The sequence below is a fragment of the Methanomassiliicoccales archaeon genome (assembly GCA_014361295.1).
Lineage (GTDB): Archaea > Thermoplasmatota > Thermoplasmata > Methanomassiliicoccales > JACIVX01 > JACIVX01.
In genome coordinates this window covers 519,042-749,727 of the sequence record JACIVX010000001.1, presented here as the reverse complement: position 1 = coordinate 749,727, position 230,686 = coordinate 519,042, and the positions used below count along the sequence as shown (strand labels likewise).

At 45.5% G+C, this 230,686-nt stretch carries 204 protein-coding genes, 7 tRNA genes, 2 rRNA genes and 1 CRISPR repeat array (2 of these 214 only partly in view); of the genes, 120 read left to right on the top strand and 93 right to left on the bottom strand.

Annotation, left to right across the window (positions count from 1 at the left end):
• On the top strand, window positions 1-72 hold the 3' end of the coding sequence (locus H5T41_03690) for a homoserine dehydrogenase (protein MBC7107879.1). 948 nt of this gene lie to the left of the window's left edge; only the last 72 of its 1,020 coding nucleotides appear in the window; its start codon lies beyond the left edge, outside the window; the stop codon is at window positions 70-72.
• Between the two features lie 743 nt (window positions 73-815).
• Here the strand turns inward: H5T41_03690 and H5T41_03685 are convergent.
• Both H5T41_03685 and H5T41_03680 read right to left on the bottom strand, forming a co-directional pair.
• Window positions 816-3,356 carry a PAS domain S-box protein gene (locus H5T41_03685; GenBank protein MBC7107878.1) on the bottom strand — a complete coding sequence of 847 codons (2,541 nt, stop codon included), beginning with the start codon at window positions 3,354-3,356 and terminating at the stop codon, window positions 816-818.
• Window positions 3,357-3,672: 316 nt separating this feature from the next.
• A complete protein-coding gene (locus tag H5T41_03680) occupies window positions 3,673-3,969 on the bottom strand; it encodes a recombinase family protein (protein ID MBC7107877.1) in 297 nt (98 codons plus the stop codon).
• Between the two features lie 344 nt (window positions 3,970-4,313).
• On the opposite strand from H5T41_03680, the gene H5T41_03675 reads away from it, so the two are divergent.
• The 5 genes from H5T41_03675 (at window position 4,314) to H5T41_03655 (ending at window position 7,389) form a co-directional block, all read left to right on the top strand.
• A complete protein-coding gene (locus tag H5T41_03675; GenBank protein ID MBC7107876.1) occupies window positions 4,314-5,252 on the top strand; it encodes a hypothetical protein in 939 nt (312 codons plus the stop codon).
• Window positions 5,253-5,292: 40 nt separating this feature from the next.
• Window positions 5,293-5,766: a hypothetical protein gene (locus H5T41_03670; GenBank protein ID MBC7107875.1), complete on the top strand. Its 474-nt coding sequence runs from the start codon at window positions 5,293-5,295 to the stop codon at window positions 5,764-5,766.
• On the top strand, window positions 5,766-6,878 hold the full coding sequence (locus H5T41_03665) for a hypothetical protein (protein MBC7107874.1): 1,113 nt from the start codon (window positions 5,766-5,768) through the stop codon (window positions 6,876-6,878). The genes H5T41_03670 and H5T41_03665 overlap by 1 nt, the downstream gene beginning before the upstream one ends.
• A gap of 100 nt (window positions 6,879-6,978) precedes the next feature.
• Entirely contained in the window at window positions 6,979-7,152 is a 174-nt protein-coding gene (locus H5T41_03660) for a hypothetical protein (GenBank protein MBC7107873.1), read from the top strand.
• 36 nt (window positions 7,153-7,188) lie between these two features.
• Window positions 7,189-7,389, top strand: coding sequence for a hypothetical protein (locus tag H5T41_03655; GenBank protein ID MBC7107872.1), 201 nt, complete (start codon window positions 7,189-7,191; stop codon window positions 7,387-7,389).
• A 1,261-nt stretch (window positions 7,390-8,650) separates the two neighbouring features.
• On the opposite strand, the gene H5T41_03650 is transcribed toward H5T41_03655, so the two are convergent.
• Together H5T41_03650 and H5T41_03645 are read right to left on the bottom strand one after the other, a co-directional pair.
• Window positions 8,651-9,094 (bottom strand): ferritin-like domain-containing protein, encoded by a 444-nt coding sequence (locus H5T41_03650; protein MBC7107871.1) that lies wholly within the window; start codon window positions 9,092-9,094, stop codon window positions 8,651-8,653.
• Window positions 9,095-9,534: 440 nt separating this feature from the next.
• Window positions 9,535-10,173: a metallophosphoesterase family protein gene (locus H5T41_03645; protein MBC7107870.1), complete on the bottom strand. Its 639-nt coding sequence runs from the start codon at window positions 10,171-10,173 to the stop codon at window positions 9,535-9,537.
• Between the two features lie 187 nt (window positions 10,174-10,360).
• Between H5T41_03645 and pyrG the strand changes: the two genes are divergently transcribed.
• From pyrG to H5T41_03630, 3 genes are all read left to right on the top strand, one after another.
• The gene (gene pyrG, locus H5T41_03640) at window positions 10,361-11,965 is read left to right on the top strand and encodes a CTP synthase (glutamine hydrolyzing) (protein ID MBC7107869.1); all 1,605 of its coding nucleotides are present in this window, start codon (window positions 10,361-10,363) and stop codon (window positions 11,963-11,965) included.
• Window positions 11,966-12,071: 106 nt separating this feature from the next.
• On the top strand, window positions 12,072-12,701 hold the full coding sequence (locus H5T41_03635; protein MBC7107868.1) for a translation initiation factor IF-2 subunit beta: 630 nt from the start codon (window positions 12,072-12,074) through the stop codon (window positions 12,699-12,701).
• A 310-nt stretch (window positions 12,702-13,011) separates the two neighbouring features.
• Window positions 13,012-13,923 (top strand): hypothetical protein, encoded by a 912-nt coding sequence (locus tag H5T41_03630; protein ID MBC7107867.1) that lies wholly within the window; start codon window positions 13,012-13,014, stop codon window positions 13,921-13,923.
• A 284-nt stretch (window positions 13,924-14,207) separates the two neighbouring features.
• Here the strand turns inward: H5T41_03630 and H5T41_03625 are convergent.
• A 16S ribosomal RNA gene (locus H5T41_03625) occupies window positions 14,208-15,681 on the bottom strand.
• Between the two features lie 70 nt (window positions 15,682-15,751).
• Between H5T41_03625 and H5T41_03620 the strand changes: the two genes are divergently transcribed.
• Together H5T41_03620 and H5T41_03615 are read left to right on the top strand one after the other, a co-directional pair.
• On the top strand, window positions 15,752-15,928 hold the full coding sequence (locus H5T41_03620; protein ID MBC7107866.1) for a hypothetical protein: 177 nt from the start codon (window positions 15,752-15,754) through the stop codon (window positions 15,926-15,928).
• A gap of 277 nt (window positions 15,929-16,205) precedes the next feature.
• Window positions 16,206-16,311 (top strand) — tRNA-Ser (locus tag H5T41_03615).
• Between the two features lie 29 nt (window positions 16,312-16,340).
• Here the strand turns inward: H5T41_03615 and H5T41_03610 are convergent.
• Complete coding sequence (locus H5T41_03610; protein MBC7107865.1) at window positions 16,341-17,621, bottom strand: (Fe-S)-binding protein; 1,281 nt, start codon at window positions 17,619-17,621, stop codon at window positions 16,341-16,343.
• A gap of 269 nt (window positions 17,622-17,890) precedes the next feature.
• Here H5T41_03610 and H5T41_03605 point away from each other — a divergent pair, with 269 nt between their 5' ends.
• Both H5T41_03605 and H5T41_03600 read left to right on the top strand, forming a co-directional pair.
• Entirely contained in the window at window positions 17,891-19,147 is a 1,257-nt protein-coding gene (locus H5T41_03605) for a tRNA (N(6)-L-threonylcarbamoyladenosine(37)-C(2))-methylthiotransferase (protein MBC7107864.1), read from the top strand.
• A 156-nt stretch (window positions 19,148-19,303) separates the two neighbouring features.
• Window positions 19,304-19,376 (top strand) — tRNA-Gln (locus H5T41_03600).
• Between the two features lie 32 nt (window positions 19,377-19,408).
• Here H5T41_03600 and H5T41_03595 read toward each other — a convergent pair.
• Both H5T41_03595 and H5T41_03590 read right to left on the bottom strand, forming a co-directional pair.
• Window positions 19,409-19,849 carry a VOC family protein gene (locus tag H5T41_03595; GenBank protein MBC7107863.1) on the bottom strand — a complete coding sequence of 147 codons (441 nt, stop codon included), beginning with the start codon at window positions 19,847-19,849 and terminating at the stop codon, window positions 19,409-19,411.
• A gap of 85 nt (window positions 19,850-19,934) precedes the next feature.
• On the bottom strand, window positions 19,935-20,453 hold the full coding sequence (locus tag H5T41_03590) for a nitroreductase family protein (protein MBC7107862.1): 519 nt from the start codon (window positions 20,451-20,453) through the stop codon (window positions 19,935-19,937).
• Window positions 20,454-20,568: 115 nt separating this feature from the next.
• Between H5T41_03590 and H5T41_03585 the strand changes: the two genes are divergently transcribed.
• The gene (locus tag H5T41_03585) at window positions 20,569-20,835 is read left to right on the top strand and encodes a hypothetical protein (protein ID MBC7107861.1); all 267 of its coding nucleotides are present in this window, start codon (window positions 20,569-20,571) and stop codon (window positions 20,833-20,835) included.
• On the opposite strand, the gene tgtA is transcribed toward H5T41_03585, so the two are convergent.
• Window positions 20,800-22,752 (bottom strand): tRNA guanosine(15) transglycosylase TgtA, encoded by a 1,953-nt coding sequence (gene tgtA, locus H5T41_03580; GenBank protein ID MBC7107860.1) that lies wholly within the window; start codon window positions 22,750-22,752, stop codon window positions 20,800-20,802. The two genes, H5T41_03585 and tgtA, sit on opposite strands and share 36 nt — an antisense overlap.
• Window positions 22,753-22,816: 64 nt before the next feature.
• On the opposite strand from tgtA, the gene H5T41_03575 reads away from it, so the two are divergent.
• Both H5T41_03575 and H5T41_03570 read left to right on the top strand, forming a co-directional pair.
• Entirely contained in the window at window positions 22,817-23,176 is a 360-nt protein-coding gene (locus H5T41_03575; GenBank protein MBC7107859.1) for a peptidyl-tRNA hydrolase, read from the top strand.
• On the top strand, window positions 23,177-23,749 hold the full coding sequence (locus H5T41_03570; protein ID MBC7107858.1) for a DUF99 family protein: 573 nt from the start codon (window positions 23,177-23,179) through the stop codon (window positions 23,747-23,749). It begins immediately after the preceding gene.
• Here H5T41_03570 and H5T41_03565 read toward each other — a convergent pair.
• Window positions 23,746-24,435 carry a hypothetical protein gene (locus H5T41_03565; GenBank protein ID MBC7107857.1) on the bottom strand — a complete coding sequence of 230 codons (690 nt, stop codon included), beginning with the start codon at window positions 24,433-24,435 and terminating at the stop codon, window positions 23,746-23,748. The two genes, H5T41_03570 and H5T41_03565, sit on opposite strands and share 4 nt — an antisense overlap.
• A gap of 385 nt (window positions 24,436-24,820) precedes the next feature.
• On the opposite strand from H5T41_03565, the gene H5T41_03560 reads away from it, so the two are divergent.
• From H5T41_03560 to H5T41_03515, 10 genes are all read left to right on the top strand, one after another.
• Window positions 24,821-25,249 (top strand): 30S ribosomal protein S12, encoded by a 429-nt coding sequence (locus H5T41_03560; protein MBC7107856.1) that lies wholly within the window; start codon window positions 24,821-24,823, stop codon window positions 25,247-25,249.
• Window positions 25,250-25,304: 55 nt separating this feature from the next.
• Window positions 25,305-25,877, top strand: coding sequence for a 30S ribosomal protein S7 (locus H5T41_03555; GenBank protein ID MBC7107855.1), 573 nt, complete (start codon window positions 25,305-25,307; stop codon window positions 25,875-25,877).
• A gap of 38 nt (window positions 25,878-25,915) precedes the next feature.
• Complete coding sequence (locus H5T41_03550; GenBank protein MBC7107854.1) at window positions 25,916-28,114, top strand: elongation factor EF-2; 2,199 nt, start codon at window positions 25,916-25,918, stop codon at window positions 28,112-28,114.
• Window positions 28,115-28,206: 92 nt separating this feature from the next.
• Entirely contained in the window at window positions 28,207-29,484 is a 1,278-nt protein-coding gene (tuf, locus tag H5T41_03545; GenBank protein ID MBC7107853.1) for a translation elongation factor EF-1 subunit alpha, read from the top strand.
• Between the two features lie 34 nt (window positions 29,485-29,518).
• Window positions 29,519-29,830 (top strand): 30S ribosomal protein S10, encoded by a 312-nt coding sequence (locus H5T41_03540; GenBank protein MBC7107852.1) that lies wholly within the window; start codon window positions 29,519-29,521, stop codon window positions 29,828-29,830.
• 429 nt (window positions 29,831-30,259) lie between these two features.
• On the top strand, window positions 30,260-31,906 hold the full coding sequence (gene ilvD, locus H5T41_03535; GenBank protein ID MBC7107851.1) for a dihydroxy-acid dehydratase: 1,647 nt from the start codon (window positions 30,260-30,262) through the stop codon (window positions 31,904-31,906).
• A 127-nt stretch (window positions 31,907-32,033) separates the two neighbouring features.
• Window positions 32,034-32,107 (top strand) — tRNA-Ala (locus H5T41_03530).
• A 109-nt stretch (window positions 32,108-32,216) separates the two neighbouring features.
• Window positions 32,217-33,077, top strand: coding sequence for a 4Fe-4S binding protein (locus tag H5T41_03525; GenBank protein MBC7107850.1), 861 nt, complete (start codon window positions 32,217-32,219; stop codon window positions 33,075-33,077).
• Window positions 33,078-33,522: 445 nt separating this feature from the next.
• A complete protein-coding gene (locus H5T41_03520) occupies window positions 33,523-34,050 on the top strand; it encodes an MEDS domain-containing protein (protein ID MBC7107849.1) in 528 nt (175 codons plus the stop codon).
• Between the two features lie 233 nt (window positions 34,051-34,283).
• Window positions 34,284-34,835 (top strand): C_GCAxxG_C_C family protein, encoded by a 552-nt coding sequence (locus tag H5T41_03515; protein ID MBC7107848.1) that lies wholly within the window; start codon window positions 34,284-34,286, stop codon window positions 34,833-34,835.
• 35 nt (window positions 34,836-34,870) lie between these two features.
• Here H5T41_03515 and H5T41_03510 read toward each other — a convergent pair whose 3' ends face one another.
• Both H5T41_03510 and H5T41_03505 read right to left on the bottom strand, forming a co-directional pair.
• Window positions 34,871-35,308 carry an Lrp/AsnC family transcriptional regulator gene (locus tag H5T41_03510; GenBank protein ID MBC7107847.1) on the bottom strand — a complete coding sequence of 146 codons (438 nt, stop codon included), beginning with the start codon at window positions 35,306-35,308 and terminating at the stop codon, window positions 34,871-34,873.
• Window positions 35,309-35,374: 66 nt separating this feature from the next.
• A complete protein-coding gene (locus tag H5T41_03505) occupies window positions 35,375-36,094 on the bottom strand; it encodes an NUDIX domain-containing protein (GenBank protein MBC7107846.1) in 720 nt (239 codons plus the stop codon).
• 68 nt (window positions 36,095-36,162) lie between these two features.
• On the opposite strand from H5T41_03505, the gene H5T41_03500 reads away from it, so the two are divergent.
• A complete protein-coding gene (locus H5T41_03500; GenBank protein MBC7107845.1) occupies window positions 36,163-37,161 on the top strand; it encodes a 50S ribosome-binding GTPase in 999 nt (332 codons plus the stop codon).
• Between the two features lie 39 nt (window positions 37,162-37,200).
• Entirely contained in the window at window positions 37,201-40,506 is a 3,306-nt protein-coding gene (locus tag H5T41_03495) for a DNA polymerase II large subunit (protein MBC7107844.1), read from the top strand.
• A 5-nt stretch (window positions 40,507-40,511) separates the two neighbouring features.
• Here the strand turns inward: H5T41_03495 and H5T41_03490 are convergent, their stop codons facing one another.
• The 9 genes from H5T41_03490 to H5T41_03450 form a co-directional block, all read right to left on the bottom strand.
• Complete coding sequence (locus H5T41_03490) at window positions 40,512-41,351, bottom strand: DNA-directed RNA polymerase subunit D (GenBank protein MBC7107843.1); 840 nt, start codon at window positions 41,349-41,351, stop codon at window positions 40,512-40,514.
• A 12-nt stretch (window positions 41,352-41,363) separates the two neighbouring features.
• The gene (locus H5T41_03485) at window positions 41,364-41,747 is read right to left on the bottom strand and encodes a 30S ribosomal protein S11 (GenBank protein ID MBC7107842.1); all 384 of its coding nucleotides are present in this window, start codon (window positions 41,745-41,747) and stop codon (window positions 41,364-41,366) included.
• Complete coding sequence (locus H5T41_03480) at window positions 41,747-42,442, bottom strand: 30S ribosomal protein S4 (protein MBC7107841.1); 696 nt, start codon at window positions 42,440-42,442, stop codon at window positions 41,747-41,749. The genes H5T41_03485 and H5T41_03480 overlap by 1 nt, the downstream gene beginning before the upstream one ends.
• A gap of 8 nt (window positions 42,443-42,450) precedes the next feature.
• Window positions 42,451-42,942 carry a 30S ribosomal protein S13 gene (locus H5T41_03475; protein ID MBC7107840.1) on the bottom strand — a complete coding sequence of 164 codons (492 nt, stop codon included), beginning with the start codon at window positions 42,940-42,942 and terminating at the stop codon, window positions 42,451-42,453.
• Window positions 42,943-43,149: 207 nt separating this feature from the next.
• On the bottom strand, window positions 43,150-43,731 hold the full coding sequence (locus H5T41_03470; protein ID MBC7107839.1) for a VIT1/CCC1 transporter family protein: 582 nt from the start codon (window positions 43,729-43,731) through the stop codon (window positions 43,150-43,152).
• 4 nt (window positions 43,732-43,735) lie between these two features.
• The gene (locus H5T41_03465) at window positions 43,736-46,426 is read right to left on the bottom strand and encodes an alanine--tRNA ligase (GenBank protein ID MBC7107838.1); all 2,691 of its coding nucleotides are present in this window, start codon (window positions 46,424-46,426) and stop codon (window positions 43,736-43,738) included.
• 107 nt (window positions 46,427-46,533) lie between these two features.
• Window positions 46,534-48,132, bottom strand: a complete 1,599-nt coding sequence (locus H5T41_03460; protein MBC7107837.1) for an acetolactate synthase large subunit — start codon at window positions 48,130-48,132, stop codon at window positions 46,534-46,536.
• A gap of 9 nt (window positions 48,133-48,141) precedes the next feature.
• Window positions 48,142-49,419, bottom strand: coding sequence for a nitrogenase cofactor biosynthesis protein NifB (gene nifB / locus H5T41_03455; GenBank protein MBC7107836.1), 1,278 nt, complete (start codon window positions 49,417-49,419; stop codon window positions 48,142-48,144).
• A 146-nt stretch (window positions 49,420-49,565) separates the two neighbouring features.
• Window positions 49,566-50,162 carry a hypothetical protein gene (locus H5T41_03450; protein MBC7107835.1) on the bottom strand — a complete coding sequence of 199 codons (597 nt, stop codon included), beginning with the start codon at window positions 50,160-50,162 and terminating at the stop codon, window positions 49,566-49,568.
• Between the two features lie 150 nt (window positions 50,163-50,312).
• Between H5T41_03450 and H5T41_03445 the strand changes: the two genes are divergently transcribed.
• Window positions 50,313-50,711, top strand: coding sequence for a DUF61 family protein (locus H5T41_03445; protein MBC7107834.1), 399 nt, complete (start codon window positions 50,313-50,315; stop codon window positions 50,709-50,711).
• A 67-nt stretch (window positions 50,712-50,778) separates the two neighbouring features.
• Window positions 50,779-51,882, top strand: coding sequence for a DUF763 domain-containing protein (locus tag H5T41_03440; protein ID MBC7107833.1), 1,104 nt, complete (start codon window positions 50,779-50,781; stop codon window positions 51,880-51,882).
• A 278-nt stretch (window positions 51,883-52,160) separates the two neighbouring features.
• On the opposite strand, the gene H5T41_03435 is transcribed toward H5T41_03440, so the two are convergent.
• The 4 genes from H5T41_03435 to H5T41_03420 form a co-directional block, all read right to left on the bottom strand.
• A 23S ribosomal RNA gene (locus tag H5T41_03435) occupies window positions 52,161-54,965 on the bottom strand.
• Between the two features lie 453 nt (window positions 54,966-55,418).
• Entirely contained in the window at window positions 55,419-56,150 is a 732-nt protein-coding gene (locus H5T41_03430) for an HAD-IIIA family hydrolase (protein ID MBC7107832.1), read from the bottom strand.
• On the bottom strand, window positions 56,131-57,033 hold the full coding sequence (gene sucD, locus H5T41_03425; protein ID MBC7107831.1) for a succinate--CoA ligase subunit alpha: 903 nt from the start codon (window positions 57,031-57,033) through the stop codon (window positions 56,131-56,133). The genes H5T41_03430 and sucD overlap by 20 nt, the downstream gene beginning before the upstream one ends.
• 3 nt (window positions 57,034-57,036) lie before the next feature.
• Window positions 57,037-58,140, bottom strand: a complete 1,104-nt coding sequence (locus H5T41_03420; protein ID MBC7107830.1) for an acetate--CoA ligase family protein — start codon at window positions 58,138-58,140, stop codon at window positions 57,037-57,039.
• Window positions 58,141-58,273: 133 nt separating this feature from the next.
• On the opposite strand from H5T41_03420, the gene H5T41_03415 reads away from it, so the two are divergent.
• Genes H5T41_03415 through H5T41_03405 form a run of 3 tightly spaced genes read left to right on the top strand, consistent with a single transcriptional unit; the run spans window position 58,274 to window position 60,497 of the window.
• Window positions 58,274-58,957 (top strand): MBL fold metallo-hydrolase, encoded by a 684-nt coding sequence (locus H5T41_03415; protein ID MBC7107829.1) that lies wholly within the window; start codon window positions 58,274-58,276, stop codon window positions 58,955-58,957.
• Window positions 58,958-59,599 carry a threonylcarbamoyl-AMP synthase gene (locus H5T41_03410; GenBank protein ID MBC7107828.1) on the top strand — a complete coding sequence of 214 codons (642 nt, stop codon included), beginning with the start codon at window positions 58,958-58,960 and terminating at the stop codon, window positions 59,597-59,599. It begins immediately after the preceding gene.
• A complete protein-coding gene (locus H5T41_03405; protein ID MBC7107827.1) occupies window positions 59,592-60,497 on the top strand; it encodes a type II methionyl aminopeptidase in 906 nt (301 codons plus the stop codon). Before H5T41_03410 ends, H5T41_03405 begins: the two co-directional genes overlap by 8 nt.
• A 6-nt stretch (window positions 60,498-60,503) precedes the next feature.
• On the opposite strand, the gene H5T41_03400 is transcribed toward H5T41_03405, so the two are convergent.
• On the bottom strand, window positions 60,504-61,751 hold the full coding sequence (locus H5T41_03400; GenBank protein ID MBC7107826.1) for a pyridoxal phosphate-dependent aminotransferase: 1,248 nt from the start codon (window positions 61,749-61,751) through the stop codon (window positions 60,504-60,506).
• 420 nt (window positions 61,752-62,171) lie between these two features.
• On the opposite strand from H5T41_03400, the gene H5T41_03395 reads away from it, so the two are divergent.
• The 6 genes from H5T41_03395 (at window position 62,172) to mvk (ending at window position 69,348) form a co-directional block, all read left to right on the top strand.
• Window positions 62,172-62,282: transfer RNA gene (locus tag H5T41_03395), tRNA-Leu, on the top strand.
• Window positions 62,283-63,312: 1,030 nt separating this feature from the next.
• Window positions 63,313-65,034, top strand: a complete 1,722-nt coding sequence (locus H5T41_03390; protein MBC7107825.1) for an FAD-binding protein — start codon at window positions 63,313-63,315, stop codon at window positions 65,032-65,034.
• A complete protein-coding gene (locus H5T41_03385; protein ID MBC7107824.1) occupies window positions 65,027-66,580 on the top strand; it encodes a succinate dehydrogenase/fumarate reductase iron-sulfur subunit in 1,554 nt (517 codons plus the stop codon). Before H5T41_03390 ends, H5T41_03385 begins: the two co-directional genes overlap by 8 nt.
• 4 nt (window positions 66,581-66,584) lie before the next feature.
• Window positions 66,585-67,121 (top strand): hypothetical protein, encoded by a 537-nt coding sequence (locus tag H5T41_03380; GenBank protein ID MBC7107823.1) that lies wholly within the window; start codon window positions 66,585-66,587, stop codon window positions 67,119-67,121.
• 63 nt (window positions 67,122-67,184) lie between these two features.
• The gene (locus H5T41_03375; GenBank protein ID MBC7107822.1) at window positions 67,185-68,357 is read left to right on the top strand and encodes an MFS transporter; all 1,173 of its coding nucleotides are present in this window, start codon (window positions 67,185-67,187) and stop codon (window positions 68,355-68,357) included.
• Window positions 68,358-68,415: 58 nt separating this feature from the next.
• Window positions 68,416-69,348: a mevalonate kinase gene (mvk, locus tag H5T41_03370; GenBank protein MBC7107821.1), complete on the top strand. Its 933-nt coding sequence runs from the start codon at window positions 68,416-68,418 to the stop codon at window positions 69,346-69,348.
• A 70-nt stretch (window positions 69,349-69,418) separates the two neighbouring features.
• On the opposite strand, the gene H5T41_03365 is transcribed toward mvk, so the two are convergent.
• Genes H5T41_03365 through H5T41_03355 form a run of 3 tightly spaced genes read right to left on the bottom strand, consistent with a single transcriptional unit; the run spans window position 69,419 to window position 72,351 of the window.
• A complete protein-coding gene (locus H5T41_03365) occupies window positions 69,419-70,609 on the bottom strand; it encodes an NAD(P)/FAD-dependent oxidoreductase (GenBank protein ID MBC7107820.1) in 1,191 nt (396 codons plus the stop codon).
• Complete coding sequence (locus H5T41_03360; GenBank protein ID MBC7107819.1) at window positions 70,610-70,783, bottom strand: 4Fe-4S binding protein; 174 nt, start codon at window positions 70,781-70,783, stop codon at window positions 70,610-70,612.
• A 17-nt stretch (window positions 70,784-70,800) separates the two neighbouring features.
• A complete protein-coding gene (locus H5T41_03355) occupies window positions 70,801-72,351 on the bottom strand; it encodes a radical SAM protein (protein MBC7107818.1) in 1,551 nt (516 codons plus the stop codon).
• A 77-nt stretch (window positions 72,352-72,428) separates the two neighbouring features.
• On the opposite strand from H5T41_03355, the gene H5T41_03350 reads away from it, so the two are divergent.
• From H5T41_03350 to H5T41_03335, 4 genes are all read left to right on the top strand, one after another.
• Entirely contained in the window at window positions 72,429-73,184 is a 756-nt protein-coding gene (locus tag H5T41_03350) for a TrmB family transcriptional regulator (protein MBC7107817.1), read from the top strand.
• A 154-nt stretch (window positions 73,185-73,338) separates the two neighbouring features.
• Complete coding sequence (locus H5T41_03345) at window positions 73,339-77,625, top strand: lamin tail domain-containing protein (GenBank protein MBC7107816.1); 4,287 nt, start codon at window positions 73,339-73,341, stop codon at window positions 77,623-77,625.
• 110 nt (window positions 77,626-77,735) lie between these two features.
• Window positions 77,736-79,058 carry a mechanosensitive ion channel family protein gene (locus H5T41_03340; protein MBC7107815.1) on the top strand — a complete coding sequence of 441 codons (1,323 nt, stop codon included), beginning with the start codon at window positions 77,736-77,738 and terminating at the stop codon, window positions 79,056-79,058.
• 392 nt (window positions 79,059-79,450) lie between these two features.
• On the top strand, window positions 79,451-80,734 hold the full coding sequence (locus H5T41_03335; GenBank protein MBC7107814.1) for a hypothetical protein: 1,284 nt from the start codon (window positions 79,451-79,453) through the stop codon (window positions 80,732-80,734).
• Window positions 80,735-80,807: 73 nt separating this feature from the next.
• On the opposite strand, the gene serS is transcribed toward H5T41_03335, so the two are convergent.
• The 3 genes from serS to H5T41_03320 are packed head-to-tail and all read right to left on the bottom strand — an operon-like array spanning window position 80,808 to window position 82,681.
• Entirely contained in the window at window positions 80,808-82,070 is a 1,263-nt protein-coding gene (gene serS / locus H5T41_03330; GenBank protein MBC7107813.1) for a serine--tRNA ligase, read from the bottom strand.
• A 21-nt stretch (window positions 82,071-82,091) separates the two neighbouring features.
• The gene (locus H5T41_03325; GenBank protein ID MBC7107812.1) at window positions 82,092-82,370 is read right to left on the bottom strand and encodes a YhbY family RNA-binding protein; all 279 of its coding nucleotides are present in this window, start codon (window positions 82,368-82,370) and stop codon (window positions 82,092-82,094) included.
• Window positions 82,343-82,681: a ribonuclease P protein component 4 gene (locus H5T41_03320; protein MBC7107811.1), complete on the bottom strand. Its 339-nt coding sequence runs from the start codon at window positions 82,679-82,681 to the stop codon at window positions 82,343-82,345. Before H5T41_03320 ends, H5T41_03325 begins: the two co-directional genes overlap by 28 nt.
• 224 nt (window positions 82,682-82,905) lie before the next feature.
• Here H5T41_03320 and H5T41_03315 point away from each other — a divergent pair, with 224 nt between their 5' ends.
• From H5T41_03315 to H5T41_03270, 10 genes are all read left to right on the top strand, one after another.
• Window positions 82,906-83,424: a 50S ribosomal protein L16 gene (locus tag H5T41_03315; GenBank protein MBC7107810.1), complete on the top strand. Its 519-nt coding sequence runs from the start codon at window positions 82,906-82,908 to the stop codon at window positions 83,422-83,424.
• A 31-nt stretch (window positions 83,425-83,455) separates the two neighbouring features.
• Window positions 83,456-84,442 carry a diphthamide biosynthesis enzyme Dph2 gene (dph2, locus tag H5T41_03310; GenBank protein ID MBC7107809.1) on the top strand — a complete coding sequence of 329 codons (987 nt, stop codon included), beginning with the start codon at window positions 83,456-83,458 and terminating at the stop codon, window positions 84,440-84,442.
• A gap of 142 nt (window positions 84,443-84,584) precedes the next feature.
• Window positions 84,585-85,325: a methanogenesis marker protein Mmp4/MtxX gene (gene mtxX, locus H5T41_03305; protein MBC7107808.1), complete on the top strand. Its 741-nt coding sequence runs from the start codon at window positions 84,585-84,587 to the stop codon at window positions 85,323-85,325.
• Window positions 85,326-85,359: 34 nt separating this feature from the next.
• Window positions 85,360-85,833, top strand: coding sequence for a 6-carboxytetrahydropterin synthase (locus H5T41_03300; GenBank protein MBC7107807.1), 474 nt, complete (start codon window positions 85,360-85,362; stop codon window positions 85,831-85,833).
• A 19-nt stretch (window positions 85,834-85,852) separates the two neighbouring features.
• Window positions 85,853-86,539 carry a 7-cyano-7-deazaguanine synthase QueC gene (gene queC, locus H5T41_03295; GenBank protein ID MBC7107806.1) on the top strand — a complete coding sequence of 229 codons (687 nt, stop codon included), beginning with the start codon at window positions 85,853-85,855 and terminating at the stop codon, window positions 86,537-86,539.
• Entirely contained in the window at window positions 86,536-87,168 is a 633-nt protein-coding gene (locus H5T41_03290) for a radical SAM protein (GenBank protein MBC7107805.1), read from the top strand. The genes queC and H5T41_03290 overlap by 4 nt, the downstream gene beginning before the upstream one ends.
• Window positions 87,169-87,477: 309 nt before the next feature.
• A complete protein-coding gene (locus H5T41_03285) occupies window positions 87,478-89,139 on the top strand; it encodes a 2-isopropylmalate synthase (protein ID MBC7107804.1) in 1,662 nt (553 codons plus the stop codon).
• Complete coding sequence (locus tag H5T41_03280; GenBank protein ID MBC7107803.1) at window positions 89,039-90,370, top strand: 3-isopropylmalate dehydratase large subunit; 1,332 nt, start codon at window positions 89,039-89,041, stop codon at window positions 90,368-90,370. Before H5T41_03285 ends, H5T41_03280 begins: the two co-directional genes overlap by 101 nt.
• A gap of 9 nt (window positions 90,371-90,379) precedes the next feature.
• Window positions 90,380-90,880 carry a 3-isopropylmalate dehydratase gene (locus tag H5T41_03275; GenBank protein MBC7107802.1) on the top strand — a complete coding sequence of 167 codons (501 nt, stop codon included), beginning with the start codon at window positions 90,380-90,382 and terminating at the stop codon, window positions 90,878-90,880.
• Window positions 90,862-91,974, top strand: coding sequence for an isocitrate/isopropylmalate dehydrogenase family protein (locus tag H5T41_03270; protein ID MBC7107801.1), 1,113 nt, complete (start codon window positions 90,862-90,864; stop codon window positions 91,972-91,974). Before H5T41_03275 ends, H5T41_03270 begins: the two co-directional genes overlap by 19 nt.
• A 75-nt stretch (window positions 91,975-92,049) precedes the next feature.
• Here the strand turns inward: H5T41_03270 and H5T41_03265 are convergent, their stop codons facing one another.
• Window positions 92,050-93,885, bottom strand: a complete 1,836-nt coding sequence (locus H5T41_03265) for a threonine--tRNA ligase (protein MBC7107800.1) — start codon at window positions 93,883-93,885, stop codon at window positions 92,050-92,052.
• 90 nt (window positions 93,886-93,975) lie between these two features.
• Here H5T41_03265 and H5T41_03260 point away from each other — a divergent pair, with 90 nt between their 5' ends.
• Window positions 93,976-94,923 (top strand): FKBP-type peptidyl-prolyl cis-trans isomerase, encoded by a 948-nt coding sequence (locus H5T41_03260; protein ID MBC7107799.1) that lies wholly within the window; start codon window positions 93,976-93,978, stop codon window positions 94,921-94,923.
• Between the two features lie 85 nt (window positions 94,924-95,008).
• Here H5T41_03260 and H5T41_03255 read toward each other — a convergent pair whose 3' ends face one another.
• The 4 genes from H5T41_03255 to thiD are packed head-to-tail and all read right to left on the bottom strand — an operon-like array spanning window position 95,009 to window position 99,227.
• Window positions 95,009-96,103: a glycosyltransferase family 4 protein gene (locus H5T41_03255; protein ID MBC7107798.1), complete on the bottom strand. Its 1,095-nt coding sequence runs from the start codon at window positions 96,101-96,103 to the stop codon at window positions 95,009-95,011.
• The gene (locus tag H5T41_03250) at window positions 96,100-96,681 is read right to left on the bottom strand and encodes a hypothetical protein (GenBank protein ID MBC7107797.1); all 582 of its coding nucleotides are present in this window, start codon (window positions 96,679-96,681) and stop codon (window positions 96,100-96,102) included. Before H5T41_03250 ends, H5T41_03255 begins: the two co-directional genes overlap by 4 nt.
• A gap of 27 nt (window positions 96,682-96,708) precedes the next feature.
• Entirely contained in the window at window positions 96,709-97,860 is a 1,152-nt protein-coding gene (locus tag H5T41_03245) for a glycosyltransferase (GenBank protein ID MBC7107796.1), read from the bottom strand.
• 8 nt (window positions 97,861-97,868) lie between these two features.
• Window positions 97,869-99,227 carry a bifunctional hydroxymethylpyrimidine kinase/phosphomethylpyrimidine kinase gene (gene thiD, locus H5T41_03240; protein MBC7107795.1) on the bottom strand — a complete coding sequence of 453 codons (1,359 nt, stop codon included), beginning with the start codon at window positions 99,225-99,227 and terminating at the stop codon, window positions 97,869-97,871.
• Between the two features lie 114 nt (window positions 99,228-99,341).
• Between thiD and H5T41_03235 the strand changes: the two genes are divergently transcribed.
• The gene (locus H5T41_03235; protein ID MBC7107794.1) at window positions 99,342-99,710 is read left to right on the top strand and encodes a hypothetical protein; all 369 of its coding nucleotides are present in this window, start codon (window positions 99,342-99,344) and stop codon (window positions 99,708-99,710) included.
• A gap of 29 nt (window positions 99,711-99,739) precedes the next feature.
• A complete protein-coding gene (locus H5T41_03230) occupies window positions 99,740-101,773 on the top strand; it encodes an LUD domain-containing protein (protein MBC7107793.1) in 2,034 nt (677 codons plus the stop codon).
• Here H5T41_03230 and argH read toward each other — a convergent pair.
• Window positions 101,768-103,213 carry an argininosuccinate lyase gene (argH, locus tag H5T41_03225; GenBank protein ID MBC7107792.1) on the bottom strand — a complete coding sequence of 482 codons (1,446 nt, stop codon included), beginning with the start codon at window positions 103,211-103,213 and terminating at the stop codon, window positions 101,768-101,770. The two genes, H5T41_03230 and argH, sit on opposite strands and share 6 nt — an antisense overlap.
• Window positions 103,164-104,435, bottom strand: a complete 1,272-nt coding sequence (locus H5T41_03220; GenBank protein MBC7107791.1) for an argininosuccinate synthase — start codon at window positions 104,433-104,435, stop codon at window positions 103,164-103,166. The genes argH and H5T41_03220 overlap by 50 nt, the downstream gene beginning before the upstream one ends.
• A 211-nt stretch (window positions 104,436-104,646) precedes the next feature.
• Between H5T41_03220 and H5T41_03215 the strand changes: the two genes are divergently transcribed.
• The 7 genes from H5T41_03215 to H5T41_03185 all read left to right on the top strand — a co-directional run bounded on the left by H5T41_03215 (window position 104,647) and on the right by H5T41_03185 (window position 111,623).
• Window positions 104,647-105,666, top strand: coding sequence for an N-acetyl-gamma-glutamyl-phosphate reductase (locus H5T41_03215; protein ID MBC7107790.1), 1,020 nt, complete (start codon window positions 104,647-104,649; stop codon window positions 105,664-105,666).
• A gap of 3 nt (window positions 105,667-105,669) precedes the next feature.
• Entirely contained in the window at window positions 105,670-106,896 is a 1,227-nt protein-coding gene (argJ, locus tag H5T41_03210; protein MBC7107789.1) for a bifunctional ornithine acetyltransferase/N-acetylglutamate synthase, read from the top strand.
• 9 nt (window positions 106,897-106,905) lie between these two features.
• The gene (argB, locus tag H5T41_03205; GenBank protein MBC7107788.1) at window positions 106,906-107,781 is read left to right on the top strand and encodes an acetylglutamate kinase; all 876 of its coding nucleotides are present in this window, start codon (window positions 106,906-106,908) and stop codon (window positions 107,779-107,781) included.
• Between the two features lie 36 nt (window positions 107,782-107,817).
• A complete protein-coding gene (locus H5T41_03200) occupies window positions 107,818-108,996 on the top strand; it encodes an aspartate aminotransferase family protein (protein MBC7107787.1) in 1,179 nt (392 codons plus the stop codon).
• A gap of 67 nt (window positions 108,997-109,063) precedes the next feature.
• On the top strand, window positions 109,064-109,768 hold the full coding sequence (locus H5T41_03195; protein ID MBC7107786.1) for an ACT domain-containing protein: 705 nt from the start codon (window positions 109,064-109,066) through the stop codon (window positions 109,766-109,768).
• A 98-nt stretch (window positions 109,769-109,866) separates the two neighbouring features.
• Window positions 109,867-111,204 carry an acetyl ornithine aminotransferase family protein gene (locus H5T41_03190; GenBank protein ID MBC7107785.1) on the top strand — a complete coding sequence of 446 codons (1,338 nt, stop codon included), beginning with the start codon at window positions 109,867-109,869 and terminating at the stop codon, window positions 111,202-111,204.
• A gap of 2 nt (window positions 111,205-111,206) precedes the next feature.
• Complete coding sequence (locus H5T41_03185) at window positions 111,207-111,623, top strand: hypothetical protein (GenBank protein ID MBC7107784.1); 417 nt, start codon at window positions 111,207-111,209, stop codon at window positions 111,621-111,623.
• Between the two features lie 4 nt (window positions 111,624-111,627).
• Here H5T41_03185 and H5T41_03180 read toward each other — a convergent pair.
• Together H5T41_03180 and H5T41_03175 are read right to left on the bottom strand one after the other, a co-directional pair.
• Window positions 111,628-111,703: transfer RNA gene (locus H5T41_03180), tRNA-Thr, on the bottom strand.
• Window positions 111,704-111,830: 127 nt separating this feature from the next.
• A complete protein-coding gene (locus H5T41_03175) occupies window positions 111,831-113,048 on the bottom strand; it encodes a DUF362 domain-containing protein (protein MBC7107783.1) in 1,218 nt (405 codons plus the stop codon).
• Between the two features lie 162 nt (window positions 113,049-113,210).
• Here H5T41_03175 and H5T41_03170 point away from each other — a divergent pair, with 162 nt between their 5' ends.
• The 6 genes from H5T41_03170 to H5T41_03145 all read left to right on the top strand — a co-directional run bounded on the left by H5T41_03170 (window position 113,211) and on the right by H5T41_03145 (window position 118,530).
• Window positions 113,211-114,332, top strand: a complete 1,122-nt coding sequence (locus H5T41_03170; protein MBC7107782.1) for a M42 family metallopeptidase — start codon at window positions 113,211-113,213, stop codon at window positions 114,330-114,332.
• Window positions 114,333-114,422: 90 nt separating this feature from the next.
• Entirely contained in the window at window positions 114,423-115,214 is a 792-nt protein-coding gene (locus H5T41_03165; GenBank protein ID MBC7107781.1) for an FKBP-type peptidyl-prolyl cis-trans isomerase, read from the top strand.
• Between the two features lie 73 nt (window positions 115,215-115,287).
• A tRNA-Arg gene (locus tag H5T41_03160) sits at window positions 115,288-115,362 on the top strand.
• Window positions 115,363-115,513: 151 nt separating this feature from the next.
• Window positions 115,514-116,146, top strand: coding sequence for a histidine phosphatase family protein (locus H5T41_03155; GenBank protein MBC7107780.1), 633 nt, complete (start codon window positions 115,514-115,516; stop codon window positions 116,144-116,146).
• 524 nt (window positions 116,147-116,670) lie between these two features.
• Window positions 116,671-117,036 carry a hypothetical protein gene (locus H5T41_03150; GenBank protein ID MBC7107779.1) on the top strand — a complete coding sequence of 122 codons (366 nt, stop codon included), beginning with the start codon at window positions 116,671-116,673 and terminating at the stop codon, window positions 117,034-117,036.
• A 93-nt stretch (window positions 117,037-117,129) separates the two neighbouring features.
• Entirely contained in the window at window positions 117,130-118,530 is a 1,401-nt protein-coding gene (locus H5T41_03145) for a dihydrolipoyl dehydrogenase (GenBank protein MBC7107778.1), read from the top strand.
• Between the two features lie 223 nt (window positions 118,531-118,753).
• Here the strand turns inward: H5T41_03145 and H5T41_03140 are convergent, their stop codons facing one another.
• The 3 genes from H5T41_03140 to H5T41_03130 all read right to left on the bottom strand — a co-directional run bounded on the left by H5T41_03140 (window position 118,754) and on the right by H5T41_03130 (window position 121,194).
• Window positions 118,754-119,650: a PHP domain-containing protein gene (locus H5T41_03140; GenBank protein MBC7107777.1), complete on the bottom strand. Its 897-nt coding sequence runs from the start codon at window positions 119,648-119,650 to the stop codon at window positions 118,754-118,756.
• A gap of 214 nt (window positions 119,651-119,864) precedes the next feature.
• Window positions 119,865-119,978, bottom strand: coding sequence for a desulfoferrodoxin FeS4 iron-binding domain-containing protein (locus tag H5T41_03135; protein MBC7107776.1), 114 nt, complete (start codon window positions 119,976-119,978; stop codon window positions 119,865-119,867).
• Window positions 119,979-120,009: 31 nt separating this feature from the next.
• Window positions 120,010-121,194, bottom strand: coding sequence for an FprA family A-type flavoprotein (locus tag H5T41_03130; GenBank protein MBC7107775.1), 1,185 nt, complete (start codon window positions 121,192-121,194; stop codon window positions 120,010-120,012).
• A 150-nt stretch (window positions 121,195-121,344) separates the two neighbouring features.
• Here H5T41_03130 and H5T41_03125 point away from each other — a divergent pair, with 150 nt between their 5' ends.
• Window positions 121,345-121,980, top strand: a complete 636-nt coding sequence (locus tag H5T41_03125) for a DedA family protein (protein MBC7107774.1) — start codon at window positions 121,345-121,347, stop codon at window positions 121,978-121,980.
• Here H5T41_03125 and H5T41_03120 read toward each other — a convergent pair.
• Entirely contained in the window at window positions 121,968-123,737 is a 1,770-nt protein-coding gene (locus H5T41_03120) for a ribosome biogenesis/translation initiation ATPase RLI (GenBank protein MBC7107773.1), read from the bottom strand. The two genes, H5T41_03125 and H5T41_03120, sit on opposite strands and share 13 nt — an antisense overlap.
• Window positions 123,738-124,087: 350 nt before the next feature.
• Window positions 124,088-124,231 (bottom strand): hypothetical protein, encoded by a 144-nt coding sequence (locus tag H5T41_03115; protein ID MBC7107772.1) that lies wholly within the window; start codon window positions 124,229-124,231, stop codon window positions 124,088-124,090.
• A 496-nt stretch (window positions 124,232-124,727) separates the two neighbouring features.
• On the opposite strand from H5T41_03115, the gene H5T41_03110 reads away from it, so the two are divergent.
• The 3 genes from H5T41_03110 (at window position 124,728) to H5T41_03100 (ending at window position 128,782) form a co-directional block, all read left to right on the top strand.
• Entirely contained in the window at window positions 124,728-125,222 is a 495-nt protein-coding gene (locus H5T41_03110; protein ID MBC7107771.1) for an MGMT family protein, read from the top strand.
• 684 nt (window positions 125,223-125,906) lie between these two features.
• Complete coding sequence (gene metG, locus H5T41_03105) at window positions 125,907-128,123, top strand: methionine--tRNA ligase (protein MBC7107770.1); 2,217 nt, start codon at window positions 125,907-125,909, stop codon at window positions 128,121-128,123.
• Window positions 128,120-128,782 (top strand): PHP domain-containing protein, encoded by a 663-nt coding sequence (locus tag H5T41_03100; protein MBC7107769.1) that lies wholly within the window; start codon window positions 128,120-128,122, stop codon window positions 128,780-128,782. Before metG ends, H5T41_03100 begins: the two co-directional genes overlap by 4 nt.
• Here the strand turns inward: H5T41_03100 and H5T41_03095 are convergent, their stop codons facing one another.
• On the bottom strand, window positions 128,783-129,142 hold the full coding sequence (locus tag H5T41_03095) for a roadblock/LC7 domain-containing protein (GenBank protein MBC7107768.1): 360 nt from the start codon (window positions 129,140-129,142) through the stop codon (window positions 128,783-128,785).
• Window positions 129,143-129,444: 302 nt separating this feature from the next.
• Here H5T41_03095 and H5T41_03090 point away from each other — a divergent pair, with 302 nt between their 5' ends.
• Together H5T41_03090 and ftsZ are read left to right on the top strand one after the other, a co-directional pair.
• Window positions 129,445-130,539, top strand: a complete 1,095-nt coding sequence (locus H5T41_03090) for a class I tRNA ligase family protein (protein MBC7107767.1) — start codon at window positions 129,445-129,447, stop codon at window positions 130,537-130,539.
• Between the two features lie 169 nt (window positions 130,540-130,708).
• On the top strand, window positions 130,709-131,890 hold the full coding sequence (gene ftsZ / locus H5T41_03085; GenBank protein ID MBC7107766.1) for a cell division protein FtsZ: 1,182 nt from the start codon (window positions 130,709-130,711) through the stop codon (window positions 131,888-131,890).
• Window positions 131,891-131,949: 59 nt separating this feature from the next.
• On the opposite strand, the gene H5T41_03080 is transcribed toward ftsZ, so the two are convergent.
• The gene (locus tag H5T41_03080; protein ID MBC7107765.1) at window positions 131,950-133,893 is read right to left on the bottom strand and encodes a phosphoadenosine phosphosulfate reductase family protein; all 1,944 of its coding nucleotides are present in this window, start codon (window positions 133,891-133,893) and stop codon (window positions 131,950-131,952) included.
• A 104-nt stretch (window positions 133,894-133,997) separates the two neighbouring features.
• On the opposite strand from H5T41_03080, the gene H5T41_03075 reads away from it, so the two are divergent.
• Together H5T41_03075 and H5T41_03070 are read left to right on the top strand one after the other, a co-directional pair.
• Window positions 133,998-135,188, top strand: coding sequence for an aminotransferase class I/II-fold pyridoxal phosphate-dependent enzyme (locus H5T41_03075; GenBank protein MBC7107764.1), 1,191 nt, complete (start codon window positions 133,998-134,000; stop codon window positions 135,186-135,188).
• Between the two features lie 66 nt (window positions 135,189-135,254).
• Window positions 135,255-135,488 (top strand): hypothetical protein, encoded by a 234-nt coding sequence (locus tag H5T41_03070; GenBank protein ID MBC7107763.1) that lies wholly within the window; start codon window positions 135,255-135,257, stop codon window positions 135,486-135,488.
• A gap of 7 nt (window positions 135,489-135,495) precedes the next feature.
• Here the strand turns inward: H5T41_03070 and H5T41_03065 are convergent, their stop codons facing one another.
• The 8 genes from H5T41_03065 to ribB form a co-directional block, all read right to left on the bottom strand.
• Window positions 135,496-137,052, bottom strand: coding sequence for an alpha-hydroxy-acid oxidizing protein (locus H5T41_03065; GenBank protein ID MBC7107762.1), 1,557 nt, complete (start codon window positions 137,050-137,052; stop codon window positions 135,496-135,498).
• Window positions 137,049-137,741 carry a hypothetical protein gene (locus tag H5T41_03060; GenBank protein ID MBC7107761.1) on the bottom strand — a complete coding sequence of 231 codons (693 nt, stop codon included), beginning with the start codon at window positions 137,739-137,741 and terminating at the stop codon, window positions 137,049-137,051. Before H5T41_03060 ends, H5T41_03065 begins: the two co-directional genes overlap by 4 nt.
• A 2-nt stretch (window positions 137,742-137,743) precedes the next feature.
• A complete protein-coding gene (locus H5T41_03055) occupies window positions 137,744-138,877 on the bottom strand; it encodes a Coenzyme F420 hydrogenase/dehydrogenase, beta subunit C-terminal domain (protein ID MBC7107760.1) in 1,134 nt (377 codons plus the stop codon).
• The gene (locus tag H5T41_03050; GenBank protein ID MBC7107759.1) at window positions 138,877-142,368 is read right to left on the bottom strand and encodes an FAD-dependent oxidoreductase; all 3,492 of its coding nucleotides are present in this window, start codon (window positions 142,366-142,368) and stop codon (window positions 138,877-138,879) included. Before H5T41_03050 ends, H5T41_03055 begins: the two co-directional genes overlap by 1 nt.
• Before the next feature lie 229 nt (window positions 142,369-142,597).
• On the bottom strand, window positions 142,598-143,008 hold the full coding sequence (locus tag H5T41_03045) for a 6,7-dimethyl-8-ribityllumazine synthase (protein MBC7107758.1): 411 nt from the start codon (window positions 143,006-143,008) through the stop codon (window positions 142,598-142,600).
• A gap of 6 nt (window positions 143,009-143,014) precedes the next feature.
• On the bottom strand, window positions 143,015-143,482 hold the full coding sequence (locus tag H5T41_03040; GenBank protein MBC7107757.1) for a riboflavin synthase: 468 nt from the start codon (window positions 143,480-143,482) through the stop codon (window positions 143,015-143,017).
• Complete coding sequence (locus H5T41_03035; protein MBC7107756.1) at window positions 143,460-143,933, bottom strand: FAD synthase; 474 nt, start codon at window positions 143,931-143,933, stop codon at window positions 143,460-143,462. Before H5T41_03035 ends, H5T41_03040 begins: the two co-directional genes overlap by 23 nt.
• Window positions 143,930-144,637, bottom strand: coding sequence for a 3,4-dihydroxy-2-butanone-4-phosphate synthase (gene ribB, locus H5T41_03030; GenBank protein MBC7107755.1), 708 nt, complete (start codon window positions 144,635-144,637; stop codon window positions 143,930-143,932). Before ribB ends, H5T41_03035 begins: the two co-directional genes overlap by 4 nt.
• Before the next feature lie 255 nt (window positions 144,638-144,892).
• On the opposite strand from ribB, the gene H5T41_03025 reads away from it, so the two are divergent.
• Together H5T41_03025 and H5T41_03020 are read left to right on the top strand one after the other, a co-directional pair.
• Window positions 144,893-145,951 carry a bifunctional phosphoglucose/phosphomannose isomerase gene (locus tag H5T41_03025; protein MBC7107754.1) on the top strand — a complete coding sequence of 353 codons (1,059 nt, stop codon included), beginning with the start codon at window positions 144,893-144,895 and terminating at the stop codon, window positions 145,949-145,951.
• Between the two features lie 104 nt (window positions 145,952-146,055).
• The gene (locus H5T41_03020; protein ID MBC7107753.1) at window positions 146,056-147,333 is read left to right on the top strand and encodes a serine hydroxymethyltransferase; all 1,278 of its coding nucleotides are present in this window, start codon (window positions 146,056-146,058) and stop codon (window positions 147,331-147,333) included.
• Here H5T41_03020 and H5T41_03015 read toward each other — a convergent pair.
• A complete protein-coding gene (locus H5T41_03015; GenBank protein ID MBC7107752.1) occupies window positions 147,330-148,250 on the bottom strand; it encodes a TIGR00269 family protein in 921 nt (306 codons plus the stop codon). The genes H5T41_03020 and H5T41_03015 overlap by 4 nt on opposite strands.
• Before the next feature lie 468 nt (window positions 148,251-148,718).
• Between H5T41_03015 and H5T41_03010 the strand changes: the two genes are divergently transcribed.
• The 7 genes from H5T41_03010 to H5T41_02980 all read left to right on the top strand — a co-directional run bounded on the left by H5T41_03010 (window position 148,719) and on the right by H5T41_02980 (window position 154,884).
• The gene (locus tag H5T41_03010) at window positions 148,719-149,684 is read left to right on the top strand and encodes a replication factor C small subunit (GenBank protein MBC7107751.1); all 966 of its coding nucleotides are present in this window, start codon (window positions 148,719-148,721) and stop codon (window positions 149,682-149,684) included.
• A 298-nt stretch (window positions 149,685-149,982) separates the two neighbouring features.
• Window positions 149,983-150,135 carry a 50S ribosomal protein L40e gene (locus tag H5T41_03005; GenBank protein MBC7107750.1) on the top strand — a complete coding sequence of 51 codons (153 nt, stop codon included), beginning with the start codon at window positions 149,983-149,985 and terminating at the stop codon, window positions 150,133-150,135.
• 296 nt (window positions 150,136-150,431) lie between these two features.
• A complete protein-coding gene (locus tag H5T41_03000; GenBank protein MBC7107749.1) occupies window positions 150,432-151,277 on the top strand; it encodes a DUF835 domain-containing protein in 846 nt (281 codons plus the stop codon).
• Window positions 151,278-151,338: 61 nt separating this feature from the next.
• Window positions 151,339-152,631 carry a phosphopyruvate hydratase gene (gene eno, locus H5T41_02995; GenBank protein MBC7107748.1) on the top strand — a complete coding sequence of 431 codons (1,293 nt, stop codon included), beginning with the start codon at window positions 151,339-151,341 and terminating at the stop codon, window positions 152,629-152,631.
• A gap of 37 nt (window positions 152,632-152,668) precedes the next feature.
• Entirely contained in the window at window positions 152,669-153,214 is a 546-nt protein-coding gene (locus H5T41_02990; GenBank protein MBC7107747.1) for a cysteine hydrolase, read from the top strand.
• A complete protein-coding gene (locus H5T41_02985; GenBank protein ID MBC7107746.1) occupies window positions 153,211-154,401 on the top strand; it encodes a nicotinate phosphoribosyltransferase in 1,191 nt (396 codons plus the stop codon). The genes H5T41_02990 and H5T41_02985 overlap by 4 nt, the downstream gene beginning before the upstream one ends.
• Before the next feature lie 33 nt (window positions 154,402-154,434).
• Complete coding sequence (locus H5T41_02980) at window positions 154,435-154,884, top strand: OsmC family protein (GenBank protein ID MBC7107745.1); 450 nt, start codon at window positions 154,435-154,437, stop codon at window positions 154,882-154,884.
• Here the strand turns inward: H5T41_02980 and H5T41_02975 are convergent.
• Window positions 154,847-155,239, bottom strand: coding sequence for a nucleotidyltransferase domain-containing protein (locus H5T41_02975; GenBank protein ID MBC7107744.1), 393 nt, complete (start codon window positions 155,237-155,239; stop codon window positions 154,847-154,849). The genes H5T41_02980 and H5T41_02975 overlap by 38 nt on opposite strands.
• A 187-nt stretch (window positions 155,240-155,426) precedes the next feature.
• Here H5T41_02975 and H5T41_02970 point away from each other — a divergent pair, with 187 nt between their 5' ends.
• From H5T41_02970 to H5T41_02920, 11 genes are all read left to right on the top strand, one after another.
• A complete protein-coding gene (locus H5T41_02970) occupies window positions 155,427-155,870 on the top strand; it encodes an Lrp/AsnC family transcriptional regulator (GenBank protein MBC7107743.1) in 444 nt (147 codons plus the stop codon).
• Window positions 155,871-156,136: 266 nt separating this feature from the next.
• Complete coding sequence (locus H5T41_02965) at window positions 156,137-156,514, top strand: hypothetical protein (GenBank protein ID MBC7107742.1); 378 nt, start codon at window positions 156,137-156,139, stop codon at window positions 156,512-156,514.
• 125 nt (window positions 156,515-156,639) lie between these two features.
• The gene (locus H5T41_02960; protein MBC7107741.1) at window positions 156,640-157,572 is read left to right on the top strand and encodes a CoA transferase subunit A; all 933 of its coding nucleotides are present in this window, start codon (window positions 156,640-156,642) and stop codon (window positions 157,570-157,572) included.
• Window positions 157,565-158,407 (top strand): acyl CoA--acetate/3-ketoacid CoA transferase subunit beta, encoded by an 843-nt coding sequence (locus H5T41_02955; protein MBC7107740.1) that lies wholly within the window; start codon window positions 157,565-157,567, stop codon window positions 158,405-158,407. The genes H5T41_02960 and H5T41_02955 overlap by 8 nt, the downstream gene beginning before the upstream one ends.
• 24 nt (window positions 158,408-158,431) lie before the next feature.
• The gene (locus H5T41_02950) at window positions 158,432-159,844 is read left to right on the top strand and encodes a CoA-binding protein (protein ID MBC7107739.1); all 1,413 of its coding nucleotides are present in this window, start codon (window positions 158,432-158,434) and stop codon (window positions 159,842-159,844) included.
• A 4-nt stretch (window positions 159,845-159,848) separates the two neighbouring features.
• Window positions 159,849-160,556 (top strand): acetate--CoA ligase family protein, encoded by a 708-nt coding sequence (locus H5T41_02945; protein MBC7107738.1) that lies wholly within the window; start codon window positions 159,849-159,851, stop codon window positions 160,554-160,556.
• 132 nt (window positions 160,557-160,688) lie between these two features.
• Window positions 160,689-161,741, top strand: coding sequence for a hypothetical protein (locus H5T41_02940; protein ID MBC7107737.1), 1,053 nt, complete (start codon window positions 160,689-160,691; stop codon window positions 161,739-161,741).
• A gap of 127 nt (window positions 161,742-161,868) precedes the next feature.
• The gene (locus H5T41_02935; GenBank protein ID MBC7107736.1) at window positions 161,869-162,531 is read left to right on the top strand and encodes a cobalamin B12-binding domain-containing protein; all 663 of its coding nucleotides are present in this window, start codon (window positions 161,869-161,871) and stop codon (window positions 162,529-162,531) included.
• Window positions 162,532-162,596: 65 nt separating this feature from the next.
• Window positions 162,597-163,604 carry a uroporphyrinogen decarboxylase family protein gene (locus tag H5T41_02930; GenBank protein ID MBC7107735.1) on the top strand — a complete coding sequence of 336 codons (1,008 nt, stop codon included), beginning with the start codon at window positions 162,597-162,599 and terminating at the stop codon, window positions 163,602-163,604.
• On the top strand, window positions 163,605-165,293 hold the full coding sequence (locus tag H5T41_02925; GenBank protein ID MBC7107734.1) for an amidohydrolase: 1,689 nt from the start codon (window positions 163,605-163,607) through the stop codon (window positions 165,291-165,293). It begins immediately after the preceding gene.
• 139 nt (window positions 165,294-165,432) lie between these two features.
• Window positions 165,433-166,776, top strand: coding sequence for an acetyl ornithine aminotransferase family protein (locus H5T41_02920; protein MBC7107733.1), 1,344 nt, complete (start codon window positions 165,433-165,435; stop codon window positions 166,774-166,776).
• A 106-nt stretch (window positions 166,777-166,882) separates the two neighbouring features.
• Here the strand turns inward: H5T41_02920 and H5T41_02915 are convergent, their stop codons facing one another.
• From H5T41_02915 to H5T41_02905, 3 genes are read right to left on the bottom strand one after another with little or no spacing between them, the layout of a single operon-like run.
• A complete protein-coding gene (locus tag H5T41_02915) occupies window positions 166,883-168,643 on the bottom strand; it encodes an aldehyde ferredoxin oxidoreductase family protein (GenBank protein ID MBC7107732.1) in 1,761 nt (586 codons plus the stop codon).
• Window positions 168,644-168,689: 46 nt separating this feature from the next.
• Entirely contained in the window at window positions 168,690-170,609 is a 1,920-nt protein-coding gene (locus H5T41_02910) for a DUF4445 domain-containing protein (GenBank protein MBC7107731.1), read from the bottom strand.
• A 10-nt stretch (window positions 170,610-170,619) separates the two neighbouring features.
• Window positions 170,620-171,081, bottom strand: a complete 462-nt coding sequence (locus H5T41_02905) for a winged helix-turn-helix transcriptional regulator (GenBank protein ID MBC7107730.1) — start codon at window positions 171,079-171,081, stop codon at window positions 170,620-170,622.
• 367 nt (window positions 171,082-171,448) lie between these two features.
• Between H5T41_02905 and H5T41_02900 the strand changes: the two genes are divergently transcribed.
• The 4 genes from H5T41_02900 to H5T41_02885 all read left to right on the top strand — a co-directional run bounded on the left by H5T41_02900 (window position 171,449) and on the right by H5T41_02885 (window position 174,461).
• The gene (locus H5T41_02900; protein MBC7107729.1) at window positions 171,449-172,051 is read left to right on the top strand and encodes a hypothetical protein; all 603 of its coding nucleotides are present in this window, start codon (window positions 171,449-171,451) and stop codon (window positions 172,049-172,051) included.
• Window positions 172,045-172,512: a hypothetical protein gene (locus H5T41_02895; protein MBC7107728.1), complete on the top strand. Its 468-nt coding sequence runs from the start codon at window positions 172,045-172,047 to the stop codon at window positions 172,510-172,512. The genes H5T41_02900 and H5T41_02895 overlap by 7 nt, the downstream gene beginning before the upstream one ends.
• Window positions 172,513-172,742: 230 nt before the next feature.
• Window positions 172,743-174,182, top strand: a complete 1,440-nt coding sequence (locus H5T41_02890; GenBank protein MBC7107727.1) for a radical SAM protein — start codon at window positions 172,743-172,745, stop codon at window positions 174,180-174,182.
• Window positions 174,183-174,191: 9 nt separating this feature from the next.
• Window positions 174,192-174,461 (top strand): TIGR04076 family protein, encoded by a 270-nt coding sequence (locus H5T41_02885; protein ID MBC7107726.1) that lies wholly within the window; start codon window positions 174,192-174,194, stop codon window positions 174,459-174,461.
• Here the strand turns inward: H5T41_02885 and H5T41_02880 are convergent.
• The 3 genes from H5T41_02880 to H5T41_02870 all read right to left on the bottom strand — a co-directional run bounded on the left by H5T41_02880 (window position 174,436) and on the right by H5T41_02870 (window position 178,783).
• Complete coding sequence (locus H5T41_02880) at window positions 174,436-176,778, bottom strand: DNA topoisomerase I (GenBank protein ID MBC7107725.1); 2,343 nt, start codon at window positions 176,776-176,778, stop codon at window positions 174,436-174,438. The genes H5T41_02885 and H5T41_02880 overlap by 26 nt on opposite strands.
• A gap of 119 nt (window positions 176,779-176,897) precedes the next feature.
• Window positions 176,898-177,329, bottom strand: coding sequence for a nickel-responsive transcriptional regulator NikR (gene nikR / locus H5T41_02875; GenBank protein MBC7107724.1), 432 nt, complete (start codon window positions 177,327-177,329; stop codon window positions 176,898-176,900).
• A 41-nt stretch (window positions 177,330-177,370) separates the two neighbouring features.
• Window positions 177,371-178,783, bottom strand: coding sequence for a CoA-binding protein (locus tag H5T41_02870; protein ID MBC7107723.1), 1,413 nt, complete (start codon window positions 178,781-178,783; stop codon window positions 177,371-177,373).
• A gap of 174 nt (window positions 178,784-178,957) precedes the next feature.
• Here H5T41_02870 and H5T41_02865 point away from each other — a divergent pair, with 174 nt between their 5' ends.
• The 3 genes from H5T41_02865 to H5T41_02855 are packed head-to-tail and all read left to right on the top strand — an operon-like array spanning window position 178,958 to window position 181,701.
• Window positions 178,958-179,755, top strand: coding sequence for an asparagine synthetase B (locus tag H5T41_02865; GenBank protein ID MBC7107722.1), 798 nt, complete (start codon window positions 178,958-178,960; stop codon window positions 179,753-179,755).
• Window positions 179,756-179,768: 13 nt separating this feature from the next.
• Window positions 179,769-181,082 carry a bifunctional folylpolyglutamate synthase/dihydrofolate synthase gene (locus H5T41_02860; protein MBC7107721.1) on the top strand — a complete coding sequence of 438 codons (1,314 nt, stop codon included), beginning with the start codon at window positions 179,769-179,771 and terminating at the stop codon, window positions 181,080-181,082.
• The gene (locus H5T41_02855; GenBank protein MBC7107720.1) at window positions 181,045-181,701 is read left to right on the top strand and encodes an endonuclease III; all 657 of its coding nucleotides are present in this window, start codon (window positions 181,045-181,047) and stop codon (window positions 181,699-181,701) included. The genes H5T41_02860 and H5T41_02855 overlap by 38 nt, the downstream gene beginning before the upstream one ends.
• A 23-nt stretch (window positions 181,702-181,724) precedes the next feature.
• Here the strand turns inward: H5T41_02855 and H5T41_02850 are convergent, their stop codons facing one another.
• Window positions 181,725-182,015, bottom strand: coding sequence for a hypothetical protein (locus H5T41_02850; GenBank protein MBC7107719.1), 291 nt, complete (start codon window positions 182,013-182,015; stop codon window positions 181,725-181,727).
• A 125-nt stretch (window positions 182,016-182,140) separates the two neighbouring features.
• On the opposite strand from H5T41_02850, the gene hypA reads away from it, so the two are divergent.
• Window positions 182,141-182,515, top strand: a complete 375-nt coding sequence (gene hypA, locus H5T41_02845) for a hydrogenase maturation nickel metallochaperone HypA (GenBank protein ID MBC7107718.1) — start codon at window positions 182,141-182,143, stop codon at window positions 182,513-182,515.
• Window positions 182,515-183,585 carry a hydrogenase formation protein HypD gene (gene hypD, locus H5T41_02840; protein ID MBC7107717.1) on the top strand — a complete coding sequence of 357 codons (1,071 nt, stop codon included), beginning with the start codon at window positions 182,515-182,517 and terminating at the stop codon, window positions 183,583-183,585. Before hypA ends, hypD begins: the two co-directional genes overlap by 1 nt.
• A 65-nt stretch (window positions 183,586-183,650) precedes the next feature.
• Here the strand turns inward: hypD and H5T41_02835 are convergent, their stop codons facing one another.
• Window positions 183,651-184,229 (bottom strand): DUF998 domain-containing protein, encoded by a 579-nt coding sequence (locus H5T41_02835; GenBank protein ID MBC7107716.1) that lies wholly within the window; start codon window positions 184,227-184,229, stop codon window positions 183,651-183,653.
• Window positions 184,230-184,492: 263 nt separating this feature from the next.
• Between H5T41_02835 and H5T41_02830 the strand changes: the two genes are divergently transcribed.
• Both H5T41_02830 and H5T41_02825 read left to right on the top strand, forming a co-directional pair.
• The gene (locus H5T41_02830; protein MBC7107715.1) at window positions 184,493-185,608 is read left to right on the top strand and encodes a magnesium transporter CorA; all 1,116 of its coding nucleotides are present in this window, start codon (window positions 184,493-184,495) and stop codon (window positions 185,606-185,608) included.
• Between the two features lie 404 nt (window positions 185,609-186,012).
• The gene (locus H5T41_02825; protein ID MBC7107714.1) at window positions 186,013-186,495 is read left to right on the top strand and encodes a hypothetical protein; all 483 of its coding nucleotides are present in this window, start codon (window positions 186,013-186,015) and stop codon (window positions 186,493-186,495) included.
• A 53-nt stretch (window positions 186,496-186,548) separates the two neighbouring features.
• Here the strand turns inward: H5T41_02825 and H5T41_02820 are convergent, their stop codons facing one another.
• The 3 genes from H5T41_02820 to H5T41_02810 all read right to left on the bottom strand — a co-directional run bounded on the left by H5T41_02820 (window position 186,549) and on the right by H5T41_02810 (window position 190,821).
• Window positions 186,549-188,408, bottom strand: coding sequence for a GNAT family N-acetyltransferase (locus H5T41_02820; GenBank protein ID MBC7107713.1), 1,860 nt, complete (start codon window positions 188,406-188,408; stop codon window positions 186,549-186,551).
• A gap of 166 nt (window positions 188,409-188,574) precedes the next feature.
• A complete protein-coding gene (gene acs, locus H5T41_02815) occupies window positions 188,575-190,491 on the bottom strand; it encodes an acetate--CoA ligase (GenBank protein ID MBC7107712.1) in 1,917 nt (638 codons plus the stop codon).
• A 177-nt stretch (window positions 190,492-190,668) separates the two neighbouring features.
• Window positions 190,669-190,821, bottom strand: a complete 153-nt coding sequence (locus tag H5T41_02810; GenBank protein ID MBC7107711.1) for a hypothetical protein — start codon at window positions 190,819-190,821, stop codon at window positions 190,669-190,671.
• A 428-nt stretch (window positions 190,822-191,249) separates the two neighbouring features.
• Here H5T41_02810 and H5T41_02805 point away from each other — a divergent pair, with 428 nt between their 5' ends.
• A complete protein-coding gene (locus H5T41_02805) occupies window positions 191,250-191,909 on the top strand; it encodes a hypothetical protein (GenBank protein MBC7107710.1) in 660 nt (219 codons plus the stop codon).
• A 286-nt stretch (window positions 191,910-192,195) separates the two neighbouring features.
• Here H5T41_02805 and H5T41_02800 read toward each other — a convergent pair whose 3' ends face one another.
• A complete protein-coding gene (locus H5T41_02800) occupies window positions 192,196-192,816 on the bottom strand; it encodes a class I SAM-dependent methyltransferase (GenBank protein MBC7107709.1) in 621 nt (206 codons plus the stop codon).
• A gap of 166 nt (window positions 192,817-192,982) precedes the next feature.
• Between H5T41_02800 and H5T41_02795 the strand changes: the two genes are divergently transcribed.
• From H5T41_02795 to H5T41_02775, 5 genes are read left to right on the top strand one after another with little or no spacing between them, the layout of a single operon-like run.
• Window positions 192,983-194,566: an ABC transporter substrate-binding protein gene (locus tag H5T41_02795; protein ID MBC7107708.1), complete on the top strand. Its 1,584-nt coding sequence runs from the start codon at window positions 192,983-192,985 to the stop codon at window positions 194,564-194,566.
• A gap of 59 nt (window positions 194,567-194,625) precedes the next feature.
• Window positions 194,626-195,564 carry an ABC transporter permease gene (locus H5T41_02790; GenBank protein ID MBC7107707.1) on the top strand — a complete coding sequence of 313 codons (939 nt, stop codon included), beginning with the start codon at window positions 194,626-194,628 and terminating at the stop codon, window positions 195,562-195,564.
• Complete coding sequence (locus H5T41_02785; protein ID MBC7107706.1) at window positions 195,551-196,414, top strand: ABC transporter permease; 864 nt, start codon at window positions 195,551-195,553, stop codon at window positions 196,412-196,414. Before H5T41_02790 ends, H5T41_02785 begins: the two co-directional genes overlap by 14 nt.
• The gene (locus H5T41_02780; protein ID MBC7107705.1) at window positions 196,411-197,343 is read left to right on the top strand and encodes an ABC transporter ATP-binding protein; all 933 of its coding nucleotides are present in this window, start codon (window positions 196,411-196,413) and stop codon (window positions 197,341-197,343) included. Before H5T41_02785 ends, H5T41_02780 begins: the two co-directional genes overlap by 4 nt.
• The gene (locus H5T41_02775; protein MBC7107704.1) at window positions 197,340-198,041 is read left to right on the top strand and encodes an ABC transporter ATP-binding protein; all 702 of its coding nucleotides are present in this window, start codon (window positions 197,340-197,342) and stop codon (window positions 198,039-198,041) included. Before H5T41_02780 ends, H5T41_02775 begins: the two co-directional genes overlap by 4 nt.
• A 3-nt stretch (window positions 198,042-198,044) precedes the next feature.
• Here H5T41_02775 and H5T41_02770 read toward each other — a convergent pair whose 3' ends face one another.
• The 7 genes from H5T41_02770 to cas3 form a co-directional block, all read right to left on the bottom strand.
• On the bottom strand, window positions 198,045-198,887 hold the full coding sequence (locus H5T41_02770; GenBank protein ID MBC7107703.1) for a class I SAM-dependent methyltransferase: 843 nt from the start codon (window positions 198,885-198,887) through the stop codon (window positions 198,045-198,047).
• Window positions 198,888-199,122: 235 nt separating this feature from the next.
• Entirely contained in the window at window positions 199,123-199,941 is an 819-nt protein-coding gene (cas6, locus tag H5T41_02765; GenBank protein MBC7107702.1) for a CRISPR system precrRNA processing endoribonuclease RAMP protein Cas6, read from the bottom strand.
• Window positions 199,942-200,052: 111 nt separating this feature from the next.
• Entirely contained in the window at window positions 200,053-200,853 is an 801-nt protein-coding gene (locus H5T41_02760; protein ID MBC7107701.1) for a hypothetical protein, read from the bottom strand.
• A gap of 17 nt (window positions 200,854-200,870) precedes the next feature.
• Window positions 200,871-201,905, bottom strand: coding sequence for a DevR family CRISPR-associated autoregulator (locus tag H5T41_02755; GenBank protein ID MBC7107700.1), 1,035 nt, complete (start codon window positions 201,903-201,905; stop codon window positions 200,871-200,873).
• Window positions 201,898-202,251: a hypothetical protein gene (locus H5T41_02750; GenBank protein ID MBC7107699.1), complete on the bottom strand. Its 354-nt coding sequence runs from the start codon at window positions 202,249-202,251 to the stop codon at window positions 201,898-201,900. Before H5T41_02750 ends, H5T41_02755 begins: the two co-directional genes overlap by 8 nt.
• Window positions 202,244-203,341: a hypothetical protein gene (locus tag H5T41_02745; GenBank protein MBC7107698.1), complete on the bottom strand. Its 1,098-nt coding sequence runs from the start codon at window positions 203,339-203,341 to the stop codon at window positions 202,244-202,246. Before H5T41_02745 ends, H5T41_02750 begins: the two co-directional genes overlap by 8 nt.
• Entirely contained in the window at window positions 203,292-205,556 is a 2,265-nt protein-coding gene (cas3, locus tag H5T41_02740) for a CRISPR-associated helicase Cas3' (protein ID MBC7107697.1), read from the bottom strand. The genes H5T41_02745 and cas3 overlap by 50 nt, the downstream gene beginning before the upstream one ends.
• Window positions 205,557-206,049: 493 nt before the next feature.
• Here cas3 and cas2 point away from each other — a divergent pair, with 493 nt between their 5' ends.
• The 4 genes from cas2 to cas4 are packed head-to-tail and all read left to right on the top strand — an operon-like array spanning window position 206,050 to window position 208,881.
• Window positions 206,050-206,334, top strand: coding sequence for a CRISPR-associated endonuclease Cas2 (gene cas2, locus H5T41_02735; protein MBC7107696.1), 285 nt, complete (start codon window positions 206,050-206,052; stop codon window positions 206,332-206,334).
• Window positions 206,335-206,371: 37 nt separating this feature from the next.
• Entirely contained in the window at window positions 206,372-207,262 is an 891-nt protein-coding gene (gene cas4a / locus H5T41_02730; protein MBC7107695.1) for a type I-A CRISPR-associated protein Cas4/Csa1, read from the top strand.
• Window positions 207,263-208,300 (top strand): CRISPR-associated endonuclease Cas1, encoded by a 1,038-nt coding sequence (cas1, locus tag H5T41_02725; protein MBC7107694.1) that lies wholly within the window; start codon window positions 207,263-207,265, stop codon window positions 208,298-208,300.
• Window positions 208,294-208,881, top strand: a complete 588-nt coding sequence (cas4, locus tag H5T41_02720; protein ID MBC7107693.1) for a CRISPR-associated protein Cas4 — start codon at window positions 208,294-208,296, stop codon at window positions 208,879-208,881. Before cas1 ends, cas4 begins: the two co-directional genes overlap by 7 nt.
• A 165-nt stretch (window positions 208,882-209,046) precedes the next feature.
• A CRISPR array of direct repeats spans window positions 209,047-212,163; the repeat unit is 37 nt; unit sequence GTTTCAATTGAGAGCCTCAGAAAACGAGGATTGAAAG.
• A gap of 596 nt (window positions 212,164-212,759) precedes the next feature.
• On the opposite strand, the gene H5T41_02715 is transcribed toward cas4, so the two are convergent.
• The 6 genes from H5T41_02715 to H5T41_02690 all read right to left on the bottom strand — a co-directional run bounded on the left by H5T41_02715 (window position 212,760) and on the right by H5T41_02690 (window position 218,327).
• A complete protein-coding gene (locus tag H5T41_02715) occupies window positions 212,760-212,897 on the bottom strand; it encodes a hypothetical protein (GenBank protein ID MBC7107692.1) in 138 nt (45 codons plus the stop codon).
• 798 nt (window positions 212,898-213,695) lie between these two features.
• Entirely contained in the window at window positions 213,696-214,496 is an 801-nt protein-coding gene (locus H5T41_02710) for an ABC transporter permease (protein MBC7107691.1), read from the bottom strand.
• Window positions 214,497-214,512: 16 nt separating this feature from the next.
• Window positions 214,513-215,310: an ATP-binding cassette domain-containing protein gene (locus H5T41_02705; protein ID MBC7107690.1), complete on the bottom strand. Its 798-nt coding sequence runs from the start codon at window positions 215,308-215,310 to the stop codon at window positions 214,513-214,515.
• 440 nt (window positions 215,311-215,750) lie between these two features.
• A complete protein-coding gene (locus H5T41_02700) occupies window positions 215,751-216,371 on the bottom strand; it encodes a hypothetical protein (protein ID MBC7107689.1) in 621 nt (206 codons plus the stop codon).
• Window positions 216,372-216,735: 364 nt separating this feature from the next.
• Complete coding sequence (locus H5T41_02695) at window positions 216,736-217,755, bottom strand: radical SAM protein (protein MBC7107688.1); 1,020 nt, start codon at window positions 217,753-217,755, stop codon at window positions 216,736-216,738.
• 499 nt (window positions 217,756-218,254) lie between these two features.
• Window positions 218,255-218,327, bottom strand: a tRNA-Gly gene (locus H5T41_02690).
• A 137-nt stretch (window positions 218,328-218,464) separates the two neighbouring features.
• Here H5T41_02690 and H5T41_02685 point away from each other — a divergent pair.
• Window positions 218,465-219,898, top strand: coding sequence for a DEAD/DEAH box helicase (locus H5T41_02685; GenBank protein MBC7107687.1), 1,434 nt, complete (start codon window positions 218,465-218,467; stop codon window positions 219,896-219,898).
• 8 nt (window positions 219,899-219,906) lie between these two features.
• On the opposite strand, the gene H5T41_02680 is transcribed toward H5T41_02685, so the two are convergent.
• The 5 genes from H5T41_02680 to H5T41_02660 form a co-directional block, all read right to left on the bottom strand.
• Window positions 219,907-222,528: a valine--tRNA ligase gene (locus H5T41_02680; GenBank protein ID MBC7107686.1), complete on the bottom strand. Its 2,622-nt coding sequence runs from the start codon at window positions 222,526-222,528 to the stop codon at window positions 219,907-219,909.
• A gap of 50 nt (window positions 222,529-222,578) precedes the next feature.
• Entirely contained in the window at window positions 222,579-223,772 is a 1,194-nt protein-coding gene (locus tag H5T41_02675) for a CBS domain-containing protein (protein MBC7107685.1), read from the bottom strand.
• Between the two features lie 109 nt (window positions 223,773-223,881).
• Entirely contained in the window at window positions 223,882-225,573 is a 1,692-nt protein-coding gene (gene glyS / locus H5T41_02670; protein MBC7107684.1) for a glycine--tRNA ligase, read from the bottom strand.
• Window positions 225,573-226,424: a CBS domain-containing protein gene (locus H5T41_02665; protein ID MBC7107683.1), complete on the bottom strand. Its 852-nt coding sequence runs from the start codon at window positions 226,422-226,424 to the stop codon at window positions 225,573-225,575. The genes glyS and H5T41_02665 overlap by 1 nt, the downstream gene beginning before the upstream one ends.
• Window positions 226,421-226,867 (bottom strand): universal stress protein, encoded by a 447-nt coding sequence (locus H5T41_02660; protein ID MBC7107682.1) that lies wholly within the window; start codon window positions 226,865-226,867, stop codon window positions 226,421-226,423. Before H5T41_02660 ends, H5T41_02665 begins: the two co-directional genes overlap by 4 nt.
• A gap of 486 nt (window positions 226,868-227,353) precedes the next feature.
• Between H5T41_02660 and H5T41_02655 the strand changes: the two genes are divergently transcribed.
• Window positions 227,354-227,743 carry a carboxymuconolactone decarboxylase family protein gene (locus tag H5T41_02655; protein MBC7107681.1) on the top strand — a complete coding sequence of 130 codons (390 nt, stop codon included), beginning with the start codon at window positions 227,354-227,356 and terminating at the stop codon, window positions 227,741-227,743.
• A 266-nt stretch (window positions 227,744-228,009) separates the two neighbouring features.
• On the opposite strand, the gene H5T41_02650 is transcribed toward H5T41_02655, so the two are convergent.
• The 5 genes from H5T41_02650 to H5T41_02630 all read right to left on the bottom strand — a co-directional run.
• Window positions 228,010-229,104: an amidohydrolase family protein gene (locus H5T41_02650; protein ID MBC7107680.1), complete on the bottom strand. Its 1,095-nt coding sequence runs from the start codon at window positions 229,102-229,104 to the stop codon at window positions 228,010-228,012.
• Between the two features lie 35 nt (window positions 229,105-229,139).
• On the bottom strand, window positions 229,140-229,904 hold the full coding sequence (locus H5T41_02645) for a hypothetical protein (GenBank protein MBC7107679.1): 765 nt from the start codon (window positions 229,902-229,904) through the stop codon (window positions 229,140-229,142).
• The gene (locus tag H5T41_02640; GenBank protein MBC7107678.1) at window positions 229,834-230,046 is read right to left on the bottom strand and encodes a hypothetical protein; all 213 of its coding nucleotides are present in this window, start codon (window positions 230,044-230,046) and stop codon (window positions 229,834-229,836) included. The genes H5T41_02645 and H5T41_02640 overlap by 71 nt, the downstream gene beginning before the upstream one ends.
• A gap of 31 nt (window positions 230,047-230,077) precedes the next feature.
• Window positions 230,078-230,365 carry a hypothetical protein gene (locus H5T41_02635; GenBank protein ID MBC7107677.1) on the bottom strand — a complete coding sequence of 96 codons (288 nt, stop codon included), beginning with the start codon at window positions 230,363-230,365 and terminating at the stop codon, window positions 230,078-230,080.
• Window positions 230,366-230,439: 74 nt separating this feature from the next.
• Window positions 230,440-230,686, bottom strand: partial view of a hypothetical protein gene (locus tag H5T41_02630; GenBank protein ID MBC7107676.1) — the 3' portion only. Its footprint extends 209 nt past the window's final position; 247 of the gene's 456 nt are visible here — the last part of the coding sequence; its start codon lies beyond the right edge, outside the window — the gene reads right to left on this strand; the stop codon is at window positions 230,440-230,442.

Here is a 230,686-nt window from a genome sequence, read left to right as displayed (position 1 = left end):
ACGGCGAGCGCGATTCTCAGTGATCTAGTCGCGTTGCTAAAACACAAGTTGACTCACGGAAAGTCCGGTTGATCATTTTTGTCCATAATCGATATATGCGATCTCGGCTCTTTTCCCGCGTTTGCTTGTAAAGATCATGCGTATTCTCCCTGACTTTTCGAACGTACTTGACTCTTCTTACTTCCATTTACTGATTCAAATTCAAGGGTTTCGTATTTTTTATTTGTATTGTAGATCCAGGGGACAAATCGAAAAGAAATGAGATCATTTTGAGTCTTCTTCCTCGTTGTCCTTTTTAAAAAATTCCATTCAATAAGGGGACTGAGATGGAGTGAAATTTGGATTTATCATACTAATTGCGAAAGCCTGCCTCGGTGACCAAAATAATCGAAGAAATGCCTCGTGCTGGTGGAATTTAGTGATAGCATGATACTGATTGCCGTTTTCCCTCTCTGTAATTACCCTACGCATCACTTCGCGTCATGCCGTTCTTACAAACTCATCCAAATCGTTCTCTCCTTTTAATCGAATTTCTTATTCGCGTGCCCTTTTTCGTTCCACATTTCCGTGACAGACGATTTTGATCTCATAGAACCAGAAATGAACGCAAGTGCCGTTAAAGTGATTATGACCGAAGATTCCGAAGTTCACGATCCTGCTGGTGTCTTTCGGTATCGGCGGTAGGCTGTGTACCCTCTACAATAATACCGACGAAAATACTGATCACGAAGAGATACAAGCTAAATTACACATATCATATCGATACGAAATATTCAATTTTGACTGGCATTATCTAAGGGAATCCAAGACAACCTTCATTTGCTCAAAAATCTGTAATTGCCTTCTGGGACGAAGATCTCGAACCGAGCGCCTTTTCCCTCCTCCCCCGTCTCCTCGATCGTCATGTCTGTGAGGGATAAGATCTCGCGAGCAAAATGTAGCCCGTGGGCTCCTCTCCCGCTCAATTCGAAAATGGCGGATTTGAGGTTCTTGGGTATGCCGATCCCGTCGTCTTCGTACACGATCGCCATACCCTTATCTATCATTCGAGCGTACACCCGGATCAGGCTGACCTTCTTCCCGTGCACGATCGAATTGTGCAACAGGTTGTAGAATACCCTCCCGACTAGGGGGTCGGCAAGTATTTCGAGTCCTTCCAAATCCACTTCGAGGGATATACCCTCGAGACCGATGTCTTCGGCTGCCTTTTTGAGAATCTTCTCTACATAGATCCATTCTGGCTCTTTCGTTCCCATTTTCTCGTATTCGCTCTGTGATTTCAGAATTCGCTCTATGCGCTCGCTTGCGTGCCGCATCTTATTAAGGATTCCTGCGCCCTTTTCATCGGTTATGTGGTTTTTGAGCATCTCCGCATATCCTCCCAATAATGTGAGCTGGTTGAGGATGTCATGCCTGATCACACTGCCGAGAATGTAGAGCTTCCTGTTCGCGAGCCGGAGGGCGTTTTCAACAAGTTTGAGATCGGTTATATCGTTTGCGCTACAAACAAGGTAATTCGTCCTCCCGTCGGGGCCGAGCTTTGGTATTTTTTTGACCCAGAGGAGTCTTTTTCTTCCGTTAAAGTTCGTCAACTGTTCAAACGTCTCGACGGGCCTTCCGCTCTCGAAAGCCGCTCTATTCGACCTAATGCACTCCTCCGCCTCGCGCGGAGGACGCACTTCGTATAGTTTCTTTCCCCACAAATCCTCTTTTTTGAGCCCGAGGAAATCTGCGAATGCCCTGTTGACTTTCCCGTATGTCTCGGGATCAGCTGCGTACCAAACCATCGTGTCGATGCTGTCGAGAAGCAGCTCCTGCTCTTCCTTTTCTTCTCGCAGCAGCGATTGGGCCTTTCTTAATTCAGAAATATCATTGTAAGATGCGACGCTCAATTTGGTGCCGGGAACCATGCCAACCGTCGAGAGGATGTCGTGCGCCTTTCCATTTCTGTCGACGAACTTGAATTCGAATTTTCGGGGTGCCGCTTTTGGATCAATCCCCCGCAAGCGGTGGTACTCCATCATCCTCGGTCTGTCTTTTTCCGACGCGAACTGAGTCCACTTGATCTTGCCCTCGATCTCCTCCTTGGAAAATCCCGAAAGTCTCTCGAATTCCTCATTTGCAAGAACGATTGTCATGTCCTCCTCGACTAGGATCGTCGCGGTCCCTGTGTTTTCGAAGATCGCACGGTACAGCTCCGCTGACCGATGAATTTCTTCTTCTAGTTTCTTGCGTCCGGTTACGTCCCTGAAACTCCATATACGCCCAGCTATTTCGTCGCCTATCATCAAGGGCCGCGAGTAGCGCTCGAAGACCCTGCCGTCTTTGAATTCCAGAATATCGAAGGTCTCGGCAGCGGGATTCCTGTACAGCAAGGACTTCACTTTCGTGGCAAATCCTTCTGGATCTTTAAGCTGGTCTTTGATGAGTTCCAGCCGCTCATCGGCGATCATTGAAGCATATGAGTCAGGAATTTTCCAGAGTTCCAAGAATCTCCGGTTGAACTTGATCGTACGCCCCTGCCTGTCTACGACAAGAAACCCGTCGTTCGTCGACTCGAACACGGCTTCCAAGAGTGAAAATACCCTCGCGTGCATCTCTTCAGATTTCTTGCGGTCTGTGATGTCCCGAACGATGAAGAATTCCGCCGGTCTTTCTTCGTAATCAATCCTTGCGGCGCTGACCACGACTGGCACCTTTTTTCCGCTCTTATGGAGGATGACCGTTTCGAACTCCGAAGGGATTTTTTCACTGGAACCAAACCGACTATAGAAATCGATTAGCTTGGGGAGTTCTTCTGGGGGAATCAATTTCCGCGGGTCGGTCGCAAAGACCTCCTCGATGGTATAACCGACCATATTGGCCATTTGGGCATTGAGGTACTTGATCTTCGCGTCCTGAACGACGACGATGCCGTCCTTTGCAAGTTCGACAAGGTTGCGGAACTTTTTCTCGCTCTCTCTGAGAGCGCGCACCGCCCGCCCCTTTTCCCTTGAAAAATTGATTAGATTACGCAATTCGGCGAGCTGTGACCTTAGATCACCGCCTTTCTTAAGGTAAAAATCTGCACCACTGTTGAGCGCTTCTATGACGACTTCTTCCCTTCCCCGTCCTGTGAAAACGATGAAGGGCGTATCGTCACCCTTTTGTCTCAGCGTTTTAAGTAAATCGATGCCGGTCATTCCTGGCATCACGTAGTCGGAGACGACGACGTCGAACTCCTTTTCCTGAATTATTCGAAGAGCGTCCTCCGCGGACAAAACGGTTTCGACGGTGCAATCGCCGGTCCCCTCCAAAAAAGTCTTGACTATTTCGAGCATGCCTGGCTCGTCATCCACATAGAGGATCCTCGTCATTCGCCTCCTCTGGAATATGCAAGACTATTTGATCACCACGAATCGCGAAATAAATATGTTTTGAAATGATTATCTGTTTTGATAATGAAAAACTGGCCATGTTGGCATATTTCCGCGGTTATGCGTTTCCTAATCAGACAAGGCCTTCTAGAGGATAAGAAATGGGTCTACCACTATTAACCTGTCGAACCGCGCTAATGCTCCGTTGAACCGGAAAGTTTGCGAGAGTTTAGGACGATCTAAACAAGCTTGGCTTGATTGCCAGAAAAAGAACTCTTTTTCGTCCTATCGGTTTTCTCCCCTTTATTTTAATACTCTAGGCCCCTCTCCTTTTGTTACACTTGTTCTTGCCCTCGCCCGCATCGATGCGGCAGGACTCGCAATCTTCATTGAGGATCCTTGAGACGGTCGTATGCGAGACCTTCAATTCCTTCGCGATTTGCCTATAACTCAATCCTTTTAAACGAAGTTCGAGGATTTTTTTCACATCGACCGATGTCTTTGGCCTTCCCAATCTTTTCCCCTCCTTCTTTGCCTTCTTCAGCCCGTCCATTACCCTTTCCCTGATGAGCTCGCGCTCGAATTCCGCCAGAGCCACCAGTATGTGGGTCATCAAGCGGCTGACGGCGCTGTTTGTCTCGACCAGCTGATTGATGCCGTCGTTCTAGGAGTTAATTTTATCCAGTTCGCCAGCGCGACTACGCGATATATATTAATTGGGCTGAGGTCATTCGGTAAATAGCTTTGAGAAAAATAAAATCATGGTCCAAAAGACAATTTGAAAGCTATCGCCACTGATAACGAGCCAATTGCTCACTACCCTCTTCTCTTATTCTATTTAGCTAATAAGAGTCTTTTCTATGCCATGAGGGGACTTGCAAGAGATTCACCTGGAAGATTAATATTCTATATGTGAATTCTCTATGTGAAACTGTCATATTGATTCATGGTGAGGAAATGATCTATGAGATCGAGATGATATCTCCCGAAGAAAAAGATAGACTTTACGAGCAATATCAAGATAGATTCTTGTACACGAGGAAAGCAGAAGTTTACGGTTGCTGCATGAAGCTTCTTACAGATCTGGAATATGTGAAAGACAGGTGGGAAGACAATTTCTACACGATGAGTGAAAACATTCGATCACACGGTCGTATCATCGTTCTGGAAGAAAAAAGCGGAAAGCCTCTTGTGAAATATGATCCGATGACAAAAACAGCATTTCTTTTCAACATCCAGTATTACGGATGGATTAAGAGCATCACGCTTGCCGTGGCAGGCGATTTGTTAGAAGATCAGCACAGAATTTATCACGTGCATGGTGCCGCGATTGATATCAAAGGGCGGGGTGTTTCAATCATAGCACCATCAAAAACGGGAAAGACAACTCACTCGTGGGGACTTCTGAGGTTACCAGAGGCCCGCCTCGTAACCGATGATTGGTATTTTGTTAGACTATCAACAAAGAGGCCACTTGCTTTTGGCTCTGAGAAGAACTGCTACGCTGAGGCGGATATCGGGCAAGTTTGGACGGAGTATCAACCCCTCATTGAAAGATCGAAATTTGATGACAGGGGGCGGGCTATCGTCAATGTCCGTTGGGTCGTCGGGGATGGCGGAGTCGTTCCGATGACCTCGATTTACTCTATTGTGTTGCTGAAAAGGGACAAGAACGATCCCACAATTATCAAAGAACTCACCCCGGAGGAGGCACTTGATTATCTGCTTTCCAACGATTTGTGTAATCCTCACCAGCTCGTGCGCGATAAAAGAAAAATGAGCATTCGGACGAATTTCTTCAAAAAACTGCTCGAACAATCGGAAGTCTACATGGTCAATACGATACAGACCCCTCAAGAATCCCAGGAAGTCATCCGAAAAGCAGTTCTTCGGTGAAGGTCATTCATGAATAATAATTTGAAGCTATGGTGCTGCTATGAATGTGTTGATTATGATGACTGGTCGAAGCGTCTGGGGCGGATTTAATTCCGTCTGGGCCATGATCCGAAAGTATGGATTTATTCCAGAAACCGTTTATATCCTGACGACGCAAGAAGAAAGTGAAGAAGCTAGCATCTTGGAAAAAATGCTGGCAGTTTTGATAAGGGGATATGGCCTAATTCCTACGATGTCGATCGAGGTCATCAAAGGCGACGAGATAAGAGAAGTTTCTGAAAAGGTAAGGAAAATCGCTACAGAGCATAAAGAAAGAGGAGATAAGATCGCGCTAGACGTGACTCCAGGTAGAAAGATTGTCGTGCTTGGATCGGTCTTCGCTGGATGGAGTAAAGAGATATTTGATCACATTTTTTATTTATATATGGATTCCCTTTTCAACGCGAAAAGACCCTATCTTCTCATTCCCATATCAACGCAACATCTTCACGAAATCATCTCGGAGGTCAAGTGATGGATGCGGTTGCGAGCAAAGATTTTCTGATGGCTGTTATGAACAACGCGCTTTTACAAGAAATTGATAGATTTGTAGTTCATTCGGATTTTCTGGGTTTAGACTTATTGAAACTTGATCTTCGCAAGAAAAAGATAGAGGGCGTGGTAAACAAGAAAGACTTCGATGAGGCAACCTCGAAAATGCGTGGCAAATTGTCAAATGAAGCCCTTAGGGAGGAAATACCAGATTATTCAGATCTGAAAGAGGTTTTTCAGGGATCACTGCACGCGCCATTGAATCTTGAGGATTTGCTGTTTGAGCTCGAAGAGATTGAGAGAAGGATGAGTGACCCTCTGAAGTATCCTCGACTTAAATGCATAGGGCTCGATACGAACATCGCGTACAAAAGGTTACTTAGCAGACTTCGGTTTCACCGCAATTTTCGACGTTTGGATGACAGAAGTAAATCAAAAAATGTCCAAATTCTGGTGCCGATGTTGGTGCATTCAGAGATTTCCACAAGGATCGGCAGAAAATACTCTCAAAAAGAAATTGAGGAAATTGGTAGGGCTATCGACAATCAAAAACTCATGCGGTCATTCTTCAATTGCTGTTATAAGTCCGGTCGCAAAGCGCTCAATGCGCAAACGGAATTGAAGATTCTTAGGGAGCTCTATACATGCTTTGACATTGTAGGCGGTGAATTCTTCGAGGACAGGGAAAAAAGGGATGTTGAGATCGTAAAAGCTCTAGCGAACCATTGTGATGATCAAAAGCTAGATGTTATTTTCTTAACCGCCGATGATAAGTGCAGGGCACATGCTCTTGCACACAAGATCAGCTCATTGTGGATGAACTATCCTCATGATATCCAAAAAAACTGCGAGTTTAACGAGTGGCTCATGGTAGAATTTCTTTATGATCTGGCGGTCGTGTTTGGCATGATCTCACTTCATAATTTGGGCGTGAAAATCATGGGGGATTGGAGTGGGAAGACGACAAATGATTATTATGCGCAAAAAGTGAGGATCATTGTTGAAAAAGGGGCATCTCTTGAAAAAGATCTGGAGCGAGACTTCAAAATTCTTGCTGAACTCATGAGTATATCGGAGGTCAGCAGCATCAATTAGGAATCTCACATGATTACAGCGAAGCAATTGTTCAGGAGTTCAATGATTTTTTTAAGATTCGAATCAAAAAGAGGCAATTTATCATATCAGTTGATATTCAATGCTGCAGCAGGAGCCAGGTAGCATGTATGAAGACGAGAAAGGGAATCTTGAAGAAAAAAGAAAAAGCGAGGGAAGATTTGTTCCCCGCGCTGCGGCGGCAGCGGCAAGAATTAATGAGAAACTCCAGGGAAATTTGGAAAGAATTCTTGCAGATCTGCATCAAAATGTTTGAACTGAAGGCGTTATTTCACAGAAATATAAGCAGCTGATGGCGCTTGCTATTGCGCTTGCAGAAAGAAATGAAGTGCAGATAGCAAATGTACTGGGGGAAAGTGAGAAAAGTTGGTGCAACCAAGGAAGAAATTTACGAAACGTTCAAATTGGCTTTATGGCGTCGAGGCGTACCGATATTCACGCAGACGGAAAGGATACTCAGAAATTTAATGGGAAAGCGTTTTTCAAAAAGTGATGTGATTGACGAATAGCCTATTAGGTCGAGTTCTGGATTGACCTCAAAAGGACCTTACATGAATTTTTATGCGCAGGCATGTTAAAAATCATTGTCCAGCTTGAATTAGTCCATATGATTTTTCTTATTGAAGGATGCGCATCACGCGAGTCATAAATTGCATGGCAGTCTTAGTCTGCTCATCAGTTTTCAGACAATAATCTGGAGTTTTGACATTCCTTTCTTTCCTCACAGTGCAGATTTGGCGTATTCCCAACGCAGATGATAGAAAAGCATGGTGAGGAGTCCCCGAAGAAAAAGATAAAACGGTGGGGAAGTTGGAGAAGGTCCACGGGGACTCCCCAAGATAGAAATATCATAAGAATTAGAAAAAACTTTTGAGAGAAGAACAACAGACTATGGATAACAAGTTTGAATGATCGAATTTTCGGCGCACAAAAACAGTCAAAATCCACTCTAGCTTGCAATAAAAAAACAGGAATTCTCTCGCCGATTTGACTCATTTAATAGCCATGATAATAAAGAACTTTAACAAATCAATTCGTTCTGTTATGAAAATGCTTTTAACTAAAATAGAGTACATTCTTCATTTCAATCTCTCGTTATCTTGGTTTATCCAAATGTTTTTTGAATTCAAAGCTGCAGACGTAATTTGGACATTTTAAGATATGAAATTAGCGACGCCCGATACTCCCATAAATTGAAGAGGAATGTCACTTGGAATTAATACGTTTCGGGATAGTTAATAAAAAAATTTAAAAATAGGAATGCTCTTCCGCGGGAACCTACAGCAAGGTATCATTCATGAAACATTTGAAAAGATATATGCGACGGTTTGTACGAGAGGCGGTAGGATGAACCAAAACGAAAAGCCAATAAATCCTTATGAGATCAAATTCCTTGAAATCATAAAAACAGCCTTAGTTCTTGTTTTTCTGTTCAGCGTCGAATTAGGTCTCGTCATAATCCTGACTTAATTTAATTTCCTGTGAAAAATTGAGTTTTTTCAAAAGGCCAAACAACAAGATCCTCACAATCATGATCTAAACAATAATCAGTGGGGAAGTCAACAGGTTTATAAAAAAACGAAGGGATTCGATAGCAGAATTGATTCTTCTCCGGAGACAAAATCTTCAAATAGCCTTCAATCTCCAAGATGAGATTTCCCGTGGGTTTCCGATCGTTTCAGTCTTCAGATCACTCATGTATGTACAAGATCAATAAAACAAAAATATAAAATGATAAAAAAATAGGACTCAGACTAATAGCTGCTACCTTGTGTTCCAAGCAATAGCTCCAATTCCGTAATGTGTTGCTGCTCTTCCATCAAAATGTGACGGATATCATGTTCAAGCAGATAATCGTAGTATTTAATCTTCTCTTTCTTGAGTTTCTCGAGAATCGCCCTGTATGTATCAACAGCCATTTTTTCATCTTTGAGGTTCTGTTCTAGTATTCCCTTGATGTCCTTTGCAGGATGTGTTTCCGCAGTACCCATGCTTGGGACGCCACCGAGTAATCCTATCAGGGTTCTGAATTTTTCTTGATGGGCTTTCTCATCGTTGGCTATCTCCTTGAGTCGTTCAATTATCGGCTCCGCATTAATCCCGTCAACCACTTCCGCATGACTGAGATACTGCACATAGGCACCGTGCTCCAATTCAAGAGCCTGGTTCAGTAGTTTCAAAATTTCCTCCTTAGACATTCTAAACACCCTTGTACATTATGGAACGATCGAATATATAATTCGATCGCGTTCTCCAACCTCGATTCAACAAATTCTTTTTTTGCGATTTTTCGAGGTTATTTGTGTTTATTTGAGCTCATGATATAAATAACTAGTCTTTAACGCTTGAAAAGCGTGCTTGAAAAATTTGGATTGTTAACTTGTCGTTTCAAAGATTTCATACGATCAACACTTTTCCATTAACTGGCATCGGGATTGTCCATCAGTTTAGGACTCGTGGCACAATACATTGGATCCTCAAGCTGTTTTAAACGGAAAACCACTAAACTTCTTCAATTATCGGCAGACTGAGTATCGAATTAATCATATATGTCCTGTCCAGCGGCTTGATTTTCTAGTTCTCAAATTATTTTTACAGGTGACATTTTGAAGTCGAAACTTATTGATTCAGAGTCTTTTCAAAGAGACAATGCAATTAGTTCCGCTTTAGGCTCATCATCAAGGATCAGCAATGCTGCCCGGGAATCCTTTGCCGCACCTGGATTGACATATAATGTACTGTTAATTCTTTCAATTCCCCAAGCTTCGTGGACGTGACCTGAGAGAACAACCTTCGGCTCAAATTCTTCGACGATTTTCTTAATCGCGGTGCTTCCAACGTGTCTACCGGATGGAACCATATCGTTAATTCCATATGGCGGCGTGTGAGTCACCAAAATCATACCTTTTTCTGAAATCTTCCTCAATTCCTCTTCGATCTCCTCTTCTTGTAATTCAAAAGGTGTGTGGAAAATTGTCGGATTAGATCCCCCGAATCCTACTAAGATTTCGTTTCCCAGTCTGACTTTCTTTGCATGCAAAAGAATGGCCGATCGGTCAATCCATTGGATTACCTCATGCGGATCACAATTGCCTGGAATCGCGTAGGTTGGCGATCTCAGTGAACTCAGAAAATGTCCTGCCCAATCGGCTGGCCCGAATTGCGTGATGTCTCCGAGAACGATGATTCCATCTGCCTTTCTCTCTTCTGTAAGCCTATTTACCCAGCTAATGACGCGTTCACGACCATGAATATCAGATATGACGAGGAACTTCATGTATGCTCACCTGCCGACTCAACACAATTCACGAGGAAATAATGATCTTGAATTTAGTCTCTCTTATTAATCGATTCTTCAATACAGCTCATATAGTATTTTCCCGGAGGGAATCTTGGCCCGAAAAATCCAGGACAGGGCAAAAATTATTATTATTGTAACGGTATCGACCAATCCCGTCGAGAAAATGAAGTACATCTTTGTCACCGGTGGTGTCCTGTCTGGTCTAGGAAAAGGAATTACCGCCTCTTCCATCGGCCGCCTTTTGAAATCACGAGGACTGAATGTCACGGCAATAAAGATCGATCCCTATCTGAACATTGATGCAGGAACAATGAATCCGTTCGAACACGGCGAGGTATTTGTTCTTGAAGATGGAGGGGAGGTCGATCTCGATCTCGGCAATTATGAGAGATTTCTTGATATTGATCTGACAAGCGATCATAATATCACGACTGGCAAAGTTTACAGAGCAGTGATCGATAAGGAGAGAATGGGGGAATATCTCGGAAAAACTGTTCAGATTATTCCGCATATCACGAATGAAATCAAGACACAGATCAGAAGTGTGGCCGAGTCGACTGATGCAGATATTTGCGTTGTGGAATTAGGTGGTACGGTCGGTGACATTGAATCAATGCCTTTTTTGGAAGCGGTCAGGCAAATGAACACAGAACTGGGACGTGGGGAAAACTGTCTCTTCGTGCATACCACACTTGTCCCCGTCCTGGGCACGGTCGGAGAGCAAAAGACCAAGCCAACACAACATTCAGTAAAAGAATTGCGGTCTATTGGTATTCAACCGGATGTCATTGTTGCGAGGTCAACACAGCCACTCGAATACTCAATTAAGAGAAAGATCTCCCTTTTTTGCGACGTTCCACTTGAAGCCGTCATTTCGGCACCCGATGCGAGGTCAATTTACGAGGTTCCGCTAATCCTAGAAGAACAGGGACTTACTGATTTCCTTCTCAAAAGATTAAAACTCGAGCCGAGATCAGAGGATCTGTCCGATTGGAAGGAATTCCTTCAGAAGGTGTTGAATCCTTCGAAGACGATTACAATTGCATGTGTTGGGAAGTACACGCATCTTGCTGATTCTTACATGAGTCATATTGAGGCTTTCCATCATGCAGGGGCCGAAACTGATACAAGGGTCAACCTCGTCTTTATAGACTCTGAAAAAATTGAGGAATCTGGTATTCCAGTAGAATTGACCCAGGCAGATGGTATTCTCATTCCCGGTGGATTTGGAAGTAGAGGGATAATCGGCAAAATGATTGCCGCAAGATATGCGCGCGAGAATAACATTCCTTTCTTAGGCGTTTGCCTCGGTTTCCAGATTGCAACAATTGAGATCGCAAGGAATGTGCTCGGCATTGAAAAGGCACACAGCACAGAATTCGACCCAGAGACATGTGATCCCGTTGTCGATTTGCTACCAGAACAACGGGATATTAAGAGGAAAGGAGCGACAATGCGGTTGGGTGCTCAGCCAGTTGTCCTGCAGGAAGGATCAAAAGCTTTTGAACTGTACGGAAAGACGCTCATTATGGAAAGGCATCGGCACAGGTACGAGGTCAATCCAAAATACATTGACAGATTGGAGAGCTGTGGATGGAAATTTACAGGCAAATCGATCGACGGAAAAAGAATGGAAGTGGCTGAATTTCAGGGTCATCATTTCTTCATCGCATCACAATTCCACCCGGAATTCAAATCAAGGCCTAGAAAACCTTCACCACTTCATCTAGGGTTGGTCAAAGCCGCGCTGAAAAGAAAGTATGCCTGAAGAATTACATTGAAATAAGATCGTTTAATGGCTCGGACAGGTGATTCCAGCGAGCGTTTCTTCCGGCAAAGTTTATATCATTGAAGCCGTTTGGAGGCTCGATAGTATGTCTGATGATGAGTATTTGGCTCTTCTCGAAAGAGCAAAGCAAAAATTGCCAGAGAAGATCGAAAAACATGAGCGATTTTCAGTTCCGGAACCGGATGTATTTCAGGAAGGAAAGACAACGATGATCAGAAATTTCGCTGATATCGCCGATGCGCTTCGTAGAGAACCGACTCATCTTTTGCAGTATCTTCTCAGGGAGCTTGGTGCCCCTGGTTACATTGAGGGAACGAGAGCGGTATTCAAAGCTAAGTTAGCAGAGAACCAGATCTCCGATAGAATCCGCGATTATACAGAAACCTTCGTGCTGTGTTCGGAATGTGGAAGGCCGGATACTCATATCGTAAAAGAAGGGCGCATTCTCCTTCTTGAGTGCGAAGCCTGCGGCGCTCACAGACCGGTCAATGTTAAGAAGGTTACGAAAGTCGATGAAAAGTTGACTTTGAAGGAAGGAGAGATTTACGAGGTGCTGATTGAGGACGTAGGCAGGAAGGGCGACGGGATTGCCAGACTTAATGAATATATCATCTATGTTCCTGGGACAGTTAAAGGAACAAGAACAAAAGTGAAAATTAACAAGGTCGCTGGAAATGTGGCATTCGCCTCAGTTTTCATGGAATCGAATCGATGATCGTTAGAGCACTGGGATGCTAGCTGATTGGTGATTCAATCATTCTCTTTTCATCCTGATTTATCGATTCAATTTGTCGATTCATCCTAGTTCTTGTTAATTAGTCATATTCGTACATACCAGGAATAGAGCTGTGACAGGGATAGTTTAAGAAGATTATGAACCCCTGTTCAACAAGCGCCAAAGCTATGATGATCCAGAAAATTCTTGATGAGTTATCAAACTTTGTTTGCTGAGAGCACTTGTGGATTATTGATTTCCATGTTTTTACCGAAAAATATAGCATAATCATCAGGCAATTAACGAACAGATGAAAGAAAAATCAGCGCCTATCGCAATGGCTATTATCTTTTTATCAATGCAAATTATCGCACTCTTGATCGTACCTCTATTCCCTGCTGAATACAGAGCTTTCAGAGATCCCAATAATCTGAGTAATCCGATTATATATGTAATAATTCTCTTCGCAATGACTGTATTTTTACTGATTTTAATCAAATTTCGCAAGAGGAAGCTGATGAAAGGAATTTTCATGGGTGCCATATTCATTACAATTGCCGCCGTATTCCTTCCAGTATTCTATCAAATCTTTGATGACCTCGATATTTCATTCTTATTTTCAATTATTATAGCCGGAGTGATAATTGGATTGCTTATTGTACGACCAGAATGGTATATCCTCAATGCAGCCGCATTTCTCATGGGTTGTGGTATGACTGCGATGCTGGGAATGTCACTTGGCATACTTCCGTCAATTTTCCTTCTTGTTTTTCTGGCAATTTATGATGCCTTTGCCGTTTACGGAACAAAACACATGATCACTCTGGCAGAAACCGTCATCGCGTTGGACATGCCCGCAGTTTTTATCATGCCGAAACGAGGTGACTTTTCTTTATCATCGTTGAAAAAGAGTTCAACTACATCTGAAGGATCTGAACGCGAAGCTCTTTTCATGGGTGTTGGGGATGCCGTTATTCCAGGCATCCTAATTGTTTCATCCTTCGTTTTTTTACCAGCACAGGTAGGAACAATCACGAACGCTAATCTTCTTGTCTCGATCGGTTCTATGATTGGTGCATTCTGTGGCTTTCTATCACTTGTTTTCCTCACTGAGAAAGGAAAACCGCAGGCGGGGCTGCCTTTTCTTAACAGTGGTACAATTATTGGTTTCATCATTTCCTATATTCTCATCTTCAGGAATTTTGGATTCGGCATGGTGTAGTTAGCGAAATTGAGCCAGCGAAATCTTATCTAAAATCCATGTCGACAGATATTGAAGGAACTCCATAAGGCAGTCTTCATTTATCGCGTCTATTTCGAGATTTTAATAAGACCTCAAATCGACCTATCGCTGCTGTCAATACCCCAATTTTACCAAAAAAAAACGAAGCCAAGTTTCTATATGACGATCTTTCGCCACATCAATAAAAGAATCATGTCGACGTTCGATGTATTTATGGTGCTTGGGATCCTGCTAGGAATTGGTGGGGGGCTTTGCTGCCCCCCTTGCGTAGGAGGTGATCCATCTGCAGGTTCCCCTACAGATACCTTGTTACGACTTAGCCCTCCTTGCTGAATCTCAGTTCGAACCTCCCAAAATGAGAGATCCTTACTGAGACCCAACTCGGGTGGCTTGACGGGCGGTGTGTGCAAGGAGCAGGGGCATATTCACCGCGGGATGTTGACCCGCGATTACTACGGAATCCAGCTTCGTGAGGGCGAGTTACAGCCCTCAGTCCGAACTACGAACGGGTTTCGGGATTGCCTTCACCTCTCGGTGTTGGAACCCATTGTCCCGTCCTTTGTAGCGCGCGTGTAGCCCAGGGGATTCGGGGCATACGGACCTACCGTTGACCTCTCCTTCCTCTGGTTTAGCACCAGCGGTCCCATTAGTGTGCACGCCTTCCGGAGAAGGCGTTAGCAACTAATGGCGAGGGTCTCGTTCGTTATCTCACTTAAGAGAACGCCTTACGGTACGAACTGACGACGGCCATGCACCACCTCTCGGAAAATCTGGCAAGGTCATCAGCCTGGCCTTCATGTAACCGTCGCCCCTGGTGAGTTGTCCGGCGTTGAATCCAATTGAACCGCACGCTCCTCCCGTTGCGGTGCTCCCCCGCCAATTCCTTTAAGTTTCATCCTTGCGGACGTACTCCCCAAGCAGCAGGCTTAACAACTTCTCTCCGGCACTGGGCGCCCTCAAAGGACCCCCAACACCAAGCCCGCAGCGTTTACACCCTGGACTACCGGGGTATCTAATCCCGTTTGCGCCCCAGGGCTTCGTCCCTCACCGTCGGATCCGTTCTAGTCAGACGCCTTCGCCACCGGTGGTCCTTCCAGGATTACAGGATTTTACCCCTACCCCGGAAGTACCTCTGACCTCTCCCGGTCCCAAGTCTCGCAGTCTCCCCGGAATTCGGACAGTTAAGCTGGCCGATTTACCCAGGGATTTACGAGACCGGCTACGGACGTTTTAGGCTCAATAATATCGACCACCACTCGGGCCGCGGGTATTACCGCGGCGGCTGGCACCCGTCTTACCCGGCCCTTACTTCTCCTGCTTTTTAGACAGGAGAACAGCCAACACAATGTGTTGGCACTTGGAATTCCCTCATCGGGATTGCTCCCATTGTGAAGTTTTCGCGACTGCTGCACCCCGTAGGGCCTGGACTCATGTCTCAGAGTCCATCTCTGGGCTCCCTCTCTCAAGGCCCATACCCGTCATAGGTTAGTGGGTCCGTTACACCCACTACAGCCTGATAGGCCGTAGACCAATCCTTGGGCGCCGGAGCTTTCAGCCCAGAAGCATTCCAGCATTCTGGACCTATGGGGTATTAGTCTCAGTTTCCCGAGGTTATCCCCCTCCCAAGGGTATGTTATCCACGTGTTACTGAGCGGTCCGCCGAGTCCCGAAGACTCTCGACTCGCATGTCTTAATCGAATTCCAATAGCGGTGGCCGCCGGCAGGATCAACCGGAATCGATCCATTCGGCAATTACTAACTGCCGCTAAGGATTAAAGGAAATTGGCAGGATCTCCAAGTTTCACCAATGGCAATCTCATTGATTGCCGTACATCGAACGTCGGAACCGAGAGTTCACGTGCAAACGACGGGGATCTCGGTCCCCCATGAGTGTTCACAGCCCTGGATTCGACAGCCTCACAGATGGTCTTTCGACCTCCTCAGCGTCGATTCGCTTGCTGTGGATAAGCGTAGCCCCCTCTAATATCGAGGCCGTATATATGCATTTCGGGACGCCACCTGACTCGTTGCGTCCAATTCTTTTAATCACCAGAGGAAGTATTTGAGTGTTTCTATCCTAAAACAATCTCATTTTTCTTAAAAAAAAAGAAATATTAAATGTGCAACTTTGAACAGTATTGTGCTTCATCTTCTGCAATTACAAGAAACTTGAGTTTCATTCCCCATTTCCATTGGCTAGAGGTCGCCTCAATCATCGCGGCAAAAGAATTATTAGAGTCAAACTTCTTTTGAGGCCTAAAGCGGGGATGGCCCAGCTCGGCAAGGCGATGGATTGCTATCTCGAGGTCGAAAGGGCAAACATCCATTGTCCGAAAGGACTCGGGGGTTCAAATCCCCCTCCCCGCGCTTTTTCTCTCTTGAGAGGTCCTGTGGCATTAATCATAAAAAGTGAAAATAAAAGGTAGTACTCTCCTTATTTCTGTCTCTGTTAAACCATTTTCTTCAAAATTCTCTCTGGATTTTTCTATTATCTCGTCAATATTTTTACATTTCCAATAACTTTCCCATTTATTTTGATATTCTTTCCCTCCCATGGACTCGTTGATCAGGGTTGGAAGATCTTTCAGGAAAAATGAAAATTCGCTCATGTATGGATAAATGGCCATCCTACAGAGCTGACAGATGTTCACCAAATAATCGACTCTGGCTTCCATAGCCTCTTTTGTAAGTGTTTCTCTGAAGATATCTGCCATCTTCTGGGCCATCTGCGGGAAGGTCAGTCTTGGTGTTCCTCCACAACAGATGTTTCTCCCCTTTGTTACTTCTAAATGAGGAATCTTTCTCACGAGTTTCATTTCCCATTCGTTCACCCTGGTGCGCTGACTCATGCAAGACTCGTGTAGGATCACTTTCTTATCCAGAGGTCGGCTTATGCGTATGTTATTTATTCTTTCATACAGGAACTGAGCATAATATTGTATCTCAAAATCCAGATCAAGAAATCGCGGATAGAGTTCAGTGAACATACGGTAACAACCGGCACAGGTAAGTATGACTCTCTTAGGAGAGAATGCCTTCACACTAGCGACAAGTTCCCTGGCCTTCTTTTCGGCTTCTTGAACCTGTCCAGTGGCAGGACCATAGGGGAAACCGCAACATAATTCTCCTCCCCCCAACGCTATGAATTCGACCCCTGTCCTCTCAAAGACATCCAAAAGAGCGAATACGGTGTGAGGAAAGGCGGGAAGGGTACACCCCAGAAAGACCACATTTTCCACTTTTTCTGGGCGGTAAGGCACCTCATTCAACCATCTTCTCTCAGAAGGTCTTATTTGAATGGCTGAAAGAATCCTCCATATGCCAAGGGATTCTTTGATGTATTTAACTGCTTCAGGTATATTTCCTTCTTTAGCCAGTCTGAGTTTTATTGCCTCAAACGCCATTAAAGTATCGAGTCCTTCGGGACAAGATCTTGAACACTTCCCACAGCTTGCGCAACTGAACACTTTGAGGAATACTTCCGTTGAATAGGTTCCGTCTTTCAGAAAATCTATAATCTTCTTGATAATTTCTTTAGGGATTTCATCCTTTAATGGGGTCTGAGAAATTAATGGACAGCATCTCACACAGTCCCCACAAAGTGTGCATTTTTCAATGAACTGATAGGCAACCTTATCATAGAACCTTTCTAGAGAGGTGAACTCTGGTCTAGACATTCTTTCACCTTTCGGATATTTCGCGGTGCTTCCTTCAGGGTGTATTAATCGATTGTGAAATGAGTACTATGCTCCTTAGATACAGTTTACTTGAAGTACGAGTCATGAAACACATTGATATTTCGAGTAAAAATGCTTTATTAGAATCTCAATTAATGGAGTTTAATGTAGAAAAAGTGATCTCGTGCCCGAGAGAGCTATTTACATGATCATTGAGGAGAAAGGATCTTTGAGCAATCAGGATTCTCCATAAGATAATATACCTGAACATGATTGATTCAATCGTGAAGTTCTTCGTTGAAACATACGGTTGCACGATGAACCAAGGCGAAGGAATCGAGCTTTCTGAAAGGCTGAGAGCGCTCGGTCATCAGCCTGTCAGTTCTGCAGATGAGGCAGAGCTCGTTATCCTGAATACATGTACTGTCATCCAGTCTACGCAAACGAAAATTCTGAAGCGCCTGAGAGAGTTGCATCGTTTGGATAAGAATCTCATTGTGTCTGGATGTATGGCTGCAGTTCAACCAGAAATCATAAGGAAGGTTGCGCCCGACGTCACGATTCTGCCACCACAGGAGTATGACTCGTTTCAAGAAGTTATCGCTGAAAACTACGGTCGAATTTCAAGCCAGGAAATCATTCATGATCGGAGGACAACCGCTATTATCCCGATATCTCAAGGCTGCCTGGGTTCGTGCACATACTGCATCACCAGACTTGCACGGGGGACATTAAAGAGTTATGTGCCCGATCGAATTGTCGAGAAGGCGAGGCGATCGATAGAAAGTGGGGCCAGAGAACTTCTTTTGACGGCGCAAGATACAGCGTCGTATGGTTTTGATATCGGCTGCACTTTGAGCGATTTGATTTCGTCTATCGTTCAAATTCCTGGTAAATTTAGGATCAGAATAGGAATGATGAATCCTGAGAGTCTTCAGAAAATCGTAAATGATCTGATTGACTCATGGCAAAGCGACAAGGTCTACAAGTTCCTTCATTTGCCGGTTCAGAGTGGCAGCGAGAGAATTCTCAAGCTCATGGGCCGCAGATACACTGTTGAGCAATTCAGATCGCAGGTGCAACTATTCAGAAATTCTTTTCCTGATCTCACTCTTTCGACAGATGTCATAACTGGTTTTCCTGGTGAAAATGAGATCGACCACAAAATGACAGTTCAATTGATAAAAGAGATCAGGCCAAATATTCTCAACGTTACACGGTTTTCACCTAGACCGGGAACTCCAGCTGCAAGTGCAAGCGATCAGATTCCTTCATGGATATCGAAAGAAAGATCAAGAGAATTTACAAAGCTAAGATTCCAGATTAGTAAGGAGATTTACAAAGCAAAAGAAGGCGCAATCGAAGAGATCTTGATCACAGAAAAGGGAAAGCATGATACACGGATCGGAAGAACGATTTCTTACGCACCGGTGGTAATCAAGGAAGTGGTGGAAGTCGGGAGTTTCGTCAAAGTTAAGATAATCGACTCGGCTCCAACGCATCTCATAGGCGAAATCATTGGTTAAATTCTCCGTTGCTGGAATTAATGGGTGATCCATTTGCCATTTCTCTAATGGAAAAGATGACTCGCTAGTCATGCGATTCGGATTCATAATTAAGAAAATATATGATAGGAGAAGAAGGACTGTTATATAGATGAAATTATATCGCCGCTGAAAAACAGCCCCGTGGTGTAGTGGCCAATCATGCCGGCCTTTGGAGCCGGCGACGGCAGTTCGAATCTGCCCGGGGCTACTCTCGATTTTTCTTGTTTTCCGCTTTGCTTTCTACTTCCACTCAGCGACTTCTATTAGGATACCATCAGGATCGGCAAAGACCGCTCTTTCCAGCCCCCTTCTTATGTCAACATTCTTTAGCTTGCTAGAAATCGTTTCTAGGTGTTCCGCATTCAATACGTGGCGTTCTTCCACCATTTTTATGCCCAAACTCTTGATCCTCTCGACCTCCTTTGCGATATCCTCGACACCGAAGCAGAGATGCTTCACGCCCACCTTCATCAAATCCTCCTGTGCATGCTTTTCTGGTTTTTCTATGGCAAGAAGCTCAAGCATTGTGTTTTGCGATTTGAGAAAAGCAATCTCCTTGATGCCAGGAATCTTCGATTTGAGTCTCATAACCTCTTCAAGTCCGAGGATCTTTGTGTAGAATTCCACAGATTTCCCCATGTCTGAAACTGTGATCGCAATATGGTCAACTCCCTTGATCAATTGATCACCAACCTACAGTATTACTGTGTAAAGAGATTGTGTCATGATCTAATAATTGCTTCGATCGAAAAAAGTCGGAATGGAATTACCATTTCTCTCTATGCACGATGCTTTCAAGATTCAATCTTGATGTCCTGTGAGTGATCCCTTTCTGTTTGCCGACTGGCAACATTGCAACAGGTCTGGCGTGAGATGGAATTGACAAGATTTTCGAAACGGCGGATTCATCGAAAGCTCCCACCCAGCAACTCGCATATCCCTTATCAACAAAATAAAGAAGCATGTTTTCAATGGCAGCGGCGACATCCTGAAGACAATAGAGTTCGATTCCGCGCCTGCCGTAACTCCTGATTCTTTGAAGATTTGCGCAACACACGATGACGACGGGCGCCTCGGCCAGAAATCCCTGTCCATATGCAGCCGCCATGAGTTTCTTTTTCGTATCTTTATTGGTAACGATGATGAAATCGCGGGCCTGAAGATTTCCTGCCGAAGGTGCTAGATTCCCGATTCTGATCGATTCTAACAATATATCTTCTGGCACTGGTTCATCACTAAAACTCCTGACACTCACCCTCTTTTGTATGCATTCGAGAAGTTCCATATACTCACCATCAATTCACTTGCAATAGGCTATAAAAATCTTCCAACGGAATATAAGGGCTGACATGGAAATGTGACACCCGCACTTTATAACGACGTTAGCTAATGCGGTTTTCGTGTCGATCGAATGCACGATTGAGATCCAATATCGGAATGAGATGCATGCGGAAACGATCAAGAAAGCAATCGAACTTGAGAACGAGAATTATGCAACTGCCAGTGTCGAGGGACATCGATTGTTAATAAAAGCAACGGCAGCTTCTATTCCAAGTTTGCTTCATACCATTGAGGATCTCCTTGTTTGTATCAAAGCAGCTGAAGATGCAATGAAGGTAAGCGAGGCTGGATCATTGCATGGTGCCCTCTCTGACGAGAACGGCTAACCCCCTTTTGAATGAAAGCATCTCGTCTCTTGTCAAAAGCGATCGACCACATGCGACAAGATGATCATTTTCATCAACGACAAGAACCTCATCCATCGGTCTGATGTTTTCATCGCAATCAACGACAAATTTGCAGAAAACGTTTCGTCCTTTCCGATTGAATTCAGCCGACTCTCGTTTAACAATGACTCTCAGGCGCGGCGACGGGAACCCAGCGTGAAGCTTTGTTGCCCCAGCAATTCTCAATGAGAAGAATCCGTCAGAAGCTCTCATTGAAAGAATGTGTTTTCCATCGACCATCACATTTCTGATCCTTCCAGTATTTTTTGATTTGATGAACGTTATTTCGCCATTGAAGAGCGCGTCAGCGGCACCTTTCCCAAATTGATAATCCGCTACCGCTTTAACCCTCGCAATATCAATGTTGAACGTGGATTTTCCTTTCGCGATCGACTCAAGGAGTTTCTTTGTTTCCTCTCCGTCGTAAATGACACACATACCATATTTCTGAATATGAGACATTCTTTCCATGAGTTGATGTGTTTTTTCGATCAACACCTTATCGCGAATTTTCGGAAAAACTGATTGGGCGATCGGATATATCTCATCGAATTCAATCGGTACCGGGCCGAACGGAGACATCACAATAAAATGAGCATCACAAATTGCAGAGATCTCTTCAATTTCTTTTGCGTATTTTGCTGTGTATGGTTTGTCGGAATCCTCGAATCCCACAAGTATCTGCGTGAGCGGTTGAGCGTATCTTTCAAAAAACCGCCTTTCATACCGAAATACTGAGGGGCGATCGAGACTCTCTGGACCCGTATAAAAAAATGCGCCTTCCCTGCTCAACGGCTCATATTTTTCAAGAAATTCCTTGTAATTTGCCAGTCTCCTTAATCCGTCAAGAAGAGCTGGATGAGAGCGGCAACGCATCTCCACAAACTCCCAAAGCGTTCCTTCAAGAATCGCCTTCTTAATGCGCTCAATTTCTGCAATGGATTCATATAAATTATGTCTGGCGATCAGATCTGTGCGTTCTTCATCATTCATTTCTCTTATCGAATCGATATCGTGTCCCCTACACGCGGGACAATCGCAGACAAGCTTCTTCATGTCTTCGAGTCGATAAGTTCCGCTCGAAAACATGAATCGACCATCTCGTGCAAATTTCGCATAAGATGCAGAATCGAAAGTGTCACATCCTAATAATATGGCAAGTGCGAAAACCATCGGATGACCCGCCCCAAAAAGGTGCACAGGCCGATTCGGCACAAGCCCCTTTTTCGAAGCGACGATCACGTCGACCAGATCGGCGAATCGATAGTTCTCCATCAGCGGCACGACCCCACCAATCGGATGGATATCTACGGGTAATGCCGACATCTCTCGTGCGCATTGTTCTCTGAGATCCGGAAATAAAGAACCTTGAACAACTCCGCCGAGCAACATTTCACCTTTAATCTCTGAGGCCTCCTTCGTGCGTGCGATCGTTTGCATAATAGCCTGAGCCGTTCTATCTTTCTTCCAATCAGGTTCTGTAAAAACATCCAAAGGCATCCCAATATCCGATCCTATATCTCGCTGAAACTCGACGATTTCTTTGTTCGTTGCATCTATCTTAGAATAGACATGTGATTGGAATGTGCCGGAATCAGTCATGATGATGCCAGGAAAATCCAAGAGTTCATGCACACCCTTGCTCATCGCACTTTCTTTCAGCTCTTTTTTCTTCAGGATAATGTAAGAATTTGTGATGACAGCGCGAATTCCAAATTTTTCATAGAGCTTCCTCGGTGGTATCGTATTAATATTGGGATTAACGACTGGCAATAAACATGGTGTTTCAATAGTACCACGTCTGGTATGAAACGCGCATATCCGGGCTAGACCGTCCCTCTCAACGATTTCAAACATCCGCCGTGAGAAAGCGCACCGAAGTTTTTAAGTCTTTCAGAGAGCGATATTGCGCTGCCAGATGATGGGTATGGAGTACAAGATGGTCATTGCCGTGAGAAGGGATCTCAAACTGACGCCTGGCAAAATGGCGGCACAGGTCGCGCATGCAGCTGTTAATTGTGCAATATTATCGATGAAAAGAAAATCTGAATGGTTCGATGAATGGTACAAGGAGGGCCAGAAAAAGGTCGTTGTCAAGGTTGAGAATCTAAATGAATTATTTGAAATTAAAGTGAATGCGGAAGCCATTGGTCTAATTACTTCTCTAATTGTTGATGCTGGTCTAACGGAGCTTCCCCCTGGAACGACAACCTGTTTGGGTATCGGCCCTGCACCTGAGGAAATCGTTGACAAAGTGACAGGTCACCTAGGGTTGATGTAGGTGAAGGATCAAGTGCGAGTTATAGGAATCGACGATTCGCCTTTTAGATTCGATAGCGAACGGGTTATTATCGTTGGCGTGATTGTGCGTGTTCCTTCCTATCTCGAAGGGGTCATTCGGAGTGAATGCGATATCGATGGGACCGATGCAAATGAGGCGATTGAGAAAATGATCATGGGCTCGCGGTTCAAGGAGCAGATTAAGCTGATTCTTGTCGATGGGATTGCCCTTGGAGGCTTCAATGTGATCGATATCTCACGAATTTACGAGACAACGGGCATACCTTGTGCGACGATTACCAGAGAAGCGCCAAATCTCGAGAAGATCAGGAAAGCGCTATCGAAGCATTTTTCGGACTGGGAAAAGCGATTTGAGATCATTACGCGCTTTATTCCGAAACCCATATCGACATCGCAGAAGCCTGTTTACGTTGCTGTTTGTGGTATGGAATTTGATGTCGCCTCGCGGATCATCCGCTTATGCACGATCCGCGGTAGTCTTCCCGAGCCCATACGGATTGCGCACATGATTGCAAGCGCCATCGTTCGCGGAGAATCAAAGGGTCGTGCCTAGATTTTTGTTTTTAGCAATGATTTGACAGCTATGACCGTGTCTAGATTCTTTGTGTCAATATTTTCGATTATAACCTCAGAAGTGTTGTTCCAGAGGGGATGCACGCGAATAGTCAATCCCTGATTTGTGATGTTCACATTCAACCCTTTTTTCTCGGGATAGCGCGTGAATCGCTCACCAGACCTATCGAAGAATTCCAGGATAATTCTTTCAATCTGTGTCGGATGAATCCGGAAAAACCGTTTCTCCATCGAAAGAAATCGCTCTTTGTTCTTTGAATGATAGGCAATGAGCGCGATCAGGAGCGCGAGCATTGCCACAAGAATGATCAGTGTTGTAGGCTCGCTCGGCGTGAGGCCCTGATATATTGAAAGCATGGAGACCGAGAAGATAGAAATGACGGAAATGTAAATCATTCCGATCATACCAGTGATCAACTTGAGTGGAACGGTATTGCGCGACCAGCATTGGTAGTGAAGATCATGCAGTTTTTTCGCTGGAAAAATCAAGAGTATTGAAACGATGAGCGAGGCGACAAAGAGCCACTGGAAGAAGATTGGAAAGAGGACGTATGAATAAAGCATCAGGGCAAAGATCGATGGAATAATCACTCCCAATGTGAATTCAATCTGCAATTGGACACGTTCAATTTCATATTCATAGTAACTCTCTGAACTCTCTGCCATCCCATCCCTAAGCGGTACTATACCAATTTACATATTAATTGATTTTCGATCATCTAGCAACGGAGTTTTTCTCATCAAGGATTCTGACCGTCAGCCCACATCGTTGAAACTCAATTGCCAGTGATCAACTCATATCGGCTAGATGTGATTGGAACTTCAATAATCAAAAAAATGATTGACCGGAGAAATTTCGCATGGGATTTCCGACATTCTTTTGGACAACTGCTTAGCATTCACTTTTTTTTTAGAATCTTTAAATGAATAAGAACGATAAGTTTTAATATCGTATGTGAAGTTTGTCAACGGCTGAAGATTCTGCGTGTCACCTAACGCTTAAATACGACGACCGTAATAGGGTCGCCGCTTCTGAAAGAGAGGTGAAAGGTTGGCAAGAGGTCTATACACTGCTAGAAAGCTGAAAGAGAACCGAAAGAAGTTCCGGTGGAGCGATAGCACTTACAAGCGGCGGATGCTTCGCCTTAAAGAAAAGTCCGATCCGCTCGAAGGCGCACCACAGGCAAGAGGGATCGTTCTCGAAAAGGTCGGTATCGAAGCTAAGCAACCGAACTCTGCCATCAGGAAGTGTGTCAAAGTTCAATTGATTAAGAATGGTCGTCAGATAACCGCCTTTGCCGTTGGTGATGGTGCCATTAACTTCATTGATGAACATGATGAAGTTCTCGTTGAGGGAATCGGAGGACGCCTTGGCCGATCTTACGGAGATATCCCAGGTGTCCGATATAAGGTCATCAAAGTGAATAACGTTTCCTTAAGAGAACTTGTCCGCGGAAGAAAGGAAAAGCCGGTGAGGTGATCGATTGCCAGAAGATTTGCAAACTCAATCGCAAGCTAAACAACTTCAATCTCAATTGCTAACGAGACAGGTGCTCCTTTTCGGACTTTATGATACAAGCGGGATCGTCATCAAAGACAGCGGCCTCGCGAAATATATTGATCTCACACCCGTCCTCGTTCCACACTCTGGTGGAAAGCATGCCAACAAGTGGTTTGGTAAAGCGAAGGTCAACATTGTCGAACGACTCATTAACAACATGATGAGAACTGAGGATTTCACCGGAAAAAAGACAAAGGCGTACACGACTGTCAAGAAAGCATTCGCGATCATTTCAGAAAAGACAAAGAAGAATCCAATTCAAGTCCTCATCGAAGCGATTGAAAATGCGGCACCGAGAGAAGAAATCACGAGGCTGCAATTCGGAGGAATATCGGTGCCAAAAGCCGTTGACATTTCACCGTCAAGACGGCTTGATATTGCGTTGAGAAACATTGCAGTGGGCGCCATCACGGCGAGTTTCAAGAACAGAAAATCGATCGAAGACTGCCTTGCGGATGAACTCATTCTCGCATCAAAAGGTGATATGAACAGCTATTCGGTTTCCAAGAAAGAAGAAATCGAGCGTGTTGCAGCATCAGCACGGTGATTAAATTTTCATGTAACTGATTTTTATGGTGGTTTAATATGGGTCGTAAAGAGGATAATATCAAAAAAGCTCAGAAATTGATGCTTGATCCCAAACACATTCGCAACATTGGAACTGCAGCTCACATCGATCACGGTAAGACGACATTGAGCGACAACCTAATCGCTGGCGCGGGGATGATGTCTGAAGAGTTAGCGGGCAAGCAGTTGTTGCTCGACTATGATGAACAGGAACAGGCTCGTGGAATTACGATTAACGCTGCAAACGCCTCCATGGTTCATACCTACATGGGGGAGGAGTATCTCATCAATCTCATCGACACACCTGGTCATGTCGACTTCGGGGGCGATGTGACAAGGGCCATGCGAGCACTCGATGGGGTGATCATTCTTGTTTGCGCTGTCGAGGGCGTGATGCCTCAGACCGAAACTGTCATCAGGCAAGCTCTGAAAGAAAGGGTTAGGCCGATTCTTTTCATCAATAAAGTTGACAGGTTAATCAACGAACTTAAGGTCACGCCACAGCAGATGCAGCAACGATTCATCGCGATTATCACCGAAGTGAACAGAAGGATCTCGAAGTTTCTGCCTGAACCGTTTAACAAGACGTGGCAGGTAAAAGTGGAGGATGGAAGCGTTGCATTTGGATCTGCGTTCAATAAATGGGCTATCTCCGTTCCATATATGAAGAAAAGTAAGATCACATTCAATGACATTTATGAATACTGCAAGAACAATGATCAAAAGACGCTTGCAAAAAGATCACCTCTGCATGAAGTGCTGCTCGATGCAGTCATTCATCACATTCCAAATCCCCTTGAAGCCCAGAAAATCAGGATACCTGTCATCTGGAAAGGAAATCTCGATTCCGAGATTGGAAAAGCGATGATGAACTGTGATCCGAATGGACCAACGGCATTCATGGTGACAAAGATCATCATGGATCCCCATGCGGGTGAAGTGGCAGTTGGTCGGTTGTTCAGCGGCACGATAAAGAAGGGCGACGAGCTCTACGTGATCGGCATGCCCGATGTCAACAGAGTTCAGATTGTCGCTCTTTCAGTCGGTGCTGACAGGATACCGGTTGACACGATGGCCGCTGGTAACATCGTCGCAGTGACTGGTTTGAAAGATGCTGTTGCTGGATCGACGGTTTCATCGCTCAAGGACATGGAACCGTTCGAAAAGATTGTCCATTACACTGAACCTGTTGTTACCGTTGCGGTCGAAGCGAAGCACATGAAAGATCTGCCGAAACTCGTCGAAGTGCTACGAATGGTTGCGAAAGCCGATCCTTCAATCCAGGTTGAGATCAATCAAGAAACTGGAGAACATCTGCTTTCTGGGATGGGAGAACTTCATCTTGAGGTTACCCAATATAGGATCATAAACGAATACAAGGTGGACATTAAAGCGTCCCAGCCGATTGTCGTTTATCGGGAGTGTGTTAAGGGCAAGGGAGGTCCATTTGAGGGTAAGTCTCCGAACAAGCACAACAGGTTTTACATCGAGGTTGAACCACTAGAAGAGGCTGTTTTCGAAGCGATTCGAAGTGGTGAGATTCAGACCGAGGGAAGGATCAAGGACGTGAAAGCACTTGCCAAGAAATTGCAGGACCTAGGGATGGATCGAGAAGAAGCGAAGGGCGTGGTGGCATTCAAGGATACCAACGTCTTCCTTGATGTGACCAAAGGTATTCAGTATCTGCATGAGACGATTGAGCTATGCAAACAGGCGTTTGAAGAAGCAATGAATCTGGGACCGCTGGCGCAGGAAAAAGTCATGGGACTGAAGGTGAGGCTCGTTGATGCAAAGTTGCACGAAGACAGCATTCATCGAGGACCAGCACAGGTAATTCCGGCAACAAGATCAGCGATATATGGGGCTATGTGTCTCGGAGAAAGAATCCTTCTTGAGCCGATTCAGAAGGTTTTCATCAACGTTCCTCAAGAATATATGGGGGACGCGGTACGGGAACTTCAATCCAGAAGAGGCATCATTGAAGATATAAAGCAGGAACAGGAGAATACGGTCGTGGTCGCGAGAGCGCCTGTTGCGGAGATGTTCGGCTTTGCAAGTGCGATCAGGAGCGCCACGCAGGGAAGGGCACTCTGGTCAACTGAGAACGCAGGGTTTGTTCGTGTGCCACCGGAGCTACAGCCGAAGATCGTTGCAGAGATAAGAACGAGAAAGGGCCTAAAGCCAGAACCGTACGATGCATCATACTACGCTGGATGAATGGAAAAAGCGTTAAATATCAAGAACAGTATGGAGACTCAGAACAATTATTAAAGGTCAAAATCCTTAACAATGGAAATGGAGGCAAGAAAATGGCTGAGAAACCTCACATGAACCTGGTGTTCATTGGTCATGTCGATCATGGCAAATCGACGACTGTCGGACGGTTGTTACTCGACACTGGCCATATCGAACCGTATCTGATCGAGAAGTATCGTAAGATGGCTGAGGAGAAGGGTAAGGCTACATTCGAATTCGCTTGGGTTATGGATAGCCTGAAAGAAGAGCGAGAGCGTGGTCTAACCATTGATGTCTCACACAAGAAATTCAACACAGATAAGTACTATTTCACGGTCATTGACGCACCTGGCCACCGGGACTTTGTGAAGAATATGATTACTGGAACGAGCCAGGCCGATGCCGCTGTCGTTGTGGTGTCCGCCGCAGAAGGCCCCCAGGAGCAAACCAAGGAACACATTTTCCTCGCAAGAACACTAGGCGTGAACCAGATCGTCGTCGCTGTCAACAAGATGGATGCGACGAAACCACCGTACGATCAGAAGCGTTTCAATGAAGTCAAGGATCAGGTAACAAACCTCTTGAAACTGGTGGGATACAAGATCGAGAAGATCCAGTTCGTACCTATCAGCGCATACCAGGGCGACAATGTCGTGAAGCCATCGCCGAATCTCAGTTGGTATAAGGGCCCGACACTCGTGGAAGCTCTCAACACTCTTGAGGAACCACCAAAGGCAATCAACCTGCCGCTCAGGATTCCAATTCAAGATGTTTATTCGATCACGGGTATCGGAACAGTTCCGGTTGGAAGGGTTGAGACTGGGATACTTAAGCCTGACATGAAAGTTATTTTTATGCCTTCTAACAAAGTCGGCGAAGTCAAGAGTATTGAGATGCACCATGAACCTCTCTCACAGGCTGTGCCAGGAGACAACATTGGCTTCAACGTGAGGGGCATCGCAAAAACTGACATCAAACGAGGAGATGTAGCAGGTCCGGTTGACAATCCGCCAACTGTTGCGAAGAGCTTTACTGCGCAGATCATGGTTCTTAACCATCCATCTGTCATCACAGTGGGTTACACACCAGTCTTCCATTGCCACACTGCTCAAGTTGCATGCAGGTTCGTGGAATTGCTTAAGAAACTTGACCCAAGGACTGGCGCTGTAAAAGAAGAGAATCCGCAGTTCCTCAAGACCGGTGATGCCGCGATCGTTAAAATCGAGCCAACAAAGCCGATGGTTATCGAGAGAGCAAAGGACTTCCCACCGCTTGGTCGATTCGCGATCAGGGATATGGGGCAGACGGTTGCTGCTGGTGTTTGCATCGATGTTGAGAAGAAGGAAATGTAAAACCCCTTCTCCACATTTTTTGGAGTGATTTTTTATGGCACAGCGGGCAAGAATCTCTCTCAGCGGCACGGACCCTAAAAAAGTCGACAGCGTCTGCAATCAGATTAAGGCAATTTCCCAGCGAACAGGTGTTGCGATTCGTGGGCCGATACCTCTTCCGACGAAGCGGCTTGTCGTGCCGTGCAGGAAATCGCCAGATGGTGAAGGATCAGAAACCTGGGATCGCTGGGAAATGAGGATTCACAAGAGACTGATCGATCTCGACGCCGACGAAAGAGCGCTGAGGCAGCTGATGAGGATTCAGGTTCCTGACGGCGTCAACATCGAAATCGTCCTGCGATCCTGATTTTTTGATATCTGAATTGAATTCATTATCTTTTTTTCATCAAGCGGAATTCCTGCGTCTTTTTCATCGATTCTCCGCGATGACTTGATAGTCGCTATATCAATCTCTTGGCAACTCGATTGAATGCAATAATCATTTGATCAAAAAGGCGATTTGATTTTGGAGAAGCACGAAGATTCTTTTAAGATGAGATTCTCAATCCGCCTTTCCCTAAAATAGAATTTCGTCTAGCAATGAGTCCAGGATTCCACTTATTTCTGAATGCTTCGGGAAACCGCACGAGAAATTGAGGATGATAGCAGCGAGAAAATGGAGGATCAGGAATCTTAAAGAAAATTAAGAAAATTCTTCAAGGCTTCGTTTGAGTGTTGTAATCTTCTAGATACCTTATTCTAATTCTTCGACTATACAACTTTTCTGGGGAAAAATATGAGGAGCGACACAGTGAAAAAGGGTCTGGAAAAGGCGCCGAGCAGGGCGCTTTTTCGGGCGACGGGATTGGTTGACGACGATTTCTCGAAACCTTTCATAGGTATAGCGAATTCGTGGAATGAGGTCATTCCTGGTCACATTCACCTGAACAGGCTTCTCGAAGAGGTGAAAAAGGGGATAATTGAGGCGGGTGGGGTTCCATTCACCTTTGGTGTGCCTGGCATTTGCGATGGCATCGCGATGGGCCACGATGGGATGCGGTTCGCGCTGCCGTCGAGGGAGACAATATCTGACTGTGTCGAGCTGATGATCGAGGCGCACTGTTTCGATGGCTGGGTTGGCATCACGAATTGTGACAAGATCACGCCAGGGATGCTGATGGCGCTCGGCAGGCTTGACATCCCTGGCATCATTCTCACTGGCGGCCCGATGTTGGAGGGCTGCGCTGATGATGAGAAGTACGACACCCAGAGCGTATTTGAGGTTCTCGGCGAGTACGCTGCAGGCAAGGCTGACAGGAGCAAGGTCGAAAAGGTGGAGAGACACGCATGCCCTGGCGAGGGATCCTGTGCTGGTCTCTTCACGGCGAACACCATGGCGTGTCTGACAGAGGCGATGGGGTTCAGCCTTGTTGGCTGCGGTACATCGCTCGCTATCAGCAAGAAGAAAAGGGAAATCGCCAGGGAGACTGGGAGGAGAATCGTTGAGCTGGTGCGCAGGGGTATGAAGCCTAGCAAGTTTGTGACAAAGGAAACTTTCATCAACGCGATCAAGGTCGACATGGCCATCGGTGGATCGACGAACACAGCGTTGCACATCCCTGCGATTGCGGCTGAATTTGGCTATGATATCCAGCTGAAAACATTCGACGAAGTTTCGAAGGAAATACCTCACATCATGAGCCTTAGGCCGAGTGGTCCTTACTTCATGAGCGACTTTGAGAGAGCGGGAGGCGTGCCGGCCGTTCTCAAGAGACTCAAGAGCAAGCTCGCCGATGTAATGACTGTGTCTGGAAAGACGATCTACCAGATTGCCGACGAGGCGAGGATCTATGATTGCGAGGCGATCAGGCCCCTTACGAGACCATTTCACAGTGAGGGAGGAATTGCAGTGCTGTACGGCAATCTTGCCCCTGAGGGTTCGGTCGTGAAGCAGGCGGCCGTTAGCAAGAATATGTTGAAATTCAAAGGGAAAGCAAGGGTATTCGATTCGGAGCGCGAGGCCATTGAGGCGATTTCGAAGGGGAAGATCGGTGAGGGGGACGTCGTTGTCATACGGTATGTTGGTCCAAAGGGAGGGCCGGGTATGCCGGAGATGCTCTCACCAACGAGTCTGATCGCTGGCATGGGACTCTCGGAGAGCGTAGCTCTCATCACTGACGGCAGGTTCTCCGGCGCAACGCGCGGCCCGTGCATAGGACACATAGCACCGGAAGCGTATGAGAAAGGGCCGATTGCCGCGGTGCGGGATGGCGACGAGATCCTCATAGACATTCCGAAAAGGAGGCTTGAACTGCTGGTTCCTGATGATGAAATCCAGAATAGGCTGTCGAAGATACGCATTCCTGAGAGACCCGAGAGGGGCATTCTCATGAAATATCGCCGGCTGGTGTCGAGTGCGGCAAGGGGTGCGATCTGCAAGTAGACAACTTGGCGTCCTCCTTATTTACTTATCTTTCATTTCCTGTAACTTTTCCAATTTCCTCGATTCCGTATCTAGCTTAGGACAAGCGAAATTTATATGAATAGATGAGATACTACGCCATCCCAGCGGGCCGATAGATCAGTCTGGAAGATCGTCTGCTTTGCAAGCAGGAGGTCGTGGGTTCAAATCCCACTCGGTCCATCTTTTTATACAATCTTTTGATTTTTTCATTTTGTTTTTCTTTTCTTAATTATTGTCTGATCATGATCTCCAAAACTTCAAGTCCTATCAGCTGTTTTCTTGAAATAGTATGGGCTTCAGAACGATTCTTTCGATGAAACTGATCAAAAGGACCTTCAAAAAGAGATTCTTCCTCGCAAAACTCACGAATTTTCCAGTGATCGGTCATGCTATTGAATTCGCATTCTTTGAAGACGACGACATTATCATCCTCCCAAAGGACAGTGTAATTGAGGGAAATCAAAAGAAATGCAAAGTGATTAAGGTCAATGTCACTTTCGAGCCAGAAACTATAGTGCTTCCTTCTCAGATTATTGAGCACTTCATCAGGAAATCGCGATATCATTTCATTATGAATCATTGTGTTTGCAGGGAAGCAAATCGCTGCAAAGATTATCCACAAGATCTGGGATGCATTTTTCTTGGAAGGGGTGCCTTGAAGATCGACAGGCGGTTAGGCAGATTAGCCACGATGGAAGAGACTCTCGCTCATTTAGAAGAATGCAGGAAAGCGGGGCTTGTCCACCTGATCGGCCGAAACAAGATCGATAGTGTCGTATTTTCGAATACGCCAAAAGAGGAACTGCTATCAATTTGCGCTTGCTGCCCTTGTTGTTGTCTCTGGAGAATGGTACCTCAGCTTTCGAAGAGAATAAGCGATACTGTTACGAAAATGCCTGGCTTGCGTATCGAAATCGATGAAGATTTATGCAAAGGTTGCGGCGCGTGCATCAAAAAGCATGTTTGTTTCGTCGACGCAATTTATGTTGAAGATAACTCCGCAAGAATTCGACAAGATTTGTGTAAGGGCTGTGCGCGCTGCGTAGAATTCTGTCCTAATAGTGCGATCAAGCTCATTATTGAGGACTGTAACTTTATTGAGGCATCGATCAAAAGAATCGCGCCACTTGTCGACATCGAATCTGAATGAATTGTTTCGAGTTTTCGTCAATAGGGAATGAATGAATAACGACCTTCGAAAGAGTTGAAGCACATGGTGGTATGATTCTCCAATTTCTTGAAATTCTTCGTAGCTTTCTCTTAGGCTCAGGACCATTGATTTATTCATGCCAATGAAATTCAATTTGTCCTTAGAACAGTATACTTCTATTAGCAAGACGAGCAATTTGTCCCGATTAATTATGAATGAGTTACTAAGATCTTTATTTCAGCGTCAAATTGGGATCATTTATCCAGATATGATGGCTGGCATGTGATTGGAAAATCAGTTCTTTCAATAAATAACAAATACTATTTGCTCTATTTCAAAGCTTAGGGCGAGTCACGCGAGGAGCAATTAGCTTATGCAAAAATGGACGAGCCGATTTCACCAGGGCGACCACATAATACACATTTATCGAAATGACACGGAGCTGGTGCGATCCCTCGTCGACATGATCGCTATGGCGAATGATGATGAAAAGATTGTTTATCTCTCGGATAAGAACATCGAAAAGCATGTATCCTGCACAAATAGAGAAACTGGCGAAGCGATCAGAAGTGCATTGAGAAATGGCAAATTATCGATCATACCATCATACGAGACGTATTGCCCAGCTGGTGAATTCCTGATGGAGTCGATTTTGAAATTCTGGTGGGAGCTAGCTAATAAAATCGATAAAGAAGGTTATGAAAGTGCGATCATCGCAGGTGATATTTCGTGGCTTCCGCATCATCCATCACTATTTCGATCTTTTCTACAGTATGAGCAGGCAATCGATCTGTATGGTGTTCCGAAGAACATCAGAATCATTTGCCAGTACGATTCAAGGTTATTCAATTCGCAGCAGATAGAATCAGCAATAAGAGTGCATCAGCTCGTGCTACGCGGACAGAGTTTGGAAAGAAGAAATTGGATCGTTTTGAGGAAGATGGATGATAATTCAATTTTTTTCCATTTCTGATTTGAGAGTTGGCGAAAATGCGAAAGAAGCTCACGGGTAATTCTACTGAGACAAGAGGAAAGTAATTAGTAAAGAACATTGCAAAATGCTGGCTTGGCATTTATATAACGGTTATTCTCCTAAAATTCTTGTTTACAACTTCATCTAGGAATCAGCCCGATCCGATTTATTGGATGATCCGTTGCACCATTTTTGCGTGATGATTGAATATTTGAAGACACATATCGTTCAGCATGGAAATTGAGCGGGCAGGACTTTTGCAAAAAGCAAGTGAATTGGCCTTCAAATATGAAAGAGAAAATAGAGGATGCGCTCAATCGGTTCTTGCAGCCCTCCAAGATGCCTTCGGCATGCATGATGACATGGTATTCAAATCGGCAAGCGGCTTGTCTGGCGGTGCGGGGCTGACCACGCACGGTTCATGCGGAGCTCTCTCTGGCGGAGTTATGATGATCGGAATGTTCTTTGGGAGAGAACGGAGTGATTTCAAAGATCCGGAAAGAAAAAGAATGATTGCGTATCGATTGGCCAAAGAGCTGTGTGTGCGATTTGAGCAGAAATATGGTAGCGTCGTTTGCGCAGAAATCCAGAGGAATTATCTCGGCAGAAAATTCAATCTATGGAACCCTGAAGAATACGCAGCTTTCGACGCGGTCGCATATCAGGAAAATAAGTGTCCAGAGCTTGTTGCCCAGGCCGCAATTTGGACTGCAGAAATTATACTTGATGAGCTAGAAAAAACGGGTAAGATTGATGAAATCAAATTGGCGTTAACGCAACCATGATTATTAATGGACAACCCTCAAATCCCGTTCCAAAGTCAAAGACCAGGATAACGTACAATAGGTTTTAACACGATTATAGTCTCAACATTGTTGAAACCCATTGGTCTAACCTTCCTTTCAATGATTTCCGAGAGTTCACGGTTGTTTCGTGCTCTCACCCTCATCATAACTCTTCTTTCGCCAGTTACATTGAGTATTTCTGCAATATTTTCTATCGAAAAAAGTGCAGAAATGGCCGATGATGCCTTATCAGGTTCGATATCAGCACAAACTATCGCATCGGAGAAAATACCTAGACGTTCGTGATCTAGAATGGCTGAGTATCCGAGGATCGTCCTTGTTTCTTCCATTTTCTTGATTCTATCTCTGACGGTGGAGGGAGACCTGTTTAGAATTTGTCCTATTTCCTCATACGTGAGTTTTGCATTTTTCCTCAATAACTGGAGAATCTCTTTGTCAAGTTCGTCGTCCATGCGGTTCGCTACAATATTGCCGAGGCATATAGAAATACTTTTCAAAACAGCGATTTTCGATTCCCACTAAAATGAAATTCCTTTCATTGTTAGGAAGTCGTCAACGATCTTACGGTGATCGAAGGCGAGCTCAGGGAGCCTATCGATCGGAAAGAGTTTGACTGCAGAAGCGTCGTCGCCTGCTTTCAGCTCTCCCCCTACACGGAAGAGATGAAAGACAACTGATATAAAATGGCCACGGGGATCTCTTTCTGGATCTGAATAGACACCGATCAATTGCAGAATTCTCGCATCGATGCCCGTTTCTTCTTTAATCTCTCTGACAACACATCTTTCGACAGTCTCGCCATATTCAACAATGCCGCCTGGAAGCGCGTATTTACCTTTGAAAGGATCTCTTCCTCTTTTTACAAGAAGGATTTTCCCATCAATAATCACTATACCGTCCGTGGCTAAAGCAGGTCTTTTATAAAGCATCTTCAATTGCTGATCAAAAAGACCCTTTTGGATCTCGTATTGCTCAAGTAAGTATTCTCCTTCGGGCGTAAGTTTGGATGTTCCGCCCTCCTGGCCCCCCCTCTCTGAATAGATGACCTTTGTTCCCAGAGTCTCCTCAATTTTCTTGATAGCCCCCCACGCGTGCCTGTACGACATGTTCATCTCATCAGCAGCCTTCGAAAGCGATCCGAATTCCTTTATCAACTTGAGGAGCTTTGCACGACCTTCACTCAGTAAGAATTGCCCATCTTTCTTTAGCCATAATCTGTATGCAATTTCATATTTCACATGATCGCCTCAGTGCATGAATCGCTTGTGGTGATAGATTAAAGCTTCCTTAGTGGTTTAGGCTTGACGTGGCAAGTCCGCGGAAAAGAATACCAACGATCCTTTATTCAAACGAATTACTTGATAAAGCGTTTAAGAAGGCATCGAAGATACAAAAAGAAGGTTTTGATAAGATCGATGAGGCAAGAAAAACCGCGATCTCTAAGATCTCTGTTGCTGGCGATGTCATTTCATCGAATCTTGCGAAATATGTGAAAGCCTTTCCCAGCCTGTCAAAAACAAGCCAGTTCGAGATGGAACTTATTGATGTTATCATCGGGATCGACAAATTGAAGAAATCTCTTGGTGCGCTCAACTGGTGTTCTATGAAAGCGCTCGAGCTCGAAAAAGAGTACCTGGGGAAGGTCAAGAAAGCACAAAATTCGGAGGAGGTATCCCGCTTAAGGAGGGAATTTTATGGCAGGCTTTCCTCTTTGGTTAACCAGATCGATCAGGATCTGAAATTTGTTGCGATTGCCAGGGACAAGCTCAAGGAGCTCCCCGAGATCGATCCAACGATTCCAACTGTCGTGATCGCTGGGTTTCCAAATGTCGGGAAAAGTCAGCTCGTTGAGAGGATTTCGACTGCAAGGCCCAAGATCGCTCCTTATCCCTTCACAACTCAGGGGATTGGGATCGGTCATTTTGTTGTAGGGCGAAAAAGGTACCAAGTTGTTGATACACCAGGTTTACTCGATAGAAAGCTAGAAGAACGGAACAAAATAGAGCTTCAAGCGATATTGGCTCTCAAGCATCTAGCAGATGTTATCGTATTTATGATTGACCCATCGGAAACTTCGGGATATAGTATGAGGGATCAACTCACATTGCTCGAATCGATCAAGACAAATTTTGCTGACATTCCTACCATCGAAATTGAGAACAAGTCTGACATTGTGAAAATCGAAAGTCCTCGCATGAAAATTTCGGCACTCACTGGCGACGGAATCGAGGAGCTTCTGGCTTTGATCATTGAAACGCTTGATAGAACCAGAAAAGCAAACGATGGTGAGCCGATAGCTATTTAGGATGAAATTCACTCATCAGCTGAGGAGCTCCAGAAGGCTATGAATGAAGTTGCTTGCAGTGAGGAAATGAAAAAATATTTCGACGCGCTTGCGAGCGAAGTCGATCGATGTTATGCGATAGCTAGGCGAGCAAGAGCAAGGGGTCTGGATCCCGAGACTTTTGTCGAGATACCGAGAGCTGAGGATTTGGCGGCGAGAGTTGAGAAGCTTCTCTCTTCTTGGAACGTTGAAGGTATTGCCGAGAGAATTAGAGAATTGAGCGCGCATCACGATAGAGAAGAAGTCTCATTACTTGCCGCCAGAGAAATCGCAAATAAACCTGCAAGGTCGAGAGAGGAGGCAATCGATAGAGCGATTCGCGTGGGACTTGCGGTTCTCACTGAAGGAATTCTCGTAGCTCCCCTTGAGGGTATTGCTGGAGTAAAAATCGGTCGCAACTCCGACGGGAGCGAGTATCTCGCGATTTCATTTGCTGGCCCTATCAGATCAGCTGGAGGCACGGGACAGGCATTGAGTGTGCTTATCGGGGATGTAGTGAGACGGGAATTTGGAATTGGTCGGTATCAACCTACTCATGGGGAAGTTCAGCGATTCAAGGAAGAAATACCGCTTTACAAGCAATGCCAGCATCTACAGTACACGCCATCAAATGAAGAAATCGAATTGATCGTTAAAAACTGTCCTGTTTGCATCGATGGTGAAGGAACCGAAGATGTTGAGATATCCGGTTACAGAGACCTTCCTAGAGTGGAAACAAACAAGGTTAGAGGTGGTGCATGTCTCGTCATCGCGGAAGGGCTGTGTCAGAAGGCACCAAAGATCCAGAAACATGTGAAGCGTCTGGGAATTGATGGCTGGGATTTCATCAATGAGTACCTTGATCTCAAGAAAAAGTCTTCGGAGGAATCGGAGTCCACCAAAATCGCGCCTGACTACAGATATCTCAAGGACATTGTTGCTGGGAGACCTGTTCTTGCGCATCCTTCAAGGGTTGGTGGCTTCAGATTGAGATACGGTCGCGGGAGAACAACGGGACTCGCGGCTATCGGTTTGAATCCGGCCACAATGTACGCACTCGATGGATTCATTGCAGTTGGTACTCAGATAAAACTCGAGAGACCTGGAAAAGCAGGTGCGGCGACGCCGTGCGATTCGATCGAGGGGCCGATCGTACTGCTCGATAACGGTGATCTCGTTCAGGTTAATTCCGTTGATGAATTTGAAAAGATCCGTGGTAGAATTAAGGAGATCGTTGATCTAGGCGAGATACTCATTTCCTTCGGGGAGTTTGTCGAAAACAATCATGTATTGGTTCCCGGTGCTTATTCTATAGAGTGGTACAGAGAAGAGCTCAGGCGGGCATGCGGCGAACTACCGGAAAGCTGGATAGATCCGGATTTCGAGGAAGCGGTAAGAATTTCAAGAACTTATGGTGTCCCGCTCCATCCGAAATTCAATCTTTTTTGGTCGGATGTTGAGATAGACGGCTTAAGAGATTTACGGTCGTATTTATTGAAAAATGCATCTTGGCAGGGCGGGATTCTCAAGATTAAAAGAGATGCGAAAGTAAAGAACATACTGGAAAGACTCGGAGCTCTGCACAGAGTCGTTGACGACTTTGTTGTTTTAGAAAATTATGCCGAGCCGGTTCTCAGTGGGCTCGGTCTCGGCCACAATGGTGAGAAGATTGTTGAGGTCGCGGTTTTCGAGGGCGAAGATCCATTGGCCGCGGTTTCCAGAGCGATGGGGATTACGGTGCGACCGCGGGCAGTGACGCGGATCGGCGCTAGAATGGCAAGACCGGAGAAGGCCAAGGAAAGAAAAATGCGACCACCTCCCCACATACTCTTTCCTCTTGGACAGAGCGGAGGTCTACAGAGATTGGTGAGTGAGGCTGCGGCCGAAGAAGAGATTGAGGTGGAGGTGGGAGTCAGACAGTGCAGAGCATGTGGGAAAAAGACATTTCAGTGTGTGTGTGAGTGCGGATCTCACACGGTCGTTTCGGGCGATCCGGAAATCCAGCGCATTCCGATATCTAAAATTCTCAAGCAGGCGATGGAACGTCTCGGAGAAAGAAGCCTACCAGAGATCAAAGGCGTTCAGGGGATGATCTCTAAAAACAAGACCCCAGAGGCAATTGAGAAAGGGATTTTGAGGGCGAAATACGACGTTTTTGTGTTTAAAGATGGAACAATTCGATATGATATGACCGATGTCCCGCTCACGCACTTTAGACCGCGTGAGATTGGGCTAACCGTTGAAAAAGCTCGATCCTTGGGATATGTGAAAGACGCGTTTGGTAATGAGTTAATCGATGACACGCAACTTTGCGAACTGAAAGTTCAGGACATAATCCCCTCGTCTTCTTGTGGGGATTATCTCGTGAAGGTTGCTAAATTCGTCGATGAACTTCTACAAGACCATTACGGTCTTAATCCATACTACAACGTCAATCACCGATCGGATCTGATCGGGCATCTGGCGATCGGTTTAGCACCTCACACTTCTGGAGGCGTGTTATGCAGGATCATTGGATTTACAGATGCAAATGTTGGTTATGGCCATCCGTTCTTCCATGCGGCAAAGAGGCGAAATGCGGATGGTGATGAAGACAGCTGCATTCTCCTTCTTGATGCACTGATCAACTTTTCCAGATCATTTCTTCCCGATAGGAGAGGTGGCTTAATGGATGCTCCGCTCGTTCTCACGACTCGCATTGATCCAAATGAAATTGACAAGGAAGCGCATAATCTCGACGTGCGATGGCAGTATCCGTTGGAGTTTTATGAAGCCTCTATGTCTTTCAAACATCCAAAGGAAATTCAGGAAATGATGGATCTTGTCGCGAATAGGATTGGTTCAGTTCTGCAGTATGAAGGATTCGGTTTTACTCATGATACGAAGGACATCGCTGAGGGTCCGAAAGAATCCTCGTACAAGACTCTCGAAACGATGATCGATAAGATGAATGCACAGCTGGAATTGGCGAAGAAGATCAGGGCAGTCGACGAGACTGACGTTGTCTATAGAGTGATCACGAGACATTTCTTGCCTGATATGATTGGCAATTTGAACAGTTTTTCAGGTCAGCGTCTCAGATGCACCAAATGCAATGCGAGTTATCGTAGAATGCCCTTGAGGGGCAAATGTTATTGCGGTGCCAACCTCACTCTGACTGTGCACGAAAAGAGCATTAAGAAATATCTTGAGATCACGAAGGAAATTGGAAAGAAATTTGGTCTGCCAACTTACACCTTGCAGCGAATTGCCCTCATCGAAAATTCGATTAACTCGCTGTTTGAAAATGATAAGGTAAAGAAGTGCACTCTCACTGATTTTATGTGATTTTTCTATTGACTTTCGAATGAGGAGACTAATTCCCTGAATTCCTCAAATTTCTTCTCCATGATTTCGAGAGCTGTGAGGAGTGTCTTCTCAGCGCTGAGGGATCCGTCCGTTTCAAATTCGAAGATAAATTTCTCTTGATTTCCCCTCACGGTCACCGCCTTGTTGGCGCATGCTTCGACGCATGCCATACACAGGGTACATGCTTCTTGATCAACAACAACGGTCTTTCCGTCTTTCTTACCAAAACAGCCGCGGGGACACGCTTTAATGCAGGCATCTTCGCCCTCGCATTTGCTGTAATCAATGGAGACTTCTGGGTAGTACTTATATCCAACACCGCTCGTGACCTGCCATTTTGCATGTTGCTTAGCCGTGCCAAGCTGTGCCGACGCATAAATCAAAAGTGCTTGTCCTGGGCCGAGCTTGACGATAGGGATCAATTCGTCCTTGACTCTCAGTTCATTTCCGCCGAGGGGTTCGAGATCACCGGAATAGACCTCACACGGTCCCTTTTTGTTGAGTGAATACATGATGGTGCAGTTAGGGCACCCCTCTCCGCCGCACGTGCATTTTTCTCGGAAGGTAAAGAGATTTAAATCTGTTGGTATGGGAACCATTCCCAGTCTGTGAGCAATGATCTCATCAAAGAGAGGGCTGACACTCTCGTATTCGTTGCCCTCCTCATCTCTGATAGGACCCAGATGGAATTCCACCGTGTCGATAGCCATCTTTGGTATTTCGGAAATGAGACATCGACGCAAAGCGTTCGCGACCTCAGGTCTCGTCCCAGAAAGAATGAATCTTGCCTCTGTTTCCATTAATTCGAGTACTTTGATCTCCATAGGTTGCCGCCTCTAAACACGCCTTCCTCTTCGGCCACCTTTCTTCTTCGTTCCATCGTGGGGTATTGGTGTCACGTCCTCGATGCGTCCGATTTTAAGCCCTGCGCGCGCAAGCGCCCTAATTGCTGCCTGGGCTCCTGGTCCAGGCGAAAGAGACTTGTTACCACCTGGTGCGCGGACTTTTACATGTATCCCTTCGATACCCTTTTCCTTGGCTATTTCGGCGACCCTTTCGGCTGCTCTCATAGCGGCGTAGGGTGATGCCTCATCCTTCGCGGCTTTAACCACCATACCGCCAGAACATTTGGTGATTGTTTCCGCTCCGGTTATGTCAGTTAGTGTGATGATGATATTGTTGTAACTTGCAAAGATATGAGCAATTCCCCATTTCCCCATTATTTAGCCTCCTCTGTTTCAACTTCGCCTTCATCAATGTCAAGTTCTTCAAGGGCTTCGCCACCTTCTTCAAGCACCTCGACGACTTCTTTGACTTTAAGTATCTTCTTCGGAACTTTTGGCTTCTCTGCCGCTGCTTTCTCGATAGCTTTCTCTTCCTTCGACTTCTTCTTAAGGAGTCTCATGGGATGCTGTTCGTCCGCAAGCGGGGAAGCCGGATTGAACTCAATTTTGTCTTCCTCGTTCCTGCGCACGATGTACCCTGGAACGGTGACCTTTCTACCATTAACGGAAATATGTCCATGAACAATGAATTGCCTTGCCTGTTCCATTGTGTTGGCAAGTCCTTTCTTATACACTAATGTCTGAAGACGCCTGTTCAGTATGGATTCGGTAGTCAAACTGAGTACATCATCGAGTGTCGAACCATCGAGGGGCAAAAGTCCAATCATACCGCACTTTCTCAGGAGATTTTGCGTCTCGATCCGTGCCTGTTCTTCCCCGTATCTCAGCCTCGCCTGTAGATTTCTTGACTGCCGTCTGAGATTTCTCACAATCGATTTGGCTTTCCAGATTTCTCTCTTGTTCTTGAGCCCGTACATTCTGACGAGTTCTGTCTCCTCTTTTATTCGATCTGCCTTCCATGGATGCGAAGGCGTGTCATAAGTCCGACGAGGGAATTTCGGATCGCCCATCTAAACACCTACTTCTTCCCACTCTTTTCGCTGCTTTCAGCCTTTGCTGGTTGTGTTCTTTGTCGACTCACACCGAGCGTGAGACCTGTCCTGCCATTTGATCTTGTGCGCTGTCCTCTGACTTTCTGGCCCATTTCATGTCTGATTCCCTTGTAGCATCTGATCATCTTCATCCTGTTAATGTCATCTTTTCTGTACAATTCTAGATCAGCGCCGATCAAATGCATATCAAGGCCCGTTTCAAAATCATGTTGTCTGTTGACAGCCCAACTGGGAACAAAATCTGCATAAGTCTGAAGCAATTTCTCAATTTCTTCAATCTTTGAATCTGGTAGGCTACCAATCTTTTCGATTCTGCTCACACCAGCTTTTCTTGCGATGATCTCGGCTACTCGGTTACCGACGCCCTTGATTCTTTGCAGTGCTACGACAACGCCTTTGTTTCCGTCCAGATCGGTATTTGCGAGCCGGACGATGTACTTGAAATCGTCCTTTTGCATTTGTTGTGTTCCGCCGGTTTCGACCAAATTGCCTACCTCCATGTGTCAATTAAACGACTCAATATACTTGCGGAGCAAGTCCCCTACACGCAAGTTCATATTTAAGAGTTTCTGTATCGATGTGGTCCGCCCAGTATTAAAATTCTTCGATGAAATGGCGAATGAGCTTGTCACGCTGCATGCAAGATATCCGCTACTGACTGAGATTCAATAGCCACCGAAAAATACCACAATGATCAGAGCCGTTAGGATGCCGACGAGTACAAATCTCAATCCGCTGAGTATCATTCTTTCTCTGGCTAGCTTTCCAAAATAGAAGCCCATAATGAAAAGGAATGAGAGTGTGATGGTGATCGAGACAAGCGCAGCGGTTCTCACATCGAAAAACACGAACGGAACGATCGGCACGAGAGCAGCAAGCAACGGGGCAATGCCATGAATAATTGCCGAAATGATTGCGGAAGCCCTGAGCGCTTCGTCGAATTCCGTTCCAGATATCTCTGACAACATTGCCTTTTCAATATTCATCTGGACAACTCTTGACTCCACCCTTTCAGCTTCGTATGCACCAACAATCGAGGAAACCGCAAGCGCAATACTTCCTCCGATGCCAGCGCTCATAACGATCTCTCGATTCAAATGTCCAGTCGATGCAGCCCCTAATATGACTCCAAGAATCGTTAAAGCGCCGTCGAATGCACCGATGATGAAATATCGTCTGAGAATCGCATCGAGTTTCGTCACCTTTGAATAGATTCTAAGTCTTTCGATCAATCTCTTATTGTTCATTTCATCAAGCACATCCTGACATCAACTTTCTCACAATTTCGGGCACGTTCCGCAGAACCTCATCGATCATTTCCTCTCGCAACCCACCTGCTTGCGCAAACTCCCTTTTCCCGCCACCAGCGCCGCCCGCCAACGCCGTAATCTCCTTGAGAACTAATCTACAGTCGATCTCGACATCTTCGCCACACGAAACTAAGATTCTCGGATTCTTTTCAGAACTTACGATTACGGATAAAACATTTTCTCTTGTCGCAAGTGCTCTGGAGATCTCTATAGGATCTTCGAATCCCCTCACGCGATATGCAACAATTTTCATATTGTCGATAACAGCAGCATTCCCTAGTAGACGATCAAGAATGGTATTATTGTAGGCTGTTCTCAGATCCTCATACGCCCTTTTTGTCTGTTTCAATTCTTCGAGAATCTTATCGCATATGGGTATCAGCTGCTCTGGTGTCGTTTTCAATTTTTCTGAGAGCAGCCAAACAATTTCCTTATCCCTGATCACGTTTTCCACTGCGGACATTCCAACGGAATATTCAATGCGAACGACACCGTCCTGAATTCGTTTTGTTCTCGAAATACGAACGAGCCCAACCTGCCCAGTGTTTTTGCAGTGGAGGCCACCGCAAGCCTCAGCATCGACTCCTTCAACTTCAACGACTCTTATGATCGCACCTGGAACCACTCCTCCCTGGTACAAACGGAATCCATATGACTTTTCCGCTTCGACCCGCGGCATCATCTTGATCCTTACTGGTAGATTCTCTAGGACAATGTGATTAACTTCTTTTTCGAGTGCATTGATCTGTTCTCTTGTCAAGTTCTGATGATGAGTGATGTCGAGGCGACCAAAATCTTCGGACTTGTGTGCACCAGCTTGCCATACGTGATTTCCAAGAAGTTTTCTTGCAATGCCATTGATGAGATGAGCAGCCGTATGGTGTCTCATAAGTTGAATTCTTCTTTTCTTATCGACGATCCCCTTAACTCTCGTTCCGACCTCGAAGAGATCACCTTCTAAAAAGTGAACAACTGAATTCCCCTTTCTTAACACTCTAGTCACCTTCATGCCGTTCAGTGTACCTGTGTCCCATTCCTGTCCTCCCCCTTCTGGATAGAATGCAGTTCTGTCAAGAATAACCCCTCTGTCGATCTTCGCAATGACCGTCGCTTCGAATTCGAAGAGTTCTGGATCTTCGTAATATAGAAGTTTCGTTTCTGGAAGGTTTTCGGGTACTTCGGATGAAATACTTTCCTCTTTCATCATTTCAGGTTTCTCGTGCCTTGCCGCAACCCGAATATAGAAATCGTCTGGGATATCAACTTGAAGAGATGCAAACTCCTGCACGATTTCGGGATTTAAACCGTGTGAGTCATAGAGTTCTATGAGCATTTCAGTCGAAATGCGTTCCTCAGGTCCGAGATTCTTAGTAATCCTCGAGACGAGCTGTCTTCCCCTCGCCAATGTCTCTTTGTATTTTTCTTCTTCATAATCAACGAGTCCCAAAATGTCTTCTTTGTTTTCCTTCATTTCAGTGAAAATGGCGCTGAAGAAATCAATCTGTCTGTTGACGATCTCTGATAGCGGAATGTTGATGCCCAAATCGCGCATTGCCCTAAGCGCTCTTCGAACCAGTAATCGCGCGAAATAACCCTCTCTGACGTTTGATGGTACGACACCGTCGTTGAGCATGAATGCCAGAGCCCTTGTGTGATCGCAGATCACGTAAATGTCCTCGAGAGGTTTGACGCACTGAATGAGCTCTCCATAGGATATCCCTATTCGCTCCGCCGTCATCTCTCTGATTCTCTTGATATCCGCGGCAGTACGGGCATTGGTCATGCCAGCGACTTTGCAATACTCGTCGAGAATTCTTGAATCCGTGGATATGCCAGCGATTTCCTTGAGATGCTGAAGCACTGGTCCGAATACCGCTTCATATGCTGAGGATGTCCCCTGCGATACCCATGTAATTCTCTCGAGACCGTATCCAGTGTCAACCACAGTCATGTTCAACGGCTTTCTTCCATCTGGTTCGTCTTTATACATCATGAACACGAGTGTGGCTAGCTCAACACCATCGAGAATAACTTCAAGACAAGGACCAGAGTTTCCCCCACCTTCCCACCATTCCTCAATGTATCTCATCTTCTCCGGCGAAACGCCGAGACAGTTTGTAAAGAATTCATGACAGAGTTCCACGGTTCGATCTTTAAAATATATCTCTTTGTTCCTTTTGTTAAAAGCGTGATGAGCGAGCATCTCAAAAAAGGTAAAGTGCCTTCCAGTTTTTCCCACGTTATCAATATCATTAAATCTGACGCATGTCTGTGAAATAACGAGGGGATTCGCAGGTGGATCCACTACACCCTCGATAACCCAAGGCTGAAAATCGTATATCGATGCCTGTGTAAAAAAAACGTCATCTCTCCACCTGGCAACGATGGGATAGCGGCTCACACGGGTGTGTCCATTTTTCTCAAAGAATTTGAGATACGCTTCCCTCATTTCATGGAGGGTAAGTGATTTGTTCATTGGTGAATTTCCAATGAACGTGTACTCTTCGCAGGGTGGCTCGCCGCAAGTCTCCCACGGCCCCAGAGTCCAGTAATATCGGCCACATTTACTGCATTTTTTCCTTGTGAAGCCTTTGCTTTTAAAATAATCAAGCTCATATTCCGAGGTATTCATTGCTCTGCGTATTGGGGGGTCTTTATTTTAATCTTTTTAATCGCACTTGTCAGCCAGCGTTAGATCAAAAGTGGACATTTATTTTTTCAGTGATGTTAATTTTTTTATCATTCAACCAAATGCACGTTTTCGTTGTAATCGATGCGAACATCGATTACCGAGAGCTCGTCATTGCTGAGACAATTCATCAGGACTTCGCTGAGTTCCTTTGCCGTTGAAACTCTGTATCCATTCGCACCAAATGACTCTGCATACTTGACAAAATCAGGATTTCCAAAGTCAACACCAATTGTCCTGCCGAAATTCTTCTGTTGCCGGATTTTTATCATACCGAATCCACCGTCATTGAATATTACCGTTGTAAATGGCGTTTTCAATCTCGATGCGGTTTCGAGTTCGGAAGAAGTCATCAAAAATCCCCCGTCTCCACAAACTGCAACGATTTTTCTTTCAGGGCATACCAGCTTTGCGGCAATTGCACCAGGAATAGCGATACCCATCGGAAGCAGTCCATTGGATGCAATCAGTGTTCTCTCCGCATATGTTGGATATAGTTTTTCCATCCAGAGCAAGTGCGCTCCAACATCCGAAACAACGATGTCCTCTCTTCTAAGACAGTCCCTGATTGCACGCACAGCGAGTTGAGGTTTGACAGGGCTCTCATCTGGAGGTAGATTAAACATCCTTCGATGTAATTGTTCCCTCAATTCAGAAGTCCAGTTGTTTTTTCTCACGTCGCATGATGCTAATAAGGACAAGGTTTTCTTCATGTTACCAATCAACTGAATATCCGGACTGAACTTCGGTGCTGTTTCCGCGTGAGAAACACCAATATAGGCGATTTTCTTCTTTATCCCGATATTCCAAAAAACAGGCTGGAACTCGAGTACATCGTAACCGACGGCAATTACCAGATCTGAAAGCTCAAACGCCTTTCTCATGAAATCGTGAGTTCTTAACCCGACTGAGTGAAGGCTGAGGGAATCATCAAATGGAATCAAGCCGCTTCCCATCCAGGTATGAGCGACCGGAATGTTGAGCGTCCTTACAAATTCTCTGAATTCATCCTGCGCACGCGCCCTCAAAATCCCCCGCCCAGCGAGAACTATTGGAGTTTCAGAGGATTCGATCAGTTTTGTGAGAATGTCGATCGAAGAATCGTCTCCTCCGGAAATCTCGACCGGAGATCTTGGCAATGGCTCTCCTTCTGCGATGCCTCTCATCACATCTTCTGGCAATTCCACATGAACAGGACCAGGTCTTTCTCGCGTAGCGATATCGAAGGCGCTCCTTACGATCGTTGGAATTCGTGATGAAGCGCGAACACTCAAGCTCGCCTTCGTGATCGGCCGGAAAAGCTCGACAAGATCAATGTACTGTTTTTGCGGTGGATACGCCCTTTCAAGCCAGACTTGCCCAGTTAATGCAATCACTGGTATATAATTGAGATAAGAATCGGCTATTCCCGTCACAAGATTTGTTGCACCGGGACCCAGCGTGGAAAGACACACCGCTGGCTCATTGGTGAGAAACGCGGCGATTTCAGCCATCAGAGACGCAGACTCCTCATGTTTCGTTAGTATGAACTCGATCCCAGAATCGATGAGACTATCCATAACTTCAAGGTTCTCTTCCCCTGGGATGCCAAATATCTTAGTAACACCCTCGTTCTCAAGACATTTAACTAGGAGGTCAGATCCTCTCATTGATACACCTCACTCAAATACTCTCGAACGTTTCTCAAATAATCGCCTGATCGCTTTCATAATTGCGGTTCTTATATCACCCGCTTCCTTCATCGCAACAATTCCGCGACGCTTCAGGGCTTCGACCGCTCTATCGCCAAATTGGCTCGCCAATACGATGTCAAATCCTTTGAGAGCCTCGGCGATTCTCTCAATTTTATTCGTATGGCTTTTGCCGAACATCGGGACTTCCATCATCGCATCAACCGTGATCTCGCCTGCTGGCGTTATCTCATTCTCTTCGACATTGTATACCAGGAAACGATCGGTATGCCCGAAATGCAGGTCAACGTGTGAGCCGTCGCTGGAAGCAACAGCTACCCTGTACTTTGTCTTTCCTTCCATTTGCACAGAGATCAAGCCTTTCTCTGGGAACTGAGTATCGCATGTGATGTGAGCAAACTCCGCAGAGCGATCTTGATCAAGCAGACCGATTGCATCCGCTCGGCAAAACCTGCAGTGTCGCATCTGTCGAATCTCTGATTCGCACATATCCTGCAGAATTTTCCTTTCTTTTGGCGTTGGAGCCCTCAGATTTGCGAATTTTGTTCCAGGGACAGGAATGAGTGGAATGATGTTAACGATATAGGCCCCGATTTCCTTGACTTTCTTTGCGACCTCGGGGATGTGAGTCTCATTGATACCAGGAATCATGACTGTATTGACTTTTACAAGCATCCCTGCTTTTGAAGCTATCTCCACCCCTTTCAGCTGATTCTCAAGGAGGATTCTCGCTGCATCGATCCCTCGCCATATTTTTCCTTCGTACGAGATAAAATCATATATCTTGCTGGCAATTTCAGGATCAACCGCATTAATGGTCACAGTGATGAATCTGACGCCTAAGGAATTCAATCTCTCGACATATTTCGGCAGCAAGAGTCCGTTCGTGCTAAGACACAATGTTAATTCGGGAAATTCCTTATGGATCAGCTCAAGCGTTTTAAAGGTCTCTTCATTGGCTAGTGGATCACCAGGGCCTGCGATGCCGATAACCGTAAGATTCGGAATTCTCTCTTTGACATAACGAACTTTCTGGACTGCTTGTTCTGGTGCGAGGATCTCACTTGTTACGCCCGGTCTGCTTTCGTTTGCGCAGTCGTATCTTCGATTACAATAATTGCACTGAATATTGCAGCGCGGTGCGACGGGAAGATGCATCCTTGCACAATTCTCGCGGGCACCCTCACTGTAACACGGATGCATTTCAAGCATTGACCTAATCTTTTGTTCAAGTTCCGACTCCATTGGATCCTCTCATCATTAATTGTTCAAAATTAATGCTGTACCTCTCTGATTCCTTATATGTGGTGCTTTTGATAAATCGAGAAGATGAATATAATATGTGTGACGAATATGAGAGCAAAGGTGTAAACATGGATCTCCAATCCTGTTCATAATCGATATTCTGCTGTTACGGTAATATCATCGACTTCGTATTTTAGCATCGTTTCCCATGCGACGGTTATTCCGATCGCAACCCACAATTCACTATGCGTCTTCTCAAATTGAAATTGTTTTTCCAAATAAAATTCAATCCAGCCACTCTCTCTGTTTGCATTTCCGAGCTCGACAAAATCTGATTCATTGCTCGGTGCTATCACACCTATAAATGCTACAACTTTCGCTATAACATTGAATGAAGTTTCCTCGTTGAAAACATAAAATGCAATCCTAATCTTCCCATCTTTCATATCCGTGAGATTGATTGATCTCTGAATCCAAATTGTTCCATCGTCCTGTCTTCCATCGATTTGCAACACGAGGGACATGTTTCCTGTTCTCGCACGAGAGTCTGTTATCCATGCGGATGCATTGACCGGAAGTTGAGTGTTGGGATCGATGGGAAGGTCCTTGCCGATGCTCCATTCAAAAACCTCGCCTTCAAAACTTTCTTTCAAAAGGATTTCGCTCTTCTTGATGCATCCTGTAAGCACAACTGACAGTATGAAAAAGGAAAATACGAGCAGAATCGTTAGAAATTTCCGCATTTGATATAATCCCTTCATTTTAATCCATAATCATCTTCTCGGAAGAAAAAAGATGTGTTGCTTATTCTTAGCTTATTCTTGGCAAATCATCCGTCAGTGAAAAGATAATATTAAGCTATTCTAGTCGAACTGTATTCGTGAGGGTGTTTGATGTTCAGCAACGGAGCATTCGAAAAATTCATCGCCTCGATGAACCGCCATCTTCCGGCAATAAGAAGGCGTCTGATCGATCTTCTCAACGAGGAGGATCCTTGTTACACCGGAAAAGATGGAAACACTTATGCAATTTCAAAGAACGAAATCGAGTATATCGCCTCTCTCCTCGACGACATGGAGAAAGAACGTCTCAAGCTGCCAATCTTCATTATGACAGATACCTCGTATCCAGGTGGAGCATGGAAGGTCTCAGGACGGATCGAAGTTCAAGTCGTTTCAAGAATCATTGATCGCGAACCTGAGAGTGAAGATGAGATCCGCATTTTCTATCCGCACCTGATGGAGCTGAGAAAGCGTCTGCCTACTGCCACCACTTGCCTCTACGTTCCTTGACCAAGAGACCCTGGTTTCAGAAAACTCCTCGGAAGGTTTTTAAGACGTGAGCGTCTGAGAGATTGTTGTGCCGAAGGTCGGTCTCGCGGATCTGCCACTTCATGGAGGAAGCGCGCCTCGATGGCTTTTCGAAAGGATGGTGAAACTCGCCTCCGCGATCGCAGATGTCATGATCATTGAATACGACTCGAAGGAAATCATCAGGAGGCTTGCCGATCCCTTCTGGTTTCAGGCATTTTCATGCGTTCTCGGCTTCGACTGGCATAGTTCAGGGACAACGACCGTTACATGTGGGGCCTTGAAGGAGGCCTTAAAGACAAGTGACGAAATCTGCATCGCTGGGGGGAAGGGAAAGCGCTCGACTGAAGCCCCGAATGAGATCAAGGCATGGGCAGATTGCCATGAAATGTCGCCTGATCTCGAAGCTAGAATGATCTATGCGAGTAGGATGAGCGCAAAGATCGACAATGTTGCGGTCCAGGACGGACATGAGCTTTACCATCATACATTTGTTTGTGATAGAAGGGGGAATTGGACCGTTGTTCAACAAGGCATGAATCAGGAAAAGGGTTATGCAAGGAGATATCACTGGTACTCGGGCGAGTTAAGAGAATTCGTCGAGGAGCCCCACACAGCTATATTAGGTATTGAGGCGAACAAGGTTCTCGACATGACTTCACGAAAGAGCGGGGAATCTAGGAAAATCTCGGTAGATCTGGTCAACGAAGGAACGGATCGCTTGAAGCGAGAGATCGTTTTCATCGGGGAGGGACAAAGCTCCATCACAGAGTGGGCAGGGGAGCGAATATTGCGTCTGAGCATGCCTAGATCGATCAACTGGGAAGCATTGAGGGAAGCTTATGAATTCCATCCAACGAATTATGAGGAGTTGCTCTCGATAAAGGGCATTGGGCCTTCTACTGTCAGAGCCCTTGCGTTGATAGGAGAACTCATATACGGTGCCGAACCTAGCTGGAAGGATCCAGTCAAGTTCTCGTTTGCCGTTGGGGGTAAGGATGGAGTCCCGTTTCCGGTTGATAGGAAATCGATGGATGAGTCGATTCAGTTGTTGATCGATGGCGTTGAACAGGCGAAAATCGGAGAGCGGGAAAAGCTCGATGCGCTCAAGCGCCTCAGAAGATTCGTACCACATGATTTTGACGCTATTTGATGAATGATTACGCATCAGCAATTTTGGTTGAGTTGTTCGAATTCTCCGAATCAAGTCCTCTTTTCTTCAATAAAAAGAGAAGCTAGGACATTGATCAAAGCGATAAATGGAAGGACATACGCAGCCCGTATGACGGTTAAGCCGAAGCCAACCGCATTGCTCTGCCGACAGTTTAGGCGGCCGTAACAACGTTAGTGACCGCGGACTGAGTACCTCGGCGAACCTTGGTACGTACATCCCGGTCCTATCAAACTCGTCATTTACGAGTGTTGTAAGGTGCCTCTTTTCCGAGGTGGTTTCGAGCTTAGATGCTTTCAGCTCTTACCCACGACGGCGTGGCTGCCCAGCTATGCCCTGCCGGACAACTGGTTAACTAGAGGCCGCGAACCCCCGTTCCTCTCGTACTAAAGGGTTCTTCTCGTCAGGCACCAATGCACTTCCACCAAAAAGCAACAAACCTGTCTCACGACGGTCTAAACCCAGCTCACGATCCCTTTTAATGGGCGAACAACCCCACCCTTGGCAGCTGCTGCACCACCAGGATAGGAAGAGCCGACAGCGAAGTAGCAAGCCTCCAGGTCGATATGGACTCTTGCTGGAGACGACTCAGTTATCCCCGGGGTAACTTTTCTGTCATCAATGGCCCCCATTCAGAAGGCTCATTGGTTCGCTAGGCCCTGCTTTCGCATCGCGGATCCTTGTTGTCCGGATCCACGTCAAGCCAGCTTTTACCCTTACATTCTCCGGCAGATTTCTGACCTGCCTGAGCTGACCTTTGGGCGCCCTTGTTTCCTTATTGAGGGCGTGGCGCCCCACCCAAACTGCCCACCTATAGTTGTCCTTCCGAAGAAGTTAGTGATACGAACCCAAAAGGGCGGTGTTTCATCGTCGACTCGGTACCTACCTAGCGGCAGGCCCTGATAACGTCTCCCGCCTACCCTACACAGTCGGATTCATACCACAGCCACAGGCTGCAGTAAAGCTCCACGGGGTCTTCGCTTTCAGGTGGAAGATACCGGATTGTGCGCCGGTACTATCAGTTTCACCAGCCTCCAGGCGGGGACAGTAGAGCTCTCGTTGGGCCTTCATGCAAGTCGCCAATTAAGCGACAAGGTATTACGCTACCTTAAGAGGGTCATAGTTACCCCCGCCGTTTAACGGTCCTTCGCTCCGTTGAACCGGAGTTTCAGATACCGTCACTGGGCAGGCTTCAGCGGCAATACACATCCTTTCGGACTTGCTGCCACCTGTGTTTTTATTAAACAGTCGGAGCTCCCTTGCCACTGCGACCAGCCACTTTCGTGGCTGGCACCCCTTCTTCCGAAGGTACGGGGCTAATTTGCCGAGTTCCCTCGCCTGGATTACGCCGACACGCCTTAGGCTTCTCACCTAGGGGCACCTGTGTCGGTTCTCGGTACGAACACGCCAGCTGTTTACTCATGTCCTTTTCACGGGTACCGGGAATCGATCGAAGAGGGCCTTCGCCCTCCTACTCGCGCATTCACCCAGTTCTCACCATTACGGTTCTCCCCGGGCTTCTACGCTTGAACAGACAGGCAAGTCTGCTCGATCTATCCTGATACGTCAGACATGAGGCAAAGACTGGCATGGCGCAGGAATATTAACCTGCTTCCCTTTCGGCATTCTCGATTAAGGAATGCCTTAGGATCGGCTAACCCTCGGCTGACGATCATTGCCGAGGAACCCTGGCCCCTACGGCGGAGCGGATTCTCACCGCTCTTTGCTGCTACTCCTACCAGGATCCTCGTTCGAACACGGTCCACTTGACCTCACGGCCAAGCTTCTGCCCGTGCACGACGCCTCCTTACCAGATCACCTTTCGGTGCTCTGAGGTATCGGTGACTGGCTTAGCCCCGTCCATTTTCAGCGCCCGCAATCTCGACTGGTGAGCTGTTACGCTTTCTTTAAAGGGTGGCTGCTTCTAAGCCCACCTCCCAGTTGTCTTAGACTGCGGACTACCTTTGTTATTACACTTAGCCAGTACTTAGGGACCTTAACCTCAGGCTGGGTTGCATTCCCTTATGGACCCCAAGCTTACCCCAGAGGCCCTCACTCCCAGCGTCTACGGCGACCACGAGTTCGGAGTTTGACAGGATGCCGACGGATTTCTCCGCCTAAGCGCCCAATCAGTGCTCTACCCCATGGTCGGCCTCAGCTGAGGTCTAGCTGCGACTAGTTTCAGGAGGAACCAGCTATTCCCAGTTTAGATTGGCCTTTCACCCCTAGACGCAGGTCATCCGAGTGATTTGCACATCAACACCGGTTCGGTCCTCCACCTCCCTTTCGAGAGGCTTCAACCTACCCACGCCTAGATCAACTGGCTTCGGGTATCCCACCAATGACTCCGGGCGAGCGCACCCCGCCCCTCGCTTCTTGCGAAGCTGCGGGCATGTCGGTTTCCCTTCGACTCCGCGCGTAAAGCGCTTAGTCTCGCCATTGATCGGAACTCCCTGGCCCGTTATTCAAAACGGACGATACGACGCTGGTCTGCCCAGAAGGGCTTCTTCCCTTTCACGCCGTATCTGACTATAGCCGTCTGGTTTCAGGCTCTTTTCACCTCCCGCTAAGGGTACTTTTCAGCTTTCACTCACGCTACTACTGCGCTATCGGTCTCGAGACGTATTTAGGGTTGGAAATGAATGATTCCCAGCTTCGCGCGCGAAATCCAACGCACGCTACTCTGGATACTCGGCAATCCTCTTTTCAACGTACCCTTACGGGACTATCACCCTCTTTGGTGTGGCGTTCCAGCCAACTTCAGGTTAGTTGACGAAGAGGTAACCGAGTCCAGCAACTCCACATCTCCCGCTCATTTCTGAACGGGATTCGGTTTGCCCTCTGCCGCGTTCGATCGCCTTTACTGACGGCATCTCGATTGATTTCTTTTCCTGCGGGTACTAGGATGTTTCGATTCCCCGCGTTCCCGATCCTTACGGATCATTCCGAAGAATAGGAAGTCCCATTCGGCGATCGCCGGATCATAGGCTTCTTGCGCCTACCCGGCGCTTATCGCAGCTTGACACGACCTTCTTCGGCGCTCGAGCCGAGCCATCCCCCAAACGGCGTAGCAGGCCGCTGACTATCGGCTTAACACACGTCCGGGCTGCGTATGATTGGAATCATGGAACGCCAGGAACCTTCCACCTTCCTGGTCGTTCTCTCCGCTTCCCCGAGAAGGAATCCTTCACGGGTGCATGCAATGAATCATGACCTGCCATAGACCATCAATAGGCATGGTCTGCGGCGGCTTGCCTCCATATCTAAGGGGCTATAAATACGTTATTCCTTGGGGGAACAACGGCCTGTTGGAACATTCCGACAGGCAATCTCTTTTATCATTCGGTTCTTATTTAAGCATTTCGAACCTTCTACATTTTTTTCTCAATATGAGATTCTTGATATGAACTCCAATTTACATGAATTAGTCTAATTTTATTTTTTCCGATGTGCTTGAGGAGTTTCAACGAGGATTCGGTTTAATATCTTAGAAGCTTTGTCGCCTCTTTTCAATATCATCATTCATCTTTTTTATATGGTATTATTGGAAAGAGAAATTCCACATCAGTAAGAACTTCGACTTTGTTGATCTCGCCGATTTTTCTAGCTAACCTGTTTCTATCGATCCACACAGGTGTTATACCAGCATTGCGTGCTCCAACAAGATCTATTTCAGGCACATCTCCAACATACACACACTGTTCTGGCCTCAGGCTGAACTTTTCAATTGTCAACTGAAAAATCCGCGGGTCAGGTTTTTCGACACCAACATCTTCGGAGATCGTAATGACGTCGAGATATTCTGCCAGAGATAATTTAACGAGAGCCTCTTTGACGTAGTGTTCGCCGTTCGCAATCACACCAAGTAGACATCCTCTCTTTTTCAACGCTTCAAGTGCGGGTTGCACGTCGGGATAAGCAACCCAAATATCTGGCGATCTAAATTTCTTTGCAACGAGCGCAGCGATGGTACCATCTTTATCTTCGATACCACAATTTCTTATAAGTGTGGCAGAAAATTCGTTCCAGAATTTGTTTTTTTCCTCCTCAGATTTAATCGTGTACCCTCTAGATGAGATCAGCATTTCTGTCGTCAGAAAAGCTATTTTCGCAGACGGTATCGTCGTGCGTATTCCAAGCTCTTCCAAAAGGCTGACGAGTACTGATTCCTTGCTACCCTTATATGTGATTAGTGTTTCGGACGCGCTAAAAAAGAAAGCACACTTCTCTTCAATCCATCCGAACTGCATCTTTTATAGACACCCCTTTCAAGTAATTCTTCACAAGTTGTGGAATTTCAAAAGGAACTTTAGCAACCATCGCCCCCGCTCTTTCAAGCGCCTCAATCTTGCTCTTTGCCGTCCCTTTTCCTCGCGCAATGATCGCTCCGGCATGTCCCATTCGCTTTCCTTGCGGAGCTGTTCTGCCAGCAATGTAAGCGAAGACTGGCTTGCTTACATATTGATCAATGAATTTTGACGCCTCCTCTTCCGCAATTCCGCCTATTTCCCCAATGAGGACGATTGCCTTTGTATCATCATCTTTTTCAAAAAGATCAAGAACATCGATGAAGCCCGTGCCAACAACAGGATCGCCACCAATTCCGATGCACGTCGATTGCCCAATTCCAGATTGGCTGAGTGCATTAACGATTTCATATGTTAGTGTTCCGCTTCGGGAAACAACACCAATATTTCCCTTTAGAAAAATTGAGTTGGACATGATGCCAATTTTTGCGATGCCTGGTGAAGCGATTCCTGGGCAATTTGGCCCAATAATCCTCGCACCCTTGAGTTTCGCATATTCGATGAATTCGATTGTATCGCGAACTGGTATATGCTCGGTGACGACCACGATTGTTTTGATCCCAGCGTCAATAGCCTCCAACACGGCATCACGTGCATATGGTGCAGGTACGAATACGATCGATGAGTTGGCACCAGTCTTCATCACGGCATCTTTCACCGTGTTGAACACTGGGGTACCGTGCACCTCCTCTCCTCCTCGGCCAGGGGTAACACCGCCAACGATTTTCGTACCAAACTCCTTCATGGCCAAAGTCTGCTGCCGGCCTTGATGACCAGTGATTCCTTGCACAATGACTTTCGTGTCTTCGGAAATGATGATCGACATAAGTCAGTAACCTCCGAGCTTGCTCGCGATCTTGCATGCTTCATCCAGCTCTTCCAATACGAAAATTCCTTCCCTTTTAAGCATTTCCTGTGCGAGTCTCTCGTTCGTGCCCTTCAATCTGATAACGATAGGAACATTTAATCCCAGTCTGTTCTTCACCGATATTATTCCCGAAGCGACACTGTCGCAACGCGTCATTCCGCCGAAGATATTTATCAATACAACTCTTGGTGTTGCTCGTAATGCAAGTTCAAGAGCACATTCAACCTTCTTTGGATCGTCCGTACCTCCGAGATCGAGGAAGATACCCCCTTTGCCGCCATAGAAACTGAGGTTATCAAGTGTAGCCATCGTCAATCCGGCGCCGTTTGCAATAACAGCGATATTGCCATCAAGTTGAACGAGGACCAGGGAGTTCTTACGTGCCTCCTTTTCAAGAGGCGTTAATTCTTCCTCGAGTTCCGAAAACTCTCGATGTCGATATAGCGCGTCATCATTAATCGTCATTTTCGCATCGGCTGCCACAATTTTGTCATCGTCAGTTAGAACGAGCGGATTGATTTCGAGCAATTCGCAATCGAGAGACCAGAAAATGTTCCATAGGTTCTTGATGATTCTCCCAGCTAAATCGCTGATCCCCTGCGGCACTTTAATGAATGAGAGTATTTCTCTAACATGATATTCCTGTACGCCGATGAATGGATGGATAATGAATCTACCAATTCTTTCCTCTGGTACCTGTTCAATATCAACGCCTCCATCAGGACTCGCTAACATAACAGGTAAGCCAACACCTCTGTCAATCGTGACGCCGATGTAAACTTCCTTTGCGATGCTGAGGTATTCCTCGACAAGGATTTCCTTCGGAAAATATCCATTAACGTTCGTTTCGAAAACCTGAAGAATGGCATTTTTTGCATCATCACGATTCATGACCTTCTTGATCGCACCAGCTTTTCCTCGGCCGCCAACAGGTACCTGTGCCTTTACAATGGCGGGTATAGGCATTTCCATGAGTTCGTCAACATCTCTTATGACATACCCTTTTGGAACTGGAATACCGTATGATCGCAGCAATGCCTTGGCCTGGTGCTCAAGGAGTCTCACTCTTCCACCGATCCTCAAATCAAGTGAAATATATATTTGCATTGTTCACGCCATGTTTTTTATGTTGTTATCAAAAGTATCTAAGAAAATCGATGGTCATCATTTTTCTTAGAATTCGAGCAACGGCGGGTTTATGAAAGAAATTAAATATTGCATCAAGCTTCAGAATCTTGAAATGAGCGTTCATTGCCTGCCAGGAGTAGGACTGGATTCAAATATTTATGTGGTTACAGGCAATGATCCATTCATTGTTGATACTGGCACAGGTATTCACATAAGACAAGTTATCGATCAAATTTCACGAGTCATTTCTCCTCAGAAAATCGGTCGAATTGTTCTAACACATCGACACTATGATCACATCGGAGGCGCGCGATTTCTGATGAAGGAATTTGGAGCGGAAGTGTACATTCATAATTTGGACGCTCCTCCGTTGCGAGAAGGTGACGGGTGGGCAACTCTTTCGGAATTGGGTGGTATCAAGACTGAACCGATCGATGTGAAATCAATTCGAGAAGGTGATGTGTTTTCGAGTGGCGATCATGAATTCAGGGTTTACCATACACCTGGGCATACCGCTGGAAGCATCGTCCTTTTTGATGATATAACGGGATCTCTGATCTGTGGAGATACTGTTTTTGTCGGGAGCGTCGGACGATGGGATCTTCCTTCTGGTGATTACGATGAATTGGTGAAATCTCTTCATCGCCTCCTCAGTCTTGATGCGGTTAATCTTTACCCCGGTCATGGTCCTTTTTCATTGGGAGATGCAAAGCATCAGATTCTGAGTGCGCTGAGATGTTTGGGAGAGGTCTGAATGGAGCTGATATCGTGCAAAAAGAAAAATTGCCTCGTATGTGATTTGCCAGATTCGAAAATCAAAGAAATAGCGGATAGTGTGAAACAAGGGAAGCTCGTGATCTATCCAACGGAAACTTTGTATGGATTGGGTGCGAACCCTTTTGACGAGTCTGCAGTCAAGAAAGTTTACATGGTAAAGAGAAGACCATTTGATATGCCATTGTCGATAGCAGTACGTGATGTGAATATGCTAGAGGAGCTCGCGGTGCTCGACAACAAATCAAGAAAGCTCATTTCAAAATTCACGCCAGGACCGATAACGATTCTCGTGATGAAAAAAGGGAACATTCCAGACATATTGACATCTGCATCGCCTGAAATAGGAATTCGTATCCCGGATCACCCTCTAGCGCTCCGTCTGATCGAACAATGTGGTCCAATCATTTCAACCAGCGCCAATCTTCACTCGCGACCTAACCCAACGACGGCTCAAATGGCGATCGCCGATATCGGGAACGAAGTCGATTATTGCATCGATTGTGGCCCATGTCGTGTTGGAAAACCGTCGACGATCGTCCAGGTCACTGAGAACAGCATAGAAATTATCCGACAAGGTGCAATTCCGCGTGAGGCGATAGAGGCGGCGCTCGATGAATGAATACGCACTTCAGTGCTTAAAGAAAGCTGGTGCCATCGCCGGAGAAGCACGTCAATTAGGTATTGATTTGATCGATGAGGGCGTTCGTTATCTTGATGTTGCAGTCGAGGTGGAAGAATTCATCATTAGGAAAGGTGCTAAGCCAGCTTTCCCTGTCAACATCAGCGTGAATGAGGTAGCAGCTCACTACACACCGAGCTCCAATGATGACAAGCGTTTCAGGAAAGGAGATGTCGTTAAGATTGATGTTGGAGCCCATGTTGATGGATATATCGGTGATACAGCGGCGACGGTTGAAATCAAAACGCGGAAGCGCGATAATCTAATTCGCGCTGCCGATGAAGCGTTGCGTATTGCCCTTGATATTGTTGGTGATGGAGTTTCTGCCAGTACGATTGGTGGGGCGATTGAACGTACGATCAAAGACGCAGGATTCCGTCCTGTTGTCAACCTAACAGGTCACAGTATGACTCAGTACAATTTGCACGCTGGACTTAGCATTCCGAATATTGATGACGGGATACCCGCAAAAATCCGCAATGATATGGTGCTTGCGATCGAGCCATTTGCAACTGACGGAATTGGAGAGGTGAAAAGTGGCAAGCCTGGAAACATCTACAGGGTGCTCGCAGAAAGACCGATGAAGGACGAGAAAGCCATTGAGTTCTTCAGGCAAGTTCGCGAGCGATTCAATACCCTTCCTTTCTGCGAGAGATGGTGTTATGAAATCGATAGAAACGCCTCTGCTATGATTAGGACGCTTCACAGGCATGGCTTGATTTCAAGTTATCCGATGCTGAATGAAATCAAAGGGGGAATCGTCAGTCAGGCTGAACACACTGTTATCGTTCACGACTCAAAAAGCGAAATCACGACGATCATAAGAAGAAATCTGTAAATGATGTTACTTCTTTTTTCTGCTGTTGAGATATTCCCCAGCGCGCTGCAGTCCTTCTCTGATCTTTTCTGGTGTTTCGACAAGTGGGCCATAGGACACACGAACTCCATTGATAAGCGACTTGCCGAATCCGATCCCGGGTATGAAAAGAACGCCTGTGTTTTTCAGGATCTCGTGGACCAACGGCTCCGCCGTGTCACCGAGATCCATAACTGTGTATAAAGCACCCTGCGGAACCAATCTCCTACATCCGCAGTACTCATCGATCGTTTCCACAGTAACCTTCGCAGCATTCTTGTATCTTTTATTCCACATATCCACATATGCCTTAAGACTTCTATCGGCAATCGATTCCTCGAGATAAATCGCCATGGCGAGTTGATGAAAATGATCGCCACAAAGAATTGAATAAGCAAGCATCGTTTCCATCGCTTCAACGATCTTTCTCGGCGCGCAGATCCAACCCAACCGACGACCAAGAGCTCTCGACCATTTTGATGCTGAATAAATGAGGACTAAATTCTCGTATTCCTCTGGGGACCAAGAAAAATAATCGGGGAGGGTTTCAACGAAATACTGCCATTTATATGCATAATCAATCACAAGGTATGATCCATTGTTCTGACAGATTTCCAGCGCCGCCTCCATGAATTTTTGTGGGATGATTTGACCAGTTGGATTGTCGGGGCTTGCAAGCATCATGACCTTTGGCCTATAGATTTTGAAAATCCTCTCGAGCTCAGTAATTGCATGATCAACATCGGGGAAGTATTCCCACAGAACTGGATCGAAGACCCTTAGATGTATGATTCTTGCATCGGGAACATGGGACTTGCCATTGTTGCAAGATTGATTTCCTGTCCAATCCGTCAAAGCAAGAACGAGTTGACCATGATAATTAACATATGTAGGGTCGAGCAAGAGGATGTTATCATGGGGATCGGCGAGCACACGTAAGAGGTCATAAGTAAGCTCAGTGGAGGATGCGCCAACATGAATATTGGCCTCACTTGCCTTAACGCCAAAAAGAAATTCGTCCATATGAGCTAACGCTCTTCTGCATTCTGGTATGCCAGGAATTGGCGGATAGCCTCCTGCGCGATGAAATTTTTCCCGATCTAGGCATATATCTGCATAAATCTCTCGCAAACGGTCAGGTGCATGATGTCCGACCCAACCGCCGCCAAATGATATGACATCCCTTGGATCGAGTCCCATTTTTCGGATGTTTCTTTCATCGGCTAATTTCATCATCGATCGGATGGCTGACGGCCTTGTTAACATAGCGTTGATCAACTTCGAAAGACGATGATCAGTCAAGGATTTCACTGGGCAGTGATATCAATCCATGTATAAATATCCAAAGTCGAACATGTGGATATCGGCGATTGTTGATATGAAATCAGCAATTAAATTGTTGGCTAGAGCAAAGAAGAGAAAAGAAATTAGAAAAATTGTCATGCGTCCAATTCAGTATCTGCCGATATCGCATGGCAAATTTACTAGCCAGGTGTAGATTTTCTATTACTATTTTTTTCGTATATAACCTCGCATCTTTGCGATAGTGATCCCGTTCAATAAGTTCTTTCAATTACGAGACCTGGTATATGAGACTAAACTTTTTATTGCGAATAAGGTTTAATTAGGAACCTGTTGTTTAGGAGAATTCGTAGTGCGAGGGTAGCCAAGCCTGGTCAATGATGAAATCAGAAATCATCGACCAATGGCGACAGACTCAAGATCTGTTCCTGAAGAGGTTCGCCGGTTCAAATCCGGCCCCTCGCACTTTCACATATTTGAAGTATATTTTGCATCTTCGTGTCTTGAAACAATTTTTAGTTCCACTATCTTTACTGATTTTTTGATCGATTATTTCCTCATGATTTCTGCGAAATCAAAACCAGCACTAGAATTCAGTTACGGAACTTGGGTCTCTTCAGCAAGCTTCTATCATAAGTTTCCTGTTTAATCGAAAAGATTTAATCAAGCTGAATTCAATTCAACGTTTGCGACACTTATCGTTTTCAAATGGTTTTGAGATCAATAAGAGGAAGGATATCGCGTGGCGTTTATTGATGGTTGTAATGTGGTTCCGCTCGTAGATTCCGAATCTTCTTCGGCTGAAAATTTATTTTGATGTTGAGGTTCAGCAAATAAGGAGTCAGGGCTACAATTAGGAATGGGTCATTCCCGCCACCGTTTCATCTCATTCCAGATGTTCAAGTGCCTTCAAACCGTCGCCGCTTGTAGGATCACTTTTAATTTGATGCCTGCATTGTTTAATTCTCTCGTCGCAGCAGGCCCTATTGAGTCTGTCACGGCGATCTCAACCTTCTCCTCAATTAGAGCGCACGGCTTTCAGTCAGAGCGCACGGCTTTCAGTCCAGCAGCTTCATTAATGAACTCAATATTTTTCAGAATTTTCCATTATTTCTTTGTTTTTCATTGCTTATCAGGAAAAAACATATGAACAGAAATTCGGGTTCAAACGGTGGCTCAAGACTTTCGCTTCTTGATGTGACGCAGACCGTCGTCATGAATATGATTTGGTTTCATTGATTTTAATCATTCTCTTAGAGAATTTTCCATTGAAACTGAACCCCATGAAAATGATTTAAAGACCCTTCTTTTCAGGTTTATCGTCTAATTTTGAGCTTCGTTCTAGTGTTGCATGAAACCACTTCATGGTGCAGTAATGATGAATGTAATAGTCTCCAAAGATCCTTGTCTTCTAATCCTCAAGAATTAATTTATTTACTTTTTTGCAAGAATATTTAATTGGGGTTTATCCTAAGCCCTTTTCGTTGTGATGGGAATGCCCGCTGCATATAGAACGATCGAAACGGATGTCCTCGTCATCGGTAACGGTGGAGCTGGCCTTCGCGCGGCAATCGAAGCGAGTAAATATAACGTAGACGTCCTCATTGTATCTAGAACTCTTCCCGGAAAGGCTCACACCGTCATGGCAGAAGGCGGTATTAACGCAGCGTTAGGTAATAAGGATCCCACTGATTCGATTGATGAGCATTTCAGGGACACGGTTGTTGAGGGTGCATTTCTCAACAACCAGAAGCTTGTTGAGATTCTTGTCAAAGAAATTCCTGATAGAATTTTTGATCTCGAAGAATACGGCGCAGTTTTCGATCGTACGCCAGAAGGGAAAATCGCCCAGCGACCCTTCGGCGGACAGAGTCATCCGAGAACCTGCTACCTTGGTGATGAGACAGGTCATGAGATGCTCATGGCACTTGTCGAAGAAACTCGCAGGCGTGGTATCCGACATATGGATGAGGTCATGATAACACGTTTACTGAATAATGATAGGAGATGCGTCGGCGCCTTTGGCATTGAGATGAAAACTGGTCATTATCTTGTATTCAAATCGAAAGCAACGGTTCTGGCAACTGGTGGCGGATGTAGAGTTTATAAAGTCACATCGAATCCCGATGAAGCGACTGGAGATGGTTACTCGATGGCCTATGATATCGGGGCTGAGCTAATGGATATGGAACAAGTGCAGTTCCATCCCACGGGAATGATCTATCCCGAGTCTGCTAGAGGAATCTTAGTGACCGAAGCCGTCAGGGGCGAGGGGGGAATTTTGATCAACGCTCTCGGGGAGAGATTTATGGCAAGATACAACCCCACTCAGATGGAGCTTTCCCCGCGGGATGTCGTTGCACGGAGTATTTATTCAGAAATACAAGCAGGTCGCGGAACTTCCAGGGGTGGCGTCTATCTTGATATTTCGCACAAAGACCCTGGATATATCAGAAAAAAGTTGCCGCGGATGGTAAAACAATTCAAGAATTTTGCTGATGTTGATATCACTAAAGCGCCGATGGAAGTTGCGCCCACGGCACATCACTTCATGGGAGGTATCAAGATAAGAGAGGAGGACAATCGTTCTACGACAGTAGAGGGACTTTATCCTGCTGGTGAGGCTGAAGCTGGTGTGCATGGTGGGAATAGACTCGGTGGTAATGCATTGGCCGAAACTCAGGTTTTTGGTGCGAGGGCTGGAATGTTCACGGCGCTTTACGCTAGGAAATCATCTAAACCCATTATAGTGAAAGATCAGGTGGATGAAGAAGTCACAAGACTGGACTCTCTTTTCCGGCCTGGCAAGAAACCTCAGTTATTGAAAGAAGAAATCCGAGAGATTATGTGGAAATATGTTGGAATTGTCCGTGATGGTGATAAGCTCGAATTCGCACTCAGTGAAATCGAAAGGTTGAGGGAGGAAATATCGAGAATCGGAGTTGCTGGGTCAAAGAAATATAACCTTGAATGGTATGATGCGATCGTTCTGCCTCATATGTTGTTGACCTGCGAGGCAATCATTCGATCTGCACTCTTCAGGAAAGAAAGCAGAGGAGCGCATTATAGATCTGATTTTCCTAAGCGAGATGATCTAAACTGGCTTGTCAATATCAACGTAAGAAAGGGAGAAAATGGCATGATGATCGTCTATCCTACCCCTGTAGTTTTGACAAAACTCAAGCCAGATGCCATCGGAGGCGGGACCGATGGCTGAAAAGACCATCAGACTTCGCATTTTCAGATACGATCCTGATCTGGACGACTCGCCTCACTACGAAACCTACGAGGTGCCTTATGTCGAAAAGATGAGGGTTCTAGATGCGTTAAATTACATTCACGAGTTCTATGACGGATCACTGGCATACAGATGGGTTTGCAGGGCGAGCCAATGCGGATCATGTACTGTCATGATCAACGGGAAACCTGCGCCGGCCTGTAAGACAGAAATACCTGTTGGGACAACGGAAATCACAATAGAGCCACTCCGTTTTTTCCCAGTGATCAAGGACCTTGTGGTTGATCTTGAAAAAGGATATCGGAGATTTCTCACGCTGAGACCTTATACTGAGAGGGCCTCCAAACCAAAAAGGCCAGAGATCATCATGCCGGAGGACATCGAACCGATCAAGGAGCTGAGAAGTTGCATCGAGTGTTGGGCGTGCGTTTCTATATGTCCAGTTATCGCCGAAATATGGAATGAGTATGCCGGTCCAATTTCAATGAGAAAGCTTGCCGAATTATCGTTGGATAAGAGGGATATCCTGGACAGAGTCAGTATCGCGCTCGTTGAGGGGATGTATCACTGCACGACATGCAAGAATTGTTGGGCCGTCTGCCCTCAAGAAATTAAAATTCCAGAGAAAGCTGTTGAAAAATTGCGTGCGATGGCGATGCAGAAAGGACTCGCTCCCCTACCGCCTCACAAGGTCGCAATCGCATCGATACGCAATTATTGGAACCCCTGGACAGTCCCCCGTGGACAACGGGTCAGATGGGCTAAGGATTTCAATTTGCCAACTAAATCGGAAACGATGTTTTTTGCAGGGTGTTCTCCGTCGCTTCTCAGATCGAATCTCTCTGTCAACGTTGTAAGAATATTCAGGGCGCTTGGGGAAGAAATCGGTTATCTTGGAAAGGAAGAACGTTGCTGTTCATCTCCTCTTCTCAGGGTCGGAGAAATTGAACTTTTTAAGGAAATGGCTAAAGCGAATATCGAATCGATGAAAAAGGCTGGCGCAAAGCGAATTGTTGTAACGTGTGCTGGCTGCTATAAGGCATGGAAAGAAGATTACCGCGAATGGTTCGGAGACTACGGTATTGATGTCTATCACATATCTGAAATACTGGGAAATGCTATAAGAAATGGGAGGCTTACTTTGAAGTATTCGCCGGCCAACGATATGACCGTGACTTATCACGACCCTTGTCATCTTGGTCGTGCTGGCGGAATTTTCGATCCGCCGAGAAAGGTTCTCAAGTCAATCCCTGGCATAAAATTCGTTGAAATGAGCAGGATCAGAGAGAATAGTGCCTGCTGTGGATCTGGCGGCGGGGTCAAAACGGCGAGACCTAATTTAGCGGCGATGATCGGAAGCCGAAGGCTTGAGATGGTCAGGGAAACAGGTGCGGAAGCGATCATCAGTTGCTGTCCCTGGTGTGAGCAGAATCTCGAAGACAGCATAAAATGGGGAGGCTTCCCAGATTGGAAGGTCAAAGACCTCGTTGATCTGGTCGTAGCAGCCCTGGTTGTGGGAGAGTAAGACTGTGTCGAGGGAAGAAAGAAAGCAAACCGAGTCATCAGCGGCCAAAAATAAAGCCGCAGAGAGAAAGAAAAAGAATAAGAAGACGGGTGAGGAAAGTGCCGAAAGGGAGCTTTTCGATAAGAATCCATCGAGGTCCTATATCTTAAGAGACATCTGGTTCGATGGTCTCACATCGGTTATTGATAGTGAGGAAATGCCTGAGCGATCCAAGAGGGAATTGATGTTCTTAGCGCTTTCAAACGCAATACTCGACATGGTAATGGATATTCTGCCAGAGAATCTTTCAAAAGTTCTTGCCCGCAACTTGGATGATTATCTGGCTGTAATGGTTATTAACCATGAATATGACGTCGATTTATTGCAATCATTCCAGGAGGAGTTTGAGAAAGAAATAGGTTCCGATTTCGTCGATGATACACAATTCATGAATGCGCTCACCGAATTTGAAAACAAGTGGTGGAACCAACCCCGTAGGGAACTTAATGGGAAAACGCCAAACGAGCTTCTTGAAGAGGTCAGTGAGCGTTACGGTCTTTGAATCATGATCGAGATTTCCGTTCACTAATAATGAACGGCATCGGAAAACGATATCGGAAAAACGATGAACCCCAATGTTCGGTACACCCTCATCCTTTCTTTTGTGGCCTTTGTCGCATTACTTGGAAGCTCATTGATTTCTCCAATTCTTCCATTTTATGCGTTAGCCTTTGGTGTTTCACTGACACTTGTCGGTGCTCTTGTATCAAGTTTCGGTTTAGCGAGTGTAATACTAGATATCCCCAGTGGGTATCTCTTTGATCGCTTCGGTGCGAAAAGGCTAATGGTTTCAGGATTATTCTTTATTTTCCTCTCCGCACTGATATGTGCTTTTGCATCGAATTATTCAATGCTCTTATTCGGAAGGGTGCTTAGTGGGGTCGGTTATGCAATTTACACAGTCACTTCTTTCACATGTATGGGAAAAATTGCGCCAAATGATCATCGCGGAAGGTACATGAGCTTCTATCTCGGCATGTTGCTTTTGGGATCTGTGTGCGGCCCTGCGCTGGGTGGTCTTATCGGCGAAAGTTTCGGTCTCCGCATGCCGTTCATTGTTTATGGCGTTTCATCCCTTTTGTCATGTTTACTCGTGCACTTCGGGATCGGAGAAGAGCTTATCACATCCTCCAAGAGTCTATTGCAAACGAATCTTCGGAGCATTACAAGCATTTTCAAAAATTATACCCTCGTAGCGATCAATCTTGCGATATTCGCGATTTTTTTCATTCGTATGGGGGTCGTTTCCACTCTTGTTCCGATTTTCGCGAGCAAGAATCTTGGGTTGAGCGTCGGAATGATCGGTGGCGTGCTCGCAATTGCTGCCCTCATAAATTTCTTAACAATGTTGCCAGTTGGATCGTTGACGGATCGGTATGGAAGGAAAAACTTCATGTTTGCAAGTCTTTTCATTATTGGCTTGCTAACAATAGCAATCCCTTTTGCAAAGTCCACGATCTCTCTCGTTACTATAATGGCTGGTCTGGGATTTGGTTTTGGATTTTCTGGTCCTATCATGGCTTGGGTAACGGACACAGCTGATGAGGGCCAGCTTGGACTCGTGATGGGGATATTCAGAACAATGAGCGATTTAGGTTTTATCGTGGGGCCCTTAATTCTTTCCGTCGTCGCAAGCTCCTCATTAGACGGAATCGGCTATCAACCGTTTGCACTCGCGGGATTTCTTGCCATTATGACGAGTATATTTATCTTAATGGCAAAAGAGAGTAAGAAATGAGTCGGTATGAAAATTCCAAACGAAATGTTTAATCACTGCTAATAGAATCAGCGCCTGGATGTTGAAAAGCTCAGCGCCAGGCAAAATCATCCTTTTCGGGGAGCACGCCGTAGTTTTTGGGCAGCCAGCCATCGCTCTTGCGATCAACCTCAGGTTGCGATGCAGTATATCTCCTTCCAACAAGTTCACTGTCAACGGCCAGGTGCTTTCGAATAAGCAACATCCCTATATCTACACAGCCATTGATAAATATTGGAACAGTCAACCATTGAAAATCGAAATTGATTCTGATTTACCATCTGGATCTGGCCTTGGATCTTCGGCTGCTATTACGGTTTCACTAATCGGGGCGTTTCAAGCGATGCACGGTAGTATCATCGAAAGACAAGTCGCCGAAAGGTCGTTCGGTATTGAATTAACCGTTCAAGGAAGGGCCAGTCCAATCGATACTTCAACTTGTACACACGGTCGTGGTGTCTTTATCGACAAGACACCAGGAGATCAGCTGCTCTGGGAAATCAGAAATGATTCAAAGTGTTGGTTCATCCATCATTGCGATGTACCTGCAATGAAGATTGTTATTGGATATACTGGCATCAATGCTCCGACGGGCCCTCTCGTCGAAAAGGTAAGGCGATTCGTCGAAAAGAACAGATTTGGCAATGAGGTTGTGGAGGAGATCGGGCAAATCACCATTGAGGGTCTGAAAAAGCTGAGAAGTGGTGACCAGGTTGGTCTTGGCCAACTGATGGAGAAAAATCAGAAATTGCTATCGATCCTCGGCGTCTCGACGCCAGAACTTGAGAAATTGATCGAAGCAGCGGCGCAGTATTCCTTCGGTGCGAAGCTTACAGGAGCTGGGGGCGGTGGTAGTATAATCGCTCTCACCGATCAGCCAACTAAAGTCAGTGAAGCGATCAGAAAAAAGGGCGGGACCCCCTTTATCGTTGAAACTGGTGCCCCAGGTTTGATTGTAAAAAATTTTGATTGATCGAATAACCTCTTGACCAATCCTTTTGTATGTTTTTTGAATTCTCAATCGGGTACATTTGATATTAAATCTATATCAAATCTTCAAATTCTTTGACGAGTTCTGGATGGCGCGACTTTATCACCTTTAAAATATTCCCGACGGACATTTTCTCGACGCCAACCTCGGCAAGAGTCTGTACGAGCTTGTCGAATGTCTCATCGCTGAGCGTGATGAGCTTCTCTTTAGCCATCCAGTTTCGCCACAACTTGTTCTCTAAGCGGTTGCGTAGCAAATTCTCATATTCCATCAGTTTCGCTTCGCTGAAATCCTTTTCCTGAGCTGCTTCCCCGAGGACTTTACCTGCGAGCATGCCAGAAATACATGCATGAGCGATGCCACCACCAGTTATCGGATCAATGATCCTTGCTGCATCGCCTACGAGCAAGAGTCCATCCTTGACTAATTTGTCAGGCGGTGGTGAGACAGAAACTGCACCACTCACGGCATCAAGTGGTTGTCCTTTATTGAGTCTCTCATCTTTCGCGATGAATCTATCCAGTAATTGCTTGACCTGGCCAGGCGATTTGATTTTTGAAAGCAAGACCCCTATTCCCACATTGGCTGTGTGTTCATCCTTTGGGAAAATCCAGATGTAACCCCCAGGAGCGACGCTACCGATTATGAATTCGCAGTATCTAAAATCATGATCTATATTTGTCAATCTGTATTGAAAACAGCTTGTTATATCATTTGGTTTCAGAGTAGTATCAAGACCAGCCCATCGCCCGATCTGCGACTCGAAACCGTCAGCACCGACAACACATCCCGCTTCAAATTCCATCGGTTCGCCTTGAGAAACGACTTTAACGCCTCTAACTTTTCCATTTTCGATTCTCAGGCCGACGGCCGATGTTTTGACTCTGATCTCCGCGCCTGCTTTAGCTGCATCAGCAGCAAGTGCCTTGTCAAACAGAACCCTTTCCAGAACCATCCCCACTTCATTTCCTGCCATTCTCTCGTTGATTGTGAAAACATGCCCACTCGGTGACACGATCTTCGCACCATCGACTTCAGCAGCGATCCATCTTTTATCTGGTTTTATGCCGACTTCATCGAGTGATGCCTTGGAGATTCCTTCGCCGCACCGGACAGGGGAGCCAATTTCTTGTCTTTTCTCGATCATTAGAACACTTGCTCCATTCTGTGCCGCGTGCTTTGCCGTCATGCTACCCGCAGGTCCGGCACCGACGACGATCACGTCGTACTTTCCAGCGATCATTTAATCACCAGCCTCCATCTTGATCGCACCAACAGGACAAACTTTCACACATCGTCCACATTTTGTGCAATCGGAGTTAAAACTGAGTATGACCTCATTCAGATAGATCGCATTGCTCGGGCATGAGCCAACACATGCACCACAGTGCATACATCTTTCAACCACAGCAATCATCGGCAAATCCTCCGTAATCAGGTATATTCGGTTCCTCTGGTTCTTCTCCATTCTTCAAGAGGAATCGAGAATTTCCTTTCGATTTCTTCTCGATATGTTGGTCCACCGTTGTAGGCACAGAAAGGTATGATTCTGCCGTCAGGAACCGCATAATGAATGACGCATCTCTTGACTCTCTCAATGTCGTAGTTATACGCATCCTGGAAGTGCATTCCCCCGACGAACATCATCTTCCACGAAAATTCTGCTAAACCCTCTTTGGTTTCATCACTGAAAACAGTACTCATCAATCTGAGGAATTTTGATAATTCAAGACCTTCTGGCGTTTTCTTCTTGTCGATGTACTTCTTGAGAATCCGCAAGGCTTTGACTTTCGCAGGGAATTTGATACTCGATTTCTCTGTTTTTTGAGATAGGGCGAAAAGTTCCTTGAAAAGCGGCTCGACATCAACGAATCTCGTCAACGGGACGACATTGTTAACGTCCTGAACAAAAAGGTAGCTTGCGAGACCGCAATGAGGGTGAGCCGTAAATGTCACCTTTGGTTGATTAAGGATCGAAGAGACAAACGTTGAAATCGGGACAACCGTTGGAACAGGATACCAATCTTCTTTTTTGGCATACCCGGTTTGCGTCTCGATGTCGTGAACGAGATCGGTAAGAGTGTACCGGTGTTTCTCTCGTTCTTCTCTACTAATTCTGCCAGTGAAAGCCACGGGTTGATAATTAACTCCCCTTATAACATCAGAGTTCTCAATCGCATACCTGAGAATCGGTCCCACCTGATCGTCGTTTACGCCTTTTACTACGGTTGGTACCAAAACAACTGAAGGGTGCCTTTCCATCTTTCTCAAATTCTCGATCACCTTTTTCTTGATTTCGAGAAGCGGTCTCCCTCTTGTCGTGACATATATGTCTTCCCGAAGGCCGTCAAATTGGAGATAAATTGTATTGAGTCCCGCTTCCGCCACTTCCCTGAGAAATTCTTCATCTTCGGCCAGTCTCAATCCATTTGTTGCAATTTGTATCTGAGCGAAACCCATTTCTTTTGCCTTCTTAATGACGTCAATGAACCTTGGGTAAATTGTCGGCTCTCCACCTGAGAATTGAATGGCTGGCGTAGGTACCGGTCTCTCGTCTCGAAGTGCCTTGAGCATTGCAACAACTTCTTCGAATGAAGGCTCATATACATAGCCGGCGGCGTTCGCGTTTGCGAAACATATCGGGCATTTCAGGTTGCATCTATTTGTAAGATCAATGTTTGCAAGTGAAGTATGGCTGAGATGAAGGTCGCAAAGGCCGCATTCATTTGGACATGTCTTTGCCCCTTTGATCGCAGGATTAAGAACCCCTGTTCCATCGTAAGCAAACTTCTCTGCCTTCAAATATAGATCAACATCTGACCAATATACATCGACGAATTTTCCATGTGACGGACACTCCTTTTCCATCAGCACCTTCCCATTTGACTCAAAAATCGTCGCAGCCACAATCCTTTTGCACTCTGGGCACAGGGACTCTGTCTTCTTAGGAAGTCCCCTTGCGAGCGCGCTTTCTCTTGCTATCATCGTGATCAGCTCGGACGCTTCGATTATTCAGATAATGATTTAATACTTATGTCGCTTTGTTAGCTACAAGATCAACCATGAAGAGCGAGAGAAAGAATCAATTTAATTTGATAGATCTCGGCGGCGACTATAGTGAAATATTGGTCTCGCTACGTCGAGTGGGCCTATCCGATTATGAGTCAAGGGCATATATCGCCCTCGTCGCTCAGGGTCATGGTACAGCAGAGGAAGTTGCTCGAATCGGAGGTATACCCAGAACTTCCTCCTATAAGACTTTAGAGAGTTTGAGATCGAAGGGTTTCGTCCGAATGAATGAAAGTAGGCCAGCTGTATTTTACCCAGTTTCACCGACGGAACTCAAGAAAAACATCACAGAGGCGATTGGAAAAGCGTTCGACATTTTAGAGAATCTGCAAGGAGTTCTCAGTGAGAAGGGGACGCCCCAGTTAGTCTATATGATTATGGGAAGAGATAAAATACTTGCAAAAATTGGTGAAATGCTCGATGGAGCTACAACTCGATTCTTTCTGTCGACACCTTCAATGGCTCCCATTCGGACACTGCACTCGCAACGATTTAGAGAAGCTGTAAACAGAGGGGTTGAGGTCATTATCGTTGCTGAGCCCTTTGTAAAAGTCCCAGATTGCACACGAGTTCACAGGCGGTCTGATCTTATTGCGACAGATGTCATATCTGACGGGAGAACGGCGCTTATCGCGTCACCGGATTACTCGATTTGTGGCTATTCCGACAATCCGTTTCTGGTAGGACACCTTGAGGTTTTCATGTTGTCGCCTCTTCATGAAGCGCATCCTCCCGAAGTAAAGCCGTAATCCGACTTTTCAATTTGTATCCAGATTTTAGAACAGCTAATCGGGCGGCTGTAGATTCTCCACTAATGATTGGTCCGCAAAATCCCTTTTGATTCAGGTTGTAGTTTGCAGTTAGTTCAAATGGTTTTTATGTCGCATCACTTCGACTAATTTGATGTCAGGAGTCGCAGGAATAGAAAAATGGTTGAAAAAGAGATCATGGAGTCCTGAGCGGTCAAAAACTGGCCAAATGGCATTTTCGCTCATTGCAGTGATTATATTGTTGATCGCCTCAGTTAGCATCGTTTTGATTTCTAATCTAGAAGAAAGAAAGAATGACCAGAAGATGTCAGTAGATACTATCCAAAAGCTGATCCAATCGGCCGATAAAGCTGCAAACCAGCTAGAACAGGAAGCCTATTTTCTTGCAGTGGATGCAATTAAGAACGTCGCAGGAAGGGACGAAAGCGAAATCAATGACTTGTTCGCGAGTTATTTGCAGCAATACTTGAATAACACTTTTCCCCTCCTGATAGGTGAATGCCAGATATTCGTCAAGGATTTGAATATTCATTTGACGTTCTTGAAAATGAGTTTGCAAGAGCTTTACCCACAACCATACGATGGGAACACAAACTATTCCACGGATTGGAATGGTGCCACAATACCTGCATACTTCTCATTACGAGGAACTTATTGCATCGTTGCCAACTCGACGACTGGTGATCTCGCAAAGAATTTTGAAATTTCAAGACCGATCTATCTGCCCTTTCCATTTCTCCATAATCGATTCGAATCTTTTTCAAATGCAATCTCAGGGGAACGGAGTGAGCTTGAGAATATTGTTCGGTACGAATTGATGGCGCTGGTGCAGGATAGAGTTCTGCGGGGCTATGGTGTGGGTTCAAAGCACGGCACGTTTGGCACGGAGAATATTCTCACGGAGAGAGATGTTGAAAATGCGTTGAATCTTGCGATACTACTGGAGCAGCGCAAGTACCTGCGAACCTTAGACGGTGCATTTATCCTGTCGTCATTTCTCAATAGCAGCTCATCGGATGGAATATCATCGTTGTTCGATAGAAACATATCTAGCTCGATTGATCCTGCGGAACTCTTTCTTGATTTATTCTCGTCAAGAGAGTATGATTTGAATATCCTGCTTGCTCAGACGCTGTATGCAGTCGCTGATGTGTTTGTTCTGAGGTGGCTAGAGTATTTTCACATAATCGACTTATGCGAATTTATCGATCAAATCGGCGACGTGTCAGATCTTGCTGTTTCATCCTTGATCAATTATGTATTTCACAAGGACATCCTTAAGGAATCGATCATCAAATGGATTCAATCAAGACTTGAAGATGCTGGATACCCTGATTGGTCGTATCGATATTTCAATTACGGATGGCCAGATGACATGATCGAAATCCCCGGTCGAATTATTACGTTAATAAACGACTTCAATGAAACCCGCTCTTTTTATTTGGATGGAACGTACCCTATTGATTTCGCATCTTTAGATCTATTTTCAGTTGAAATCTGGAAAGAGTTCGCCGTTCAATACAGGATTAGCACCTGCGAACTAGCTGAAACGCTTGAGAGTTTTGTGAAATCAATTGCCTGTAGTATTCTCGACAAAAAATTTCTGCCGCTGGTGGAAATCACTGGAAATGCGATGGATGGTAATCACTACCATTCTTCCTTGAAGGAGTCGCTCAAGGAAGCTGTAGAGAACGGCAGATTAGAGATTAAACAAGCGATCGACGAAGCCCTAAACGCTTCTCTTCTCATTGATAAAATGGGCGAGGCGCTGATCGATTTCATAGACATGAATTGGAAGGAGATTTTCAATCGCAATGCTACCGTCGATCAGGCGATTAAATCGCTTGCTAATGCAGTTGTCAACAATATTGTACCTCAATTACAGGACTTCGGAAGCGAATCTCTGCGAATCGCAGTCAATCAGGTTTACTCAGAAATAAAGTGTTCATCAACTTGGGGGCTAAGAGAAAGAATCGAAGAGTCGTTTGACAAAAAAGTGGAGCGGGTTATTGGCATCTTTAAAGACGTATTTGGTCATCTTCCATCACGGAGCTCTATCAGCTTTTTTGCTCGAACTTTAGGAAATCTTGCATTCGGTTGCACAGAAGAAATTCCAGGCATTGAGGATATTCTAATGAAAGCGATTCTTCGCTTACTCGATGAGATGGAGAGTGCCTTCAGCCTAAGAACTGATCCAATTCTAATTTCACTTCCTGAAATGAAGGGATTCACTCTCTTGGCTGAAGATGGGACTACAACCCGCGAAGTCATAAGAGTGGAATGTGCATTCAACAAAGAGAGAATCAATACGAATGGACCCCCGTCGGAAATAGAAAATCCTTATGCTATTGAAATCACAAAACCGTGGGAGTATACCCCATCATCTGAATTCTATCCAAATAGGCATCTCACGGATCTCAAGAACCTTTCATTTTCTCCATATGTCACGCAATGGGAGGTTTCAGCATCTGGTTCACTCTATCTTTCAATTTCATCAGACTTGGATACAAATCCTCTCATTTCATCCATACCGCTGAGTGTTGGTGACTGGGTAACTTTCAATATGACCTTTTCAATTTCAGTCCAGAGTGGTTGGCCGCTAGAAGGGGTCTATTATGAATCAACCTCAACGCTTGGAAAAGATATCGTCAACTTTTTGGAGAATGTCTGGACAAAGATAAGCGGCGGCGTAGGATTAATTTTTAACATTGTAACTCACATATTTTCTTTCGCCAGGACGATTCTTCCAACAGCTCTTTCATATGCTGTAAAGGCGATCCAAATTCTTTCAGATTCACTGCAAGACATCATCACTAACATTGTAAAATTCTTCGAATGTGGGACAAATTCCGCTCTTTCATGGGTTGTCGAAAAAATCCTTTCATTGTTAGGTGAAATCCAGTTCAATTTGACGATTTATGGCCTCAGATTCCTAATCGCAATAAATCCTCTTGATCTCGCACTTGGCTCTACAAAAGATATTCTAAAGATCACATCTTTCTTATCATGCGGAGAGACGGAACTCTCGATCTCTGTGAGATTTTTGAAAATTGCTAAAGGCGATTACGATTTGATTTCCAATGCGACAATCGCAAATGGAAAATGGAGTCTTGATATCGTCATCGATCCACTAATGAAAATCTTCAATCATTTTATCGAAGTGAAGGGTCTATTTGGTAATACCTCCTTCGAATTCCACATGCCAGAAATTATACAGTATAAGAGTTTGCGGTTCTCTCTGGCCGAGGTCCCTATCATTGGTCAATTCCTATCTAGAATCCCTCTTCCAATACCAGGCGTTGTTGGTTCGATTGACGCTGGCTTTGAGATGAAATATAACTATCCAGTAGCAAATCATGTAGTCATCAACGAATATGAACAGAACCCTCCTGGTACGGACTTTGGGCGTGAGTGGATCGAGCTTTTCAATCCCACTGATTATGCGATCAGTCTTTCAGGCTGGAGGATAGAAACCTCACATGGCGTTCAGAAAATAGATACAATTGGTGATGATCAGATTCTCCCGAAATCGTACAAGATAATTGTCCTTTCTGGGCAAGCTTTGGATAACGGTGGAGAGAGAAAGTTCCCTCTGAGTGAATGCATTGTATTGCTGGATTCGTCGGGTCATCGCGTTGATGTAACGCCATGGACAACTGACTTTTACAACGACGATCGTACGTGGCAACGCGCTTATGATGGGGGAGATCGATGGGTGTTCAAGTCGGAGAGCTGTGGTAGGCCGAACGGCAAAAAAACCATTACGCCTTCGAGCACAGAATGGGTAAGAAAAACACTTTGGGATGCCGCAGCTCAGGTTTTCGCTGACCTCTCCCTCTCAAGCACTGACCTCAATGCATTGGGAACATTGGTGAAAAAAATCTTGCACAACATTACGGAAAGATGCATTCGCACAATCGGGGATTCGATAATAGAATTTCGTATATTTGTTGAAATTGCAGTATCTGACGCGACCTCAGCAGCGAAATCTGGATTTGCATTGAGCCTAGTGGCGACGGGAGATTTTATCGAGAAAGCACTTGAGAATATTTCCTCGATCATCGTGAAAGCTATCAAGAGAGTTGCGACACCCGGCATTTCCGATTCTTTTGGAAAAAACATTTCTTCGATCCTCGATGATGTGTACGTTCGATTCGAGGCTTTTGGCTCCATCGGCGTTCCGGAATTGCTATTGAGTGTGCCATTAGGTGGGACATTCCGATTTGAAGCAATCATCGAGGCAAATATCCCCGCGATCTCGTATGCTTTGGGCGGATATGGTGAGAGGATGAAGATTAATCTCGGATTGCGAATTTGTGGCGTGCCTGGTCTTATTCTTTCTCCTTTATTCAATACAGGAACCGAAAAGAATGTCGATATATGGATATTTAAGGTATCCTTATTTCCTCAAGGCCTCTAATTGCTTGAGCCTATTTACAGAGCTTTTAATCAGAGGTATTCTTCGCCAAGCAATTGATATATCATTAATCTCGCGAAGTTTCAATATATTCCTAATGGATATCCCAATGTATGGATATTTGCGGCACGATGTATGCTCTTGAAGTCGGAAACACCAATTGGCTCGAGGAGTACGGCTGGGCTATTCTGGCATTTTTTGCTCTTTTTGTCGTTTCCCTCTATCTATGGTCATACGTCTCAAAACACTTTGAGAGGATGAAGACTAAGGAAGGCAAGTATTTTGATGCGGACGTTGTTGAGTTTTTGGCGCGTACGATCAAGTCGCTAATTATTATTTTTCTCATTTTTTCGCTAATCTATGTTGCCTCTTTTGTTTCAGAATTCTTTAAGGAGAATATATGGAACTATTTCTCTGGATACATAATTGAGATCATTTTCATTATCGTTCTTTTGCTTCTCACGATCTTGGCAGGGAAGATTCTACGAAGAATTTCAAAAAATGCGAGGATAAGATCATTAAAGGACGGAACTATTCATACAAGTGCAGTTGAGTTCACAACTTTGTTCTTGAGTTATGTTCTATATATTATAGTCGCCGCAATCATCCTTTTCGTACTCATATCAATGATTCCAGGCGTTGATCCCTACACTGCATTGGCAGATTTCCTTGAAAAAAATCAGGCAGCTATCGTGTCGATTTTTATTATTATTCTCGCTATTTATCTCATCGTCAAATTAATTGAGGCAATTTTAGAGGATTATAAGTTCAGGACCAAACGATTCAATCCACAGGCGATCGATCTTTTTAAGATCAGCTTGAAATATGCGCTTTATCTAGTAGCGGCGTTCGCTGCAATTTTTAGCTTCTTTGCGCTTATGGGTTTAGAACTAGTCGGGTTTCTTTTAGTCGCGATTTTATTCACATTTATCATTCTTGGCATCATCTTTTCGTATTCGACCGCTCGGAATATCGTTTCAGGTTTTACGATTATGGAGATCAATCTTTTTGATGTCGGAGATTACATAAAAATTGGAGAGAATCTTGAATGTGAAGTATTGGAGAAGGGACTTGTATACACGAAAGTAAAAACTCCTGAGGGGGAAATTATCGATATCCCAAACCAAGAAATCCTCGGAAATAAGATCTACAACTATTCGCGATCTGGAACCTATGGCATCTCTCTCGTTCTTGAGATCTCTTATGATATCTCTTATGAAAAAGTTGAGGGCTATGTTAAATCCGCAGCAGCTCGTGTCGCAGGGATCGTTGAGAAGCGTGCACCCGAGGTAATTGCGCTTGGAATCAATGATAATAAAATACGGTACGAGGTAGTCGTGTTTACAAACAATCCGACTGAAAGCAGAAGGATCCGCTCGGATCTTATATCTAATCTGCAGAAAATCTTTAAGCAAAATGGCGTAAAGATCGCGTGAATTGAATCAGAAATCTCATCGAATATACAGCTTCATATTTGCCCTTTTCAGTCTTCTCAAGACATTTCTTTTTTTGATTGGATATCCAGCATCGAAATAGTATCTCAAAATGTTGGGTCACTGTAATCTCGATATGCTCTTTTTTTAGAAATCTTATTTAAGATTTAGGATCTAACCAGTTATACCTTTTATTGAAGATTTTGCTACTGTTCTTCATTACATATTTTCAAAACCAAATTGTGATTCTACCATCTTCCAAATTGATGATGTAGTTTTTTGAGTTAACATAGATCTCTTCCATCACTACCAATACAAATTCGTTACAGTATCTTTAGCGTATATCTGAGAAAGTATTTTTTCCACAGAATTGTTATACCGGTCGGGATGCACTCGTGGAAATTAATGCGATATTGGCTCTACTGATCTTCGGCATAGTTTATCTCATAATGGTTCTAGAGCTCGCTGATAGAGCTGTACTCGTGATAGTCGGCTCTCTTCTAATGGTTGGTCTCGGTATCATTTCGGAAGAAGAAGCGATCAGATCGATTGAATGGAATGCTATTGGACTGATATTTGGTATGTTTATCCTTGTGGGAGCGCTTGCTGAAAGTGGGTTTTTCAGGTGGATCGGTCTCCATTTTCTGCAATTGACAAAATTTGACTCGCTAAAAATTTTTGTTGTATTTTGTGGCCTCTCAGCCTTTCTGGCAGCATTCATGGACTCGATTACTGTCATGGTGTTCATGAGTTCACTAACCATTGAAGTGGCCTCGATACTCAAGATTCCGCCGTTGCCGATGATCATAGCTCAAATATGTTCGGCCAATATCGGCGGCAGTGCTACTATCATGGGCGATCCGCCTAATGTCATCCTTGGGACTGCCTTAAACTTTGGGTTTATGGATTTTGTGGAGCATACTGGCGTAATCGCTGTTATCGTTTTCTTTTTCAACCTCTTTCTTTTTATGATCCTCTATAGGCATAATTTCAGGAGGCGCCATGTTAACATAGAGGAAATCATGGAGCAGCATAAAGATCTAGATCCGTTCTCGGCGGTGAAGGATCTTAGACAGATGCGAATTGCTTTAGTCATTTTCGCATTTACAGTCACATTGCTAGTCCTCCACAATCTTTTGGATCTACTAGTTGCATTTGTCGCCGTTCTGGGCGGCGCCCTTGTTCTGTTATTGGGTAGACGAAGATATGATGAACTCATACAGAAGATCGACTGGCACACGATCGTTTTCCTCGCCGGTCTCTTTGTTATGGTAGGAGGTCTGGAATCAGCTGGTGTGTTGACTGGATTTGCTCACGCGATCGCGGGTGTTTCCGGTTCAGATCCAATTATCCTTCCCACACTCCTTTTCTGGTTTATTGCTCTCATCTCAGCGGTCTTTGACAATATCCCAGTCGCAGCTGCGATGGTTCCTGTATTGAAGACACTTTCAGCTGATACTGGAGCGAGTTTGGGATCATTGACCTTCACAACCGCACTAGCGTGTGATATTGCCGGGAACGCGACACCGATCGGTGCGTCTGCTAACGTCGTCGCTCTGGCGGTTGCAGAGAAAAACGGTATCCATTGGTCATGGAAAGATTACTGTAAAATCGCGATTCCTATCCTGATCGCTGTGCTCGCCTTAACTAATATACTTATTCTTGTCTTGCTCTGGTGAACTCGATGGCATCTTCTCAACTAGTTTCAAATCATTCATTTTTTCATCGGCGCCTTTTAACATCGGTCTGAGATCATTCAATAAGTTCTTGGCCTTGCATATATGGCCTCAAAACTTTTGGAATGGTCACTGTACCGTCGCGATTCTGGTAATTCTCAAGAAGTGAAGCAACCGTCCTCGGCAGTGCAATTCCAGATCCGTTCAAGGTGTGGACAAATTCGCTTTTCAGATGGGGTTCAGGTCTGTATTTAATCCTCGCTCTTCTTGCCTGGAAATCCGTAAAACAACTGCAGGAGGAAACTTCGAGCCAGAGGTCTATTCCTGGCGCGTGAGCTTCGATGTCGTAAGTCTTTGCCGATGCGAAGCCGAGATCGCCCGTGCAGAGTAATTTCACGCGATAGGGGAGTTCCAATCCCTGAAGAATTGCCTCTGCGTCAAGAAGAAGACTTTCGAGTTCATCGAATGATTTTTCTGGTAGAACAAATTTGACAAGTTCGACCTTATTGAATTGGTGTACCCTCACAATCCCTCTTGTGTCAGCGTGACGGCCAGCTTCTCTTCTAAAAGAAGGCAAATACGCGGTATAATAAATCGGCAGATCCTTCTTGTCAAAAATTTCGTCCATGTGGAGATTCGTGACAGGTACCTCAGCAGTTGGGTTCAACCATAGGTCATCTCTTTCAATCCAGTACATATCATCTTTAAGCTTTGGGTATTGCCCAGTGCCAATCACTGCCTGTCTGTTAACAACTGCCGGTGGAAACACTTCAATATAACCCTGCTGTCGATGAACATCAAGCATGTAATTGATAAGCGCTCTTTCCAATCTTGCACCGTCTCCTTTCATCACATAAAAGCCGGATCCTGCAATCTTCGCGCCTCTAGCGAAATCAATGATGTCAAGATCTTCGCCGATCTCAAAATGTGTTTTTGGCGGAAAGTCAAATACCCTCGGTTTTCCAAATTCTTTGACAGTGATGTTATCCTCACTGCTGCGACCCACAGGAACAGAATCATGAGGAATATTCGGCATGTTGAGCACAATTTCGTTTCTCACATTCTCCAATTCCGAAATTCTAGTATCGAGTTCCTTGATTCTTTCAACGATTCTCTTCATTTCATCAATCTTGTTCTTTTTTTCATCATCTTTTAATTTCGGTATCTCTTCTGCGACCGAATTCCTCACCCTTTTGAGTCGATTGCTCTCGTCGACCATTTTCCGCCACTCGGCATCGACTCTCAGAAATTCATCGAGAAGATTCTCTGGATAACCTCTGTTTCTAAGGGAGGCCCTTACCAGGTCAGGATTATTTCTGATCAAAGCGATATCCAGCATCGGCTCACCTATACGGCATTATCATTCTGTTTGCTCAAAAAGACTTGCTTCGCAGAGCAGAATGGTGTTACCTCTTACTTCGACCAGTTCCGATCGTGTCCGATCAGCAAGCTCTTTTGCAGCAGTCATCCTTTCTAAACCTGCTGCTTCAAGGATCTTAATCTTCACAATTTTATGCTTCTTCAATTGGCTTCTAATCTCTTCGATTAGATTCTCTGAGATACCACCTTTGCCGACATGGATACTTGATTTGATCTCAGTACCCATGCGTTTCAACTCGGCTCTTGAAATCCTTGACATTTTTTCGCCTTCCTTTTTTCTTTTAAATAAGGTATCCTCTTGATGTTTCCACAGTTATGACAATGGATAACTACTCGATTTGATCTTAGCCTAACATGGCAATTCTTACCTGGAATCAGTGGGTTAAGACATTTTCGGCAATACATAAAGCCTTTTGGCATTGAGGTATTTGTTCTTAATCCGATTCGCCTTGCCAGTTCCACATATCTTTTTCCGCGCAAAAAATTGTCTCTTAAAGCTTCTGATTCGGCTAACGCTAGCAGATATTCAATTCGTTTTTTCGCTATTCGATGCGCGTCCTTGTTATCGATCCTTTTCTTTCCCGTGTTTCTCCCTCGTGTTTAAATTCAATCAAAGATATTTTCTCTTTGCGGTATTCAGCAATTGGTGCGGTTTCGCAATAACTTTCGTTACAGTACCATATTTCGATAAAAAGAAATCGGATCATCGTTTTTTCGGAACTACTCATCAGCCTTATATACCAAAATATTAATCTAGCCACCTCTCAGATTAATAGGGTTACTGGTGATCTACTATGGCACGGAAACCAGGAAGGATGTATCGCCAAATAAAGGGACAAGCGTACACACGGAAGGAGTACATGGGAGGTGTTCCAGCTCCGCGCATTTCCCAGTTCGACATCGGGAACCCGGCAGGCGACTTTCCAGTTGTACTTTCTCTCAGGGTAAAAGAATCATGCCAGATAAGGCATACAGCTCTTGAAGCGGCACGTATTGCAGCAAATAGGGTATTATCTAAAGGCATCGGTACTTCAAATTATCACCTGAAAGTCAGAGTCTATCCTCACAACGTGCTGAGGGAACACAAAATGGCAACGGGAGCTGGTGCTGACCGGGTTTCAGGCGGAATGAGAGCGGCCTTTGGAAAGCCGGTGGGTACAGCTGCTAGGGTTCAGCCTGATCAAGCTGTAATGACAGTGCGCACGACTGTGCAAGGACTTAATGCCGCTAAAGAAGCCCTGTGGCGAGCTGCAATGAAGCTACCCTCCCCATGCTATACGCAGGTTGAGAAGGGTGCTGAGCTGCTGACCTGAAAGCTCTCTTCTCTTCATTTGAAGCAAGGGAATGGACTTGTACGATTTCAAACTCGACTTCGTGGCGAAATGGATCAATGAAAGAAATGCCAAGTCTGTCGCTCTTCAGATGCCCGAAGGTCTCAAGATCTATTCGCAATTCATTGCTGACGAACTTGGTAAAAGGACCAATGCGACTATGCTCATTATTGCAGATCCGTGTTATGGAGCATGCGATATTGCAAAGGACTTTTCGGAGTTTGCAGATGTTCTCGTGCACTTCGGTCATACGGAAATACCGACAATAGCCTACGATGATCGAGTCCTTTTTGTTGAGATCGGTGCGGAGGTTCAATATCAGACTCATCTTGTCGAACTCCTTCCAAAGTTGGAGAACAGGATTGGACTGATCACGACAATTCCTTTCCTCGGGGAACTTGAAAAGATTAAAAAATGGTTGGAAGAAAACGGTAAGCAGGTCTTCATCGGAAGGCGAAAAGGTCGAGCAAAATATGATGGACAAGTCTTAGGTTGCGATATCTCGGCCGCAAAGGATATCTCTGAACTCGTTGACCAGTTTCTCTTCATTGGGAATGGCGATTTTCATCCCCTTGCTGTTTCCATCGAAACGAAAAAGAAAGTCATAATTTTTGATCCTATTACTCAGCAGGTCCGTGACCTTGCGGATCTCACTGAAAGGGTCCTTAGACAAAGACATGCTGCAATCTCGAAAGCCTCGACGGCAAAAAAGTTCCTCATTCTCGTATCCACAAAGGTCGGACAAAATCGGTTGCATCTCGCCACGCGCCTGAGAAAAGAAGCGATAGATCATGGTAAGAAAGCAGATCTCGTCGTAATGAACGAATTCGACCCCGATCTTTTGATACCATTCGAAGCCGACGCGTATGTATCTACGGCTTGTCCACGCCTCGCGATCGACGATTTTCTCAGATATCCGAAGCCGATTCTGACGCCTGTTGAATTTGAGATCGCGATTGGAATCAGACGATGGAGTGACTATCATCTCGACTTTTTGTGATTTTTTGATAGAAGGCAACAATATTCAGAATTGGAATCGTTTGGATGAAGTTATTAGCATCTTAGGACTTTCCATTTCTTCAATCGAAAAGATAGAATATTGCCATCGATAATCATGCTTTGTGTTTACGGCACGCACAATTCTGGAAGTAGCAAGAGGTTCCGACGCGAGAGTTGGAATCGGATTTGTTGGGGGAAATCAGGGCGTTCGTCGCATCACTTCAGCCACAAAAAGAATTGGATTGGAAAAACCCATCATATTCAATGATTCTAGGCGCCTCGTAGAGGCATTAAGTTCCGGCGATATCGACGCAGCGGTCCGGGGGAATTTGGATGCTAATTCAACAATATCTGCCATTAAGACAATTTTTTCTTTAAAACGAATATTGAGAGCGGCTTTCATGCAGCCTAAACAGGGTACGATTATTCTCCTCGGTCCTGTCGGTGTCGACGAAGGCTGGACGGTGGAGGAGAAAATTGAATTTATCAACCTCGGAAGCAAATTCCTCATGAATTTCAACATGGAACCGAAAATTGGGGTGCTTTCTGGTGGCAGGAAAGGGGATAGAGGAAGACATCCCATTGTCGACAGAACACTCGAAGATGCAGACTTCGTTGTTCGGCATTTTGCTGGGTCTGGACTCGATGTGAAGGATTGCGAGATTCTCATCGAGAATGCTATCGTAGACCGAAATCTGATTCTTGCGCCTGATGGCATATCAGGTAATCTCATTTTCAGGGCACTTCATTTTCTTGGCGGCTGGCGCGCCCTCGGTGCGCCTGTTTTAAATCTTGAGAAGGTTTTTATCGATACTTCGAGAGCTAAGAAAAGTTACATTGATTCGATCGCGCTTGCGTCCGCAATTGCAGGAATGAAAAAGTGAAAGTAAGATATATTGGATGAGAAGTGTGTCAAGTATGCGGTTGGAAATCGACGGAAGAGAAGCGAATATCAAGTTTTCTGCATGTCACCTCATCACAGAGCATCCTAAATGTGGTCGCCTTCACGGTCATGTTTACGTGCTCAGGATGATCGTTCATGGGGAGAAAGGGGATCATGGAATGATCATGGATTTCACTGAACTGAAAAAAATCATGAGGAGAATTGTTGACGAATTCGATCATCGTGTTCTTTTGGCGGGCAATTGTCCGAGGATGAAGATCACGGTAGGTGAAGAAGTGATCGCTGAGACATCCGGGAAACGGTATGTTTTTCCAACTGAAGATGTCGTCATTATCGATGCTGAGGAGGCGAGCGCCGAGGAAGTTGCACGTGTTCTTCTTTCCAGGGTGCTATCCGAAGTGAAATTCCCTGCAAATGTGACGAAAATTGAAATAGGGGTTGATGAGGAGCGCGGCCAGAGTGCTTGGATTTCTTATGATCTGAAATAGTAGGGAATAGTGAGCGACTATGAAGCGAGCGATCGTTTTGCTTTCTGGCGGTCTCGACTCCACTGTCACCCTTGCATACGCGATTTCGAAAGGGTACGAGGTAATACCGCTTACATTCGTGTATGGACAAAAACATCACCGGGAGTTGAAATCAGCTAAGGAAGTCGCAGAATATTACAAATTGAAAGACCATGTGATTTTCACTCTTGATCCAAGAATTTTCTCATCGAGCGCGCTTGTCTCATCTTCCCTGCAAATACCAGAAAAGAAAAAGGTCGATGAAATCGGCGAAGGTATCCCCTCAACGTATGTGCCAGCACGCAATATCATATTTCTGAGCATAGCCGCAGGTCTCTGCGAAACGGAAATGGCCGATGCGATTTTCATTGGTGCCAATGCAGTCGATTTTTCGGGATATCCAGATTGCAGACCTGAGTTCTTTGACGCGTTTCGCAAAGTGCTTGAAGTAGGGACCAAAAGAGGTGTTGGGGGAAAACCTCCGGAATTAGAAACGCCGATATTGTTGTTGACGAAAGCCGAGATAGTCAAATTGGGAAAGTCGCTCGGAGCACCATTGCACTTGACCTGGAGTTGTTACAGAGGTGGTCAAAAAGCGTGTGGGAGATGCGATTCATGTCTTCTACGTCTGAAGGGATTCAGAGAGGCTGGTTTTAAGGACGAAATCGAGTACGAGGTGATAGAATGAAAATCTCTGAAATTTTCTATTCACTCCAGGGTGAAGGAATTCTCATCGGTACGCCGACGGCCTTCGTGAGGACATCGGGATGTAATTTACGGTGCAAATGGTGCGACACGAATTATGCCCAAACTGGCGAGGGCGTTGAGCAAACAGTCAGTGAGATTATTGAGGCAATTAGAGGATTCGGTACGCGATATGTCTGTGTAACTGGTGGAGAACCTTTGCTTCAAAAGGATATCTTCAAGTTGATCGACACGCTGCTCGAAAATGACTACAAAGTTTCTGTAGAGACAAACGGGTCCATTTCGATCGAAGAAATGCCGTGCTCTCAGGATCTAGTGGTGAGCATGGACATCAAATGTCCTTCTTCAGGCATGGCGGATAAAATGGACATGCGAAATCTTGAACTTCTTTCTCCGTCGGATCAATTGAAATTCGTTGTTGCTGACAAGAGAGATATGCAATACGCCAAAGAAATCATGCAAAAGTATGAAATTCAAGCAACGATCATTATGACCCCTGTGGGCGGTCTCGATTTGAAGCCAGTTGCTGAATGGGTTCTGGAGAACAAGCTGCAGGTGCGTGTTCTGCCTCAACTGCACAAGATCATCTGGGGAGAAAGAAGAGGCGTTTGATCTGGGGAACTTATTCTGGTTGCTAGAAAGCCTATTCAAGCGTCAATGGCTGATTTTCCTGTATGAACCCCAAATTTTCAGAAAACCGCCCGTTTTGCCGGGAGAATTCCCTGGCGTCCTGCCTTGTTGCAGAATCGAAGGACACGTCCGAGACAGGTGATAGCATAGCAATGATTAAATAGGGGCTTGGAAGTGTCATTTTGACTACAGCCGGGAGAAATATGAGCGAATGGAGACTTGATTTCATCTTGCTTTTGCGCTCCGCTCCAGTTTCATTGCTGTAAACCCGGCTTGGTCGAGGTGTTTCTCATGACTTCGCATCAAGCTGCTGAGGATGTATCATATCAAATAAAAAGAACTTCGGGTCTGGACCGCAAGAAAGTGTACACAAGTCACTTTAATGTCTATGCCGCGGCGGATTCGATCCCTTCCTATGTGGAGATTTTTGACACAACGCTCAGGGACGGAGAACAGACGCCGGGAGTTGCCCTTTCGCTCGAGGAGAAGATGAGAATCGCTGAAGCACTCAACGACCTGGGAGTTGATGTGATTGAAGCAGGTTTTCCTGTCATTTCTGAGGGGGAAAAGGAGGCTGTCAAGCGGATCGCTTCAATGGGCTTTCAGTCGAGAATTTGCGCGCTTTCTCGGACGACATTTAAAGACATTGACACAGTCATCGATTGCGGTGTTGATTATGTCCATACATTCATCGCTACTTCGGACGTGCATTTGAAATACAAATTAAAAATGACGAGGGAAGAGGTGAAGGCTCGAGCGGTCGACGCCATTGAATACGCAAAGGCACACGGTTTGACGGTCGAATTCTCTTGCGAGGATGCGACGCGGACAGATCTCGAGTTCCTGAGAGAAATGCATCTCGCAGTACAAGATGCGGGGGTTGATAAGATCAACCTCCCTGATACGGTAGGCGTGATTTCGCCCCCGGCGATGGAACGTCTTGTGGAGGAAGTCATGAAATTTACACGTGTTCCTCTCAGTGTGCACTGTCATGATGATTTTGGTCTTTCTGTTGCAAACTCTCTCGCCGCGGTGAGACGCGGGGCAAGACAGGTTCACGTGTGCGTCAACGGTCTCGGAGAAAGAGCTGGAAATGCGGCGCTTGAAGAAGTTGTCCTCGGGTTGATGGCGTTTCTTAATGTCAGGACAAAAGTCGACACGAGGAAGATTGGTTATGTCTCCAAGACTGTTTCGAATCTAACTGGAATTCCAATACCGGCGAACAAGGCGATTGTCGGAAGCAATGCTTTTGCGCATGAATCTGGCATACATGTTCATGGTATACTTGGAGATCCATCGACCTACGAGGCATTCGGTCCTGAACTCGTTGGTATGGAGCGATCAATAGTAATAGGAAAGCACACAGGTGTTCATTCTGTAAAGGAAAAACTGAGAGAATATGGCATTGTACTGAGCGATGATCAGGTTGCACAGATCGTCAGCGAAATCAAGAGACTAGCGGAAAGTGAAAAGCATGTCGACGATAGTGAACTCGTTGCCCTCGCGTATCACATCGCAGGACAGCGTCCGGGTGAGGAGCGTAAAGTCAAGCTTAAGGAGTTTGCCGTATTTACGGGGCTCAATATTACCCCCACAGCCGTTGTGAGCATTGATGTCAACGGAGAGACAAGGAGGGGTTCGGAGATCGGTGTTGGGCCGATTGACGCGGCCCTGAAGGCAATCCGGCAATTGGTTAGCGAAAAGATTTCCCTCCTTGAATACCGGCTAAGTGCGATCAGTGGAGGAAGCGATGCCTTGTGCGAGGTCGGAGTGAAGTTACAATACAATGGAGAGAAGAAATTGATGTCCGTGGGTAGGAGTGTTGGACCGGATATCGTACAAACAAGCGTCGATGCTGCGATCCAAGCTATTGATCGCTTATACACACGCATTCACAAAGAAGGTGAAAGGAGTGAGGAAAGTGGTCCCAGGGCAAGGAAAGACAATCTCTGAGAAGATCCTGTCCCTCAAATCTTCAACTGATGCCTACGCGGGAGATTTTGTCGAAGCTGAAATCGACTATGTCATGGTCAACGATGTTACAGGACCTATTGCTTTCAGAGAATTTGAATCGATACACTGCGAACCTTTGAGGGACAAGATTGTTCTGATCCCTGATCATTTCGTCCCTAACAAGGATATTCCTTCTGCGGAACAGGCCGCAGAGATGAGGCGTTTCGCAAGAAAATACGGTATTTCCAATTATTACGAAGTTGGAAGGGGAGGCATCTGTCATCAGGTTATGATCGATGAGGGATTTGTTGCACCTGGCCGACTAATCGTCGGTGCGGACTCTCACACATGCACATATGGTGCACTCGGTGCGTTTTCGACCGGTATCGGTAGCACCGAAGCCGCAGCCTGTTTTGCTGAAGGTAAACTCTGGTTTCGTGTGCCAAATTCGATATCAGTTCGACTTGAAGGACGCTTAAATGGTTTCGCGACAGGAAAAGATCTCATTCTCTGCATCATCCGAGACATCGGGGTTGACGGCGCCAATTATATGACCCTGGAGTTTTCTGGGAAGGGTGTGCAAGCGCTTCCGATCTCGGACAGACTGACTGTCTCGAATATGGTAGTCGAAGCAGGTGCGAAAGCTGGCATTTTTTGTCCCGATGACCGCGTTTTCAGGTACCTTAAGGGAAAAGTCAGAGGAGATTACTCGGCTGTAATGCCTGATGAAGGCGCGAGTTATGCATCTGAGATGATCTATAATCTGGAGAGCATCGATTGCATGGTTGCACTACCGCATTCTCCAGGCAATGTCAAACCTGTCAGGGATGTTAACGTGGAGATCGATCAAGCATTTCTCGGTTCTTGCACAAATGGCAGAATCGAAGACCTGCGGCTGGCTGCATCGATTCTCAAGCGAAGAAAAGTTCATCCCTCAGTAAGAATGATTGTTGTCCCGGCAAGCACAAGGGTATACCGTCAGGCTCTGGAAGAAGGCCTTGTGGAAATTTTCATCAACGCTGGTGCCTTTGTCTCTGGTCCCACATGTGCTGCCTGCCTCGGTGGGCATATGGGTGTTCTTGCATCTGGTGAGCGATGTGTGAGTTCGACGAATCGCAATTTCATCGGAAGGATGGGACATAGGGATTCAGAGGTATATCTGGCAAATCCGGCTGTTGTAGCTGCAAGCGCCATTACTGGAAAGATCACGCATCCTGATGATATCGTGTGAGGGTTTGATATGCAATCGATCAGAGGGCGAGTGTGGAAATTTGCCGATCATATCGATACTGATCAGATCATCCCTGCAGAACGACTGACAAGCGACAACATCGAGCGACTCGGTCATTTCATCTTTGAAAAGGTGAGGCCTGGCTTTGCGTCGATGGTCAAGAACGGTGATATTATTGTCGCGGGGCGAAACTTCGGCTGTGGCTCAAGTAGGGAGCACGCGCCGAGGGCGCTTAAGCAAGCTGGAATTTCTTGCATCATCGCGGAAAGTTTTGCAAGGATATTCTTCAGAAACTCATTAAACGTAGGACTCATTCCAATTGAGTGTCATGTTGATGCTGAAGAAGGGGACATTGTAAATGTGCTTTTGGAAGAGGGAATCATCATCGATGAACGCAGTGGGCAGAAGTTTTGCTTTCATAAATATCCGCCGTTTATCAGCGATTTGATCGAAGCCGGCGGATTGATTGCGAAAGTCAAGGAGAGGAAAAAATGTTCAGAATTGCGGTGATTCCTGGCGATGGAATCGGTCCTGAGGTTATTGAAGAGGGACTTAAGGTAATGCGCGCTCTCGAGGAAACTGGCTCGCTCAAGCTTGACACAGTGCAATTAGATATTGGAGCGGCGAGATATCTTCAAACCGGGAAGACTCTGACGGATGAGGATCTTGATATTCTTAGCAAGCAGGACGCCATTTATTTTGGAGCTGTCGGGGATCCGCGTGTCAAGCCGGGCATCTTGGAAAGGGGCATCATCTTGGCTATGCGTTCCCATTTCGATCAATATGTCAATTTGCGCCCCGTGAGATCCTGGACAAATCAAGGTCGATTGAAATTGATGAGGCCGTTCAATATTGTCTTTTTGCGGGAAAACACCGAAGATTTCTACTTAGGGGCTGGTGGCGTTATTTCAAAAAAGAATCAGAATATACCAATTGTCGTCAAACGGAGCCTATATAGGCTTGATTTAAGTCTCACTGCTTTTTATCCCAGCGACGATGATTTCGCCTTTGAAATAGGCCTTCTTTCAAGGAGAGGAGTCAGAAGATTCGCCGAATACGCGATAGATTATGCCAAAACGCATGGGCAAACGAAGATCACGGTTGTTGATAAAGCGAATGTGTGCACCTCCCTCTATGGTCTTTGGCGGGAAGTCTTTTCATCGGTTGCAGAAGAAAAAGGCATTGATATCGAATACATGTACGTCGATGCGATGAGCCAGGCACTCATCCGGAATCCAGAAAAATTCCATGTCGTTGCGACTCCAAATATGTTCGGTGACATTTTGACAGACCTAGGCGCGGAAATACAGGGAAGTCTAGGACTCTCAGCTAGTGGAAATATCAATCCAAAAGGCGTCTCGATGTTCGAGCCAGTTCACGGCAGCGCACCCGATATAGCTGGTCGTGGTATAGCGAATCCAATCGGGGCAATTCTTGCCGCAAAGCTGATGCTCGAGCATCTCGGATGTGGAGAAATGGCTAGTTGTGTCGAAGAGGCCGTTGAACACACGATGGAGAAGGGAGTCGTTACGCCTGATCTAGGCGGCAGGTCAACAACAAAGGAAGTCGGTGATGCGATTGTTGATTATCTGATGAAACACTGAATTTGGATAATTTGATCGTATGCGAGGTGGTAATCTTTCTGGTTCTCTTACTAATTCTCTTCCATCAACCGATGCTCAGAAATTGATTCGTTTACTCATTTCGATCGGCAAATACATAGGTTTGAACGGTTTGCCTGCGATTTCCTTCTTGATTTTCTTAATGAAATCATCGATATTCATCACAATATTCCTATTTGTTGCTCTCTCGTAAATCGTGAGCGTTTCCGACGAGATCTCTTTGTCACCGATCACAATCACATACGAAACCCAGTCCTGTTTCGCTTCTCTCACTTTCTTGTTTACTGTCTCGCCACGATCGTCAATTCCCACTCTGATTTGTTCCTTGCCTATTTTTCTCGCAAGTTCATTTGCTTTCTCAATATGTCTTTCGTTGACTGTGAGTATTCTTACTTGCTCTGGTGTGACCCATACGGGCAAACACCCTATGAGCCCTTCGTTCTCTCTCAAAACAGCTGTGTCCAGTAGCATGTATAGATATCTTTCGATCGTCCCGATGATCGCGGTGTGCAGAATGATCGGATATTGCCTTTTTCCCTCTTCATCAACATACTCAATACCAAAACGTTTCGCATTGCCGACGTCGATCTGCACCGTTCCGATCTCTCTTGCCCTTCCCATTGAATCAAGAATGTGATATTCGATATTGACCGTCCAATAGTAATTTATTCCCTCTGGATAGAAATGAAGCAGCGCAGGTTTGTTGTGTTTCCTGAGTAATTCGAGAATGAGGTCCTTGTTCGCTTCATATGCTTCCTTCGAGGAAAAATTGACCAGCATCTCATAATCGCGACCGAGTTTCGCCGCTTCTTCGTAGATCCTAGAATCAAGTTTACTAAACCATTCTTTCGCCTCACGAAGATCACGGCAAATAACATGCAAGTCTGGCATGTTCATCCTTCTCGTTCTGAAGCAAAGCATCGTTTCGCCGGACTGTTCAAGCCTATAGGAATCAGCAACCTCAAACGCCCCGAACGGTAGATTCCTGTAACTGATGTTCCAGTTACGCATCATCGCGAATTGTTGGTGGCATGCTGCGTATCGCATCACAAAGTCCTTTTTTTCTCCCTTAATCACATAAAGTCGATCTCCGAAAAGTTTTGCGTGCTCTTTCACAGCGGGCTCATCAAGGTTGAACATGTTTGTTCCTTTGAGCGTGTAGACTGGGATACCAAGATCGTTAACGATCTGGAATGAATACTCTGCCACAAGATCAAACATCAGAGCGCCGATTGGATTAAACGCCATGTGACCGACGTCGCTCAGTGCTTCCCACTGTATTCCGAATTTCCTGCACAGCCTTAGATACTTCGGCTCACCAATTAACTGCGTTTCCTTTTTCATGGCTTCCTTTTCGAGCATCGCCCTGAAGCACGGTGATCCACCATCAAAATCTTCGGGAGCCCATTCGCTGCCGTCTGGGGTAAGAACAAGAAAACGTTCCTCGCCCTTGACCGCCTGTTTTTCCTCCTCTGATATGATATGTCTCGATAATTCAGAAAGAGGATGACCTTTACAACTGATCCTGAAGGCTTTATACCAGCCAAATGGAGCTCTGTAAGCTTCCACACCCTTTTCTATCAGTAAATCACGTAGGCGTTTTAGCAGTTCTTTCCCTGTCTCCGGATCAGAAAGCTCGGAACTGAGATGAGCATAAGGATAAATGAGAACACGTTCCGCACTCACCTTCTCAACTGTCTCAAGAATGTCTCCAGCGGCTTGTGTTGCAACAGCTTCTATTTTCCCCTCGTCTTGTTTTTCGACGGCGGCAAAAACGACAAGAACTTCCTCCAAACGTCCCTTTTTCTCATAATCTGAAATCTCTTCTGCCATCGGGGTTGGTTTCTTGGCTTCGAATTCCATGTAATCTGCGTGAATGTAAAGAACCTTCATCGAAAAGGCAGGTAATGTTTGCATGATATAAAAAGAATCGTGGCGTTCTGGATGGATTTATTGTTAAGTGAGCGATAAGGGAAGGTTTATATGACGCAAATCGATGTGCTCGCGAGCATCTCCATGAGATCTGCCATTGACAGAAAAAACTTGATGGGTGCGCTGAACCTTGCATTCATCGTCCTGATTGCAATCCTGCTGATCAGTGCCAGCAGCGTTGCCATTCTCATCTACGAAGGAACAAAAAGTGAGTCCTCACCAGCTCTTCAGAAAGCAAAATGGGGCGATACTGTCAAAGTCGATTACATCGGTAGATTCGCTGACGGAAGAGTCTTCGATACCTCAATATGGGATGTCGCTTCAAACAATGCACTGTATCCAAAGTCTTTATCATTTACGCTGAAAAATCAAAGCGAATATAAGCCTCTTCAATTCAAAATTGGTAGTGGACAAATGATCAGGGGATTCGAACGGGGAATCATTGGCATGGCAGTTGGCGAGACGAAGGTCATCGTTGTTTCGCCGCAGGACGGATACGGTGAACTTGATAAGTCGAAACTCGTCACTCTTCCATTGATTGAGGAGATATCAGTTTTTGAATCCTATAACATCACCTCCTTTGTTGAAAAATTCTCAGCATATCCAAAGGATGGCCTCACACTCAAGGATCCAAAATGGGGGTGGGATGTCATCTGCCTCAACGTCAATACTCTTACGAACAAGGTACTTGTGATGAATACACCAGTTCCTGGCGGAATTTACAAAATTTATGTTGATTCGCAATCTTCATCTCAGACAGGCTGGTATGCAGAGGTCAAGTGCATCGACTCCTCCGCCAACGGTGGGGCTGGCATCATCCGGGTACATCATCTTCTCACGAGCAGTGACGCTGGTATGATTAAGGGAAAAGACGAATTCGGAAAGACATTCTATTTGTATGAAGTTGACGAGAATGCGGGAAATATCGTCCTTAATTACAACGCTGAGGTCGTTGGGAAGACGCTTTATTTTACTATCACGTTGCTCGATGTTCTCTGACTATTGTCATTCCTTGTAATTTTCTCTTTTAATTCTGTACTAAAGTAATAATCATGTGCAGTGATTCCGAGTTGATTCCTGGAGGTCATTCTGAAATAGATCTATTCGCCTGCGAGGAAACCTCGACGTATATCCTTTCCATCATCTTCGCTGCTTTATCCCAAGAGAATTCCTTTGCCCTTTCTCGTGCCTTACGACCGAGATCCCTCCTGAGATCATCGTCAGACAGTAACGCATTTATCGATGATGCCAGTTCTTTTGAGTTCCTCGGTTCCACTAGAATCCCCGCCTCTCCAATGACATCTGGCAAACCTCCGGTTCTTGACCCAACGACAGGTTTCCCATAAGCCATTCCCTCCGCGACTGCGATCCCATAGGATTCGATTAGTGACGGCATTACAAAGATCTTGCATCTTGCCAGGAGTTGGTGTTTTTTTTCTTCGCTGACTTTGCCCAAAAAGATGATTTTCTTTTCCAATTGATATTTTTTAGCGAGTCTCTCCAATCGGTTTCTCTCGGGTCCAGAGCCACAAATGATCAACTTCTCATCAACAAACTTCATCGCTTCGATAAGATATCGAAGACCTTTCGTTCTGACGAGTCTCCCTATAAACAGGATAAAGTCCTCTTCGTCGTTTAAGTTCCTATCCGGTGGAAGGTCAACACCATTTGGTACAACCGATAATTTTTCGGCTGGAAACCCCCGAGAGATGAGGTCCTTGGCGACAAAATCGCTGATGCACACGATTCTTTGAAATTTTTTCTTGTTTCTACTAAAGAGCATATCATTAACAATGCTCAATGAACGAAGTAGGCCATCGCCCTCACCGTATGCATTGTGCCAGGTTAGTACTTTGGCTGTATTCTGAGAAACCACCGACTTTGTATATCCCCTGGCCCACCGATAGTGCAGGTCAATCACATCGGGCTTCAATTCTTTGAGAGTGATTTCAATACCCTTTGTCCAAATCATTGGAGGATTGTATATATTGAGATAGAATGAGGGCAATCGTTTAACATAGTACCCATCGATTTCTTCGATTTCCTCGGTTTCCGGTAATCTTCCCGTAACGACGTAGACTTCATGGTGGCAAGCCAATCTCCTTGAAATATGATGGATTCGGTGCTCAATTCCACCAAGATACGGGTAGTGAAACGGATTAACAATTGCGATTCTCATTGGTTTTTCTTCAGCCTCCTGCTCTTGAAATACGCACAAACGAAGCTGATCGCAATCACAATGAGAATCATCATCAGAGTGATTGTCTGGGCAGTGCCAGTGGATAGCAATGCAAAGAAAAGACCACTTGCGGTTAGAATGATTCCGTATTTACTGATCCCACCAATGAACGTGTAAGCAACTGATTTCGTATACGACCATTTGCAGATCGCGACAAAAGCGCCGAGAAATGGGAGAATTGGTGCGATTCGATTCAGCAGAATGATTCTTTCATCACCCATGACGAGGAAATCTTTGTACTTGTTAACCGCTCTTTCAATCCGCTGTGGGACCTTGGATTTCTTGACGATTAAATAAAGTGTCGTCAGCCCGAGAAACTCTGAAATGGCGATCACTCCCAAAATCGCCAGACCAAACCAAGTTTCGGGCTTTGTCATGAATATAATGACGGTAAAGAGCTCAGGCAATGTCGGAAACACGATGGCATCGATGTAAAAGAGAATGAATATACATCCCAGCATACCCCATATGCCGAGAGGTAAGAAATAAGAATAGATGACCTGGCCGATGTCAATCATCCGAACATGTACTCTCATTCACTTACTTTATCTTTCCGCCAGCCTTCGTTTCTTTTCTTTAATTACATACTCGTATAGGTCGCAAAGTTTTCTTACACTTTCAATGGCCGAAAACTGCTCTGCCCTCTCTCTTATCATTTTTCCGTGTTCTTTGGGGCAGTTAATCGCTTTTTCAAGCGCATCGGCGCAGCTTACGGGGTCGTCTTCAAAAAGATAGCAGGGTTGGTTCTGGCCAATGATTTCCGCAACAGCCCTATAATTGATGCCCGCCACGGGCTTCCCGCACGCCATTGCTTCGAGAATGACGAGTCCTTGAGTTTCGAATTTTGATGCCGTTGCAAAAGCATCGCATGCAGCATAATAGAGAGGTAATTCTTCGTCTGGCACGAAACCTGTGAAAATTACCTTATTTGAAATACCCATGCGACTAACCATGTCCAAATAATGTGATCTAGCAGGACCATCACCGACGATCATCAGTCGCGCCTCATCAACTCTTTCTGCGAGCAGAGCGAATCCTTTGAGCACGAGATCGATATTCTTTTCCCAAGAGATTCGACCGAGGTGAAGAATGACCTTGTTGTTTTCCAAGCCGTACTTTTTTCGCACTGGAGAGCCGTCAATGGAGGGATTGAATCTCATACAGTCAATCCCTGTCGGAATCACCTTGATCATCCTCATCCCAGGTGCCCGCTGTCGAAGTTCATCACTGATCGCATGACTTGGGGCGATGACCGCATCGGCACGTTCGAGAAGTTTTCTTATATAAAACCAAGAAAGTCGGTTGATGACCGGTTCTGGAATTGGTAATCGTATGAAGTACTTGGAGGCATCTGTCACCATCGTATGGAACGAAATGACGACTGGTTTTTTTAGAGTCCTGCCTGCGAACATGCTCCGCAGAGCCATGTAAAATAGACCGTGCGTATGGATTACATCGACATCCAATTTCTTTAGAATCTCGCATTTGTTCGAAGGAAATGGTGCGATCCTGTAACCGGGATATTTTTTGTAACCGAAAGACCGAAAATAATAGACGCCGTCCTCTTTGTCCCTAGGATTTTCTGGTTCTGGAGCGAATATGATGACCTCATGCCCAAGTTCCTCGAGTTTCTTCTTTGTCAATAGAATTGAGGTGACAACTCCATCCCGGGTTGGCAAGTAGCTTTCCGTAAACATCGCGATTCTCACGGTATCACCGCACGGTCGAGCGCCAACCTTATTTTTCTCAGGACATCTGAGGGATTTTTTCCGAGGATACGAATCATCGGCTCTTTTCCGTGACCTCCTTTATCAAAAATCACATCTGGAATAAACCCAGCTTCTTTGATCGCTGTATCCGTCCCCCACTCCATAGTTTTTCTCCCTTCGGGTTCGTGAGTTCTGTTGAACGAAGCGACGCTCAAACCCGCGAGTTTCAGACATGCGAGGATATTCTCATGATATCGAATGTTAACGGCTGCGCGGATTGATAGATCATGTTGCATCGCCGCGAGCACTACTGTTGCAATGTGTTTTGAAACTCCAAAGTCTGGACAGCCGAGATGAGTCGGCCGGTCGCCGACAACGCCAATTCTCCCGTCGAGTCCACAGACTTCATCAAGTCCACGTGCGCACGGAAGTGCATATGCGAAGTTGATACCAACCTCGGGAACCCAGGAAGTCGGAAGAATCGATTCAAGTTCCCTAACAGCGGCTTTCAGCGATTTCATAACCGCGTATCGCTCCATTTCCTTTTCCGCCGTCGCCATCGGGTTGACAATCTTCAGACCTTTTCCGATCGCATAACGCATATCAATCGAATTGCTCAGTCTATCGCGTGCTAAGTAAACCGCTTCTTTGATGGTCTTGCCGATTGCAAGATAACCGGCAATATATGCGGAAAGAATACAACCTCCGCCATGACCGCGGTGCTCGACACGACGCGAAACGAACTCCACAATTTCATCACCAAGGCAAAGTGTATCGACGATTTTTTCGCCCTGTAAATGACCTCCTTTGAGCACGACCGATTTTGCACCCATATCGAGAATATACTTGCAAGCCTTTACTCTATCTTCATCTGACCTAATTCTGAGACCTGTAATCGCTTCAGCTTCTGGAATATTCGGTGTCGCAACGGAAGATATTGGAATTACATGATCCTTAAGCGATCGAATCAGATCTTCCTTCGATAATGGATCGCCAACACCTGCCACAAGCACGGGATCTACAACGATTGGAAAATGAAGATTTTTGATTCTTTCCGCAACTGCCTCCGCGATCTCAGCACTGTATAGCATTCCGGTTTTCACCGCTCCGATCGTTGTATCCTCGAGGATCGCGTCGAGTTGAGAAATAATGTGATCCACCGGAATTGGGTGAATTTCATGTACATGTTGTGTGTTCTGAGAAGTGACAGCGGTGACGACCGAGACGCCGTGGATTCCCATCGAGGCGAGCGCTTTGATATCCGCCTGGAGCCCTGCGCCCCCGATTGAGTCCGATCCGGCGATTGTCAATACAACGAGCATGGTTGAATATTCCCTCTTGTAGATATTTTTCACCCTTCATTCTAAGCAATTAATCGTTTTTATCAATTTGATCGAGAAGAGACCTCCATATAAAACAATACTCGATTTCAACAGATTTAAATAGAAACTTGTATATGGAACGCCACAATGAAGGCGACCAGTGGTCATTTCGTTTTTAAGAAAAATACATCTTACAAGGATCTTGCAAAGATCTTCCCCGAACTTCTTAAGACTTTCCTGGAAGAAACGGATCAGTTGCCTGAAGATGAGGACGTCCTGCAGATGTTCATCCACCTTAACCAGGTGGAATTAGAGAGAGATAGAAAACCTGAGGGTTACAACAGAAAGGGAAAGATGAGACTTGTGTTTCCAATCAATAGGAAAGAGTTTTACATCAGGGGTACGTCCAAGGGCGGCGAGGTCGTTAGGGTCGCTGAAAGGCTCAGCAGAATGCTGACGAAAGCTGGTATCGCCCATGATCTGGAATGGGATGCCCTTTCTTTCATCGAAGAATAGGGGAAAGTGAACGGAGGCTTGCCGATCCAATGACAAATGAATCGAATTTTTACGCGGAAAAGGCGAGGTTCATCATAAAAAGAGCGATTGATGATTATGCAAGATTTGAGGGAATGCGCAGAGCTTTTCAAACGAATTTTGATAATCAGGAAATCAATAAACTCAAAATTGATGGGTTCGAGCAAAGAAGGGAAAGGGCCAGAGAGGTACGGCGGAGATCCTTCTCCGACAATTCCCTTCTGAAAAAAGCAATTGCAAGATTAGAAGCAAACGGGATACGAGTCCGCACCGCATCGACAAAGGATGAAGCCCTCAATATGATCCTCGAGGAAATCGGGGATGAGAAGCTCATCGTTAAATCGAAATCGAATGTCACAAAGGAAATCGATCTAACCCATTTTCTTGAATCGAAGGGGATTGAGGTCGTTGAAACAGACGCGGGCGACAGAATTGTTCAACTCGCAAGGGAACGAACAGTACATCCAACAGGTCCGGCACTGCATCTCACGAGATACGATGTGGCGCGGATTCTCAGTGACCATCTAGACCGACCGGTTGAGCCAAATCCAGATGAATTGACCAAAGCGATCAGAAATGAGATCTCAGCGTTTATCTCGAGGGCATCTATCGGAATTACCGGCGCAAATTTCATCACCGCTGAAGAAGGCTCGATCGTTGTCGTGCACAACGAGGGCAATATTACGGCTTGCGCGCGACGACCAAAAAAGCACATCATCGTAAGCGCAGCCGAAAAGATTGTTCCAAATCTGGATGAAGCGATGAATTTTGCCAAACTTCAAATTCTCTATGGCACTGGCAGTCTGAATAGTTCATTTATCGACGTGATCAGCGCTCCGAGCCGGACTGCGGATATCGAGAAGATCATGTTTTATGGAATGCACGGTCCAAAGGAGGTCGTGCTGATTCTCATCGACAATGGAAGGAGTGCGATTGAAGACAAAGAAGTCATGTACTGCATTAACTGCGGAAGCTGTCTATTGAAATGTCCAGTTTATGATGTTTTGGGTCCTGACTTTGGAGGTCACGCGTATTTGGGTGGTAGAGGTGTATGTTTCACTGCCGAGTTGGAAGGCCTCGAAAAGGGTGTCGAGGGCGGTCTCACATATTGTACTCAATGCGGTCTCTGCACCGAGATGTGCCCCGTAAAAATCGATACTCCAAGATTGATGAGGGAGATGAGGTGCAGAGCCGTACAGAAGGGACTTCTCCCAACGCCAGAACAGGAGGAAATGATTTCGAACGTGAAACAATGGGGAAGTCCATGGAACGAACCGCCAGAGAATAGAACGGAATGGTCAGATGGTTTAGATATTCCGTCTGATGGTTCTATTCTCTATTTTGCTGGGTGCTTCAATTCACTTCGTGCACCTGAAATCCCAAGAGCGGCGATCGATATCCTCATTTCCGCAGGGTTGAATGTATCGTATCTAGGCGCCGATGAGGTATGTTGTGGTTCGCCTTTTTTGAAAATAGGTGCGAAAGACGTTTTTGTGACACTGGCATCAAGAAATACTTCTAGAATGAGAAAAACAGGTGCACGCAAGATCATCACGTCCTGTCCAGGCTGTTACAACATGCTGTCCTTGTACTCACAATATGTTCCTGAATTTGATTTCAAAGTCGAACACATTTCTCAAACAATCGCATCATTTCTCAAAGAGGGAAGGATTGAATTTCGAATGAAATCCATGCACGTGACTTACCACGATCCTTGCGATCTTGGTCGGCATCGAGGGATCTTTGAGGCACCTCGTTCGATCATCAATTCGATACCTGGCCTAAAGCTGACTGAAATGAGATTCAACAGAACTAAGTCGATCTGTTGTGGCGCTGGTGCTGGGGTGAAAAAGACCCATCCCGAACTCGCATCATTCATCGGCAGAAGAAGGCTCGAGCAAGCGATCGAAACCGGTGCCAATCACCTCATCACTGCTTGCGCCTTCTGCGAGAACAATTTCAGAGATGCGCTTAAGTCTTCAAATCACGGGATTGAAATTGTTGACCTGGTCACCCTTACAAGGGATCTTGCGATTTTTTCATGAGAGCAATTTTTTCCAAATCCTTTTCAATCTCAGATGTTCTTTTCTCATCAATCCTTTTTGCCTTGTAAGAATCTCGGTGCATTCTTCGATCTGTTTTTCTACAGCATCCGGCGAAGTCCCTCCATAGGATCTTCTCCGGTTGACACACGCTTCCACCGAAAGAATCGGAATAACGTCATCCTCGATTCTTTCGGAAAATCTTTTCATCTCGGAAACGCTCAATTCTTCAATCTTCTCTCCTTTTTCGATCGCATATCTCACGATCTTTGCTGAAATCTCATGTGCGTCCCTGAATGGCACTCCTTTCAATACAAGGTAGTCTGCGAGATCAGTCGCGTTGAGATGTCCCTCGAGAGCCCTCGCTTTCATCTTTTCCTTATCAAAACGTAGTGTCTTCATGGCTGGCACGAGGATTTCGAGTGAGGACCTTGTTGTGTCAAAAGCTTCGAAGAGAAGTGGCTTATCTTCCTGAAGATCACGATTGTAAGAGAGGGGGAGTCCCTTTACGAGCATCATGATTGCATTGAGATTCCCTGCAACCCGTGCAGTTTTACCCCTGATAAGTTCAGCGATATCGGGGTTTTTCTTTTGTGGCATGATCGAACTGCCAGTTGCATAGGCATCATCAAATTCAACGAATCCGAATTCAGGAGTGCTCCATATGATAAGCTCTTCGCACAGAGAACTCAAGTGAATCATCGTCATCGTGCAATTAAAAATGAATTCCGAGACAAAGTCTCTATCGGACACGGCATCGATCGAATTTCGCGAGGGACGATCAAAGCCCAAGAGTTGCGAAGTGTACGATCGGTCAATGTTGAATGTCGTTCCTGCCAATGCAGCGGAACCAAGGGGACAGATGTTTATCCTTCTATAGGTCTCGGCGAAACGATCGAAGTCTCTCTCGAGTCTCGAAAAATGAGCAAGCAGGTGATGCGCTAGTGTGATCGGTTGAGCGTGTTGCAGATGTGTGAATCCAGGCATGATTGTTTCGAGATTTTGTGTCGCCTTGTTTAGCAAAATCTCCTCCAAAGAATGGAGAAGAGACATGAGCGTGAGAGTGCAATCCCTCATGAACATGCGCAAGTCTGTAACAACCTGGTCATTCCTGCTCCTTGCGGTATGAACTTTCTTGCCGATATCTCCTAGGTGATCAACTAATAGAAATTCGATGCCGGAATGAATATCCTCGATATCTTCAGGCAGCATGAGTTTGTTTGTTTCAATGTCGTTGAGCAATTTTTTCAGATGCTCAATGATTCTATTGCATTCAGCTTCTTCGATAATTTTCTGTTTGCAGAGCATCTTGACATGGGCGATAGAGCCGACAACATCATACCATGCGAGGCGTCTGTCCCAGCTCAAAGAAGAAGTGAAGGAGAGAACCTCGTCAGCGATTTTTCCCTTGAATCTCCCCTTCCATAGTGTTTCCTGACTCACTCGAATTCACCTGTCTTTTTCGTATTGCCGCAATCGTCTTCAATGGAAGTCCCCAGACATAAATAAATCCTTTTGCCGCAGTGTGATCGAACTGGTCTCCTTTGTCGTATGTTGAAAGAGCGACATCGTACATCGAATAGGGTGATGACCTCCCTACGGGTGTTGCGGCTCCCTTGTACAATTTAACCCTCACATCTCCAGTCACGTATTCCTGGGTCTTATCAATAAATGCGTCGAGCGCCTCCTTAAGCGGACTGAACCATAAACCTTCGTACGCAAGTTCTGCATATCGTTGTTCTATAATTCTCTTGAAGTTTAGGAGATCCTTGGGCAAGACGAGCTTCTCAAGGTCGCGGTGTGCGTTGATAAGAACCGTAGCTGCTGGACATTCATATACTTCTCTTGATTTGATGCCGACGAGTCTATCTTCGATATGATCGATTCGACCGATACCATTCTTCCCCGCGATCTCATTCAATTTTTTGATAAGTTCGACAGGCTTCATCTTCTCTCCATCGATCGATATTGGAATCCCTTTTTCAAACCCGATATCGATGTATGTTGGCTCATCCGGTGCCTTGGCCGGTGAAACGGTCCATTCAAAAGCATCCTCTGGTGGTTCTTGGCTTGCATCCTCAAGAATACCGCATTCAATGCTTCTACCCCAAAGGTTTTCGTCAGTGCTGTAAGGACTTTCCTTCTTAACTTTAATCGGAATCTTATGAATTTTTGCGTATTCGATTTCATCCTCTCTCGTCATTACCCATTCTCTCATCGGCGCGATGATTTCGATATGCGGTGCAAGGGCACCGATCGAAACATCAAATCGGACTTGGTCATTCCCCTTAGCTGTGCAGCCGTGGGCTATATAAGACGCCCCCTCCTTCATTGCCACATCGACTAGTATCTTTGCAATTAGCGGTCTAGCAATCGCCGTGCTGAGGGGGTATGTACCCTCATATAGCGCATTTGCTTTGAGCGCGGGAAAGATGAATCGTTCCGCAAACTCGTCCTTCGCGTCGACCGCATAGGCATTCGATGCTCCGATCTCTTTTGCCCTTTTGATATCCTCATTGATGTTTCCAGGCTGGCCGACATCGACCGAAACTGCAACGACATCGAAGCCATAACGTTCTTTGAGCCATCTGATGGCAACAGATGTATCAAGACCGCCCGAATATGCCAGCACAACCTTTTTCCTTTTAGAATCACTGGATACCATTTTTATCGAGGCGTCAAATCTTGAGTTATTATAAAACGATGATGACTTGTCAACGACATTTCGATAAAACTCAGTCTTCTTTCGGACATTTTTGATTCAGTGCTAAATCAGTCTCTACGAAGACAGCAGGCTTCTCAATTGTCTGAAATCGGTCATCATCCTTAATATTCATTTATTTTTAATCGAACCCTGAGTTCAGAGGAATATGGACATGGTACGTGCTGCAATAATCGGAGGCTCAGGTTATACGGGCGGAGAACTAGCCCGTATTCTATGTCGCCACCCTAAGATGACGATAGTCTCAATGACATCGAGACAGCATCCTGGCGTGAAGGTGTCGAAAATTCACCCGTTCCTCGAGGGATTCGTTGATCTCAGATTCGACGAAAAGCTCGGGAACGCAATGGATTGCGATCTTGTTTTCGTTGCAACCCCATATGGCGCCTCCATGGATATTATTCCAGAACTCATCGACAGAGGAATCAAGGTCATCGACCTTAGCGGCGATTATCGTCTCGGTGATGCGAACATTTATCGTAAATGGTATGGAATCGAGCACAAAGATCCGAAGAATCTGAAGAGTGCGGTCTACGGAATTCCTGAGCTTTTCAGAAACGAAATTGCAAAAGCGCAGCTCGTAGCCAATCCTGGTTGCTATCCAACTTGCGCTGTACTCGCCCTGGCACCTTTATTTGCCGAGGGCATTGTCGATGGAAAAATCATCGTTGACGCAAAGAGTGGAACCTCGGGTGCGGGTATGGAACCGACAAAAACAACGCATCACCCTAATTGCGGTGCTAATGTGATCCCCTACAAGGTTGGATCTCATAGGCATACACCTGAGATTGCGATGGCACTAAGAAAGATCGGAGATGCTCCTGTCGAGGTGATCTTTACGCCCCATCTCGTTCCGATTGTGAGGGGCATTCTGTGCACCTGCTACGGGACGCTTATCAAACCAATCGCACATGATGATCTTTACTCAATTTATCAGAAATTTTACAAGGATAGCAGATTTGTCAGATTGAACAACATCCCCTCGATTCCATCCGTGGTTGGATCGAATTTTTGCGAGGTTGGATACGAATTTGCGGGCAACGGAAATCTTGTGGTCTTGGGGGCGCTCGACAACCTTATAAAAGGTGGGGCAGGGCAAGCGATCCAGAACGCAAACATCATGTTTGGTATCGAGGAGGAAGCCGGACTCGACTTCCCGGGCATGGGGGTGTGATACTTGAAGATCATTGACGGTGGTATCACAGCTCCGCTTGGATGGAAGGCGGCGGGAGTGCATGCTGGCATCAAAAAGGAAAAGCTAGATTTGGCGATTCTTTATTCGGAAAGACCTGCAAGAATTTCGATTGCTTATACTCAAAACAAAGTCAAGGCAGCGCCAGTTGAAGTGATGATGAAAAGAGATCCGGAGTTTCTCCAGGCCTTCGTGATTAACAGTGGAAACGCCAATGCATTAACCGGATCGAAGGGAGTTGAGGATGCAATCACGATGATTAAGATTGCTGCTGCAGAACTTGGCATTGACGAAAATCTTATGGGTGTCGCCTCGACAGGTGTTATTGGGCGCTATCTTCCGATGGATAAGATCGCTGCGGGAATCCCTCTCGCGGTGAAATCGCTCGGCAGAGGGAAAAAGTTCGACGAACTCGCATCAACGGCAATTCTCACAACAGACACTGTAAGAAAAGAGGCGGCATGCCAGGTCACACTTGGTGATGGGAGAACGGTGACAATTGGTGGGATGGCGAAAGGAAGCGGCATGATTTCACCATCGATGAAAGCACTTCATGCAACGACATTGAGTTTTATTACCACAGACGCCCCGCTTTCATCGAGACCTGACAAAAAATGGCAGGAGGTCTTGGATCGTAGTTTCAATATGATCAATGTTGACGGCGACCAGAGCACAAATGATATTTCGGTGCTTATGGCAAACGGTTGCGTTGAAGGCCAGCCCGTTGACGACGATCCAGTTTTCTGGAAAGCCGTCGAATGGATTGCGAAAACGCTGGCAAAAAAGATCGCATCTGATGGTGAAGGTGCGACCAAATTGATTGAAGTCGTTATCACTGGAGCGCGCACGGAGGAGGACGCGCGGAGGGCGGCGAAAGCAATCATATCGTCAAATCTGGTCAAGGCTGCGATTTTTGGATCCGATCCCAACTTTGGAAGAATCATTGCAGCCGTCGGCAATTCGAACAGCCATTTCGATCTTGAAAAGATGCAACTGATGATCTGTGCCAATGGGACGAATGTCAAGCTTTTCGATCACGGCAATCCTATTCAGTTTTCTGGAAAGACGACGGAAACCATCGCGAGAAAGGTACTTTCAAACAAGACAATCACGATCAAGGTCGATTTGGGAGTCGGTAGTCATTCAGCGGAGGCGTGGGGGTGCGATCTCAGTTACGATTATGTGAGGATCAATGCACAATACACAACGTAGGTGGAGGAAATGGCAGGGGTAGAAATTCCTAAGGAAATGATCCCGCGGCTGGCAAAGTTGCGTGGCAAAAAAATTGTCATCAAGTTCGGTGGAAGTACGCTCAACGGAAATGGTGACATGGCCAGTTTCTGCGAAGACATTGCGTTGTTAGTTAGTCTTGGTGTCAGACCTGTCATCGTGCATGGTGGCGGCCCAGAGATCAATGACGAGATGAAGAAGCTGGGGAAAGAGATCAAGAAGGTCGCGGGTTTGAGGGTGACCGATGACGAGACGCTCGAGATTGTGCGGAATGTTCTTGCAAGAATCAATGAGGAGATCGTAAACGCACTAAGGAACGCTGGAATCAAGGCAATTGGAATTGAGGGGGCAGAGGGCAGAACGGTGATTTGCACAAGGATGCCTCCAATCAAAACAAAAGATGAAAACGGTCACGAATGTTTCGTCGATCTTGGAAATGTCGGAGAAGTCTCCAAGGTCGATCCCACGCTCATCAATCTCCTATGCGCGAGTGGATTTGTCCCCGTTGTTTATCCGATATGCGTCGATGAAAATGGGAAGCGCGTGAATGTGAACGCTGATACCGTAGCCGCTTATCTGGCAAAAGCCCTGAGATCTGAGGATATCTTCCTGGTTACCGACGTTCCGGGCTTGATGAAAGAGAACGGGAACGGGGCAACAGTCATACCGCAAGTATCATTGAGGGAGATTGATGCACTAATCGCGAGTGGTGTTGTCAAGGATGGCATGGTTCCGAAGCTCGAAGCCTGTCGTCTAGCGATCCTCAGCGGCGTTAAAACAGCGCATATGGTCTGCGGAAAGATTCCACATTCGATCCTCAACGAACTTCTCGGAATGAAGAATTCAGGTACGAGGATTACCCATTGAGTCAGTTTATATGAACAATCTTGAAAGGCGAAAGTGATGAAATTCGAAGAAATCAAGAAACTCAGTACTTCCTACTTATTTTCAAATTATTCGCGGGAAGAAGTCTGTTTTGAAAGGGGTTATGGCGAATTCCTTTATGATCTAGATGGAAATGAATATCTGGATCTCGTTGCCGGGATTGCCGTAAACATTCTGGGACACTGCCATCCAGCAATCACGAAAACTGTGAAGGAACAGGTCGATAAACTTGTGCACGTTTCCAATCTCTATTATATCAAGGAACAAGCGCAACTGGCTCAGGCCTTGGCAACGATCATGCCAGAGCCTTTGAATCGTTCCTTGTTTGTCAACAGTGGTGCAGAGGCCAATGAAGCAGCACTCAAATTGGCTGTGAAAAAAACAAAGAGGAGACGTGTCGTTGCTGCGTATAATTCATTTCACGGGCGAACAATAGGTGCGCTTTCCGCAACTGGACAGCAAAAATACCATGACGGTTTCGAGCCTCTGTTATCAAATGTCTTTGATTTTATTAATTATGGCGATGTTGAAGCGCTTAAAGAGATAGTCACGTCGGATACGGCAGCTGTTATACTCGAGCCAATACAGGGAGAAGGAGGGATTGTAGTTCCTTCAGCTGAGTTCTTGAGAACGGCAAGGGATGTGTGCACAGACAGAGGTGCGTTACTGATTCTCGACGAGGTGCAAACCGGACTCGGCAGGACGGGAAAGATGTTTGCCTTTGAACATTTTAATATCGCTCCTGATATCGTCACGCTTGCCAAAGGATTGGGAGGTGGTTTTCCCATAGGGGCGATCGTCTCATCGGATGACGTCGCGAGCGTATTCCAGCCCGGATCTCATGGCTCGACGTTCGGAGGAAACCCTTTTGTCTGCCGCGTTGCTACGAAAGTTATCGAAACCATCAAAAGTGAAGGACTGGATAACCGTGCTAGGGAGATCGGGGAGGCATGGATCTCTCGCATCAAATCTCTTTGCAACAGCAACGCCTTTGATGTGAGAGGCAAAGGTCTGATGATCGGGATAGAAATGGGTGAGGAGGCAAAACAATTTCAGAAGTTTTGTTTCAAAGAGAGAATTCTCGTCAACGTTTGTGCTGGGAAGGTCATAAGAATGGTTCCTGCACTGACTATTTCTGAAAGCTCGATATCGAGATTTGACCAGACGCTTGTCTCGTACATTGATACGCGAAGCTAAGGCGGGATCGTTGGTTTTCGAAATATAATTAATTTTTAATACTCAGATTTGCAATCCTCCAAATCTCATGAAAAAAACGAAGCATAAGGAAAGCGTCGCTGAACGGACGCGCGCTTACATTGATTCTCATCCCAGTATTAAAGATTGTATTTCCAAAGATCTCATTAATTTCTCTTCTTTGGCAAGACTGATTATGAAGGAAGAGGGGATTAAAAATGAAGAAGCCGTCATGATCGCCTGCCGCAGATACGCGTTGACGCTTGGGAAACACGATCACGAAAGGGAAATTTTATCGGTTATAGGGAATAGCAGAGTGGAAGTGAAGACGAAGATATGTATCGTGACGGCGAAAAACGATTGGACGGTCCTTCAACGTCTCGAATCAGTTTTTCGAAAGCTCATCAATGAAAAGGCAATTATGCAAGTAATCCAGGGCACTCAAGCGATTACGATCATTGCAGACGAAAAGCTTAAGGGCGAGGTCGTGGCAGCTGTCGGCAAGGAGAACGTTTTGAAAGTACGTCAGAACCTCGTCGAAATTTCTGTTAAGTCGCCTGAGGTGATTACGGAGACTAGCGGTGTTTTTGCCTACCTTGTTTCCAGCCTCGCAGAGGGTGGTCTGAACATCGTCGAAACGGTGAGCTGTTACACAGATACGATCTTCATTGTCGCTGAAGCGGACATGATCCGGGCGTATTCGATTCTATCGAAATGCATCGAGAGAGCAGAAGAAATTGAATCTGCGCCGGAAGAAGAAAAAGATCTTTTCTAGTGAATTTTGCCAATTTTTCGGATCTTTCGGCCGTATTAATCAATGCCAGCAAACAATAAAATAGTGGTTGAATAATAAATCAGATCGGAGATGCGACGATGAACAAAATACCAGCCATTAAGACCGAACTGCCAGGGCCGAGAGCAAAAGTAATTATTGAAGATGATGAAAAATATCTGGCGACTTCTACAAAGGCATTGCCTCTTGCGATTGAGGCCGGGTATGGGAGTACGGTGATCGACGTTGACGGGAATAAATTTCTTGACTTCACGAGTGGAGTCGCTGTTCTTAACCTCGGTCACCGTCATCCCACCATCGTGAAAGCGATCAAGGAGCAAGTCGACCAGTTTATTCACTTTGCTGGAACTGACTTTTATTACGAGGTACAATCAAAGCTCGCGAAGAAACTAGTAGAGGTTACGCCGGGTGCTTTTGATAAAAAGGTCTTTTTCAGTAACAGCGGAACAGAATCGATCGAGGCGGCAATGAAAATCGCTAAATGGTCAACGCGTAAAGGCCAATTCATCGCATTTATTGGTGCGTTTCATGGTAGAACCATGGGATCTCTATCGCTGACTGCAAGCAAACCCGTGCAGCGAGCCAGGTATTTCCCAGGGGTTCCGGGCATCATTCATATTCCGTATGCTTACTGTTACCGTTGCCCTTATCGTCTTGAATACCCCTCATGTGATATCTGGTGTGCAAAGGTTCTCGAAGAAGTCTATTTTGAATCATTCATTCCTTCGAACGAGGTCGCTGCGATTTTTATGGAGCCGATTCAGGGGGAAGGAGGATACATCGTTCCCCCGTCGGAGTTTGTCCAGATCATTTACGGAATATCGAAAAAGTATGGTATCCTTTTCGTCGACGACGAAGTACAAGCGGGTATTGCGCGGACAGGAAAAATGTGGGGGATCGAGCACCATGGGGTTGTGCCTGATATTGTTTGTTCTTCAAAGGCCCTCGGATCGGGCATTCCAATTGGGGCGACGATATACGACAAGAAGCTCGATTTCGGCGAAAAAGGTGCTCACTCCAACACATTTGGTGGAAATCCTGTCGCATGTGCGGCAGCCCTTGCGACGCTTGAGGTTATCGAAAGAGAGAACCTCATCGAAAAAGCAAGGAAAAGTGGGGAGCATCTTCGCAAAAGGCTGGAGGAACTTAAAGAGAAGTACGAAATCATTGGCGATGTCAGGGGAATTGGTATGATGCAGGCGACGGAGTTCGTGCGTGATAGAGTAACAAGGGAACCTGCTCCAGCTGAGAGGGACAAAATCATCGAAATTGCGTTCAAAAATGGTCTTATACTTTTAAGCTGTGGCAAATCTTCAATCCGCTATATTCCCCCGTTGACGACAACAATTGAAGAAATCGACACTGGAATTGAGATCCTAGAGCGATCAATTGCGACCGTTGAGAAGATGAAGAAGTAGAATTGAGGAAATGGATACTGAAGATCTTTAGGAATAGCAACTCGGTTTGGATAGAGGGGAAAGGCTACAGAAAGAAAATCTTAGCTGACGGAAATGATATTGAAAAAAGAGATTTACTGCTGCAGATTGTGCAATTCAGAAAGGGAGAGAAGCTTCCCTTTCACTACCATCTTGTCCAAAGTGAACTTTTCTTCGCTCTGGATAGGGTGAGTTTCCTCATTAATGGTCGCGAAGTTTTCCTGGACAAATTGGATGCTCTTCTGTGCGAACCTGGTGATATCCATGGTCAACCGAGCTTTCCAGAAGAGGCATCGATTCTTGTTTTAAAAATTGAATATCCTGGGGATAAGGATACGTACTGGGTTGATGAAATTGATACGTTTACATGTGAAAGATCTGTTTATGGATTGTACGGATGAAAAATGGAGCCACCAGGGAGATTTGAACTCCCGACCTGCTGATTACAAGTCAGCCGCTCTTCCAGCTAAGCTATGGTGGCGCCGTTCCTTGTATTTCACAACTAGCATTTATCATTTTTTCATAGAAGCGGTCAATTGATGTCAACGGTCGATGTATTTATCTAATTCATCGGTGGCTCTTTGGATCAAGAGCCGTAGGTCTTCAAATCATTTTTCCTTTTTATATAATTCTTCCGCTTCCTTTACAAAGATGTCGCTGCCGTATTTTGTTTCACCCTTTGCAAACTTCGAGAGCATTTCCCGTACTATCATGCCCGGTGGTGGGCATCCCGGAATGAACATCCCCTTATCCCTATTTCGATACTGACATTTGCCAAGAAGAACGAGTTTATCGTTTTTGGCAGGTTCGACTCCTCTGCCCAGTGCGATGACGATCCCTCCGTTGCGCCTGATAACCTCGAGCTCTCCAGACTTTTCCATGCGTTCGAGGGCAACACTGAGAGCACCAGCACAACCGCTACAAGGATCGCCCCAAAGGATCTCAACACCCTTATACAAACCCTTCAGTGAGTAAACGGGTCTTTCAAATTTGATATGAAGGTCAGATAGTTGTTCCCCAACTATTATAGGGTTATAGCTCTCAAGATCGATACCCCTGGCTTCCGCAACTAGTGCTAAATGCCTCACCTCGTAAGGAGCGAATCCCATGATCCTGCACGCAACGAGATCTACGTCAAATTGATCTCGACCGGCGATAAGGAGACCTGCGTTTGCGGGCGTACCGGTCAGTGGCCCCTGTCCCTGTTGCCCGATAATGCCATCCATAATAACAAGTTTAGAAGAGATGATCGACGCTAGATCAGCAATGCTTCCGTCGAGGCCCATGAAATGAAATTTTCTCTTCCACTGATGAGGAATAACGCCCTTCAGGTTTTTCATGGAAAGAGTTACTGTTGTGTTGATATGGGTCTTCATGACTGGCATGTTGATCAGAAATTCGCACTCTGCTATTGTTCGCGCAACTTCAATTGTATCAAAAACATTGGGTTCTTGAACGTCGATCTTGACAGTTGTATCTTTGTTCAGATCAACGACTTTCAAATCGAGCTCTCTGGCGAGTTGTAGGAAACCTGTCTTTTCAAAACACTCAAATGTGTCATGGCCGACCATCGACCCCTCTGCAATCGTGATCTTATCGACCCCTCTTTCCCTCAGCCACTTAACGACTTCCTTGACAAGCAATGGGGAGGTCGTGCTCCCCGATCTCCAATCTTCGCCCCAGCAGACATTTGGCTTGATAACAACGGAGGAAACTCTTGGTAACTCATTCTCAATGGCCAGAGGTTGAAGGAGATCCTTCAACTTCTGTTCAATATGTGCTATCTCATCACGATGGCATCTGCGAATCGAAACGGGACAGTGCATTATCACCACTGTTTTCTGTTTGATTCTTCCATCACATTTACTTACATATGATAATATCGCTTATGGCAGTAAAGACTTGCGAATTTCAGAAGAAGTTTTATTATTTGTTTTGTCTTCCTCGTTCAAAAGGATCGGGTCCTCAGATCCTAGAGATGAGGTATCATTATGGATAAAGAATCTCTGAAATTTTTTGAAGAACTCTGTAACAGTCCAGGTCCAGCGGGGTTCGAAAGGGAAACAACGCTATTGATGAAAAGTTACGTTCAGAAATGGGCGGACGCCGTGTATACTGATAGGATGGGAAGTCTCGTTTTCGAAAAAAAGGGTAATTCAGAGACCCCTACAATTCTAATACCAGGGCATATCGATGAAATCGGATTCATTATCACAAGCATTACGGATCAGGGCTTTTTAACATTTCATCAGCTCGGCGGATGGTTCGACCAAGGTCTTCTTGGTCAGAGAGTTACCGTGATGACAAGAAAGGGGAAGCTGAAAGGGGTCATTGCAATTAAACCTCCGCATCTTATGGATGAGGAAGAAAAAAAGAAGGTTATAACAAAGGATAAAATGTTCATCGATATTGGATGTTCGAATAAGGATGAAGCTGAAGAGATGGGTGTCCGGATCGGTGACGCCGTCGTTCCAGACTCGACATTTTTCACGATAAAGAAGAGGGCTTTCAAAGAAGGAAAATTCATCGGGATAAAGACGCTGGCATTTGGAAAAGGATTTGACGATCGGGTCGGAGCGTTTATTGCTGCTCAGGTTGTAAGAACATTAAAAGAAAAGGAAATCGATCATCCAAATAGGGTTGTCGGTGCTGCGACGGTTCAGGAAGAAGTCGGCTTAAGGGGTGCAAGGACCGTTGCAAACCTCGTAAAACCTGATGTCGCGATTGTCATCGATGTGGAAATCTCCGGTGATGTTCCTGGTGTGGAGCCAAAGCAAGCGCAAGCAAAATTGGGAGAAGGCATCGCGATCACGACGTACGATGCATCGATGATTCCTAATCAGCCTCTCAAGGAATTGGCAATCAGCATCTGTGAGAAGAACCGCATACCTTATCAACTGACAACGATAGCAATGGGTGGTACAGACGCAGGCGCGGTGCACATCAGCAATATCGGTTGTCCAAGCATCGTTGTTGGACCGCCAACACGTCACATTCATTCACATGTTGGTATCCTCGATCTAGGGGATGTTGATCACTGCGTAAAGTTCGTCGTTGAGATGGTCAAGGTTCTCGACAAATCGAAGGTGGATTCGCTGACGCTTATCTAAGAGGATTATGGCATCCCTGACCAAAAATTATAAGAACAGTCAAAGGATGACACCGCTTATCGTTACTGACGGTGTTCATTGGTGAGTTCAATGTCGACAGAGAAAGCAAACGAAAGTGTCAAGGTATCAAAAGGTGACATCATCAGGCTTGAATTCGACGGCTGGATTGTGGAGAGCGGCGAGCTTTTCGACACAACGAATGCGGAAAAAGCCAAGGAGGCCGGGATTTTCAATGAGAATCTCACTTACGCTCCGATTCCAATCCTGCTTGGAAGCGGCAGAATATTTGAGGGGCTCGAAGAGGCCATCCTTGACGCGGAAGTCGGTGTTGAAAAGGAGGTCGTTATTCCTCCAGAGAAAGCTGCGGGACAAAGAGATCCAAAGCTCGTGGAAATACATCCAATAAGAGAATTCTTGAAACAGAATATCGAACCGAAGGTCGGTATGGAAGTTAGCATGAAGAATCGCGTTGGAACGATCATCTCAGTTACAACTGGTAGAGTCAGGATTGATTTCAATAAAAGGCTCGCTGGCAAGACGCTAAAGTATAAATTTAAGGTCGTTTCGAAAATCGAAAATCCTGAAGAAAAAGTTAAAGCAATTCTCGAGATGGATTATGGCACGAGCGATGGGTTCAAAGTTTCGCTTGAAGATAAGAAGGCAATCATTTTCCTTCCAGATATCTGCAAGTATGATCAGAAATGGCTTATTTCAAAGTACAGGATTGTCTCTGATCTCAGGGACGCTCTGGGCCTCAATATAGTGCAATTCATCGAAGAATATGTGAAGAAAGAGGAGGAATCGAAAGTCGAGGAAAAAAAGGATGAGGAAAAGAAAAATGAGTCTGTCGAAAATCCCGAAAAATCCGAGACCTCTCAATAATTAAAGCGATTGACAATCACGTTCGATCCAGCGAGCAATCTTTTTATTTTACTATTTTTCTATCTAAGAATATGGGCGTGTGGCCTAGCATGGATATGGCAGCAGCCTCCTAAGCTGCAAGTCAGGGGTTCAAATCCCCTCACGCCCGCACAACAATTTTGTTTTTTTGAAATCTGGAGATAAAAGTTTCCTCGGCGAACAATCTGCGGAAATCTACTGAATCGATCATCAATAGAGATCATAATGAGGACGCCTGAAAATAAAATAATAAGAAAGCTATCTTGATGGTCAGGATTCATATGGATCTCATCCTCGTTAGACATGGCGAGACAGACTGGAATCGAAATCTTGTGTTCAGAGGACGTATTGATATTCCACTCAATGAGACTGGATTAGCCCAGGCAGCGGCGACGGCAGAAGTGCTGAAAAATCATGCGATTTCTTCTGTCTATAGCAGTCCTCTTCTTCGTGCGATGAAGACCGCTGAGATCATCGCAAAACCGCATTCGCTCCAGGTTTTTGCGGATGAAGATCTCATCGACATCAATTACGGCCTTCTTCAGGGCTTATCTGAGGATGAAGCAAAATTGCGTTACCCAAAATTGATTGAAGAGTGGAATTCGCATCCTGAAAAGGTGAAATTTCCTGGCGGAGAAAGCCTTATTGACGTATGGAATCGGACTCGGGATTTTTTGAATCGTCTCATGGCCTTGGGAGAACAGGAGACGGTGTTGATCGTTTCCCATCGGATTCCGATTAAGCTTATCACATTAGCTCTCTTAGGAATGGATCTGGAAAAAATGAATATGATCAAACATGATACATGTGCGATCTCGACATTCCGGCTTGAATATGGATGTGTCCAAAAATCATCGCTCAATGATTCTCGACACCTTTTGCACCTTGGCGTCAGTCAAATGAAGGACTTTTGAATCATGTCGGCTAAGCACTAACACATGTGGACGAGTGACTCTTAATTATCCCAATATTTGTTTGTCGCACCGTTATTATTCCAAGAATCGATCCATAGTTCAATTGTGACTTTTTTCGTGAAAGGTTCAAAAAAAGCTAGATGTTTACGAAATGGAATCATTAGTTTTGTGTATCATAAGTCAAAATTTCAGATAGTAAACTAATATATGCTTTTCCGAACTATTTCAAACTTTGTTGTTTGCCCTCTGGTTAGCAGATAGAGCATAAACTTTCTCGTTTGCAGCTGCATCATCAGATTAGTGTATCCATCCTTTTTGAAATGTGATCAAATTGTTCACTTGAGTGCGGATGGTTGGATCGATAATCATACTGGGTACAACAAATTCAGTACGAAGAATATTTTTGAGAGAAACTTAAATAGTCGCACAACAGAATTCATCATGGAAGGGAGAGCGAAAATACTGCCCTACGGAAACATGGGGGTGTATTTTTCGCATGCCACCTGAAGGGCGAGGCATTGTAGATGGTTTGGGACTCGCGCAGGATCGCTTACGGTACGCTGATTTTCGTCTTTTTTCTAGTTGCACTGGCGATTGCAGAACTCATTGCGTGGTACCTTGGCGATTGGCTCCTATTGATTCCAATATTGCTCGTTGAGTGTGGTGTGTTTATCATTATACTCGGTATCTTGATCGCTATCAAAACGGAGTATAAGCGAATCGACTCGATTACATCGTATTTTGTTTTCTGGGGTTGTCTTGCTTTGATCGCAGGAATATTGTGGCTGGCAAACGGGTGGTTTCCTGGGAATATACCTGTACTCATTGCGGTCTTTCTTATCTGGCTTGCAGCGATGATACTTGTTCTTTCAATAAGAGGGAGAAGATAGGAGAATAGGGAGCCAATCATGGGGATTGCTTTATCATAAATTTTCCATCGGAAAAGAAATATAACGCATGCGGTTCATTATTCGATAATCAGTATGGTTAGAGAATATGATCTTATCGTCATTGGTTCTGGCGCTGGCATGAATATCGTCGATCGCGCGCGTCGAATAGGTTTGCGCGTTGCTCTCATCGAAAACGGACCGCTTGGTGGTACATGCCTCAATCGCGGTTGTATTCCTAGCAAGATATGGACTTATCCTGCTGATGTCATTCGATTAATAGAAGATTCACATAAAGTAGGAGTCAGGGCTGAAGTGACTCATACCGATTTCGAGCTCGTCAGAAAGAGAATGTGGAATCTTATTCTCCATGATCGCCAACAGATGGAAAGAGCAGTTGAAGCCGATGAAGGACTCGATTTCTATCATATGACTGGATATTTCATCGATCGGAAAATGCTGCAGGTCGGTGATGAGAAAATCCGCGCTGAGAAAATCATGATCGCATGTGGTGCGAGAACACGCGTTCCAGAAATTCCCGGCCTTGAAGATGCTGGTTATCTTACATCCGAAACGATCTTTGATATCGATCGTTTGCCAAAAAGTCTTGTTATTCTCGGAGGAGGTTATAAGGCGTGCGAATTTGCTCACTTCTTTTCTGCTTTCGGAACCGCTGTGACAATCATTGGCCGAAACCCTCGTCTTTTACCGAAAGAGGAACCTGAGGTGAGCGCACTCGTTCTCAAAGAGATGTCACGTTTTCTTGATATCAGAGTTAATCAGGAAGTCATCAAGATCAACAGAGGAAGAAAACGGCATACAATCATTTTCAAGGATCGTGAGACCAGCGCAAGGAATGAGGTCGAGGCGGAGAAAATTCTTGTCGCGACTGGAGTAAGAAGTAACGCGGATTTAGTCCGTGCTGAGTCGAGCGGCATTGCACTTGATGACAAGGGGTATATTGTCGTCAACGAGTTCCTCGAAACAAACGTTCCGGGTGTGTGGGCGTTCGGTGACGTCATCGGCAGAAATATGTACCGTCACACGGCAAATTATGAGAGTGAGATCGCATGGAATAATGCTTTTGGGACGAAAAAAATCGCAGTCGATGAGCATGCCGTTCCCCATGCCATTTTCTGTTATCCCCAAGTCGCAAGTGTTGGCTTGACCGAAGCTGAAGCGGTGAAACGCGGATATGATATTCTCATAGGAATCAACATGTATTCCAGCTGCGCTAAAGGCTACGCTATGGCCGAAGAAAATGGCTTCGTAAAAGTGATCGTTGAGTCGACGACAAGAAAGATTATTGGCGCGAGCATTGTTGGGCCAGAGGCTGCAATACTTCTCCAGCCACTCGTCTATCTCATGAACGCTGGAGATCAATCGTATCATCCGATAGCACGGAGTCAGACAATTCATCCCGCTCTCAGCGAGGCAGTGGTAGGGGCCTTTGGGAGATTGCATCCTCACGGACAACACGATCATTCGCACGAATAATAGCACCTGTACGGATCATCACTGGAATCACCAAACTGTTGAAAATCCATCGCATGTCAAAGAGGAATAATCATACAAAACACGAAGGAGCGAATCAATAATCTCGAAATGATAAAAATCGATGATTCTCTGTCCTCAATTTCTTTTATCAGCTTAGAAGTCATATCAGCATTTCTGCAATACTCGTGTAGTCTTACGGAAATTTGAACCCCTTCACACATTACTATCTGCCACCATTTTCAGTTTCATGTCTTTTGGCTAGTCTTTTTAAAAAGCGCTCGCCAGTAATAGCGCAAAGATACGGAATTGGTGGCGTCAAATAAATGATGGATCCGAGCAAAGCAAGCATCTTTTTTCCAGTGCTCATGAGACTGATTTTTTTGATGACAGGATCATGCAGGTCAACCTGCTTAATCATCCCGAAGATCGATCTCAAGATCATAACATCGGATGCGAAAACGACGCCGACACTCCAGGAAATTGCCTTCTGGAGGGGCATTCTCACACCACTTGCATTTGTCCTTTTCATGAGAATTGCTCTCCGAAGATCTTCTGCATTTTCACCTTCGAAGGTTGTATAAGCGTAAGCGATCGTACCGAGTGCATGTGAGTCGCTTCCGCCGACAATTGCCCATTTTCCAGATTTACTTCGCTCGGTTGCTAAGCTATTTGCATATCCATCAATGTGCCCTGCATTGATAGTCTCGATCGCGTCAATATCGAGATTCTCGATTTTCTCACCAAGGCTAGGGCAGTGAAGACTGAAGGGATGAGGTGCGATGACAATTCCGTCTTGAGATCTGATCCTATCAATCGTCTCCTCCACGGTCAAATGAGGTGGGATCTCCTCATTCAAATAAAGACCTATGATTTCACCATCCAACGTGCTGATTTCTTCTCCGATTACAACATCAATATCATTTTCTTTAGCGTATTCTTGAGCTTTGGACGCGCCGAAAATCGTGTTATGATCAGTGATGCACAAAACTCTGAGACCCACCGATCGTGCCTTTCTTACTGCATCTTGAGGTTCGACGACAGATTCGGGGAATCTCAAAAAACCGAGCCTTGCGATTCCCGAGTATTTTGTATGAACGTGAATGTCAGCTCGACTCTCCATCCGCACATGATATCAGATTCAATGATATATACCATTCGGATAATTTGACTTGGAAACTATTCCATCGTGTCTCCTTTTTTTTCGTCAATTTGAGTCAGATATTCGAAACTTGTGGATTCAATTGAACAATTTGAAAGACCAAGTTTAACCTTTTTAATCTCATGAATCTTCTGAATCTTTCGTGATCGAAAAAAGAAAAGATTTGGTGAAAATATCACAAGCATTTCATCTCTTGCCCACAGCAAACCAGTTTCCCTTTTCCCGCCTCCAGCACTTTGACCTTATTGCCACAGATTTCACATAGGTATGTTTCGCCAACTTCCGTCACATTTTTTCCTCCATTCAATCATTTTCAAATTCTAGAGTTTCATTTCATTTGCTTTGATCCTCTTGCCAATCATCTTCCCGTAATCTACACATTTTTCCATCTTTTCGCCTTTTGGAACATACTGGATTTCAAGATCCTCAAGCATGATCATTCCGGCTTTTTCCGCTTGTTCTCGCAACGCTTTAACCGCACCACCTCCCCAACCATATGAACCGAAAAGTGCCCCGATTTTGCCTCTTGGTCTAAGTCCCTTAAGATAAACCATGAAATCTGCAACAGTGGGAAATGGGCTGTTATTTAGCGTCGGCGATCCGATTACAACAGCACGAGCATCGAGAACTTCGGTCATGATTTCACTTCTATCACTGTCTGATATCCTGAATAACCTTGTTTCAACCCCTTCGGATGCGATGCCTTCGGCGATCAATTCCGCCATTATCTGAGTGCTGCCCCACATCGTGTCATATGCGATCACTGCTTTTTCTTTTGTCTCCCCCTTTGCCCAAGAGAGGTAACGATTGATAATTTTATTAGGATCCTTTCTCCAGATAATCCCGTGAGAAGTCGCGAGGATTCTTATTGGAAGGTCTTTCACTTTCTCGAACGTTTTCAGAAATTGTGACCCAAATGGCATCAAAATATTGGCATAATACTTCGCCGATTCATAATCAAGACTAGTTGGATCAACTTCATCATCGAATCGTCTCAACGATGCAAGATGCTGTCCGAAACCATCCATGGTGAAGAGAATTCCCCTTTCGACAAGAAACGTAAACATCGAGTCTGGCCAGTGGAGCATAGGTGTCTCAATGAACCTCAGCGTCACATTCCCAACTTTCATTTCCTGCCCATCGTGGACTTCTTGAGCCTCAAGATTATCATAATGAAGTGATAATCCTTCGACTCCCCTCTTCGAAGCCAAAATCTTCGCGCCTGTCAGTTGTTGGGCAAGAGGAAGACTTCCTGAGTGATCCATTTCTACATGATTTGAAATGATCAAACCGATGTCTTTTGGATCAATGACGGATTTGATCCGCTCGATCATTTGGTCAAAGAATGGTTTTTTGACGGTGTCAACGAGAATGTTTGTTTCACCAGTAATCAGATATGCATTGTAAGTTGTACCTTTCGGCGTTTTGTAACCATGAAAATTTCTCACATTCCAATCGATTGCTCCGACCCAAAAAACGTCCTCTGCGATTTTCACAGCCTTCATTCAATCGCCCAATTGGAAAAAGGAAGCAACCTCTATCTATATTTTCGCAGTCATTTTTTGGCAGTCACTCTCTCGATTTATGATCAACGGGGAAGGATTGCTCCGATCAATGGCCAATATTTTAATAAGGGTACTTGAATCCTCTTTGCAATGGGTATTATTGAATGGGGCATATTGTTCATTAAGAACCTCATACTCGATCTTGGTTATCCTGGCATCGTTCTTTTGATGGCTATTGAAAGTGCCTGTATACCAATTCCCAGCGAAATCATCATGCCATTTTCGGGGTGGCTCGTTTATGAAGGTAAGATGGACTTAATTGCAGCTTCTGTTGCTGGCGCTATAGGGTGTACACTCGGATCGATTATCGCATATATCGTGGGATTCTACGGTGGGAGAGCATTCGTCCTGCGCTATGGAAAATATGTATTAATCGATGAAAAAGCTCTTGTGGCAGCTGAACGCTGGTTTTCCAAATATGGCGACTCGATCGTTTTCTTCAGCCGAATCTTGCCGATCATTCGCACATTTATTTCTTTGCCCGCTGGCATGGCCAAGATGAATTTTTTGCATTTCGTAATACTGAGTTTTCTCGGCTCAGTACCGTGGTGTTTTGCTCTAGTTTATGCGGGATTTGTGTTGGGACCTTCGTGGGAAAGTCTATTAGAGATCTTCCGCGGACTCGATCTTATCATTATCGTCGCCATTCTCATCATACTGATCTGGTTCATTTTGAGGAGAAGAAACAAAATGAAGAGAAAATCAGAAACGGGTCAAGAAGAATAATAGTATTCGCCCTTCTCTTTTTGTTCTCTATCAAGCCTTGAATCTAACTTATTGATCCTCGGTCTGTTGGTTTCATTATCTCGTCGAAATGTCACACCGACATCTTTGAGAAAGAGGTTCATCCCTGTGCGCATATCGAAAGGTCCTCTTCCGAGTCCTTCCTTTCCAGGTATTCCTGAAAAGACCATGATGGAATCGGAGACCATATCAAGAAAATAGATGTCATGATCGACGACGAGCGCGCTCTTTCCCTGTTTTTCCATTACTCTTCTCAGCGTTTTTGCCGCCTCCATTCTTTGATTCGAATCAAGATAGGCGGACGGCTCATCGAGAAGATAGATGTCCGCCTCTCTAGAAAGACAGAGAGCGATCGCGACTCGCTGCAGTTCGCCTCCTGCGAGTGTTGAGACCTGTTTTTCATATAAATGAGTGAGGCCAAGCGGCTCCGCGATCTCGCTTTTGAAAAACCCTGATTCGAAAAAGTCTTTAACGAATGAATGGAAAAGCTCTCTCACCGTTCCCTCGAAATCCGGAGTGATATACTGAGGTTTGTAGCTTACCTTAACGTTTCGATCGATCGTCCCCATCGTCGGTTTCAGAACGCCTGCGAGCATCTTAACAAATGTTGTCTTTCCGATCGCGTTCGGTCCGACGACGCCAACGGTTTCACCCACCTTGATCGATCCGCGATCGACCCTTAATCTAAAACCGGGATACTGGTATCCCAGCGGTCCAAATTCGAGGAGTGTGGCAGTCTGCCAAGTCTCTTTCGGAGGTCTGATCTCGAATTCAATTCTTCGTTCCCGAAACCGGATGTTTTCTTCGGCAAGATAACCTTGGAGATACACATTGATCGCCACGCGCACCTGCCGCGGTTGAGCGAAAACACCGTATGCACCTTCGGAACCATAGACCAGGTATACATTATCTGCAAGAAAATCGAGGATTGCGAGATCATGTTCTATGACAACAACGTGCTTTCCCTGACCCAATGATTGAATGATCCTTGCGACTTTGAGTCTCTGGCTAATGTCGAGATACGATGAAGGCTCATCGAAGAAATAGATGTCAGCATCCTTCAACAGCGCGGCGGCAATTGCAACCCTTTGTAATTCCCCCCCAGAGAGTTTCTCCAGATCTCTGTCAAGTGTGTCCATTAGATCGAGCTTTTCTGCAACCTCATCGATAGACATGCGCTCCGCCACTCGTGAGAGAAGATCTCTTGTTCGACCTCTGTAAGCTGTCGGGATCTTATCGACGTATTGTGGTTTAAATGAAACTCTGATATCGCCAGAATAGAGCTTTTCTAAATAATCATGGAGCTCTGATCCGCTGAAGTGCTCGAGAACCTCTTTTTTCGAAGGCGGATTTTCATAATTACCAAGATTCGGCACTTCTTCACCCGATAAAAGTCTAAGTGCCGTCGTTTTACCAATTCCATTTGGTCCAAGTATGCCCGTGACGATTCCCTCTTTAGGTACAGGAAGCCGGTACAACCTGAAAGCATTCCGGCCATACTGGTGTACGAGATCCTTTTCGAGCTCTTCAGGCAAACCAATGATCTTTATCGCCTCAAACGGACACTTGTGAACGCAAATACCACATCCTACGCAGAGCTCCTCAGAAATCACGGGTTTCCCCTTTTCTCCCATCGTGATGGTTTCGACACCAGTTCGAACTTTCGGACAGTACTTGATGCATTCTATATTGCACTTCTTTGGCTGACAACGATCCTTAAGTAATGTCGCAATTCGCACAGTTTCAGCAATAATGATACCATTAAAAAATGTTCCTAGTCCCTTCCTCCCGCATGACTCAGTGCCCGATCACCAATCCTATCCATTTGAATAAGCTCTATTTTCAATACGACACGAGAATTAATCACTTGTATCTTTATTGCATTGTTAACTGGCTATCATTTTCGCTTTCTGCGTTATTTGGGCATAACTATCTGCAGTGAGAATTCGAACCCTGGCAGAGTATTCCAGAGATTTTGTGTTGAATCTTCTTGTAAAGACACGTGGAATCTCTCCGAAGTGCAGGTTTCTGGTAGCCAGTTTTGATCTTTGGAGGCATTGCACTTCTCTTGGTTTATCTCAGGCTTGTGTTATCTTTTCGCATTCTGCTTTCGTGCTTCCGGAATCGTTCTCTCTAAGGACTGCCAATCTTTCCCCCAAACAAAACTCTCACTGTTGGCAAGTATCCATGCCGATTTTCTTTTTGTGATGATGGTAATTTCCTCGATCATCATAGTTCTATTTTGTTTCAAAACTGTGGCTATAAATAGAAATGTCAAAATGTTAAGAGTATTGTCTGCGATTTCTTGGGCTCCTTCGAGATATCCAGCGTTAGTATTACTACTACCGTATTTTCGTATTCCTTTAGAATAGGAGATGCTAAGCAGATTCTTCTAGAAATGGCTTTTAATCACTTACGATTGCAAAATAATCAGGAAAAACAGATATTTCGCGTTCCTGCGCGAAGAAAAGGAGAATTCCATGTTAAACACTGCGACTCTACTTGACAAAGCATTTGCTATCTGGTATGAACCTCGCATATAAAGAACCTGAACAAATGAATGGACTTTAGATGATTTCTTCGCGGTGTAGAGAAGGTCTAGTCTAACCCTCGTACTTTTGAAAGCGAAATACACGTGAAAGAATTAAATAAGGACAAATTGTAGAATACTTGTAGAATTTTCGATATTAGTAAGGAAGATAGTATGGAAGAAATGAGGCAAGGATGAAATGAGTTACAAGAGGAAATCTTGGCAGGAGAAGCTGGCGGACAAAGATGGTTTTCCAAAGGTTTTGAAACTGGAGAAGAAGTTCCCCTGTTACAACGCCGTTCACAAGATGGGAGCTGAGGTAGGAGATGAAGTCGTTCTCGTTAACCCGAGCGAAGTCGTCGAAATAATGAAAAAAGTGCCGAAGGGAAAATTAATCACCATTGTTGAAATCTGCAAGAAAATCGCAGAAAAACACAAAGTCAGGGCCTGTTGCTCTCTCACAACAGGAATCTTCATTATGGTAGCAGCAAATGCGGCTGAAGAAGCTGCTAGGGAAGGTAAGAGTCTCCGTATTCCGTATTGGCGTACATTGAAGGCGGACGGGCTCTTGAATGAGAAATATCCCGGTGGAGCAGAGGCGCACAAAAAACTGCTGGAAAAAGAAGGATTCACGGTAACGCGGAAGGGGAAAAAATACGCGGTTGAAAACTATCAGGACTTCTTGGTTCAATAAAATGTGAAAAACGGATTTGTCGATCAGCTGGGCGTATGATGCACCTAACTTGGTGGGGCACAATTAAATAAGAAAAGTTCGCATTGACGTAAACATTTTCCTTGGCGTCAATGCGAAGAACATATATGAGAAGAGTTGAGAAATTTCCTGCAGTAAGATTTCATTTAGCCGCACTTCCGAAGGGTCGTTATTCAGATGGTCATCTTGCAATACGGTGAAAATCCATTGGAAAGAATAATGAAAATGAAAAATGCAATAAATAACGAAAACAACGATTTCTTTGGTGAATCGTAGCAATAAGTGACTTCTGTTTATCATTTAAACTCGTTTGAGAACAAGACCGGAAACGAATTGATACGTCCCTTAATAACCAGTGTTCGGAGGATAAGAAATATGACTGAGAAATCCTCAGCCCGTCTACCACAGCATATCGGTATCATCACCAGAAGTCTTGGGATCTAAAGTAATTTTGATAATTCCTTTCGCGATGCTATTATTCAGAACCCTTCCCGTCAAAATATCGCTGTTTTTTTCATTTCGCTTCACTATACTAGTTGAAACTACCAAAATAAGCATCGTTATCGTTCTTCTTGAATGTGGTACACCAGTCTGGCTCTCATATTAATCGCCGATTTGTAAATGATCAAACTTAAATCCTATGTGATTCATTCACCCTCGTTCCATATGGCTAGGATCCTGGTTTGCACTGCGTGGCCTTATTCCAACAGTCCGATACATCTAGGACATGTTGCGGGTTCGTTACTGCCAGGTGACATTTTCGCTAAGTATCACAGATTGAAAGGTAATGAAGTCCTTATGGTCTCTGGATCGGATCAACATGGAACGCCAGTTACAGTCAAAGCCGAAAAAGAAGGTGTTTCCCCGGAAGAAATTGCGGAAAGATATCACCAGATTAATTCAGAGGCGATCAGAGGTATGTTCATCACCTTTGATCTTTTTACAAAAACTCATACTGAAAATCATTTTGCCGTCGTGCACGACGTTTTTCTCCGGCTTCTCGAAAAGGGACATCTTTACAAGAAGGAAACACTGCAATATTACTGCGAAAAATGCGGGAGATTCCTTCCAGATAGATATGTAGAGGGGCGATGCAGAAACTGCGGATACGAAAAGGCGAGGGGTGACCAGTGCGATAGATGCGGTACCACATTTCTGCCTGGTGAACTTAATGATGCGGTTTGTACGATTTGCTCTTCGCCACCGGTACTGAAGGAAACGGAACATTATTTCTTCAGGCTTAGCGCGTTCAACGAATCTCTTCTAAATTATGTGAGCAGTAAAACCCACTGGAAGCCTAATGTCCAGACATTTACAAAGAACTGGCTTGAGGCCGGATTGAATGATAGGCCCATCACCCGTGACATGACCTGGGGAGTGAGCGTCCCGCTGCCTGGCTGGGAAAACAAGGTAATTTATGTCTGGTTTGAGGCCGTCATCGGATATCTCTCGGCATCGATTGAGTGGGCCAAGGGAACAGGAAATCCAGAGAAGTGGAAAGAATTTTGGACGGATCCAGATGCGAAGCACTATTACTTCCTCGGAAAAGATAATATTCCGTTCCATACGATTATCTGGCCGGCTATTTTGATGGGATATGGTGGTCTCAACCTTCCGTATGATGTTCCTGCAAATGAATATCTCACTTTTAAGGGAGAGAAGTTTTCGAAGAGCCGGGGGGTAAGCATCGATATTCCCAACATGCTCTCTCGTTTTGACCCAGACATCATTAGATATTATTTGGCTGCAAATATGCCGGAAAATCGGGACAGTGAATTCGACTGGGATGATTTTGAAGCGAAAACAAATAACGAACTCGTGGCTACGCTAGGGAACTACTACCATAGAGTTCTAAGCTTCACTTATCGTAACTTTGGATCGATTCCTGCGTGCCATGGCGTTGATGAGGAACGGAGGAAAGTCACCGATGCGATTTCTTTCGCGGTTAATGAAGTCGACCAGTATCTCTCAACCTGCCAGTTCAAAAAAGCGCTAAAAGCGGTGATGGATCTCGCTCAATTCGGAAACAGATTTTTCGATAGCGTCGCGCCCTGGGCTCTTCTGAAACAGGATAGAGATCGATGCGGGTCCGTTCTTAATCTAAATCTCGAGATCGTCAAAGCGCTCGCTATTTTATCCTATCCGTTCTTGCCCCGTTCGGCTTCTGATCTTTGGGCTTTGTTGGGTTATGAGGAAAGCCTCTTGAGTAAAGGATGGGATTGGATTTTTATCCCTGTTGTTCCAGGTCAGAAGTTGAGGGAGCCTCGCCCGCTGTTTTCAAAGATCGAAATTGAGGAGGATATGACAATGTTTAAAGAGTTCGAAAAATTGAATTTGAAGGTTGGTCAGATCATCAGTGCTGCGGATCATCCAAACGCCGATAAGTTGTATGTTCTCGAGGTTGATGTTGGAAAGAGAATAAGGCTCGTTGCCGGTTTGAAGGGTCAGTATGACAAGAACGAACTTGTTGGAAAAAAAATCGTTGTTGTGACAAATCTGCAGCCTGCCAAATTGAGAGGTGTTGAATCTCAGGGAATGTTGTTAGCGGCGGAACATTCCAACAAAGTTATTCTTCTTACGCCTGCAGAGGATGTTCCAGCGGGTACACCAGTTAATTCTGGCATGAATCCGTCTGATCGAGTTTTGCCATTCTCTGATTTTCAAAAGTTGAGGCTCGTTGTTGGCCAGGTCATTGACTCGAGGACGATAGATATCGGCAGACCCGTGAAGATCGAAATGAGGAACGACGTTCTCAAGAAAGGTAGCAAGATCGCGGTCTTTCTGCCATCTCCAGACGCCTCGATTGCCTTGCCACTTTTGACAGACAATGGCATTCTGATCACCGTGGACGGAGACATCGAGAACGGAGCATTAATTAGATGATGGCCGACCTCCATGTTCATTCAATTTATTCTGGCGATTGTAATCTGAAGGTCGAAGCGATTCTTGAAAAATGTAGGGCTCTCTGCATTCGTGCTGTTTCGATCGTCGATCACAATTCTCTTGAAGGCACGAATCAAGCACTTACGATCAAACAGAATGATGTCATTATACTGCCAGGTGTTGAGATTACAAGCAGCGGGGGACATGTGATTGCGTATAACGTAAGAGAAATTATTCCGCGCGGAAAAAGCGTCGAAGAGACGATCGACCTGATCCATGATCATGGGGGCATCGCTGTCGCACCGCATCCTTATCGTTTGTGGTCGGGGCTTGGAAGAAAAGAAATTATTGGCAAGAAATTCGACGCGATCGAGACGATTAACGCACGATCGTCGTCAAGGTCAAATTCTAAAGCGAAAAGACTTCTTGAAATTGTCGATTGCGGTGAGACTGGTGGAAGCGATGCGCATTCGCTATCTCACATAGGAAAGGGATATACACTCTTTCCAGATCATTGCGAAACTGCCGACGATCTCGTCAGGGAAATTCTCAACAGAACGACGAGAGCCGAAGGCGCATCGAGAAAATTTTCAGATTCCCTCAGTTACGGCGCAAAATGCATTTCCGAATGGATCGCGAGAGGCATGAGAAGATTGTAATTAGAGCGTTAACTCAATTTTCGAAATTATTTCTTTGGCATCGTTGGCGATTTTGTTCACATCTGCCGATGCATCCGTTGCCACTACGAGCAAATAACGCGGTCCAGCACCAGTTAAAATCAGATTTCTATTCGAAAGCTGCAGCACCACTTTGTTCAACGTGTCTTTTAGTTCTGCGGATGTCGTCTCCGCCGCGCCAATAATAATCGCGGACATGGCCGCAAATGTTTCCTGATGTACACCTCTCGGAGGATCGCCGGTAATATACATTCCACCTCTTGAGATAAGAGAAACGTCCAATACATGATCGAGATTCTTAATGTCATCCAAAACACTGCGTATCTGTGATAATTCACCCATCTTAATCCACACTCTCTACGAGCGCCTACCAAGAGTATAATCGAAGAGACACCATAAAAGCTTTTTCTATACAGTTTTCAAAATCCATAATGACCCAGGTGGGTCAAAAATAGTGTTTTGAAAGCGAGCGAGAAGGACCTCTATTTCCTCTTGCAATTATCGCGATCCATTTTCTCAACCTTATTCTAATCAACCTGCTAGAAAGATTCTAGTATTTTCTTATATGTATTGGATTTGACAACATGGCGCGCTTTTCTTTACGTCGACTGTTCGTGTCTCCTCAGAAGAGAGTGACCGAGGGGATGAGAATCGAAAAAATCCTTGTCCGGTCTTTTAAATCTCCACTGGCGGCCGAAAGAAGGCGCATGGAAAAACGAATATTACGCCATGGCACCAAGGATCCTTATGAGATGGTTGCAATTCTCTTGAAGTTTTATCACAATCCTGATCAAAAAGTTCGGATGGGCGTGAGACATTGTTTGTCTGAAATCACGAAATCTCGCGTCGGGATGGATGCTGTTCTCAATAATATCATTCATCCGAGCAGAGACGTTCGCAGAGCGGTACTGTCATTTCTCGGAGAGCACGTCGGATTTCACGCGATCACATACGCGTCATTTTACGAGCAGACAATGCTGCTCATCGCAATGGCGAGAAATAAGGAGATACCAGTTGATGATATTGAAGCGCTGGTAGAAGTTTCAAAGTCGACCTTTCTTGATGGTGAAGTGATTGAAGCCGTCAAGGACATTGCTGCATGCCTTGATTTCGTGAAACATAGGTATCGGAGCGCCGAGCAACTCCGTGCCTACGTTGTCGATATTCTCAGAATGGCACCTGATCTCTCACGAATGGGCGTCTTCAGCGGTGCAATTGAAGAACCTTTAAAAAAGGCGGTGAGAGCAAGCAGATCAAGAACTTACGACGAAACAAGGGAGATTATTGAGGAAAGAATGAAGGAGGCGACGGTGAGGAATGAGCTTTTGAGGATTGGAAGAACTGTCAGTGACTCTATCAAGGAAAGACCCGAGATGAAACCGTCAGACCTCGCCGGTGTCGATGTTTGGGCGATTTCAAGGTTGCACGAGTTGATAGACTCTGTCACCTCAGCGACAGTTTCTGGTAACAAAATGAGCGCCATCGAGATGTTGCGATCCTTTCTAGAGGATGAATTCCTCGAATTCTTTGAGGAGAGTTGCAAGAAACGCGTCGAAGAAAAGGAACCATCTGCTCTTTTTACCATATATATCATAGGCATCGTTTGTCTGAAGCTGGCATCGGCTCTTATGCCATCTTCCGCTGAGGAAATCTATCAGAAATACTATAGACAGTTCGAAGGGGCACCAAGCATTCATCTTGTTATGTGGCCTGAAATTGTTATGCATATTATCGGTTGAAAACTCAGTTTTTCTTTCATCTGATCTGAGATTGTTCCGAAAAGCCTTGATAAGGCACAGCAGTGTACATATCAGGAGTCGCACGAGGGTAGCACAAGTAGTCATCAAACTGGTCTTACGCAATATTTATATTCCAGTTGCAGCTTATCGTAAAACGAGGGATGCACTCATGGTGAATTCATTAGTGAAGCACGCTTTAGCGGTATCGAAATCTGTAAATGGTGACCAGCAGATTGGTCAAGGGGCCGTAAATGTATCTTCGGATATCGATGAAGAGCTGCGTAAGATCGCGGCTCAGATGGATGTCTGTATCAAGATCATCGGTTGCGGTGGAGGTGGGTCAAACACAATCAATCGATGCGTCGACGCTGGCATCAGTGGAGCGCAGCTATGTGCAATTAACACTGATGCAAAGCATCTCCTGACAATTCGTGCGCCAAAGAAGATTCTCATAGGAAGAACTGCAACAAGGGGACTTGGCGCCGGCGCAATACCGGAAGTTGGTGAACAAGCGGCGAGGGAGAATGAGCTCGAAATCAGAGAGTATCTGAGAGGGGCACACATCGTTTTCGTCACTGCTGGTTTGGGTGGTGGAACAGGTACTGGAGCAGCGCATTTTGTTGCAAGAATCGCCAAGGAATCGCTTCAAGCCCTGACAATCGGCGTTGTTACATTACCGTTCAAAGCTGAAGGAACGGTTAGAATGGAAAACGCACTTGCGGGTCTCGATAAGTTGAGACGTGTCTGCGACACGACGATCGTCATACCGAATGACAAGCTTCTGGAGCTCGTTCCGAAACTCCCGATTGATGCAGCGTTCAAGGTGGCCGATGAGGTCTTAATGCAGACAATGAAAGGTCTCACCGAGATCATCACGAAACCGGGACTGGTGAACCTTGATTACAGCGATATCCAGACTGTTATGAGAGAAGGAGGAATTTCATTCGTTGGCATCGGCGAATCCGATGATGAGGATGATCGAGTCGAAGCAGCGGTTAAGGAAGCACTTACATCGCCATTGCTCGGTGAAATTGACCTAAAGGATGCCAAAGGTGCCCTGATCAGGGTGGTCGGTGGTCCTGACATGACAATTGCGGAGGCTCAGAGAGCCGCTGAGATCGTCACAAACAGTGTGAATGAAAGGGCAAGAATTATCTGGGGTTGCTCGATTGAACAAGAACTAAAGGGAACGATCAAAGTGCTCCTCATCGTCACAGGTGCAAAATCGAAATACATGTTCGGAAGAAGCGACTACGATTACGAGGATAAGCTAGCCAGCGATTTTGCTCCCCGGAGGAATACAAAAGGATACAGTTCAGCGAACGACGACGGAATCGATTTTGTGCGTTGAGCGTGGAGGCAATCTGGTCTCGCGTTGGTCGAAGATCTCTGCATAAATATGACTGAGACTTAGAATTCGAAAGCGGAGTCGCCAAAGCTGAGTGCAGGACACGGTTCGATACAATTTCCGCAGTGAACGCATCTGTCTGGAAGAATTCGAATGTGATCCTGCTCGAGCATGAGTGCACCCTTGTTGCATCTTGCGATGCATACTCCGCACCCGACGCACTCCATGGCCTTGACTACTGCTTGGCGCACCTTTTCCACATTTTCTTTTATTTCATCGGGGCTTTGTCCCTTCGCAATAATCGCCCCCTCTTTCATCACGATCACATCATTAACTCGACAGAAATTTCCCTCAGAGTCGATGTCAACCTCTCCAACGATGTTGAGCAGGTTGCAAACCGCCACGAAATTCAGAGGTTTGTTGAAGATACCCTCAGCACTGTAACCTTTGATGCACGGCGAATACCCCTCCTGCATGATGAGTGTCAAGCCCCTCTGTGTTGCTCTCAACCGCTCGGCTTCATTGGTATCATGTTGTTGCCGGAGTGCATCTTCCTTGCCAAGGCGTTTGAGCTCATCAATAATCGATTGTGGAATCCTTTTCCATCGCCACAGCCCGAGATCGACCCAATCCGTCTCAAACCCCTTCTTCAAGGCATAATTATAGAGGTAATCTTTCCATTTCTTGTACAACTCACAATTCCTTTCAACGATTTCTAATTCGGACAAATCTGAGGCTGGGCAGAGGTAGCATCCGATTCGATCGAGCCCCCTTTCATACCATGGATTATATTTTTCACCCTTCGAAAAGATATAAAGCCACACATGCAAGGCTGTCCAATCCTGGATCGGCGACGCTCCAATTTGACCAGGCGTCCATGGATTCTTCCATACACGATCCTTTTCCGCCCTGCTCTCCGACTCATATCTCCTCTGGCCGATGAATGAAAGGAGCCCTTCGGGAAAATATTTCGTGATTGCCTTCACCGTAGGACCGAGCTTATTTGTCTTGCAGCACCACCTGTAATCTCTTCCTGGCGGTCCAAAAATATCGAGATGTCCGTAGAAAGCATTTTCACTCGCCTTTTCGATAATTACTTTAAGATCATATTTCTTAGCTATCTCCAAAACATGATGAACGGTCTCTTCAAACTCGAGACCTGTGTCAATAAAAAGTATGGGAAATCTAAAGCCTGCGTCGATTGTGAGCAACAGGCACGCGAGGCTATCCTTTCCGCCAGAAAATGAAACAGCGCAGGGAAGACGATTCTTTTCAACAACCTCTCTTATAAATCTCGTCGCTTCATTAACCCTTCTCGAAATGACTGCTTCATTAGCTTTCAAAACGTCTGACCAATTTGTTTTTTTAGCTTGCGAAGAATGTTCCCGAGGCCTTTCAGCCCACCTCACTTTGACCGCTACCCCTCTTCCTTTCTTTATCATCTCCTTTCCAGACATACGAGCCGTGCCTGTTGCAAATGCGTGACGATCTTTTGTTAAGACAACGACTTCATCTCCAACCTGAAGCTCTTCCGCAGTTTTGAGAACTCCTGGCGCCATAAGGTTCGCATGATGTTCAACAATTGACTCAACTGTACCATCATCAGCGATTACGAACCCTCGTTCCGCTATATCACCGATGGCTCTAGCAGCTGGCATGCGCAGTATAAATTTCCATCCCTTCCCGATATCGTATCTAAGGGCGCCAACGACTTCACCGTTGATAATGACCTCATCCATACGGTCGAGCGCCGGAACTTTATTCAGCAGAACGATTGTTCCTTCGGGAATAACTCTCTTTCCGCATCCCACACCGAACTGCTTGTCGACAATTTCCACGATTTTCTTAACATCATATGGAAATGCTGGGCGAACATCGCCTGGTGGCGTCATATCGACGACATGCGTCTCTTTTCCACAAATCCCACATCTTGTTTCCTCTAGTATTGGCAGATTGCAGTTGCGGCACCAGCGGAGATGCATTTTTCCAAGGTGTACGACGCCCACGCCATAGCGAGTTACAGAATTCGTATTAAAACCTATCCCAATCTTTCGAAATACCACGCCCAGTATTGAAAGGTAAATTATACTTGAAAGGATTTCGCGGTATTGTGATCAAGGCAACACGACGATCGATGGGCTTGAGTTCACCGATACGGGATTTCCTTGTCTACGCGAGACAGCTTGAAGAAAAAGGCATCAGGGTTCTCAAACTTAACATTGGAGACCCCAATAAGTTCGACTTCGAGACGCCGAAGCATATCAGGGAGGCTCTGTGCCGTGCTGTCGAAGAGTGCGATAATGGATATGCTGATGCGGAAGGGATAGCGGAGCTGAGACGCGCGATTGTGGAAAAGGAAAGAGAAAAAAACAGCATTGATCTGGACATTGGAGATGTTGTGATCACAACGGGAGTCACCGAGGCGATTCAGGCCGTGATCGCTGCGTCGATCGAACCAGGTGATGAGTTGTTACTGCCCGGTCCTGGTTATCCGACTTACTCCGAGTACGTTTCGTTCTTTGATGGTGTCCCAGTTCCTTACAAAAAGGATGAATCAAATGACTGGCAGCCAGACCTGGAGGATATGAGAAGAAAGATCACGAAGAAAACGAAAGGGATCGTTGTAATCAATCCCAACAATCCTACTGGGGCAGTTTATTCGCAGAAAACACTAAAAGCGATCGCGGATCTTGCTGGTGAATATGGGTTGTTTTTGATTACCGATGAAATCTACGATCTCATGACCTTCGATGGAACACACTATTCTCCGTCAACGCTTGCGCCCGACGTGCCTGTTATCATTTTCAACGGGTTTTCGAAAGTCAATCTCCTGCCAGGTTGGAGGCTTGGTTATATCGCTTTTCGGGATGCTGGTGGTCAACTTGAAGAAATAAAATCAGGAGTTATGCGTCAGCTTAGAGTAAGACTTTCAGCAAATCATCCATGTCAGATCGCAATGCTTCAGGCACTAAAAGGTCCAAAGGATTACATGGAGGAAACGAATCGGAAGCTGAGGGAAAGAGCGATCTTTGCGTACAAGAGATTTAATGAAATTGAAGGTCTAAGCACGACGAAACCCAAGGGAGCCTTCTACATCTTTCCAAAAATCGAATCGAACAGGTGGAAGAGCGACAGAGATTTTATCCTGGATGTGCTGCTCAACGCTCACATTCTTTTCGCACCAGGGTCGGGGTTCTGCAGGACATATGGGATTGGACATTTCCGGTCGGTTTTCCTCCCGAGCATCGATATATTGTCCGAAGCGTTTGATAGACTAGAGCACTTTTTGAGAAGCAGGTGAGCGGGTCGAATTCTCGTTCTCCTTGCTAGAAAGAATAATAAGGATGGAAGGCTAAGAACTCCTACGATGTGGATTAGCGGCTGCGGCTACGCCTGCGAAGTATGTACGATCAGGAAAAATGGTCGATGCCTCGGTTGTTCGCCTGAAAACAAACAGACATCCCTGTGCAGACTTTTTCAGTGTTTTGAATCAAAAGGATTTGAGACCTGCCTTCAATGTGACGATCGTTTGAAATGTGGCAGGTATAGCATCGCGCTTAAACAGTGTCCGATTCGGCGCTCGATCGTTGGCCACTGGTAAGATCAATTCAATCGTCAAATCCTTCCCATGATTGAGGGAAGACCTTTTCGAGACCAGCGAGTTTGACACCCGTCATTGCTGCCGTATTGAGATCGATTGCCCTGAGGTCATCAGCTGATATGGTATCAAGTCTGTCGTGACCTGACAGCATGGCCAATATTTTTAACTCTTCAGCGCAGGCGCGGACGAAATTAACGAGTCGCTGAGAAGCTGCTTCGACATTAAGGCAAGCTCTAAACCGTGCTTCCTGAGTTGCAAGTCCGTAATGACACGCACCCTTATGACACGACATGCATCCCCGGCAGCCGAGGGCGATTTCCGCCGCAGCGCCAAAGCCCACCGCATCAGCTCCAAGGGCGATCGCCTTGAACGCATCCGCACCATCTCTGATACCTCCAAGGGCGATCAGCTTTACCTTACCCTTCAGACCCATGTCCTTCAATGCCTTCGCAGCTTGACGGATGCACGCGATTGTCGGAATTCCCGCGTTTTGTGTGACAACTTCAGGCGAGGCGCCAGTCCCACCTACCATCCCATCGATTGAGATCGCATCAACACCAGCCTCTGCGGCGATGTATGTGTCTTCGTAGGGAAGGCTCGGACCCATTTTGATCATAATGGGCTTTTCGTAATTCGTTAAATCACGGAGTATTTCGACCTTTTTCTTGAGATCCTTCTGATCGATGATATCGTAATGCCTGCACGGCGACAAAGCATCCGTTCCCGGCGGTAATCCCCTGATCATTGCGATATCTTCTGTTACCTTCTTTCCAAGCAGATGACCCCCCATCCCAGGCTTGGCCCCCTGGCCGATCTTGATTTCGATTGCATCCCCCGCTTGAAGGTAGTCCATCGAAACACCCCATCTCCCTGTAGAATATTGCACGGCAAGATAGCCACCGGGATTCCATCTCCTGACACCTTTTCTGAACGATTCTTCGTTTTCGTAGCCATGTGCGAGGATCGCCTCACCTGGAAACATCCCACCTTCACCAGTATTCGCAAGTATGCCCAACTTTGCGGCCGCAACGGCAAGTGCCATCTTTCCTTCTCTTGATATTGCCCCGTAAGACATGGCGGCGAAGACAAATGGATAATTGAGTTTAATCGGCTTCGCGCACGTTCTCTCACCGATTGTAACTTCCATTCTGAATTTCTCTCTGTATTTGTCCTTTGGAGGCCTTGATGCGAGTTGTGATGGCACGACGACGAGTCCGTCAAAGTGCGGTATGTTTCCCATCGTGCCGTAGCCTCTGATCTCGTATTCTCCTGTTTGTGCCTTTCTGTGAATTTCCTCGATCGTCTGGGTTGTCCAGATGCCTCTAGAAAGTGACTCTGGTGTTGCGGGTCTCACATAAATGCAGCTGTTAGGACAGCCCTGTTCCATGCATATCTTGCATCCCACGCATGCGATTTCGTTCGCAACATACACTCTTCCTTTCTCATCTCTTGCGAAAACTCCCTGTTCGCAAGCATCAATACACGCTCCGCATTTCCATGGTTGTTGCCAACTTCTGCATCTATCCCTCTCGATAGTGATCCAGTAGTGTCCGGCAAGCGTCATCGCACCCCTCCGCTTTCTGGTGCCTGCGTTTTTTCGCTGTAAAAAGGTCTGAGAGTCGCTGGAATAATTTTCTGAAAGGCACGAGGATTGAGATTCAATCCTTCAGCTGCCAAAAGTGTGCCGAGTTTATCAAGATCTGAATATCGGAGTTTTTCCAATTTAGCATTGTTTCCGAGATCCCTGTACGATCCAGCAATGTAGATCACGCCTCGAATCATGTAATCACCCAACGCTTCTCCTGCATCACCAAGCACGACGATGTCACCCCCCACCATGTAAGTCCCTGCGTTATTTCCGATATCGCCTTCCACAATGATCGTTGCACCTTTGTTCATCGTTCCAAGAAAATTGCCAGCAGACCCCCTGATCCTCACAATTCCTCCGTAACAATAGACCGCAGCGCCATCTCCAACGTCCGCACCGACCTCGACTCTCCCGGCCGTCATGCCATCACCGATAAACCTACCTGAAGACCCCGTTACAACGAGCTCAGCACCAGCGTTCAGTATCCCAAAATAATCGCCGACATCACCATGGACGAGAATTTTCCCGGAACGTAACCCTGCGCAAAGGCCGTCGATGTGCGAGGCGTTGAAGATCTCAATGCGGTCATTTTTTCCGATCAGTTCCCTTATTCTCTCATTACATTCCCGCATATTTAATTCCGTACCGTCAATAGAAATGACCATTTTCACCGCCTCACAGAGAGCTGGGCGTAGCGTTTCAAAGCCTCCAGCCTTTTTTCTGGATCAGTAAGTCCCTCTAGCATCAGAAGCAATTCCTCATCGTAAAGTTGGGATCTTCTCCTCCTCTGTTTGTTTCGTTTCGCGATATAAAGTTGATTCGTATCGACACTCTTTGTGATCTCGAGATGGCCCGTTTGGACGGCCCTCGTCAGCAGGCTCTCTCCAGCGGCGTTTCTTGTGATGATCGTGCAGTAGCCATATCGTGAGCCAGTGTAACCTATTGAAATGTCAGCCGATTCTGCCAGATAATCAGTGCATCGTGCGCAGCCCATCCGGAGGTACTTCTGGGTGTTTGCTAATGAAATTTCTCGGACTGTACCGTCACGCAGCGTCACCGTGAGAAGCTTTTCAGCGGTAGAACGATCCATCATTGCAATATTCCTTGGTGAGATGCCCATCTCCTTCTCAATTACTTCTGAAACGAGATCGTGCGTGCAAACTCCTCCACAAAATCTTCCGATGAGTATCCTCAGCGATTTTCCGTAAATTTCGAGCCCCTTCATTTTCGACTTTTGAATCATTCTCGCGGCGTCGATCACGCACGGGGCGCCAACGAGAGCGATTTTTCTCAGTGACTTGTCATGCACAGCCTCGTTGAGACTCGACAGCGTCGGGGACCAGATAAACTGGTGCCCAGCACAATCGTATATTTCACTTTCAGTTGTGACGACCCTTGAAAAAGGCTGCCAAGTCCATCTATCGACATCGGTGACAATGGCACCATCTATGAAGCCGCTTTCCAAAGCGCTAACGAGCAACTGGTTTAACACATCACTGAGAAGATCTCCGTGCCTACTTCTGAGAGCAGTGAGGCAGGATCTCGCCGAGACGACAGAAACCATCTTCCCCTCGCCCCACTCTCTCAGTCGCGGACAGACTTCAACGCAAAAGGCCTCGCAGCCGAAACAAGGATCAATATCATACGTGGAAAGGCCAAAACGTTTTGTCAGTTTCCGGTGGTCTGGGTTTTGTTTTCCGTCAGGGAAATATAGAACCCCCCTTGAGCAACATGCGACACAGGCGCCACAACCCGTACATTTGCCGAGACTCCAAACATAGGTTTCAAGCTCCTTTGACATCAAGTCACCCCCCTTTCGTGAACACGATGCTCAACAATGATCGATTTTTTCAGGGGATTTGGTCCGAGGCGCCTCAGGTCTGCCACGAATTCTTTCATAGCTTCTGCGAACTTTCTGCCCTCCGAAGCTGATACCCACTCAACTCTAACACGTTCTGGGTCGAAACCATAATCCTTAATCATTTCTCTCAGATTATCGATCTTTCTTTTCATGAGTTGATTGCCGATCATATAATGGCAGTCGCCAGGATGGCATGCTCCGATGAAAACGCCGTCCGATCCTTTGAGAAGCGCGTAGAGAACATGAAATGGATCGATCCTTCCGCTGCACATAATTCTGATCGGGAGGATGTCTGGAGGATACTGGAATCTGCTGACGCCTGCATTATCAGCTCCTGCGTATGCGCACCAATGGCATAGGAAGGCGATACCTCTGATCTCATCTTCTCCGGAATCCTCTAGGGCTGCGTCTATCTGTGCAATGATCTGGTCGTTTGTGAAGTTATGAAGGGTGATCGCTCTGCACGGACACGATGCAGCGCAGGCCCCACATCCCTTACATAAAAGGCTGTTAACTTCCGCCACAAGCATCCCATCCTGTATTCTAATCTCGACCGCGCTGTACGGGCAAGCTTCAATACACCTCGCACATCCTGTACATAGTTCTTGGTCAACGACTGCAACAGTCGGATCACGGACTATCTGTGCGTTCATAAGAATCCCAAGAGCGCGTGACGCCGCGGCGAAGCCTTGTTTCATTGATTCGACTATGCCCTTTGGATATTGGGCCGCACCGGCAACGAAGATGCCATCGACGGAAAAATCGACAGGGCGTAGCTTGGGGTGAGCTTCGAGAAAGAATCCGTCTTCCGAGAGAGGCACTTTGAGCATTTCTGAGAGAATCTTATTATCTTCTCTTGGTACGAGTGGTACGGCAAGAACGACAAGATCTGGTCTGATGACAAGCTCATCGTCACTGATGATATCCTTTACTCTTACATTGAGACCGTCTAATCGATCAATTCTCGGCGGATCTTCTTCACTGAATCTGATGAACTTGATTCCGAGCTCGCATGCCTCTTTATAATATTTTTCCATAAGACCGTTGATTCGAATATCCCTGTAAAGAACGAAAACTCTCGATTGAGGACTCATCCGCTTTAATTCGAGAAGATCTCTAAAGGCAACCTCGCAGCATATCTGAGAACAGTACGTTCTGCCCTCATTTTCTCGCGAACCTGCACAAAGAATCTCGACAATATCAACTCCCTTTGCCGTTCCATCTTCAAGCATTCTCTCAAATTCAAGCTGGGAAATAATGCGATCATCCAATCCATAATCATAGATGCCTTCGGGCCGTAGCGGCTCAGCACCAGTTGTAAGAATGATCACACCAGCCTCGATGATTCTATCCCCCAGAAATGAACCTGTTTCTAGCCCTCCTCTCGTGAGCTTGACAACAAAGTGCCCTACGGAACCGCTGACTGCTGCGATCGATGTTGATGTCAACACCTCTATGTTCTTGCAGGATCTGATGGCATCGATCATCTGGTTGAACACTTTTTGGGGCAAACCGCCGTCGAGATCTTTCAGATGTTTTTCTTTTACATGACCACCGAGAACGTCTGCTTTTTCAACAAGATATACTGAGAAGCCTTTCGAAGCAATCGAAAGAGCAGCCGTCATGCCAGCAATGCCGCCACCGATTACGATCGCTGAGCGAATGACCTCGCTCCGGATCTGTTTCATCGGTCTCGCAAGGGCGATATTGGCGATTCCCATTCTCACAAGTATTTTCGCTTTCTCCGTCGCCCTTTCTCCGTCATGCTGGTGGACCCAACTATCCAATTCTCTGATGCTGACGAAACCCACGAGATTCCTATTCAATCCGGCGCGTCTGCATGTATCCTGGAACAATTGAAGATGGCTTCTTGGGCTACACGCAGCCACAAGTATCCTATTCAATTTCAATTCTCTGATTGCATTCTGAATGGCGGTTTGGTTGTCTTGGGAGCATGCGTACATGCATTTCTCCGCGTGAACCACTCCTGGCAACGTGGAGGCATAACGCACGACCTCGTCTACATCAACAACAGCGCCAATGTTCATCCCACAGCTGCAAACGAAAACGCCGATTCGCGGCTCATTTATCTCCGTCTCAAAAATGTCCTCTTCATCTTCCTTCAATTCAACAACACCGACATCGCTTCTTTGCGTCACAACGCAGGCTACGGTCATCGCGTCCGTGACCGTGTTGGAAATGTCTTCTGGACCTCTCGCACATCCGCAAACAAAAACGCCATCTCTTGTCGTCGCAACTGGGTTTGAGTCGAGGGTCCTGATGAATCCGTTTTCATCAAGATCTATATCAAGCATTCTTGCAAGCTCTGCAGTCCCATTACTTGGAATGATCGGGGGACAGAGAATCAGGAGATCAACCGCAGTTGAAAGTATTTTGTCAGTTTGCCGATCGTGATATCTGATCCTGATACACTGTTCCTCATCCTCCTCGACGTCTCCTATTAAGGAGGGAATATATTGGACGCCGAGTTCTTGCTTCGATCTTCTGATGAATTCTTCATGTCCTTTTCCAATTGTTCGAAGATCATTGTAAAAAATAAGAATTTCCGATTCAGGCAAATGCTCCTTCGTGAGGATCGCTTCCTTCGTTGCATAGATGCAGCAGATTTTCGAGCAGTAACTCTTACATCCTTCGACCCTTGATCCTGCACATTGCACGATGCCGATGCGTGTAGGGATTCTGCCATCAGATGGTCTCGCAATCACGCCCTTTGTTGGTCCTGAGGCGTTAAGCATCCTTTCGTATTGCAACGATGTGATAACGTTCTTGAAACGTCCGTACCCGTATCGAGCGAGATAACTTCCATCATAAACATCGAATCCAGTTGCGATAATGATCGATTTAACGTCGATATCGACGAATGTTTCCTTATCATCGAATTTAATAGCCCCAGCGGGGCATTTCTTCTCACAGATTCCACATACGCCCTTCGTCAATCTGAGGCAGTGATGCTCATCGATCGTTGCAACCCTTGGCACGGCCTGGGGAAAAGGGATGTAGATGGCTGATCTCTCCCCCAATCCTTCATTGAATTCGTCATTAAGATGCCTTTGAGGGCAGTGATCGGCGCAGATACCACAACCCGTGCATTTTGTAGCATCAACATGTCTTCTTTTTACTTTAATTCTCACATTGAATCCGTTTTCGTGACCTTTAATACTCTCGATTTCCGAATATGTCATTAAATGGATGTGTGGGTTCCTTGAGACTTCGACCATTTTCGGTGCAAGAATACAAATTGCACAGTCCAGTGTAGGAAATGTCTTATCCAACTGTGACATCCTTCCACCGATCGACGGTCTGCGTTCAACGAGAAAAACCTCATGGCCGTGATTGGCGAGTTCAAGCGCGGAAGAAATACCTGCTATCCCCCCGCCGATGATTAAGACGTTGTTGAGCTCCTCCTTCATAGTATTGCCGCCCTAAGAGGCATTGCCGATGCACTGCCTCCGAAGTTCGCATTTCTTCATTCGATATAAGATTCTTTCGGACAACCCAGACAATAATTATCACGGGAAAAAAGTTAGAGAAAAATATATAAACAAGATTCAAACATGCGGCGCTATTAGCGGATTTTTCTTACGAAGTTTATGTATCATTCTCCGAAATTAAGAAAAAATTTGTAAGAGAAGAAAAAAATTAGGAAAGGGCCTTGAGCAGCTTAACGCACGCTTCCACAGCCTCTCTTGCTTTTTCAATGCGCTCTTCAGCCTGGAGCCTTGTCATTCCTGGACCGCTGATCCCGAGCGTTACTGGCTTATCGTATTCAAGTGCAAGATCGGCGATTTTTCTGGCAGCCTGCTGCATGATGACTTCATCATGCTCGGTTTCGCCTTCAATGACGGCGCCGATCGTCACGATTCCATCAATGTCTTTTTCCTGGATCATCTTCTTGATCGCAAGTGGCATGTCAAAGACACCCGGAACCGTCACGATTTTTGCGATATTGACATCCAAAAATTTCGCGTGTTCCTTCGCCCTTTCCAGCATCATCGATGTGATGTCAAAATTATATTCAGAAACAACTATCCCTATGTTGAATTTCTTCATCACTCATCACTCCTTCAGCGGGCCAACATCTTCGTAGCCCTGTCTCAAACCTTTACCAGCATTTCTCATAAGAACCTCTGGTCTAAAAAGAAGATTGTACGCGTTCAGGGCGTGCTCCCTTGCTCTCCTATCGGCTAGCCATGCAAGTGTTTTTTCGTCGGGTGCCTCGTCCTCGTGCACGAATACTTCGATTATATGCCTGTTCGTGAGTAACTGACATTGGATCAGGCCAAGGGAAGCTTCATGAGCGCATGTCTTGTCAATTGGTTTGCCACCTGGCATGCCGAGCGCAATGACGATATCGCATTTCTGTTCATCAAAGAGTTTCTTGCATGCAACTGGCAGATCCTTAATGCCAGGCACGGTATAGCGGACAATTTTGAATCCCGTACCTGCCTTCTTAAGTTCATCGATAGCACTCGCACCCATATCGTATCGGGCAAAAGTCGTATCAGCGATCCCGATGATCTTCATGATCCCTCTCCGTTTTTTCGATCGTTTTTTTGAATGTATACCAGTCAACTATCTTCTGGATAATCTTTCTTGTTCCATTGAGATCGTCTTCGTATTTCGATAATCGAACGACTTTCGCTTTGATGCCCCTCCGAGCCAGTTCCTCTTGAAGTTGACCTTCATCGAATTCCTGATCGTATCCAAGCGCTATGATATCTGGCTTGATCTCCTCAACGATTTTGAATATGTCACCTTCGTGTCCGATGACAGCCCTGTCCACCGGTTTTAAAGCCCTGATCAGCTCAAGCCTTAGCGTCTCTGGAGTCACAGGTTCATGCTTCCTTTTTCTCACCGTGGAGTCGGTGGCAACTACGACAACCAATTCGTCTCCCAGTCTTTTAGCCTCGTTGAGATAATGAAGGTGGCCGACGTGTAACAAATCGAAGACGCCCGTTGCCATGACGCGTGTCATCGTGACCACGCACCGGATCGCCACGCTTCGATGATCTCTTTTCCCTCAAGAAATACCAATCCATGCTCTCTCGCATATGCTTTTGCCCGCTCTTTTGGAAGAGCATTCCCGTCATCACCCATCATTTCGCATATTGTTGCAGTCGGTACAACACCGGCCATAACGGTCATTGCAGTCGCAAGCTCGGTATGACCGAACCTCGAGACGAGCAGGTCTTTTCGAGCATTGAGGAGGTACACGTGACCAGGCGCTCTGAAAAGTCGTCCGAATTCCTCCTTTGCCCATCCGTTTTCCGTTGTGAGCGCGCGCCTTGCGAACTTTGCGAATTCAGAAATCGTAAGAGCCCTGTCCCTGTCTGTTATCCCCGTAAAAGTATTCCGATGGTTAATGGTGATTGAAAACGCTGATTTCGTATCGTATGGAATATCATTCGGACTGAGCTGTGAAAAGATTGGGTAGCGATCTGAAATATCGCTAAAAACGTCGGCGAGGTATGGGATTTCGATGAGCTCTCGAATGTCATTGTGTACCGTTGTGCATATCAGTCCGCCGGCATCCTTTCTCATCGTCCTGATAATCTCTGGTGTGACTTTTTCCGAAGCGATAACCATGTCCGTCTCTCTTTCTCTGTTATCTGCATCATAGATGAGAATGATTTTCCCGTCACGTAAATCCTGAAGAGCTCTAGTCACATTTTCGAACATGGTGGATCGGATTCAACTGATAATTAGGACTGGTATTATTTCTTTTGTAGTTACCAATTTATTAGTAATATGAGCCAATTTAAAGATCATAATTGCCAGTCATTGTCGATATTCATTTCGCACAGGCAACTTATCCCTGCGACTCTTCTTCTCTCTCAATATTTTTCCTATCGTTCACATTTATAGTCGCACAATTGGCGGAAGCACAAGTGTTCAGCGTGCATGTAATTAATTATAACAACAATTATACGAGTGATGCACGAAGAGCTTGATGATATTCCACGGATGACCCGCATTGATCAATCGAAGATGATCAAATATATTCTTGAGTTCCCAAATCAATTGAGAACCATTCTTGACTCATCTGGCAGTTATGAACCTTTTGGTGTTGAGGATGTCTGCATCTGTGGTGTTGGCGGATCTGCGATTGCTGGTGACATTCTCTCTGAATACCTTTTTGATGTTTCGGCATCACCAGTTTTCGTCATACGATCAACTCACCTTCCTAAATGGGTTAGAAAAGATACGCTCGTCATTGTAGTAAGCTATTCTGGCAATACAGTTGAAACCCTAGCATCGTTCAGAGATGCACTCCGAAGAGGATGCAAAATCGTCTGCGTCACATCCGGTGGAAAATTGATGGAGAGTTGTCTATCTCTAAATGTTCAGCATTTAGAATTGCCAAAGAACATTATGCCGAGAGCTGCGATCGGCTATCTGCTCGGAGCAATAGCGATCGTCCTTGATCGTGAAGGAATCGCATCCATCGTATCTGAGTTGAGGAGGAAATTGAGGGAGTTGGAGTCGTATGTGAGGGAATGCTCGCCTGAAATTCCTTCAACTTCAAATGAGGCGAAGAGACTCGCCAAACGACTTTATAGGCACGTTCCAGTAATCTGCGCGCAGAGGAATCTCCGCGCAATTGCCGCCCGCTGGCAAAGCCAGATCAACGAAAATGCGAAGATGTTAGCTTTTCATGGTGAAATTCCAGAAATGAACCACAATCAAATTGTTGGCTGGCTGGAAGGTGAATATGGTCCCGACTGCCTTCCTGTTTTCCTCCGGGGTTTCTCAACAGATTCGGTTCTGTCCACGATGATCGATGTCACTATCAGAATGTTTGAAAGGAGGAATTCGAATGCAGTAACCGTCGACATCCCAGGGGAAGACACATTGAGCTGCATCCTGCATGGAATCGCGCTGGGTGATTTTGTCAGTTACTACCTAGCCATGCTGAAAGGCATCGACCCGACGCCCATTCATTCGATCAGTGAGTTGAAGAGTAATTTACCAAATCACCTGATCAGGGATTGAGAACCAGGATAAAAACGAAAAATTGCTTTCATTCTTTGAAGGTATCATGCTAACATTTACCAATATGTTTTTTATAGAGATTTATTATCTCGTGTCGTGACCTTATGAAGGAAGATGCATTCTGGATACGCGAACAAGTAAAAGCACATTGTAAATGGTTTGAGGAATCTCTTCCGATGATCGCATCGGAAAATATCATGAGTCCTCTTGCTCAGGAGATGATGATTTCTGACTTTCACGGGCGATATGCTGAGGGTATGCCTGGCAAGAGGTACTACCAGGGTAACGAATTTGTTGATCGTGTTGAACTCAAATCAATGGAAATTGCCAAGAGACTCTTCAAGTGTTCATTCGTCGATGTTCGTCCAATCTCAGGAACTGTTGCCAATTTGGCCATAATTTATGCGTTGACTAAACCAGGGGATCTCATCTCATCATGTGCCCTTGCAAACGGTGCTCATATTTCAATGGCTCCTTTCGGTGCCGTGGGATTGAGGGGGTTGAGAACTGTTGAATATCCTTGGAATGCGAAGGATATGAACATCGATATCGACGGAACGAGAAAATTGCTGCTGGAAACCAGACCAGTCGTTGCCCAATTTGGTTTGTCTCTCTTTCTGTTCCCCGCGCCGCTGAAAGAATTGAATGATGTTTTCCAGGAGATCGGATGCGTCGTCTGGTACGATGGAGCTCATGTTCTTGGTCTCATCGCGGGCGGGAAATTTCAGGACCCGTTGCGTGAGGGTGCTCATGTCATCACAGCAAGCACTCACAAAACTTTCCCAGGACCGAATCACGGGATCATTCTTGCGGAAGGAATTACCGAGGAGATGGAGAAGAAAATCCGCAGGGCGGTGTTTCCAGGCGTAACAAGCAGTCATCACCTACACGCGATGGCAGCATTGGGCGTGACGCTCGCTGAAGAAGAGGCTTTTGGTGCAGAATACGCGAAGCAAACGATTAGAAATGCAAAGGCACTTGGCGAAGCACTATATGAACTAGGTATGGATGTACTTTGTCCTCATTTGGGGTTCACCGAGTCTCACACTTTGGCCGTCGACGTTTCGAAATTCGGTGGAGGCGAGCGGGTCGCCAGGGATCTCGAATTGGCGAACATTATCACGAATAAGAACTTGTTGCCTGGCGACGAAAGTCCGCTGAGGCCAAGTGGAATCAGGCTCGGCACTCAGGAATTAACGAGAGTTGGCATGCGTGAAAGCGAAATGAAGGAGATTGCGAAATTGATCTGGAAAGTCGCTGCGAAAAAGGCTAAGCCAGAAGCCGTGAAGGCGGAGGTCAAGGAATTAAAGAAAAGTTTCACGAAAATCCGTTACTGTTTTGGGGAAGGCCAAGAAGCCTACGCGTACAGAGATCTTTTCTAGGTCATTTCCTTCCTAATCTCCTCAAGTAGTTCACATGTCATGCATTTTCCGTTAATCGTAGGCTCACCGCATCTGCATTCTTTCATCGAGGCGGGTGGGAAGAGATCTCGAAGTGCTGGCAGGATTGCGTCATAGCTTGAAAGAATCGCGTGCCTCGTTCCTGGGCTTCTGTCTTCCAACTTGTTGATGATCTCTCTGTATTCATTTCTTAGAGCTCTCTCAGCGTAGGGGCATTCATCATCTGAAAACGGTAATTCTTTAAGCAACGCATACAGATAATTTTCTTTTTCTGGGATGGATCTCAGTGGTTGAATCCGTGGAACGAGACCCGGCTGAATCTTGACATGGGGACCGAGTCTTGCGAGTCTCTCAATATCGCCCCTTGTGAAATTCATAAGGATCGATTGAGCCGTGTCATCCAGATTAAGTCCCGTGGCGATCACATCAACCCCTTCTTGCTTTGCAATTCTATTTATGCATCTTCTCCTCAGCACGCCACAATATGAGCAAGGTGTTCTCTTCTTCACAGATTTTGCAATCCCATCCATGTCGATACCGAATTCGTTTCTGAAGGAAACGATGAAATGAGGCACTTCAAGTGATTTCGTCAATTCTTTGGCTCTAGAAAGTGTGAGTGGCCTGTATCCATCGATTCCCTCGTCAACTGTTATCGCGCTCAATGTGATATCTTTTCTGACATGAAGTATATTCTTCAATGTGGACAACGCAACTGTGCTATCTTTGCCTCCGGAGAGAGCAACTGACACATGTTTCACGCGGTCCAAATCGATCTGCTTTCTTACTTCAGCTTTAACTCTCTTCTCAACATATTCAATGAAATGATCTTTGCAGAGATGCGTGCCATTATATCGAATAAATGTTATCGCTTTTTTATTGCATTTTGAACATCGAGCCACAGTTTGTCAAGAAACCACCCGTTTAAAAATCTTCTCATGCGACATATTAAACGGGCTGTGCTGAAATCCGATAAAGAACATATTTTTGCAAAATTATACAGTTGAGTTGGTATACCCTCGATTAAATGCAGTCATCTAGATATTTTTCAAGGACCAGGTAAGAATTATCAATATTGCGAGAAATCCGAGGGAAAAACTGTCTCCTTTTTCAAGAAGGAAGTGAAACTTTGATTGATCGATGGATCCATGACTCAACGAAGGACTCGACGAAGGGATCACCTGCTTAGAGGAATATTATTACAAATCGATATATTCAGAGGGTCGGCCATTTAAAGTGGAAATGGGAATCGCCTAATTTTCGCTCTCAAAGCAATGATTGGTCTAGTTCCCACCATATCTTTTGAGTTTTAATTGACCCTAGCAAAAGTATTAGTTATTGTAGATATTTTTGATTGGGTAGGGGCGCAGATGAAAGAAATTTGGATCGAGAAGTACAGGCCGAAGTCGCTGAAGGAAGTTATCGGTCAGCAAGAGATCGTCGAGCGACTGCAGTCTTATTCTGAATCTGGCAATCTACCTCATTTACTCTTTGCTGGTCCAGCAGGTACAGGGAAAACGACGTGTGCGATCGCCCTTGCAAAGGAGCTCTTTGGTGATGCCTGGCGAGAGAATTTCGTTGAACTCAATGCTTCCGATGAGAGAGGAATCGAGGTCGTTCGAGGGAAAATCAAAGAATTTGCTAGAACCGCACCAATTGGCGATGCGAGTTTCAAGATTATATTTCTCGATGAAGCGGATGCACTGACGCCAGAAGCACAGGCCGCGCTAAGAAGAACGATGGAACGATACAGCAAGACCTGCCGTTTCATCCTTTCGTGCAATTACTCCTCAAAAATCATTGAACCGATACAGTCGAGATGTGCAGTCTTCAGATTTCGTCCACTCAAGGCTGAAGATGTAAAGAAGTACTTGAAGATCATCGCGAAGAATGAAGTGCTTAAAATCACGGACGACGCTCTGGATGCAATTGCCCACATCGCGCAGGGGGATATGAGGAAAGCGATCAATTCCCTGCAGGTGGCGGCCTCAATCAGCAAGGATGTAACGGTTGATATCATCTATCAGACTGCAGGAATGGCAAGACCCGAAGAAGTCAGGCATCTGCTCGAGACCGCCCTTGCTGGTGACTTCATGGAGGCCCGGAATCTCCTCGACGAACTCATGGTTCAGTATGGTTTGTCGGGCGAAGATATCATCAAGCAGATTCACAGAACCTTCTTTGATCTGCAGATACCCGAAATTGAAAAAGTTCGGTTGATCGACAAGACTGGAGAAATTGAATTCAGGATTGTTGAGGGTAGTAATGAAAGGATACAGCTCGAATCCCTCCTTGCACATCTCGTTCTTGTTGGCAAAATTGGATCAAATGATTAACGGTCGATCTCGGCCCTGGACGCCTCTGAAAGATTGGTTGGAACGATCAACTCTCATATTAATAGGCGCGACGGATGCAGATTGATGCGGAATTTCAAAATCTCAATGAATTTACTTCCTTTGAAATCCACTTAGTTTATCCGATGAGGCAAAAGAAATTTCAAAACTCGGTGTGGATTCGGTAAAATACATATCTGTTAACATTTACTGAGATCTGTTTCCCGCAACAATACAATTGCTGAAGGAAAAAGTTCAGAAGCTATTTATAGTCCCTTCATATTCATCGTCCGAGACCATTATGGCGCGCTTCAAAGAGGCTGAGGAAAGGCTCCTCAACAAAAAGATTTGCATGAAATGTTACGCACGAAATGCAATAAGGGCAACAAGGTGCAGACGATGTGGGTATAGTGGCCTTCGTGTTAAATCCAAGGAAAGTAAGAAGAAGGCTTGAAGTTACTTGGCGTGAGATCAAGAAGTCGCGATTTATTTTCAAGGAATTTTACGATGTTTTGCGCAGATATCGGAGCCCTCGTGAATCATTTTGGCGTCAGAGATAAAATTTTTAACGGCAGTTAGTGATCTCTAAACAGAATCATCCTCGTAGGTACGGGCCCGATTATCGAGGAGGCGGTTAGGATCAAGAAAATTCTCATTGCGGACGATAATCCAGCAGTACTGGAAGTTGTTTCCGAGCTAGTGTCTTCTGCAGGATATCAACCGATAACTGCAACAGGAGGAAAAGAGTGTTTGGCTAAAGCGGAATCGGAGAAGCCGGATCTCATTCTCTTAGATATCACCATGCCCGATCTTGATGGTTGGAGTGTTCTTAGGGAATTAAAGCAAAAGGGAATCACAAACCAGACAAAGGTCATTATGCTAACAGCGACGACCGATGTCAGCACGGATATTTTCGGTCTGCAAGACGTTGTGACGGGCTATATTAGAAAACCATTTAACAATAAGGAACTCGCAGATAGACTGAAAGCTGTTTTCGAAGAAACACCAGAGGTTCTGATCCAGGAAGCAGAGAAAGAATCAAAGAAAAAGATCGGCTTTTTTGGAAAGTTGCGCGGAGCACGTCAGATCCCGAGCGGAATGGAAAAGCCAACGAGTTCTGCGATGCGCTACGAGCTTAAGAAGGGATTTAGCTATCTGGTCAAGGAAAAAAAGCCGAAGAAATCATTCGAGATTTTCGTCGACCAGGTCAGACACAACATACAGGGATTATGTATTTCAAGACAGCATCCCGAAATCATAAGAAAGACGTGGGGTTTGGAAAAGACGCCGATTATCTGGCTGAGCAATCAGGTAGGTAAGGTTTACATCAATCCCACAAACATCAGCATTCTGAGTGATACGATCATTCGGTTTATCGAGAAAAGCGGGGAGAGTATTGTTCTTATTGATGGGATTGAGTTTCTCGTTATCAGCAACGACTTCAATAAAACCTTAAGGATGATTCATCATGTCACGGAAGCAGTTATGGAATATAAATCAAGACTACTTATCTCGATCGACCCACGAGCTTTCGATGCACGGGAACTTGCACTGCTAGAAAGGAACATGGAGATTATCGATGCGATGGAAGAATAGTTTCGAAACCTATTAAGTGAATGATTTTGCTTAGGGATTAAAAGCGCTGCGGAGGATCCGAATGATCGATTCAAGAATTGTCAGAGTTTCAGCGAGAGAAATACTCGATTCTCGAGGTAATCCAACGGTTGAGGTTGAAGTAAGGACGAGAGGCTGTGCGGCGAGGGCGGCTGCGCCATCTGGTGCTTCGACTGGGACGCATGAAGCCGTTGAACTGCGCGATGGCGGGCGTCGATACGATGGCAAGGGCGTTTTGAAAGCTGTTGAGAATGTTAATAAGATCATTGCACCGCGTCTCGAAGGCATGGATGTAACCTGTCAGTGTGACATTGACCGCCTTCTTATCGATCTCGACGGTACCCCGAACAAATCCCATCTGGGAGGCAATGCTATTACGGCTGTTTCTCTGGCATGCGCAAAAGCCGGGGCCATGGTCACAGGCGTGGAACTCCATGAATATCTGGGAAAAGGAAGCAATATATTACCAGTGCCGTTAATGAACATCATCAACGGGGGGAAACATGCTGGTGGAAATTTGCGAATCCAGGAATTTATGATCGTTCCAGCAGGTCTGAGAAGCTTTTCAGAGGCGCTGAGGGCAGGTGCTGAAGTTTATCATTCCCTTCGGTCGCTATTGAAGAATAGGTATGGGAGTGTGGCGATCAATGTTGGCGATGAGGGTGGATTCGCGCCGCCGCTTAACACAACGAATGAAGCACTCGACGTACTCATCAAAGCAATCGACTCTGCTGGATATGTGCCAGGAAAGGATGTTTATCTCGCGGTCGATTCTGCAGCCAGTGAATTCTTTTTCAATGGGTTTTATGAATTTGATGGTAAGAGATTCGACGACAACGAGATTGTCGAGTTCTATGAATCTCTTGTCTCGCGATATCCTATTATTAGCTTGGAGGACCCTGTTGAGGAAAACTCATTTGGAACAATGGCAAGGCTAACACGGAAAATTGGAAATTCTGTTCAGGTCGTCGGCGACGATATTTTTGTTACGAATGTCGAACGTCTCGGACGGGGTATAACTGAAGGAGCTGGAAATGCCTTGCTCCTCAAAGTTAATCAGGTCGGTACGATCACCGAGTCTTTTGAAGCAGCGAATCTCGCTTTCAGATCGGGCTACAATGTCGTCGTCAGTCACAGATCTGGTGAAACAGAAGACACATCGATTGCGGATATTGCGGTTGCACTCGGGTGCGGCCAGATAAAAACGGGCGCTCCCGCAAGAGGGGAGAGAACGGCAAAGTATAATCGTCTGCTCCTGATCGAAGAGTTGCTTGGCTCCAGATCAAGATTCCTCGGCGTTGATGCGATCAGAAAGTCGAAGGACTCTCTGAGATGAATTGCGAAAAAATATTAACGATTGTCGTTGATTAATCATGTCGGTGATCGGTTTGACAAGAGCTGTTATTGTTGTCGATATGATCAACGATTTTGTTTATGGTAAATTTGGGAGTGAGAGGGCAAGGGGAATCATACCCTCCATATCTAGACTTCTTGAAACTGCTCGCACGAAAGGTTATCTCATCATTTTTACGAGAGATGCCCATAAAACTGATGATCCCGAGATGAAGATTTGGGGCGAACATGCGATGAAAGGAACATCAGGTTCCGAAGTCATTCCTGATTTGAACATCCAGAAGGGCGACCATGTAATCGAAAAATCAACGTACAGTTCCTTTTTCAATACAGAATTGGACAGCGTCCTCAAACGGCATAGTGTTGATGAAGTCATCATCGTCGGCGTGACAACGGATATCTGTGTTCGCCACACGGCAGCTGACGCTTTCTTCAGAGGTTATAAGATCATCATTCCAAAAGAATGCGTCCAAACGATTTCCGACGAAATTCAGGAAAAAGCGCTTGACGAAATGAGGAGACTGTATCGCGCGGAAATTTGGGATTTGGAAAGGGTGATCGCCTGAAGAAATTCTTTTCAGCCTCTGATGAAGAAATTCTCGAAGGCTTGACAACCGACGTATATTTCACGAGAACAATGGAAGTCCTCAAAGCAAAAGGGATGCTGAGTCAGTATGCTCTCTCCGAGTTTACAGCAGGTGACCTTCCCAACAACTGGAAGTGGGGAGTTTTCTGCGGGCTGGAGGAAATCGTTAGGTTGATGGAAGGCAAAAAAATCGATTTGTGGGGTATTCCAGAAGGAACAGTTTTCAGAGCGCGCACAACGAGAGGTGTTAGGGTACCTGTTCTCACAATCAACGGTCCGTATTCGGAGTATTGCATTTACGAGACACCAATGCTTGGCTTAATGTGCCACTCGAGTGGCATCGCTACGATGGCAGCACGTTGTAAAAAAGCTGCTGGAAATCGATTCGTCATCTCTTTCGGCATCAGGCGGATGCATCCTGCGATCTGCCCCGCTATTGATAGAGCAGCCTTCATCGGAGGATGCGATGCCGTTTCATCGCTTCTCGGAGCGGAGACCATTGGTGAGGAACCGCGTGGAACAATGCCCCACGCCTTGATCATCATGTTCGGCGACCAAAGAACGGCTTTCAAAGCGTTCGATGAGGTTGTTGATGAAAGAATTCCGCGCGTCGCTCTGATCGATACTTACTCAGACGAGAAAGAAGAGGCTATCATGGCTTGTGAGTCAATAAAGAAACTATGGGCAGTTCGTCTTGATACGCCTGGCTCAAGAAAAGGATCGTTCCCTGAGCTGATCAGAGAAGTGCGATGGGAAATGGATATCAGAGGATACAAGCATGTCAAGATCATCGTCTCAGGAGGGATCGACGAAAAGGTAATCCCCTCGCTTGTGGCAGCTGGCGCGGATGGATTCGGCGTCGGAACGAGTATCAGCAATGCGAGAACGATCGATTTTGCCATGGACATTGTTGAAAAAGATGGTCGACCAGTAGCGAAGCGCGGGAAATATGGCGGAAGAAAGTATCTGTTCAGATGTGATCATTGTCTTGAATATGAGGTCACGGCATCAAAAGAAGAGGTTCCGAAGTGCGCAAGATGCCAGGATGAGATGCGATTAGCGGAAATTCCAATCATTCTCGATGGTAAGAGGGTTTACGAAGAAAGGTCGCCGAAAGAGATCCGGTCTTATGTGCTCAAGCAGCTTGAAAAGGTTGAACTCGAGTAGACGATCTTCGCACTAATACGATCGGTGGTTTGTATGCAGGAAACCGAATTTGTGTTGAGTGTAGAGCTTATCGAGAACTACAAATTCCGTGTTCGATTTGGATCTGACAAAATAGCGGATATCATTGTCGATGAGCCTGCACCGCTGGGGAGTGGCACTTATCCAAATGCTGGAAAATTGCTTGCTGCTGCTGTTGGGAGCTGCCTCTGCGCAAGCTTAGCATTTTGCCTCAGGAAAGCGAGGGCCGAATTGAAGTCGATGGCAGCAGAGGTTCGAACAACGGTGAAGCGTAACGAGAAAGGAAGATTGCGTGTGACCGAAATCAATGTTAAAATTGCCCCTGAGGTTAACAGTGAATCAAAGCTTCGTCGCTGCGCCGATATCTTCGAAGACTTCTGCATCGTTTCTCAAAGTGTCAGAAACGGCATTCCGGTCAGGGTTAATATCAATCCACTTTTCTATCGCGAAGAAAATGATCATTGAGTTTTGCTTTCCAGTCCCTATCTGTTTCGCTCCAAATTTTAAGGCAACAATCGAGTTCTTTTGCGAGATCCTTCTTGAATTCCTCGAGCGATGGACATATTGAGAGGTCGACAGTTCGTTCTGCATTTTTCTTAAGATGTGCTCTTAACTTGGAAGGAGATCTTCTCAAAGCTGTCATTCGCCATCGCGGGCGACCTTTTTTATCGATATATTCATATTTTTTTGCTGTCCTATCTGAATCATATATGAGGAGAATGTCAATATCGTGAGGTTCTACCTTTCCTTTAAGGAAGCTACCAAAAAGATATACTTCCTTAATATGCATTGGAAGATCATCATTTTCGATCTTTTCCATGAGTTTTTCCAGTTTTCCGTGCAGCCATTCACGTCTGTTCGATCGAAAGCCGCACATAAGTCGCCTTGATTAAATATAATCTTAGCAAGAGATAACTCTTTTTTTCTGAAAGTATGAATATTTTCACAATTCGAAATGTTCCGAATCCTCCAAAATGATTAATCTGCCTCTATCATTTTATGATCCTATGATCGATGAGAAAGATCGAGCAATTCTCGAAGAATTGAAAAAGGATTCAAGAAGGAGCACAAAATCGATTGCGAAGATCGTCAACATGCCAAGGGCGACAGTTCATGAAAGAATCCGGAAGATGTGCGAAAAAGGGCTAATTCGCAATTTCACCATCGTTCCCGACTATTCAAAACTAGGAGAGCCAATTTTGGTATTCATCCTCGTCACCTTCTTGCCAAACCCAAGAATCTCGCAAAGGGAACTCGCCCAGCAGATTGCGGGATTAGTGGGGGTGATGGAAGTTCATCTCATTTCGGGTGAATACGACATATTACTAAAGGTAAGGGGAAAATCGATGGAAGAAATCGGATCTCTCGTGATTGATAAACTCAGGCAGATTGAGGGCGTTGGAAGGACGATCACCTGTGCATCTTTTGCGACTGTGAAGGAAGAATTGTGAATCGCCAAAAAACTTCATGCTTCTATGAATCCTCTTAAATTATTCGGCACACAAATTCGCATTCTAGACATTTGATTCTGGCTCTCTGGCTGACGCTGGATTTCTTCGAGATTTCTTCGAATTTAATATGTTAAGGAAATGTTTAAGTCTTTATGTCCGATATGGTTTTTTAGAAATCATTTGTTGCAGGGGCCTATTTTGCCGATCACTTTACACGGAAGTGTATTGAGAATCGGCTAGGCGCTGTGCGTGGGGGGACGGATGTAATGGTGTTGAACGATAGGTTAGCTCAGGCTATCGACGCAATTGGATCTCCACTTCGACCTGAGTTGGTCGGAGTGTTGAGACCAACAAGTGATTTGAGAATACAAGAAACCAATTCTTTTCCTTCAAACGCCATTACAAAAGATGACTATTCTTTTGAGAAATCCTGCAATCTGAGGGAGGTTATGTTCGGATCTTTTTCGAGTAAGAAGATTCTGTGTCAATGCGGTGCGATCGCCGATATCGATTCAGCGGTTGTGCGATTAAAGCACAAGCTCGGCAAAGAAGTTGAATGCATGGCTTGCAGGAATCAGCGAATCGCTAGGGAACTTGAAGCATTGCAGGCACACTTCACAAATCCTGAAGAAGAACAATGGTGATGGTTGTTGTATTTTCGGGCGACTCTTTCAAAATTCCCCATTTTTCATGTATTCTTTGAAGCAAATCTTTATAACCAAACTTGAGTGCTTTCGACTTTTAACGATGTCGATTGGAGCGATAGGCAATGGGCATTTTTGTTGAGAGAAATAAACTGACAACACTCGAAGAAGCGGCAAAAATCGTCAAGGACGGAGACATTGTTGCAATTGGCGGTGGTCTGTGTCTCAGAGAACCAATTGCCATGCTGCACGAACTCATAAGACAGGGGCGGCGCAATCTTCACATCGTTGGTACAGCGCATGGGTTCGATGTAGATCTTGCTTGTGGTGGTGGGATCGTCGGGACTGTTGAGGAGACTCATGTGAGTTTTGAACAGGATTTCGGACTTGCACCAAACTACAGGCGTGCTTGCGAGAGCGGCGCTGTCAAGATCAAAGAGAGCTGCTGTAACACGATCATCAACCAGCTTCGTGCCGCAGAATTCGGAATGCCTTTTGTGCCTATGAGGAGCATTAAGGGAAGCGACGAAATCAGATTCCATCCTGAATACAAGGAATTCACCGATCCATTCACAGGCAAAAGAGTCATTCTCGTGCCAGCCCTCGAACCTGATGTTGCCATCATTCATGTTAATAAAGCCGACGTGCACGGTAACGTGAAAATCGAGCCTCCTTATGTCGCCGATGTTCTCTTCATGAGGGCGTCCAAGAAAGTTATCGTAACAGCCGAGGAAATTTTGCCAGAAGAGGAAATGAAAAAGATAGGACCGACAATTCCTTATTATGAGATCACCGCGGTCGTTCACGTTCCGTTTGGAGCACACCCAACAAGCTGTTATCCCTATTATGCATATGATAGGGCGCATATTGCGGAATACATGCGGGCAGCTTCGGCTGGGCCTGAGGTTTTCAAGAAGAATTACCTTGACAAGTACATCTTTGGCGTAAAATCGCATGCTGACTATATTGAGAGAGTTGGTGGGGAAGCAAAAATGCAGCTACTAGCTTCGTGGAAGGAAAGCCACGAGAAATGGATGGAGTTGTTCACATATGAGTAATGGGTTTGAGGTCGGGATTGACGAGCTTTTCGTTGTTAACGTCGCAAGAACGATCAGAGATAGGAGTACGGTTTTTCACGGGGTTTCATCTCCGATCCCGATGGTTGCCATGTATTTTGCCAAGCTAACACACGCAAAGGACATGGTCTATTTCGGGGGTGTTTCGAGTGCGGTCGATCCGAACCCACCGTTTCTTCCGTATACAACGAATGATTGGGTTATGATTCAGGGCAGGACCGCGATGGTGACAGTCGACAAGATCTTTGATCTAGCACAAAGAGGAGAACTTGATCGATCCTTCTTCAGCGGTGCACAGATCGACAAGTATGGGAATCAAAATGTCAGTTTGATTGGAACCCCAGAGAAATGCAAGATAAAATTCCCTGGTGGAGCAGGTGGTTGTAACCTTTCGGCCGATTGCGTTAATTACACGATCTGGACGACGAGGCATCGTGTTCAGAGAAAGAAGGATAGAGTGATCTACACGCTCGTCGAAAAATGCGATTTCATTACAAACGTCGGACACGTGACGCCCTACGGGAACCGTCGTGATCTCGATCTGGTCGGCAACGGTCCTGACTGGGTTGTGACTGAACTCGGCGTTTTCGATTTTGATCCCGAAACGAAGGTGATGCGATTGCGCTATCTCTATCCAGATACGACTGTCGAGACGATTTTGGAAAACACGGAGTTTCGACCGGTCATACATCCAGATGTAAGAATTATGGATATGCCTACCAGAGAAGAAATTGAATTGATCCGTCAGATCGACCCGCTGAAGGTAAGACAGTTGGAATTTCAGCCAGAAGAGTTGAAAAGAAAATTCTATATCTGAAATAACCTCAGGAAGGTAGGGGTCATGAAGGACGAAAGAATCGATGCGATTTTTAATCCAAAGTCAGTCGCGCTGATCGGCGCCTCAAATAAGGAAGGAAAGATGGGTTATGTTTTTGCAAAGAACATCACCGATGGTTACCGTGGTAAGATTTATATGGTTAACCCGTCTGAGGAGCAGGTTCTCGGACTAAAATCTTATCCAGATGTGAGATCGATCCCTGATTCTATTGACCTCGCTGTCATCGTCATCCCTGCCAAGGCTGTACCGAAAGTGATGGAAGAACTCGCAGAAAAGGGAACAAAAGCAGCGGTCGTGATCACTGCTGGGTTCAGCGAGGCGGGACCCGAAGGGAAAAAGCTCGAGGAGGAAATGATGGTAGCGGCAAATAAAGGGAAAATCAAGGTAGTCGGTCCAAACTGTTTCGGGATTTATAATTGTAACATCGGCCTCAACGCATCTTTGGGTGTCGGTACACCACCGAAAGGGGGAGATATTTCATTTGTGACGCAGTCAGGTGCTTATGGTATGGCAATATTTGCCTTCGCGCTAGATCATCACATGAAATTTGCAAAGATCATGGCGCATGGAAACAAAGCCGGTATCGAGGACTACGAAATTCTGAGATACTTGGGAGAGGACGACGAAACGAAGGTCATCTGTTTGTTCCTGGAATCTGTTAACAAAGGCAGGGAATTTTTTGAAGAGGCGAAGAAGATCACTCCCAAGAAGCCGATTATCGCGACGAAAACTGGAAGAACAGCTGGTGCAGCCAGGGCAGCGGCTTCTCATACAGCTGCGCTCGCGGGCTCTTTCACAGCTTACGAAGCCGCATTCAAGCAATCAGGCATCATCTTCGCGAGGAACGGAATGGACCTTATCAACATCGCGAAGGGCCTTGACTGGCAACCTCTTCCGAGAGGGCCGAGAGTCGGCATCGTGACGAATTCCGGCGGCACAGGGGTTGAACTTGCTGATCTGTGTGAAGAAGCTGGACTCGTTGTTCCAGAACTTTCTGCAGAGACTCAAGAAAAAATTAAGGAGCTGATCCCACCGTATGCAAGCGCAAGAAATCCTGTCGATATGACACCTGTCTGGCCAAGGTTCGTCGAACTTTATTCAAGGATTATCAAAATTCTTTATGAATCTAACGAAGTCGACATCATCATACCAATTATATTGCAGCGGGCGGCAATGATGCCGGAGGTATGCCAGGCAGTTGCAGATACTGTAAATGAATGTCTCGCATCAGATTACAAGAAACCGACATACGTTTGTTGGGTCTCAGTTCGAAGCGCTCAGGGAAATATGGACATTTTGCAGAAAAACCGTGTTCCGTGTTTTGACTGGCCAGAACGAACAGCGAGGGCTGTTGGTGCAATTTATGGATATGTTGAATTTTTGAAGCGAAGAGCAATCAGTTTTGAGGGAAGGTAAGCACATGACGGAGGAAGCCGCCAATTTGATCAAAATGGCCCGAGATGAGGGTAGAAACTTCATGCTAGAGCATGAGACAAAAGCTATTTTAAAATCATACGGAATCTCGGTCACGCAAGATATTTTTTGTAGGACTCCTGATGAAGCCGTTCATGCTGCAAGAAGAATTGGTTATCCCGTTGCGATGAAGATTGTCTCGCCCCAGATTATTCACAAGACTGAATACGGCGGCGTTCGGCTAAATCTCGCAAACGATGAAAATGTTAAGTCGGCATTCGATGAAATGGTTTCAAGCGCAAGAAAAAGACTGGGGAATTTCGATCTCCGTGGCGTCCTCGTGTCCGAGATGGTGCGTGGACATGAGATGATCATCGGGTCTATGAAGGATGCACAGTTTGGCCAGATGATCATGTTTGGGATTGGTGGTATTAACGTCGAGGTCTTCAGGGACGTTTCATACAGGCTTGTCCCAATTGAGGAGATTGATGCACTCGAAATGATTTCTGAACTGAAGGGGAAGAAACTGATTGAAGGATACCGGGGAAGTGAGAAGGTCGATATAAACGGTATTGTTTCCACTTTGATCGCTGTCTCTCGATTGCTTTGTGATTTTGATGAAATCGACGAAATGGACCTCAATCCTATTTTTGGCAATGCGAGGGGCGTTAAAGTCGCGGATGCGAGGATCATTCTGAGCAAAGTCGAATCTTGACGTGTCACGGTTTCTTCTCGTAATTTCTGATCTCCTCTTTTTTCCTAAATGACCAAGATTGACGTGTTTTGTGAAGCAAGCGTATATAAATTAGTTGTGCGCTAAAATTTCGCAAGGGGGGTTGATTAAAAGATGGAAATGACACCGATGCAACGGTTTGAGGCGGCCTTGAATTTCGAGACGCCTGACTATGTCCCTGTGTCGCTTTTTGGCGGGATATTTGAGGTACATTTTGTGCCGGGAATGGATGTGGTTAGGTACGGCACAAGTGGTGCCAACATGGCAAAAGCACACATTGCTTTTTACGAGCATGTTGGCGGGGACACTATCTACTGTCTCTCGGACATGGGGCTGATCGTGCAGGGTTGGGGAGTGAGAATGAAACTTCCGACCGAGCCAGACATCCACATGGCTCTCGGGAAGTTTCCGGTCAAAGAGCCTGGTGATTGGGAAAAGCTAGAAGTACTCGATCCACGGGTTGACGGAAGAATGAGACTTTATCTCGACGCATGCGCCATCTGCAGCGAGAAATATGGTGATAGAGTTCCAATTGGAGTATCGATGCCGAGCCCGCTGACGACGACAACGCATGTGTGCTCGATGGAAGATACGCTCATGCATATGATCACCGATCCCGATGCGTTAAAGAAGGGACTGAAAGTCATCACAGACACAATTGCGGATTTCATCAATGCGTGTGTCGATAATGGAGCTTACTTTGCAGGCTACCTTACAACAAGGGCGAGCAAGGAGATCACAACTGTTGAGCAATACCGGGAGTTTGGCGCACCCTACGACGAAGAAATTTTTAGGAGAACACCCGCGATGGTTCATGTTCCACACATCTGTGGTGTCGAACCGATGTTCGAAATCATCGACGATTACAGAAAGAAATTCAAGAATGTTAAAGCGATTTCATGGTGGGACAGGGGAGCAAAACCGAACCTTGCTGAAGCGAAAGCGACGTACGGGAAGAATCTCGCTCTGATGGCAGGCATTGATCACACGAATACACTCGTTTCTGGAACACCGGACGATGTGGCTGCCGAAATAAGGAATGCTTGTGAAACTGCAAAAGAAGGCAGCGGATTTGTTCTAGCGCCAGGTTGCGAAGTTTCTCCGAAAACGCCGTGGCCGAACATGCGCGCAGCTATTAACGCGGCGAGAAGATACGGGAAGTACTGAAAATGGTGTGGAAACCCTTTCCCCTTCTTTCCTATTTGGCTCCTGATCAAAGAGATGTATTGGCGGGGTCTTCTCATATCTTGGGTTCACTGTCGAATTGGTGAATAACGATAAGCGGAGTGGTAGAATGAATGAGGAACAATATAAGATGGCATATGAATGCGTGGTCAACGGAAAAGTTGGAGAAGCGCAGAAAATCGGGGAAATGTTGAAAGCGGCAGGCGTTGACAGCAAAGAGGTTGGCAAGGTTCTCATCGATGCGATGAATGTCGTGGGACATAAGTATCGGGAACGAGAAATCGCGCTACCTCAACTGATTCTTGCGACGCATTCGTTCAAGAAAATGCTTTTGCCGTATGTGATGGATACGAAGGGCGAAGCTGGAACGGTCGTTATGGGTGTTGTGCAGAATGACATTCACGATATCGGAAAGAATCTTGTCGTCGGTATGCTGCAGGTCTACGGCTATAAGGTTCACGATCTTGGAAAGGATGTGCCGCTCGACAAATTCGTCGAGGCTGCAAAGCAGCACAACGCTAATATTGTTGGTGCCGGAACACTGCTCACTGCCACAATGCCAGAATTGGAGACAATTCTTAACAAATTAAAAGATTCTGGAATAAAGGACAAAGTCAAATATATGGTCGGTGGCGCGCCCATCACGACGACTTTTGCCAAGAGGATCGGAGCAGACGGCTATGCGGCGGATGCCGTTCTTGCTGTTGAGATGGTTGCAGAATTGATGAAAGGGAATCAGTGCTATCTGGCTGCGCGACAAGAAAAGGCTTAGAATTTGAGGTAGTGGTCAGCATGATTCATTCAATGAGTTCGAGGGATAGAGTATATGCTGCCCTGATGCGTGAACCTGTCGATCGGATTCCCGTTTGCGGTATGGGATGGACGATCGGTGCGGTCGCTGGCGGCTTTTCGACGAAAGAATATGCACAGGATGGCAACACGATGGCGAAGGGACAGATCGCCTTTTGGGAAAAGACTGGCGTCGATATCCTCAACCCGACTTCTGATATGGGGCAGCTCGCCGAGGGATGGGGCGTCAAAATGCGATACGAGGCCGACCTAACGCCAATGCTTGATGAGTTTGCTGTCAAAGAACCTGGCGACTGGGAAAAGCTGCGGGTTCTTGATCCGTTGGTGGACGGGAGAATGCATGTGACGATTGAAGCTGTGAAGAAAATCAGAGATCATCTCGGAGATAAAGTCGCTCTCATGCCGTATGTTCCGAGCCCGCTGACCTCTGCGACCCACGTCTGTTATATGGAACAGGTCATGATGGATATTTTGCTCAATCCCGACGCGCTTCACATCGGCCTGAAGACGATGACCGAAACGATCATTGCATACATTGAGGCAATCCTGGATGCTGGCGCTGATGGTGTCCTTTTTGCGACAACCCGCGCATCTGGCGAAATCACGACTGAAGAACAATACAGGGAGTTCGGAGAGAAATACGATCGGCTCGTGCTTTCTTCACTGAAGAAGCAAGACGGGGCAAACATACTGCATGTCTGCGGCGTCGAACCGCATTTCGCGATCCTCGCAGATTACACGAATGCAAATGGAATCAATTGGTGGGATCGCGGGAGCAATTTAAGTCTCGAAGAAGCGAAGAAAAAGTATGGAGACAGGATCTGCCTTGTCGGGGGAATCGATCAAACGACGACACTTATTCTCGAGGGTGCTGAGGCGGTTGAGCAGGAAGCGAAGGAAGCGATCGAAAAAGGGTTTGTTGATAGGAGAGGAATGATTCTTTCGCCAGGTTGTGAAATCTCGCCAAACACGCCTTTAGAAAACGTGAAAATGATGGTGAAAGCAGCAGAATTGTATGGGAAAGGGGGCAGATAGATGAAGGATAAAGAAGGTGTTAAGAAGAAAAGTGCAAGAAAGGTTGAAAAAAGTGGTGTGAAAAGGGAAAAGGGGATTTTTCTTGATACAGCGATCATCAATGCGAATGTGATCACTGTCGACGAGAACATGTCTAGAGCGGAGGCCGTGGGTATTCTGAACGGTCGAATAGTGGCCGTCGGTAGCAATGAAGAAATTGAATCAATGGTTGGTAGCAATACGAAAGTGATCGATGCGAAAGGAAAAACCGTCGTTCCAGGATTTCATGACTCACATATGCACCCGTTGCTGGTCGGTCATTTTGCAAGAGGTGTACAGCTGACAGACGTAAAAGACATTCCTGAAATGCTTGAACGGATCAAAGAGAAGGTCAAAGAAACGCCAAAAGGAGAAATGATTCTCGGATTTGGTTGGAACCAGGAGCGCATGGCGGAAAAGCGGTACCCGACACGCTGGGAAGTCGATACAGTCGCACCGGATCATCCAGTCTTTCTCATTCACTGGAATGCTCACATCTACCTGATCAACACAGTGCTGATGAAACAGAAGGGCATCACGAGGGATACGCCAGACCCACCAGGTGGTACGATTGTGAAGAATGAGAAGGGCGAGCCAACTGGTGTCCTTCTTGAAAACGCAATCGACCTCATCGCGCCGGGGTTCCTCGAAACTGGTGCGGGCCTGTTCAGCTATGAACAGAGTAAAGCCGCACTGAAGTATTGTGCGGACAAGGCAGCAGAATGGGGACTCACATCGATCGTCGATATACTCGCAGGAGATGCTCAAGTGAAGGCTTATCAGGAGCTTGAGGCCGAAGGGAATTTGCCAGTCAGGGTCAATTTCTATTTGGGATTCCAGTATCTTGATTACTTGATCAAACTAGGTATAAAAAGTGGTTTCGGCTCCAGTAAGGTAAGATTAGCTGGTGCGAAAATGATTGTCGATGGTTCACTCAGCAGTCATACCGCTGCACTTCGCGAACCCTACACCGATATGCCTGACAGCAAAGGCGTCATGCGGCTTACACCCGAGGAAATCAGAGCGTTTGTGGAAAACGCCACGAAAAACGGAATCAGGGTCGATATTCACGCATTAGGCGATGGAGCAATCGAAACGGTGCTGAAGATTTTCAGAGAAACGATGAATAAGTATAAGGTCAAGGATCCTAGATTCAAGATCAGTCACTGCATCATACATGGCCCAGACCTTATTGAGCAATTCAGGGAAATGAATGTAATCGCCAACGTGCAGCCAGTCTTCGTCATGAAGGGACAACACTGGATTCCTAGGCTTGTTGGACCGCAGAGAGAAAAATACGCACATCCCTACAGATCCATGATGGAAGCTGGTATCCATATGTGCTCTGGAACTGATGCTCCAATCGAAACGATGAATCCGATCATGAATATCTATGCGGCTGCTGTGAGGAAGGATGCGCAGGGAATTCCTGAGGGAGGATGGCATCCCGAGCAATGCGTTCCCGTGGAACATGCGTTGAAGATGGTGACGATCGAGGGTGCTTACGCGACTGGAGAAGAGCATGTCAAAGGATCAATAGAGGTGGGGAAGTATGCAGATCTCGTCATTCTCACCGACGATCCACTGGCAGTGGAGCCTGACAAGATCAAGGATATTCGCGTGCTTCTCACGATGGTTGGGGGAGAAGTTGTCCACTCGAAAATGGAATAAGAGCTGTGGTAACTGTGAAAATTCTCCATTTCCTTTTTCCCGTGAGATATTTCATTGGATGCCGCTAACTGACCTGCCTTAAGAAGCAAAATTATAAGGGGAGAATAGGAAGTAGCTGAACAGAGCCGGAGGATATTGGATGTCTGAAAAGAAACTTGACAGGATATCGATCGTCGTTGAGCCGCCTGGTCCAAAAGCACGTGAAATCCTCGACAGAGATAAGAAGTATCTCGCGACGACGAATAAGGTCATGCCTGTTGTCGCTAAGAGAGGACAAGGACTTTATGTCGAGGATGTCGATGGCAATGTCTATCTGGACTTTCAGTCTGGGATTGCCGTCAACAATACTGGTCACTGTCATCCAAAGGTCGTCGAGGCCGTGAAAAAACAGGTTGCGGAACTCATTCATTTTCCGGGCATTCTTCTTTCTCAGAATATTGAAGGTGAGGTAGCAAAGAAGCTTAATGAAATTACGCCGGGCGATTTCGTGAAAAAGGTTTACTTCATGTGCAGTGGCGCAGGCGCGATTGATTCTGCGATAAAAGTGGCGAGATGGGCAACGGGTAGACCGAGGAATATTGCGTTCATTGGGGCGTTTCACGGAAAGTCCATCGGCTCGATGAGTCTGACAGCAAGCAGAACTGCTTACAGGAAGGGCTTTTTCCCCGAGATGCCAGGTGTTCTGCATGTTCCATACGCTTACTGTTATCGGTGCCCTTACAAGATGACTTATCCCAGCTGCGATCTTTACTGCGCAAAGATCATCGATGAGCTCTATCTTCAGAAGTTCATTCCACCTGAGGAGGTTGCGGCCCTTTTTGTCGAGCCGATACAGGGCGAAGGCGGGTATATCGTCCCGCCGAGGCCGTGGATGAAGGAAATCAAGAAAATTTGCGAAAAGTACGGTATTCTCTTCGTCGCTGATGAGGTTCAATCGGGATTTGGAAGAACGGGTAAATGGTTTGCGATTGAGCATTTTGACGTTGTTCCAGACATCATGGTCGTTGCAAAGGGAATCGCTTCTGGGCTGCCAATGAGCGCGTGCATTTTCAATGAGAAATTTGATATCAAGCAACCTGGTGCACATGCTACTACATTCGGTGGGAACCTAGTCACCTGTGCCGCGGCGCTAGCCACGATCGAGGCTATCGAAGAAGAGAAGATGCTGGAGAACGCGGCGAAGCAAGGCGCCTACATGATCGCGCGTTTAAACGAAATGAAGGAAAAATACGAGATCCTCGGCGATGTGCGTGGTATCGGTTTGATGACAGCAATCGAGATTGTGAAAGATAAAAAATCAAAAACACCAGCGCCAGATGAACGGAACAAGATATGCCTTGACGCAATGAAGCGGGGCCTGCTCATTCTCTTTTGCGGACCGAGTAGCATTCGTATCATTCCAGCCCTCAATGTTACGAGGGAACAGATCGACACGGCAATGGAGATCCTCGAGCAGCTGCTCAGAGAAAACGATAGACACTAGCCCAACTCCCCTCTTTCTTTTTTTGATCAATTCTAGATCGTCCTCCTCCATTAATTTATGATAGAAAAGAATAATCAATGCCAGTTTATGATTTCAAACCTCCTTTCTAGACTGGCGGAATTCCGTCTCTGCTCCATCCCCGTGCGTCGTAGTATTCATCGAGCATTCTTTCCATATCTTCCTTGACGACGACATGCATTCTCGATGATCCGTCGGAAAACGGCAACTCGTGAAAGATTTTCGGCAGCGAATCGTCCTTTCTGCTGATACCTTCCCTTACGCTGAAGCGTCGCGCATTATCAACAGCTCTCGCACCAGCATTCTTGAGTTCTGTCGCAGACATGTTGATCCCAGTCGCATATGTGTATAAGTTCGCAAGATCCTCCCATTCGTAGGCATCCCTCACGAAGCAGCAGAGAACCGATGAATCAATGACAGCGAGTTTGTCCTCTAGATTCTTGACGAATGTTCCCTTACCAGTGACAGCGAATCTGTCTGCCACGCCCCTCATCTCATATGCGTATGCAGTCGATCTCAGGTGGTCAGCCCCTCTGACACCAACGGCATAGGATAGCGCCATCCCATTATATCCTCGCGGATCATAGCCAGGAGGTTCAAGTCCCTTGACATGCACAGCGATATCCTCGAGTCCAAGGGTTTCAGAAGCACTCTTGACCCCCTCTGCTAATACATTGCCCAATCCTTCCCTCTTCGTAATCATATTGAGTAATTTAAGCACAACGTCATCGTCTCCGAATTTTACAGGGAACTCTGAATTAAGGCGACCGAGTTCATAGGCGCGCATTGTGAATCCAATGACATTGCCCGATGTGATTGTGTCTAGGCCGAGGTTATCGCAGACCTCGTTGATCTTTGCAATCGCCTTGATATCGGCGATTTCGCACAGTCCCCCAAATGCGAAAATTGTTTCGTATTCAGGCCCCTCCACCACAGTTCCCTTGTACTTTCCTTCCTTGACGGAGGACATCTTTCCGCACGCGACTGGACAGTTCCAGCATGCCTTGTTCTTGTCGAGAATCTCCTTCTCCATTGTCGGCGCGTTAATCCTGATATGGGAGTCAAAGAATCCCTTTTGCCAGTAATGCGTTGGAAAAGCACCTAGTGCATTCTGATTATTGACCATCACAGGCGTCCCGTATTTCGTCATTGGCCCGTCTTTCGGAATGCGGCTCAGAACTTCCTTGACGACGGCATTGAATTTTTCCTCATTCTCAAGTTCGACTTCTTTCGTTCCCATAAACGCAATGGCTTTGATCTTCTTTGATCCCATGACCGCGCCTGCTCCGGCTCTTCCGAGTTGTCTGTAATAATCGTTACAGATGCATGCGAATTTAACGAGATTTTCACCAGCTGGCCCTATCGTCATGACTTTCGCCTTGCTCTCGCCGATGTCCTTTTTCACGGCATCCTCAGTTTCCATCGTCGTTTTTCCCCAGAGTGCAGTCGCGTCATGAAATTGGACATCATCATCGATGACACTGATGTAAATCGGAGAAGGGGAGGCATTCTTTATGACGATCGCATCATAGCCCGCTTTCTTGATCTGAGGGCCAAGATGTCCACCCGAATACGATTCCCCCCAGATGCCTGTGAGGGGGGATTTGAAAAATGCACCATATCGATTTGATGTTGGGGCGCGCGTACCTGTTAAAGGACCTACGGCGAAAACAAGTGTATTACTAGGCGAAAGGGGGTCCACGTGCGGTGGAACCTCGTCCAGAATTATTCTTGCTCCAAGGCCCTTGCCGCCAATACATTCCTTTGCTTTCTTTTCATCAAGTTTTTCTATTTTTGTCGATTTTGAGCTAACATCAATCTTTAAAATTCGACCAGCATATCCCTTCATGAAGTTCACTTCCAGCGGTTCGTTGCGTCCATTTATGTCAGGAGACCTAAATTACCTTTTCCTTCTTTGAAATAGAATGATTCTTCATTTTTGAGAAACAAGTCTTCGATCTCCGGATGATTTCAGAAGTAACGACGGGGAATCGCGAAGTATCGAGATGTGGGAAATAGAGCGCGGAGTAGAAAGTCTCTTCAAAATCTGGTTGCGCCGCAAGTTCGACATATCTGACTTTTTTCGCGATTTCAATTGCACGCCTTCTTAATTCCTTATTAAGAAGAGTCATTTTTGCGCCTGCACCAGCTGCATTACCAATACCAATAATGCGATCGAGGGGGAGCTCAGGGAGGAGGCCAATCGTCCTTGCACTCGCTGGATCTAGATAATTCCCAAATGCCCCAGCAAGGAGAATTGCTTCAAGATCCTTCTCAACCAATCCCATTTTTTTCATGAGAATTGCTGCGCCAGCATACATCGCAGCTTTTGCGTACTGGATCTGTAGCACATCGTTTTGAGTAATCGCGACCGGTTCCCCGATATCCGTCTCATTTTCGTGAGCGATGATGAAACAAGATTCTCCTTCTTTCACAATTATCCTGGGCGAATCAATCTCCTCAACGATTCTTCCAGATCTATCGATAATCCCCAAGCGAAGCATTTCAGCGATCGCATCGACAACGCCTGAACCGCAGACACCACGAGGTTTGACGTTCCCGATAACAGAATATTCGACTTCGAAATCATCTCTGATACGAACGTGATCGATCGCGCCTTTGGCCCCCCTCATACCAAACGCAAGATTTCCACCCTCAAACGCAGGACCCGCGGCACAGGAAGTACTCGCAATTCCATTTGGCGTGATAAGCGATATTTCTCCGTTCGTTCCGATGTCGATGACCATTTGTATCTTCTCTGATTGGTCTGCTTCAACGGCGAGAAGCACGCCAACATGATCAGCTCCGACGAAGCCAGCAATGTTCGGAAGTGAATAAAGATATCCTTCCTTCCAAATCTCGATACCTGCCTCAGTGGCCTTCTGTTCAACGGAATCCGTGACCACAGGGATATGTGGCGCGAAGACGAGCGATTGCATCTCCAATCCAAAGAGCATATGATGCATCGCTGTATTACCAACGACAACGACTTCGTAAACATCATCCTTTGAAATCTGCGCGGAAGAACAGCATGCCTGGATGAGGTCGTTGATGCAGTCGATTACGAGATCGCGAAGAAGGTTGAGTCCATCGCTCGTCTCCATTGTGAAGGTGATTCTTGAGATGACATCATCACCGTATCTGATCTGAGGGTTCATGTCAGATTTGACAGCGACCTCCTCCCCCGTTATCAAGTTCATCAGGTATGCAACGACTGTAGTTGTTCCAACATCGATGGCGACACCGTAAATTCCCTTATCCTCATTTTCAAGAAACCTGATGATTTCGTTGTCTCTCAACACAATTTCAACCTTTTCATTCTTTCTTAAGAATTCTGGCAGTCCTGAGAGCAATTCTAGTGGGATTTTCAAATCTCCGTATCTTGAAATCGACAATACTTTCTTGAGGCGCTCAAAGTCCGCTATTGGATAATCAAGAGACGGTGGTGGCACACATAGCGCCACTTTTTTCACGGCAGGATCAATGTTGACCCTCACATAGGTTTTTTCGAGAATCACCTGCCCCATTCTCTTGAATTCTTCTGGGATTTCGATGGTCAAATCTCGATCAACTTTGTGGCGACAGGCAAGCCTGACGCCTCTTTCCAGGTCTTTTTCCGAAATGCACTTCTTATCTTCTGGCGTAACCGGAATATTATCGGTGGCGATGATGACCCGGCATCGCCCACAGATCCCCCTACCTCCACATACCGATTCAAGCGGAATTCCAGTTCTTGCTGCAAGTTCATAAAGTGTTTCGTTTTCATTCGCTGTCTCAACAGTCCTTCCTGATGGTTCAAAGCGCACTTTCGGCATGGTAATCCAATCAGTAATAATGACGATAAATGCTGTATATCTCTGTGATCTGACTTATTTCGTATCCGGAAAAACATTTGTTGCCGATCACCAATTCTCTGATCAATCGTTCAGCTTCTCTTGGCGTCTCGGCGTGGAAAAGCAGAATCGCGCTAAAAGCGCCAATGGCAGTGAAAACCTGTATGGTGGCAGGATGACTCTTGAGTTCCCTGAGAACTTTCTCTTGATCCTGTGGCGACAATCCCGTGTCAAATTTGAGGACAACCGAATAAATCAGATCTCCGAGGCGATCATAGTAAATGAGATTTGCTTTTTGAAGGATTTTAAGTTCCCTGAGTCTTTCAATTCTGTACCCAACGGACCTGCTTGTCATTCCCATTTTCTCAGCGATTTTCTCGTAAGTCCAGTCGGGATGGTTTGCGAGCATGATCAAAAGCTCTTTGTCTTTTTCGTCAAGTTTTTCACGGTTCATCCTGACCCCCAATTCTTTCAGATTTTTTCGTTATGTGCGATTTCTCAAATATATTTTGTTGTGAATTGATCCGATCTAAGGAATAATTGAATTTCAGCGATTTTTTTTGAAAAATTACGAAATCGACCGATGATTATCGTGATTTTGACTGATAATAGATTTAAATATTCAAATTGAAAAAAACAAGAATGAACATTTTATTAGAAGAATTGTTTTCTCATTTATTTTTTCAATTGCGATCTGCTTTGATAAATTGTTTCCCAATCATCTCGATCTGCGATGGTTTTTGGTAAGGTTTATTTAGGCGAGAGAATGTAAATGCCAAGCAACTAATTGTCGTGGCTATGAGGAGTATAAGGTGTTGCAGATGGACCTTATTGTTATAGCGGGTTTCCTGGGCTCTGGCAAGACAACGATGATTCTCTCGACGATCTCGAAAATTATAGAGCGAACTGGAAAAAAGATCGTGATAATTGTTAATGATTTTGGAAAAATTGGAATTGATGGAAAGGTCATGCAGAAATACGGTCTACAGGTTCAGGAACTTGCGAGTGGATGCATATGCTGCACGCTCGGTCCAGATTTCATCAGCACACTGAAAACAGTGGCACTGGAATTTTCGCCTGATATCGTTATGGTAGAGCCAACGGGCATCGCAGACCCACAAGCAATACTGAATTCACTGGAACTCTATAGTGGTCCCTCAGTTAACAGAAGGATAGTTGCGGTCATCGTTGATGCTGTTAGATTTTCTGCGATTGTTAGGGCACTCGAAAAACCGCTGAAGGCTCAGGTGAAGGCGGCCGGGCTCGTCATTATCAATAAAATTGATGAGGTTCCAGATGGGACAGTGAAGGAAATCGAAGCGAAGATCAGGGAGATTGGAGCAACGGGGCCAATCATCCCAGCTTCAGCTACAGAGGGCACAAATCTCGATAAAGTGGTTGACTTTCTGGTGAGTGCATGTTGACACCGGATTTCTCAGCATATGCAGCGAAAGTACAGATCGCTTCCGATCGCTTGAGAGCGGGTTCGGAAATGCGAGGAATGGTTGAGAATCTTATGTCAAGGTCTGTTATTGAGTGTGTGAGGGCTGGCGCCAGCCTCATTGGGCACGCAAAATGCATCGCGGAGAGCGACAGCGGTCACTATCTCACCTGCAGTGTCACTGATAATGATGGGAAGGCGCGATGCAAGGGAAGTCTGGGAACCCGCGTCAGTAGAATGGAGCTTGTAATCAACATTCTTCTCTACGGTTTGAAGAGAATGCAGGTGGAGGAGATCTTCAAGCGCGTACTGCAAGAAGAGGCCGAATCACAAGGATTCAGGGCGAGTGTTGAAGATATAGAAGTGCATGATCATGAGGATAACCACGAACATCACGAGCATGAGCATGAACACTTGGAGAACAATCACACGGATTCTCATTGAGAGTCATGCATGAAAATCCTCGAAAAGTAACTGGCTTTTCGCGTTTTCTTCTTTTCTTCCTCTATTAATTTTAAATCGTTATTTGACTTTTCTCGAGAATTCGAAGAGCGACTGTGAAAAGTAATAAATACCGCGATAACGGGTAGTCCCCATTAGCAGTTCATGTAGCAATGTGATAAATATTGATTGAATATTGGGGTTTCACAAACTCGTAAGGAAGGATTGGTCTGATGAAGACTAGTACGGGTGTGCAGGTCCTCAAAACGATGATCGGCAATCCGATAACAAGAAAGATCCTGGCGGGGATGAGCAGATACTGCGAAACTGACCAAAAAAATCGTCTCGAGGTGGCACTTGAACTTTATGTCGGTGTGCGAGACGATGCATGCACATTTTGTAAGGCGGCGGAGAAGCCGCTTGCGTCTGTTCTGAAAAGGGGAGCGAAATCTTTTGGCGTCACCGAAGAGGAGATGAAAACCCGATTCAGAGACCCATACTGGCGAAAAGGACTTTCGTGTGTGGTGAGGGGGATTGCCGATTTTGGGGTGAGAAAACCATTCGTTCCGGGCGCACCATTCCAGGTCGTCTGGGATGTGACTTACGCCTGCAATCTTCGGTGTCAGCACTGCTATGCGACGGCGGGAAAAGCCCAAGAGGATGAACTAACTCACGAAGAGGCCATCGCGCTTGTCGACAAACTAGCAAGAATGGGTATACCGATCCTTGCCTTTTCTGGCGGTGAACCGCTCGTCCGAAAAGATATCTTTGACTTGACGCGGAGAGCGGCCAACCACGGAATGTATGTTTCGATCGCCACAAACGGCACGTTAATCACACCTGAAAAAGCCAAGGAGATGAAGGAGGCTGGCGTACAGTATCTGCAGATCAGCATTGATGGCGCCGATGCCGCAACGCATGATGGGTTCAGAGGTATATCTGGGGCGTTTGATCGCACAATCGAAGGCGTCAAAAATGCGGTTGCAGAGGGTTTCTTTGTCAACATCGCGACAACGGCAACGAAAAGAAATCTCCATCAGATCCCGGATATCATCGATTTGTGCGAAAAGCTCGGTGTCAACTGGTTCATGGCTTACAATTTCGTCCCGACGGGTCGTGGTCGGATGATTATCGAGAACGATCTTTCGCCAGAGGAACGCGAGAATCTCCTGAAAATGCTTTACGGCAAATTGAAGGAAGTCGACTGCGAGCTGTTAACGACAGCACCTCAGTATGCGCGCATTGCGCTACAGAATTGCGGACAGGACGGATCGATCGTTGTGCCGACGCATTTTTACAATACGGAAGTCCAGGGGAATCTGTTCAACTTGACTGAGTTCATCGGAGGTTGTGGTGCTGGCAGATTCTATATGGCGATACGGGCAAACGGGGATATCGAGCCCTGTGTCTTTTTCCCTCTCAAGGTCGGCAATGTGAGAACGGATGATCTGGAAGAGATCTGGCTGCACAACAAGGTGTTTGAAGAACTGCGTAATAAGGATATCTTGAAGGGAAGCTGCGGCACCTGTGACTATCGATACCACTGTGGCGGATGCAGGGCAAGAGCATACGGCTACTTCGGCGACTATCTTGCGCCTGATCCCGGTTGTATTAATAATGTCGAAAAATACAGGGAGATCGTCGCGAGTATCCCTGTCGCGTCAGCGAAGTGAAGGAGCATTATGTCGTATAATGTAAAGGTGGAAGTCGTCGAGATCGGAGGGAGTGGTAAGTGTCCGTTAGGTCTCAAGGTAGGTGACACCTTTGAGTTCGGTGCATTTCCACCTCCGGGTCTCTGTGTTTGGGCAACGTATGTGATTTTTCCATTCGTGACAGCGCTTCGATTCGGAGGGAATTTCAAGGAGTTTGGCGAAGAAGAAGGCGTTGTTCACTGTTGTTGCATCGATCCGAAAAATCCAGTCGTGTTCAAGCTTTCGAGGATCGTCGACTAACCTTCTTCGTTCCAGTCTTTTGGTTCTCTGATTTGCTATTCGAATTTTTTCTATTATTCGCCTTTTTTGACAAGCACTTCTGATTGATGCAGGTTCTCCATGTGGTTTTTCCTGTATCGATTTCAACCATCGGTGATCCGCAAGTCTCGCATGTGCTGTCAGCTGTTTTGATTGTACCTGTCTGTGGAAGAGGAAATGTTTGATCGCAGTCAGGATATCCAGAACATCCTAGAAATCTCTTACCATTGTGTGAATAAACAATGCGCATTTCCTTCCCGCATTTGGGACACTGAGCCAGTGTATTCTTCTTTCTGTTGCTGACACATGATGGGTCGATGCAAACGATTTCTGGTGGCTGTCCCTTCCTAATGACTTTAATCATCGGCATATCGCAGATTTCGCATTTCTTGCCTGTCGCCTCGATCATAGCGCCTTTTGGTTTTGGAAAACTCGTTTTGCAGTTTGGATATCCGGAGCATCCGATGAATTCTCGCCCCTCCCTCGATTTGAGTATCCTAAGTTTCCCGCCACATGTCGGACAATCACCGATGTGTCTTTGCTCTTCCAAGGCTGACTTAATCTCCGCGCCGATCTGATCCCGATGCTGTTCCATGATATCAACGACATCCGAAAGCATATCTTGCGATTCATGTACGACATCATCCAATGTGCTCTCCCCTCTCGCGATATCGTCCATGTCCTTTTCAAGATGTGACGTCATTTTGCTGTCTGTGATCATGTTGGCGTATTTCTCAAGGGCTTCTGCCACGGCAATTCCTGCGGGTGTTGGTATCAGATTGTTCCCTCTCACATAATTTCGTTCATACAACTTCTGAATGATCTCGTGTCTCGTACTTTTTGTTCCCAGTCCGAGACGTTCCATTTCCTGGATGAGCGTACCTTGAGTATACCTAGGCGGTGGTTGTGTGAATTTCTTATTTAATTCGACGCTGAGAACGTCGACTCTATCTCCAACGCTTAAATTGGGAACATCGACTTCCGAGATTTTGTAATACGGATAGTATTTCCTCCAGCCTGGATTAATTAGCTTATACCCAGCGGCAGTGAATATCTCTCCATTTATCGAGATTGTGCACTTATTGACTTTAACTCGCGCCGGTGGTGCGACTGTTGCTAGGAAACGACGCACTACGAGTTCGTAAATCTTCCATCTTTCCCCTTTCAATGTTTTTCTCGAAGCGACCTCAGTGGGATAAATCGGCGGGTGGTCAGTCGCTTCAAACTTTCCTTTTGACGGAATTATCCGATCCTGTGCGAGTATCTCTTCTACTTCGTTTCTGAACTCAGATTCCCTCAACTTTTCAAGGACTCCTTTCAAATAGAGAGATTTTGGATAAACGGTATTATCTGTACGTGGATATGAGATGTAACCTGAAGTATAAAGATCCTCGGCGATACTCATCGCCCTACTGGCTGGAATACCGAGTCTATTTGCCTCTGCCAGAAAATTCGTCGTGTTAAATGGCGCAGGTGGATACTCATCCCTCTCGTTAGCCTCGTACTGGATGACTTCGCCCGATTTTATGTCCTTACACTTAGAAAGAACATTCTTCGCATCGTCCTCCTCCCAAAAAGGATTCTTTTGATGTCCACCAATGAATTCGGCGTGATCGTCTCTCATCTTGGCAGTGACATCCCAGTATGGTTTCGGGATGAATTCTTCGATCTGTTTGTGCCTGTCGACGATGAGGCTCAACGTCGGGCTTTGTACCCGACCCACAGAAAGGAAATTTTTTCCCATCTGGTGTGTCGCCTTTGAAATGAACCGGGTGAGGGTTGCGCCCCACGCAAGATCGATGATCTGCCTACATTCGGCAGATTCCGCAAGCTTTTCATCGGGATTCGTGAGCGAAGAAAAGGCCGTCTCGATCTCATTCTTTGTCAGCGCACTGAACCTTGCCCTCTTTACCTTGTTTGGGTCTATGGAGAGTATCTTAACGGTTTCAAGACCGATCAGTTCACCCTCTCTATCATAGTCGGTGGCGATGATGACCTGATCGATATTATTCGAAAGTTCTTTGAGCGCTGCCAGAATATTCCTTGCGATGACCTTTTTTTCAGGAATCGCATAAACGAGATCTTTCGGATCGACTTTCTGCCAATCGTTGAGTTCCTTTGGGTAATCCAATTCAAGAATGTGACCCCGCAGGCCAACGACATCGATTTCTTGACCATCTCTTTCGATATGGAAAACTGGCACACCATGTAGGTTCCTTCTTTTGTAGGAACCTCTTCCGAGGATCGTAGCGATGCGAGCAGCTGCGTTAGCCTTTTCAGAAATGACGAGTATTCTCATTCGTTCTTCGCCCAATGAGAATTCTATATAAAATTATATGTTCGTATCCTAAATTGCGCTCAAATCCATCGAGAATTCCTAAATTTTTTGCCTTTGAAAAGAAAAATGGCCAAAATAACTCAATGTTCTTCATTTTCAGTTCCGAAACGCCCTGCAGTCATCGCCAGTTTGCCATGCAAAACTCCGCGAACGCTGCATAGCTCATCCGCAAGTTTCTTGATGTTTTTTACCTTTCCACTGACTACGAGAACCTCCAAACATCTGTGTACGTCCAAATGAATATGCATCGACGACGATATATACGTATGATGAGCGTGTTGAATTTCCAATAATTTCTCTCTCACGCCACCCTTTTCGTGATCGTAGACGAGTGTGATGGTGCCGAATGCTTCCGAGTTTTCATCAGCCCAAATCTCCTCTACGAGCGCATTCCTAATCAGATCTCTGATTGCCTCAGATCGCGTTGTGTATCCCTTTTCTCGAATCAACTCATCGAATTTTTTCAACAATTCTGGCTCGAGCGATACTCCGATCCTTGTGACGTTATCCATAGCAATTGAGTTACATTGACTTTTAAATCTTAAGATATTTTCTATAGTTCTTTACATGAGGACTTAATTCTTTTCAGGTAAAGCCCTCTATCGTATAAACTTCGGATCGCTTTAATCGCTCTCGTCAGCGAACTATAGGCCGGTATTCTTTTTTCTTCGAAGCGACGGAGCATTGGTCTCGGTACACTTCCGCCTATGCAACAAACGATCGTCGGTTTCCCTCCTTTCTTAATCTTCTCCTCAGCGATGTCAACAAGGCGGTTTGTTAGCAGAGGTGGCTGAAGTTGGAGGAGCAGCAGAACCGCATCGACTCCCTTTTCTCTCTGAATAATTTCCAGAACCTCACCATACATCTCGTCTGTCACACTGCCCGTGAGGTCAATGGGATTTTCAACGGAAGCAAAATACTGTGTCCTTTCTCTGATTGCTTTCTTGCCTTCGTCACTGATCTCCGCAAGCCTCATGCCTACGCCCTTTTCTTTAGACTCAATGTAATCGGTAGCTATGACGCCGAAACCGCCTGTGCTGCTGACAACTGCAATTCTGTCTCCATCGATATGATCGAGATAAGCAAGGGCCTTTGCCATGTCCAGCAATTCGATTTCATCGTAAGCCCTCTGGATTCCGATCTGCTTGAAGATGCCACTGACCAAAGCATCCGACCCACTGGCTATTGCCCCCGTATGCGATGATGCCGCTTTAGCCCCTTTTTCAGTACTGCCAACCTTTATCGCAACGATCGGTTTTTTTGGTGTGATTTTCTTGCAGATTTCAACGAACTTCTGTCCATCTGAAAAAGATTCGAGATACATCGCGATTGATTTCGTACGATCATCTTCTGCGAAATACTCAAGATAGTCATTTTCGTTGAGATCGACTTTATTTCCAAGGCCGACACACGCTCTAATCCCGACGCCCGTATCCTCAGCCATTTCGTAAATACCGCACATTACAGAACCGCTCTGAGAAATCACGGCGATTTCACCATCGCTGGGTCTTGGGCTTCGCTCCTTTGGAACGAAAAGTGTGTCAAGCTTGTTCTCGGTGACGATGATTCCGAGAGTGTTCGGTCCTACCAATCTGGTTCCTGAGCCCTTGAGAATATCGGCGATTTTTCTTTCCAGAACCTTACCTTCTTCTCCGATCTCCCCGAAACCAGCCGCCACGGAAATGACAAAAGGAATTCTCTTCTCCACACATTCTTGGATAATCGGTGGCGTGATTTTTGCAGAAACGGCGAGGACCGCCAGATCAACTGCTTCCGGCAGATCTTTTACGCTCTTATAGACCTTAAGCCCATTGATGACGCTTTCATTGGGATTGACGAGATACAATCTGAAATTCCCATTCATCAGGTTGATCAGAATCGTGTTTCCAATCTTTCCTGGGTGACCGGAAGCGCCGACAAGCGCGACGCTTTTCGGGTTGAATAATGCATCTAACTGGCTAACCATCGTGTCCTTGAACGAAACTCATGCTTAAATCTTTTTCATCAAATTTTATTTATCTATCTGAATATGTGAAATCGCAATGCCGAAAAGGATTGAATTCTAGCGGGTTTCAAATTGAAATTCGAAAATAAAAAGAGATTAATAAACGAGTCAAACCTACCTCAGGTGTGCATCGCGATGGTTTGGGAAATTGAGCTCTTAAACTCACTTCAAGATATCCTGAGTGATCTTCTTCGGGATCGGCGTGATGTAGCAATATCATTCTCCGGAGGACTGGATAGTAGCATTCTCGCATCGATCGCATCGGAGTATTGCACTCCACATCTTTATACAGTCGGGATCGAGGATTCACATGATATTTCCGTTGCAAGAACCACCTCGGAAAAATTGGGCCTCCCCTGGGAGAAAATTGTCATCACCGAAGAAGATATCATCGACGCGATTCCAAAGTTGGTAGCGATAATTTTCGATCTCAATCCTCTCGTTCTCTCTTACGAACTTCCGCTGTATTTCGTTGCATCAAACGCCAAAGAATCCATTCTCGTCAGCGGGCAGGGAGCTGATGAGCTGTTTGGAGGTTACAAAAGATATGAACTTCTTTCACTGGAAGAGCGGGAAAAGTCGATGAATGAAGATTTGACAAAATTGCTTAATATTGGAATAAATTTGGAAAGAAAAATCGCCGCACATTTCGACAAAGTGATCGTGCACCCGTATCTTAGTCCACAATTCATCGATCTTGTGCGGAACATCCCTATCGATGAACGAATGAAGGACGGCCTCCGAAAAGGGCTCCTAAGAAATGTCGCAAGAATTCTCGCTCTCGATGAAATCGCTGATTGTGAAAAGAAAGCGGCACAATACGGTTCAGGCATCATGAAAGTGCTAAAGAACGCCGCCCGAAAACGCAAGCTTCATTTAAAGGAATACGTTCAGCAGCTCGTGACATCTGGTGGACGTTCAGCGCGATGTTGAATGGCGGGATAGAATGTCTTATCAAGAAACGCTAAACTGGCTCTTCAGCCTCGAAAACATGGGCATCAAGCTTGGCCTTGAGAATACAATTGAACTCTTAAAGCGGCTTGGTAATCCCCATCTCAAATTCAGATCCGTTCATATTGCCGGCACGAAAGGAAAGGGATCCGTTTGCGCGATGATCTCATCGATTCTTCAGGAAGCCGGATATAAGGTTGGATTGTATACTTCGCCACACATTGTTGACTTTCGTGAACGAATCCAGGTTAATCGAACGCAGATTTCCGAGAATGAACTTCTCCGCTTAATCGAAGAAATCAGGCCAATTGCCGAAGAAATGGCTTTGGCAAACGCTTACAAGCGTCTTACTTTTTTTGAAATCACAACGGCGATGGCTTTCGTTTATTTCGCTGACAAGGGTGTGGAAGAAGCGGTCATTGAGGTCGGGATGGGAGGGCGCCTCGACGCCACCAACGTCATCTATCCAGACTGTAGTGGCATAACTAAAATCGGGCTGGAGCACACGCAGTACCTTGGAGATACTCTCGAAAAGATTGCTTTTGAAAAAGCTGGAATCGTCAAGCCCGGTGTTCCGGTGGTCGCCGCTGATGGTAGTAAAGAAGTGCTCAACGTCATCCGATCAGTTTGCAGGGAACGAAATGCTCCACTGAGGATTGTGGGCAGTGATCTCAAGTATAATCTCATTTCAACGACGTTAAATGGAACGATAATCGATATCGAACCAATTGGCAAGATTTATGTTCCGCTCATTGGTTCATTCCAGGCGCTTAACGCCGCGATCGCTTACGGTTGCATTCAGGAACTGGTCAAAAAGGGAATCAACATCTCTGATGATGCGATCGTCAATGGATTTTCAGAGACACGCTGGCCCGGGAGGTTCGAGATTGTATCGCAATTCCCGCTGGTTATCTTTGATGCGACGCATACGCCGGATGGCGCGGCAATTGTGTCCGAAGACCTTGAAAAACTTGCCAACGGTCGAGTCATTCTCGTACTCGGTGTTTTGAATGATAAAGACATTGATGGACTTGCAAAGCATCTAGGTAGGATCGCAACAATTGCTATTGCGACAGCGCCAAAGAGCAAACGCGCATATCAAGCGGGTGTTGTTGCCGAGCATCTGAAGAAGTATTGTAGCCACGTTGAAACGGTTGAAAGTGTCGGCGATGCGGTTGAAAGAGCGTTGAGGATAGCCTCAAACAACGACACGATCTTCGTCACTGGCTCGCTCTACACGATTGGCGAAGCAAAGGTCTGGTGGGATTCTCATGAAACCCGTAAGAGAGATCTTGATCACGCTCGTTGATCATTTTCCTATCGGAGCATTTCCTGGCGGAACGAAAGATAACAAACCCACTAGTGGAAGTGACCCTTTTCGGGTTCTCATTTCAACGGTTCTCTCTCAAAGAACAAAGGATGAGAATACTTACATCGCATCGCAACGCCTTTTTTCAAAATACAAGAATGCAGCGGAGCTCGCAGCAGCGCCATTAGATGATCTCATGGAATTGATACGCCCTGCAGGTTTTCCCAAAGCGAAATCAAAGGCGATCAAGGAAATTGCAAGGATTATACACCAGGATTACAACGATCGCGTTCCAAATGAGATGGACAAGCTCCTCGCACTGCCTTTAGTTGGCAGAAAAACGGCCAACTGTGTTCTCGTCTATGGATTTGATCAGGATGCGATCCCAGTCGATGTTCATGTTCACAGGATATCGAATAGAATCGGGCTTGTCAGCACGAAGACGCCTGAGGAAACGGAAATTGAACTGACAAGAGTCGTTCCAAGAGATCTTTGGAAATTCATCAATACCGTCTTCATCGCGTTTGGCAAGAAAATTTGCACACCAAGAAATCCAAAGTGTTCGATTTGTCCAATCAATCGTTATTGTGATTATTTTACTGAGAAGAGGACACGGTAAACGATCACTTGAAAGAATTTCTCTTAAACTCCAAGACTCTCATCGATTTTCTTACTCATTTCCTTTTCGAGCTGGATTTCTGCCTCCCATTGATCCAGCGAATCAAGAATTTCCTTGAGATGCTTGAGGCAATCGATGCATATCCACCGATTACCGATGTTCTTCATCGGTTTCTTCTTGTACCCGATTGTCCCGCAGATCCAGCAGACGTGCATATCTTTAGTCCTATGCTCCACATACGCCTCCATCTTCTTTCCTTCGACGATCGCCTCGAGCGTTAATTCTTTCCTGGATTTCTTGTTGCTGGTGTTCATCGGGTTATCACACTTTATATTAATTTCTATATAAGTAATTCTCGTAGTCTTACGATTGCCTTTCTCGCTTCTTGATTCAATTTTCCAAAAAAGTAATTATGTGATACGAGGTCTTGGTCTTCAAGATGCATGAAGTTTCTGTCATGTCTGACATCATCAACGCTGTTCTGGGTCAGCTTGGCCATTATGAAATTGAGAAAGTCGAAGAAGTTGTACTTGTTGTCGGAGAGTTGACGTTTCTTGGTGAAGAACAATTGAGATTTGCGTTCGAGATATTGAGTAAGGGGACGATACTCGAAGGTGCCGAACTGATCATTGAAACAGAAAAAGCGATACTGCGCTGCCCCTCCTGTGGATTTGAAGGGCCACCAGAACATATTGGAGATGGAACTTTTCACTTCTCGATTCCGATTTTGAGCTGTCCGAAATGCGGCAATCAAGCGGATATCATTAAGGGGAAGTGCTGTGGTGTCACATCGGTCAAGGTGGTGGAAAAGTAATGTTCAAATTCAGGGATGAAGCACTCGCAAGGAGAATTGTTCAAAGAATAGCGGATCTCGGGATCAATGCGATGTTCATGCACGTATGCGGGACGCACCAGGACACCCTTGTTCGATTCGGTCTTCAGAGTCTTCTCGAAAAGGCAGGCATTGATATCAGGCAGGGACCAGGCTGTCCCGTCTGTGTCACCACCTCCTACGAGATCCAGGAGGCGATGGCGATCGCTCGATCTGGAAAAACACTCGCGATTTTTGGAGATATGCTTGCGGTACCGACGCCTAGTGGCTCCCTTGCAGACCTCAGGGCTCAGGGATTCGATGTAAGGGTTGTTTATTCGATCGATGAAGCTGTCAAACTCGCAAGAACTGGTAAGGAAGTCGTTTTCATGGCCGTTGGGTTTGAGACAACGAGCCCCACGACCGCCTCAGCAATCTATTCAAGACCTCCCGCCTCTTTTTCGATTCTCAGCGCCCATCGTTTAATTCCACCAGCTATCGAGGCAATCCTCCAAATGGGAGAAATTCGTGTTGACGGATTAATTCAGCCTGGACATGTGAGTACAATTATCGGTCTCAAGCCGTACGAGGAAATCGCGAATCGATATCGCATGCCACAGGTCGTCGCGGGCTTCGAGCCACTGGACCTCCTAATGGCCGTCTATATGCTTGCCGAACAGGTTAAAGAAGGTACCGCCGTTGTCCAAAATGAGTATTCGCGTGTTGTGAAGCCAGAAGGCAACCTCAAGGCCCTCTCCCTTCTTTCGGAGGTTTTCAAGAAAGTCGATAAACCATGGCGAGGATTTCCCGTTATTAAAAATAGCGCCCTTGAGTTAAAAGGGGAATTTGAAGAATATGACGCGCGAAAGAAATATGCCGATTTGCTCACTGATCTCTCTCCCTCTGAGTTTTCAACCGCCTGCCGCTGCGGGGAGGTTTTGCGAGGTCTCATCCCCTCTGAAGACTGCCCACTCTTCGGGACTTCTTGTACTCCTGGGAACCCGATGGGCCCATGTATGGTTAGCAGGGAGGGAAGCTGCAACATCACTTATCGATATCGTCCCAAGGATTGACTTTCAAAGATCGACTCAATTATATGCGCCCGATCACATACCTTTTTTTTGTGTTTTGCCAGTCTTCAGAATTCTTTTGCTGTTAGCATCCTAACGGAGACGATTAAGGACCAGAACAGGAGGCATATCACCGCAACAGCCTCGGCGGTTGGAATATTTGTGAAAAACAGGAATCCCAGAGACACAACGATCGCCACGATCGTTATGATTGAAAAAATGGCACCAAAGGCCCTGCTCGATTGCAGAGGTCTGATAAGAATGATTAGCGCAATCAATGAAAGACCGAAGAATGAGTAACTAGCCACTGTATGATAAACGCCGGTTGTGATGGGAAAAACGCCAACGGCTAGTAGAGAAATAGCAGCAAGGAAAAAGACGGCAGAACCTGCTTTCCCAAGATTATCACTGCTAAGTGTATTTTTTAATCCAAAAACAAAAACGATACTGAGAAGTGCCTCGAGGATAACGCCAGTATTAAAGAAGATCCGACCAGGTCTATCCCCACCGAGTTCGCTGAGCGTCTGTTCCCCCAGCACCCAACTCGAATCGACCGTTGCCGCTACTATCCACATGAGTGCAAAGATGATCGCACCCATTAATCCACAAAAGGCTCCAACTTTGATAATCCTTCGATGATTCGACATCCAACGGTAATTTGTTTGTCTTTTTATTTTATTTTCATCCGCTCTATTTTCAGGCTTCAGTTAGATATGGGATTCCTTCAGCTTCCGATTCGTTTCCTCCATGTAATCTTTCATCACCCAGCGTTATCACTTATAATCTTCGGCAAGACCAGAAGCCTTTTAGGTTGGTGTATTGTTCTCCGTTATCGATTTTCGCGCAAGCAATCGTGGTGAGATCCAGAATATCAGGATCGATATAATCCGAAATACAGGCGAGTGGATCGATGAACGATTCAGTACATGCACAAAATAACGCTTCGGTCAGCGGTGGCACCAATTATTCGAATGAGAAGCCGAAAGGGATCTGTGTCGCGCTCGTTTCACCAGGAAAAACTGTTAAGTTCGCTGGATCATCGCCGGATGATTTTATTTCAATAATCCGTACGTCGGTGCTTTCGTGGGTAAACTTTGCAACAGATGACCTGCGGCACGAAGGAAATGAGATCGCTGTAAAATTCGGATTCACCGATTCGTTGGTTCAAACGCTCCTTTCAGGCTACTATGCAACTTTCGAAGACCACGGAACAGAGATGGGTATCATGCTCCCTGCGGTCAGAGCAGAAGGTCTCGAACTGAAAGTATATCCCCTCATTATTCTCATAAGAGATGGGCTCATCGTGACGATGCACAGTAAGGAAGTCGCCAGGCTCGTTGTTTTTGCACGTTATGCAGATGGTTTCTTAAGAAAACTGCCAGAATCTGCATCGCCTCAGGACAAGCTCACACTGATGCTCATTCGGATTATCGACGAAAGCAATTCGAGGAACTTTGAGCATTTAAGGGAAATAGAGGAACTCGGTGACAAATTGAGTGAGACGCTTGTCGATCCGAAATCACCTAGAATGACCATCGGACGCCAGATCTATGAGATTAAACATGCGCTCATCACCTATCTAAACACATTGTGGAGAACGTTGGATGTTCTTCATTCGCTGCGTTATGGCGATGCAGATCTCGTGACAGATAATCCTAAAGTTTTATCAAAAATTGGATTGCTCGCGGACGAAGTCAACCGACAGATCGAATTGAGTGAGCACATGTCCGAAGTCCTTGCGTCGGGGCTCGAAGTCCTGCAATCATTGTATAACAATCAGCTGCAGATCTTGAATAATCGTATGGCACTCGTCATGACTTGGTTAACAATTCTGGGGACGGCAGTCCTTGTGCCAAATACCTTAGCAACGATTTTCAGTTTTGCTTTTGGCCTTGAGTCTAAGTTGCTCCTTTGGTCGGTATTAATTCTCATTATCTCCACAATTAATGCAACATTTCTTGCCTACTGGTGGGTTCGAAGACGAGTCATCATTACGGCGATTCCAGAAGAAACCGATAAACGCTAGTCGATTATCCATTAATCCGTCCCTTAGGGTCATTTCTAGTTGATCGTTGACATTTTTTGAAATCCTTTTTATCTTTCAGAAACAGACTACTCATAATTAAAGTGATATGAACGAAAAGTTACAATTTCCTGAATGCACATCCACGGATCATTTTGGACTGAATTTTCGAGGGGGAAATCCAAATTCTTCAAATCCTGGAGTTTGCCGTTCCTCTATGTTTCGGCATGCATACACATCGTGATAATATCGACCATTATCGATTTGAAAAGCCTATCATCGCATATCGTATCATCATGTTTTGTCAATATGGCCATAAAAAGAACATAGGAAAATCCCTTCGAAAATGTCGAACATAGCGACTCGAAAATTAAATAATTAGAAACGATGAGAGAGATGGTTTTATCATGGTCGAAATAAGAACGAGTGATGAGCTATTGACCTTTTTACAGAAGGCATTGGAAATTGAAGCGAGTTTCGAATCCATGTCTCAGTGGGAATCATACATTAACATCAAGAAAGATGAATTTAGGGACGTCGTCTCTGAGCTCATATCGGAATCAGAAAAGCACAAGGCGATGGTTGAAGAATTGATTTCCAAGGTGAAGGTCAACCATCAATGGCAGATGCCATCCATTCGACCGCGAGAATTCGATTTCAAGAACAAAACGGAATTCGAAATTATGATGGAACTGTCGAAATACGAAAAACTCGCATATGACATTTACAAAAATATCTATGACGCCCTAAAAAAGTCAGATCTGACGAATCTTGTCAGGGAGGGTGACTCAGGACTATTCTTTTCAACCTTGGAACTCCTTATCAATGATGAATCGGATCATCAGTCGAAGATCGCACGTTATGTTGGAAAGGTGGAGAGAATCAGGTAATTCGCGGGAACTATCAATTTCTCGTCATCTTCACTTTCCTATTGCTCAGTATTTTACTGAAGCGGCATGTAAATGATATACGTATCGTCGTCGTACTTCGTTTCGACCTTCAATCCTGTTTTATAGAATAGATTAAGCATGCGTCTGTTTTCTGCCAGGATTTCAGCGGTAAATGCCTTGATCCCCCTGTCTCTGCCAATTCTGATGAGCATATTCATCAGGAATGTGCCGATTCCCTTGTTCTGCCAATCATCGTGGACAACAAATGCGACCTCAGCGATATTCGTCGTCTTATCAAGACTGTATCTCCCAACACCGATGATCTTCGTTCTTTCTTTTTCTCTCACAACCGCGACGATTGCCATCTTCGTATCGTAGTCGAGATTGACAAAATGCTGCAGCTCGCGGTGAGGCATTGCCATTTTCGGCCCCATAAACCGCTGGTAGATCGTTTCTTCTGAGAACGAGTAGAAGAGTTCCTTCATCATTTCCTCATCGGTCGGCTTGATCGGTCGGAAAAATATCTGAACGCCATCGAACGTTTTATACGTTTCATATTCCTGTGGATACGGAAGCCCTCGATACGGAACCTCCGATTGGTCAAGGAAGACATAACGGTGGAATTTCGCCGCCGCGAGCAGTTCTTCCCTGAATTTCGGATGAGCGATGTTGATCATCGCGAGCGCCCGTTGCATGATGCTCTTTCCGTGAAGTTCTGCTACTCCGTATTCTGTCACAACATAATGGACATCGCCACGAGTCGTTGTCACACCAGCGCCTTCGGAGAGCCGTGGCACGATCCTTGACACTTTGCCACCCTGAGCCGTCGAAGGAAGTGCAATGATCGGCTTCCCTCCCTTCGATCTCGCAGCGCCACGCATGAAGTCAACCTGTCCGCCAAGTCCTGAATAAAACATATACCCGAGTTGATCGGCGCACACCTGACCAGTGAGATCGACCTCGAGCGCTGAGTTGATCGCGACCATCTTATCGTGTCTTCCTATGAGACAGGGGTCATTTGTGTAGTTGGAAGGATGGAATTCGATAATGGGATTGTTGTCGATGAAGTCGTAGAGTCTCTTTGTCCCCATGCAGAAAGAAGCGACAATCTTCCCCCTATGGACTGTTTTTTTCTTCCCAGTAATAACCCCGCTTTCGACGAGATCAATGATGCCATCGGAGAACATCTCCGTGTGGACGCCAAGATCCTTTTTATTTTTCAGATGGCGCAGCACCGCATCGGGAATTGAACCATAACCAGTCTGTATCGTTGATCCGTCGTCGACGAGCTCTGCCACAAATCTGCCAATGCGATCGATTTCCTCCGGGCTTTCGCCATCATTAGCCCGCCATTCCAGCAGGGGTTCATGAGCCTCAACTACATAATCAATGTCGGAGATATGAATGAAACTGTCTCCAAGGACCCTTGGCATGTATCGATTGACCTGCGCGATGACAACATCGGCAGCCTCGGCAGCGCTCTTGGTGATATCAACAGAAACGCCGAGACTGCAATAGCCATGCTCATCTGGAGGTGAGACCTGAATGAGCGCAACATCGATTGGGATCTTCCCCGCTTCGATGAGTCTCGGTATTTCGGAAAGGTAAACTGGTGTGTAATCCGAGCGCCCCTCATTCACAGCGTTTCGCACGTTAGGACCGATGAAAAACGCATTTAATCTGAACTTATCAGTAAACCGTTCTTCTGCATACGGTACGAGTCCGAGGGATATTGTTTGAATAAATTCATTGTCGGCCAAATGGTCCGCTCTACCAATAAGGGCCCGGAGCAGTGTCTGGGGCTCGCCGCATCCAGTACCAATGAACACTCTTTGTCCCCGCTCAACGCAGGCGACAGCTTCATCGGCCGTTTTGAGTTTCTCTCTCCATCGATCTCTCCAGTCTCTCGACAACGTTTCCCCTCGCTCTTATAGATTGACAAGGGATATCTTATTATGCCTTTTGCAGACGGATCCCTCATCGTTGTTGATCGCGACTTGACTTGCACTTCTAATCATTTCTTAACAAATCACATGTAATTGAGCTTTTTTTCTTATACGCTGTTCGAAATGGATAAGATCATCGATCCCGAGCTCGCGCCACTGCAACCGCCTTCTTGATTTCTTCGATCGCCGCTGGATCTTCAATTGTCGATGTGTCACCGAGTGGCTGTCCCGCAACGACAGCCTTAATGAGCCTTCTCATGATCTTGCCACTTCTCGTCTTCGGAAGCTTGCTAACAAACGCAATGTTGCCGATGACTACAACTGCACCCATATTCCTTCTCACAAGCTCTTTCAGCTCTGCTTTCATGCTCTCCGTTGGCTCTTTTCCAGGTTTCGGAACAACGAGCGCAAATGCTACCTCTCCCCTAAGTTCATCCGGAACGCCTACCACAGCGGCTTCTGCCACATCTGGATGCAAGAGGAGAACGGATTCGATCTCGACAGTGCCGACTCGGTGCGCAGAAATCTTAATGATCTCATCAAATCTTCCAACGAACCAGAAATAACCGTTCTCATCTCTCGACGCACCATCCCCTGTATAATAGCAACCGGGTATTCTCGACCAGTAATCTCGTTTGTATCGTTCAGGATCGTTCCAGATCGTCGGCGTTAAGCCCGGAAATGGCCGCCTGATAACAAAATTCCCCTCAACACCTGGGGGAAGCGATTGGCCCTTATCATCGACGACATCGGCGTCAATGCCTGGAAGTGCAATTGTCGCAGAACCTGGAAGAATCGGCAGGGTCGCAATGCCGATAGGATTTCCAACGATGGGGCCGCTCGTTTCTGTCTGCCACATATGATCGACGACTGGTATCCTGTCCTCGAAAACTTTCTTCGAAAGCCATTCGTAAGCAGGAGGATTCAAAACTTCCCCAGCGCAGAAGATGGCTCTGATTGAGCTTAAGTCGTGTTTTCTAGGCCATTGCTCACCATGCTGCATGAGGGCTCTCACACCCGTTGGCGAGATCCACATCTGAGTAACGCGATTCCTCTCCGCAATTTTCCACCAGATATCAGGTGTCGGGTAATCGGGCACACCCTCATACATAATGGTGGTGCAGCCCGTGAGCAGAGGTCCATACACCACATAACTGTGTCCAACGATCCAACCGATATCGGAGGTTGACCACCACACATCAGTTTCCTTCAGATCATAAACCCATTTTCCCATCGCGTACACGTAAACTTGATAGCTGCCATGTGGCTGAACCGTGCCCTTCGGCTTTGCCATAGTGCCAGAGGTATAGAGAATGAAGGCAAGTTCATCAGATCTCATCGGCACAACGTCGGAACTCTCCAACGCACCCATTTCGATCGCGTCCTCCCAGAGAATATCCCGACCAGGGATCAGAGGAGGATCGGTGTCGCCCCTTTTTAGCACGATAACTCTTTTGACTCCTTTCACTTCCTTCAACGCAAGATCAACAGTTTCTTTGAGAGGAACGATTTTGCCTCTTCTGTAGCCTACATCCGATGTGACAACGATCTCTGATCCTGCGTCTGCGATTCTCTCGGCCAGCGCGCCATATCCAAATCCGCCGAAAACAACAGAGTGTATCGCTCCTATTCTCGTGGTCGCAAGCATCGCGATTGTAGCTTCTGGGATCATCGGCATGTAGATCGTAACTCTATCCCCTCTTTTGACGCCGAGAGCGCGAAGTGCTTTTGCAAATCTTGTGACTTCAAAAAGTAATTGATTGTACGTCAGCACACGTGTCTGTCCGCCTTCGCCGCTCTCCCAGATGATCGCAGCTCGGTTTCCCCTTCCTTCTTTCACATGAAAATCCACACAATTATAAGAAATATTGGTCATGCCACCGGAAAACCATTTGAATGTCTCATTGGTTCCTTCAAAAATTCTGTCCCACGGCTTGAACCAATGTAGCTCACTTGCAATCTCACCCCAAAATCCTTCGGGATCATCGAGCGCCCTCTTAAGCATCCACCTCAGGTGAGGCGGATATTGAATCAGCATTTTCTCCTCCATGTAGTACCCCCTGCTACCTTACTGGCTCATTGAATTCAATCGTTAAATAGATTTGCTCGAGCGACGAATATCTTTTGAGAAAAGAGGAGACAAAATGCATTAGCAAAAATATCGAAAAGAAACAAAAAAAGTAAAAAAGTTTAGAGAAGGACTAAAAAACGCCGTCTCAAAAATTGATCAGTACCTGCTCCGCCTTGCAGGGCGGTGGTTCTGATAGCAATCGCGGCAGTATACCGGTCGCCCCTCGGTAGGCTTGAAAGGAACTTCGCATTCCTTGCCGCAGTCGGAGCACACCGCTTTGTGCATCTCGCGCGGTTGCCTGTTATACATCGTCTGGTTCACCTCCGTTTACTTATTTCCCTAAACTCCGCCTCACTTTGGTGAACCAAACGTCTTTACGACTCTCATGCTTCACCAACTGAGGTATTCAGTTTAGTGAAACTTGACACGCGCTATGACTATTTAGTACTTTTGCCTGAATTCCCCTCCGAGACATGAAGGAAACCGACTTCCTAAGTACTTGTTTGCTCGCAACGATGTGCCTTTTTTATGGAACAATGATTATGTTAACTCATCCAGAATTTGGCTTGATCATTTTCATCGAATGTTATTCACTCAAGAAATGATCTATCGAATATCCACACACTTTCTTTCCTTCTTTGAAAGGATATTAAGATCTGAAATAAAGCGATGCATCTTTGTTAATCAGAATCGGTCCTAGAATAATGCTTAAACCGGGAAGAAATCTTACAATATCGATGAATCTTCGACTTTCTGAAGAAATCGAGATCCGATTCCCTCCATTCAGAGTAATCGTCGAGTCCCTTACGAATGTCAATGTGATGAGAAATTCGAAAGAACTTGAGGAATTCAAGGAGTTGGTATTCCAGGAGATCAGGAATGAATACACACTTGACGAACTGAAGAACAGGCCGCTTTTCAGAGCGTACCGCGATTTTTTCTGGAAAATTGGAATCGACCCCACAAAAATCAGGCCCGCGTCGGAAGCGCTTATTAGAAGAGTCCTGCAGGGCAAACCGATTCCGAACGTTAACACCCTCGTGGATGCGTACAATCTTGCCTCAATCAAATCAGGCATTCCCCTTGCCGCTTTTGATAAGGAAACGGTTGAAGGCGACCTCCAGATGAGATTTGCCAAGAAGGGTGAGAGATTTCTGGGAATAGGAATGAAGGAGCCTATCGAGCTGAAGGGGAATGAGATCGTTGTATCGGATTCGAGAAAACTGATCGCGATTTATCCGTATAGGGATTCTGATGCGACGAAGGTCACGGAAAGCACAAAGGACATCATATTGATGGTCTGCGGTGTACCAGGAATCAGCGACGATCTTCTGGAAAATGCAAAGTTGATTTCTCTGAGTTATATCATGAAGTTCTGTGGCGGATCGAGAAATTGATAATTCTTGATACAATGAAAAATCGTTTATGGGAGAGATGATTGATCGAGTGATCGTTAGAGCTTGTGAACATCTGGAACCTGTTTTTCATGTCATCAACTCTATTGAAATCTCAGGTACGTTTCTAATATGTATTCAATCAGATTGCAATCCATTCCAAGGAGAGCGGATGAGAATCTCACATACTATCATCTGATGATATTGTACGCATCTTATCATGGATTCCAAAGGAACTAGTAAGATTGTTGACATGTGCTTATGTCGCATATCATTAAATTCGGTCCACTTATTTTGAGCAATTTCTTGAATTCACGGCCAAAACGACGTACATTTCCTCATTGTCGATCGCCTTCACGACTTCGAGACCTGCGTCCTCCAGCATGAAGCATAAATCTTTCATCGCCGGGAGATAATCGGTCATCACAACCTCGCCGGTTTCCAGGTGTATTCGATTAATCTCGTCGCGGGATGAGGAATGGGCGATCATGAGCCTTCCGCCCTTCTTCAATCCTTTTGACATATGCTTGACAGTTTTGGGCTGATCGATGAAATGGGGAAAGCAGGAATAGCACATGATTGCGTCATATTCTCCTGACATGGGCACATCGTTGATGTCCGCGCAGACATATTCAAGATTTGGGTATCGGGCTGGTGGAAACTTGTTCATTGCAACCTCGAGCATCTTCTCGGAATAATCAACGGCGACGACTTTTCCATTCACACCAACAAGTGCAAGGAGATGGGGAATCAAAACACCTGTCCCAGTTCCAACATCCATCACCACCATTCCGGGTCTCAGGTCGAAGATATCCATAATCTTTTTTATCTTTGAGAGGTCATGCACGACAATCTTATCCCAATCCTTTGCCAGACTATCAAAGTATTCCTTCTGTTTCGGATTTGGCATTGATTTCACCTTGTCTTAACTACTTCATTTGAGATTCCCCGTGTCGTGCGTCTTAAGGGGCGTAAAGTTTAATTGCATAACACTTATTTGAGATTAGTGTTACGAACTTCACCTCTTTCAATAGGAGAAGTTCTTCGATCCCATTCGGAGTTCCTCAGGAGGGAAGATGTTGGCAAAGAAGAACCTATTATTGGCCGTGATAGCTATAATCGTAGCTATCGCACTGATCGTGACTGCAGTTGTCGTTTATAACCCACAGGAAAAAGAGAACGAGGATACGCTCATCGTTGCCATCAGTTCTGACGTGAAGAACTGGTATCTCACACAATTCGCCGATGGCGACGCGCGTTTTGTTTGGGCACAGATCTACGGCACACTCATAAGACTGGATACGGACCTTAATCTGATTCCTGGTCTGGCGAGCTCGTGGTACACGCCCGACAACGGAAAAACATGGATTTTCAACCTGACGCAGGGCGTCAGATTTCACGATGGCAGCGAGTTCAACGCTGACGCAGTCCTCTTCTCATACGGCAACGACACATATGTACGCAATTACGGCGTGTTGGCAAGAGTCAATTATCTGGAGAAGGTCGACAACTACACTGTGCGGTTCGTGATGAAATCTCCGACACCCCTGCCCTATTACCTTACGCATATCGCCTGGCCCGTTATGTCTCCGAACATGGCCAATCCCGATGGGAGTTGGAATGGGAAAATCATCGGCACAGGCCCATTCAAATTCAATTATCAAATAACTGACCAGGAAATCGTACTAGACCGTTACGAGAATTACAGCGGACCGGCGCCCTTGCTGAAGAGAATCATATTCAAGGTCATCAAGGATCCGACGACAAGGGTGCTGGCTCTCAAGGCAGGGGATGTCGATATGATCATCAAAGTTTCAGAGCAGGATGTTGCCGACCTCGAAGCCACAAGCGGCATCCATGTGCAGCACCGTCTCACGACTTTTACGGATTTCCTGCAATTCAACACGAAAACAGACCCCCACAATGCATCCGTTAGCCCGTTCACTGATCTGCGCGTTCGAAAGGCAGTCGCCTACGGCATCGACACCGAGAAAATCGTGAACGATCTCCTTGATGGCATCGGCATGGCGGCAAAGGGAAGGCCATATTCACCAGTCATGCTCTATTCAGACCCCTCTCTGCCGTTGTACGAATACAATGTAACGAAAGCAAAATCTCTGTTGATGGAAGCGGGTTATACGCTCGGTGAGGATGGATATTTCTACAAGAATGGTAGCAAACTTTCGACAACGATTCTTATGACATCCGAGGATCCCTGGGCTCCCCGGTTTACACTCATGTCGCAGGCCATTGCATCGATGCTCAGGGATATCGGTATGGACGTGACGGTTGAAAGCGTTCCGACCGCGGTCTTCAACAGCAAAGAAGCCTCTGGTGATTTCGGGATGATTCTGCGTACGGGCTATTTCGTCTGGGGTCCATATCCCCGACACTTCGCAATTCACACATCGAGTGGCCTCTGGTCCCACTACCAGAATGCAAGTTATGACCAGCTCTTCAGACTAGCAGACACAACAATCAATGTGACGCTGCAAGAGGAATACTTCAGGCAGCTCCAGAGAGCGGTTATTGATGACCTTCCCGCCTTCTATCTTGTGCACGAACACAAGATCGTCGCGTATCGAGACGTCGTCAAAGGTTACGTAATGACGGCCGAAGACCCATGGCTGAACTTAGAAGGCGTCAGTGTGGAGAGATGAAAAAAAAGTAACAGAAAGGGCGTGAGCCCATTCTCATTTTCTTTATTTGGTGCTGAGCGATGTGGAAGTATATTATCAAAAGGGTACTCCTAATGTTCTTTGTTATTTTCGGAGCTACTTTTCTGACTTTTTTGATGATGTATCTGGCGCCGGGAGATCCGGGATTGCTCATCGCTCAGTCCAGATATGGAACAGACCTCACACCTGAACAAGTGCAGTGGGTGGTCGAGACGGAATGTCTTGATGCACCTTTTTACATACAATATCTGAAATGGCTGGAGCATATTCTTTTTCTTGATTTCGGCCGATCCCTTGTTACAGGAAAGAGTGTGTCTGATGAGATATCGGCCAGGCTCCCAGCAACTCTCCTGCTTGCCATCACGAGTCTCACGATTTCCCTGATCATTTCAATTCCTTTAGGTATATACTCCGCCAAAAGGAGTGGCACATGGAAAGATCGCGCGGTGCAAACATTCGTCCTCGTGGCGAAATCCATCCCGTCCTTTTATCTCGGACCAATTTTCATTTTGATTTTTTCAGTATGGCTCGGTCTATTGCCAAGCTACGGATTCAGCACACTCTCTGGATTGATCCTTCCTTCGTTGACTCTTGCACTCGGCATGTGTGCGATCACGACGCGTCTCCTCCGTTCGAGTATTTTAGAAGTCATGTCACAGGAATACGTTGTAGCGGCGAGGGCAAAAGGGTTCGATGAAGAATACATCATGAGAAAGCATATCCTAAAGAATTCTCTGCTGCCCCTCATCACCTTTGCTGGTCTCCAAATGGGTTATCTGCTCGGCGGAGCAGTCGTTGTCGAGACGGTATTTTCGTGGCCTGGCATTGGAAAGTTACTCGCGGATTCGATCAGCCTCAAGGATTTTCCGATGATCCAAGGTTGCGCGCTGGTCATCGTTGCACTGTTTTGCATGGTCAATCTAGTTGTTGATATCCTGTATGCATATCTTGATCCAAGGGTGAGGTATGATGCGGATTGATCTGCGTAGGGCGTTCTGGTCGATTTTCAGAAGTCCTTCTGCATTGATCAGCCTCATCGTACTCATGATTTTAGCCATATGTGCGATCTTCGCACCTCTGTTAGCCCCTTTTGATCCGTTAAAAACCGATCTGTCGAATAAGCTGGCTGGACCAGATGGCCAGCATGTCTTCGGTACTGATGAACTTGGCAGAGATATTCTTTCACGAATTCTCTTTGGGTTGAGGTATTCTCTTGGAATCGCGATCATCGTCGTCATCATCGCAGCCATCGTCGGGACTTTATTCGGTCTTCTGGCTGCATACTATGGGGGCATTGTTGATCTCGTCATGATGCGCATCGTGGACATCATGCTCGCATTCCCCTCAATCATTCTGTCGCTGGTTATCGTTGGCTTGTTTGGTGGTGGTGCGTTTAATCTCATTCTTGCACTTGCGGCAACACAATGGCCGAGCTATTCGCGCCTTGTACGTTCAACAGTTCTTTCATTGAAAACGACTGGTTATGTTGAAAATGCGAAGGTGCTTAGAGCTCCGACGCACTGGATCATAGGCAGACACATCCTTCCAAATGCGCAAGGGCCAATCATCGTGCTGATCGCCCTCGACATCGGTCACACGATTCTTTTCGCCGCTGCGATCAGCTTTCTGGGGCTGGGAATTCAGCCACCGACACCAGAATTAGGATTGATGATACGTTCGGGAGTTCGTTATCTCACTACTGCGCCACATGTCGCGCTATTTCCTGGATTATTCCTTTCGATTATTGTCCTTGCCTTCAATTTCCTATCCGACTGGGTAAAGGAGTGTCTGCATATCGGAAGGGATCTTCTCATGGAGGTGGAATCATGAGCCTTCTTTTGATCAGGGATCTCAACGTTTATTTCCCTAGTTCAAGTGGTCTTGTGCACGCAAACAGAAATATCAATCTGAGACTTGAAAGCGGCCAGAAACTTGCACTGGTAGGGGAAACAGGTTGCGGAAAAACCGTTCTCGGTCTGACGATCATGCGACTTTTGCCACCTGCCGCGCGTGTCACAGGCTCTATTTTTTACAATGGTACTGATCTTCAAAAACTCTCTGAGAACGAAATGGCGAAAATACGTGGAAAAGAAATCGGGATGCTCATGCAGAATCCTTCTGCCTCCTTGAATCCATCCATGAGATCAATTCATCAGGTCAGTGAAATGTTCATCTATCACCGAAAACTTTCACAGGCGGAAGCAGAAGAAAAGGCTCTCGACGTTCTCGGCAAAATGGGCATAGGTAAAGAGGAAGCGTATCGTTACCCTCACGAGCTTTCCGGCGGTATGCGGCAGAGAATCGCACTGGCAATAGCGTTTTCTCTCAATCCGCCTCTCTTGATCGCGGACGAACCAACAAAGGGTCTCGATCTTGAGCGAAAAAGGGAGCTTGTGAAGTGGTTATCAGACCTCTGGAGGAATCAAAGCTTTTCCTGTCTGCTGATTACCCACGATATGGAGGTCGCCTCAACTCTAAGTGACTGGATGGCGGTCATGTACGCGGGGGAGATCATCGAAGAGGGCAAAACAGGCGATGTGATGCGTCATCCAAGGCACCCCTACACAAGGCGATTGCTCGAAGCCCTGCCTTCGAGGGGGATGAAGGCCGTGCACGTAGAACCGGTCTCGATGGTTGAGCGCCGCACGGGTTGCTGCTATGCCAGTTGTTGCGAGGAGGCGGATCACATTTGTCACACTGAGCATCCAATTATGAAGGGGACGGAACACCGCTGCTGTTGCAGGAGGTATCAAGAGTGAGTTCACTGCTCGTCGTTGAAAATGTAAGAAAATACTATCGCCTCGGTCTACTGGGAAAGAAGATCGTGAAGGCCGTTGAGAACGCCAGCCTTGATATCGATTACGGCGAGACTCTCGGGCTGATGGGCCCGAGCGGATGTGGAAAATCGACACTAGCGCGCGTGATCCTTCGTATCCTGCGGCCCGATGAGGGCAAGATTCTGTTCAAAGGGGAAGATATAACATCTCTCAAAATGAGACGTCTCCGGCGTCTGAGAGGGGAAATGACACTGGTTTCGCAGAGCCCTGAGACCTCTTTGAACCCGAGATTCACCGTCTATCAGAGCATCGCAGAGCCGCTACTCCTTTATTCTAGGAATAGGCCAGGTATCAGAGAGAAGGTGTTAGAGCTCATGAACAAGGTAGGGCTCAATGCTGAGTTACTCGATCGATACCCTTTCCAGCTGAGCGGAGGTCAAATGCAGAGAATCGCGATTGCGAGAGCGATCGCCCTCAACCCCAAACTCGTCGTGCTTGACGAGCCAACTTCGATGCTCGATCCGTTGATGCAGGCACAGATTCTCCATCTATTGCGGCGCATCCAGGAGGAGATGGGCACGAGCTACCTCTTCATTTCTCACGATCCTGAAGTTGTGCAGTGGATCAGCGATAGAATTGTGAGAATGAAAGAGGGAAAAACGTATCACGATGCGAGCTGACATTCACCATTTCCTGGATTTGTGATCGGGTCGCCAGGAAATTCTGACGCGCACGGTATTGTCTGGTCTGAGCCACCGATCTTCTCCGTCCTTTTTGTAACGATTTTTGATGTAATCTATGAGGATATCATCGTGTACGCCCTCATTGAGCCAAAGCAGTTCTCTGAGTTCTGCCAGCGCCTCCTTTGTAGTGAACGATCTGTACCTCGGGAAAGCGCCGTTGGAGAGGTTGATGACGTCTGGATAAATGCCATGATTATACAGGACTCGGTATATCAGATCGCATTTTGGCGAGCATGAATATTCTTTTTTGTAAATGATCGGGAAGAGGTCGGCCCTTATTCTTTCCCAGAATGGAACTCCAGCAAACCAGTAGAGGTGGACATGTTTATTGGCAAGTCTGTCCATTTTCAACAAAGCGCCTTCAATATCTTCCATCATGAGGGAATATGCTGCGATGATGACGTCGTGACGTCCAATATCCTCGTTGACATCTTCCCAGCGACTGTGAACGACCTCAATGTTTTGGAGACCGTGTATCCTGGAATTTCGCTTGAGAATCTTGACCATCGGTTTCGACGGTTCAACAGCCGTTACCTTCCGACAGCGTTTCGCCAGAGGTATCGCCATCGTGCCGGGACCCGCCCCGATATCCAGAACGCTCCAATTTTTCTTTATTTCAAGTTGACTGCATCGTAATCTACCATCTTTCCAGACGTATGGATTTTCTGCGAACCGAATCGCAGTGTGTTCATCATCATAGAAATTTCTGGATTTCTCGCAAGCCATTGTTGCAAGATATTGCCTTCTCCAGAGAGTAGCAGGGTCATGATTTTTCGTGAGCATGTAATAGCCTCATTCGTATTACTTTTTTGAATTTTGTGTTACAGAATAGAATATTATCGGAAAAAATTTTTGAAAAAGAGACAAAAGGTAGTCGAACGAATTTCTCGTGTTCACAAGGAACTGATTTTTACGCATCAGAAAATTCGAATTTAGGTTTTTACTAAGAATTACGATCCTGATTTCTAGAAACATTGCGCAAAGAAATCGGTAAAGATCGCAAAAAGTGGTAGATATCCTATCTATCTTCAGTGGAAGAGACTTCTTTTACGGTCAAAAATCCGCACCCGAAGGCCGATCGCGGACCCGCGCCCATGAGTGCCCCGACGCTCAAGAGCCATTTCCCAACGTCATCAAGCCCCTCAAAACGATATCTGGCGATGCCGGTGTATCCATCGAATCTTCTCGCGCCAGTTCTACGAGAGCGGCGCTCTAATTCGTGGAAATGTTTTGAAATCGGGATGACCTCACCTTTGCATGTAAAATCGTCAACTGTTGAGCCGTCTCCGTATTCATTGACATATAGAATCAGCCTCGACCTGATCATCTCGAGCAGTTTTTGAGGCGATGGCGGGAATTCCGAGGACTTCAAAATGATTGGTGTTCTGAAACCAACTTCGATAAGGCCTTCGAAATCGTTATACAACTCAGGATCGGAAATGTCGAGAGTCTTGAGCTTCGTCAGTTTAATCGTCTCTCCGTCATATATTTTCTCCCCAGAAAACGCGCATTCCGCACTCTCGATCGTGAATCTATTCATATTGTATCTCCTGATCCCACCAATGCCAGTGAAACCTAGGAGTTTAATTCCCAGCAATGTGTGAGGTAAGTATTTTCGAAATTTTCCGAAAAAGTAGATATCAACATTCAATCGGCAACCATTCTTGAATTCAAGCTCCCTACCAAAGAATGGGGGCACGATAATAACAGGTCTTGTCGGAGGTGCATATCCACGAGTTGCACTTTCGCGCTCATATATGTAGTAGTACACGCAGTCATTATTAGAGTTGCATTTTCTGCAGCCTCTTTCCACGTCAGAACAACAGGCTCGCCTCAAATGCTCTCCAAAGCCTCCTCTGAATGCTGATCCTAGCCAGCGAGGAAATACTGCTGGTGTGTTAAATTTCAGATGCATAGTGATTTTTGACAGTTCTAGCATACATCTTCCTTAGGCCAAAGGTTCCAACTTGTAGATCGTCCAATTCTTTCCTATCTTCTCCTCAATCAAAGGAAAGACATATGGTCTTAAAACAAATGCCTCTTTTCTATTTCCCTTTGTGTATGGATTAATATCCTCAAATGATGAAGATTCCGCAATATCTATCAGAATTAGAATCATTTTTGATTTTGGTAGTCGCACTTCCTCATAGTCAGCTATATCGATCGGTTGTACGCATTTATTTCTTGAAGGTTCTACATTTTCAATTTTTCTGCAAAAGACAATCGAATCAGAGGTGCCAAATTGTCTGATTCTCGCCAGTTGATTACGGATATCTTTCTCAACTTCATCTTGGACTGAAATAAATATCTTTATAGGACCCGAGAAGTGTACATATTCTCGTATTCCAAATGTGGAGATTAAAGAATTCTCCCCGCAGTCCTTGCAAATGAACTCCCCGTCAATTTCCCATATTTCCTTTTCTTGACCACATTTGCTACATTTACCAATTTTTGACTTCCCTTTCTGCATTTTTTTCGCGATTAGCTCTTGTTTTCTTCTCTTAATTAGCTGTCTTGATATGGCGACCTTATCAGGTGGTTCAACCAGAACCTCCGACTTCTTTACTATGTTGAATATTCTTTTTCCATACTCTATGTTCCCTGTGGTTTCAATGGCAGAAGAGACCAAAGCAAGCTTGATTGCAGATGGGCCAGGTATAGGGGATGACATCGCAAAAGAAGGAGAGAAATTTGGTATCCTGTATGAAAACAGGCTACCAAATTCGTATTCCGCTCTAAGCCAGATCACTTCATCACCTTGGAAACTCATTTTTCCAGAGTCAGTTTGTAAGGTCTTCTCTCGAGCAGACCTTTCATTTTTTCAATAAATGACGAGATCGAGCTAAATTCCATGACTTCAAGGATCTCATTCTCGTTCACTGATTGATTTGATGTTTGATTCATCATAGTCGCGATCTTCTTGATTTCGTCCTTGTAGTCCTCTCTTAATGGGCTAATAATCGGTGCTGGCATATTTGCTTTTGATACAACGATCAATCCTTCAAATCCTTCTGTATGCGGCAACCGCGTGGTGGTCATCGCGCCTTCAGTTCGCATGAACATAGTTTGATATGCCTTAAGCACAAGGTTGTATCTTTCTTTTCTTTTGTTATCGTCGATCTCGTAGGCATAGTTGACGTTATTGAGACCAATCTTCCAAGGCTGGAATACTGTTACAACTGCATATGCACCAGATCTAGTCGGGCGATGATATATCATTTGGGACGTCGTCAATGTCGCCGCGCAATCTTTGCAGAGTTTTTGTTGCTCGATCTCCCATACGTCAACATTATCTCTTCCGCATGAATCGCATTTTCCCGTCTGGGGGGCACCCTTTGGTTTCACCTTTTCTCCGAGTGCATGCCTTGCGTGCAAATGGATATCTCTATGGATCTCGGGGATTCCGACAGCCCATCCAAATTCAATTGTCGATGGACGTGCCACAGTAGGCTTCTGAATCAAAAAACCATGTGCATCACAGAGCGTGCAATCGATGATGGCCTGCCTTACTGCATCTTGAGGCGTATTCTTTTTTGTTACATTTGTGTTTTTGTCTGCCCTGGCTGGTTCTAGTCTCTTGCAAGCTTCGCAAAAACTGTCTTTGTTTGCTTCCAATATCCAGAGGTTCTCAGCATGAATGTGCTTGAGCATTTCCCCAGAGATCCCATCGGTTTTTTCACCGTTTGCCAAGACAACTGTTCTCGGCTCAGTTACATTCCCGACAGTTCCTTCGTTGTTCAGAGAGTGTAAATCCCACACCACTCTTCCCAATATTGCCATTTCAAAAATTCCATCACTCATTTATTTCTCCTCCTTGTGTGACTTCTTCTGTAGGTGCCTTAACCAATGCGTGCGCAATAAGTGCTGCTCTAATTACCCTCACGCCGTACAAATCAACCAGTTTCATCATTTCAATTAAGCTGTCATCGCTGGGTCTGATTATCTTGTATTTTTTTGCATAGCTATCGTATCTTCTCAGGAATTTTTTTACAGCCTCAGCGAATTCCTCTGGTTTTTCAACATATTCTAGTTCGATCAACGAAGCGTAGTCTTGGCTGCGCTCATCTCTCACTGCTTTTCTTAAAGCCGTGCCAAAGTCTTCAATGGCTTTATTCCCAAATATTTCACCTAATTTCATGTTAGACATATTTCATCACCAACTGCATGTTTTCCTTTGAGTATGTCCTAATGAGCACCTCCTTGCTCAACAAATATCTTAAATGGACATTCATATGATTCTCGAGTGAAGCAAGATTGGGATAGGTTAGAAATTCCGAGAGTGAGAAGGCTAGATCCTCTCGACCTTTTCGACTTCCTTTTTCGAATAGGTCTTTCCAAACCCTGAATATTTCTTCTGAGTATCGATTATTATCATTTATCATTTGCCAAAAAAATCCAAGCGGAAATAAGCCTGCGGACGCAGGCTTCCACTGGGTGCCTGTTCTTACCAGCGCATTATATATAAGCTTTGAATAGCTTGATGCATAGCTTGTACCATCTGCTTTTATCTTCCTGATCCTTTCAGCCAAATTCACTGCGTAGTTTGCCAGAATTGTAATGAGACTCAGTTTATTGATTCTATCTTCGAGTAAAAGTTTCTGAATTTCGCAGTGATTCCTAAGGATCACTCTTTCAGGCGCCGGCAGAATGCCAACAGCGGTATCACCCCATACCCAATGCATGAAATGAGCGCCTCCTAAGTATGCTAATGAGAGGTCCGCCTTTGGAGCCTGAAGTTGTTCTCCTTCACCATACCTGTCTCTGACGAATGAACGGATACCTTTTCCAGCCCGTACCTCTATCGACATGTATATCGTATCATATCCAGCACTCTTCTCGTTTCTTCCCGCGGAACCTTCGGCCGCAATTTTTGGAACGTAACCCAACCTACTATAATTTTGGAGAATATCACCGATTTTGTTAGTCGCTTCTTTTTGATATTCCTCTCTTTTCTTGTCCTTCCGATTCTGGCTAAGGGTTGTAAGAAATATATAGTTCCAGGAATTATTTTGGCTGAATAAGCTTATCCAGTTAGTATCTTTTTCAAGATCACTTGGTATTTCATCGATTTGCGGTCCATCAACCAAATAATACGGACCAACATCCTCTATGCACAATCTTGAATCAATGTCTTTTATCCTCGCTATAGTATCTAATACCAAGGCCAATCCATAGGCCCGGCAAGCGTCAAACATTTCCATACCAGTTTTCATAACATAGTATTGCATTTTCATCACCTGCTGTAGCAATTCTATCCGACAATCTAAGGATTCTGGAAACAACACAATATGTCCTGTAAAATTTTTCATTCTTGATCAATGGAAATGTATCAAGCATAGTTGAGCTCAACTGCCTTGCCCTCTTTTCAATTTTTGAAAAATCCAGATCCAAATTGACCATCGAAGTAACCTTAATAGCTTCATCTTTCCATTCTGGAATTAATTCGTATCTTGGTACTTCTCTTGATCTAACTCCATGATGGTGTGCAATTGAAAACCGCAAAGCATCACCGAAATTGCCCCAGTCGAAGAATATGTCCGATAAAACGTATGCTGATATCGTGGAATGTGGGGGTAATCGTTTTCCAGTATCTGCATTTGAATGAGCTAGTGGTTGAGATTTTCTTCCGATTTTCTTTTGCCATTCAACGGTCAATTTTCCCAGATCATGCAGGACTAAGCATAACTCTAGTCTAGCTATAAATCCATCTCTTTCAATCCTCCAAGAATCGGCGAGTTTCGTAATTGGGAGCCAGTAATATGGAAGGATGTTATTCCTGAAGTACTGTAGTGTAAGCCTTGAATGTTCATTCCAGCTTTCTTCCTTTCTTTTCATTATTAATTCGTCTCTGGATATGCTTTCGCGACTATCAAGCGGTAAACCTTTTTTGCCTAATTGTAGTCCGAGTTCATCGCTATAATATGCGAAATCGGGATGAATAATATAGAATCCATATGGATGAATATCCGTATCCTTGCAGACCAGTATTTTGGGAATGACCTTTTCCTCTTCGATGTCATCAGTTTCAATTTTCCAGATCAGAGGTTTCTCGTTCTGTACAAATCGACGAAGGAGTCCTGCATTCAATTTCATTTTTTCCAATGAAAATATTCGAGTGCCCAGTGCAGCTGGATCATCGTGTATGGTTATATCACAAGCCAAAGTTTCTCTAACCGTTCTTTCGACTTGTTGTCGATTACCGAAAAAAGCTCCCTCTGCGAGCTCATTCAGTACTCGTGCTCCATATTCAGGTTTTAGGTATTCCTCAAAACAACCTCCCAATATCCTATTAATCAATTCTTTCTCCAATTCCCAATCTAGCTTCCGTCCGTCGATCCGTTCTAGTTCTTTCTTGGTCTTTATGATGATATCCTCTTGTTCTTTATAAGGAGCAAAGTCACTGACATTAAATACATAAAAATGGCCAATTCCGCCCCGTCGTGCACACCTCCCAGCTCTTTGGATTAGTGCATCAATTGGAGCCAATTCTGAAATCATAATCTCGCAGGTGATGTCAAGTCCAACTTCAATGACCTGAGTTGAGATCAAAATTGCCTTGCTCTTCGGGTCTCTTTCTCCAAAGATCTCTTTCAGCTCTTTTTCCTTCCTTTCTCGATCATCTTCCAGGAACCGAGAATGTAATAGTATTAACTTGAAGCCTTTATTCAAAGCCTCGTTGCGGATTTGTTCATAAATTTCCTGGGCCTTTGACACCCTGTTGCACACAATTATTATTCTTTCATTGGAATCCTTTATAAACGAGATGATTTTTTTCGCATCCAATTCTTCACTTAATTTTGCGTGGATAAATAAGTTTCTTTCTTTTCTCACTCTTATATCATTTTCATTTGCATCTACAAATTCAGTATTATATTGTTTTCTCATAAAATTGACAAACGAGTCTGGCATTGTAGCAGACATAAAAACAAATGGAAATCCCAATTTCGCCGAATGTTTTGCCAAAATCAATGCTACTTGAAGTCCCAATAAGGGTTCAAAAGTATGAACTTCATCAAATACCAAAAGAGATGAGGCGACAGCCCCTGCCGGAATATTACCGTGCCTTAATGGCAAATTAAGAGGTGTGCATGCATAAGCTCCGGTTGTCTGGTCGATTGTTGTTACAACGACATCTGCGTAGAATAAGGGACTTTCCATTCTCTTGCCATGATGGCCAACGACTCTGATTCCTCCAGATACTTTATGGGCCAATTTTTGAAATCTGTTTGAGACATCATCGACCAAAGTTCTCATTGGTAGCGAATAAATCATCTGTGATGGTAGCTTCTCTTGTCTGGCTATCAAGAAGGGTAGAAAAATAGCCTCAGATTTTCCCGAACCAGTCGGAGCACGCAGCAGAATACTTTTATTTTGAATGAGAGACTCAGCGGTTTGTTTTTGATGAGGATATGGAGGAAATCCACAAATGTCTTCAAATGTTTTCTCGAACATTGACTCCTCCACACTGAGGCAAGGAATCCTGTCTCTCCCCACCTGATTTGACATGGTTATTACCTTCCCCTTTAAGAAAAAATATGGTCAATCCAATATTTGTAATTACCGTTTGTTGTTTTTAATAAGCAAGAAGATCTTATACTTTCTTTTTTATTGTTAACTTATTGTTAACCATTATTTTAGTTGTGGTCATTTATCAATTGTCAATTTGGAATAATGATTCTGCAATTATTATTTCGGTAATCTTATCACTTCTCATTTAGGGACTTAGGGGGTTTTTCCTTGTGCTTCATATTGTCCAGGTACCAATTTATCGAGCTCTATTATGGAATGCTTGGGGAAACCACTGTAACTGACCGTAATTATTTTTAAAAGTAATATTGATGGTGTGATTGATGGTGTGCGATCGTTCCATATAATTGTTAATGAGCGCACGCACTATTTTTTTTGTAAAATTATTTGTAACACATATGAATCATCAGTAATAAATATGCTCACATTAGTAGTTTATGACATCCACGATGATAAAAGGCGCCAGCAGCTCGCAAGAGTGTTAGGCCGATTTGGTCTTACGAGAGTGCAGTACAGCGCTTTCAGGGGAGATTTGAACCCAAATGATAAGGAAGTTCTCATTCGCAAAGTTACGAAATACGTTGAGGATGAAATCGATTGCATCTTCGTCATTCCGCTCTGCGGGAGATGTTTGGCAACGAGTGAGGTCATCAGCAAGAATGGTCGAATGCTCGTGAGCGAATCAAGCGTTGAAATTGTGTGACCATAACAAATATAAAATCGCGTGAAAATAATTACCTGTGGTTTACTTCCTCGACGAATTGGAAAGCAAGAATCTGCTCAAGAGTTTGAGACCAAAGGCCAGACAGGTGGGGGTGACGGAGGAACTGAGAGGCTGGAACTGGGATACATCACCACTCAAACCCTACCACGATGTATCCTTGCCGATGTACCTCATCTGCGCGGGCTATTGTCCGACGTCCCGGGACGTCTATCTAAGCAAAGTTAAGGGGATGAAAGGAGAGTACACGCATCCTGTGACGATGGGAGTCATCATACATGATACCGTCGGGCAGGCGTTCAGGGAGGCAAAGCTCAAGAAATTTGACGCGGACTTTTCATCCTGGTATGAGTCGATGGATTACGAGAAACGTTTGAGCGGGAATTTCGAAGAAATCAGGAGGTGCGCGAAAATGGTGTGGAATTTTATTCTTTCCGCGGCAAAAGCAAGATTCGAATCATGTTTGGTCACTCAGCCATATGGTTCACCGGAGGAGCTAATTTTAACAACAATTCCGTTTCTTGTGGAACACAGGATCAGCGGCCGGTTGCTCGGAACGAGCGGCATGCTGAGCGTCGATTGTTTCGATTACATGAGGAACATCATCTTCGATCTAAAAGTCGGATTCAAAGGGGATCGGTATAGATGCAGAATATACCCTACGGGCTACGCTCTGGTCTTCGAAAGTGTCTACGAAGTGCCCGTCGACATCGGCTGCAACGTTTTCATCAATTTCAAGGGGGAAAGGATGATCGTGGAGAAGGACCTGTTTCACATCAACGATGATCTCAGAAGCTGGTGGATCGAGGAGAGGGACAATAAAGCGGAAATCGTCTATGAAGAAAAGGATCCTGGAATTCCACCATCTTGCCCGGATGATTGCATTTACAGATCTGTCTGTGGTGAGTAGGTGTCGAGACTGGTCGTTGACGGATGGGGTAAAACGATTGCTGTTGAGAATGAACAGATCGTCGTCAAGGAACGCGAGGCAAATGAGACAAAGATAGTCTACAGGTCAATTCCATCAGAGATCGAGCAAGTGATCGTAACTGGTTCCGGTTCAATCACAACGCGAGCAATCGAGTTACTGGCGGAGAATGGCGTAGATGTTGTTTTCATTGACTGGAAGGGTCAGGTCAGAGCAAGGATTTCTCCGCCGATCATGAGGACGGTGAATACAAGGAGAGAACAGTACAGAGCGTTCGATGAGCCGAAAGGTGGCGCGCTCGCAAAGGAATTCGTACGTTGCAAGATGAGAAATCAAATGTCATTATTGGGAACAATGGCAAAAACGAGAAGAGACTCGCAGCCAGCTAAGGCTCAAGCCTTGAGCGAGGGAAGACACGGGATCGAACTTTGGCTTGAAAAACTGGATGAGATTAGAACAGCGAGCTGCAATGAAATCAGGGACGCGATCATGGGCATCGAAGGCAATGCATCCGCCATATACTGGGATTCTATTTCGCAGCTGATTGATGAGAGTTTTCAATTCAGGAATCGAAGTGGAAGATACGCCACCGATCCTGTCAACGCATTGCTTAACTACGGTTATGCGGTTCTCGAAGGGGAGTGTTGGAAGGCAATTCATTACGCTGGACTGGATCCGTATGGCGGTTTTTTGCATGTCGATCGTCCCGGACGAGCGAGCATGGTTCTCGATCTGATGGAGATGTTCAGACAACAGCTCGTCGATAAGGTTGTCTTTGAACTGATATTTCACAAAAGGGTTGAGCCTAAAGAATTTGAAATGGAGAACGGTGTCTGCAAGATGCAGGAAGGCGCGAGGAAGTTGCTCCTAACCGAAATCCTATCGAAAATGGAAGACCACATTCGACTTCCCGAAAAGAGAATGAAATGGTCCGATGTCATACAGCGAGAGGCCGTTTCCGTGGCAAAGTTTCTCCGAGGTGAAACAACATCGTATAGGGGATTCTGGATGAGATGGTAGACGAATCGATGATCCAGGTCAGCGACATTACGCAATACTTCTACTGTCCCAGGAAGATCTATTTCCTTAGAGTTCTAAGTCTTTCAGTGCCTTCCAGGCCAAAGATGGAGATGGGGAAAGAAGAGCACGAAAGAGAGCATCGGCGAGCTGCTGAGAGAAAAGAAATCTATGGGTTTCCGAGAGAAGAGATCAAAGAGGTTCTTCATTCGGTCGCGATTGAAGCTCCAGAATACCATCTGTACGGAGTCATCGATACGGTTCTCATTCTCAACAGCGGAGAGGTCATTCCAGTTGACATCAAGTATTCAAGGTTCGAGGACAAAAAGAGAAATTGGACGAAACAATTGGTTGCATATTCTCTGCTTCTGGAAAGTAAAATGAAAGTCAGGGTAACGAGAGCCGCCATATTCTTTCCGGAGAGTAAGAAACGGATGATGATCGAGATCTCAAGTGAGGATAAGAAAGCTCTCCTAAGCGATATTGATACAATCATGTTGATCATCACCAAAGAGGTTCTACCGAATGTATCAAAGGGTAAGAAATGTTCTTATTGTGAAATGAATAGGTTCTGCACTTTGTGAAGGTCTCATTTCCGGTGCACCATTTATAAAGACCTTCACACAATCGATTGAAAAAGTCCTTTTTTTGATCGGTGCTTTCGGCGAGTGACATGCAACTTTGCCCGCGTATTTTACAAAAAACGAAAATGAAATCTAATGCTTCTAACATATCGTAAAATAAAGCCGGTTTCAATTGAGAGCCTCAGAAAACGAGGATTGAAAGATTTCTTTTCATTAGCCTGCCTTGCCAGCACCGGCGTTTCAATTGAGAGCCTCAGAAAACGAGGATTGAAAGCTCTGAGTCGTTAGGCTCTCTTTCAGAACTCTGTCAGGTTTCAATTGAGAGCCTCAGAAAACGAGGATTGAAAGAACACTCGGCCATGCTGCGCAGCACCGGGCACTCCTTCGTTTCAATTGAGAGCCTCAGAAAACGAGGATTGAAAGGATGGATTCCGACGCCAGCACAGAAGCGCGCCGCTGGTTTCAATTGAGAGCCTCAGAAAACGAGGATTGAAAGATGATTTGGGAATAACCAAGCCTAGGAGACCATTCGGTTTCAATTGAGAGCCTCAGAAAACGAGGATTGAAAGACGACCGGAGGGCTTGAAGTGGCCAAAACCGTATTCGTTTCAATTGAGAGCCTCAGAAAACGAGGATTGAAAGCGGTTCTTGCGATTGTTGGTCTCCTGTGGTATGCAGGTTTCAATTGAGAGCCTCAGAAAACGAGGATTGAAAGATATATCCGTTGGATTCCCTGAAAAATGCTGTCTGTGTTTCAATTGAGAGCCTCAGAAAACGAGGATTGAAAGCCGCGCTTGGGGTGAACACGATCACCCTGCAGATCACGTTTCAATTGAGAGCCTCAGAAAACGAGGATTGAAAGGTTGGCAGAAAAGGAGGAGTGAAATTGCCGGTACAAGTTTCAATTGAGAGCCTCAGAAAACGAGGATTGAAAGCATGCCAACGGTGAGGGAGAAAAAAGGGACTTCGCTGTTTCAATTGAGAGCCTCAGAAAACGAGGATTGAAAGACCAACTTCCTAAGCTCTTCGATCTCTTTCAGAGCGTGTTTCAATTGAGAGCCTCAGAAAACGAGGATTGAAAGAAGGATAAGAGTTGAAGATGAATATCTGAGAAACTTGTTTCAATTGAGAGCCTCAGAAAACGAGGATTGAAAGGCGATCGGCCTCCACTCTTGTCATGCCGTGTTTGCGAAGTTTCAATTGAGAGCCTCAGAAAACGAGGATTGAAAGATAAACTGTCCGACCCGAGGATGCCCCTGTCTTCGGCGTTTCAATTGAGAGCCTCAGAAAACGAGGATTGAAAGAAAGAGGTGAAAAGGAAATGAATGAGGAAAAGGAAAGTTTCAATTGAGAGCCTCAGAAAACGAGGATTGAAAGATTTTCACAAACAGTTTCAAGATATTGATAAACCTCGGGTTTCAATTGAGAGCCTCAGAAAACGAGGATTGAAAGTTCTATCCTCTCCTTATTCGTGTTAAATCTTTCCCGTTTCAATTGAGAGCCTCAGAAAACGAGGATTGAAAGTTGCTATCACAGTCCGGCATGGGATAAGTTGTGATAGCGTTTCAATTGAGAGCCTCAGAAAACGAGGATTGAAAGGCTCCTCGATTTCTTTCATGGCATTTTCGCTGCACGTTTCAATTGAGAGCCTCAGAAAACGAGGATTGAAAGTCTTCAGTTAGTGGTTTTAGTCTGTATTTTTTGATGAGTTTCAATTGAGAGCCTCAGAAAACGAGGATTGAAAGTTCCCATCGATGCAAGTTTGTTTAAGGGAATAACAGCGTTTCAATTGAGAGCCTCAGAAAACGAGGATTGAAAGCGCTGAATGCGGCCGGGACAATCAAAGCTGGTCAAGTTTCAATTGAGAGCCTCAGAAAACGAGGATTGAAAGTGTTTAGGTCGGAATCGAGTACTTGGTATCCCGCTTGTTTCAATTGAGAGCCTCAGAAAACGAGGATTGAAAGTCTTTTCCAGCTCGATAATCTGGTCATCGATTTTCTGTTTCAATTGAGAGCCTCAGAAAACGAGGATTGAAAGTCGGCACCTGGTAGGTCGTCAGTGGCCTCTCCGTCACGGGTTTCAATTGAGAGCCTCAGAAAACGAGGATTGAAAGTTGCCAACGTTGTACGGCGGCGAGGTTACCATCAAAGTTTCAATTGAGAGCCTCAGAAAACGAGGATTGAAAGATCTTCACCTCCTCCTGTACCGCGGCACAATGAGCAGTTTCAATTGAGAGCCTCAGAAAACGAGGATTGAAAGGGAAAAACCAGAGGACGAGGACGGCCGCCGCCGGCAGTTTCAATTGAGAGCCTCAGAAAACGAGGATTGAAAGGCAGACCATCTCGCCCCAGTTCGTCCCATCCTACCCTGTTTCAATTGAGAGCCTCAGAAAACGAGGATTGAAAGCTCTCAGTTTTATCGGAAGACGAGCGAGAGCGATTCAGTTTCAATTGAGAGCCTCAGAAAACGAGGATTGAAAGAGTTCCCGAACGGGGTCGTAAATTATTAATGCCCGTTTCAATTGAGAGCCTCAGAAAACGAGGATTGAAAGACCGTCATCTTGAACGGTCAGAACAAGACTGTAAAAGTTTCAATTGAGAGCCTCAGAAAACGAGGATTGAAAGGCTGATATGCCTGCACCCTATCATAAAACATTTTCAAGTTTCAATTGAGAGCCTCAGAAAACGAGGATTGAAAGGAAACACGATTTGATTGTCATCCCTTTAAACCAACTGTTTCAATTGAGAGCCTCAGAAAACGAGGATTGAAAGCAACAATAAAAAATGTGTTGTACACGGGAAAGAACCTGTTTCAATTGAGAGCCTCAGAAAACGAGGATTGAAAGTATTCCTGAACAATTTCTGCGAGCATGTGTATTTGGGTTTCAATTGAGAGCCTCAGAAAACGAGGATTGAAAGAATTGCCCCCTCCAACATTGCAGCTCGTAGTATTTGTGTTTCAATTGAGAGCCTCAGAAAACGAGGATTGAAAGATTAATTTCAAATCGCTTGCGACGTAAAGATTCGCGTTTCAATTGAGAGCCTCAGAAAACGAGGATTGAAAGTTCAAAAACTTGTTACACTTGAAACAAGCGAAATAGGTTTCAATTGAGAGCCTCAGAAAACGAGGATTGAAAGCCTCAACAACATTTTCACCGCTTCAAATAGAGCTATGTTTCAATTGAGAGCCTCAGAAAACGAGGATTGAAAGAGGAGTTCATGAAATATTACAAAGGAGCTAATCAGGTTTCAATTGAGAGCCTCAGAAAACGAGGATTGAAAGAACGGGACGCCAACATTTTTTGAAAACGCTTTCAAATTCCAGAAGCTGATTTGCTATTCATCTCAAAATCCGTAACATATTATAAGATCGTCTATCTGAAACTTGACAAAGAAAGAGAAGCGGGATGCGTCTTTTCTTGGGTTGAAGTATTCCGACGCCTGCAATTGTCGATATATTCCTTTTTTAATCGAAAATCCACAGTAATTCAATAGCGTTGCCGCTCTCTCATTGTAAACTCGTATACACGTCCATGCATTTGATCACTGTTGCGATGTTTGGAACAATGAAAATGAGTTTTCCACCTTTTTCATCATGCGTCTCAATTCGCTCATGAGCATCTCATATAGAACGCAAAGACGGTCAGGAATCCCTCGGAATATTACGACGTCAAATTTCTCTTCATCGAAAGGCACTCTCTTTTGGTAAGACCGCAAATCTTGAATTGAATCTCCAGTTCTTTGAATACTTCGAAAGTCTATTAGTGGTATTGATACCGTAGTATTTGTAATGGGAGTATAATTCTTTTATCAAAATCAGATTGTGATTCGGGCCAGCATCAAGAGCTTGTAACTGCTTATTTGACTCAGGGATCGCTTTCATAATCTCAAAAACCTCTTCTTGTGAAACTCGATGTAGTACTCGTCCTGCTCAAATTCCGACGCGCTTCCCTCAAATCGATATTTTTTCATCAGCTTTTCCATCAGCACATTGCATTCTTTATCACTGATTTTCATCCGAAATAAATTATTCATCTCGATCTAATACCAGTTGTCAATCGCCATTAAAAGGAAAATAAGAATGGATTTGTTAGATCGTTGCACAGGAAGTGACCTTTAACTTTATCGTTAATTGTTAGATTGGTAACACAGAATTTAATACGCAAGCAATTGATCTAATTCTTGGCATAGATATCTACAAATGCATTGTTTTCAGAACTGATTATGCTCGTGCGCAAAGTCAATTATTCAAGACAAATGTATATCAAGATTTTTGCCCTATGCCATCTGGTATAATGAGTTCAAATCGTGCGCCTTCCCCATATTTCCTACAACCTCTGATTATATTTCCCGTGCGAGAACCATTAAGCGCTTTTCAAAAAATAAAATAAAAAACAAAAAAGAAGGGGTTTGGATTTGAATGCCTGATTATTTAATTGGACTTAGTTTCAGAGCCAGTGCTTCCTGACTCCTGCTTAGGCTTGTCTTTACCACCCTTTGCCCCAGCTTTCTTACCCGCCACTATCCCACCTCCTAGGCCCCGTCCTTAGTTCTCATGGGACCTGAGGGATCGTTAGTTCTTAATCAGCGATTTAAGGATTATCGAAAAATCTTATAGGGAGCTTCGATAGCGCTTCTCATTTTTGTTAACAGTAGAATACGAATTTGGTGCACATAACAAGATCGCTAGAATTTGATTAGTTTGTTGTCTTGAGTAGGGCAGTTAGTGCGTACAGTGTACTTTTTTTGAGAGGAATTTACAGAGACCTGATGATACATCAATGTAAGAATCCAATGAAAAGTAACTAAATGCTCTTACCTTATCACCCGAGGATACAAGCGAGCTCCTATGATGATAAGGATGATGGCCATCACGATGAGGATGCCAAAATCGGTGAGAAGACCATATTCGCTGATCCCATGATCAATCATCAGCGCTCTTAGAGCATCAACCATATACGTGAGGGGATTCCCGTGTGCAATGATTTTAAGCCACTCGGGCATTAAAGCGATAGGATATATGGCATTGCTTGTGAAGAACAGCGGCATCGTGATCATCTGGCCTATGCCCATGAATCTTTCTCTCGTTTTCACCAGACAGGCGATGATCAATGATAGTGTCGAGAAAAGTGCCGCACCAATGATAATCACAAAGATGACACAAATGATGGAGAGAGGATTCAGAATCACACCAACGCCGAGAACCAAAGCGAGCAAATAAATAATAGAAGCCTCCGCTAAACCGCGAATTCCCGCTGACAGCGCCTTTCCCGCGACAAGGGCTGTGCGGGGAATCGGAGCTGCGAGGAATTTCTGAACGATGCCCAAATCCCGCTCCCATATGATGGATATGCCATAGAAAATAGAGACGAAGAGCACGCTTTGAGCTAGGACGCCTGGTGTCAAAAAATCGATGTATGGTAGATTGCCGGTTGGTATAGCTCGCGCCTGCGTGATAACCATTCCAAAAACCAGAAGCCAAAGGACGGGTTGAATTGCCCGAGTGATGAGTTCAGTGGGATCATGCCGCAGTTTGCGTACTTCAAGCTCCGTTATCACCAGCATTTTCGTGATGAAACTGATGATGGGTGCAAGAAGACTCCCCATTCCATTCATCTCATTAGTACCAGATTCAGCCAAGGCGATGGACTGTTTGCCTTTCCCTTTGAACTTCACGGAAACTGCCTCCCGATTCGATTGAACTTCCTGTATAATGAATGAAAACTTCGTCGAGCGTTTCTGCACCCGTGATTCTTTTCAACTCTGAAGGACTTCCAACCGCAACGAGTTTGCCCTTATGCATGATCCCGATCTCGTCGCAGAGGGCATCAGCTTCGTCCATCATATGCGTGGTGAGAAATATCGTTGTTTTATATTCATCACGTAACTTTCTGATCATCTCCCAGACAGTTCGCCGGGCCAGGGGATCAAGACCGACCGTGGGCTCGTCCAAAAAGAGTACACGGGGATGGTGAATAGCCGATTGTGCGATTTCCAATCGCCGAATCATCCCACCAGAATAAGTGCGCACAAGCTTGTGGGCAAAATCAGATAAACCCATTACAGCAATAGCCCGCTCTATTCTTTCCCTCAACTCTTCTCTCGGTATTTCGTATATCTTAGTGAAAATGAGAAGATTCTCATAACCAGTGAGACTCGCATCTGCAGAAAGCATCTGGGGGACATAACCAATAACCTTTCTGACTTCTTGTGGCTCTTTAATAACATCAAATCCTGCAATGATAGCTTTACCAGAGGTCGGAGTCAGCAGCGTTGTCAACATCTTAATCGTCGTTGTTTTCCCCGCTCCATTCGGCCCCAGAAGTCCAAAGATTCTCCCTTCCTCAACCGCAAGATCCAACGAATCAACAGCGATGAACTTGCCGAAGTGGCGAGACAATCCTATCGATTGCACAACAAGATTTGACATAAACCCATCTTTCAATGATGCATTGTAACAGTCGGGGAGAGTGAATGAGTATATTTTTTGTTTGCGGTTAGGTCGGATGAATTTTAACTTAATGGAAACTAACAGTTTGATTTCTTTTGCAAACGTTTTCATCAATCATTATGTGATGAAATCAGAAATAGGTTACTCCTTTTCGAAAATCATCTTCTGGCTCATTACCATTCAATCAATATCGATAGATTGTGCAATTGTTTCCCGATCAACACATATGATGAGCGGTGCTCGAGAAGCGTGATCAAGACCGAGTATTTCAACATCGTGTAGAGATAAACGCCATTTTATAAATAGCATTGAACTTTAAAAAAAGGATGCTAAAAACCTGTTTGAATTATCTTAGTGAGAATATTTCGGCAATGGGCACGCTCGTATGCTGAAATTTCTGAATCTCAAACTCTGCTTTACTAATTCGCAATCTCAGTATTAGAAGAGGGCAAATCGCGATCTGCAGGCCACTTACCGAAAAGAATATCCCAGCTGTACAGCCATGAAACAAAGATCCAGATATAGGCGCTCGCTATCGTCGAATTGAGACCGAGGATGTGAGTGATAATGTAAAACATTGACATTGTAAGTAAGCCTGTTAAAATTAGAATCAGAAAACCTTTGAGTGGCTGTTTGAGTTTTTGGAAAGGCCACGACTCTAATTGCCATGAAAGTGCAACCAGCCACCATATCCAGGTAACGAACCAAAGCCCTCCATCGGGTTGAAAGAAACTGGTGTCAAAAAGTCTGAAAGAATACTCAAGGATCAATGACATCGCGGCCATGATTGTAAAAATCATTATTCCTTTGATAGGTTGAGGAGAATCTGAGACTGGCCATTGATCTAGGCAGAAAAACATATAAACGAAGAAAGCGAACCAGATCGCAGGAATCATGCCGTAAGCTATGGTCGTTATGATTGCGAATGTGTACATGAATAATGCGCTGAGACAAACGGCCTTCGGCTGTTTATACTTCGCCGCAAAAGGATTGCCAAAAGCGATGACCAATCCTATTCCGAGAAATAGATTCGATATCATTGGCCAATAGAATTCTTGGCCGTAGCCCAAAGCATTCATCATAAAAGGGTGAAGGATTCCTGATGTCAATGCGATCAAAAGAAAGACAAAACCCCATAATGGTTGTTTGATTTTTTTCAGAGGCTCTTTATTGGTCAATGAGATGACAAATGCGGACCAAACGAAAAACAAAGCGTAAACGCTGAGTAACCCTGGATCGACGTGAAAAATATTTTCACCAAATAGAATGAAAATGATGGAGCTAAAAATCACACAGAGGATTGGGATAAACCCCCGAAGGGGTTGTTTATTCAGTATCAAGCTATCTATCCTCCAGGACGTTTCTCTTACTGTATTTCTTTATTACACTTGGTCTGGTCAAGTTTTACCGAGTTCTCTTTCTCAGAGGTCCCTGTAGTGATCTTGCTGGCCCCGTGAACGTTTCATACCCTGCTTCCCATAGCATCTGTTTGCATTTTTCGACTGATCGTCCTCTTCCTTTGCTTGTTTCTTCCTCTGTATCTCTGGGATTCGGGCCGGTTTCCGCATAAATCTGATTGCAGCCAGCCAAAAGAGAGGGCATATTGGGCTCGTGCACTCCCATCGCCATTATATTCTTCCCCATCACCAGTCTTGTAACGGCCTCTATTCTGGCGAGTTCGATCTCAGGGATATGTCCATAGGCGGAGAGTGGAGTTCCTGGGATCATGATACGCCTCATTGTTGCCATAACAGTCGGTTCGAGATCCTTCCCGAGGAACATCCTGTCTACAATTTCTTCAATCGAGTGCTCTGGTCCAATGGGCTCGACGCAAAAACTCAAATCAAGCCCTGAGTCTTTCGCAGCTTTGATGGTGCGTATTCTCATAGAAGGATCGATACGAGTGTTCACTCCTTCTCCGAGCCTGACAACGTGATAGACCGCGGTGAATCCAGCCTCAACGAGCTCTTGTGCCTCGCCTGGTCCAAAATCGCCGATGTTTGCAACTAGCGGCATATCGGGGTTGATCGCCTTTCTAACCGATTTCCCAATCTCTAAAAATCTTGAGAAATCGTAATCTGCTGTTGTCATCAAAAAGATCGCGTTGGCTCCAGCATTCTCGAAGTTTTTAGCTCTTCTCACGACTTCATCTTCGCTCAATTCAATTGTTTTTGAAGCGATTCCGTGTTTCTCCGCAAAGGCACAGAATTCGCAGCTTTTGCTGCATAGTGCCCAGTTCAAACCGACCTGAGCGTGAACCTCGCCTTTGTTATTAAATTGTCGTCGAGAAAGGTGATCAGCTGTGTGCATCAGCAGATACATTTCCTTGCTTCCAGGTTTAATCTCTCTCAAAAGTGTCAGAGCTTCTTCTTTCGAAATTCCATCGCCGCTTTCTGCTTTCTTCAGAATTGACTCAATTCTCAATCTGACCCCTCCGCAGAACAATTAATGACGTATTTAGAGAGAGTATAAATAATTTAAATCAAACTCAAATATTTGATTAAAATAAAATTGAATTCATCAATTTCTTTGTATGATGGAAAAGATAATCGATCCTCAGATTTGAGTTATACCAATTTCAATTATACTGTTCGGCCGGCGTTCTATTGAGACGCTTGGGGGAATGAATATCACTTTCGCCTTTTTGATAAGGATGGTTTCTATAAATCGGTACCACAAATGATCGATGAAATCTTCATGCACGAGAGCTTCGACATGAGTTTCATGACCGATTGATTTATCCAGATAATGCGGTGTTTAGATCAATATGTTTAAAAATGATGCATTTGCGCTTGTGGATGGTGACTTCTACTTCTTAAATCAATTAATGAAATTGTCCCTCAAAAAGTCCCCTCACATTAAGCGCCTTAAAACAAAAAATTGAGGATTACTCTAGTTGACATATGGATCTATTTCAAGAAAGTGCGGGCGTCGGGATTCGAACCCGAGTTTTAAGCTTGGCAAGCTTAAGTGATAACCAGCTACACTACGCCCGCTCTTATACGGCATCACTGAACGTAATGGCCAAATATAAACTTTGTTTTGCGCCCGATGCCAGCACCCTCTTTCAAATAGCCGTCGAAATGTTAATACGAGATGCCTGATATCATTGGCAGCTATTAGAGTGAATAAAATGGTCAAGAGTTTTGAAACATTTGGTATCGATGATAGAATATTGAAAGCCGTAAGTAAGATGGGTTTTGTGGAACCGACGCCCGTTCAAACTGCTGCGATTCCATTCATGATGGAAAAGCGAGATGCAATTGTCCAGGCACAGACAGGAACGGGCAAGACGGCAGCATTTGCGATTCCAGTTTTACAGCATATCAATAAATTGAAGAAAAATTTGGATCATTCAGTGAAAGGACCTTTTGCCCTCGTTCTCGTCCCAACAAGAGAACTAGCGATTCAAGTTTCTGAAGAAATGGCAAAACTTGGCGAGTATCTCAAAATCAGATCGTTGCCCGTTTATGGTGGCCAATCGATCTCTCTTCAGTTAAAAGAACTGGAAAAAGGAGTCGATGTTGTTGTTGGGACGCCTGGTCGAATCATCGATCACCTCAAAAGAGGATCACTAAACCAACAGAACATTAAATTCGTGGTTCTTGACGAAGCTGATCGGATGCTCGATATGGGTTTCATTGATGATATTAAATTCATTATCAGTCGCCTTCCGAAAGAGAGACATACATCTCTTTTTTCCGCAACAATCCCAGGGGAGATCCGAAGACTCGCGATAGATCACATGCACCAGCCTGAGATGATCATTGTGAGTGAGGAAGAACTCGTCCTTCCCTCAACTCAGCAAATCTATTTCAGCGTCGGGAGGCGGAATAAGATCTGGGCCCTGTGTCGTGTGCTCGATAAAGAAAAACCAAAAGCAATCATCTTCTGCCAGACAAAGAAAATGGTCGATGTACTCTATGGAAGACTGAAATCATACGGTTATCCAGTCGAAGCGATCCACGGTGATCTTCCACAATCCAAGAGAGAAAAAGTTATCAGAGATTTCAGAAAAGGTGTTGTAAAAATTCTCGTCGCGACCGATGTCGCGGCAAGAGGTCTTGATATTGAGGACGTCAGTCTTGTGGTCAATTACGACATCCCAGAAAGCCCGGAATGGTACGTTCATCGAATTGGAAGAACTGGACGAGCTGGGAAGATCGGCAAAGCGATCACATTCGTGAGCGCCGAAGAGAAGGGCATTTTAGAAGACATCCAGCAATTTGGAAAAACAAAAATCGAAAAAGCAGAGGTGCCCGAAACAGGCCGTAAAGACATCGTCAGAAAAATTTGGGATTTTGATGAGTATCAGGATATCTACGGTATGGTCAAGGTCAAGATCAAAATTGGCAAGAACGAGGGACTCCTTGTTAACGATCTCATCAACATTATCGTTTCGAACGCAAGAATCAACGAGATTCTCATCGGTGTTGTTGAAATTGGGGAAGACGAGACAGTATTCGAAGTTCACAAAGATGTTGCATTTAACGTGATCAGGACACTTCAAAGAATAAAAATTAGAGGGAAGAGTCCAAGACCAGAACCCATTCCACGGGAAGCCTGATTAATTCTTCACCTTCTAATGGCGACGAGCACCTCTCCTACCTGAATCGTCTCCACCTCAACGCCTTGCAACATGAGTTTCTTTTCGATCTCGAACATGTCTTTCTCGAGAGTCACAAGTGTGCCATCGGATAACGTGATTTCCAAATGACCACTGTCAATTCCTTTCGCAATATCTTCTATGCTCAACTGGCTGATAATTGAAGAAACCTCTTTTGCCCTCTCTTTGAACCGTGGCCCGATTTTTGATTTTATTGGCCTGATACCAACAATGATCTCTTCCACCTTTGCTTCCTTTTCAACTTTGAGTTCTATTGCTCTTACAGTTTCCATGATATCTCTCTCGCAACCCTTGAGATTCTTCGCGTTTTCCCCGATGATTTCGACAAGACGAAGAGTTTCGTTAAGCGGAATTCCATTTTCCGCTTTCCAAGATCTGATGGCGCTGATGATCTCTTTCGCGAATTCACCTTTTTCCTCACTCACTTCATCAACAAGGATCGGTTCAGGCCACATCGAAACATGGATGCTTATGTCACCCTCAAATTGACGGAAAGTCGTCTGATACACCTCTTCGGTTACGTGTGGGAGGAATGGCGCGAACATTTTCATAATGCCAAGGCAGACCGTGTAAAGTGTGTATTTCGCACCCTCATCGTCCTCCTTCCAAACCCTGTACTTGACCATCTCTATGTAATGATCAGCGAATTCATGCCATGCAAACTGCTCGATTTCACGCATCGCTTTGTCGAACGAATAGTTCTCGCAGTGCTCCGTAGCCAATTTGACGACCCGGCTGTATTTCGAAAGTATCCATCTGTCAACTGTTCTTAATTCACAGACCTTCGGTTTTTCTTTGATCACACTGCCAACGAATCTGCCGATGTTCCAGAGCTTTGTGCATAGTCTGCCACCGTGGACAACGTCCTTCTCTCTAAACGCGTTATCCTCGCCAAGAGAGCAAGTGCACGCGTAATATCTCAATGCATCCGCACCATTCTTTTCGAGAATCGGCATTGGATCGATAACATTGCCTTTTGATGCATGCATCGGCGTTCCATCTGCGGCCATGATGAATCCGTGGATCATGATGTCATTCCATGGTCTCTCGCCGACAAGCAGGTATTCCCTGAGGATTGTGTAAAATGCCCATGTCCTGATGATATCATGCGATTGCGGACGGAGGGACATTGGATACAGTTTTTTGAATTTCTCTTCGTCTCTTAGCCAGAATGTATTGTAGAGGGGTGAAATGCTTGAATCCATCCATGTATCGAAGACATCTTCGCATCCTTTGAGCGGTCCACCGCATTTCGGACAGCTTTCAACTGGCGGTGGATCAACAGTCGGATCAACGTAGCAATCTTCTTCGCGGGCTGGAACGATTTCACCGCAATTCATACATTCCCATACGGGAATTGGCGTGGCGAAGTATCGCTGCCTGGAAATGACCCAATCCCATTCAAGGGACATCACCCAATCTCTCAGCCTGATCTTCATGAATTCGGGGAACCACCGGATCTCTTCCGCCTTCGCGAGAACTTCGTCTTTGAAATCGAGCGTTTTCAGGAACCACTGGGGAATCTGCAGATATTCAATTGGTTCATGGCATCGCCAACAAGTGCCGACGTTCTGTTCAATCTCGATCTGTTTGACAAGCAATCCTGCATTCTTGAGATCTTCAATGATGCGCTTCCTCGCCTCTTTTACCTTGAGACCGGCATACGGTCCTGCGATCTCCGTCATTCTACCCTGCTCGTCAATTCCCTTTTCAAGAGGAAGGTTATATTTCATCACCCATTCGAGGTCATCCTTATCGCCGATCGTGCAGATCATAACAACGCCAGAACCGAAGCCAGGATCGACTTTATTATCTGCAATCACGGTGACCTCTTTTTCGTAAAGAGGCGTTAACAACGTTTTTCCAATGAGTGTTTTATGTTTCTCATCATCAGGGTGCACTGCGACCATCTGGCACGTGCAGAGAAGTTCAGGTCTCGTCGTTGCAATAATCGCATAATCGTCTGTGCCCTTGATTTTGAATTTGATATAATTAAGATTCGTCACATTCCGTTCGTATTCAACCTCCGCATCTGCAAGCGCCGTGATGCATCTAGGACACCAGTTGACTGGAAAGGTTCCCTTGTAAACAAGTCCTTTTTTCAGCATCCGTAAAAACGAAATCTGAGTGATTCTCCTGTAGTACGGCGCGTCCGTCTGATAGTAAATGCTGGGATCCATGCAGGTGCCCAGGATCTCGAATTGCCGCGTCATCTCATCGATGAAGCTTTCGGCGTACTCCTTGCAGAGTCTGATGTATTCTTGCCTCGGAACTGATAATTTCGTGATTCCGTATTCTTTTTCCACTTTGACTTCCGTTGGTGTGCCGTTGACATCGAAGCAGAGGGGGAAGAAAACGTTGTAACCCCTCATTCTCTTGTATCGCGCCGCAAAGTCGATGAGGGAATAGCCAGTTGCATGACCAAGATGAAGAGCCCCGGATGTATATCGAGGCGGGTTGTCGATGCTGTACACCGGTTTGGAAGACGAGAAATCGAATCGATAGATTCCCCATTCCTTCCATTTCTGTTGCCATTTCCTTTCTGTCGGCACGGGATCGTATTGACTCATAGAGAAGGGAAATAAGGTAGGTGTGCTAAAAAAAGATTGCTCATGCGTTATTATAAAGATAGCCGCGCCTTCTTTCTCTGGTCAACCATCTCGTCTTTCGCATCCTTAACCATCTCTGAGAGTGTGTGCATCAACGATATTGTTGCCTTCATTAGGTTCCATTCGGTTGCCTTCGCCACGAATACTTTATCCTCGGTGATGAGACGACCGTTGAGACTGTATTTCGCCACGTTGCCAGCTTCGTTGTACTTTGAAACGTGGAGGGTGAAAAGAGCTGGTTTCGATATCTTCGCGATCTTTTTCAGTCCCCTCTCGATCTCTTCATCCATGACGTCAAGGGACAAGCGATCTTCCTCTTCTAAACCAGTGATTTGCACATAGACCATGTCCCTTGCCTTGAACGATGCAACGAGCTCAACGATATCGTAAGTTGTGATGATTCCCTTTAACTTCTCATCTTCGACGATTGGAAGCGTTGAAATCTTGTTATCTATCATGATCCTGATCGCTTCGTGCAGATGCGCTTGTGGCGCCACGGTCAATGGATGATCGATGGCCAAGGAACCAACTTCAATCTCGATAGGCTCGCTACTGCCTACGAGTTCGCCAACGGTTTCCCTTCTCCGCTCCTGCCAGTTATAATTGATAATCTCCTTTATCCCTATGATACCGGTCAATTTTCCGCCGTCATCGACGACCGGCAAGGTCCTGATCTCGAGCTTCGACATCAGATCGACTGCGACTCTGATCGGATCTTTTTCTCGAACTGATCGAACATCTGTCGTCATGATCTCCGATACAGGCATCGATGCGAGCTCCTTGACCTTCGGGACGATTCTCACAATATCCTCTCTGGAAACGATGCCAGAAATCCTCTTTCCTCTGAGGACTGGCATCTGTCGGTAACTCGTTGACACGACTTTTTCAGCAAGATCGGTGAGAACGGTGCTCGATGTGATTTTCGGAGGAATTTCAACAACCGATTTCGCCTTAGTCGTGATTGGCAGATTCCTTCGCTTGATAAGTGAAGCGTAACTCACAATGCCAACGAATTTATTGTGATCTTCAACAACTGGTATTTCATGCAGATCCAGCGCTCTCATCCTTGAGACGACATTAGAAATCGTTGTGTCAGGGTCGACGACCTCAAACTCAGTCTTCATGATATCTCCAGCCTTTGTCAAATCGAGCACTGACCGAATCTGCTCTCTCACCTTCACTGATTCTAGATTTTCTCCCCTCAAAAATTCTCACCTCCTATACATATCCATTTAAACATATTAGAATCATTTCCGTCATGCCTGATACCTGTTGAGAATTTCATTCCCTGGGGATCGATCGTCCATCGATCGATCACTGTTCCAATGTGCTGAACGGTGTACCACAAAGCAGCGAATTTATCGTTGGAATGATCTTTTCCTCATGAATCCTAACCTGCCTCGTCGTATCTCTGTCTCTAATCGTCACTGTTCCGTCTTTTAGTGTTTCGTAATCAACCGTAATGCACCATGGGGTGCCAATCTCGTCCATTCTGGCATATCTCCTGCCAATCGAGCCAGAATCGTCGTAATACGAAGTGATGCCGCTCATCCGTATCCGTTCATCAATTTCCGCAGCTTTTACATCAAGACCATCCTTTGCCATGAGCGGAAATACTCCGACTTTGATCGGGGCGACAGCGGGTTTGAGTCTCAGCACCACATAGCCATCACTCTTTTGAGTGTATGCATGTTCCAGGCATGCATAGAGTATCCTATCTAGTCCATGGGACGGCTCGATCACATGGGGCACGATTTTTCTGCCCGTAACCTTCTCCTTTATCCTGACAATTTCAAAGAATTCGCTTCCCACCGTTATCTTCTCGCCGTCCACATCAATCGTGATCTTTCCATCCTTGATTCTAGAAGGATCGATCTCCTCCAGCGCTTTTCCGATTTTCGCTGATTTCCCCTTGAATTTAGGACCTAAAAGCTCGTACTTCGGTTTGATGACCTCTTTTTCAATTTCGACCGGCTCCTCATACTTCTTGAAAGCGGTGAGATCAGCATTCGAGTACTCGATATGTCTAGAAAGGTCCCAGCAGCCACGATCAGCGATGCCAACAACCTCTGTCCATCCGTATGATAAAAGTACTTCTGCATCCCAGCAATCCGACGCGTAATGAGCCATTTCCGTCTGCAAATGCTGTCTGAATCGCAGGCGGTTTGGATCGATACCAACAGTCTTCAAAAATTCTTGAGTGAAGTACATGAAATAGGCCAGCGTCGCATTCCCGATCATACGCCTTTCAACCGCTTCCCCGACAGTAATTTCGATCTCGTTACCATTGTTCGGTACGAGCTTCATCTTTTCATTCTTAATTTTTTCGAATCTTGGCCAGGTTTTGTTCTCTGGATCGACAAAGAGTTCAGCTTCCATCATATTGAATTCTCGCAGCCTAATGACACCTTGGCGCGGTGAAATCTCGTTTCTGTAGCCCCGTCCGATCTGAATAACACCAAACGGTAACTTCTCCCTCACGAATCTGTAAAGATGCAAATAATCGACGAAGATGCCCTGAGCCGTCTCTGGTCTCAAATATCCTATTCTTCCCGCACCAGGACCTATCGTGGTCTTGAACATGAGGTTGAAATCTTCGACATCCGTTAGATCGCCGCCACATTCAGGACACTTAACACCATTTTCTTTCAGCAATTTCGAAAGTTCCTCATTTGAAAGGGAGTCCGGGTTGCTGTGCAAACCCTTCGCCAAGTGATCCGCCCGGAATGATTCCTTGCACCGTGTGCAGGAGACTATCGAATCGGAGAACGCGTCAACGTGCCCCGATGCCTTGAACACAATTTCAGGGCCGATTGTGGGGCCGTCGATCTCGATAAATCCTTCTCCTAGGGTGTATGCCTTCCGCCAAATATCGATGATGTTATTTTTCATCGCGATGCCGAGCGGACCGTAATCATACATGCCAGCAACACCGCCATAGATCTCGAATGCTGGCCAAATAAATCCTCTACGCTTGCAGAGTGCAAGAATATCGCTCGCGTCCATCATTGACCACCTAACAGAACAGAAATGACATCGAAATCGTAAATCATCGCAAGTAGATTATCCTTCGAATCTCTGACAGGCAGTTGACCAAAATCGTTCTTCCTCATAACACGTGCTGCCTCGGAGACGCTTGTCTTCTTGAAGACAGTCACAGGCTCTCGCACCATGATCTCTCTCACGGGCAATCCGGGTAGCTCGATTTTTGAAACTTCATACCAGAGTTTCATCACGTTCCTGAGACCTTCCCATGTCCACTCGTCCTCATCCTGTCCGATTCCGAGGTCAGCCATTGCTACAGAACCATTGATATACGATTTGTTGAAGATGTCCCTGTCCGTGAGGATGCCGACGAGTCTGCCAGTGTCATCGAGAACTGGCAACGCGCTTGCCTTGCTCACTTTGAAAGTGACAAGGGCGACCGCAAGTGGTGCATCCTGATAAATCGGAACGCATGGCGATCTGATCACTTTCTCAACGGGGATATTCGTTGCAACTTTTTCGACGACGCTCAAAAGGTCAGTTGGCGTCACAATGCCGATCAGTTTGGCCTCATCGACAACTGGTAGATGTCGCACCTGCTTGGTGATGAATAATTCTGCGGCTTTTTTCACGTTGTCTTTCGGACCGATAACCGGTGGATCTCTGTTCATGATGAGAGCGAGTTGCTCTTCATCGGGTTTTTCAAAGATGTCCTGTCTCGTGATCATTCCTGCCAGTATCCCATCATTTCTTCTTATGACTGGCAGGCCAGTGAGATTGTGTTTGACCATGATTTTGAGTACTTCGTTTCTGCTGCTTGGAATTTGTGCGACGATTGGATTAGGGGTCATGATCTCTTCGATCAGGGTCATTGCGATTCCCTCCTGGCCGCTCTGACGACCATCACAGGACAGTCTGCATATCTAACAACCCTTTCCGCCACGCTACCTAGCAGTAGTTTCGAAAATCCAGTGCGACCTAGTGTGCCCATGACAATGAGATCGAAATTCTTTGACGCATCGACGATCTTTCTCACAGGTGATCCTTCCTCGACAATGGTCTCAACCTTCACACCAATTTTTTCTCCTTCTTTTCTGACGTATTCGACAGCATCTTTACCTTCTTTCTCAAGAAGCGAGTAAACGCTGACCATTGTCGAATCCATTGGAAAATTAATAAAAGAAGTCTGATCAACCACATACATTGCTGTGACTTCCGCATTCATCAGTTTTGCCAGTTCAAGTCCTTTGGCAATCGCGGCCTTTGTGTACTCGCTTCCATCAGTTGGGATCAATATTCTCTTGAAGAGAGCCATGTCGTTCCTCTCCGATTTCTTACACTTCTCAACTGGAGATCTAAGGGGGTTTCGAAGTGCCAGATCAAACATTTTTCTCTTATTTCTATTCTCCAGTTTATCCTTGTTTCATCTCGATCTGGGCTCGATAGCTATTGTTCCAACTTGATTTAAAACCTTTCGTTTCCATTGCTGACCTTTTCGTTTATTGTTGATCACATTGTGAGGCAGGACCGATAAGAATTTTTTTAAACGTTCAGCTTCCAGAATATCATAAATTCATAAATATATTTAGACTAATCCCATTTGTGACTTCTTGAAATTCTCCTTATTTTGAAGGTGTGAATGTTCAAAATTCGGACTTAATTAATTATTTTCAAGATATCTCCATGTTTCAGATTTACGCCCTTATTCGATGAGATTTCGAGCGATCTTACGAATCATAGCTCAAACTTTCTTTTTTGGAACTTCAATCATTAAATACGGACTCCTCCAATTATTTCTATTATGAAGAAGCAGCAGAAAAATGACAAGGCTGAAAAAGCGGTGAAGGAACTCGGCAAGAAGATGTGCGGGTATATCCCTGAAACGCTAGCACACATCAAAGAGTACAATCCTGATCTCGCTGTGCTGATTGGCGACATGGATAAGATCATGGTTGAAGACGGCGCACTGGACAGAAAAACGAAAAGGCTGATTGCGCTCGCTTGCGTCGCCGTTAGAATGTGTGAAGATTGTATTTATCCGCAAGCGAAAGTTGCCAAGAATTACGGTGCCACAAAGAAGGAAATCATCGAGGCTCTTCAAGTTGCGGTATTAACTGGCGGGGTCCCCGTTTGGTCGGTTGCAAAGAAAGGGGTCACGAAGCTATTTAAGGAATGGGATCAGGAGGAATAGTCAGACCATCGGTCCTGATGTCTGTAAGCCAAACATTCTGAAAAAATCATCGATCTTTGGGCTAAATGAAATCATCATGGATAAATCATCTCAGGTTTCTCTAGGAAATAGGTTCTCTCCTTGGGATATCTTGCAGCGAGATAAATACCAATATTCGTAATTCGTTCCAAACGTAAATATCACTCTACGGCCGAACGAACCGTTCAATGATGCGTAGCTATAATTTAATGACAGTGAATGTCGCTTCACTGATAGTGCGAATCTTCTTAATTCATTGATTCGTCGATTCTTTCATTTTTTCTCAAAATTTCCTTTCCGATGCACACCATAATTGGATCTGATGAACTGCTTCGAAAGACCAGATCGGTCACAGGATCCCCTCTCTTCGATTCGATGACCATGAAATCGCAAAGTTCACCTGGGGTGAATTCAGAGAATCCTTTCAATCCGAGGATTTCTCGTCCTGTCTTGAACACCATAGTTAAAACATCGTCAACTTTCTTGACGCCCTGATATCTCAGAATTCTCCCGGCAAAATCGAGCTCGGTAAACATATCTGGCAATGAGAACATCGCGTTGTCTGTGCCAAGGGCTATCCGAACCCCCTTCTTGATCATCCGATCCATCGGTGGAATTCGGCCAAATAACAGATTTGATCTTGGACAAACAACAATCGGAACATTCTCCTGTGCACAGAGTTCAAGGTCACTATCAGTAGCAACAGTCATGTGAACGATATAAGAAGGTTTCAAATCGAGAATCTTATCAATGTCTTCTCTTATTATCTCGCTAGCGTGAAGTGCAAATCGTTTCTTTTTCTTTCTTACGTAAGACGCAAGATCCTTCAACACTGAGTAGTCCCAGTCAGAGATCGCGGAAACTCCGATCCCATCCGCTACCTTCAGTATCTCATCTACCTCCTCCCTGACAAATTCGAGATGACTCGGCCGTCCGAAGATGATAGGCTTTGCCGTACCATCTTTTATTTTTGATAATAAGTGTGCACCGCTCACACCGCCTTCGCGGAAATCGATAAAATGAGAAATTCCGCGTCTCAGCATATAACAAGCGAGGTCCCTCATCGATTTCATTAATCGATCTTCTGGAATCTCTCTTAGCATTCGATGCTTCAGCCCGTCAGGCGGAGCAACAATTTGATCAAGGGGAAGAGAAAGGTCCAACGGCACAAGAAAATCGGCGAGATGCGTGTGCGCGTTGACGATTGTCGGGACGATAATGCCTTTTGCAAGGTTTGATCGCGCCTTACCCCTTCCGATCTCAGCGATTCTCCCGTCTTCGAACCCGATATGGCCTTCGATGAACCCCTCATCTGTGAGCATCAAGCCAGAGACGTAATGCATCGTCATTGAATTGAAGCGTAAGTATTTCAATGATTTTAATTGCGGCGGGAATTGAATTTTACGAGGAACGCAAGAATCAAACACTGCAAATTTTGATTTGAATTATTACATGATTTATGCATTGAGCTATTGTTGGTCACATTAATCATTTCGCTGGCCGTTTTAGGAATACGAGGGGTCTCTTTGAATTCTGATATGAGGGCGAATTCGATTTCCCTCCATGCCTTGGCCAGCAACTTTTCATAGTACTCAAGATCGAAAAGAGAATGTTCAAAACTCACATCGACACGCCACTTCTTTGCGTCAACGACGACATACTCGATTTCCATGCTGGGTCTGACCGGAATATGATTTTTTGATAGTGCATCGACAGCAGACGCTTCGAGAGAGCGTTTCGTATAATTGAGTTTGCTTATTTTCTTTCTTATCTTCATCTCATTTACATCGGCGTTTGGAAGCGATTTTAGATAATCGTTATAAACCGCCTTGAGCTCCATAATCATTTCCGATAGAGTTTTCGCGTCCTTAGCCTCTGACATTCGCTCGAACATTTCTTCCTGCATTCTTTTTACATATTTTGGGGTATCATCCCTTCTAGCCATCACACCTCTCACTTTCATTTCACCATTCGACAGCCGTCCGAAATAACGATTATAAGCGCCGCTACCGTCTTCCATCGGAAGGAAGACGATCCAGTCATATTCCTCAATTTCATTCGGTATGACGATTTCATGTTCCACCTTTTCTTTGAATTCTTCGATGCATTCTCCCCTGATCCAGAGACAATCCACAATTCCCATGCAACACTTCTAGATCCATCGATTCGGCGATTTCCTTCACCCTGATCAGTATTTCTCTTGCAACCGATGTAATCCTTTCATGTACTTCGATGCTGCCGAATTTTGTATTCCTGTAGCCAGTGTATCCAAACGTGACCAGCATCCATTTTAATATCGAGTCTAACTGCGCGTACTTAGGGTTTGACCGCTTCTCTCTTTTCGTCGCTATCCTCCATCTGGAGAAGTGGTTCAATGACCTCTGGAAGAAATCCTCTTCGCGAAGTATTGAGGCTCTCTGGCGAAAGGTTATATCTGACGATGATGAAAGGATAGAGGGAAGTGTCGAGTTGGTGTATTCTTTCGTAGAGGCCAGGTTCAGGCTGAAAGATCATCCCGCCCTTGTCCATCGCTCTCAGCTCTCTGAAATGCCTCAAGCGCTCAGCATCGCTTTTTCTGAAGGGGACCGCTATGCCACGTTTCACCACTTCGTAGATTTTGTATGATGAAATCAATGTTCCAGGTGTGAATCTTGATGTGAGATTCGGTGATAACCCTGTCAAATGCGCTGCCGTGATGACGCCGTATAACCGCTCTCTGCATAGGTGAAACTGTTCTCTGTGTCGATCAGGATTCTGCCTTCCGGGATGACCGAACCGTCTCTGTAGTTCACCTTGCCGTAACTCCAGTATGATCTTGGAGAAATCGTGCGATAGCGTCCGTCCCTGCTGATCGGCATCGAGATCCCATAGGCTCTGCTCTTTTGTAAAATGAGCGAAGTCCATATGTCTGCATCGGGAAGGAGG

Excerpts from the sequence above, each read along its gene's own strand:
- H5T41_02665 (MBC7107683.1), bottom strand. The coding sequence starts at position 226,424 with ATGACCCTGATCGAAGAGATCATGACCCCTAATCCAATCGTCGCACAA.
- H5T41_03565 (MBC7107857.1), bottom strand. The coding sequence starts at position 24,435 with ATGGCAGAGAGTTCAGAGAGTTACTATGAATATGAAATTGAACGTGTC.
- H5T41_03350 (MBC7107817.1), top strand. The coding sequence starts at position 72,429 with ATGAAGAGCGAGAGAAAGAATCAATTTAATTTGATAGATCTCGGCGGC.
- H5T41_03195 (MBC7107786.1), top strand. The coding sequence starts at position 109,064 with ATGAAAAAAACGAAGCATAAGGAAAGCGTCGCTGAACGGACGCGCGCT.
- H5T41_03060 (MBC7107761.1), bottom strand. The coding sequence starts at position 137,741 with ATGGTCATTTCTATTGACGGTACGGAATTAAATATGCGGGAATGTAAT.
- H5T41_03025 (MBC7107754.1), top strand. The coding sequence starts at position 144,893 with ATGCACGAAGAGCTTGATGATATTCCACGGATGACCCGCATTGATCAA.
- H5T41_02900 (MBC7107729.1), top strand. The coding sequence starts at position 171,449 with ATGGACCTTATTGTTATAGCGGGTTTCCTGGGCTCTGGCAAGACAACG.
- H5T41_03475 (MBC7107840.1), bottom strand. The coding sequence starts at position 42,942 with ATGCAAAAGGACGATTTCAAGTACATCGTCCGGCTCGCAAATACCGAT.
- cas2 (MBC7107696.1), top strand. The coding sequence starts at position 206,050 with ATGCTCACATTAGTAGTTTATGACATCCACGATGATAAAAGGCGCCAG.
- H5T41_02830 (MBC7107715.1), top strand. The coding sequence starts at position 184,493 with ATGAACGATTCAGTACATGCACAAAATAACGCTTCGGTCAGCGGTGGC.
- H5T41_03510 (MBC7107847.1), bottom strand. The coding sequence starts at position 35,308 with ATGGACGACGAACTTGACAAAGAGATTCTCCAGTTATTGAGGAAAAAT.
- H5T41_03495 (MBC7107844.1), top strand. The coding sequence starts at position 37,201 with ATGAATGAAGTTGCTTGCAGTGAGGAAATGAAAAAATATTTCGACGCG.
- H5T41_02885 (MBC7107726.1), top strand. The coding sequence starts at position 174,192 with ATGTCGTATAATGTAAAGGTGGAAGTCGTCGAGATCGGAGGGAGTGGT.
- cas3 (MBC7107697.1), bottom strand. The coding sequence starts at position 205,556 with ATGTTCGAGAAAACATTTGAAGACATTTGTGGATTTCCTCCATATCCT.
- H5T41_03070 (MBC7107763.1), top strand. The coding sequence starts at position 135,255 with ATGTGGATTAGCGGCTGCGGCTACGCCTGCGAAGTATGTACGATCAGG.
- H5T41_03100 (MBC7107769.1), top strand. The coding sequence starts at position 128,120 with ATGATGGCCGACCTCCATGTTCATTCAATTTATTCTGGCGATTGTAAT.
- H5T41_03450 (MBC7107835.1), bottom strand. The coding sequence starts at position 50,162 with ATGCGGAAATTTCTAACGATTCTGCTCGTATTTTCCTTTTTCATACTG.
- H5T41_03325 (MBC7107812.1), bottom strand. The coding sequence starts at position 82,370 with ATGTCAAGGATTTCAAGAGCCGAGTTGAAACGCATGGGTACTGAGATC.
- H5T41_03190 (MBC7107785.1), top strand. The coding sequence starts at position 109,867 with ATGAACAAAATACCAGCCATTAAGACCGAACTGCCAGGGCCGAGAGCA.
- H5T41_03645 (MBC7107870.1), bottom strand. The coding sequence starts at position 10,173 with ATGAAGTTCCTCGTCATATCTGATATTCATGGTCGTGAACGCGTCATT.
- tuf (MBC7107853.1), top strand. The coding sequence starts at position 28,207 with ATGGCTGAGAAACCTCACATGAACCTGGTGTTCATTGGTCATGTCGAT.
- H5T41_03290 (MBC7107805.1), top strand. The coding sequence starts at position 86,536 with ATGAAAATCTCTGAAATTTTCTATTCACTCCAGGGTGAAGGAATTCTC.
- H5T41_03660 (MBC7107873.1), top strand. The coding sequence starts at position 6,979 with ATGCTGCAGCAGGAGCCAGGTAGCATGTATGAAGACGAGAAAGGGAAT.
- H5T41_03020 (MBC7107753.1), top strand. The coding sequence starts at position 146,056 with ATGAAGGAAGATGCATTCTGGATACGCGAACAAGTAAAAGCACATTGT.
- H5T41_02835 (MBC7107716.1), bottom strand. The coding sequence starts at position 184,229 with ATGTCGAATCATCGAAGGATTATCAAAGTTGGAGCCTTTTGTGGATTA.
- ribB (MBC7107755.1), bottom strand. The coding sequence starts at position 144,637 with ATGTTCGAAAATGTGACTAGAGCTCTTCAGGATTTACGTGACGGGAAA.
- H5T41_03200 (MBC7107787.1), top strand. The coding sequence starts at position 107,818 with ATGAAATTCGAAGAAATCAAGAAACTCAGTACTTCCTACTTATTTTCA.
- H5T41_02705 (MBC7107690.1), bottom strand. The coding sequence starts at position 215,310 with ATGTCAAATCTTGTTGTGCAATCGATAGGATTGTCTCGCCACTTCGGC.
- H5T41_03275 (MBC7107802.1), top strand. The coding sequence starts at position 90,380 with ATGCAATCGATCAGAGGGCGAGTGTGGAAATTTGCCGATCATATCGAT.
- H5T41_03095 (MBC7107768.1), bottom strand. The coding sequence starts at position 129,142 with ATGGGTGAATTATCACAGATACGCAGTGTTTTGGATGACATTAAGAAT.
- tgtA (MBC7107860.1), bottom strand. The coding sequence starts at position 22,752 with ATGTTTGAAATCGTTGAGAGGGACGGTCTAGCCCGGATATGCGCGTTT.
- H5T41_02785 (MBC7107706.1), top strand. The coding sequence starts at position 195,551 with ATGATGCGGATTGATCTGCGTAGGGCGTTCTGGTCGATTTTCAGAAGT.
- H5T41_03630 (MBC7107867.1), top strand. The coding sequence starts at position 13,012 with ATGAAAGAAAAATCAGCGCCTATCGCAATGGCTATTATCTTTTTATCA.
- H5T41_02980 (MBC7107745.1), top strand. The coding sequence starts at position 154,435 with ATGCAGGAAACCGAATTTGTGTTGAGTGTAGAGCTTATCGAGAACTAC.
- H5T41_03410 (MBC7107828.1), top strand. The coding sequence starts at position 58,958 with ATGGAGCTGATATCGTGCAAAAAGAAAAATTGCCTCGTATGTGATTTG.
- H5T41_03670 (MBC7107875.1), top strand. The coding sequence starts at position 5,293 with ATGAATGTGTTGATTATGATGACTGGTCGAAGCGTCTGGGGCGGATTT.
- H5T41_03010 (MBC7107751.1), top strand. The coding sequence starts at position 148,719 with ATGAAAGAAATTTGGATCGAGAAGTACAGGCCGAAGTCGCTGAAGGAA.
- H5T41_03620 (MBC7107866.1), top strand. The coding sequence starts at position 15,752 with ATGGCAATCTCATTGATTGCCGTACATCGAACGTCGGAACCGAGAGTT.
- H5T41_03220 (MBC7107791.1), bottom strand. The coding sequence starts at position 104,435 with ATGGTATCCAGTGATTCTAAAAGGAAAAAGGTTGTGCTGGCATATTCG.
- H5T41_03260 (MBC7107799.1), top strand. The coding sequence starts at position 93,976 with ATGACGCAAATCGATGTGCTCGCGAGCATCTCCATGAGATCTGCCATT.
- H5T41_03540 (MBC7107852.1), top strand. The coding sequence starts at position 29,519 with ATGGCACAGCGGGCAAGAATCTCTCTCAGCGGCACGGACCCTAAAAAA.
- glyS (MBC7107684.1), bottom strand. The coding sequence starts at position 225,573 with ATGGACGCGAGCGATATTCTTGCACTCTGCAAGCGTAGAGGATTTATT.
- H5T41_02825 (MBC7107714.1), top strand. The coding sequence starts at position 186,013 with ATGGTCGAAATAAGAACGAGTGATGAGCTATTGACCTTTTTACAGAAG.
- H5T41_03485 (MBC7107842.1), bottom strand. The coding sequence starts at position 41,747 with ATGGGGAAATGGGGAATTGCTCATATCTTTGCAAGTTACAACAATATC.
- H5T41_03165 (MBC7107781.1), top strand. The coding sequence starts at position 114,423 with ATGTCGACAGAGAAAGCAAACGAAAGTGTCAAGGTATCAAAAGGTGAC.
- H5T41_03125 (MBC7107774.1), top strand. The coding sequence starts at position 121,345 with ATGGGTATTATTGAATGGGGCATATTGTTCATTAAGAACCTCATACTC.
- H5T41_03400 (MBC7107826.1), bottom strand. The coding sequence starts at position 61,751 with ATGATGAAATTAGCCGATGAAAGAAACATCCGAAAAATGGGACTCGAT.
- H5T41_03685 (MBC7107878.1), bottom strand. The coding sequence starts at position 3,356 with ATGACGAGGATCCTCTATGTGGATGACGAGCCAGGCATGCTCGAAATA.
- H5T41_03155 (MBC7107780.1), top strand. The coding sequence starts at position 115,514 with ATGGATCTCATCCTCGTTAGACATGGCGAGACAGACTGGAATCGAAAT.
- H5T41_03360 (MBC7107819.1), bottom strand. The coding sequence starts at position 70,783 with ATGATTGCTGTGGTTGAAAGATGTATGCACTGTGGTGCATGTGTTGGC.
- H5T41_03355 (MBC7107818.1), bottom strand. The coding sequence starts at position 72,351 with ATGATAGCAAGAGAAAGCGCGCTCGCAAGGGGACTTCCTAAGAAGACA.
- H5T41_03575 (MBC7107859.1), top strand. The coding sequence starts at position 22,817 with ATGGGTATGGAGTACAAGATGGTCATTGCCGTGAGAAGGGATCTCAAA.
- H5T41_03635 (MBC7107868.1), top strand. The coding sequence starts at position 12,072 with ATGTCTGATGATGAGTATTTGGCTCTTCTCGAAAGAGCAAAGCAAAAA.
- H5T41_03515 (MBC7107848.1), top strand. The coding sequence starts at position 34,284 with ATGGAAATTGAGCGGGCAGGACTTTTGCAAAAAGCAAGTGAATTGGCC.
- H5T41_02855 (MBC7107720.1), top strand. The coding sequence starts at position 181,045 with ATGAAACCCGTAAGAGAGATCTTGATCACGCTCGTTGATCATTTTCCT.
- H5T41_02970 (MBC7107743.1), top strand. The coding sequence starts at position 155,427 with ATGATCGATGAGAAAGATCGAGCAATTCTCGAAGAATTGAAAAAGGAT.
- pyrG (MBC7107869.1), top strand. The coding sequence starts at position 10,361 with ATGAAGTACATCTTTGTCACCGGTGGTGTCCTGTCTGGTCTAGGAAAA.
- H5T41_02920 (MBC7107733.1), top strand. The coding sequence starts at position 165,433 with ATGTCTGAAAAGAAACTTGACAGGATATCGATCGTCGTTGAGCCGCCT.
- nifB (MBC7107836.1), bottom strand. The coding sequence starts at position 49,419 with ATGGAGTCGGAACTTGAACAAAAGATTAGGTCAATGCTTGAAATGCAT.
- H5T41_03265 (MBC7107800.1), bottom strand. The coding sequence starts at position 93,885 with ATGAAGGTTCTTTACATTCACGCAGATTACATGGAATTCGAAGCCAAG.
- H5T41_02935 (MBC7107736.1), top strand. The coding sequence starts at position 161,869 with ATGAATGAGGAACAATATAAGATGGCATATGAATGCGTGGTCAACGGA.
- H5T41_02790 (MBC7107707.1), top strand. The coding sequence starts at position 194,626 with ATGTGGAAGTATATTATCAAAAGGGTACTCCTAATGTTCTTTGTTATT.
- H5T41_03285 (MBC7107804.1), top strand. The coding sequence starts at position 87,478 with ATGACTTCGCATCAAGCTGCTGAGGATGTATCATATCAAATAAAAAGA.
- hypD (MBC7107717.1), top strand. The coding sequence starts at position 182,515 with ATGTTCAAATTCAGGGATGAAGCACTCGCAAGGAGAATTGTTCAAAGA.
- H5T41_03245 (MBC7107796.1), bottom strand. The coding sequence starts at position 97,860 with ATGTTTACGGAAAGCTACTTGCCAACCCGGGATGGAGTTGTCACCTCA.
- H5T41_03590 (MBC7107862.1), bottom strand. The coding sequence starts at position 20,453 with ATGGAACTTCTCGAATGCATACAAAAGAGGGTGAGTGTCAGGAGTTTT.
- H5T41_02890 (MBC7107727.1), top strand. The coding sequence starts at position 172,743 with ATGAAGACTAGTACGGGTGTGCAGGTCCTCAAAACGATGATCGGCAAT.
- H5T41_03415 (MBC7107829.1), top strand. The coding sequence starts at position 58,274 with ATGAAAGAAATTAAATATTGCATCAAGCTTCAGAATCTTGAAATGAGC.
- H5T41_02895 (MBC7107728.1), top strand. The coding sequence starts at position 172,045 with ATGTTGACACCGGATTTCTCAGCATATGCAGCGAAAGTACAGATCGCT.
- H5T41_03655 (MBC7107872.1), top strand. The coding sequence starts at position 7,189 with ATGGCGCTTGCTATTGCGCTTGCAGAAAGAAATGAAGTGCAGATAGCA.
- H5T41_02640 (MBC7107678.1), bottom strand. The coding sequence starts at position 230,046 with ATGCTGGTCACGTTTGGATACACTGGCTACAGGAATACAAAATTCGGC.
- H5T41_02950 (MBC7107739.1), top strand. The coding sequence starts at position 158,432 with ATGAAGGACGAAAGAATCGATGCGATTTTTAATCCAAAGTCAGTCGCG.
- H5T41_02910 (MBC7107731.1), bottom strand. The coding sequence starts at position 170,609 with ATGCCGAAAGTGCGCTTTGAACCATCAGGAAGGACTGTTGAGACAGCG.
- queC (MBC7107806.1), top strand. The coding sequence starts at position 85,853 with ATGAAGCGAGCGATCGTTTTGCTTTCTGGCGGTCTCGACTCCACTGTC.
- H5T41_03465 (MBC7107838.1), bottom strand. The coding sequence starts at position 46,426 with ATGAATACCTCGGAATATGAGCTTGATTATTTTAAAAGCAAAGGCTTC.
- H5T41_02645 (MBC7107679.1), bottom strand. The coding sequence starts at position 229,904 with ATGGGAATTGTGGATTGTCTCTGGATCAGGGGAGAATGCATCGAAGAA.
- mvk (MBC7107821.1), top strand. The coding sequence starts at position 68,416 with ATGTTGAAAAGCTCAGCGCCAGGCAAAATCATCCTTTTCGGGGAGCAC.
- H5T41_03235 (MBC7107794.1), top strand. The coding sequence starts at position 99,342 with ATGAAGGCGACCAGTGGTCATTTCGTTTTTAAGAAAAATACATCTTAC.
- H5T41_03315 (MBC7107810.1), top strand. The coding sequence starts at position 82,906 with ATGGCACGGAAACCAGGAAGGATGTATCGCCAAATAAAGGGACAAGCG.
- H5T41_03115 (MBC7107772.1), bottom strand. The coding sequence starts at position 124,231 with ATGATGATCGAGGAAATTACCATCATCACAAAAAGAAAATCGGCATGG.
- acs (MBC7107712.1), bottom strand. The coding sequence starts at position 190,491 with ATGGAGGAGAAAATGCTGATTCAATATCCGCCTCACCTGAGGTGGATG.
- H5T41_02780 (MBC7107705.1), top strand. The coding sequence starts at position 196,411 with ATGAGCCTTCTTTTGATCAGGGATCTCAACGTTTATTTCCCTAGTTCA.
- H5T41_02795 (MBC7107708.1), top strand. The coding sequence starts at position 192,983 with ATGTTGGCAAAGAAGAACCTATTATTGGCCGTGATAGCTATAATCGTA.
- H5T41_02710 (MBC7107691.1), bottom strand. The coding sequence starts at position 214,496 with ATGAATGGAATGGGGAGTCTTCTTGCACCCATCATCAGTTTCATCACG.
- dph2 (MBC7107809.1), top strand. The coding sequence starts at position 83,456 with ATGGACTTGTACGATTTCAAACTCGACTTCGTGGCGAAATGGATCAAT.
- H5T41_02940 (MBC7107737.1), top strand. The coding sequence starts at position 160,689 with ATGGAAATGACACCGATGCAACGGTTTGAGGCGGCCTTGAATTTCGAG.
- H5T41_02805 (MBC7107710.1), top strand. The coding sequence starts at position 191,250 with ATGAATCTTCGACTTTCTGAAGAAATCGAGATCCGATTCCCTCCATTC.
- H5T41_03345 (MBC7107816.1), top strand. The coding sequence starts at position 73,339 with ATGTCAGGAGTCGCAGGAATAGAAAAATGGTTGAAAAAGAGATCATGG.
- H5T41_02800 (MBC7107709.1), bottom strand. The coding sequence starts at position 192,816 with ATGCCAAATCCGAAACAGAAGGAATACTTTGATAGTCTGGCAAAGGAT.
- H5T41_03390 (MBC7107825.1), top strand. The coding sequence starts at position 63,313 with ATGCCCGCTGCATATAGAACGATCGAAACGGATGTCCTCGTCATCGGT.
- H5T41_03610 (MBC7107865.1), bottom strand. The coding sequence starts at position 17,621 with ATGTCTAGACCAGAGTTCACCTCTCTAGAAAGGTTCTATGATAAGGTT.
- H5T41_03035 (MBC7107756.1), bottom strand. The coding sequence starts at position 143,933 with ATGACACGCGTCATGGCAACGGGCGTCTTCGATTTGTTACACGTCGGC.
- H5T41_03040 (MBC7107757.1), bottom strand. The coding sequence starts at position 143,482 with ATGAAGATCATCGGGATCGCTGATACGACTTTTGCCCGATACGATATG.
- H5T41_02960 (MBC7107741.1), top strand. The coding sequence starts at position 156,640 with ATGGGCATTTTTGTTGAGAGAAATAAACTGACAACACTCGAAGAAGCG.
- H5T41_02990 (MBC7107747.1), top strand. The coding sequence starts at position 152,669 with ATGTCGGTGATCGGTTTGACAAGAGCTGTTATTGTTGTCGATATGATC.
- hypA (MBC7107718.1), top strand. The coding sequence starts at position 182,141 with ATGCATGAAGTTTCTGTCATGTCTGACATCATCAACGCTGTTCTGGGT.
- H5T41_03140 (MBC7107777.1), bottom strand. The coding sequence starts at position 119,650 with ATGGAGAGTCGAGCTGACATTCACGTTCATACAAAATACTCGGGAATC.
- H5T41_03230 (MBC7107793.1), top strand. The coding sequence starts at position 99,740 with ATGACAAATGAATCGAATTTTTACGCGGAAAAGGCGAGGTTCATCATA.
- H5T41_03675 (MBC7107876.1), top strand. The coding sequence starts at position 4,314 with ATGATCTATGAGATCGAGATGATATCTCCCGAAGAAAAAGATAGACTT.
- H5T41_03050 (MBC7107759.1), bottom strand. The coding sequence starts at position 142,368 with ATGAAGGAGGAGCTCAACAACGTCTTAATCATCGGCGGGGGGATAGCA.
- H5T41_03055 (MBC7107760.1), bottom strand. The coding sequence starts at position 138,877 with ATGTCAAAGGAGCTTGAAACCTATGTTTGGAGTCTCGGCAAATGTACG.
- H5T41_02700 (MBC7107689.1), bottom strand. The coding sequence starts at position 216,371 with ATGATATCGAATCTATTTCTCGGAATAGGATTGGTCATCGCTTTTGGC.
- H5T41_03490 (MBC7107843.1), bottom strand. The coding sequence starts at position 41,351 with ATGGAGATCAAAGTACTCGAATTAATGGAAACAGAGGCAAGATTCATT.
- H5T41_03430 (MBC7107832.1), bottom strand. The coding sequence starts at position 56,150 with ATGCAGTTCGGATGGATTGAAGAGAAGTGTGCTTTCTTTTTTAGCGCG.
- H5T41_02880 (MBC7107725.1), bottom strand. The coding sequence starts at position 176,778 with ATGAGAATACTCGTCATTTCTGAAAAGGCTAACGCAGCTGCTCGCATC.
- H5T41_03215 (MBC7107790.1), top strand. The coding sequence starts at position 104,647 with ATGGTACGTGCTGCAATAATCGGAGGCTCAGGTTATACGGGCGGAGAA.
- H5T41_02955 (MBC7107740.1), top strand. The coding sequence starts at position 157,565 with ATGAGTAATGGGTTTGAGGTCGGGATTGACGAGCTTTTCGTTGTTAAC.
- H5T41_02865 (MBC7107722.1), top strand. The coding sequence starts at position 178,958 with ATGGTTTGGGAAATTGAGCTCTTAAACTCACTTCAAGATATCCTGAGT.
- H5T41_03365 (MBC7107820.1), bottom strand. The coding sequence starts at position 70,609 with ATGATCGCTGGAAAGTACGACGTGATCGTCGTCGGTGCCGGACCTGCG.
- H5T41_02655 (MBC7107681.1), top strand. The coding sequence starts at position 227,354 with ATGAAGAAGCAGCAGAAAAATGACAAGGCTGAAAAAGCGGTGAAGGAA.
- H5T41_03680 (MBC7107877.1), bottom strand. The coding sequence starts at position 3,969 with ATGACCCACATACTGGTGGCTCTGGCGGAATTCGAGCGCGAGCTCATC.
- H5T41_02685 (MBC7107687.1), top strand. The coding sequence starts at position 218,465 with ATGGTCAAGAGTTTTGAAACATTTGGTATCGATGATAGAATATTGAAA.
- H5T41_02860 (MBC7107721.1), top strand. The coding sequence starts at position 179,769 with ATGTCTTATCAAGAAACGCTAAACTGGCTCTTCAGCCTCGAAAACATG.
- H5T41_02915 (MBC7107732.1), bottom strand. The coding sequence starts at position 168,643 with ATGAAGGGATATGCTGGTCGAATTTTAAAGATTGATGTTAGCTCAAAA.
- H5T41_02750 (MBC7107699.1), bottom strand. The coding sequence starts at position 202,251 with ATGTCTAACATGAAATTAGGTGAAATATTTGGGAATAAAGCCATTGAA.
- metG (MBC7107770.1), top strand. The coding sequence starts at position 125,907 with ATGGCTAGGATCCTGGTTTGCACTGCGTGGCCTTATTCCAACAGTCCG.
- H5T41_03470 (MBC7107839.1), bottom strand. The coding sequence starts at position 43,731 with ATGAACAATAAGAGATTGATCGAAAGACTTAGAATCTATTCAAAGGTG.
- H5T41_02680 (MBC7107686.1), bottom strand. The coding sequence starts at position 222,528 with ATGAGTCAATACGATCCCGTGCCGACAGAAAGGAAATGGCAACAGAAA.
- sucD (MBC7107831.1), bottom strand. The coding sequence starts at position 57,033 with ATGTCGATCATCATTTCCGAAGACACGAAAGTCATTGTGCAAGGAATC.
- H5T41_02850 (MBC7107719.1), bottom strand. The coding sequence starts at position 182,015 with ATGAACACCAGCAACAAGAAATCCAGGAAAGAATTAACGCTCGAGGCG.
- H5T41_03385 (MBC7107824.1), top strand. The coding sequence starts at position 65,027 with ATGGCTGAAAAGACCATCAGACTTCGCATTTTCAGATACGATCCTGAT.
- H5T41_03445 (MBC7107834.1), top strand. The coding sequence starts at position 50,313 with ATGTTCAGCAACGGAGCATTCGAAAAATTCATCGCCTCGATGAACCGC.
- H5T41_03280 (MBC7107803.1), top strand. The coding sequence starts at position 89,039 with ATGCTGCGATCCAAGCTATTGATCGCTTATACACACGCATTCACAAAG.
- H5T41_02870 (MBC7107723.1), bottom strand. The coding sequence starts at position 178,783 with ATGGTTAGCCAGTTAGATGCATTATTCAACCCGAAAAGCGTCGCGCTT.
- H5T41_03005 (MBC7107750.1), top strand. The coding sequence starts at position 149,983 with ATGGCGCGCTTCAAAGAGGCTGAGGAAAGGCTCCTCAACAAAAAGATT.
- H5T41_02755 (MBC7107700.1), bottom strand. The coding sequence starts at position 201,905 with ATGAGTGATGGAATTTTTGAAATGGCAATATTGGGAAGAGTGGTGTGG.
- H5T41_03110 (MBC7107771.1), top strand. The coding sequence starts at position 124,728 with ATGAGTTACAAGAGGAAATCTTGGCAGGAGAAGCTGGCGGACAAAGAT.
- nikR (MBC7107724.1), bottom strand. The coding sequence starts at position 177,329 with ATGGATAACGTCACAAGGATCGGAGTATCGCTCGAGCCAGAATTGTTG.
- H5T41_03300 (MBC7107807.1), top strand. The coding sequence starts at position 85,360 with ATGCGGTTGGAAATCGACGGAAGAGAAGCGAATATCAAGTTTTCTGCA.
- H5T41_02925 (MBC7107734.1), top strand. The coding sequence starts at position 163,605 with ATGAAGGATAAAGAAGGTGTTAAGAAGAAAAGTGCAAGAAAGGTTGAA.
- argB (MBC7107788.1), top strand. The coding sequence starts at position 106,906 with ATGGCAGGGGTAGAAATTCCTAAGGAAATGATCCCGCGGCTGGCAAAG.
- H5T41_02770 (MBC7107703.1), bottom strand. The coding sequence starts at position 198,887 with ATGCTCACGAAAAATCATGACCCTGCTACTCTCTGGAGAAGGCAATAT.
- H5T41_03175 (MBC7107783.1), bottom strand. The coding sequence starts at position 113,048 with ATGCACTGTCCCGTTTCGATTCGCAGATGCCATCGTGATGAGATAGCA.
- H5T41_02650 (MBC7107680.1), bottom strand. The coding sequence starts at position 229,104 with ATGCATTACGTCTCTGGCTTGATGCTCACAGATGAGGGGTTCATCGAA.
- H5T41_03065 (MBC7107762.1), bottom strand. The coding sequence starts at position 137,052 with ATGACGCTTGCCGGACACTACTGGATCACTATCGAGAGGGATAGATGC.
- H5T41_03405 (MBC7107827.1), top strand. The coding sequence starts at position 59,592 with ATGAATGAATACGCACTTCAGTGCTTAAAGAAAGCTGGTGCCATCGCC.
- H5T41_02965 (MBC7107742.1), top strand. The coding sequence starts at position 156,137 with ATGGTGTTGAACGATAGGTTAGCTCAGGCTATCGACGCAATTGGATCT.
- serS (MBC7107813.1), bottom strand. The coding sequence starts at position 82,070 with ATGCTGGATATCGCTTTGATCAGAAATAATCCTGACCTGGTAAGGGCC.
- H5T41_02660 (MBC7107682.1), bottom strand. The coding sequence starts at position 226,867 with ATGGCTCTCTTCAAGAGAATATTGATCCCAACTGATGGAAGCGAGTAC.
- H5T41_02810 (MBC7107711.1), bottom strand. The coding sequence starts at position 190,821 with ATGTATAACAGGCAACCGCGCGAGATGCACAAAGCGGTGTGCTCCGAC.
- eno (MBC7107748.1), top strand. The coding sequence starts at position 151,339 with ATGATCGATTCAAGAATTGTCAGAGTTTCAGCGAGAGAAATACTCGAT.
- H5T41_03375 (MBC7107822.1), top strand. The coding sequence starts at position 67,185 with ATGAACCCCAATGTTCGGTACACCCTCATCCTTTCTTTTGTGGCCTTT.
- H5T41_03130 (MBC7107775.1), bottom strand. The coding sequence starts at position 121,194 with ATGAAGGCTGTGAAAATCGCAGAGGACGTTTTTTGGGTCGGAGCAATC.
- H5T41_03045 (MBC7107758.1), bottom strand. The coding sequence starts at position 143,008 with ATGAAGAAATTCAACATAGGGATAGTTGTTTCTGAATATAATTTTGAC.
- ftsZ (MBC7107766.1), top strand. The coding sequence starts at position 130,709 with ATGGTGAATTCATTAGTGAAGCACGCTTTAGCGGTATCGAAATCTGTA.
- H5T41_03550 (MBC7107854.1), top strand. The coding sequence starts at position 25,916 with ATGGGTCGTAAAGAGGATAATATCAAAAAAGCTCAGAAATTGATGCTT.
- H5T41_03250 (MBC7107797.1), bottom strand. The coding sequence starts at position 96,681 with ATGATTGACATCGGCCAGGTCATCTATTCTTATTTCTTACCTCTCGGC.
- ilvD (MBC7107851.1), top strand. The coding sequence starts at position 30,260 with ATGAGGAGCGACACAGTGAAAAAGGGTCTGGAAAAGGCGCCGAGCAGG.
- H5T41_03090 (MBC7107767.1), top strand. The coding sequence starts at position 129,445 with ATGAGAATCGAAAAAATCCTTGTCCGGTCTTTTAAATCTCCACTGGCG.
- H5T41_03145 (MBC7107778.1), top strand. The coding sequence starts at position 117,130 with ATGGTTAGAGAATATGATCTTATCGTCATTGGTTCTGGCGCTGGCATG.
- H5T41_03525 (MBC7107850.1), top strand. The coding sequence starts at position 32,217 with ATGGGCTTCAGAACGATTCTTTCGATGAAACTGATCAAAAGGACCTTC.
- H5T41_03650 (MBC7107871.1), bottom strand. The coding sequence starts at position 9,094 with ATGTCTAAGGAGGAAATTTTGAAACTACTGAACCAGGCTCTTGAATTG.
- H5T41_03340 (MBC7107815.1), top strand. The coding sequence starts at position 77,736 with ATGGATATTTGCGGCACGATGTATGCTCTTGAAGTCGGAAACACCAAT.
- H5T41_02905 (MBC7107730.1), bottom strand. The coding sequence starts at position 171,081 with ATGAACCGTGAAAAACTTGACGAAAAAGACAAAGAGCTTTTGATCATG.
- H5T41_03150 (MBC7107779.1), top strand. The coding sequence starts at position 116,671 with ATGGTTTGGGACTCGCGCAGGATCGCTTACGGTACGCTGATTTTCGTC.
- cas4 (MBC7107693.1), top strand. The coding sequence starts at position 208,294 with ATGGTAGACGAATCGATGATCCAGGTCAGCGACATTACGCAATACTTC.
- H5T41_03270 (MBC7107801.1), top strand. The coding sequence starts at position 90,862 with ATGTTCAGAATTGCGGTGATTCCTGGCGATGGAATCGGTCCTGAGGTT.
- H5T41_02945 (MBC7107738.1), top strand. The coding sequence starts at position 159,849 with ATGACGGAGGAAGCCGCCAATTTGATCAAAATGGCCCGAGATGAGGGT.
- H5T41_03255 (MBC7107798.1), bottom strand. The coding sequence starts at position 96,103 with ATGAGAATCGCAATTGTTAATCCGTTTCACTACCCGTATCTTGGTGGA.
- H5T41_02975 (MBC7107744.1), bottom strand. The coding sequence starts at position 155,239 with ATGGAAAAGATCGAAAATGATGATCTTCCAATGCATATTAAGGAAGTA.
- H5T41_02715 (MBC7107692.1), bottom strand. The coding sequence starts at position 212,897 with ATGAAAATCAGTGATAAAGAATGCAATGTGCTGATGGAAAAGCTGATG.
- H5T41_03605 (MBC7107864.1), top strand. The coding sequence starts at position 17,891 with ATGATTGATTCAATCGTGAAGTTCTTCGTTGAAACATACGGTTGCACG.
- H5T41_03460 (MBC7107837.1), bottom strand. The coding sequence starts at position 48,132 with ATGAGAGGATCTGACCTCCTAGTTAAATGTCTTGAGAACGAGGGTGTT.
- H5T41_03480 (MBC7107841.1), bottom strand. The coding sequence starts at position 42,442 with ATGGGCGATCCGAAATTCCCTCGTCGGACTTATGACACGCCTTCGCAT.
- H5T41_03665 (MBC7107874.1), top strand. The coding sequence starts at position 5,766 with ATGGATGCGGTTGCGAGCAAAGATTTTCTGATGGCTGTTATGAACAAC.
- H5T41_02930 (MBC7107735.1), top strand. The coding sequence starts at position 162,597 with ATGCGTGAACCTGTCGATCGGATTCCCGTTTGCGGTATGGGATGGACG.